Source organism: Flagellimonas sp. CMM7, from assembly GCF_021390195.1.
Lineage (GTDB): Bacteria > Bacteroidota > Bacteroidia > Flavobacteriales > Flavobacteriaceae > Flagellimonas.
Genome location: NZ_CP090003.1, coordinates 1,974,800 through 2,205,485 on the forward strand (window position 1 = coordinate 1,974,800; position 230,686 = coordinate 2,205,485).

Here is a 230,686-nt window from a genome sequence, read left to right on the forward strand (position 1 = left end):
TAACTCAACATGATAGCCCAACAACAAGTGGTCTCAGAGCTGGGGATTTTGCGGTTCGTCCAAGAAACTCCGATGGCACTTTTGCCGATCAGATTACAGCAACTCCTTGGGTTGCTAATCCTGGCAACATAGAAGATGGGTTCTTCAAAACAGGAAGAACGTTTACCACCAACCTTTCCCTAACCGGAGGTAATGAAGATGGAAACTTCAGATTGTCCCTTACCAATTTGGACAATGAAGGAATTCTTCCAAATACCGATTTTAATAGAGAGACCTATGCCTTTAGTGGTTCGTATAACCTTACTGATTGGCTGAAAGTTTCTTCTTCCATGAACTATGTGAACAGCAGCAGTAACAACAGGCCCAACAACTCTTATGGTACGGAAAACATCATGTATTTGTGGGTATGGTTCGGGCGCCAAATCAATATGGATTCCTTAAGGGATTACTGGCAACCTGGATTGGAAGGAAGGCAGCAGTACAATTATAACTATAACTGGCATGACAATCCTTTCTTCACCATGTTCGAAAATACCAATGCGTTTGACAAGCACCGCATTTTCGGTAACGCTAGGGCAGACATCACCTTAACGGACAATCTATCCTTAATGGTAAGAACAGGTATAGATTATTTCAGTGAATTAAGAACTGGAAAAAGAGCATATAGTACCCAGCGTTTTGCCAGAGGACAGTACAGAGAAGATGATATATACTTTAAAGAGCAGAACACGGATTTCTTGTTGAACTTTAACAAGGACTTGAACGAAGATTTCAACTTAGGTGCTTCTTTGGGAGGAAATATTAGAAAAGAGGAGAACCGCTACAAAAGAATTAGTGCCAACTCATTGTCAGTTCCTGGCATCTACAACTTCCAGAACGCTGCTGAACCTCTTTCCAAAACACAGTTCAACGACGAGAGAAAAATTAATTCCTTGTACGCCTTTGCAAACTTGTCGTACAAAAATATGTTGTTCTTGGACGTCACAGGAAGAAATGACTGGTCCAGTACTTTGCCTAAAGACAACAATTCCTATTTCTATCCCTCTGTAGGGGTAAGTGTGATCTTGTCTGACATTTTCGAGTTGCCGGAATCATTCTCCTTTGTAAAACTTCGAGGAGGTTGGGCCAAAGTGGGTAATGATACCGATCCTTACGCGCTTAGAAATACTTTTTCGTTCAACGAGCCTTTTGGAAATTTCCAAAGAGTTAGTGCATCTAGCATACTTCGTGCTGAAGACTTGAAGCCTGAAGAAGCAAATTCATTTGAAGTTGGAGCAGATATAAGATTGTTCAACAACCGACTAGGTTTGGACCTTACCTACTACAATTCAATCACCAAAAATCAGATTTTGACGCTTCCGGTGGCCAACACTTCTGGTTTTAGCTCAAGAATTATCAACGCAGGGGAAATCCAGAACAAAGGTTTGGAGATTGTCGTGAATGCAACACCAATCAAAACGGAAAACTTTACTTGGAATACTACAGCCAACTTTACCACGGCAAGAGGTGAGGTAAAATCACTTACTGATGGTCTTGAGACGTATGAAATATCCAACAACTATCTAAGCGTTCAAGCGAAAGTTGGAGGTAGAATGGGCGATGTTTATGGAACAGGATTTGTTACCGTAGATGACCCTAACAGTCAATTTTTTGGACAGGTAGTGCATAATGAGGACGGCTTCTCTTTAAGAGACCCCAACCTTAAAAAGTTAGGAAACTACAATCCAGACTTCACGCTTGGCCTTCAAAATAACTTTTCTTACAAAAACTTCAACCTAGGGGTATTGTTCGATTGGAGACAAGGCGGTGTGATCATGTCCAGAACGGTCTTAATTGGAGGTACTTCTGGAATGATGGATTTTACAGCAGTAGGCCGCGAAACAGGAATCATCTCCGAGGGTGTAATCCAAAATGCTGATGGTAGTTACAGAGCTAACGATGTAAGGTTGAGTGGTCGCGATTATTACTGGTGGAGGTACAACCGAGGAAACGAAGAAGTAGGAATGTACGATGCTTCCTTCTTAAAGCTTAGAGAAGTAAAAATCGGTTACAACTTCCCAAAATCACTATTGAAAAACACATTCATCCGATCCATGAACCTGTCGTTGGTGGGAAGAAACTTGGCCTTATGGACCGAGAACCCACATTTTGACCCGGAGACCACCTCATTTAACGGAGGAACCATAGTACCGGGAGTAGAAGATATGGCATTGCCAAGCTCAAGAAGCTACGGATTGAACCTAAATGTAACTTTCTAAACCAAAGGAATAATGAAAAAATTCATCACTATATGTACGATTGCTTTTTTAGGTATTGCAAGTTGTACAAACGATTTTGAAGAGATCAACACAAATCCAAACCAACCCGAGCAGGTAAGTTCAGATTTGTTATTGTCCACTGTCATTTCAACATTGGCCAATAGTGCCGCTGACGATGGTGGGTGGGACAAAGGAAACATTGTGGCCCAATTGACAGCAAAAATCAACTTTACAGGTTTTGACCGTTACAACTGGGGGTCAGAGTCTGGTCTTTGGAACACTTATTACGGCATTCTTCCAGAAATCAATATCATTCTTGAAAATGCCATGATGGAAGAAAGCCGAAACACAAGCTACGAAGCTATTGTCCTGGTATTGCGCGCCTATGTTTTTGCAAATTTGACCGATAACTGGGGAGATGTTCCTTACTCCGAGGCCATCGCTGGTAATGAAGGTAATTTCACCCCGACCTATGATACGCAGGAAACCATCTATACCGGTATTCTTGCCGACTTGAGAACGGCCGAGACCCAATTGGCCGCTGGTCAGCCCATACTTGGTGGAGATATTCTGTACAATGGGGATTTGGTAAAATGGAGAAGGTTCGCCAACTCATTACGATTGCGATACTTGATGAGAATTTCTGGTAAGACCAACGTATCAGCTGAGATGCAGTCCATTCTTGATTCCGGAATTTTCATTGCAACCAATGAAGATAATGCCGCGATGAATTACCCTGCATCCACTCAAATTGATTCATGGCCCATCAGTACAAGTCGTATTGGAAGTTTTGATGAGCATCGCATGAGCGAAACCAGCGAAGCTATCCTGAAACGATACAATGATGAGCGCTTAAATGCTTGGTTTCAGCCCACCGACAATCCAGATGACGACCCGACCTTATTTGTTGGTTTGACCAATGGTTTAAGTGAGGACAATGCATCCACATTCAATGGAGGAGCAAGTAATGTATCCAGAGTTAATCAAGCTTTCTTTTATGATTCTTCCAATTCCGTAAAAGCGACTATCATCCAAACGGCCGAAGTACATTTCATTTTTGCTGAAGCAGCCCAACGAGGGTTGATTACCGGAGATGCCGAAACTTTCTATAATGAAGGAGTTCACTTATCTTTCGAGTATTGGAACGTAAATCAAGATATTCCTACCTACTTGGCGCAAGCTGGGGTAGCCTATGATGGCGAATTGGAAACCATCATCACTCAAAAATGGCTGGCTTCCTTCTTGGTGGGCCTTGAAGGATGGTACGATTTCAGAAGAACCGGATTCCCTTCTGTAATTGTTCCTGGGCCCGATAATGTAAATGATGACAGGGTTCCTGTACGTTTCTTGTATCCTGATTCAGAACAAACCTTGAATGAGGATAATTACGACGCTGCCGTATCCAGGATTGGTGGCGATGACATCAACACCAAAGGCTGGTGGGAAAACTAATAATTTAATGAAAAAGACCTTAATATATAGCTTGGCCATGGGAATGTTCTTATTCCTATGGTCATGCTCTTTAAAAAAAACTGACAATTTCGACATTGCATATGTTGTAGTTATCGGTGTGGATGGGATGAGTCCTGATGGGATTAAAAATGCCCACACCCCTATGTTGGACAGTATGATGCAAAAGGGAGCATCCACCATGCATGGAAGGGCTGTCCTTCCCTCCAGTTCAAGTCCCAACTGGGCAAGTATGATCATGGGCGCCGATACAGAACAGCATGGAATTACCTCAAACGGTTGGGAAAAGTTCGACCACCAACTTCCTCCGGCCGTAGCCACTACAAATGGCACCTTCCCTTCAATTTTTACCCTATTCAAGGACCAAAAACCAGAAGCTCATATTGGCGCTATTTACGATTGGGATGGTTTTGGAAGATTATTTGAAAAGAGTGACGTCGATTTCGACATCGACGGAGACCATGAAGGTGGCACAACAAAAGATGCCATAGCTTATATTAAAAGAAATACCCCCGATTTTACCTTCATACATCTAGACCATGTAGATTATGCAGGGCACAGCATGGGGCACGGAAGTCAAGAATACTATGAATCTGTTCATAAGGCTGATTCCCTGATTGCAGAAATTGTCGCTTCCACCAAGGAAGCCGGCATGTGCAACAAAACACTTTTTATTATTGCCTCTGATCATGGGGGACTTGGTTTTGGTCATGGAGGGGAAAGTCTTGCTGAAATGAAAATTCCGTTTATTCTCTTTGGAGCAGGTATCAAAGAAGGATATCAAATTGAAGAAACCTTCTATCAAATAGACAATGCTCCCACGGTTGCCTATGCCATGGGATTGGAAATTCCCCAGGCATGGATTGGAAGAGCGGTTAAAGGCGCTTTTATTGGAAACGAAAAACCTAAACTGGCCTATAAAAGACTCGAACTGATAACTCCTCCAAAGATTCTTCCGGATGCAGGTTACTTTGAACCCGCAGGGGGCATCTTTAAAGCAGATTCGGTTCCTGTGGTCATTCAAAATCCAAATAATAAAGGGGTAATACGTTTCACTTTGGATGGCAGTTTGCCCACACTGGAAAACAGCGCACAATATACCGACACCTTTTATTTGAATAAAACGACGGTGCTAAAAGCGGGGATTTTTCAAGATGGTGCTATTAAAAGCACGGTTACAGAAGGAAGTTTTAGAATTGTTCCAAAAACCAAGGAAGACCCGGTTAGGTATCAAGTATTTCATGGTGAAAAACTGGAAAAGCTCCCTGATTTTTCCGCCTTAAACCCAGTTCAAGAAGGCTTTGTAACCGAATTCTCCCATAAACAACTGATCAATGATTCCACCAAGGAAGATCAAACCTCCCTGGTCCTAGAAAGCTATATAGTCATTGACGAGGAAGGCAAGTACACTTTTTTCACAAACAGCGACGATGGCAGCAAGCTCTACTTAAATGGGGAACTTTTGGTTGACAACGACGGAAACCATGGGGTTCGGGAACGAAGTGGCACTATAAACTTGAAAGAAGGAAGGCACTTGGTGCGTGTAGAATATTACAATGGCGGTGGAGGTTACCATTTGGACGTTAAGTACCAAGGACCCAACATGGTCAAACAAATCATCCCTTCCATCAATCTGTACCCAACAAAATAACACGCTTCATGCAACAGCATACTTCAGGAACCAACATAGAACATTTGATTGAGGGCGATGTCAATGTGACCCCCGCAAGAGGCCAATGGAACAGTTTTGTGGACAACCAAGAGGTAAAAGAACTGCTGGACAAGGATGCCAAATACTTTCTGCATCAATCCATGTCCACACCCTGTTTGGATGCATTAAAACGCTGCGAAGGCCCTTATATTGAAAGTGTTTCTGGCAAGAAGTATTTGGATTTTCATGGAAACAATGTGCACCAAATAGGATTTTCCCACCCAAAACTCATCAGTAGGCTTAAAGAACAATTACAAGATCTTACCTTTTCCACAAGAAGATACACCAACGAAGTGGCCGTCGCTTTTGCCGAAAAACTGGTTTCTGTAACCCCAAACGGGCTTAACAAGGTATTGCTTACTCCCAATGGAAGTTCCGCTGTTGGCATTGCACTCAAATTGGCAAGGGCTGTAACCGGAAAGTACAAGGTGGTTTCTTTTTGGGACTCATTTCATGGGGCTTCTTTGAATGTCGTCGGCGTAAGTGGAGAATCTGTTTTTAGGGAGCATATGGGGCCTTTGATCCTGGGTGTCGTAAGAATTCCGCCTCCCATAACCTATCGGGGTATTTATGAAGGTCGAGAAGAAAAGGCCTTGGAATATTTGGAGTATGTTCTTTCCAAAGACAATCAAATTGGTGCTTTTTTAGCGGAAACGATACGAAACACGGATGTCCAAATTCCATCTCAACAGTTTTGGCAGGAAGCACGAAAACTTTGTGACAAATACAATGTGTTGCTTATTCTGGATGAGATTCCGATCGCCTTGGGAAGAACTGGAAAACTATTTGCTTTTGAGCATTTTGGTATTGAACCTGATATTCTGTGTTTGGGCAAAGGTCTGGGTGGAGGTATAGTTCCCCAAGCCGCTATTGTCACTCGGGAGGAATACAACGCCTTTCAACATATTTCCTTGGGACATTATTATACACACGAAAAAAGTCCGATGGGTGCCATGGCCGGATTGACCGTTCTACAAATCATACAAGATGAAAATCTGTTGGAGAAAACCCTCCATTTTGAAAAATATATGAAATCCGCCCTATTTAAAATGCAGCGGAAATATTCATTAATCGGTGATGTACGAGGAATCGGCCTTTTATGGGGAATAGAACTTGTCACCAACCGAACAAGCAAGGAGCCCGCCATAGTTGAAGCGGAAGAAATTATGTACGGATGCCTCCGGAATGGACTTAACTTTAAGGTTTCTAAGGGCAATGTTATCCAATTGTCCCCTGCCCTGACCATCTCTGAAGAAGAACTTCAAGATGCGCTTAAAATATTAAATGAAGCATTTCTAAAAATAAACACCATCGCATAATGAGAAAAATAACCCTTATTCTTAGTTGTTTTTTAATGGGTATTGGAGTCGTTTTGGCCCAAGAACAACCCAAAATTTTGGTTCAACCCTATTTACAGGATGCTGAACCCAATTCCATCACTATAAAATGGGAGACCAGTTCTGGCGAAGAAAGTGTTGTGGAATGGGGAACAACTCCAAAATTGGGTAAAAAAAGTAAGGGCTTTGCTTACGATATCAATTTTTCGGATGCAAGAATACATGAAGTGAAATTGACCGACCTTAAAAGGTTTACCGAATATTATTATCGAGTTAGGACCGGTAACAAAGTCCATTCTGATATTTTCCAGTTTAAAACCCCTCCTTTTGCCAGCGATCATGAATCCTTCAACATGGTGGCCATGAGTGATATGCAATTCGACCACAACGAACCCGATAAATTTCGTGAGGTCATTAACGATGGCTTGATTTCCTACCTAAAAAAAGAACACGGAGGTGGACTCCCCAGTAATTTGGCTATGGTTTTGATTCCAGGTGATCTAGTCGAAAATGGGGCCAAATACCATCAATGGAAAGACCATTTTTTTAATCCTGCCGAAAAACTGTTTGCTGAGGTTCCCGTGTATCCCGTTTTGGGCAACCACGAAAGAAATTCTGTTTTTTACTTTAAGTATTTCACCCTTCCAGAAAATGGCACTCCGGCTTATGCCGAGCATTGGTGGTATAAAGATTATGGCAATGTTAGGGTTATTGGCCTGAACTCAAACGACGGTTACCGTGACGTAAGCTATCAATACGAATGGCTTCAAAAAGTGCTGGACGATACAGCTAAAAATGACGACATTGACTTTGTTTTTGCCCAGTTGCACCACCCCCATAAATCGGAATTATGGATTCCTGGGGAAGTGAAATCCTCTGGGAAAATGGTCAACATGCTAGAGCAATTTTCCACCAAAACCGGTAAGCCCAGCATTCATTTCTTTGGCCATACCCATGGCTACTCACGCGGGCAATCAAAAGACCATAAACACCTATGGATCAATGTGGCCTCTGCAGGAGGCGCCATTGACAATTGGGGTGAATTTGAGGGGCGTGATTATGACGAATTCAGTGTGACCCAAGACGAATACGGATTTGTAATGGTCGAGGTGGATGGAAATCCAGCAGATCCAAAATTCAAAGTAAAAAGAATAAGTCGTGGCAACCAAGAACATTTTAGGAACAATGAACGTCGTGATAGCATTACCATCTTTAGAAAAACAAGAAAGCCGAATACCCCAAAACCTATTAGTCCTGCAAATAATAAAACAGTCGATTTTAAAGGAGTGCCTTTAAAGGCCAATGCTTTTGAGAGTTCTTTTAACCGAGCTTTTCATGCGGCAAGCCACTGGCAGGTTTCAGAAAAACCGGATTTTGAAAAATTGATCTTTGAACGTTGGAAGCAAAATGAGAACTGGTATTACAAGGTCAATAGACAGGAAAATGACGACCTGACCGACGAAAAAAACGAACGCTTAAATCCCAATACCACCTATTACTGGAGGGTACGCTACCGAGATCAAAATTTGAACTGGAGCGATTGGTCGCAAACCTCATCCTTTAAAACGAATTGAAATAGAGAAAAATATTTAAAGCCTAAGTAGGTTGTTTTATAATTAGTTTGAGTTAGTTTATCAGAGCCCGTGGTTAGCCGTGGGCTTTTTTACTTTACTTGTTGGTTGAGACATAGGAAAGAAGAATATTTCTCTTATTTTAATATATTTGATGTTAAACACGTTCATTTATAATCCGACATGGTTTTGGTGAGTTTTTCGGTGAGTAATCAGATTTATTGATTTATAAACACCTGAAAATAAAGCTAATACAAAAATAGTTCAGTCCCAGGTGGGACCACTTCTTTTTAAAACCCTTGCATTCGCAAGGGTTTTTATGTTTTAAAGCTGATTTCTACAATACAAAAAAAGCTTTGTTACAATATCTCGACTATGCTTGGTAGGGGATTAAAAAGGACTACTCTTAGTGTGTTTATTGGAATATCTCACTAATTTGAACAACAGGTTGAATATTGGTGTAATTTGGGATGTCACCCACAATTTTTTCCGCATTTGGTCCGAAAGAATTTTGATAGGCCGAGAGCTTGTCAAAGTATAAATATCCAATAGCCAAATATGGAATTGCTTCATCTGGAGTCCTCCCCGCTATTCCTTTATCAATTTTTGAAAGCTTTAATGAATCACCCAATAAATTTGCCACCATTGGCATGTGTTTATTGGAATAGTAATCCATGTCAAATGTTTTTCCTTCACCATTCGGATATAATATGGTCACTTTGACCATACCCTTTTTACTTTTGGAGGCATCAATTGCGGTACTCCGTTGGCAACTTAAAAATAGCGCAGTGGCAGCCAGGATTAAGAGGAGGATTTTGGTTTTCATTTTGTTTAGATTTAATACGTTGTTAAAAGGTAATGTTTTTTATGGCCGCTGTCGACAACAATTTTTATTCTTCTTGTACATCCGTTTTTAGTGCTCAAGAACACCTCTAATTTCATTTATGAATTTCAAGGATTCCACTTCGATTTGCTCCGTAAGCTTCTCCTCATTATCAAAATCAAGCTGTTCTGCCAGTGTATGGTCAATAATTGAAAGACTATTGTCAATCGATTTTGCCAATGGGTATTTACTCCAATTGCTATCTTTAAATAGCGCCCAATAGTTCTTCCTAATATTTTTATTTTGGCCAGATAAGCAGATTTCAAATCGCATCAACTCATGATTGAATATGATAACAAATTTCAATTTCAATTTTTTTAATTCTTGAGTAGTTAAAGAAAAGTAGGAGCAGTCCATAGTACCCTGATACAGACTTCCAAATATAAAATCAGAAGCATATTCCTTTCTAAAATGACTCCGTAGGTCTTTGATGTAGTTTATCTGTTTGATATACTCTCGCTTTGTCTCGGATTGCATGTCCATTTTTATTTTTTCCAAATAACGCGCAGCGCCTTGCATATGCTTTTCTCATCTTGATTAAAGGCCAAGTTTATTCATTTTGTCCTTTTCATATTGGCTGTCTTCTGCGGGATATCTTAATGATTTTTCATATTTCCTAGACTGATTGGCCATAGAATAAATTAAGCTTTCTCCAGCAAAATCAGGGTCGGGTATGTTTTTAAATATATTGTCTTTATAAGCTGTATCCGCATTTATCACTTCCCATCCTTCTTTTTTGAACTTTTCAATGAGGTCACCTAAAAATAACGCGGATGTTAGGTTATGATGTAGCAAAAGGGTGTGGTTAATGTGTCTTTCGTTCATCTGGTAAGAAAGTTTCTCATAGTAGTTGGCCCTTTCCATGATGTGTCGTAAATAAAAGTCTTTATACTTTTCAACTTCTGCTTTTTCAACACCTACATCTCTAATTCTGGCAATTAGACGTTGATTTACATACCAATCGGATGCATCAATGGTAACATAGCCGTTTGAGTAATTGTTTTCAGCAAGAATGGTTCTAATACTATCCACTTTTAACTTATTTTCTCCTTCTTTTAAATAAGGGAATCGAAATAGTTTAATGCTATTGTCAAATTTTGAAATGATTGAGTCCGTTCTTTTCAATTCGTTTTCAAAGAGGAGTGCTGTGTTTTTTTCGGAATTGAAAAAGGGATGTGTATATGTATGATTCGCTATTTTATGCCCTCTATTGTTCCAACTATTCAGTAAGAATTGACCTTTTTCATCTGTTTTATTCCTGCCTGTAACAAAAAAAATCGCTTTTAGGTTTTCATTTTCAAGATGGGTCAATATCATTTCGTTCCATTCCTCAAATTTATAATCAACTATATCGCTGGTTATGCCGTCATCGAAGGTTAAACTGACTACCGGTTTGTTTTTTGTGTTGGTATTTATGGCTTTTTCTGATTGGGTTGATGTTGACTTTTTGCATCCAAACAGAATCACTAAAAGAATGAAAGGGATGAACTGGTTTTGATTCATTTGTTTGTCATTTTGGTTTGAAGCCCACAGTGTACATTATTTTTTTATCTCAATGACGACATTTCCTTTTTTATGCCCTTTGTCCACATATTCATGTGCGCTTACGATTTCGTTCAATGGAAAACACCTATCAATAAAAGGGATTAATTTTTCTTTTTCTGCCAGTTCTTTTATTCTTTTAAGATGTTCGCTTTTTTCTGTTGTAAGCATCTTAACCGAAACAAAAACACCCTCATTATTCAAAACTTTTTTTGCTCTTGCCTTAGTTGTTTTACCAACAGCATCAAAAACAATATCGAATTTATCTTCGAGTAATGAATAATCTTCTTTTTTATAGTCAATAGAACTATCTGCCCCTAAAGATTTAACCATGTCAAAATTTGAACTGCTGCATATTGCCATAACAAATGTTCCTTGCTGTTTTGCCAACTGAACAGCATAACTGCCTACACTGCCAGAAGCGCCATAAACCAATATTTTTTGTCCTGCCTTAATATTTGCTTTTTCCAATAGATACATGGCGGTCATTCCCCCTATGGGCAAAGCAGCCGCTTCTTTAAAATTAAGGTTTACAGGCTTTAAACTAATAACCCCGTGTTTCCACTCTTGAGGCACACAAATGTATTCCGCATATGAACCAGTGTTTAGCATTGTAGTAGTGCCAAATACACTATCGCCAATATTAAATTTTGTGATGTTTTTTCCTTTTCCTTCAATGACTCCGGCCAGCTCATGTCCCAAAATTTTCTTTTTTGGTTTAAAGAGTCCAAATATAAGTCTAGCAGGAAGCCAGAACAGCGGAGGAAAATCCGACCCGCGTAGCCTTACATCTCCAGAAGTAACGGTAGCCGCATAAATTTTGATAAGAATTTCATCGTCGTTTGGCTGTGGTTTTTCCAATTCCGTTAACTCAAGGACGGTTGGGGGACCATATTCATTATAGACTGCCGCTTTCATAATTTTTGGTTAAGTACTAAGCCCTCATTAATTATTATTGGCGGGTTGCATGTTTATTTTCTAAAAATCCATTGGATCATCTTCAACAATTGCGTAATGGTAATTATCTTTCCATTCCCCCCGAATAGGAAGTATTTTTCTTCTTAAACCTTCCCTTGTCATTCCCGATTTTTCAAGAACCCTTATTGAAGCCATGTTCTCAGTTGAAACACCAGCCTCTATTTTATGTAGCTTAAAATCATTAAATCCGGCCTTTATTAAAGTTTTTGACACTTCAGTAGCATATCCATTTCCCCAATAAGAAGGTGCTATTTTGTAATAGATTTCACCAAGCTTAAACTTGTTTAAAGATAAGGTCATTCCTGCAATACCAATAAATTCATCAGTGGATTTAACGGTAATTTTCCAAAAATATAATTTTCTTTTTTCTGATTTTTGGTCATCAATCATTGGGCGAATAGATTCTTTCGTTTCTTCAATATCTTTTGGAATACCAAGCGTATTATATTCATCAACTTCAGAATAAGAATGAAGCCTATGAATATCTGATAAATCATCCCAATTGACCTCTTGTAGTTTTAATCGTTCAGATTCTAAGTTCATCTTGTTTTAGTTGATTAAAATTGTTGGTATTTTCTCTAATTTTCTTTTTCATACAACTCAATTGCTTTTAAATATTTTAGGCCTCCTTTTTTGGTTTGGTCGTGTATGAACCCTTTCAATTCAGGATGATGTTCATCAATCCAACTCAAAAGATTACTTCTATTTTTAACAAATACATCATCCTTAAAATCTACGTAGTCAGTTGTTTCAATGCTGATTATTTTATCATCATCAAATCGGATAGTTTGATTGGTGACAATTGGTCCTTCATGAAGAAAAAAGATTCTTTTATCTATTTTTGAAACCCTTGCTTTTACAACCCCGTTTTCATGCTCAATTTGAAGAGTTTCGTACGTGGGGTCAAATACGGAATCCCATTTCAACCATTCAATATATTCTGCTAGAGAAAATGTCTGCTCATAGTCACTTTCTTTGGTGACAAGACTATCTGTCAACAAAACTGCTATTCTGGAATCATCAGAGTTGTCAAGAACCTTGTAGTATTGTTTTGCAATTTCAAGTTTGTCAATTTCGTTTTTAGAATTTTTACAGGATGTAAATCCAATTGTCAATAACAATGCTAGAACTATAATTTTATTCATTGGTGTTTAGTTACGTATTACTCATTTTTAATATGTTCATCAACATTTTTGGACTGACCCTCTTCGTTGCTTTAACCCATTCTGCAATTAGCTTATTTAGGAAATCCGAAACGTATGAATATAGTACTCAAGCAAAAAGGTAATGATAACTTACTAAAATATGGTTATTTTACACGTACTTAAAATCGTATTGTGGAATTCGGGCGTGACCAGAAGCATGACCGTTCAAAAGTAAGTTTCAAAAACAGGGGACATAGTTTGGATAAAGGCAATAATTATAAAGTGACAAAATGAATAAATTCTTATTATTAGCATCATTGTTGACCCTGTCATTGAGTGGTTTTGCTCAGGATAAAGACAATTGGGAATTGGTTTATCATAATGATGTGGAAGGAAATACTATTGAAGGAAATATTGAGGCCCTAATTGAAGCAGTAAGAAGAGGAGATGAAGTAAGGATTTATTGGTCGGCTCAAAGTCCAAATGATAAAACCAAAAAAGTTGAACACTTTGCCGATGCAAAATTCCTTACTGTTTTAAGCGATTCCATTGTATTTGCACAGATTGATCCAATTATAGGCCAAACACCGGATTTTGATTCGCAAACCATAAAGTTTAAAGAAAACCTTCAGTGGTCATTACTCGCAGCAAGCAATGGAAAATCTGATACCATGATGAGAAATGTGGTAACGGGTGAAATTATAGGACATAATTTGGTTCCTTTTGCAATTAAATGGTATACAAGGAATTAAATGTTTTCAAACAAAAAACAGTGCGGATAAATAATTAAATATGTTGCATATACAACTTATATGTGTACCTTTGTTGCATGAAGTATCAACTAGAACAATGTATAGGGTCTAGGATAAGGCGTTTATCCCGAATAGCTGACAGACATATCAGAAGTTTTTTAGGAGACCATAAAATAACCGAGAACCAAATGACCATCCTCTTCACATTACATGAACTGGGGAAGGTGGAGCAGGGTAAAGTAGGAGAAGTACTTTGTCTTGAACGATCTACGGTTAGTAGAAACATCAAACTTTTGGAAAAGCAAAACCTAATACTGCGCACCTCAGAATATAGACCAGAGGTTGAACTGACCGAAGAAGGCCTGGATTTGGTTAACATACTTATCCCTCAATGGGAAAAGGCCATGGATGTACTCGTAGAACAAATACAAGGAGACGGAATGAAAAGCCTTAAAATGCTAGAAAACAGAATGCATTAAAAAATTTGAACATAAAGTTGTATATACAACATAAATTTAACTTTTAAATGAATAACATGAAAACAAATCAAGAGAATTCGAAATTATTGAATACCAAAATGGTACGTGTTCAGAAATTTGGTCTGAATATCCGGTATGCAGAACTTGGTAATAGCAATAAACCAACCATATTGCTGTTACATGGGGTTCCTGAAAACCTCCATGCATGGTATGATATTGCACCGGCATTATCCAAGAATTACCATGTTTTAGCTATTGACTGGCCCGGTTTTGGGGGCAGTGATGCCTTTACTGATTTACAAGATCACAATCCGCGCACTTTTGCTGCCATAGGCATGGATTTTCTGGAGACACTTCAAATTGAGTTTGCACATATTATGGCTACGGACATTGGGTTTACGCCGGCTTTGATCATGGGGGTAGAAAATCCCGAACAGATTGGCCAGATGGTGGTGATGGACGGAATTCCATTCCCTACAACGGCTTACTCTTCATGGGAGTTGAGAAGTTTTGGACGAAAGAACTCCATTACGGCAAAAGCATTGATCAAATGGTTCCCAAAAATTTCTGCCAAGATTGCCTATTACAAGGGGTTTTATAAGGGGAACAATATACCCAAAGAAATTCAGGAGGAATTCTTGGCAGATGGCTATAAGAAAACTACCCAGAATGCATTTTTATCCTATTTCCAAAACAATGCGCCAGGGCAGGCCTATTTGGAAAGCAGGATTCAGGAAATTCAACAACCCGTGTTGGTCGTCTGGGGAAGCCATGACCGTTTTATCAATGTTAAACTAGGATCACTTTTGACAGAAAGATTGCCTAATGCACACTTTGAGATTGTAGAGGACTCAGGACATTTTGTTCATATGGATAAGCCCGAGGCCCTGCTCAAGATTACTACGGAATTCCTAAAACTTCATCCAATTCCAGGTATTTAGAACCCATGGTACTTAGAGTAAACGCTGCTGCAGATGCCGTAAATACAGAATAATCCAGGGGACCTTTTATTCCTGTTGAAAAAATCATGGACAAACCGAAGAGTAGCAATAGAATGCCACTTAGCTTAGCAAAGAACTCAGTTTTAAAACCCAGCAATAGACAAAGTCCAAAGAGGATTTCTAAAAATGTTGCAGTGATAGCAACAAAAGAAATCATCTGACCGGGAATCCTTGGGTTTAAGAGTTGTGTATACTCAACAAAACTGTCCCAGTTGTCCCAAGCAGAAACTGCTACATCTCACATTCCAAACCTGTCTGCACAAACTGAAAGTGATAACCATTTTGCATCTTGAAAGGAAGAAAACACCTCATTTATTTCTAAAAAACGTATTTGAAAGATGACATTTTCTATTTTTGGTTATATACGATAAAACAAAATGAGCCAAACCAAACTAATACTATTGATTTTCTTGGGGGCACAGATGGCAATTTCTCAAGAATTACCACAATCCACAATTGATGAAATAGTGAGTGATTACCAAGCTAAAATGGAACATGCTACTGTGCTAAAAGATTGTGGCCATGCATTTGATGGGCCAGCCTTTATCATTAAACAATTTGAAAATAATTGGTTGGATGCGATGCTTTTGGTTACAAGTGATTCTAAGAGCACCATTGGCAGAGATATCTATAATCAATATAAAGCGTTGGGCAAAATAGATAATGGACATAATATTTACTCCAAAGCAGAAGAGATCCTAAAGAATCTTACCAAACATGTTAACCGGAAAGGCGTTACATACCATTTAAGTATTTTAAAATCTGATGAAATAAATGCATTTGCTACCCTAGGAGGATACCTCTACATTACAACGGGTTTAATAGACTTTGTGGATTCCTATGATGAACTGGCATTTATAATAGGTCATGAAGTGGCTCATGAAGATAAACTACATACCCAAAGAAAAGTAACCAAGCTAACACTGTCCGCAGACTTGTCTAATAGAACACGATTGCAAATCTTTAATGACATTGCCAAAGGCTTGAACAGCACTTTCTCCCCACCTTTTGATCAAATAGATGAGTATGAATCTGACAAGCACGGTTTTGAGCTGGCGTACAAAGCAGGGTATGATGTGAACAGGTTTGCTGATTTCTTCAAAAAGCTTGAAAAATATCAGGAACAAGATTTAATCAAGAAACTTACTTCTACCCATCCATTTGCAGAACACAGAAAAAAATGCATCGAACAATATATTGTTAACCATCAATAACAGGGATTAAGATGCATTTAGAATTCAATGGCACCAGACTGGAATTGTCAGAAACTCCCATCTCAATTGGACGAAAGGGTCATGGAGCAGATGTTGAAATTGACGCCCGAACAGCATCGCGAAAGCATGCATTGGTGAAAAAAGTAAATACTAAAGTATTTATCAAGGATTTAGAAAGTGCCAATGGCATTTTATTAAATGCAAAAAGAATGGTATCCAAAAATTGGGTAGAAATCTCACCTGAAGATAAGGTTACAATTGCTTCCCAAACGTTTAAGTTGGTTGATGAAGTTGTGCCCGTAGTGGAAGAAACTTCTTCACCACACGAGGATGTAGAAAAGCCGCAGGTTAAGGGCATCTCAGACTTTAAGTCGCAAATTGATAAAAAAGGCTTTCTGAATGTGGGCAGGTTGTCATCTAACGATATCGTTTTTGATGACCCTACGGTAACGCGCGTTCATGCAAGAATAAGTGTTGAGGATAAAAAGTATTATGTAGAAGATCTCGGCTCCAAAAACAAGACCTATATAAACGGAAGGGAAGTTACGGGCAAGGTGGTTTTAAAGGATAGTGATGTTGTCACCATATCCTCATATATGATCAACCTTATTGAGGGGTACAAAGATTTAAGAAAGGAAAAATACGCTATAAAGGCTGTTTCTATCCAAAAGAAATACCCAAACAATAAAATTGGACTTCAGAACCTTTCCATGGATATTCCCAATTCTAGTTTTGTCGCCCTTATGGGACCTTCAGGTTGCGGAAAATCTACATTGCTCAAATGCTTAAACGGAGATAATCCGGCAACTTCGGGTGAGGTTTTTATCCATGGCTTATCACTGAGAAAAAACTTCAACTTAATCAAGAAGAAGATTGGGTATGTTCCTCAGGATGATATTATCCATAAAGAACTGACCGTTTATAGAACATTGTTTTATGCAGCAAAATTGCGTCTGCCAGATGACACCACGAATGAAGAAATAAACAAAAGGATAAACAAGGTAATAACGGACCTCAATCTAAATCAAGACAAGGAAAAAGACATTAAGGATGTTAAGGTGGGAAGTCTCTCTGGGGGTCAACGCAAAAGAATTTCCATTGCTGTAGAATTATTGACAGAACCTACCATTTTGTTTTTAGATGAACCTACATCTCCACTTGATCCAGAGACCATAGAGAGTTTTTTAATGAGTTTGCAAACACTGGCACACTCGGGAACTACAATTGTTATGGTTACCCATAAGCCGGAAGACTTAAATTATGTGGATCAGGTTATTTTCTTGGGAGTACAAGGACACCTTGTTTACAAAGGACCCGCGCAGTTGTTGACCAGCCATTTTGGTGCTGAAAATATTATACAGGTGTATAGTAAAATGAGCGATTCAAATATGGTAAAATCCACCTATTACCAAAAGCCCAATGCAATACCCTATAAAAATTCTAACGCAACAGATTTTAAACGAGACAAACCGGATTCGCTATGGTTGCAACTTTACTGGCTGGTATCTAGATATTTTAACATCAAAATAAACGACAAGGAGAATCTATTGTTATTATTGGCGCAACCTGTTATCATTGCTGGTTTGGTATGTTTGGTGTTTGACCGACTTCAAATAGGAGTGCTATTTTTAATGGCGATATCTGCTATATGGTTTGGTGTAAGCAATGCAGCAAAAGAAGTTGTTGGGGAGCTTTCCGTATATAAAAGGGAACGTATGTACAACCTTAACATACACACCTACATACTTTCTAAATGGATGGTGCTCGCCCTTATTGCCCTAGTGCAAACCATAGTTTTTGTCAGTGTCATATACCTCAATTTCAAATTCAATACGTATGGCAATTTTGATGAGGTTTACCTTAGACCGTATGGACAAGGAATTCTGTTCATGTTCTATATTTCCTTTTCCGCATCTCTTATTGGGTTATGGCTTTCATCGTCATTAAACTCCACGGAAAAAGTAATGACCGTGGTTCCCATCGCTTTAATGCCACAGATTATGCTGGCCGGGGTAATGACAAAAATCAATAACGTTCTTGTAGAGATTCTAAGTTTTTTTACCCTTGGCAGATGGGGCACGGAAGGTTTTGCCAGATTACAGGATGAAGCTTCGCCTTCCCACCCAAGAAATTTGGGATCCAAAGAGAGTGTTTTAACTTCTTACCCTTCACCAAGTAATCTTGACCCCAGCATAAAAGAAGCATCAGGTGTTGTGGAAGATTCTGCTTCTGCAATGGATATTTTGGATCTATACAATCAAAAATTAATAGATGAGGGGAGTTTGATAGGAGGAGCGCTCAACAGTTTTGATAAAAACATACTTGTCATAGCGCTGTTGAATGTCCTTTTTTACATCCTGATTTATTCAGCCTTAAAGAAAAAAGACAGTATTTAAATGATTCAAATGAGAAACATATGTATACTCTTACTGGGATTGGTTATCTGTACTTCTTGTAGTAAAAAACCAAAATTTGTTCAGGTGGACAATGTTTCTATACTTGGATTAAAAGACAGTATCCTACTGGTTACCATGGATTATGTGGTATACAATCCCAACGATGTAAAAACGAAGTTGAGGCAATCGGGCATGGAGATATTCTATAAAGATTCCCTAGTGGGAAATGGATATTTGGACAAACAGATAAATTTAGTGGCCAATGATACCCTAAGTGTACCGGTACGTTTTGAGATAGCGGTAGAGAAATTACACAAATACTACCCGGAACTTATCAGTTCTGATTCAACCGTTTTTTCCATAAAAGGAAATAGCCGGGTAAGCTTTCTCTTGAATTCTTTTACAATTGATATGGATGATGAAATCCATTTAAATACGAAGGGCATTATCCATGAGCAAATACAAAAAAATTTAAGCACGGCTGATAATTTTAAAGTTCGATCAATATCTTCGAATAGACTACCATCATTTAACACAACCAAACTACAGCTTCAGATAGAAACCAAAAACAACCTTCCATTAGACTATGTTATAAATGAGTTGCAACTTGATTTTTATCTGGATAAAAGACGCGCCAAAGTTGCCAATTGGCAGCTTTCTGAACCCTTAAGACAAAAGAGTCTGGAAAAAGCCTTGATACCTGTAGATGTTACCTTAAACAATATTGACATTTTAAAACAAGCGAAATTGTCTTGGCTTACAAAAACCGAGGTTAATTTTAGTATTTTGGGAGAGATACAGGTGCAAATAGAAGGATATGAATTTATAGTGCCAATAGAAGACAACTTAAATCTTGCTTTATAGCAAACAACACAGAAAAAGCTCTTGAATGACCGACCAAGAACTGATAGACCAACTTAAAAATGGCAATGAGGGGTGCTTAAAGCATCTTTACCAACATTTGGGGAAGGTAAAAGGATGGATTTCTCAAAATAGTGGGAATGATGACGATGCCCTTGATGTTTTCCAAGAGGCTATCATTGTTTTCTACAAAAATGTAATGTCGGGCAAATATGAACTTAGGAGCAAGATAAGCACCTATCTTTTTGAAGTTTCCAAACGGCAATGGCTCAACCAGCTAAATCGAAGGAAAAAATATGAAAAGCAAAGCGATGGGGTTGTGACCGTGGATTGGGGGCATGAGGATGATGAAATTGAATTCACCTATAAAGGGCCGTCCCTCAAAAAATATTTAATGGAAGCGTTGGAAAAGCTTGGAGAGCCTTGTAAATCCTTATTAGAGACAACCATTTTTTTAGGTATGCGAATGGAAGACATAGCGGAAAAATTTGATTACTCCGGACCACGTTCAGCAAGCCAACAAAAATTGAGATGTCTGAAAAAACTAAGAAGCGGCATATCTTATGAAGTCATTATAGGCCTTAAATAACATGGAAGAAGATTTAAGACATATAGATTTAATAGATAAATATTTGAGCAATAGCTTAACCAGCTCTGAAGTGGAAATGGTTGAAAAACGTATTGCCGAAGACGCAAGTTTCGCCAAAGAGCTAGAAATCTACAAACAAATTTATAAGGGAATAGAGCAACAGGGGGATACTGCCTTAAAAGAAAGACTTGCATCATATTACAATAGTTACAAGGAGGAAAATGAAAGTAAGACCAACAAAGGGCGCTACCACAAACTAGTTGTATTTGGCAGCGGAATAGCGGCTTGCGTTCTTATAGGGTTACTATTGTTTTTTTATTATCGGAACGATGGACAGAACCCTAATTTTAAAGATATTAACCCAACTATAGTTGACATTGATACAGTGCAGCCCAATAGTAAGGATACCATAGAAAGCCTCATTAATGAAGATCGTTTGGTTCAGGAAGAAAAACCAGAACAAATAAATAAAGAGAACCAGGTTGACGAAGAATTGGTCAATCAAGAGGTGCCAAAAGACAAGCCTAAGGACACCGTTCTACCGGACAATGTAAATAACGATACTCAATTAGCTTTTGGGGGTTTTATACCTCTTCCTCCGGAGTCGGTCAGAACAATCGAATACCCACTTCCCCTACGGTATACTTTTGATGGCGATAAACTAACCCTTTTTGGAGATCCTTTGCTATCTAAATTACAACTGGAACTTATAAAGAACAAAGAAAAAGAATACGTTTTGTTTTATAAAAGCAAGTACTTTTCAATTGATAAAACAGCTGGCATAAAACGTTTGGAAGAGTTGCGAACTGATAGTTCTTTTGGTAATTCATTATTGAAGCTAAAACCAAAGTTAAATCCATCCGAAGAGAGATTGAACATCGTGCTGGAAGACATCACTAGGTTTTCAGAGAAGTCCAAAAACCTAAAGGTAAGTTATGATTCAGAAAGTTCTTCGGACGCTTATTTTTTTGATGAAACAGACAATACCCTTGAACTTATTATAAACTCAAATTTGAATCCCGAAACAGCCAAAGTCTATGAAGTCAAGGAAAAGACTAGACGGCGCTACTTTTTAGTGGAAGACACAATGATATACGAGTTGGATGTCCATGCTAAAGAAGCCAAACCATTAAAGCAAGTAGAAATTACTAAAAACAAAATGGCGCGTCTTTTTATGGAGAAGGCTTCTTTTGAAACAACAGTGTATAAGGAGAAGTAAAATAGAAGTGTTTTTTAAAAAGCAATTTAGGTTTACGCAAAGAATGAAATAATTTTAGGTGAATTTATAAATTGAAAGATGACATTTCACTTTTCTAGTTATATAGAATAAAACAACAATGACCAACAAAGAAAGAGCCCTTCTTGTAGCCGAAAAAGCCCATGCAAATCAACAATATGATATATACCCATACATATACCATATAAAACAAGTGGTAAAAATAATTGAAGATTTAGGGTATGATGAAACTGTTGTGGTAGCAGCTGTGTTGCACGATACTTTAGAGGACACAGATCTTTCATACAATGATTTAAACAAGGCATTTGGTGAAGAAGTGGCAGAGATCGTTTATGCCGTAACTGATGAATTGGGAAGAAATAGAAAGGAGCGTAAAACTAAAACCTATCCTAAGATAAAAGCAAACTGGAAGGCCACCGTAGTAAAAATATGCGACCGTATTGCCAACATGGAACAATCCAAAAGATACAATCAAAAATTATTTAAAACCTATAAAGGGGAACATGAAGATTTTTGCAAACAGCTGCACAATGCTGAACACCCAAGTATTGAAGTGGATAAGGCATGGCAAAGGTTGTTTGGTTTAATAGAAGAAGTTTTTAAATTGTAATACGATTAGCCTAACACTCAACCAAATGAAACTAAACCAATACGAATGGGATCCTGAAAAAGATAAGCTAGGAGAAGGTGCCTTTGCGGAGGTGTTTAGGGCCAAGGATACCTATGCCAATAGGAATGTTGCGCTCAAAATCTATAAAATAGCGGTTACCTCTGGCGACATGGGCAGCACAAGACAATCCAAGTATAGTTTAGAAAAAGAATTCAATAACTTGGAAGGACTATCCCATACAAACATCATAACTTATTTTGGTCTTAACTATATAAAGCATACAGATGCTATGGGTAGATCTGGCAGCTATCCTGTCATTATCATGGAGTATGCTAACCAAGGAACCCTTAAGGAATATGTAAAAACTAAACCGTCAAAGGAAGTACTGGACAAGCTAATTAAGGACATTGTCTTAGGTGTGGGATATCTTCATGAGGAAGGGCTTTTGCATAGAGATCTAAAGCCTGGGAATATCTTGATTACCAAAAACAAAAAAGGAGTTCCTACCGCTAAGATTTCGGATTTTGGGATTAGTAAGGATACACTGTCCACAGAAAATATTACCAAGTCTTTTACAGAAATGATAGGAACGCCTCATTATATGGCGCCAGAACAGTTCCACAAGAAGAAATTTGGTTTGGACGGCACCATAAGTTCAAGGACTGATCTATGGGCTATTGGAGTAATCGTCTATAAAAGCTTAACGGGAAAATATCCTTTTGGTGAGGGAATTGATGATATTGAATTGGTTCGTGATGCCATCACCGAAAAAAATCCTGATTTAAACAGTATTCCAGAAGATTATAAGAAGCTACTTTCCATATGTTTTGAAAAGAAGGCCATTGACAGACCATCTTCCGCAGAAGAATTGTTACAATACGTAAATTCCGATTATAAGATACCTACTGAGAAAAAAAAGGATATAGAAAGTACAATTGTTGAAGAAGAAAAACCTCAAAAAGAGGATATTGACAATACGGTATTTATCACAAAGGAAGGAGAAGATAAACCTAAAGGCGATCAGAACCATAAAGTCACCAAACTTCAGAAAACTATGCTCTGGATCTATGGGGGTATAGCTGTTTTTTGGTCTGTATATACCATTTTTAAATCTCAAGATGCCATTGTTTTGCCATTCCTCATTTATCCTACATCAATTCTTCTTTTCTGCTTTCTCTATTTAAAGCCTAAAAAAGAGTATAAATGGGTTAGAAAAATAAACTTTGGTTTTCTGAGTTTTTTCAACATTTTAATGGTACTAGGAGTTCTATTTTGGATGAGAAACATCAAAATAAAGGATATTTTACCTTTATTTTTTCTTGTTGCTCAAATAGTATTGTTCGTTTCATTAGTTCAAGGTAAAATACGAGCTGAAAGTCCTAAAGTAGAAAGCAAACCCCCAGCATTATATTTCCTTGTTTTGCTGTTTGGATTAACATATTGCATTTCGTACATCTTAGAAGTTTTTGAAGGGACATTGGGCGCCTCTTCTATAAATTTAATCTCAGAGGGTACGGAAGCATTTACACTTCTGCCCAATATCTTGTTTTTAACTGCTTTGTTCTTTTTTATCAATAAAAAGCATATTGATTACTTTAAAACAGTAGTTTTCTTTTTTATAGCCAGTACGATTATTGCGTCTTTGTGGTGGCTGCTTTTAGAGACCCAATCTTTAGACCTTAAAAACGGAGAGGGTTTTTATAGTTCATTAATTCATAATGTTAATTCTAAAGAAATTTATATCCAAGATTTAAAGGTTGGATATTACATGTGGTACTTTTCAATGTTTTTTGGGTTTATGGCTATTATTTATTCAGCGGTAAAAGAGACCAATTTCAAAAAATATTTCTGGCCTGTAATAAGTGTTATCGTGCTAGTTTTGGTGATTTCGTATTACAGTCAATGGTCCAAATCCAAAATCGGATATGATTTTAACGAAGGCATAGAAAACGTAAATTATTCCCAGTTTGAAGAAGCTATGGGCAATAATGCCAAGTGGCACTTTGAAAAAGGAGTGGTAAGCAGAATGTTGGAAAAGTACGATGAAGATAATTCAGATGAACTAAAAAGGATGCTCCGTCTTTTTGTAGATCATAGTGGGATAACAACAAGGATAGATGACAAACAACTTAAAGCAGCTGTTGAAACCAATGATGCTGAGGTTTTAGAGATTCTAATGACTCCCAAAGTGGGAGGGTTTACAGAAGACGTAGATTTTATTGAAGATGAAAAAAGTCTACTGCAAATGGCTCGTGATCAACAAAACACTAAAATGGACACGCTGTTACTAAACAAAGGGGCCAAACTTACTGATAAAGAACAAAAAGCGGAAGATTTAAAAAAGCAGGAAGAACTAAAGGCCAAGGAATTTAAATATTATGAGAATTTCACCAACAGCTCAACAAAGTTCCCAAAATTTTCCGATACAAATAAGGAGTGGACCTACGAGTTCAGTGCTTATAAGGTAAATGTAAAAAACATGGATTTAAGTCACAAAAAAACGGCTTATTTTGACATAGATACTACAAAGCCTTATTCCGTAAGCACAAAAACAATCAGGGGAAGCATTAAAGCCTCGATAGGGCTGGTTTTTGATTATAATGGTTCTGATGACTATCACATTGCAGAAGTGAGCAACAATACTGTAAATATCCAGAAATATCAAGGTGGTAAATGGAACAAAATAAAAGGGGTCAGTGCAACGACCAACAAATTGACAAATACGATAATGATTCGTAAAAATGGAAATTATGTCTCCTGTTATCTAAATGGCAAGATTGTTATTTCTAACCAGCCAATACAAAGTACTGGAGGTAAATACATGGGTGTGATAGTGTCTAACCCCAACGGAAACCCTGTTCTTTATTTTGATAATTTTAGAGTTGAGGGCACAAAAAGATGATCTACAAAAAAGAAACCAAGGACAATGAGCTTTATGTTTATATGAACGGCAAGCTTATATATAAAAAATGGTTGTCAACTGGACATTCCATGGTTTTTGATGTTAGGGCGTACGACCGATTTACACTAAGTTCCATTACAGAAGAAAAGGATATTTAGTTTAAGGAAAAACCCTTTACTAACACCATTACAAGAATCTCGTTTAGAACGTTTTAAGTTCTAAACGAGATTTTTTTTGATTAAAAAGATGACATTCTTAAAAAGTGGTTATAAAGAATAAATGTATAACTAAAACCTTTTAAACATGAAATCCAGAACAATCCTTTTGATGTTTTTGTCGATTATGATTTTTGGACCGGCAGCCGCTCAAAATGAAAGACGTAGAACAGATAGAACCAAAGAGAGAACTGTTGCCAAAGAAATTGACAAGACAGATCGTACGGTTGAGCAAACCAATGCACAGATTGATAGTACTACTGTAAGTATTGAAAACACGATTGAAGGAACTAAAGAGACCATTGATAAGGTTGGAAAAATACTTTTTGGCTCTAAGGAAGGGAAGACCAAATCTAAAAACATCATTGTCATTCAAGTTCATTCCGTGGAGTATGGGGATGAGAACCTGAGTCGGCTACAGGAACACATTAAAGGAATAAAAAGTGTAAAAAAGGTATCTAAGACCTTTGCCAATAATAATGCTACCATTAGTGTAGAATGCAAAAAAACGGCAGATGATATATGGCAAGAAATACCTCAGAACTTAAGACAGGGCTTCACTATAAATAGTGTTTCAGAGAATACCATTTCCTTAAAGGTCAATAGCTAGAATTTTTTTAAATCGATATAAAACCAAAACACAAAATGAAGACTGTTTATACCTTATTAACCATGTTATCTGTGATGTCCTTGTTCATTAATTGCAACAATGACAGCAGTAACGAAGAAGAAATAACCGGTACAGCTGCCAAAGGCATAATTACCTTGTCAGGAGAAGATACTGCCGAAATAGGAACCCAATTAGAAGTGGGAGATATAAATTATGGGAGAAAAGATTTAACAGGATTGGATGAAACGATCATAATAGTGCCCAAGGGGGCTAAAATATCAGAGGATGCGCCTGATTTACCTTTAAATGACCCTGATTACGTAGAATCTATTATAAGTTTTGAGGATGTAGAAAATGCTTTTGTAATAGTTCTAGGGCAAGAATTAGTTTCCATGGTCATAGTGGTCAATGGAATAGAGAGACGTTACATATGCGACTCACTTTTTGAAACCTCAATAGCATGTGGATCTATTGTTTTGGATGCCGAAGCCAAGCAAAGTACACTTTCCAATGTCACCGTGAAAAATGTTGAAACCGGTACAATTCTAACGATGAACGGCACTGTAAGTTGGTAATTTTTTCAAGCAAGATTTAATATTGGCAAACCATGGATTCGGCAATGAGATTTAAGGTGGGAGTATTATTGGTTTTAATTAACTTAGGATTCATAAATGCTCAAACAACCGATTATTTTAGCGGAACAATTGGGTTTAGTTGTTCTTTTGTTGGAAAACCAACATATGTGGTGGAGAAAATGCATAAGTATATTAAAGCATCTCAATATGATGAGATTGGACAACTTTTAGATTCACCCAATACAGCAGAACGGTTTATGGCGGTAGTAGTATGTGAAGAATTATTGTTTTCTGGGGAATTGTCTTTGACCAAGGATCAGAAAAGAACAATGCAAGAATTGTATAGATCGGAGAAAAAGGTGGCTATTTGTTCGGGGTGCACTTTTTTTGAATCAACAACGATAAAAGACCTTTTAAATAATTTTGATTCTTATAATATGGGGCGCAAAGCGCGTTCATGGGTTAAAAAAGAATTGATAAAGCACGAGGTTAACAAGTGAGTATGAAAGACAATATAGAAATACCGTTGAGCAGAATAAAACTGGTGCTTATAATTCTTGGTTGCGCCATGTTTCTTGCATTAAGTGTATTTATTCTTTTAAATGCAGAAAACATGCAAACCCGAAAAGCTGAAAATCCATTTATAATGAGGGCAATTGCGGTTATTGCCATCCTTTTTTTTGGTGCCATTCTAATTTCCGTTTTCAAAAAACTTTTTGAAAACCGTATGGGAATGATAATTAGCGATAAAGGCATATGGGATAATTCCAACGGGGTAAGTATTGGGTTGATAGCCTGGGAAGACATTCAGAACATTAGAAAATCCCAAGTCATGTTGACTAAATTCTTGCTTATAGATGTTAAGAATCCGGAGAAGTATATAGGGAATGCAAGCAGTAAGTTCAAAGCCTCTATTATGCGCAAGAACATGCAAACTTATGGAACACCAATTTCCATTTCCTCTGGCGGATTAAAATGGGGTTTCAGTAAAATAGAATCTACCATTATTAGGGAGTTTAAAAGACAAAAACAAATTCCTTTTATGCAGTCAACCAAACCGACAACAAATAAGGATTTATGAAAATAGTTACTCCCGCCCATATTAATGAAATTGGAAATCGGAACAACAATGAGGATTCCATATATCCGGAAGAATCAACGGCAAAGGATTCACTTTTTTTAGTATGTGATGGAGTAGGCGGACATGAAAAAGGGGAGGTAGCATCGTCTTTGGTGTGTAAGTACATGGCGGAGTTTATAAACAAAAAAGATGCTGATGTAAAAGAGGTTGATTTTTTAGCAAAAGCACTGGAGCACACAGAAAAGAACCTAGTCGAGCATATTTCTGCGGACCCTGGCTTAAAAGGAATGGCAAGCACCTTAACGCTGGTAAAATTATTGTACAAGAAAGAACAAGCGTTGGTTGGATGGGTAGGTGATAGTAGGGTGTATCATCTGCGCAATGGGGAGGTATTGTTCCAGACCAAAGATCATTCTGAAGTACAAAATTTGTTGGATATGGGTGAGATTACCCAGGAAGAAGCAGAAAATCATCCTCGGAAAAACGTCATTACAAGAGCGGTAAATGGAGTAAGGCCAACTAGAATAGATCATAAAGTAATTGAAGATTTAAGGGAAGATGATTTCTTTTTGTTGTGCACAGATGGTATTCTAGAAACATTGGACGAAGATAAAATAAGACATTGGTTCACTTCAGAGAGTACTGTTGAAGAAGTAAAAGCCAAAATCTTGAAAAATGCTTCAGGGAAGACCCAGGACAACTATTCCATGTATCTCATCAAAATAAAAGAAACGAACACAGAACAAACGCTTGACACACAAAAGACAAGGTCGGCAACAGCAATTCAAGACACAGGTTCAGAAAACAATAAAACCCCTAAGACCTATTTAAAAATTGTGTTTTTCATACTGTTGCTATTACTAGGGTTTTGTTTGTATAAACTATGGTACTTAGGGCGATAAATCAAATCAACCAATAAAAACTTAAAACACATGAGATTATTTTTAGTACTTTTTTCATTCGCGATTTTAATTCCAAACATAGCATCCGCCAAAAAGATAGGAGGTCTTTTTGGAAAAGACGAAAGGGTAAATGAGATTATGGCTTTAGAGGGCAAAGGGCCTAATGGAGAAGAAGTTTATCTTGCTTATAAGACCACAGGCTTGTTTTTCTTTATGGGAGCATATTTGTCCGATGATGGATACGTTCTTGGCGTACGCGGCACCTCAGGATCCTATTATCCTTTAGATGAGAAACAGATTGAAGCATTTCAAGAGAGTGGGTTTTTTCCAACGCCATTACCAGAGTATGAAATCCCACTAATGGATTGGGTGTGGGGTTTTGCCTTATGGATTTTACTGGTTGTTTTAGCAGTTATATGGTTTTTTCCAACGAAAGGGAACAGTTTTGAAAGAGGATGTAAATATTACTTTGGCAAGGAAACAGCTGTAGATTATAATAAGGCCTATAAGTTGTTTAAAAAATCAGCCAGCAAAGGGTTTGCCCCGGCACAATATAATTTGGGAATCATGTATCTCAATGGTCAAGGAGTTCCCAAGAATGTTCAAAACGCAATTTCCAGTTTTATGCTGGCCTCAGATCAAAACTATGCAAATGCCCAGTTTCAAATGGGGAGTCTTTATTTTAATGGACAAGAAATACAAAAAGATTTAGATAGGGCCTTATCTTTTTACACGTCAGCATGTAACAATGGCAATCAGGATGGTTGTAAGATGGTAAATCATATAAATGAGAACCCTAAATAGTATAAAGCATATGCTTTTCTATTTGAATAAAATGGCGATGGCCCCAATAGCAGTAACGATCAAGATGAATCTTTTATAGTTACGGTCATTAATCTTTTTTACAAGGACAACACCTAGAAAAAGACCAGTAAGAATGGCCGGAAGTAACTTGATATTGATCAACAATGTTTCTTGGGAAATGGTTTTCCAAACAAATAAATGAAAGGGGAGCTTAAAAAGATTGGTAATTAAAAAGAGCCATGCAGCTGTGCCTACGAACTCATTTTTTGGCAAACGCATTGCCAAAAAGAAAATATTTGTAAAGGCCCCTGCCAAGTTTCCTATCATGGTGCAGATACCGGCCATAATTCCTATGGAGCCTGAAAAAAACCAATGAGTGGGGATAGAATTGGACTTTCTTTTATCCCACCAAATTAACATCCCTAAGCTTATAAGGATGACTATAACCATGCTTATTTTAAATTCTTGTTCTGGCAAATCCTTCCCAACAAAGACACCGATAAGAATGCCTCCAAGCATCCAGGGCAAGAATTTTAGGATATGATTCCATTGGGTATGCCGATTATAGTAAACCACCGCAAAAACATCACCGACCAAAAGCAGGGGAATTATCAAACCTGTAGATTCTTTGGCCCCAAAAGCCAAAGCCATAAGTGTTACATTGAAGATAGAAAGTCCTTTTAGCCCTGCCTTGGAAATTCCCATTAGAAAGGAGGCGGTTGCCGCCATTACCCATGCTATTAAAGAAGGTTCAAATGTTGTAGATAGCGTCAAATTTGGTGTTTAGCGAACAAAGGCTAAAGGTATTCTAAAAAATCATACATTCGTGGCTAACCAAACCAATAAATATGGAACTCAGCACGCTGGACTACAGTCTTATAATTGTTTTTTTTGCCATTGTTTTGGGAATTGGAATCTATGTTTCCAAAAAGTCCGGGAAGAGTTCCACAGAATATTTTTTATCAGGCAGAACAATGCCTTGGTGGTTGTTGGGCCTATCAATGGTTGCCACAACTTTCTCCACGGATACGCCAAATCTGGTTACCGATTTAGTAAGAACAAATGGAGTATCTGGCAATTGGGGTTGGTGGTGTTTTCTATTAACAGGAATGCTTACCGTTTTTGTATACGCCAAACTATGGAGAAAATCCAATGTAAAAACAGACCTTGAGTTTTATGAACTTCGTTATGGAGGTAAGGCTGCAAGTTTTTTAAGGAAATTTAGAGCCATTTATCTTGGGGTGTTTTTTAACGTTATTACAATGGCTTCGGTTACTTTGGCCGCAATTAAGATTGGTGGGGTTATGCTGGGTCTTGAACCTTGGGAAACAGTTGTTGCCGGAGGACTCATAACGGTTATTTTTAGTGCACTTGGTGGATTTAAAGGAGTTGTCTATAGCGATTTTTTACTCTTTTTTGTAGCAATGGCAGGCGCAATTGGAGCTGCATATTATTTGGTTAATATTCCAGAAGTAGGTGGAATACAAGCCATCATGGAAAATGAGAATGTCAAAGATAAACTGAGTATTCTGCCAGATTTTAGTGATAAAAAAGCCTTGATTACCATGTTGGTTATTCCATTGGCAGTGCAATGGTGGAGCTCTTGGTATCCTGGTGGAGAACCAGGCGGTGGCGGATATATTGCACAACGAATGTTGGCAGCTAAGAATGAAAACCATGCAATGGGCGCCACATTCTTTTTCAATATTATGCATTATGCATTGCGTCCTTGGCCATGGATTTTGGTAGCATTGGCTTCGTTGGTAATATATCCTGATGTTGCCAGCATTCAAGAAGCATTCCCTAATGTTGCGGAAAGTAAATTAGGACAAGACCTTGCGTATTCGGCAATGCTGACTAAGCTGCCAAGTGGTTTATTGGGCTTGGTGCTAGCGTCCTTGGTTGCTGCATATATGAGTACTATTTCCACACAATTAAACTGGGGCTCCTCCTATATAGTGTACGATTTCTATAAACAACAAATAAACCCAGGCGCAACAGAAAAGCAAATGGTTAATGTAGGGCGGTTGTCTACAGTAATACTGATGGTTTTAAGTGCATTTTTGGCATTGGCATTACAAAATGCCATGGGGGTTTTTAACTTGCTGTTATCTTTTGGAGCGGGGACAGGACTCATTTTCATTTTACGTTGGTTCTGGTGGCGAATTAATGCTTGGAGTGAGATTACAGCAATGTTTTCTTCAGGTATTTTAGCGATACTTTTAGAAACGACCTCATTAAAAGGGATGCTTTTTAACGCGGAAACTGGCATATTTCCAGAGTGGGGAGAATTACCATTTATCATGATGGTTACTTCTATAATATGGCTTACAGCTACTTTTGTAACTCAGCCAGAAACTAAGGATGTATTAAGAAGCTTTTACAAAAAAATTCAACCAGGAGGGCCAGGTTGGGCTAAAATTATTGAAGAGGCAAAACAGGACAATGTTGAGATTGTGGAGAGTGATCAAAAATGGAGCGTCCCATCTGGGATAACAGCAATGTTATTGGGAGTTGTGTTAATCTATACCATTATGTTCGCTACAGGATATTGGATTTATGGCAAAACTAATTTGGCTTTAATACTGACAGGAGTAGCCGCCGTTTCAGGATTTTTATTGATAAGGGCTTGGAATAAAATGAAGGATAACCTGTTATAAAACATCATGAAAAGCAGAATCCTATCTGTTGATATTTTTCGAGGAGCGACGATCATTTTAATGATTTTGGTGAACACCCCGGGAACATGGTCAAATGTATACGGCCCTTTACTGCACGCGAAGTGGCATGGTTATACTCCAACGGATCTTGTATTTCCATTTTTCTTGTTTATCGTGGGAACTTCAATCGTGTTTGCATATCAAAACAAAAAAGCAGATACTGCTGTCTATAAAAAAATCTCAGTTAGGAGCTTAAAACTAATCGGGTTAGGTCTATTTCTTGGAGCTTTTACCATTATTTTTCCTTTTATCAAGGAGTTCGCCTCAATAAGATTTCCTGGAGTATTACAACGTATAGGAGTGGTTTTCTTTTTTGCCGCGATGCTCTTTTTACATCTTAATTGGAAGAAGTTAATTTGGGTTGCAGCAGTTTTATTGATAGGATATTGGCTATTAATGGTTTTTATTCCTGTTGAGGGTATAGCGTCTACATTGGAACGGGCGCCAAACAATTTGGCCAATTATTTGGATGTTCAAGTTTTTGGAACCCACAGCTATAAACCAGATTATGACCCGGAAGGCCTATTAAGCACAATGCCCGCTATTGTAAGTTCACTCTTAGGAATTTTTACAGGTTTGATATTGACCTCGAAGCAGGAGAAAAAAACAACCATTTTGTTTGGACTAGGGGGTTCACTATTGTTAATGGGACATCTCTTGGATTTTGTTTTTCCAATCAATAAAGCACTTTGGACAAGCAGTTTTGTTTTGGTAACTGCAGGTTGGGCGAACATTGTTTTAGCATTGATTTACTATCTAACAGATGTAAGGGGCATCAAGTTCGGGAGCATATTCAGGTATGTTGGAGCAAATGCCATAGTGGTTTACTTTTTGTCCAGTTTTATCACCAAGTTGTTTTATTCTATAAAAGTTGATGAAGATACCTCAATACACGGATGGCTTTTCAATAAAATCTATGTTCATGATTTTATGTCCATGGAGCTGTCATCATTACTCTATGGTTTAAGTGTAGTGTCTTTTTACTGTCTTTTGGCTTATGTACTTTATAAGAGAAAGATTTTTATAAAAGTGTAACGTTGCTCCACTAATGAAAGGAAAAAACAGATTTTAGGAATGAAGTTGTATTAACCTAGCAACGTATTTTCCTATTACATCAAACTCTAGATTTACGGTAGTCCCCGGCGAATATGTCCTGAACTTGGTGTGTTCATAAGTGTACGGTATAATAGCAACATTAAAAGTATTTTTTTTAGAGTCGACAACTGTTAAACTAACACCATCAACGGTAATAGAACCTTTTTCAATGGTAACATTGTTTAAAGTAGAATCATATTCAAAGCCAAAAACCCAGCTCCCATCTTTTTGTTCAACAGAAACACAGTTTGCCGTTTGATCAACATGCCCTTGCACAATATGTCCATCCAATCGCGCGCCCAATACCATGGCTCTTTCAAGATTTACGACATCTCCAACCTTTAAATCACCTAAACTGGTCTTGACCAAGGTCTCTTCGATAGCGGTTACTGTATACTGATCGACATCCAATGCCACAACGGTAAGGCAAACACCATTATGGGAAACGCTTTGATCTATTTTTAGCTCTGAAGTAATTTCGGAAGAAACGGTAATATGCAAATTATCACCATCTTTTTCAAGCTTTTCAATTTTACCTAAAGTCTCAATAATACCTGTAAACATGAATCTTTTTAATTGAGTAGTTTTGTAATGTAAATGTAGTTATATCGGCAATTATTCTATGAAGGAAAAAGGAAAAATAAAACTGGGTATTTCAATTGGAGATTTTAATGGGATTGGATGCGAAGTTGCATTAAAGACCTTTCAAGATCCAAGAATGCTGGATTTCTGTACCCCAATTCTTTTTGCATCAAACAAAATGATATCCCAACAAAAATCAGATTTGGGACTTAATATCAGCTTTAATGGACTAAGGGATGCCTCACAGGCGATTGATGGTAAAATCAATATCGTGAATGTTTGGAAAGAAACACCTAATGTTGATTATGGGAAAGCAACAGAAGAAGGAGGCAAATACGCCATAAAATCTTTGAGAGCTGCCGTTACTGCTTTAAAAAATAATAAGATTGATGTTTTGGTTACCGCCCCTATCAACAAAAATAATATTCAATCTGAAGATTTTAATTTTCCAGGGCACACGGATTTTCTAGCTCAGGAGTTAAACGGCGAAAGTCTGATGTTTATGGTAACGGACACTTTAAGGATTGGACTATTAACGGACCACATAGCAGTTAAAGATGTGGCCCAAGCGATTACGCCTACATTAATTAGGAACAAGGTGGAAACGATGGAAAAATCACTTAAAATGGATTTTGGAATCCGAAGACCTAAAATAGCATTGCTTGGTATTAATCCGCATAGTGGGGATAACGGAACTATAGGAGAAGAGGATGATAAGATCTTAAAACCAGCTATACAAGAGTTGTTTGATCAGGGAACATTGGTATATGGCCCATATTCGGCAGATAGCTTCTTTGGGTCTAATTCCCATAACAATTTTGATGCAATTCTAGCTGCATATCATGATCAAGGACTCATTCCGTTTAAAACACTTTCCTTTGGTAAAGGGGTAAATTATACCGCGGGATTGGAAAAAATACGAACATCTCCGGACCATGGGACCGCCTATGAAATTGCTGGCAAAGGACAGGCGGATGAAAATTCGTTTAAAGAAGCAGTTTTTACAGCGATACAAGTTTTTAAGAACCGCGTGGAAAATATAGCATTGAACAAAAACCCTTTAAAAAAACAGAAGATAAAACGAGCAAGTTAAAACTTGGCTTTTAAGTGTGATATTTATTATAATACAATTGCAGTTTTCTAAATAAGTAGTATCTTTGCACCCGCCTTTATGGGCTGGTACACAAACCTTAAGTGTAGAAATGATGAAGCTGAAGGAGTTTTTTATTCCTTTTTCGGGATTAAAGTTGGGGAAGCACGAGTTTGGGTATAACATTAACAATACGTTCTTTGAATCTTTTGATTACCAAGAGTTTAATGATGCTTCGGTACAAATTACCGCTATATTGGACAAGATGAACAATATGATGGAACTGGACATTGAAGCAAAAGGAACTGTAAATGTTGATGGTGATTTAACTGGCGAACCGTTTGATCAACCTATTTCATCACATTTGCACTTAGTTATTAAATTTGGGGAAGAATACAATGATGAAAATGATGAAATTTTAGTCATTCCCCATGGCGAGTATCAAATCAATGTTTCTCAGTATATCTATGAAATGTTGGTATTGGCAGTTCCACAAAAAAGAATTCACCCAGGAGTACTGGATGGAACATTACAATCAGAGATCTTGGATAAGCTGGAAGAATTGCAGCCAAAAGAAGTCAAAGAAGAATCAGAAAATACAGATCCCAGATGGGACGATTTAAAGAAGTTATTAACGGATAAATAGGTATATAATGGCACATCCTAAAAGAAAAATCTCGAAAACCAGAAGAGATAAAAGAAGAACTCATTACAAGGCAACTGCACCAACAATTGCTAAAGATTCTGCAACAGGAGAAATGCACTTGTATCATAGAGCACATTGGCATGAAGGTAAATTGTACTACCGCGGTCAAGTGTTAATAGACAAAACTGAAGAAGAAACTGCTGCTTAGTAGTTAACTTTTCAAAATATATCGACTCCCGTTTATTTATAACGGGAGTTTTTTTATGGAACAAAGTTAATTTTAAAAACCGCCTCTTTTTGATCTAAAAGTCGTAGAAAATGACTATTTTTCACCGTTTTTGGGTCAATTCTTAACGTTTTTGACAAAAAAAGACATTTATATGAAAAAACAAACAGCAGCGATTACAGCTGTAGGAGGGTATGTTCCTGACTTCGTTTTATCCAATAAAGTGTTGGAAACAATGGTGGATACCAATGACGAATGGATTACTTCTAGAACAGGAATAAAAGAAAGAAGAATCTTAAAAAAGGAAAACGAAGGAACTTCATATTTGGCCATTAAAGCCGCCGAAGATTTAATAAAGAAAAGCGGAGTAGATCCATTAGAGATAGATTTTGTGCTGGTGGCAACGGCAACCCCAGATATTCCAGTAGCTTCTACTGCTGCTTACGTAGCTTCACAGATAGGCGCTGTTAACGCATTTTCTTATGACCTTCAAGCAGCGTGTTCCAGTTTTTTGTTCGGAATGTCTACTGCGGCTAGTTATATAGAATCTGGAAGATATAAGAAGGTGTTGTTGATTGGAGCGGACAAGATGTCTTCCATTATTGATTATACTGACCGTACAACGTGTATAATTTTTGGTGATGGAGCTGGAGCCGCACTTTTTGAACCCAATGAAGAAGGTCTTGGATTGCAAGATGAATACTTAAGATCAGATGGTATAGGGCGCCAATTCTTAAAAATTGATGCGGGAGGTTCCATTTTACCAGCATCAGAAGAAACTATAAAGAACAAAAGGCATTTTGTCTACCAAGATGGTAAGTCGGTATTTAAATTTGCAGTTTCCAATATGGCAGATGTTTCTGCTTTGATTATGGAGCGCAATAACCTTGGACATGAAGATGTACAATGGTTGGTGCCGCACCAGGCAAATAAACGTATTATAGATGCCACAGCAAATAGAATGGGAGTAGATCGTGATAAAGTGATGATCAATATTCACAAATATGGAAATACCACTTCTGCTACCTTACCATTATTATTATTCGATTACGAAAAACAGCTCAAAAAAGGAGACAACCTCATTTTTGCCGCTTTTGGCGGAGGATTTACATGGGGTTCCATCTATTTAAAATGGGCATATAATTCTTAAAAAGCACAACTAACTAAATCATATTCCATGGACATTAAGGAAATTCAAAGTTTAATCAAGTTTGTAGCTAAATCAGGTGCGAGCGAGGTGAAGTTGGAGATGGAGGACATCAAAATCACGATTCGTACAGGGAGCGAGTCAACTACACCTGAAACTACAATCGTACAGCAAATCCCTATGGCTCAAGCGCCTGTGGCTCCGGTTGCGGCACCACCAGTAGCAGTAGAGTCAGCGACTTCGGAAACTGAACAACCAGCAGCAGCTGATGATTCAAAGTATATTACTATTAAATCTCCAATTATTGGAACGTTTTATAGAAAACCATCACCGGACAAACCTGTTTTTGTTGAGGTGGGCAGCACAATTAACCAAGGAGACGTTCTTTGTGTTATTGAAGCAATGAAGTTGTTCAATGATATTGAATCAGAAGTTTCTGGTAAAATTGTTAAGGTATTGGTTGACGATTCTTCACCTGTAGAATTTGACCAGCCTTTATTTTTGGTTGACCCTTCCTAATCAAAATCCAATAGTTCAAATTTCAAAACCCATTTAGTTGGGTTTTAAAATGAAAACTTTAGGGCTAACATGAAAGACTATGTTTAAAAAAATATTGATTGCAAATAGAGGAGAGATTGCATTACGTATTATACGGACATGCAAGGAAATGGGCATCAAAACAGTAGCGGTATATTCCAAAGCAGATGAAGAAAGCCTTCATGTACGTTTTGCAGATGAAGCTGTTTGTATTGGTCCAGCACCAAGCCATGAATCCTATTTGAAAATACCTAATATCATTGCTGCGGCGGAGATTACCAATGCAGATGCCATTCATCCAGGGTATGGATTTCTTTCGGAGAATTCCAAATTCTCAAAAATCTGTGCAGAACATGAAATTAAGTTCATAGGTGCCTCCGGTGATCAGATTGATAAAATGGGAGATAAGGCGACAGCCAAGGAGACCATGAAAAAAGCGGGTGTACCCACAATCCCTGGCTCTGAAGGATTGTTAAAAGATGTGGCCGAAGCCAAAAAAATAGCCAAAAAAATGGGCTATCCCGTAATGATAAAAGCCACTGCGGGTGGAGGAGGAAAGGGAATGAGAGCCATTTGGTCAGAAGATCAGATGGAACCAGGTTTTGAAAGTGCAGTACAAGAAGCCACGGCCGCATTTGGCAATGGGGGAATGTATATGGAAAAGTTGATTGAAGAACCTCGTCATATTGAAATTCAAGTAGTTGGTGACCAGTACGGAAAAGCCTGTCATTTGTCTGAAAGAGATTGTTCGGTTCAACGCAGGCACCAAAAACTGACAGAGGAAACACCTTCTCCCTTTATGACCGATAAACTTCGGGAAGATATGGGTAAAGCCGCGGTAAAAGCTGCTGAGTTCATTAAGTATGAAGGAGCTGGAACAGTAGAATTTTTGGTGGATAAACACCGTAATTTCTACTTCATGGAAATGAATACCCGTATTCAGGTTGAACATCCAATTACTGAACAAGTAGTTGATTATGATTTAATCCGTGAGCAGATTTTGGTAGCAGGGGGAGTGCCTATTTCTGGAAAAAACTACCTTCCAAAGTTGCACTCTATTGAATGTCGAATCAATGCAGAAGACCCATATAATGATTTTAGACCATCACCGGGTAAAATCACAACATTGCATACACCAGGAGGGCATGGTATACGGTTAGATACTCATGTATATAGTGGGTATATGATTCCACCAAACTATGACTCTATGATTGCCAAGTTGATAACAACTGCTCAAACCAGGGAAGAGGCAATCAATAAGATGCGCAGGGCACTTGATGAGTTTGTAATTGAGGGCGTAAAAACAACAATCCCATTTCATAGACAATTGATGGACCATCCAGATTACTTGGCAGGAAATTATACTACCAAGTTCATGGAAGATTTTGAAATAGACACAAAATATCAAGATTAAAACAACCCCGATGAAAGTCGGGGTTTTTATTTGATGGAATTAAGCTACTGGGAATATAAAACATGGTTGACCAATGTAGATTTTACAGTGGTAGGGAGTGGTATAGTTGGCCTCAATTGCGCTTTGCACCTTAAAGAGAAATATCCCAAAAGCAAGGTTTTGGTATTGGAAAAAGGCTCCTTGCCTCAAGGGGCGAGCACAAAAAATGCCGGTTTTGCATGTTTTGGAAGTATTTCGGAGTTGTTATCAGACTTAAAAACGCATTCTGAGGAAAGTGTTGTCAACTTGGTTAGGAAAAGATGGGAAGGGATACGAGTTTTACGAACTCTTTTGGGAGACAAGGCAATTGGGTTTGAACAGTATGGAGGGCATGAACTTTTTCTAAAAAAGGACACCTCATTATTTGAGACGTGCACGGAGGGAATGGATTCTTTGAACACCTTATTAAAGCCAATATTTGGAAAGACGCCTTTTTTGAAAACTAAAAATATTTTTGGATTTGAGAATATTCAGGACACCTATATTACCCACAGTTTTGAAGCACAACTAGACACAGGACAGATGATGTCCGCTTTGCTTGAAATGTGTTTGAAAAAAGGAATACATATTTTTAATGGCGTTGTTGTTGAGAAGCTTCAGGATTCTGGGAACAGGGTTGAAATACAGACAAGCGATTTTTCGTTCAGTACTAAGAAAACACATATTGCCACAAATGGTTTTGCTTCAGAATTTTTAAAAACTGAAACAGTTGACCCTGCCAGGGCACAGGTTTTGATTACTAAACCAATCAATGACCTTAAAATAAAAGGAACCTTCCATTTTGATGAAGGATATTATTACTTCAGAAATATTGATAACCGCATTCTTTTTGGCGGGGGCCGTAACCTGGATTTTGAAACAGAAGAGACTACCTCTTTTGGAAAAACACCCATTGTGCAACATGAGCTTGAAAGACTTCTCAACACGGTTATCTTTCCAAACCAAAGTATTGAAATTGACTACAGTTGGAGCGGAATAATGGGAGTGGGGCCACAAAAAACGCCCATCGTCAAGCAAGTATCCAACAATGTTTATTGTGGAGTTCGCTTAGGGGGAATGGGCATTGCCTTGGGCAGTTTGGTTGGAAAAGAACTAGCCAATCTCTCTAATTAAATCATTCTCCCATCTAAAAGATTGATGATACGAGAACCATATTCAGCATTTTTCTCGGAATGAGTAACTTGGATGATTGTAACTCCTTCATCATTTAACTGTTTAAATAATTCCATGATTTCTTCACCTTGTTTGGAATTTAAATTTCCCGTGGGCTCATCCGCCAAGATCAATTTTGGACTAGAGATCAATGCTCTTGCAATACCTACCAATTGTTGTTGTCCACCGCTCAATTGAGCGGGGAACAGGTCTTTTTTCCCTACTATATTGAAACGATCTAACATATCGGCAACAATGGCCTTTCGTTCAGAACCTTTAAATTTTTTATAGAGCAACGGCATCTCTAAATTCTCCTTTACCGTTAACTCATCCAATAAGTGATAGGATTGAAAAACAAAACCTATGTATTCCTTGTATAGATTGGCCCTGTGCTTCTCTTTAAGGGAATGTACAGATTCATCTAAAAAATGATATTCTCCCTCGTCAAATGCATCTAACATACCGATAACGTTTAACAAGGTAGATTTACCTGATCCAGAAGGACCCATGATGGAAATAAATTCCCCTTCTTCCACATTGAGGTTTATGTCCTTTAATAAAAAAATACGCTGGCCACCAGAATGGACCCACTTAAAAATATTGTTTAATTGTAAAAGCATAGTATAAATTGGTTTTGTGTTTTACCCGAAAATTCGGTTTTTTTTATTCATTATTCATCTCTAAGCGCATTGACAGGGTTTTTGTTTGCAGCGCCAATAAACCAGCACTTATAAAATACCAGGCCTTTATGGGTATTCGATATGCGAATTGACCAAGCCAGTTATTGGCAAGCAGATATGCAATTGGCAGTGCTATCAGTATAGAAATCAGTACCAATTTTACAAATTCGCTCGAAAGCATAACTGTTACCTGCCCAATGCTTTGACCAAGTACCTTACGAATACTGATTTCTTTTTTTCTACGCTCTGCAGTGAATGCCGCCAATCCAAAAAGACCCAAACAAGAAATTAATATAGCAAGCCCAGCAAAATATTTTGATAAAACGGCTACGCGTTGTTCCGACTCATAAAGCTGTTGGTACTGCTCATCTAAAAATTTAAAATTGAAAGCTAGTCCTGGATTGAATTTATTGTGAAGATTCGTCAAGGCTTCTATAGTAGCTTTTTCTTCACCAGATTTGATTTTTACCATAAGGGTACCGACCCTTTCTGTCCTACATAGCAATGCCATGGGCGTAATTTCATCATAAAGGGATTGAATGTTAAAATCTTTCACGACCCCTATGATTTCTCGGTTTGGACCGCGCATATCTATTCTGGTACCGATAGGGTTTTCTAGCCCCATAAGTCTTACGGCAGTTTCGTTCAATATGATTTTTGAGTTGTTATTGGGTTTTTCATTGATGTACGAACGCCCTTCTTTCATTTCTATACCCATGGTCTCGATAAATTCGGGGCCAACATGGGCATGTCTAAAGGTCAACTTTTTGGATTCTTCGGTTTGACCGGGCCATCTATGATTTGAAGAAGAGTTGTTGAAGCTCGTCATACCCCCTTGCATGAAAGATGCATTGACAACTCCGGTTATTTGTTTTGCTTCTTCAAGAAAGACTTCCATATTATCTACGAGTCCGTCCTGGCGTTCAAAAATCATGACATTGTCCTTGTTGTAGCCTAGGTTTTTGGACTGAATAAAATCCAACTGCATATAAATGACACTAACGGCAACAATTAGAAAAATAGAGATACTAAATTGAAATATGACCAATCCTTTTCGTATCAGTAGTTCGCTGAACGAAGTCTTGATTTTTCCTTTTAAGACTTTGGCGGCATCAAATTTAGTAAGGTACAAAGCAGGATAACTGCCTGAAGTCAAACCTGTCAGCAATGTTATGGCAATCAAGGCCATGGTCATATTGTCATCAATAGTAAAAACAAGGTCTTTACCTGTTACACCGTTGAACCATGGCAAAATCAGTATCACAAAGACAGCAGCACAGAATAATGAGAAAAAGGAAAGTACTATGGATTCGGTCAAAAATTGAAAAATCAATACTTTTCTATTTGCTCCGACCGCTTTTTTAACACCAACTTCTTTCAAGCGTCCAGAAGCTCTTGCCGTAGAGAGATTCATAAAATTGATACAGGCTATCGCCAAAACAAAAATTGCCACTAATGAAAATAGAATGACATAATTGATTCGCCCTCCGGTTTGTTTTCCATTTTCAAAATTTCCATTTAAATAATTGTCGGTATAACGGGTAAAAAAGACAGTAGCCAGGTTGAATTCGTTTTTGTTCTTGATAAAATCGGCCATTTTAACATTGAGATGATCGATGTTTACACCGGGATTGAGTAGAGCATAAACCCTGGAACTGTTGCTACCCCAGTGGATATTATCGGCATGTCGCCGCTGTAAAAACTTTTTATAGGACAGGACAAAGTCAAACTGTTTGGATGAACTGCCCGGAATATCAAAAACCCCGGTTACGGTAAAGACGCCGTCTACCCCTTCTTCACCATGTTTAATGGTCAAGGTCTTTCCCATGGGGTCTACTTCTTGCCCAAAGAAATTATGGGCCATTTCTTTAGAAATGACTATGGCATTTATATCTTTTAAAACCGTATGCTTGCTACCGTGAAGCAAAGGGTAGGAAAACAGTTTAAAATAGTCTTCACTTGCCATATTACCTATTGCGGTCATCTTTTTGTCATCAGTTTTGACCATGGCGCCAGTATCGAATTCAAATACCGCGGTCGCCATTTCAACTTCGGGCACCTCTGTCTGTAACGCTGTTAGCATCAAACTGGAGTTGGAACTATAGGTGGCCAAAGAACCTTGGCCATCTGGTACATGTCGCAAGACTTGGTATAGGCTTTCTTCATGCTCGTGGAACTTATCTTTGTTAAGCTCATCGGTAACCCAGAGATATACCAACAATACACAGACCAATGCAGATGATAGACCTGTTAAATTGATAAGAAAACTGCTTTTGTGCTTTTTAATGTTGCGTAAGAAAAGAAGTAAATTGTGTTTTAACATGATTTCTATCCCTTTTTGATTGCTACTCCGTGCGTAAACTTTTTGTAGGATTTTGAAGCGCTGCGTTAAGCGTTTTGGTACTTATGGTGACAAGTGCTATAAAAAGCGCTATAGCTCCAGACACCAAAAATATCCAAATAGATAGGTTGGTTCGGTAAGCATAGTCTTCTAGCCAACTTTTAGATAGCCACCACGCCAAGGGGGAGGCTATTAGGAATCCAACAATGACCAATTTTAGAAAATCCCTAATAAGCAAATAGGTTATAGAAGCTATGTTGGCACCAATTACTTTTCGAATCCCTATTTCTTTTGTTCTTTGGGTAACAACTAACAGCGACATGGCAAAAAGACCAATACAGCTTAAAACAATGGCAATGCAAGACCCACTTGTAATCATGGTCGTCAATTCTCTTTCTCTCCTAAAAGTGCGATCAATATTTTCGTTTAAAAAAGAACCTAAAAACTCTGCATTGGGTTCAACTCTAGCATACGCGTTTTGAACTAGATCAAAAGAAGCAGAGATGTTTTTGGGAGCTACCTTAACGTATGCATAATAGATGTCCCAATCCTTGTTCATGAACAAGGTGATTGGGGCTATGGACCTGTTTAATTTTTCAAAATGATAATCCTTTAGTACTCCAATTACTTTGTAGTTAACAGAATCATCCATCATGATATTTATGGCAAGGGGATCCTCTTCATTTAAACTTTTAGCCATGGTTTCATTAATCACTAATGACAAACTATCTGCAGCGAATTTTCTGTCAAAACCCCGCCCATTTATCAGTTCTAAATCTAGAGTTTCAATATAATCATGATCCACAACCAGCATATTGGTCTTAGCTCCTCGTCCTTTATAATCAAATCCAAGAATACTTGTATATGCACTTCCATCTTTACCTCTACCCAAGGTATTGTCAGAAGCTGAAATATTTAAAATATTTGGATTGCCCTTCAATTCATTTCTTAATAGTTGAACCGCTTCATATGAATTCTTTTTTCCATTTAAGGGGAAAGAAATCACATATTCCTTGTTGTAACCAAGGTCCTTGCTTCGCATATAGTCCAACTGTTTCCAGAGCACCAATGTTCCACTGATTAATAATATGGAAATACCAAACTGAACTGTAATAAGTGCATTTCTGAGAACAGGTTTTCGTTCCATATTAAGTTTGCCCTTCAATGCTTGAATGGTTCCTATCCTTGTCATCAGCAAAGCAGGGTAACCTCCCGAAATGAAAGTAATAATAAGCACCATGGCCATAAAGCCCAGAACAATTTGTAGGGAACTAAAATCCTGGAAAGAAATATTGGTGTTGAAAATGGTTTTAAAAGAATCTAAAAAGAGTACACTCAGTAGTAATCCTGTCCCAACAGAAGCTAAAAAAATCAATAGGCTTTCTATCCATAGCTGAAGGAAAAGTTGCTTTTTTGGAGCACCCAATGTTTTTCTCATACCAAACTCTTTTAAGCGTTGTGTGCTTTTGGCAATGCTCATATTGGTAAAATTGACACAAGCTATAATGAGGATCAACAGTGCAACTCCAAAAATCAGATAGGTTAAGGTTTTGTCCACCTTTGCAACACCTTTTCCAAATGAAGCAAAAGAGACGTCCTTAAATGGAAGTAGTTTGAGTTGTTTATAATTTCCATTTTCATCTTTCACAGCGCCATCTCGGATAGCATTCTCTATTTCTTCATTAAAATACTGCTTGGTGTATGCCACCGTATTGTTTTCAAAGGACTTTGGCACAACATTTTTGTCAAGCCGCACATAAACGTTATGGTTCCTATTATCCCATTTCCCGTTTATTTGATTATAGCTACCATGGTTTTCAAAATCAATGGCAATGTCAAAATCAAGACTACTGTTTTCAGGAATGTTTTTAAGTATTGAGGATACCCTGAAGGATTTTTCCTCTCCGTTCACTAAAATGTTCAATGTTTTACCCAACGCCTCTTGATCACCAAAAACGCGTTTTGATGCTTTCAGAGTAAGAGCAACAGAGGACTTTTCTTGAATGGGGTTTTTATCACCTTCCAACACGGGCAAACTAAATATGGAAAAAAAGGATTTATCCACCCAAACACCATCCAGGTTTAACTCGGTTTCTTCACGAATTACCAAGGCATTGTCCTCCAAATGTCTAGTGATGTTATGTATACCTGGAATTTCTTCCTTTAGAGTCATTGCCAAAGGCTCTGGATGAGATGTTGAAACTACTGCTCCCTTAGGCGTTTGTTCAGTATGGTAGATTTGATAAACAGTATCAATATTCTCATGAAACTTGTCATAAGAGAGCTCAAAGAAGGCAGTCATACTTAAAAGAATGGCAGCACCAAAGGCAACAGAAAGACCTATAATATTTAATAAAGAAAAAGTCTTATTCTTTGTCAGGTTCCTCCAAGCTACTTTTAAATAATTCTTAATCATAAATTTTGTTTTTTTGATTGATTTGATGATTTTTTATTCGTCCCGAAGTACTTCAACTGGATTTGCAATTGCTGCTCTGAAACTTTGCCAGCTTACTGATATCAAGGCAACTATTAAAGCAGAGATTCCTGCCAATACAAATACCCACCAGCTAATGGTGGTTTTGTAGGCAAAACCTTCGAGCCACTTATGCATTGCAAACCATGAAATTGGTATGGCTATTACAAAGGCCAATCCGACCCATTTTATAAAGTCTTGATTCAGCAATTGTAGAATTTGGGTAATTGTTGCCCCATTGACTTTTCGGACGCCGATTTCTTTTTTTCTTTGAATGCAGGTATAGGAAGTAAGTCCAAAAAGCCCCAGAGAGGCAATTAAAATTGCCAGAATAGTAAATATCTGGAAAGCCTTGGCAAATTTTCGATCTTCATTAAAGAACGCCTCAAACTTTTGATCTAAAAAGGTATAATTATAAGTGCTCAGCGGAAAGACTTTATGCCACATACGCTCCAAATCATACAAGGCCTTGTTTATTCCGGCCATGGTGGTCGCTTTTTTATCAAGCTTGACCAAAACATTGCTACTGTTTCTGCCATGCCTTATAATCAGAGGCTCTACTCTTGCTTTTAATCCAAAATGATTGTAGTCCTTGATTACACCGCTCACCGTCCAATCTTCATCCCAAAAATTGATCGTTTTGCCAATGATAGTCTCAAAATCAGAAACCCCCATGAAATGAGCCATCCTTTCATTGATTACTACATTTCGACTCCATTTTTGGGCAGTTTGTGAAAAAGCCTTTCCCGCAGCGAATTCCATTCCCATTAAATTAAAATACTTGGGGTAGGCACCATAGTTATACCAAATGTGCTTATCGTCGATTCTTCCATCTGGGAAGGTAATCCCTACATTGGAATTCATATTGGCATAAGCATCTCCAGGATAGGTGCCTGCTGCGGTCACCTCATCCACATAAGGACTTTTACTAAGCTCGTCTAGAAGAGTCTCAAATTTTGGATAGAACAACGAGTCTGATGCCCTATCTAAAACTTGTCCCTTTAATGCTACTACTTGGTTCAAATCAGCACCAATTGGGCGATTTTTAAGAAAACGAATCTGTTTATTTGCCATGAATGTGCATATTAACAAAGCAATGGTAGCCACAAATTGAGTGATGATGAGAGCTCTTCTAAAATGAAGACCATTTTTTGAAGTCTGTAATTTTCCTTTAAGAACTTTAACTGGGCTGAACCTACTTAATACAAAGGCAGGATATAAAGCGGCCAAGGAAGCGCCCAATAGCATGATACCCAAATAGGGGAGAAGGGTTTTTAATTGTGCGCTATCAAACCCTAAATTTTGTCCTACCAATCGATTGAAGCTGGGCAATAAGAGATAGACAACGAGCAGAGCTGACAGTATTGCCACAAAATTTAATAAAGCGGATTCAAAGAGAAATTGTAGTGTTAGTTGTGATTTTTTGGCTCCTGCCACTTTACGGATTCCTATTTCTTTGGCTCGTTCCAATGATTTACTGCTGGATAGGTTCATATAGTTCATCCATGACAACAAAAGGGTGATGAAAGCAATAATGGACAAAAGTTTAATGTTATCGCCATTGCCATTGGTTTCAGCTTCATATGGCTTATGTGAATACAGGTGTATGTCCTCTATTGGTTCCAGGTGATGTCTTTCGTTTTTTAATCCTTCAGGCCTGAAGGCCATTACCTTTTGATTGAGTAAATCCACATTTGCAGATTCATCAACTTGGAGATAAGTGAAATACTCGTTTTGGTTCCAAGTATATTTCCAATCATTTTGAAAAATCTTCCATGTGTAGAAGGTTTCAAAAGAAACTAGAAAATCATTTTTTAAATGGGTCTTTTGGTTGTCATTTGCCAAAACCCCAGTTATTGTAAATGTGGAATCTGCATCACCCACAATCTTTACAGTTTCTCCTATTGGATTTGCATCCCCGAAGATTTTTTTTGCCAGGGAAGAAGTGAGTACAATGGAATAAGGTTCACTCAATGCTGTCTGCGTATTTCCTTTACTTAAATTACGGTCGAAGATTGAAAAGAATGACGGATCCGTCAATGCGCCTATGTTTTCATCAAAAGCTAAGTTGTTGTGTATTAAAACCATTCCATGTCTCCGCCGAAACCGTACAAAGTCATTTATCTCAGGGAATTTTTCTTTTAGGGTTGGACCACTTACAATATAGGCATTGGCATCACGAGGAACATATTTGCCTCCTTCCAAATAATCCATGAACACCCTATGTACATTTTCTGAACCTTTGAACGTGTCATAACTACGTTCATAATTCACATAGAGCATGATTAAAATGAATGATGCAATTCCAATGGCCAGACCAGCGACATTAATAAAGGAATACATCTTGTTTTTGATGAGAAACCTAGTTGCTATTTTTAGAAACAATTTAAACATAAGCTCTATTTTTTGATTACTCCGTTCTTAGGCTTTTAATCGGATTCGCCAAGGATGCTTTTAAACTTTGGTAACTGACTGTTGATAGTGCCACAAATAACACTGTGAAACCGGCCAGAGCAAACATCCACCATTGAATTTCTATATGAAATGCATATTCTTCCAACCATTTGCTCATTATATACCAGGCAAGTGGAACAGCAAGAACAAAAGCTATAAAAACCAGTTTTAGAAAATCTTTGGAAAGCATATTTACCAATCTTATGGCGTTTGCTCCTAAAACTTTTCTAATCCCAATTTCTTTGAAACGTTGTTCTGTCATAAAAGCAGAAAGACCATAAAGACCCAAGCAAGAAATAAAAATCGCGAGTATGGCGAACACTTTAAAGATTGAACCCATTTGCTGCTCCCCTTTGTATTGGGAATCCAAATTGGCATCAACAAAATTATAAACCAAAGGATAGGCTGGGTTTAAAGTGTGATAGATGTTCTCAAGAGCAGCAATGGCACCCTCCGTACTTTTGGGAGCTGTTCTCACTACGGCAATGTTTCCATGATTTCTATGTTGCATTAACAAAGGCTCTATGGCATACTGTAATTGTTTATAATTAAAGTCCTTAACAACACCGATTATAGTCCCTTTATCTCCGCGAAAAGTTAGGGTTTTGCCTATAATGTCCTCTGTATTCATGCCCATTACCTTGACAGCGGTTTCGTTGATGATGTAGTCATTTTTTTCAAATGAGTTTTTTTCAAATTTTCTGCCTTTTAAGAGATTCATCTGAAAAACATCTAAGAAATTCTCATCTGCCATAATACTTGGGAAAAGAATTTGTTCATTAGGGTCTTTACCCTCCCAATGAATATCAAAATCACCGGAGACGAGATTGGCCGGAATATCAGAGACGATGGAAAAATCACTTGTCAGTGGATTTTGGGCCAAGGCGGTTTTTAATGCTTCTTGTTTTCCCCACATTTCCCCTTCCATTGGAATGTATATTAAATTGGATTTATCATAACCCAGGTTTTTGTTTTTAATAAAAGTCAATTGTTTATAGATAACTGTAGTGCCGATCATCAACAACACAGAAACTACAAATTGGGAAATGACCAATCCATTTCGGAACAGAAGATTGTATTTTGAGAGTTTCAATTTGCCCTTTAAAACTTTAACTGGCTTAAATCCTGATAGAAATAAAGCAGGATAACTTCCGGAAATAAGCCCAGTTATCAAAGCTATAATGAGCAAAGCCGACCAGAGTATTGGGTCTGCCATGCTAAATACAAGTTCTTTTTGAGAAAGATGGTTAAATGCAGGTAGCAACAAATACACCAAACCTATGGCAAGGACTAAGGAGAGGAAAGAAATAATTAGCGATTCACCCAAAAACTGAAATATAAGCTGGCGACGACCAGCTCCTATCACTTTTCTTAAGCCTACCTCTTTGGCTCTTTTGGAAGATCGCGCAGTTGCTAGATTCATGTAATTAATACATGCCACTATTAAAATGATAAGGGCAACTAGAAAGAAGATGTTTACATATTGAATATTTCCATGACCAGGAAGATCTATTTGCAAGTCAGAATGTAAGTGAATATCCTTTAAAGGCTGTAAATTAAAAGTAATCTCAAATTCAGGTGATCGTTCTGCAAAAATCTTATTGATTCTATCCTCCATTTTAGATAATTCCTCTGGGGTAGAAACTGCATTTTTTTCAAACTGGAAGTAACCATAAAAATTAAAGCTGTTCCATACTTTGTTTACCAAATCGCTATTATTTCCTGCATGATAGCTCATTGGTATTATCATGTTGAATTGTAAGTGTGAATTGGACGGAATATCTGCTAACACGCCTGCAACAGTAAAGGTGTCCTTATTGTCAACCTTAATGGTCTTTCCCAAGGCACTTCCCGTCCCAAAATACTTATTTGCAATGGTTTCTGTTATTAAAATAGCGTCAGGATTATCAAGGGCGGTCTCAGGTTCGCCTTCTATTAGGGGAAAGGTAAACACATCCAAAAGATTAGAATCTGCATAGAAAACGGGGCCTTCTTTAAATTTTTGATTATCCATTTCAACTAAGGCCTCAAAAGGGGCACTTAGACGAAGACTGGACTTTATTTCAGGGATATAATCAGGCAATTCCTCAACCATGCCAGGAGCACTTACTGCTGCTTTAAAATTTTCATTTGCCTCTGCTGTCAGTCTATATATGTTATCTGAATTGGAATGAAAAGTATCATAACTAGACTCATTCTGCACCCATAAAAGAATGAAAATACTGCACGCCATACCAATGGTGAGCCCTCCTATATTTAAAAGAGAATACCATTTGTTTTTTGTAAAGCTTCTCCATGCAACCTTGATATGATTTTTTAACATGATATGATTTTTTTTGATTGATGTTTAATTCATTCCGTACGCAGACTCTTAATAGGATTGGATCTAGCGGCTTTAATTGCTTGAAAACTCACAGTCAAAATGGTAACACCCATTGCTCCCAACATGGCCAAGGCAAAAATCCACCACTTAAGAATTACACGATATGGATACTCCTGTAACCAGCCGTTCATTACATAATAGGCTATGGGTACAGCGATGAAACAAGAAATAATAACCAACTTTAAAAAGTCTTTGGAAAGCATGTTCCATACATTAAATACAGATGCCCCCAGCACCTTTCTAACCCCTATTTCTTTAGTGCGCTGTTCGGCAACAAAAGAGGTTAGGCCAAACAGGCCAAGACAACTGATTAAAATGGCCAAGGCAGTGAAAATCCCGGACAGTCTTCCTATACGTTCTTCGGAGGCAAATTTTTTCCCGTATTGCTCGTCCACAAATTCGTATCGAAAGGGAATACTAGGAAAATGCTCCTTGAACACTCGTTCTATGATGGCGATATTCTGTTTAGCGCTTTGTTTTGGATTCAACCGAAGGTTGTAATAACTAGATTCACCCTCTCGATCATAAACATACATACCTTGCTTAACAGGTTCATAAGGGGATTGTGCAATCATATCCTCTACGACCCCAACAATTTTTAATGGGGGTCAGGGTCTTCTTCAGAACTATCTTTAATAAGCATTCCTATAGGGTTTTTTAGCCCAAGATATTTTACTGCTGTTTGGTTCAATAGAACTGCCGTTGAATCCGTTGCAAACTCTCTTGAAAAATCCCTTCCTTCTACAATTTTTAAATTCAAGGACTTAGCATACTCAGGCGACACTTCTGTCCATGCCAAATCTTCTTGGAAACCTTCTGGCTTGCCCTCCCAGGTAAACCCATTTCGGTTAGACCATACCCTTGTTGTTGGACTACTTGAAGATGACATTTCAACTATTGCATTTGAAGCTAAAAATACACTGCGCATTAGGTCATATTTGCCTGTAAAATCTTCACTGAAAGTGGGAACCTGAATCAATCCTTCTTTATCATAACCTACAGGGCGGTTTTTAGCATAGTTTATCTGTTGCATTACAATGACAGTCCCGATAATAAATGCTACTGAAACGGTAAATTGAAGAACCACCAGAATTTTTCTAGGAGTACCAGCATGTTTGCCTGCTTTGAAGGTGCCTTTTAGCACATCTACAGGTCTAAAGGAAGAAAGATATAAAGCAGGGTAACTTCCGGCCAACAGTGCTGTTAGTAAAATAAAAACAAGGGATGTAAGCCAAAAAGAAGTGTTGCCCCACGGGAATACAATCTCTTTTCGAGCTAATTCATTAAAGCCTGTCAATGATAACAAAACAATGAAAACGGCAATGACAAAAGCAAATAAAACGACTAGGAAAGACTCGCTTAAAAATTGGTTGATCAACTGCCCTCTTTGCGAACCAATGGATTTTCTAATCCCTACTTCTTTGGCTCTTTTTTCTGATCGTGCGGTACTAAGGTTCATAAAGTTGATGCAAGCCAACAGCAGTACAAAAGCGCCGATTATCCCAAAGAGCCAAACATATTTTATTCTGCCCCCAACTTGTTTGCCATCTTCAAATTTTGAACGTAAATACCAATCTTTCATTGGTAGAAGGAATAACTGTGGATTAAATTCCACGCCATCTTCAAATAAGTTCTTCTTTACATCTTTAATAGTTGAAGAAACTCTTTCCATTGATGTGTTGTCTGCCAGTTGCACAAACATTTGAAAGGAATTATTGCCCCAATTGTCTACGGCCTCTTGAGCCCATTCTCTTGAGCCCACATATTTATCCCAAGGCATCATAAAATGAGTGTCATAAAAAGAAGAATTAAAAGGAAGATCCTCATAAACAGCGGTCACCATCATATCATATTGGCTATTGACCTTAATAACTTTACCGATAGGATCTTCCTGGCCAAAAAGTGCTTCAGCGGTTAATGCAGAAAGCATGATTGAGTTTAGTTCTCTAAGCCCATTTCGCTCTCCTTTTAATATTTTTAATGCCAGCATTTCCGGTGCTGCTTCCTGCATAAAATTCCCAGTTCTTGAAATGCTATTATCCTTGTATTTTAGATACTGCGAATTGGTCCAAGAGGACATGACCAAATGTTTAAAATTATCCATATAACCTTCTCTAAGAGCCATTTCCAAGGGACGAGGAATTGCTTGACCGGTTCCAGTTAGATTGTTAAAGGTTTGGGATTGCATTACTTGGGCAATATCATCTTTGTTTTCAAAATAGTCGTCGTGAGAAAGCTCATCTTTGATCCAAAGCCCTATGATAAGGGTAACGGCCATTCCCAATGCCAGACCACCAACGTTTATCATAGTGTACGCTTTATTCTTAGTAAGATTCCTCCAAGCTATTTTTAAATAATTTTTTAACATGACGATCTGTTTTTTGATGTATTTATTCGGTTTTAAGGCTTTTTACAGGGTTTACTACGGCAGCTTTTATACTTTGGTAGCTTACGGTTAAAATGGAAATTAAGGCAGCTAAAAAAGCCGCAAGTATAAATACCCACCAGCCTATTTGAATCCTATAGGAAAAGTCCTCCAACCATTTATCCATGGCAAACCACCCTAGAGGCAGCGAAATAAGGATGGCAACTCCTACCAATTTTAGAAAATCTATGGTTAGTTTATAGGTTATTTGCCCAACGCTGGCTCCCAATACTTTTCTAACCCCAATTTCTTTGGTTCTTTTCTCAGCATTAAAAGCTGCTAAACCAAATAGTCCAAGACATGCGATTAAGATAGAAAGGGTAGTGAAAATGAAAAAAATATGACTTAAGCGTTGTTCTGACCTATAGGTTTTATCAAAGGAATCTTCCATAAAATAATAATCGAAAGGCTGTCCAGGGGCCGCTTTGTTCCAAATGTTCTCAATGCTCTTAATGGCATTTGAAAAACTACCTGCTTCCAGTTTTATGGCTAGTGAATACGCCCAATCACCCAAGTGAAGACTTAAGGATTCTATTTCATCTCTGAAAGGGGAAAAATGAAAGTCCTTAACGACTCCAATGATGGTATAGTATTTTGGGTTTTCGGCTCCCATATCGGGAGTATAGCGTTTGCCAATTGCCTCATTAGCAGGAATCCCAATAACACTTAACGCGGACTCATTGATAATGATGCTGGTGGAATCATTTTTAAACTGTCTGTCAAAGTTTCTTCCAGCAATAATTTTAAAGCCCATGGTTTGGACATAATCATAGTCAACACCCCAGCGTTGCATACTTAGGGCATTTTCTTGGTCGCTAGCACCTTCTTCAGGAGTAAAAACGCTGTCGGATCTACTGGAAGGAGTTGGAAAAAAACTGCTTAAGGTCGCGCTTTTGACAAAGCCTAAACTTTTTACCTCATCTTTAAAGGAAGTCACTTGATTACCTATGGCAAATACGTCATTGATAATCAGGACCTGGTCTTTTGAAAAACCTAAATCTTTATTCTGAATATATTTTAATTGTTGATATACAACCAACGTGCTAACTATTAGAAAAACGGAGATTGCAAACTGAAATATAACCAGTCCGTTCCTAATTTTTCCACCGCCAAGATTAGCCCCGCTAGAACCTTTAAGCACTTTTACCGGCCTAAACTTTGACATAAAGAATGCAGGGTAGCTACCCGAGAAAAGCCCTAAAACAATGCCAGATGCCAATATGATTGACCAGAAAATTGGACTTGAATACGGAATGGAAATAGCCTTATCGGCCAAACTATTGAAAAAAGGCAGCGCAATTATAGCTAATACCACAGCAAACAAAAGGGCACCAAAAGAAACCAATCCTGACTCTATCAAAAACTGACGTATAAGCTCTCCCTTCTTGGAACCCAAGGTTTTGCGAACACCAACCTCCTTAGCCCTTTTAAGTGAGTGTGCAGTGGATAGATTCATAAAATTGACGCAAGCCAGAACAATTAGAAATATCGCGATAAACGAAAGAATGTATATGCTTTTAATATCATTATTTGCACTTATTTCTGCTACACGATCAGATTTTAGATGAATATCTGTCAATGGTATTGTGCTATAGATCAGGTGATTTCCTGCCGCCTTGAATTGTTCTTCGGTAATACCTGGCATAAATTGCTGTACTCCTGGAACTACATATTTACCCAAAAAACCACGAAGAGGCTCTTGTATATTATCAACATCGGCAAAAGGAATAAGTTTGGCAAAGGTTTGGTAATTGTTACTGCCCCAATTCACTATGCGGGAATCTTCATACCCGGCCATAGCCATAAAAACGGTATGATCTCTTAAAAATGAGTTCTTGGGGAGGTCATCAATTACTCCTGTTACGGTATACGTTTCGTGATTGTTCAATAAAAGTACTTGACCTAGAGCTTCATTAACTCCAAAATGTTTTTCTGCAGCTGTCTTGGTCAAGACTAAAGTGTTAGGTGATTTAAGGGCCGTTTTAATGTCTCCTGTTAAAAGTGTTATCCCAAACACTTTGAAGAACGTGGAATCTACGTGGGTGGTTTGCAGCTCTTTAACATTCACCTCAGTGTCTGTTTTTCTAATCAAAGCACTACCTCTAGTTCTAAATCGTGTAGTCAATTCAACTTCTGGAAAATCATTGTCAACTGCCTCGGCCAATGGTGCAGGAGTCACTGCAAATTCACGTGCTTCGCCGCCAAATTTTATATCCACATTTATTCTGTGTATGCGGTCAGCATCTGCAAACATTTTGTCAAAACTCAATTCATCGTATATATACAATGAGATTAGAAGTCCGCCAGCCATACCTATAGCAAGGCCAAAGATGTTCAGAAATGTAAAAAACGGCTGTTTTTTAAGATTTCTCCAAGCTATTTTAATGTGATTTTTAAACATAGTCGTTCGTTTTTTGATGTGTTTTATTCTGCCCTTAGGCTTTTTAAGGGTTGAATTAATGCTGCACTAATGGATTGATAACTAATAGTCAGAATAGCTATAACCAAGGCAATTAGCCCCGCCATTATGAAAGTGGTCCAATCTAGGCCCGTCTTATATGCAAAATCTTCTAACCACCTGCTCATCACATACCACCCGACGGGAATGGCCATAATAATTGAAACCGCAACAAGCTTCAAAAAATTAAGACTCAACAAACTGTAAATATTTTTAAAGGAAGCTCCCAAAACCATACGAATGCTGATTTCCTTTTTTCGCTGTTCTACCATAAAAGCCGATAGGGCAAATAACCCGAGACAAGCCACAAGAATTGCTAAAACCGAGAAAGAGAGAAATATGGTTCGTATACGACTTACATTGCCATACATTTTGGCAAAAGAATCGTTCATGAAAGCATAGCGAAATGTCATATTGGGTGAGAACTCGTTCCATTTTCTTTCCACTTCTTTTAATAGGGAAGTCATGTTTCCTGTATCTACTTTTAAAGAAATTATGGAGGGACTTAATCCTCTAAAAAAGCAGAGGGGCTGCACCTCTTGCTTCATAGAATTGAAATTAAAATCTTCAACAACACCCACGACTTCATAAAGTCTACCATACCTTGATATTTTTTTACCAATAGGCTCATCTAGGTTAAGTTTTTTAGCCATTGTTTGGTTTATTATGGTTGCATCGTCATCAGCACTTCTATCTTCGGAAAAATTTCTTCCCTCCACTAGTTTCATACCCAGGGTTTCCAAGTAATCTTCATCCACTACCCAAGCCTGTCCGGGAACGGTTTCGTCCACATTATCTCTACCTTCATTTACAAAGCTATTGCCATTTCTTTTTGTTCCTTCAAGAGGCAAATAGTCACTTATACTTACATTGGCGACCCCGTTTATTTTTTTAAGCTCATCCTTAAAAGTATCTACCCTATCACCCATAATATTGGTTCCGTAGAGCTGAATTACCTCTTCTTTTTCAAAACCTAATTTAGAGTTGAGGATAAAGTCCATCTGCTGATTCACAATAAGGGTTCCAATGATTAGAATAATTGAAATGGTAAATTGAAATACAACAAGACCGCTTCGTAATGCACTGGATTTACTTCCGGTACTAAGCTTGCCCTTAAGGACCGCTACTGGACGAAATCTTGATAAATAAAAAGAGGGATACAAACCTGCAAGTAAACCTACCGCCAATGCAGATACAAGAAGAATAGAGATAAACAAGGGACTTGAAAGCGGCAGACTCAATGCTTTTCCGGAGATGTTTCTAAAAACGGGCATCATTAACCAGGTCAGCACCAAGCCTATAACAAAGGAAATGAAAGAAAGTAAAACAGACTCAGTCAAAAATTGACCCACAAGATAACGTTTGGGCGCCCCAACTACTTTCCTAATCCCAACCTCTTTGGCTCTATTCGCGGATTTGGCAGTGGAGAGATTTACAAAATTGATGCTGGCAATAACCAAAATAAACAAGGCCACTATACCAAAAATCCATATAATCTTGATGTCGTTTCTTGAATTGGCTTCAAACGCAATATCACTTGAATACAGATTTATATCGGTCAAGTGCTGTAATCCAATGGAAAGTCGATCTTCAAGATTTCCTGCCATGGCAAACCCACCGGTTTTATAGGCTGGCATTAAGTAATCCCTAATAATACGAGTTGACATTTTTTTTTGGAACTGAGGGATATTTGTTCCACTCTTTAAAGTCAGGTAGGTGAAATAGTTGTTCTGGGTCCATCTGGTTTGTTCCCCTTCCCCAAACTCTACTCCAGATAAGGTTAACATAAAATCGTAATCTAGGTGTGAGTTGCTTGCAAAATCCTCCATAACACCATTGATTCGAAAAGGTTCCTCATCGTTTCCGTTCAGATATATTGACGTTCCAACCGGATTGCTTTCACCAAAGTACTTTTTAGAGATACTATTAGAAATTACAATAGTACCTGGTTCGCTTAATGCTGTTTGGGCATCTCCGTAAATCATTTTAATATCCATAATGCCCATAATGGACTGATCGGCATAGGCAAAACCTTCCTCATGATATTGCGCGGGGCTTCCTTCCAATCGAATTTCATTACTGCCAGCTCCATAAAACAATCCGTTGTCCATTATTCTTCCAGCATTTTCAACTTCACCAAAGTCATTCAGAACAGTTGTAGCAGTAATGGCAGAAAAATGAATTCCGCCCCTTACATTACCGTCTTGGACGATAGTATTGGTCATTCGATAAATATTGTTGGAATTTGCTATATGTTTGTCATAACTACTTTCATGAGCAATATAAATGGAAATCAATATGCAGGCGGTAACCCCAAAACTAAGACCAACTATATTGATTATGGTGAACCCCTTATTTTTCAAGAGACTTCTCCATGCGACTTTTAAATAGTTCTTTAGCATGACATTTCGGTTTTTGATTTGTTATTCGGTTCTCAAGCTTTTTACAGGACTTGCAACTGCCACTTTTAATGTTTGATAGCTAATGGTAATTAACGTAATGACCATTATGGAAAGAATGGCAAATGCAAAGACCCACCAATGTATTTCAGTTCTGTATGCGTAACCTTGAAGCCATTGCTCCATTAAATACCATGCAATTGGGGTGGCAAGGACACCAGCAATTAGAATAAGTTTAAAAAAGTCTACAGTGAACAAGGTTAGAATATTGGCCACATTACTGCCAAGTACTTTTCGTATGCCTATTTCTTTAGTGCGTTGCCCTACAAAAAACAGGATAAGTCCATATAGCCCTAGGCAACCAATTAATATTGCCAATCCTGAGAATACCTTGGAAAGGGATAGATACCGTTGTTCCGTTTCATATTGCTTTGCAACTCTTTCATCTAAAAAACGGTAGTCAAAAATATATCCTTTAAAAGCATCTGACCATTTTTCCCCAATTTGGGCCAAAGTAGATGCTGTATTTTGATGATTTATTTTAAGGGCAATTTCACCATACCAATTAGGGTTGTCCGCAATAAAAACCGGGTTTATCCCTTCTGTAAAGTTGGAATCATGAAAATTTTTCACCACCCCAACAATTGTCCCTTTTGTACCACCTCCATTAATTTCAATTTTTTTGCCAATTAATTCTTCGGAAGTGGCCAGACCTAATTTTTCACCCAGTTTTTCATTAACAAGTAATTCTGAAATAGCAGAATCACTTTCAAAGAAGTTTCTACCAGTTACAAGGGGAATGTTAAAAGTGTTCAAATAGTTAACATCTCCTGCTTTCACTTCTATACTAAATTCTTCATCTTCTGGTCTGTTATGATATCTTATCCCTGTTCCCCAGTTGTTATCCGCGGCACCAGGACTGCCTAAACAGGCGGAAACGTTCTGTACACCGGGAATTTGACTAAACCGCTCTTTTAGACTATTAAGTTTAATGCGCCCTAGACTTTCAGGAATCTCCACCATGACAATGGATTCTTTATCAAAACCCAAATCGGTATTTACAGCATAATCAATCTGTCTAGAAATAATCAACGTAGCGGCAATTAGAGTAATGGAGATTGCAAACTGGGCAATCACAAGTACTTTTCTTGTGGTTGTTCCTCCTGTATCATTATGGCTTAGTTTTCCTTTAAGTGCAAGTACCGGAACAATGCGAGCCATTAAGATACCAGGGTAACTTCCTGATAGGAATGAAACCAGTGTTAAAATGAGTATTAGAAACCCAAAGAATTCATAGTTTACAAGATCCCTCCAGGATAGTTGAATTTCAAAAAGGGCGTTAAATGAGGATAGAAAAATTAAGGCAAGTGTAATACCTAATATAATTGCCAATAAACTGATGACAAACGTTTCCGATAAGAATTGCCAAAACAGATGCTGTTTAAAACTCCCAAGTACTTTGCGAACACCAATTTCTTTGGAACGGTAAAAAGCTTGAGCAGTTGAAATATTGATAAAGTTGATGCAGGCTATTGTGATCAAAAACACACCTATAATGGCAAACACCCATAAAAGAACAGGATCTAAACCACCGTAGTAAAGCGGATCAATATGAATATCTGACAACAAGTGTAATTTATAAATATGTTTGTTCTTGCTTTTTGGCCTATGTTTTTTAGGAAGTTCCAGCAAGACGGATTCAATAGATGCTATGTCTTGGTTTGGTTTTAAAAGCGCATAAGTCTGTAGATTGCTGGTTATACCTCCCCAAGTTTCTGAAGCGGCAAACTCAAAAAAATCTTTGAGGTTTTCAAAGGAGACAAATACCTCTCTATCTAAAAAAGTGGTTTTAGGGATATTTTTTAGTACTCCGGTAATTTCTATGGCCTTATTATTTTGCAAGACAAAAGTCTCTCCTACAACATCTGTTTTTCCATACATTTTTAGGGCGACTGCTTCTGTCAGTACTGCTGTGTTTGGTGCTGAAAGAGAGATGTTATTGCTGCCATTGACCAAAGGGTAATTAAAGATTTTGAAGAAATCTTCTTCTACAAAGGCAACATCTTCCTTAAATTTATGAGTGACGCCATTCTTTTCTACATCCATTATAAGACCATCTTGACGTGAGATTTTGGCGACTTTTTCTGCATACTCATAATCTTCCCTAAAGGTCTTTGCAAAAGCTGGGGGCACACTGGGTTCATACTCTATTATATCTCTATGCTCCTCAGTATTCATTCTATAAATGCGATCAGCGTTTGCATGGAAATTATCAAAAGAAAGATGATAACTTAAGAACAAATAGATTAAGATACCGCCACCAAAACCAATGGCAAGGCCTAAAATGTTAATAGCAGTAAAAACCTTTCTTTTTAAAAGGTTTCTCCAGGCAATTCTTATATAGTTCTTGAACATGACTTAATCGATTTTCTGAATTTCTGCTTCACCTATTATTATACCTCTATCCACTTCCGGAGAACCTTCATAGGCAACAATTGCTTCCCCATAAGCGGTAACCTTTAGTCTGTCTGAGACTGCTATCCTGTAGCTGCCTTCTCCATATGCCGTTATCTTAACCTCAGAAGAATTCACCTCCAGAGTGTTAATTTTGCTTTCACCATACGCCGTTATTTTTTGTCTGCCTATAGTGCCTTTTTTAAGTTCTAAGTAGCTTTCACCATAACTGGTTGTAATTAAATGATCCAGGTCGACTTCATTTAAATACACTTCAGACTCTCCGTAGACCTTGAGTCTAAATTCTGGACCGCTTATAGGACTCTCGCAAACAAATTTTTCTTCTCCACGTAGTGAAAGTTCTTTTAGCTTTTTATAAGCAACTGTTGCGGTGACCACGGTTCCTCCGTAAATGGATCTTTTGCCTTTCCATTTATCATTTTTGATTTTCTCACCTTTGGTTACCATTTTAGCATTGTCCAGATAAAGGTGAAGGGTTCTGCCAACAACTTCTATATTGAGTTTTTCTATTGACTCAGTACTTGAATGAACATTGACAGACTCAAATTCGCTCTCAACAAAATTTACAGCTATATGTGGGCTTACAATGACCTTGTCAAAGCGTTCAACAGTAACTTTTTTAAGTTGACCAAAAGAATACCCATAGAACAGAACAAAACCGATGATGAGCAGTTTTTGAGTATACTTTTGCGTTTTTGATGATTTCATAACTATTCGTCTTTTGATTGATGATTTTGTTTTTTGATTAATGAATAAACCCCTCGGTTTTTACTTACACCATTGCTCCCATGGGTTTGTTTTGACTTTCCGTAACAATTTGCCCATCAAATAAGTTGATGACTCTGTGTGCATAATGGGAATCTCTATCGGAATGTGTTACCATAACAATGGTTGTACCCTCTTGATTAAGTTCTGTGAGCAGGTTCATAACCTCAATTCCATTTTTGGAATCCAAGTTACCTGTAGGCTCATCCGCAAGAATTAATTTTGGATTGGTTACTACTGCTCTTGATATAGCAACTCTTTGCTGTTGACCACCAGAAAGCTGTTGTGGAAAATGTTTTTCGCGATGCGCGATTTTCATGCGTTCCAACACTCTTTTTACATTCTCTTTGCGCTCGGACTTATTCATTTTTAAATAAATCAAAGGGAGTTCCACGTTTTCATAAACAGTTAACTCATCAATAAGGTTAAAGCTCTGGAAAACAAAGCCTAAATTCCCCTTTCGCAATTGCGTTCGTTGACTCTCTCGTAACCCTCCAACTTCATGTCCTGCAAATTGGTAACTTCCATCCGTAGGATTGTCCAGCATACCAATAATGTTTAGCAAAGTTGATTTTCCACAACCTGAAGGTCCCATGATAGCTACGAATTCCCCGTCGGCCACTTTAAGGTTTACACCATTTAATGCTAGCGTTTCTACTTCCTCTGTTTTGAAACTCTTTTTTAAATCCTGTATTTGTATCATCTTATTCGTTATTGTTTTTTTAAACTTTCTTGGTTAGGTTTCTTTAAAGACCTGTTTTATAGCGGTTTGTTTCAGTAAACCTGTAATTAATTCTTATTCCTGTTCAGTATTGATTTAATCTGCGTTAATTCCGTTTTTATGAAGGGTTAAACAAATGGTCTTAAAACCAAGGTCCATTTCTATTTCCTCCCCTTCATCTTCTATGTACTCAATGGAATTTAAATCGAAATAAACTTCATATGGAGAGAAACCAACTGGCAAATAGTTGGCTGTATTGAAACCTAATTCCACAGTTTCATCCTCTACATAATTAATGGATTCAACTCCGACTATGTCTGTATAGGGATCAAACCCTTTTGGTAAATTATATGTGGTATCAAAATCCAACTGTAATGTGTCTTCCTCTTCAATATATATGATGGAATTCAAATCAAAATAGAATTCATAGGGACTAAAACCCTCTGGAAGATAAGCACTGGTATCAAAGCCTAAATCAATTTCTGATTCTTCCTCAACAAATTCAATTTCATCTAGATTCAGGGTAAAGTAATCTTTGATTACCTCAGTATTGATGGTCAATACAGTAAAATGGTTCTCAAACGCACTAACAGTTTTAGTGGTTGTCTGCACAACCATTCTCGTACTTTGTTGTTCTTCGGCTACGGCGGTACTACTTATGAGTAAACATCCGTAAATCATTAATAGCTTGTTCATTTTTTGATGTATTTCTTTTATTTTAAAACGATTCTTTCTGCAGTTCCAAAACTGTCATAGTTGCTGGTGATTACCTGTTCACCCGGCTCTAAACCTTCCAACACTTCATAGTATCTTGAGTTTTGCTTTCCAATACGGATGTTTCGTTTTACGGCCTCGTTTTCATTTGTGCCCACTACAAAAACCCACTGCCCTCCGGTACTTTGAAAGAAACCTCCTTTTGGAAGTAACAGTGCATCATTAGAAGCACCAAGCTGTAATTTTATATTGTAGCTCTGTCCAGCTCTTATAGTTTCTGGCTTGTTATCTGTAAAAACTAGATCCACTTTAAACCGTCCACTTCTAACTTCTGGATATACCTTACGTAAACGAAGGCCATATTCTTTTCCGTTTCTTTCCAATGTTGCTGAAAGATCTCGTTTTATACGATCTATATAATGCTCGTCTATTTCTGCTTCAATTTTAAAATCTGTCAGTACATTCACTACCCCAATACGTTCACCTTGTGCAATGCTCTGTCCTATTTCAGCATCTAAAAAACCCAATTGTCCATCAGCGGGAGCCCTAACATTTAAATGGTCCAAACGCTCATAAACCATGGATAAGGTCTTTTGCATACGTTGTAAATCTGTATCCAACCCTGTTAGCGAGGTTCTTCTTAATTGATCATCTTGTTCAGTTTGAATCTTTACGATGTCATGCTGCTTTTTAGACAACTCATAGTTTTCCTTGGCGGTTAAATACACTTCTTTAGAAACCAGCTCGTCCTTGTAAAGTGCTTCGTTTTGTTCATAATTCCTTTTAAGGCGTTGTAGGTCATATTCGGCAGTGGCCAAAGACCTCTTCCCTTCTACTTGTCTAGAATCAAAGGTCAGTTTAGTGGAGCGCAAATCGTTTTGTTTTAGGGCCAAGTTGCTTTCACTGGCCAAGATTTGCTCATAAAGCATCATGTTTTCCAACTTTAGGATGATGTCTCCTTTCTTGACCATGGTACCTTCTTCTATTAACTTTTCGGATACGCGACCTCCTTCATAGGCGTCCATATAAATAGTGGCAATTGGGGCCACCGAACCATTTATAGTGATGTAATCATCAAACTTACCTTGAGTTACCTGTGCTATTGAAAGACGTTCTTTCTCTGTTCTAAAAGTGGATACTGAATTTGCGAAGAGCAATTTCCATCCTGTAAATAAGACCAGGGCACCTAACGCAATGTATCCGTAATGTTTTGGTCTTAATCCTTTTCTTTTTTCCAGTTGTATATCCATTCCTGTGGTTAATTAAGATTAAAAATTGGTAAGCCATTATAGAAATCCAAAGTGCTCTTGCTTATCTTTAAGCGCATGCCTACTTGTAGATTTTCATTTTGGGTGACAGCATATAAATTTTTTGCCTGAAAAAGGTCAATGGCGTTTATAAGTCCTTTTTCGTATCTTTTTTGTGCAATGCTAAAAGCTAGTTCTTGAGCTTCTACCCTTTTATTACTTTGGTCGTATTCGTCTATTAACGCCTCATTGGTCTGCACCAATTGCTGAATAATCTGAAATAGCTGCTGTTCCTGTATTTCAAGATTGTTCTTAGCTTGCAGATATGCTATTTTTTGTTGTTTTACTCTAGATTGGTTTGCCCATCCTAAACTAATTGGAACACTGAGTTCAGCACCTACAAATCGAGCCAAGTTATCATCGAACTGGTCCTTGAAAGGAATGGTTTCTTCATTATCGTCAGTATTGGTTTCAGAAAACCTTGTCCGCATTCCCGCAACAAGTGAAAGGGAAGGAAATAAACCACCTCTTGTAGCTTGTAATTGTTTTTTGGCAGCTTTTACCCTAAAATCTTGTGCTTTGACAAGTGGCACAAAGTTTCTTGCCACCATGTAAACAGAATCTACTGATTGCCCTTCGTTTATTTTTTCGGGTTGGCTATCGAGTGTATCTTGTAGTACAATGTCATTTTCTTCTGTTAAGTTCATCTCTTGGAGCAAAGTCAGCTTGGCTAATTTGAGCAGGTTTTTATTTTGGGTGACCAATAGTTTATCCGCCAATAAATTGGATTCAGCTTCGTACAAATCTGCTTTGGCCATAATCCCTAATTCCACTTGTTTGTTGACTAGATCATAATTGGATTGTGAAATCTCCAGTTGTTCCAAAGAATTGGTGACCAAGCCCTCGTTGAATTTTATATCATAAAAAGCGCTCATCACCCTAAAAGCCAGAAGGAATTTTTGTTGCAATACATCTTCTTGAGTTGCTTTATAAATAAACTTAGAAGCTCTGATGTTGTTCAATTTTTGAAATCCTTGAAACAAATCAATATTCATATTTAAGCTGAAATTGGTGCTGTAGAAATCATTATTTACAAGAAGACCAGTTGTTGGGTCTTCTCCTAATCCAGTATTATACGTTACATCTGTAAAGGCGGTCACGTTTGGTAATAGATTTCTAATGGATTGTTTGTAGGTCTCATTGCCAGAGTCTTTATCAAAAGAAGAATTTTTTACTTGGAGGTTATGCTCAACGGCATAAGAAACACATTCATCCAAAGTCCATGTCTTTTGGCAAATCCCGGTCAAGGAAATAAAAAGGATTAAAGTGGTAAGGTATATTCTAAGATTCATGATTTATTACTATGCCAAACTATTTGCTATTCTCGTGCCAAAGAATTAAACATCTAATTATCAATTGATTAAAATCATTCGATGTAACAGCGGAAATTAAAAGTGTAAAATTTTTATACAAAAAATGTCCAATTATTTTACACTGTCTAAAAATTTACAATCTCAATTCGTAGTTTTAAAACCAAATATGAACAACAGGCCAAATGATTGATGCCAAGATTCTAGTCATTGATGATAATAAAAGCGTGCTAAGCGCTTTGGAGATTTTATTGCAATTTGAATATAAAAGTGTTCAGACGCTTTTTAATCCAAATCAGATATCTTCCTTCCCCAATATGGAGCAGATAGATATTGTACTTCTAGATATGAATTTTTCCGCTGGCGTGAACACTGGGAATGAGGGCTTATACTGGTTGAATGAAATTAAAAAGAAATCACCCAACACCTCTGTTATTATGATGACCGCATATGGTGCAGTGGACCTTGCGGTAAAGGCCTTAAAACAAGGTGCGTCTGACTTTGTCTTGAAACCTTGGAACAATGAACGATTATTGACAACCGTAAAGTCGGCGCATGAACTTAGAAAATCTAAAGAAGAGATACACAAACTTAAAAAGAAAGAAAGCAACTTAAAACAAGTGATTAATGATGATAAAAATTTCATCATAGGGAATTCTAAAGCTTTGACTTCTGTTCTCAACTTGGTTAGAAAAGTGGCCAAAACAGATGTAAATGTTCTCATAACAGGAGAGAATGGTACAGGAAAGGAATTGATCGCCCGTGAAGTACACCGATTATCTTCCAGAAAGGATGAGGTTTTTATTGGGGTTGATATGGGCTCTATAGCTGAAAATCTTTTTGAAAGCGAACTTTTTGGGCATACAAAAGGGTCATTTACAGATGCCAAGGAGGATCGGTCCGGAAAATTTGAAGCTGCACATCAAGGCACTCTGTTCTTAGATGAAATGGGAAACCTTTCACTTCAGATGCAAGCTAAATTGTTGTCATCCATTCAAAACAAATCCGTGGTAAGGGTTGGTTCTAACAAATCCGTTAATGTAGATATTCGTTTGGTGTGTGCTACCAATTGCAATTTAGAACAGATGGTTGCAGATGGACTTTTTAGGGAAGATTTGTTGTACAGAATAAATACGATTCAAATTGAGGTACCTCCATTAAGGGAACGAGGAGAGGATATTATGATTTTGGCAGATTTTTTCCTAAAAAGATTTGCGAACAAATATGATAAACAGGGATTGCGGATAAATAATTTGGCCCAAGAAAAACTGATGGAATATTCATGGCCAGGGAATGTTAGGGAACTCCAGCACACTATGGAGCGTGCTGTAATCCTTTCAGAAGGAAATGTTTTAAAACCTACAGATTTCTTGTTGCACTCCAAGCCAACACAATCCATGGATAATGGTCCGGCAACTTTAGATGAAATGGAATTGCAAATGATTTCCAGAGCGTTGGACCAGCATGATGGAAATTATAGTGCAGCGGCGGATCAATTGGGTATTTCCAGACAAACCTTATACAACAAACTGAAGAAAAAGAATAAATAATGGCGAGCAGAAACTTTTATGTACAGCTCATTTTCAGGGTGCTTTTAATTACATTAACGGCCTTGGCCTTGGCCTTTGCTGTTTTTAAACCATGGTACTTTACCTTGGCCTTCTCTATTGTCTTTCTTATTGCTCAAGTATATTCCTTAATTGCTTTTATCAATAGTACCAACCGTAAGATTTCTTATTTTTTTGATGCAATTCGCAATGAAGATTTTACATTACGGTTCCCAGAAAAAGTTTCCATAAAATCCTTTAAAGAACTCAATCAAAGCTTGAATAGGGTGAACGGTCTTATACAAGAAGTTCATTTACAATTGCAGATAAGGGAGCAGTATTATCAAGAAATTCTAAAGCAGGCAAGCATAGGGATCATGACCTTCAATGATAAGGGGCATATCCTTTTTTCCAACCCTACCTTGGAAAAATTGTTGAACTATACACCATTAAACCATATTAAACAGCTCGCACAAGTAGATGAAGGACTGTATCAGGTTTTTAAATCGTTTAAACCGTTTGACAGAAAATTGTTCCAACTTACCAATGAGCGTGAACAAATACAATTAGCGCTAAAATCAACACCCATTACGCTGGATGGAAAATCACTGATATTGGTTGTGGTACAGGATATTCATGAAGAGCTTGACGAAAAGGAAACCGAATCATGGGTGCGACTTATTAGAGTGCTGACCCATGAAATTATGAATACGATTACCCCAATAGCTTCCATTTCAGATTCCATAATTAAATATTATAAGAACGATGGCAAAGTAGTGTCTTCTAAAAGTTTGGACGAAACTCAGATAAAAAATACGCTAAAAGGATTGGAAGTAATAAAAGAACAGGGAGGAAATCTAATGGATTTTGTTCAATCTTACCGTAGTTTATTAAATGTTCCTGAACCCAACAGAACCATAGTAAGTGGAAAAAAACTATTGGGAAAAATTGAGGTTTTAATGTCAACCAGACAAGAAGATGAGCAAACCAACTTTTATGTAGAATGCAATCCTGATAACCTTGAATTTTTTATTGACGAAAAACAAATTGCCCAAGTCTTGATTAATCTGGGTAAAAACGCACTGCAATCCGTTAGGGAAACCAAAAATGGGCAAGTGTACATTATTGCGGGAATTGAAAACGATGGGGTAAAGTATATTGAAGTAAAAGATAACGGACCTGGAATTCCCACAGATTTAATAGATGAAATTTTTGTTCCATTTTTCACTACAAAAAATGAGGGTACGGGTATAGGCTTGAGCCTATCCAAACAAGTAATGCAGTTGCATGGAGGCAATTTAAAGGTTCGGTCGATTCCAAATAAAGAAACTGTTTTTAGAATGACGTTTGCTTAACTATAGTCATTGAAATTAGTATGAAAGAACAACTTTTAGCGTTTTGTTGGGAGCACATTAATGATAGAACAGATAGGCTACAACAAAGAAGAGTCTCATTGCAAGAATCCTTAAACTCGGAAACCAAAAGCAGTGCAGGAGACAAGCATGAAACTGGTAGAGCAATGGTGCAATTGGAACAGGAGAAACTGGGGAAACAACTTTTTGAACTTGAAGAAATAAAAAGAATTCTTCATAAGGTAGATATCCATAAGAAGTCGAAAAAAATTAGCTTGGGAAGCTTGGTAAAGACTACTACAGCAAATTATTTTGTTGCCATTTCTGCAGGTGCGGTTAAAATTGATGATACAGCTGTTTTTTGTATTTCTGCCAGTTCACCGATCGCACAATTGTTATTGGGAAAAGAGAAGGGAGATGGTGTAATTTTCAATGGTACTGAGATTAAGATTCTCGATGTAAATTAATTTTTTGCCGCTCTTTTTTCAAATGTTACCCTGAGCAATGTCCTACTTAGCTCGTTGAAATATTGTCCAAGAAAAAGAACTTTTTCCTTCTGGCCTATTTATATATCAACAGCCCATATCCATGCATTTCCACTGGATTTGTTCAATAAATTTCCCGAACTTCACTTACCGGTCGTTAAAGAATCATTAAAACGATTTTTAGCTTAACGTTGTAATGCATTAAAATAAAACTGTTATTATCTAGACATCCAAATTACTATGGAAACATCTGATACAATTTATTGGTGATACAAAAGATATACATACCAACCCATCCCGCTCTCTTTAAGATAGTGAACTTTTTGAGCTATGTTGAGATTACTGCTAAAGACATATTAGACGGCTCTATGGCAATATTCCCAAATGCCACGAGTAACCTTTTAATTTCATTAGAAAATGAAATAAAGGTGCAAGAAAGTTTAGTGGGCTCTTCTATTTATGCATCATGCAGTAGTACAGTTTCCCTGCGACCTTATGCAGGTATGAAATTCATGACAGTTCAGTTCAATAACTTCGGATTGTTTTATTTAAAGCAGATACCTGCCTATGAATTACAGGACTCTCTATTACACATGGATCTTTTCTTTACTGCAAGTGATATAGATCGAATCTCATCACAACTCAAAGAAATAGAACACATTCAAGATAAATTCATTGCACTTGAATCATTTATAATGAATCGTATAAGAATAGAAAAAGTAGATCCTAGACTGCCTTATGCTATTAACGCATTAAAATCGGATAGGGTTATCTCTATTGACCAACTAAGTGAATCATTGTGTATTTCGAGCCGAAGTTTGCAAAAAATATTTAAGAAGTGTGTAGGCATGAGTCCGGCTCATTTTAGAAAAATAGTGCGCTTCAATCGAGCCGCCAATCTTCTTTTGAACAGCTCTGTTGATTCTCTTACCGACGTCACCTATTTATGTGGATATTATGATCAAGCGCACTTCATTAAAGATTTTAGAGCATTTGGAGGTATTTCACCATCTGAGTTTTTGAAACTTAAGGCACATCGTTCGGATTTTTACAATTACAATCTTAAGGAAATTGATAGCCTGGCCCTCAAATAGAGTTAAGAATATTATGAAAAAAACACTTATTGTACTGCTAATATTTCCAATTTTAAGTTTCTCTCAAGTAGATATTCAACCTATTATTGATATGCACCTTCATGACTACACTGAGCAAACGTATTTCACAGCCCCTGCGCCAGATGGTATAATGTCACCGAAAGACTATCAAACCTACAGAAACGAATTGCTGAAAGTTCTCAAGAAGCATAATATCGAAAAAGCAATTGTCAGTACTATCGGAGGGCCAAATAAATTGGATGATGACGGAATTTTAATTCCTGGATATTATACAAATTCTCCACCAAAAGATACTATTGCCTTTAAAGAATTGATTGAATCTGGAAAACTGAAAGTTTTTGGAGAAATAGGAGCCGTATATGATGGCTTTACATTATCAGACCCAAAATTTGAACCATTCTTAAAAATTTGCGAACGATATGATATTCCAGTAGCTCTTCATACTGGAGGCGGTCCAACGGATATTACCTATAGATGCTGTCCGAATTTTAGAATAAAACTAGGAGACCCGTATACAATAGAAAATGTACTTGCTAAATTTCCGAAACTGAGAATTTATATGATGCATGCGGGCGAAGTTTATTATGAAAATGCATTACGATTAATGCTCCAATACTCTCAGCTATATACTGACTTAGGAGTTGTTCTTTGGATTCATGAGCAACCGATGGATTATGCAGAACAATTTTTGAGAAAAGCGAAAAAATATGGGTTAATTGACAGAGTTATGTTTGGATCTGACCAAATGGTATGGCCTCATGCTATTGAAAAAAGTATAAATCAATTAAATAGTTATGATTTTCTATCCGAAGATGATAAAAGGAAAATACTTTATAACAATGCAGTGGAGTTCTTAAAATTAAAAGAATAAACGCATCACAACAACATGTACGAGTAATAGCGGTTGGGTTCTTCCCTAAACCGTTTTTTTATTAAATTAAAGCTTTTTGCAAACCTAAAAGTAGTTGTACAAAGTCCGCAACGAACCCATAGCCCAACCGATAAGTGCAAATCTCTTGAGACCGACAGGTGAGTTTCTGTCAACCTTTTACTAGACTTAGGACTTTAGTTGAACTCGAGGTGACAAAATCAATCCAAATCAGGTTTTTTGCGATACGCCTTTTTATTAGAATCTATTTTTTTAGATTTTAATCGTTTTTCAACAGAAGATTTTGAGGGCTGTGTAGCTTTTCTTTTTTTAGGAACCTCCAAGGACTTTTTAAGTAGATCAAAAAAACGTTTTATGATAAGAGCTTTGTTTTTATGTTGACTTCGAGCTTCATCGCACTGCAAAATAAGCAACCCTTCTTTCGTTAATCTAGCATCTAGCTTTAACAACAACCTACCTTTTTCTGCATCGGATAAACCGTAAGAAGATTGTGGATTAAAAGTCAATTCTACTTTGGAAGAAACTTTGTTTACGTGCTGACCACCAGCTCCACTGCTTCGTATGGCTTTAAATTGAAGTTCTTTAAGGATCTGTTCTTTGTTCAATTTGAAGACGTGAATTGATTGTTTCCAAAGATACATTAAGGAAAACAGTATCACCTTTCTTTAGTTTTTTTGAAGTATTGAAATACAAAATGGTTTCCTCATTGGCCATGGCCTCATTTAGAAAATGACTTCCTTTAAAAAAAGAGTCTTTTACAGACACTTCCAGACCAGAAGTATCTGAAACTTGAAATTCGTGCGGATAAACTAGAACCGATTTATCAATTTCGGCATAAGACTTTAAAAGCTTAATAGGGAGTTTATTTACTTCCCCAAAAAGCGAAGCTATGTAGTAATTGAGGGGATTTTTGTAAAGCTTTTTTGTTTTCTGATTTGCAACTATCCTTCCTTTTTCTAAAACAATGGTATTTTCCGCATAAGGTAGAACATCATTGGGGTCATGGCTGGCAGTAAGAACGGTTATCTCTTTTTCCTTTAGATATGGAAATAGATTTCTCCGTAAGGAGTTCCTTTTAAAATTATCAATATGTCCAAAAGGCTCATCTAAAAGTAATAGTTCAGGTTCTTGGGCCAAAACGCGAGCTAAAGCTACGCGCTGCTGTTGGCCTCCACTCAAATTTTTAACCTTGGTTTTTGCGTAAGCCTCAAGTTCTATAAGCGCTAAAAGTTCTTGGATACGTTGTTGGTGCGTTTCACGCTCAAACACAGACAGATGTTGTCCAATATTTTCTTCAACAGTTATAAAGGGCATCAAATCAAAATCCTGCGAAAGATATTTCATGTAAGACTCCCCAGGAACTAGATTATAATTAGGGCCAAGAGCTTGTACATCACCCCAAAAGATAGCTCCGTTCTCAACATGCAAAAGCCCATAAATAATTTTGAGCAAGGTACTTTTACCAGACCCACTTTCCCCCATCAACGCCAAGTGCTCGCCCTTTGCTACCTGAAAAGAAATATTTTCCAAAATAGCTTGGTCTTGATAACTGAAAGAAGGTATATGAACGTCTAGCATAATCGTCAGAAAGATTGTTTTGTCAGTTCGAGCGCAGTCGAGAACTATTTGCATCTCGACTGCGCTCGATAGGACATTTTTTTAAATCTATCAATCCTTAAACTCTTTTAAAACAGCTTGATTTGGAAGCTTGTCATAGCCCATGTTGAATAGCGTAAAACCAAATATATCCGCATACTGTTCAATGGTTTTACTTACAGGAGTTCCTGCCCCGTGCCCCGCATTGGTTTCTATTCGTATTAGAGTAGGATTGTCTCCAGTTTGTTTTTCCTGCAGCTCCGCTGCAAATTTGAAACTATGCGCTGGTACCACACGATCGTCATGATCTCCTGTGGTCACCAAGGTAGCTGGGTAGGCCGTTCCCTCCTTAACATTGTGCACAGGGGAATATCCTTTTATATAATTGAACATTTCTTCGCTTTCCTCAGAAGTTCCGTAGTCATACGCCCAGCCTGCACCTGCTGTAAAGGTATGGTACCTAAGCATATCTAGAACACCAACGGCTGGTAAGGCAACTTGCATTAAATCTGGTCTTTGGGTCATGGTGGCGCCTACCAACAGGCCCCCGTTAGAACCACCTCTAATGGCCAAATATTCTTTGGAAGTATACTTATTTTCAATTAGGAATTCCGCAGCAGCTATAAAGTCATCAAAAACATTTTGCTTTTGCAGTTTTGTTCCGGCAATGTGCCATTTCTTTCCATATTCCCCACCACCTCTAAGATTGGGAACGGCATAGATACCTCCTTGCTCCATCCAGACAGCATTTACAATACTGAATGAAGGTGTAAGGCTAATATTGAATCCGCCATAACCATACAAAATGGTAGGATTCTTGCCATTGAGTTGCACTCCCTTTTTATGTGTAATGATCATGGGAACCTTAGTGCCGTCCTTGGAAGTAAAAAACACCTGTTTAGACTGATAATCTTCCGGATTAAAATCAATTTCAGGTTTCCAATATTGTTCGTACTCTCCATTTTCTACATTGTATTTGTATGAAGAACTTGGGGTATTATAATTGGTAAATGAAAAGTAAAACTCTTTCTCTTCTTTCTTGCCACCAAAACCACTTGCGCTTCCCACACCTGGTAACCTGACTTCACGAACCAGTTTGCCGTCATAATCATATTGTAATACTTGAGAAATAGCATCAACCATGTATTCTGTAAAGAAATAATCTCCTCCTGTTCCAACAGTCAAAACATTTTCAGTTTCTGGAATAAAATCCTCCCAATTATCTGGAGTAGGATTGCCCGCATCAGCAATCACAATCTTTTTGTTTGGAGCGCCCATATTGGTGACCAGATATAGCTTGGACCCAACCGTTTCTATGACATAAGTATCTGAATCAGTGTTGTCCAAAATAGTAATCAACTCACTATTGGGTTGTGTTAAATCCTTTAGGAATAATTTATTGCCCGAGGTTGAGGTAGATGCAGAGATGAACAAATATTTTTCATCCTCTGAAACCGAAGCACCTACATAACGATGCTTTTCTTCAGAAGTACCACCAAATATAATTTTGTCCTCGGATTGAGGAGTGCCCAATTCATGATAGTATAATTTGTGCTGGTCTGTTTTTGCTGACAGTTCACTTCCCTTAGGTTTGTCATAGCTGGAGTAGAAGAACCCCTTATTTCCTTTCCAAGAAATTCCACTGAACTTTATATCAACCAAAGTATCTTCAACAATTTCTCTTGTTTCAGAATTGATGACGATGCCTTTGCGCCAATCACTACCTCCTTCAGAAATTAAATACGCTGCCCTGGAACCATCTTTGGTAAATTGAAGTCCCATTAAAGAGGTGGTGCCATCCTCAGAAAAAGTATTGGGGTCCAAGAAAACTTCTTCCTCACCACCTTCTTTTTTTCTATAGACCACATATTGGTTTTGTAAACCATCATTTTTGTAGAAATACGTGTATTCACCCTCCTTAAAAGGAGAGCCTAATTTTTCATAGTTCCATAACTTTTCCAACCTGTTCTTTAAATCTTCCCTAAATGGAATTTTATCAAAGTAACTGAACGTGGAAGCATTCTGTTCTTTTACCCAAGCTTCGGTTTCTTCGCTACGGTCATCTTCCAACCAACGATAGGGGTCTTTGACTTCGGTTCCAAAATAAGTATCAACAGTATCGACTTTTTTAGTTCTTGGGTAGTTCACGACTATGGGTTCTCTTTTGGTAGTTTCTTTGCAAGCAGCCATAAGAATTAGGGCAGCAAAAGGGATTAATTTTCGCATGTCTTTCAGATTGATTCTGCTAAAAATACCATAAAAAGCTACAATCTCTATGGAAGGAGAAAGCTTTAACGTATTTTAAGAAACTACTTCAGAAGTGTTGGAAACCAGCTTATTTTCCACCAAATATTCAGCAATTTGAACGGCGTTGGTAGCGGCACCTTTTCTAAGATTATCTGAAACCACCCACATATTTAGAGTATTGCGTTGCGTTTCATCTCGGCGAATGCGACCGACAAAAACATCATCTTTACCATGAGCGTAAATGGGCATGGGATAAGTGTTGGTATCTGGATTGTCCTGAACTGTTATACCAGGAGTTTCACTGAGCAGTTTTCTTACTTCGGTAAGGTCAAAATCATTATGGAACTCCACATTAACAGATTCTGAATGACCTCCGGCGGTAGGGATGCGAACAGCAGTAGCCGAAACTGAGAAGGTACGGTCATCCAATATTTTTTGAGGTTCGCGAGCAAGCTTCATTTCTTCCTTGGTATACCCATTTTCCATGAACACATCGCAATGGGGCAATGCATTTCTCCCAATGGGATATGGGTAGGCCATTTCTCCCTGTACCCCTGCAATCTCATTTTCCAATTGACGAACGGCTTTCACCCCGGTTCCCGAAACAGATTGATAGGTAGAAACTACCACGCGTTTCATTTGGTATTTTTTATGAAGAGGATTTAGCGCCATCACCATTTGAATGGTTGAGCAATTTGGATTGGCTATGATCTTATCTTCAGCAGTTAACTCGTTTGCGTTAATTTCTGGGACCACTAGTTTTTTAGAAGGATCCATTCGCCATGCGGAAGAATTATCAATAACAGTGGAACCTACTTCGGCAAATTTTGGAGCCCATTCCAAAGAGGTGTCTCCACCGGCTGAAAAAATAGCAATATCCGGTTGAGCGGCAATGGCATCGTTAAGACCAATTATGGTATATTCTTCAGCTTTATAGGTCAGTTTTTTGCCCACAGATCTTTCAGAAGCAACCAGCAATAATTCTGAGATAGGAAAATTACGTTCTGCCAATACTTTCAACATTACCTCGCCAACCATTCCAGTGGCTCCAACAACTGCTACTTTCATTTTAATTTCTTTTGGAGAGACAAATGTACTGCAGATAAAAATTTATACAAGCATTTTAAAACCACATAATCAAAAAATAACAAAATGTTACAAATAAAACAACCGTCAGCATGTTAGCGAAACAGACTGACGGCTTTAAGATTATTATTGTGATGTAGCGGTTGGCCTTTTACAGGCGAACGATTTTTACTTCTTTAATAAGTCCCTGATTTCTGCAAGTAAATCTTCTTGAGATGGACCTGCTGGTGCTTCTGGAGCTGGTTCTTCTTTTTTCTTCATCTTGTTCACTCCTTTTACAATCATGAACATTACAAAAGCGACAATGATAAAATCAATAACGTTGGTTAAAAAATCACCATATAGTACGGCAACTTCACCCACTTTTTCTCCAGCATCATTCATAGCTCCTTCTTTTACAATATATTTTAAATCTTTGAAATCCGCATTAAAGATTAGTCCAATCAAAGGAGAGACAATTCCTCCGGTAAAAGAAGCAACAACTTTGTTAAATGCTGCACCCATAACGAAACCTACGGCAATGTCCACGAGGTTTCCTTTCATTGCAAAATCTTTGAATTCTTTCAACATAATTTTATAGTTTAAGTGGTTAATAGGCTTACAATGTAATTAAAAAAGAGGTTCACGCCAATTTGAAGGCATAAAAATCATGAGTTGATGATTACCCTTTTTACCCTTGGAGAAATAGCGGTTAAGATTTCGTAAGAGATGGTATTTGCGGATGCTGCAAAATCTTCGGCAGATTGGTTTTGCCCAAAAACCACAACTTCATCGCCTTCCTTGCAATCGATATCTGTAATATCTACCATGATCATATCCATACAGACATTGCCAATAATTGGGGCGCTTTTACCTTTAATAAGCACATGGCCTTTTAGGTTTCCGTACTGTCTACCTATTCCATCGGCATGACCCAACGGTAACGTAGCCGTTGTTCTATAGTTTTCAGATGTATAGGCGCGATTGTAACCTACACTTTCATTAGGCTCTATTTTGTGAATTTGCGAAATGATGGTCTTTAATATAGCAACTGGCTTCAGCTGGCCATCAATTTTTTTATCATTGCCATAACCATATAAACCTATTCCACTGCGAACCATTTCAAATTGAGCTTCTGGATAATTTATAATTCCTGAAGTATTCAGCATATGGCGGAAGGGAGCATAGCCCAAATTTTGATTGAGCTCCTCACTTATCTTTTGGAAGGTTTCAATCTGCCTTAAACTAAATGGTTTTTCAGTTGCATCTTCTGATGCTGCCAAATGGGAAAAAACAGAAATGACCTTTAGTTCCTTTTTATCTTTTAAATGCTCAACAATAGCATCCACATCATTTTCCCAAAAACCAAGACGATTTAATCCTGTATTGAATTTTATATGAACGGGATACGTTGTTAGTCCCTTGTCTTTGGCCACTTCTAAAAAAAGGTTTAGAATTTTTGGTGAATATAGACTGGGCTCTAAGGAATACGTGATAAGCTCATGAAAATTAACAGGCTGGGGGTGTAGGACTAAAATGGGAGATGTAATACCAGCATCCCTAAGTAAAATACCTTCCTTTACATAGGCAACAGCAAAGTAATCCGTTCCCAAACTTTCCATTTTTTTTGCAATGTTCACCATATCACTTCCGTAGGCAAAAGCCTTTACTACAGCTAAAAATTTGGTTTCTTGCGCTAATTTGGATTTTAAAAACCTGTAATTGTGTTCTAGTGCGCTCAGGTCTATTTGAAGTGTGGTTTCACCAATTTTATTCATTGGCGGCTTTCTTTTTAGCTTCCACTTCCTCAGAATCCACATTCATCTGACTCACTTTTTCCTTTAACATGGCCTTATAGAAAGCGGCTCTGCTTAAAGGTTCATATTCTCCAGTTTCTCCAAGAAGCACAAGTTTGTCATTATTGGATTTTCTAAAACTGTAATTGGCCAAGTTACCTGTGCGGGTACATACCGCATGAACTTTGGTTACATACTCCGCAGTCGCCATTAAAGCAGGCATGGGGCCAAATGGATTCCCTTTAAAATCCATATCCAATCCAGCTACCAATACACGAACACCGCGATTGGCCAAATCATTACAAACTGTAACTATCTCATCATCAAAGAATTGAGCTTCATCAATCCCAACAACATCACAGTCATCTGCTAACAAACGAATATTAGCTGCTGCCGGAACCGGAGTAGATCTAATTTCGTTGGCATCATGGGAGACCACCATATCTTCATGATAACGAGTGTCTACAATAGGCTTAAAGATCTCAACTTTTTGTTTGGCAAATTGTGCGCGCTTAAGTCTTCTAATAAGCTCTTCGGTCTTTCCAGAAAACATAGAACCGCAGATGACTTCTATCCATCCAAATTGTTCTTTAGGGTTTACCGTGTTTTCGAGAAACATACCGTACTTTTAAACGAAATTGTGTAGTTTTTTCGTTTTATTAAAGGAAAGCACAAAACTACTAAAAAAATATGCCTTGACTTAAGATTAAAATTTAACCTTTTGTTCTTAGTGGTATAATTAAAATGATTTTATTTTTATAGTAAAGATTAATAGCTATGATACGGAAATTAAGGGAGGAGCTGATACAATTGTCCACGGACATTATTACAACAAGAGAAGATAAAGAGTTGACAGAACTTTACGATAAGGCCAAAGACATCTATGAAAAGTTGGCGGTACTTAAATTTATAGATGAGAAGTTGAGTGATGTAGAGGTTGATGTGTCTAAAAACATAATTGCCTCGCGTTTTGAAAAAATGGCAAATGCTGTTCTAAGCGGCAATATTGCAGTGCCAGAAAATAACCCACACGAAGAAGATATCATTATTCCTGGTATGGATACCATTAAAGATATGGTTTCAGAAATGCCTGCGGAAGAGGCGATAGAGCATGTTTTTACAGAATTTGTGGCTAAACCTGATTTTATGAAGAATGAGAAAGAAATTCTTTCTCCAACAGAAACAAATGGTAATGCCGAAAATGACAAATCAAAATCGCTTAACGATACTTTCGTAAAGGATTTTCAAGTAGGACTTAATGACAAACTGGCCTTTGTAAAGCATTTATTCAATGATAACATGAATGATTATAAAAGGGTGTTGTCTCAACTTAATACTATTGATACAGAAGAGCGTTCCATTGCTTTTATCACTAACATGGTAAAACCGGAGTACAACAACTGGGAAGGCAAGGAGGAATATGAAGCTCGCTTTATGACCTTGGTTGAGCGTAGGTTTGCATAAACACTTCTTTTCAGTTTACTTTTTATATTTTTAAGGGTATTGCAACCTTAAATAATCAACTATGAATTTTAAAAAAATTGCCTTTTGGCTATCAACAGCATTGTTGACAGCAATTATGTTCTTTTCTGTTTACAATTACTTCTTCAACAACGAAATGATTCGTGGCTTCTTTGAAAGCATGGGCTACCCTACATATATTATCTATCCTTTGGCCATTGCTAAAATACTTGGGCTAATCGCTGTCTGGGGTAACTTTTCTAAGTGGTTGAAAGAGTGGGCGTATGCAGGTTTTTTCTTTAATTCTATTTTGGCATTTTTTGCACACTATATGGTAAGCGACGGACAACATATGGGAGCTGTCATTGCTTTTGTAGTTGTTTTGGTATCTTATTTTACAGGAAAGCAAGTAAGGCCTTAACTTTGGCCCATGGGAAAATTATTTTTGGTTCCGACCCCAATAGGAAATCTTGAAGATATTACACTTAGAGCCATTAAGGTTCTTAAAGAGGTAGATTTAATTCTGGCTGAAGATACCCGTACTAGTGGAAAGCTGCTCAAACACTTTGAGATAGCCACACCTTTGCAAAGTCACCATATGCACAATGAACATCAACAAGTAAACATGTTGATACAAAAACTAAAGGGAGGCGCTACTTTGGCATTGATTTCTGATGCTGGAACCCCTGCCATTTCCGACCCAGGATTTTTATTGACCCGAGCCTGTGTGGAAAATAATATTGGTGTGGAATGCCTTCCAGGTGCCACGGCATTTGTTCCAGCTTTAGTAAATAGTGGACTACCAAATGATCGTTTTGTTTTTGAAGGATTTCTACCAGTTAAGAAAGGGCGTCAAACAAGATTAAAGTTTTTGGCAGAAGAGACCCGCACCATGGTGTTTTATGAATCTCCTCACAAGATACTTAAGACATTAACCCATTTTGTTGAGTATTTTGGTAAAAACAGACCAGTCTGTATCTCTCGTGAACTTACTAAAATGTATGAAGAAACGGTTCGTGGCACAGCAGAAGAAGTTTTGGAACACTTTACTGAAAATGCACCAAAAGGGGAATTTGTAATAGTAGTTGGTGGAAATAAATAATCCTATATTTAGGTTAGCCAATCAATAAGCATGAACATTAAAATGCATTTTAAAAGAGCATGAATTTAGCTCCTTGGGCCATTGCTCTTTTCACAGTAATTGCTGTTTATTTTCTAGATCATTGGGAGAATAAACATATCAAGTCCATTTTTGACTGGGTGCCGGCAATACTTCTAGCCTATCTAATTCCTGCCGGTATTTCATATGCTTTGGGGTTGGATTTATCCCAGGCTGAAATTCACGACTACAGCAAAGAGTTCTTTATTCCTTTGACCATTATCTCCGTTATGGCAAGTCTCTCATTAGGGCAACTTAAGGCTATTGGCTATAAGCCAATTATACTTTTTGTTGCAGGCTCATTTTTTGTAGCCCTCTTCCCTGTAGCGTTTGTAATGGGTTTTTCTGAGACGACCTTGGTCTCTGAAACACTATTGGCAGAAGGGTTCTGGAAAGGAATACCGCCTGTGGTTGGTAGTTGGATTGGTGGAAGTACAAGTCAATTGGTCTTAAAAGAATTGGTGGAATGTCCCGAGGCAATCTTTCTTTCAGTTTTAGTCATGGACAATATTTTGGTCAACGTTTGGACCATTCTTATGTTCCAAGGAATTAAGAAAAGCAATAAACTAAATACGTGGTTCAAAATAACCGATAAAGGAATACCAGAGGAAATTCGTGAGGAAAAACAAAAGCCAATCCCCATATGGATAACCGTTCTGATTCTATTGGGCATTATTTTTATTACCAACTACTTTCTTGAAAGTTTTGTGGGGAAAGTAGTCTTACTTTCAATGGTTGGGTTGGCTCTTGGAAATTTTATTCCCAGATGGAATTTTAAGTTCTCTCTAAAAGCGGGAGCCATTTTGATTTTGGTAGTGATGGCAATTTTAGGATTAAAATTGCAGTTTGATACACTGGGCTTTGATGTATCTTTCTTTGGATTTTTAGTTATATGGTTATTAGGACACTTTGTTTTTATGATCATTATAGCCAAGTTGATGAACGTAAATATGGCCTGGGTTCCCATTGCCAGTATGGCCAATGTGGGAGGAATTGCCACAGCACCCGCAGTTACCGCTGCCTACGAAAAAAAATGGATGCCCCATGCCATTGTTTTGGCTATACTAAGCATGGCAACAGGGACTTTCTGGGGAATGCTTACCATATACCTTCTAAAAGGTATGGCGAGTTCTTGACCATACCACAACTTTGAGCGAATCATAACATGGAGAACTTGTTAGTTCAAAGGAACTTTTCCGACAACAACAAGACGTTTAGTATTTAACTTCAATGGTTCAAAAGTTTAATCCTGAGATAGATAAGGTGTATTTTATCAACAAATACACACTGTTTCATATTATATCAGGCTCAGGGACCATACAGGTAGATTTTAAAAACTACACGGATTGGGAAGACAAGGCCATATACCTGGAGAAGGGACAATACATTAAATTCTTTTCGGATGACTTCGTGGTCAGAAAAATAGAATTCCCAAACAAAACCATTTTTGAAAAGAAAGAAGTTCGCGTACTTTTTAAACATTTAATTTCATTGGGCTATATCAACTTCAATGAGTGTGAGGAGTGTAAAAGATATCTTTCAAACACAGTTTTCTCTGAGAACACGGCTGAAATTATCGACATCTCTTCAAAACAGTGGTATTGGCAAAATCCTTTTCAGGCCAGCAAACAGGAGTATCAGATTATTTTTGATGTTAAGGAGATTATCGATAAGGAATATTATGGCAATTTCAACAACAACGACCTCTCTGCTTTAATGTTGGAAAATGGATACAATGCTCAAGCACTTGTAAAGGATAAAATTGGTCTATCGGTTAGAGCTTTGCTCTCTAACAAAAGATTGATGGAGAGCAAAAAGAAAATAGCATTTACAGACAAGAGCATTCAGGAGGTTTCGTATGAAATCGGGTATAAAGATCCAGCATATTTTAATCGGGTATTTAAAAATACCACAGGACAGACCCCATCAGATTTCCGAAGCGATTTCGATTATGAAAACCGTGATACGTTCACCAAGAACCTTATCGAATTATTGAAGAATCATCATGCTGAGCGGCGAAACCTTGAGTTTTATGCTGACAAAATGAATCTCTCCGTAAAAGCACTGTCCAAAAAAACGAGAGCGAAAATGAATGCATCTTTAGGTCAATTGATTCGAAATGAATTGATTTCCACTTCAAAAAAGCTTTTGGTCCAAGAAGCATCCATAAAGGATATTGCATATAAACTGGGCTTTGAAGAGGCCAACCACTTCTCGCACTTCTTTAAAAATTATACCGGCAGCACTCCTACCGATTATAAAATCAAAAAGTACAATTCTTAGCGTCTTTTTTGTACGCCCTAAAGGGCATTCCATACTGAAATTTGCAATGTAATTACAAACTAAAATTTGTTTAATCATTAAAAATAAAGTAATGGATATTAAATCACTGGCCACCGAAATGGATGGCATTGTAGGCAAAGGAGCCATTGTAGATGCAGTAAAACAATTCTTCTCAGAAGACGCCACAACATCTGACTATAATGGGCTCGCGACCACGAACAAACAACAAATGGTCGAAAAAATGGAAGATTTCGCAGGAGCGATTGCTCAAGTGAATGGGATTACCCATCACCATACTATAGTGGATGGAAATGTATCAGCTTCAGAATTCACTTTTGATTTCAACATGAAGGATGACAGCAAAATCTACTGGCACGAAATCATTCGTCGTGTATGGAACAACGATGGTAAAGTAGTTCAAGAAGAGTATTTCAACGCTCAATAAATGTTCCCTTATTTCTCTCATATTAAAAAAGGTAATCGATTGCATCGTAATAGCGAGAGTAGTTTTGGCACCCTTTTTATCAGGTCCAGATGGCATTATCAATTAGGACTTGTAGAGAAAAATATTAGTAGAAATAAAGACGTAATAATTAAAAACAAACAAATAAATATTTAAAGAAAAGTAAAATGAAAGTTTTAAAATTATCCATAGTAATAGTAGCATTAACATTTGCTACAAGTGTATTGGCCCAGGACAAAATGGCCAATAATATTGACAACAGTAATATTGCACTTGCTGGTTATAGCCCTGTATCCTATTTGGATTTGGGATTGGCCCAAAGAGGCAACAAAGCGCACAAATCTGAGTACAAGAAAGTAGTGTATTATTTCACCTCTGGAGAGCAAAAGGCAACTTTTGATAAAAACCCTACCAAGTACATGCCTCAATATGGTGGTTTCTGTGCTTTTGGAACCTATGCCGGAGCAAAATTCAGAGTGGACCCAACAAAATTTATAGTGAAAGACGGAAAATACTATTTGTATTTGAACAATGTAGAGCTTGATGCAAAACAACTTTGGCTTGCAGAAAACAATCACGGTAAATTAAAAAGTGTTGCCGACACCAATTGGAAGAAGTTGGGTAAGACGCACAACTAGACCCTTTTAATAATCGCTAAAATTTTAAATTATGAAATTCATAACCAAAAGAATTCACGCATTTTTAGATTACCCGGTAGCTATTGCACTAATAGCACTCCCATTCTTGTTAGGTTTGGGCGGTTCTAACCCGTTGGCTTTGCAGCTTTCGGTAGCTACAGGAATTGCAGCGTTTGTGCTGACCTTGTTAACAGATCACCACTTAGGAGCATTTAGAGTTATTCCGTATAAGTTTCATCTATTGGTGGATTTTATAGTTGCTGTAGTGTTTATCCTGACACCTTTTATGCTTTCTTTTCAAGGAATAGACGCGTATTATTATTGGATAAATGGAATTGCGGTACTAACCGTGGTTAGCCTCCATAAAGCAGAAATAAGTGCTTAGAACTATGAAAGTGGAGAATAACACTAAAACCATATTCTTTTTCATATAAAAACAACTAAAGATTTAGATTGGTTGTGGCTCAAAGCATGTCAATTGTATGATTGATGTGCTTTGGTGTTTAACATAAATCGTAAAATTATTTGAACAAAAGCTAAGTGGTTAAAACTACTCTTAGCTTTTTTATACATTTAACAGACATGAAAAAATTACTCTCAGATATAAGAGCTTGTGAAGTGTGTAAGGAACACCTTCCTTTAGGTCCCAGGCCTATAGTGGCAGGGCACCCAGATGCTAAAATCTTAATTATTGGCCATGCTCCGGGAACCAAAGTGCATAAAACTGGAATACCCTGGGATGACCCAAGTGGCAAACAGCTTCGAAAATGGATGGGTGTAACGGACGAAGAATTTTACGATGAGACCAAAATAGCCCAAATGCCCATGGGGTTTTGTTATCCCGGAAAAGGAAAAACAGGTGATTTACCGCCAAGAACGGAATGTGCACCCTTATGGCATAAACCACTGCTGAGTAAAATGCCTAATCTAAAATTAACGATTCTTATTGGTCAATACTCCCAACGTCATTATTTGGGCAACAGAATGGAAAAGAACTTGACCGAAACGGTTAGGAACTACAAGAACTACGCACCCGATTATTTTGTAATACCACATCCATCACCCAGAAACCGATTTTGGTTAAGTAAAAACCCGTGGTTTGAAAAAGAGGTGGTATCCAAACTTCAAAAGCAAATAGCGCAGCAACTAAATAATTAATAATCAATAGAGGACCGTAACCTACTAAAAGTTTCAGGTTTCATGTTGAGGTAGGAGGCCAGATATTTTTGTGGAATAACTTTAAGTTCTTCAGGACATCGTTGCATAAATGTTGTATACCGTTGCTCCGCAGAAAGTGTCAATAACTCTACTTCCCTGTGCAACCGTCCAAATAATATTTGTTGAAAAAACTCATGCCCCCATACATAAAAATCTGGATGTTTTTCAAATAAACTTTGATAATCCTTGAATGTAATAGCAAGCATTTTTGAAGGTTTCAATGCTTCCAAAAAGGTGTCAGAAGGTTGTTTTTTAATAAAAGAATCAAACACTCCGGAGGGACTTCCTGAATACGAAAAGCCCAACACCACCTTTTCACCCTTTTCATTCAGAATATAGATGGCCTGCACACCTTCAAGAACAAAATAGAAATACCGCTCAACATTTCCAGCTTCTGTGATTAGGTCATATTGGTTAAAAGTCTTTACCAACCAAAGCGATTTAAAATGATTTTCTTCTTGTTCGGTCAAAGTGACCTGAGGAAAAAATGCCTTTAGGCGAAGGAAGACCTCATCATCCATATTAGGGTAAAATTTCTTTAAAAATAACCATTATGATTTAGGCTGTAAAGCCATGTTTTAACACTTTGGTCAGGTCCAGCTTTATCCAGATGTCGTCCTGATCCTGTCGATGGGTGATAAAAACAATACCTAAAGATTTTAACCTATATCTTTTAATCCAAAAAACCCGCCTATCAATTTAGTCTGGATTTTAAAGATAAAAATCCCGAACTTCACCTATCTGGCGATATAGTCCATTGAAACGGAACCATGTTTTAACCTTTGGCAGTAATTTGAACAAAAAGCATAGATGGATAGTATGAAAACATTTTTAACAATATTCTTTTGTTTCCTAGTCTTTACAGGATGTGAAAAAACTAAAGAATCAGGAGAGAAAAAGGAATCCAATACCACTCCCAAGGTCTCAATTTTAGGTGTATTTCATTTTGCAGGAACGTCAGACTTCTCTTCGGTAGAATTTGAAAGCCTTGAGTCGGAAAAGAGACAACAAGAGATTAAAGAAATTGTAGAAAAACTTAAAGAATTTAGGCCGACTAAAGTTATGCTGGAATTCCCATCCTCTGACTCCCAATATTTGGATAGTTTATATACAGAAACCTTAAATGGGAATCATGATTATACCATTAACGAAATAGAGCAATTGGGCTTTAGATTGGCAAAAGAACTGAATCATAATAAGGTTTATTCAATAGATTATAGACTTGATTTACCGTTTGAAAAACTCATAGAGTTTGCAGAAAAAAATGATAAGGAAAGATTTGAGAATATGGTTGCTTCGATAAAAAAACAGGATAAAAAAGAATCGGACTTCTTAGAAAGAAACTCAATACTAGATTACCTTATCTATCGTAACTCAGATGAAGAAGATATTAGAAACAAGGACCAGTACTTAAACAAGTCCGCAAAATTTGTTAACGATTCAAGCTATATCGGAGCTAAGTTTGTATCAAAATGGTGGGAGCGAAATATTTACATGATGACTAATATCGACAAGTGGATTACCCAGAACGACAGAATTTTGGTCATAGTGGGAGCTGCCCACAGGGCGGTACTAAAAGATTTTTATGAAGACAGAACAGACGTTGAGTATGTGGAAATAACGAATTTTCTAAAAAAGAAAAAGTAATTGCAAAACAAAAAGCTCTGGCTCGTAGACCAGATGGAAACAAAAAGTTTCCTTGCCTGCCCTACTCGGCATATATTTAGCGATAAGTGCAATCTAAAATGTAGCCCAATACATTTTATTTGAAAGAATTATGCTTTTAAAACCTATAGGGTTATCCTAAAATCTCATCTATCTGCACCATATGCCTTTCCAAATGGCAGAGCAAAAATTCAAAAGCCTCTGGCAAGTAAAACGTTACTATTGGGCCAATCGCCGAAGTAATTTTAGTTTTGGACACATCCTTACTTCTGCTTTTTAAAATAGACTGTTTTAAATGATCATGGAGTGTAAAAAACTCATCAAAAACAACATCAATTTTTTCGCTGTTCAAATCTTCATGGCTCAACAGTGGTTCAAAACGCTTAAGGGTTTTCATTTTCCATTTTCGAACGCCATTTTTTGGTCGTTGACCTGCAATCACCATTTTTTGCCACCATCGGGCTTTGAATTCCGAAGTGCCAGAATACACATCTGGTAATTTGGTAAAGGCTTCATCCAGTCTGGGCATATAAATGCCATAAGCAATATTCAAATGGGCAATCACCTCTACTACATTCCAAGATTTTGAGTTTGGAGCAGCTATTAATCGAGAAATGTCTAAGGCCTGAATTGTTCTTACATGATTCAGGATTCCATTTAGGCGTTGAATTTGGTTTTCAGAAGTGATCAGTAAGCTTGCCATAACCGTTCGTTTTTTGATTTGGGACAAAGTTCAGTTACAGTACACGAATAAATCTTGATGTAAATCAAGAAATCTTACTTTCAGACATCAGACATCAGTATTTACTCCCATTATGCTTTCCTTCTTCCCAACCGTGTTTTCCTAAATATTGCTCACCACTTTCCACTGCTCCATCTTCGATTGAAGTTCCCATGGAATCGTTCCAACGGTTTAGGTATCCAAACAAAGAAATCACGCCTAACATTTCTACAATTTCCCCTTCGTTCCAATGCTCATGCAAACGAGCTTTTATTTCGGCATCAACCGCATTGGGCACTTGGGAGGCAACCAAAGAAAAATCTAATGCTGCACGCTCGGCTTCGGAAAAAGCAGGATGAGTTCTATATTCCCAAATATTGTCCAACTGCTCTTGTTCTACACCATAACGTTCTGCAGCTCGTATGGCGTGCGCTTGGCAATAACGGCACCCTGTAGCATTACTGCTTACCCAAGCAATCATTCGTTTTAGTGCAGAAGTAACCCTTCCCTCATTGGCCATTACCGCTTTGTTAAGGTTAATGAACGCCTTTGAAATGGCAGGCCTATGCTGCATGGTCAGCACCGAATTTGGACAAAACCCAAGAGTCTCGTTAAAGAATTCAGCTAGTTTTCTTGTCTCTGGATCGTGATTGGGGTCAAGCGGATTAACTAATGCCATAGTGCAGTTTTAAATTGTATTTTTGAAGGCTACAAGAAACAAAAATTTCACATCATGACAAATCATATCACCACCAAATGGTTAGGCGAAATGGCCTTTGAAAGCAATAACCCTTCGGGATTAAATCTAAAGATTGATGCAGGACCTGAAGATGGGGGTAAAGGGGAAGGACTTCGTCCTAAGGCGTTGATGCTTTCTTCTGTTGCAGGTTGCTCTGGATTGGATGTTGCATCACTCATTAAAAAAATGAAATTGGAAGTAGATGATTTTCAAATTGATACCATTGCCAATTTAACGGATGAACATCCCAAATATTACGACACCGTTGCCATAGAATATCATTTTCATGGTTCTAACCTAAATGAAGCAAAACTGCAGAAAGCCGTAGATCTGTCAGTAGAAAAGTATTGTGGTGTAATGGAAATGTTCAGAAGATTTGCAGAATTGGAAATAAAGACGGTTTTTCATCATAAATAAGACTTAAGTTCAAGCTCAAACCCAAGCTTGTTTTGGTTAAATATATGCGACGTAAAAAGCTTTTAGCTTAAAACTTGTATTTGAACTTTAAAACTATGCGCTGGACTATAAAGCCCAAACCTACCCCAAAAGATATTGAAAGACTTTCAAAGGAGTTGCAAGTGGATAGCTTGGTGGCACAATTACTTTTACAAAGAGGAATAACGACTTATGAAGAAGCTAAAGATTTCTTCCGTCCGCAATTATCCCATCTACATGATCCTTTTTTAATGAAGGATATGGACAAGGCCGTAGCGCACATTGAATCTGCCATTGCAAACAATGAAAACATCATGGTCTATGGAGATTATGATGTAGATGGCACAACAGCTGTGGCGCTATTTTCATCTTTTCTTTTAGAGGATTATCCAAATGTGACAACGTATATTCCAGACAGGTATGCGGAAGGATATGGGGTATCCACGCAGGGAATCGACTTTGCCGCAGACAACGACTTTACCTTGATAATTGCCTTGGACTGTGGCGTAAAAGCTGTTGAACAAGTAAAATACGCCAAGGAAAAAGGAATAGATTTCATTATATGTGATCACCATAGACCAGGTATGGAACTACCAGATGCAATTGCAGTCTTGGATCCTAAACGTGATGATTGCGATTATCCGTATAAAGAGCTATGTGGTTGTGGAGTAGGATTCAAACTGATTCAGGCATTGACCCTAAAAAATGGAGGAACGATAGATGACCTTATCCCTTATTTAGATTTGGTGGCAACAGCTATTGGAGCAGACATTGTTCCTATAACGGGAGAGAATAGGGTATTGGCGTATTATGGATTGCAAGTGATTAATATGAATCCTAGAATTGGATTTAAGGCGATTATTGACCAAACCAAAAAGAAAACCCTTACCATTACCGATGTTGTTTTTATTATTGCTCCGCGAATTAATGCAGCTGGCAGAATGAAACATGGTCAACATGCTGTAAACCTTTTGGTTGAAACAGAGTTGGATGTTGCTTCTGAATTTGCGGCGGCAATTGAGCAGTTCAATGCAGATAGAAGAAATCTAGATAAAGAAATTACGCAGGAGGCCTTGTTGCAGATTCAGGAGAATGGAGAAGAAGAAGGGTTTACGTCTGTGGTCTATAATGAAAATTGGCATAAGGGAGTTATAGGTATTGTTGCCTCTAGGCTTACGGAAACTTACTATCGTCCCACATTGGTTTTCACTAAAAGTGGGAATAAGTTGGCAGCCTCTGCCCGTTCTGTAAAGGGTTTTGATGTCTACAATGCTTTAGAAGGATGTTCAGACTGTATAGAGCAGTTTGGAGGGCACAAATATGCCGCTGGGTTAACACTTTTGGAAGAGCAGTATGGAGCATTTAAGATGCAATTTGAAAAAGTGGTTTCAGAAACGATTGACCCTCAATTATTAGAACCGGAACTTTCCATTGATGTAAAGATTAAATTCAACCAAATTGATGATAGACTAATGAGGATCATAAAACAATTTGCCCCTTTTGGACCAGGGAATATGACACCTGTGTTTATGGCTGAAAAGATTCAAGATACCGGTTACGCAAAAGGTGTTGGTAAGAGCGAAAAGCACTTGAAACTATCAGCGTTTCAAAATGGTTCTGCACCTATTGGAGCAATTGGTTTTAATTTAGGAGACAAACTTGATAATGTGAGAAACAAAAATTCATTTGATGCTGTTTTTTCCTTGGATGAAAATGAATGGAACGGAAGGGTAAGCATACAGTTAAAGTTGAGAGATATTCGCTAGTTTTTTATGGATCCCTACGCAGCACTTCGATATAAAGAATTCAATATTTTTTTGATAGTCCGGTTCGCAATGGTCTTTGCTTGGTCCATGCAGTTTATCGTTATTGAATGGCAGGTGTATTCTTTGACCAAAGACCCATTGTCATTAGGTATTATTGGGTTGATGGAAGTAATTCCGGCAGTGGGCATGGCACTTTTTGCAGGGCATGTTGTTGACCAAAAAGAAAAAAGAAACCTATTGATAAAATGTATTTTAGGATTCTCGGTAATCAGTCTTGGCCTCTTTTTCTTGAGCGACCCATCTTTGGAAACGGATATTTCTTCAAAAAATATTTTATACGCCATTTATTTTTTGGTTTTTCTTGGGGGTCTTGTCAGAGCTTTTTTAGGGCCAACTATTTTTTCTTTGATTGCCTTGATTGTTCCCAAAAAGATTTATCCCAACGCCGCTACTTGGAGTAGCTCCACTTGGCAAATGGCATCTGTTCTGGGTCCGGCATTAGCTGGTTTTAGTATTAGTTGGATTGGTGTTCATTGGTCCATGTGCGTTATTTTGGCTTTTTCACTACTAGCTTTGATTTTTCTATTTAAAATCCCAAGAAAACCTATTTTAAACCCTAAAATTGGAGAGCCTGTTTTTCAAAGTCTAAAAGACGGACTGAAGTTTGTTTTTAGTAGTAAGGCCATTTTTGGAGCCCTGACTCTGGATATGGTTGCCGTTCTATTTGGTGGTGCTGTGGCACTTTTACCTATCTATGCCCAAGATATCCTGCATGTAGGTTCAGAAGGGTTCGGTATTTTAAGGGCAGCACCAGCAATTGGAGCATCTATTACTATGCTCGGTTCTACAAGATTTCCACTACATAAATACGCTGGTAAAAAACTGTTGCTAGCGGTGTTTGCCTTTGGTATATGTATCATAGTTTTTGGTATTTCCACATCCTTTTGGCTTTCAGTTGTAGCTTTGTTTTTAAGTGGAGCGGTAGATGGTGTTTCTATGATAATCCGTCAAACTATTTTGCAATTAAAAACACCGGATCATATGCGAGGAAGGGTAGCTTCGGTGAATTCTATTTTTGTAGGATCATCTAATGAGCTTGGCGCATTTGAGAGTGGCTTGGCCGCTAAACTTTTGGGCACCGTTACAGCAGTGGTATTTGGAGGTTGTATGACACTTTTAACGGTAGGCACCACAGCCTTAATATCACCTACTTTTAGAAGATTGGACTTATCAAAAGATGTTGAGGAACATGAGAAAGATTAATCTTCTAATTTTTCAAGAGATAATTTTTCACCATCAAAAACAGCGTAGGTAAAATAAGAAATCCAATCCCCAAGATTGGTATAAGTTGATGTTGAATTTAGTTTTATTTCCATTGGAAGGTGACGATGTCCAAAAATAAAATGATCATAGTGTTGTTTTTCCAGTTTTCGCTTTGCATATAGAATTAACCATTCTTTATCTTCCCCTAGAAAAGAGGCATCTGCTTCACCAGAAATAATGCGGTTATTTACAGAAAGATGTTGCGCCAAACGCACACCCCAATCTGGGTGCAACCATCTAAAGAACCATTTGGCAACAGGGTTGGTAAATACTTTTTTCATGCGCTTAAAACCTTTGTCATAGGGCCCTAAACCATCACCATGTCCAATAAAAAAAGAAGTATCGTTGATTAAGAACTGCTGGGGCTTGTGATAAACAGGAATATTGAGCTCTTCTTCAAAATAACCATTCATCCACAAATCGTGGTTCCCTACAAAATACGTAATTGGAATACCAGCATCTGAGAGTTCTGCCAGTTTGCCCAAAGTTCGTGTGAAGCCTTTAGGAACTACCGTCTTATATTCAAACCAAAAATCGAACAAATCCCCCATTAGGAATATAGCTGCAGCATCATGCTTTATGGAGTCTAACCATGCCACAAATTTTTTTTCTCTGGGTAAACTAGCTTTTAAAGTAGGAGCGCCTAAATGATTATCGCTGGCGAAATAAACTTTTTTGCCTGATGGAACGGTTATGCTTTTCATTTCCTTGTAAATATAAGAATTCCCACTTTTGGGAATAGGAGTAATTTAGTTGTCCTCAGCAAACCATTCAGCAAAGGAGGTGTCGGTTTCTTGAAGTTTTAGTGAATGCAATTGAATATTTTTAGGAAGGCGGGCATTTATTTTGGAGGCAAAATCTATCACCATATTTTCACTGGTAGGTTGGTAATCTGCCAAAATTACATTGTGGCCTCTTTTTGACAATTCTTTTGCGAGTTCTACATGAGGTGTATTTTTATTGAAAACGGTCGCATGATCAAATTTGTCCACGATTTCTTCCTTAACAATGGCTTTAAGGTCACCAAAATCGATTACCATTCCCAGTTTTACATGAGCAGTATCAACTATTGGTGTGCCAATAACCGTGACAGATAGTTTGTAACTGTGTCCATGCACATTTCTGCATTTGCCATCATAACCAAACAAGGCATGGCCTGTTTCAAAAGTAAATTGTTTGGTAATCCTAATATTCCCCATAAGATGTACAAAAACACAAAGGTAATAATCCTTAAAGGGCAATTAAAACAGGAAGGGGTTTTAGTAAAGACTTACCTTAAGGTGTATAACAAGTAGGACGAACCTATTACCAGAAATGGAGAAGCAATCATCAATAGAATAACACTGGCTCTATAAAGCCCCCAGAATGATATTGTTTTTATATTTTCTGGATTGGTCCTATCATAAATGATTTTCACTTTTTCACCCACCTTGTAGGCTGGTGGACTAGAGCTTATAGGACTTTTATAGGTTCTGGTTACGCTGCTTCGGTCCTTAAATTCAAACACTGGGGTATAGGTATCACCATCATTATCATAATTGGTCAATAGATCAATGACCACTGCTGTAGTTTTTATGCCATCTGAAAGCAAATTTTGAGTCTTTTGATATTGCTGAAAAGCAAAGAAAAGTAAGGCAAAACCCAAAGTAAAAAAAGAACCGTACAAGACTAGCCACATGGTATACTTTTTTGCTGCCATATTTGGCTATCGTTTAAATTTTCTTCTATTACGGAATCTGGTAACCAAATAAATTACAACTACCATAAATGCCACTAATGGAAAAACAATATCGCTATTTAAAACTGAAAGCAGTTCCATTTATTTCTTCTTTTAACGTATATGATTATTGACTGAAAAAGCCACTTAACAACATCATTAACGATTTTCCACCGACATTATTTTTTGAAGCTTTATTTTTTCCTTTGCACTATACAATTCTTTCCAAACCACAGATTCGTTTGATTGTGGAGAAACAATGGAAAGGATATGAACTCCCTTTGTTTGTTTATCTGGAATAACTTCTAATTCCATATTGAGCAATATTTTTTGACCATTGGTAAAAGGGTCAAAAAAGTCTATTTGAACGCTATAACTCTTGGCCTGAGAACTTGGCTTTTTCAAATTTTTAAGACGCACTTTTATTTGGGAAGTGTCTATCGCCATTTTTTTTGGAGTTGCAACGGCATTACATAGACCCTTGTAGTATTCAGATAGAAGTGTTTTTAATTCACTTTGGGGGAATTCTTCTTTATTCTGTATGGAAAGAACAAACAGGTACGTAAAATAGGTTGATGATGAGGTGTCGAACATCCCAGGAGCAAAGCGCAATTCTTCAAAACCCTCATAGGGTAAGCTGGGTGCAAAGTCTAATGGAAAATCAATTTTTTCATAGTTCCAACCCTCCGGGCCATTAAGGATAATTGGAGTTGATTCTTGGCTAAATCCCATAAATTGACAAATAAGCAAGAGTGAAATGGTTAATAGAAGAGGTTGTTTTTTCATTTGAAACACAAGTTGAAAGTCAGGTTTTTTTGATGTTTAGAGGTTGACCGTTTAAAAATACTGAACTTTTTATAAGCAATAAAGGTCAAATATATTAAGGTCACCATAAGCTAAAGTTTGGACTAATCTTGTTGCACAAAGATTTTTTCAAACCGTTTTGGGAGTTTATCAATCATATGGATTTCTTCCCCTGTAAATGGATGTATAAATTTTAAGGAATATGCATGCAAATACAACCCTTTCCCTTTTAAAATCAAGTTTTCAATTCCATAGTCTTTATCTCCCAGGATTGGATTTCCAATACTTGATAAGTGTTTTCGCAATTGATGTCTTCTTCCAGTTGATGGAGTCAATTTTACTAAATTGAGCTTACCAAATCTTTTGGAAGGTACCGATTCGGTAATGATATAATTTGATTGAGCAGACTTGCCATCAATTTTTGAACTTATTTCGCCTTTAGAATCCATTTCTCCAATGGTAGTTGCATAATACATTTTCCCAATCTCTTTGTTTTCAAACATTTTGTTCAATGCCTGAATGCTGCTACTCGTTTTTCCTACCAATAAAATACCTGTGGTAGCATAATCCAATCGGTGAACCGGTTGTGGTATTGTAGCATCTGAAAGCTTACTGGATTTAATGTTTTGAGGTAAGGCGCGGGTAATAGTTTTAAAACTGTTTCCGCTCACCAAAACTCCGGCGGGTTTATGAATCATTACCAAGTATTCGTCTTCAAATAGTATTTTCAGAGGAAAGACCAACTCTTTTTTTGGACCAACTTTTTCTGGAATTGAAAACCGCATGGTTTCACCTCCGTTTATAAATGTGGCTGAGGTGGCAATAGTATCATTTACAGTAATATGCTTCTTCTTTAGAGCTTTTTTTAAGGCTGATTTAGTAGGGATGGTATTAAAAATGCCAACACCATATTCTTGAAGTCGAATAGGGTTTGGTAGTTTTGGAACAATATGGATTTCCGTTGAAGGTATATTGGTTATTTTTTGAATTTTTCCAAAGCCGCTTTTGTTGCTGACGATAATGCCAGTTTACCAGATTGTTCTGCCCGGTCCAATAGTAATTTGCTCCAATGTTCTGTGCCCTCCCATAGTGCACGTTTCATCTGGGCTAAAGCCTCTGGGTTATAGGAAGCTAGTTTTTTAGTGTGAAATTCCAATTCTTTGTCCATTTCAGCTATAGAATCAAATACCTTAGAGAACAGCCCTTTTTCCTTGGCCCAATATGCATTTTTCCATTCTGTTGGAGATAGGGATAACTCTGCCAATCCCGCTTTTCCAATTTTTCTTTCTACAGCTGGCGCAATGACCAAAGGTGCAATACCAATAGAAATTTCAGAAAGTTTAATGGAAGCTGCTTCCGTGGCATACACATAGTCACAAGCGGAGGCCAAGCCAACCCCGCCGCCAACTGCTTTGCCCTGTATTCTTCCAATGATAGGTTTTGTGCATATTCTCATGGCATTGATGACGTTGGCAAAACCACTAAAAAAAGCTTTTCCTTCTTCAAGATTAGAAATGGCCACCAACTCATCAAAAGATGCCCCTGCACAGAAAGCACGTTCTCCTTCAGATTTTAAAAGAATTATGGAAACTTCATCACTTTTTGAAAGCTTGTCGAGTTCTTTGGTAAGGCGCTCCAACAATTCTGATACAAAAGAATTGCTAGCCGGATGGCCAAATTCAATTGTTGCTATGCGGTTTTCAATTTTGGTGTAAAGACTTCCGTTGGCTCTATCTGTGGACATTATTGTAGATTCTTAGTTCTTCCGGATACTAAATTAACTGTTTTGGACCAAGGGCTTAAATTTTCTTCGAAACTTCCAGACCAAGGCCAAGCCACGTATCAACATCCAAACCACAAATGCTATCCAAATGGCATTAAACCCCCAGCCTAAATACTTACCTAAATATAACGCGGGAATAAACCCTAGAAAAGTAGCGGTCAACAAGACATTTCTTAGGTATTTCATTTCTCCCAATCCTTTAAAGAGGCCATCAAAAACGAATGCTAAAGTGTTCATTGGTAAGCCAATAATTACGATAAAGAAGATTCCATAAAAAGTTTCCAGAACAATAGCTTCATTTGAAAAAATGTGCCCAATAGGTTTGTAAAAAACAAATCCGAAAATCATTAGGATAAGACTTATGAGCAAACCGTAAGTGATGATTTTTTTGGATAGTTTCCAAAGGCCTTTGTAGTCTTTGGCTCCTAATAATTTTCCTCCCATACTATTTCCAGCAGCACCATATCCGTCAATAAAAAAGGCGGCAAACAACCATAGGTTTATGGCAATGGTATGGGCACCTATGTATCTGTCACCAAGAGCAGTTGCCTCGCGAACGGCAATGATCAAGGCGGCATTAAGTGCCAATGCCCTAACGAATAAATTTAAACTCATTATGACCAGTCTCTTTATTTCTTTGTTTAAAGGAAAAACCAATTTTAAGCTTATCTCTGTTTTTTTGAGCAACATGATGAAGACCAAAATGGCCATAATAGCCTGAGAGATTAGGCTGGCCCAAGCGGCTCCCTCTAAATACATTGCAGGGATGAGACCTTCTATACCGTAAACAAAAATAAAATCCAAAATAATATTGAGTACAGCCCCAATTAGGGCAATAATCATTGGATAATACGTATTCTGCAAACCTCTAAAGATTCCAAAGACGGCAAAAGTGAAAAGGGTAAGTGGAAATCCCCATACTCTAATGGAATAATAGGATATGCAATATTCCAATATCTTCCCGGTAGCTTCAAACAAACTAAAAATTTCTTCTACGATAAAGATGGTTGAGAGCAGTAAGAAGATGCTCAAAAGGATATTAAAAAAGATAGCCTGTGCGGGTAGATTTTTAACCTCTTCTAGTTTTCCAGCACCTAGATATTGTGAAATTATGGCGGAAATGGAACTTCGGGTTTGACCTAATACCCAAATGAGCATGGACAAAAAGGAACCTACGATTCCCGCCGCTGCCAAAGATTCCAAACCATCAATAGGAATATTGCCTACAATAGCTGTATCCGTTATAGATAGTATGGGCTCTGCAATACCAGAAATGGTTGCAGGAACGGCAAGGTGGTTTATTGTCTTAAAATTGACTTCTGTTCTCAAAGTCAGCGCAAGTTACAGTACTAATTCATAACAATGAAAAGGATGTACACTTTGTTTTGGAAAGAAGATATCGTCCAATTTTTGATAGCCTCTTTGCTCGTAGAACCTTTGATTCCTTTTGTTCTGTGAAAAAGTATCTAACCGTACTGACACAAAGCCATTGGATTTGGAATACGCTTCACCAAAATCCATCAATTCTTGGGCATACCCCTTGCCCTGATATATGGGGTCTACACCCAGACGATGTATGTAAATACTGTTTCCGTTTGGTGTAAGCCATTGGATTGGGACATATTCTTCATCCATATATGTTGAGATAACGATAGTGCCAATTACCTTTCCATTACTTTCTTTTACATAAAGTTCATTTCTTTCCAAATCATTTAAAAAAGTACTTTCTGAAGGGTAATTGTCGTTCCATTGAAAAATTCCGTTATCACTCATTTTAATGGCACAAGCCTTGGTAATGTTCAGTATATCCTTTATTTCAGATATCTTTGCATGTCTTATCATGGATTCATTTCAATTAAATTGTAAATTTAAGGTATAATCATAACCACCATACAATGAATAATATACTGGTACCCATAGGAACTTCTCCTAATTCTGCTGACACACTTCAATATGCCATTGACTTTGCTGCAAATTTTGGAGCGCAAGTTTTTGTAATGGATGTATTTTCCGTTACATCAGGAACAGGAAGTCTTGCCAATGTTAAAGAGAAAGTGGCTAAAAGTAGTAAGGAGCACTTGAAGGAAGTTATTGAAACGGTTAACACAAATGGTGTTGAAATAAAAATCGCTACATACAATGGCGACATTGTAGATGGCCTTAAAGAAATTGATAAAGAGCTTGGCATAGATTTGATGATTATTGCTCCTAGGAGTAATGCGATAGAGGAGGAGCTTTATTTGGGAAACACCACTGGTAGAATAGTGAAGCAGACTAACATTGCTACTTTGATAGTTCCTAAAGGAACGGTGTTTAAGCCCTTAAACAATATCATGACAGCCTTTGGCTCGGGAATTCTTAAGAGGAACAGAATCCTAAATCCGCTGGTTGCCATTAAAGATAAATTTAGGTCCAACATTACGCTTCTTTTGGTAAAAAGACCGGGATATTCTGAGGAAGACCTTCAAGTAAATACAGCACTTTTAGACCTTAGCCAACAGTTGACCATTACAGAACATGCAACCACCTATCTTGGAGTCTTGGAGCACTTTCAAAAACAACAACCTGAGATGCTTTGCGTATTCAGAAGAAAGCGTGGATTCTTTAAGAAACTATGGGAAAAAAATACAGTTCCTAAAGCCGAGTTTTTTGTTACAATCCCGGTATTGGTGCTTAGCGTTAAAAAGTAGTAAAGGGATACATCTCAATTTTGAAACTATATTAAAAAGTCTTTCCTTTGCGCACGCTTGGGGGATTAGCTCAGTTGGCTAGAGCGCTTGCCTGGCAGGCAAGAGGTCACCGGTTCGACTCCGGTATTCTCCACCAGTAAACATAAAGGCTTCAAGGGGCTTAGACTTTTGGAGCTTTTTTATTTGCACTCAATTTGCACGCAAAATACTGCTCAAATTAAATTTGATATAACTTGATTAGATTCAATAGCCCTAGGTTCTTACTAATTCATTAAATGAGGTTCAAAATAGGTCTAACTCCTGTTGCTTTTAACTTAGACACTTGTAGGGATAGTGTCAAAATAATTGATGACACCCGTTTCTTCAGTGCTTCCAAGTGAAGCTGTAGTTTTATGAAGCTGTGAGGTAGCTGGGTCAACTGGGTGAGCCTGGTATTTTTGATCATCCAATATTCTCTTTCTCTTTACTACTCCAAAAAGTGATAGTTGAACCTGGAATTACCGGGCTAAAAGTATCTGAAGAATTTCCGAAAATCTGTGCAAGCAACTTTTTTGTTAGTAATCATTTTTCCATAACCAAATTTCTGTTCAACACATGAAAATAGTAGATTACCAATGAGATAGGTAGATTCACAACATTCTTTTTGTTAGAATGAGGGCTATAATTACTTTCATCCAGTAACATACAGAAAGGATTATGTATAATTTGTTTATTGGGCATAAAAGAGACATAGTTATATTATTGTTTTTGATGTTGGTTGGATTGGTTTCCTATTCACAAACTTTTGATGACCATTGGTGGAACGGAAACGGATATCTAATGGATTTTCGGACGTCCCCGCCTACCATTACATGCACACTTCCTTCAGACGGAGCTTTTGAGGCCACTTCCGTATGGTCGGACCCAGATTCAGGACAACTTGTTTTTTATGTTGACAATGGTGCGGTGCGTGATAGTAATGGCGTCTTATATACGAACGGAAACACCATCAATACCAACGCCACGCGTACCCAAATGGCAACGGTTATGCCAGTGCCTGGTTCTAATTTTGACCAAGTATACATATTGCATGGAGATGGAAGGGATGAGGATAGACAAGGAACCGTTTACTTTTCCATTGTAGATATCCCTTCCAAAACGGTTGTTAGTAGTAATAACATTTTGAACACCAGCACAACAGAGGCAGTTTCAGGGGTTGCAACTGGTAATGACTGTGGGGCTTGGATTGCCAGTATTTCCAATACTGTTGGATCGTGTGTAACAAATTGTGCTGCAACTTTGGGCCTATGGCTTGTAGACGATACAAACCCTCTCACCGTAGCAAGAACAAACAATCCAGACATTACAATTCCTTTACCTATAAATCTTCCCAGAAGAGGGGAACGTGCTACCATCAGATTCTCACAACAGAGCAATAGAATAGCCATAGCCATTGAAGGAGGCGGAAATACAATCAATGGAGGTATCTTTTATGCTAATTTCAATTCGGTAACCGGAGCTGTTGGTCCATGGACTAATGTTCCGAGAACAACCTCATTAAATACAGTTACTGGATATAGTGTAGAATTTTCACCTGACGGAAGCCGATTGTTCTACGCACATCAAAATTTTGTGGGGGTTAGAAATGATAATCAATCCATAGGGTGGTTCGATCCTTTATGGGTCCACGTTATAGGAAGCAATTCTTCATCATTGGTAGATGCAACCGTTGCATACTCTGGAGTGCAATTGGGGCCAGATGGTTTTTTATATTACTCGCGCTCTGGGAGTACAACAATTCGCAGAATCACAAATCCCGATACCGTTACGGGAACTACTGATGTCGTTTTTGATAATTTAAGCTTAAGTTGCGGAGCGACCCAAGGATTTAATTTTTCGCAGCAGGTAGTCTTTTTTGACACCTGTGCGCCAGATACGGATGATGATGGATTTGATAACAATGACGATATTGATGATGATAATGATGGTATAATCGACACCGTTGAAGGTACCTCGGACACTGATGGGGATTCTTTACCAGATTATCTGGATTTGGATTCAGATGGAGATGGAATACCGGATAATGTAGAGGCACAGGCCAGTACATCGTATGTAGCTCCTTCTAACATTGATAGCGATGGTAATGGATTGGATGATGCCTATGAGTCATCACCAGGTGCTGGGCAAGGCCTTAGCCCAGTAAACTCCGATGGAAGTGATGCTGTGGATTTTAAAGATACCGATAGTGATAATGCAGACGCTTTAGATACTGCAGAAGCAGGCCTTTCTTTATCTGGAAGCGATTCGGATGGCGATGGCTTGGATGACGCCGTGGATACTTCTTCCGATTATTCCGACCCTGGAGGGACGATAGACAACCCTATTGCAGGGCCTGTAATTTTAACAGATACCGATGGAGATGTTCTTACCGGAGGTGACTTGGATTTTAGGGATGTACTAGTATCCGCAGATCAGGATGGGGATGGTTTTACCAACGATGTGGATTTAGATGATGATAATGATGGTGTCTTGGATACGGATGAGTGCCCAACAAGCGCTGGAACCGTTGCTATAACGACCCCTGTTTTCAATATTCCTCAGACTGGAGGAACTTCTACGCAGACTGTAGATCTTTCTGCAACCGGAGTGCCTATAGGTGCTGCACTTACCATTTCCAATATTGTTGCCACAGGAGATTTGAACGGAACCACTGAGAACTTTTCATTAAACATCAACTCGGGTGAATTTAATACCGGTAACGTACGTACTGGTGTACAATGCAGTGCAACTCTCGACCCCCTACTTGCTCCTATTTCTACAACGATTACGGTAATTGATATTGGCGGCGGTGTCCCAGGGATTACTATTCTGGGGCAAACAACGGCAGGGGTAAATAATTTTGGCAGTTGTAATGGTGTTGATTATCAATTGGACATCAATGGAAGTTATTTTATTCCTTGTACACTAGATACGGATGGTGATGGTATTTTTAACGCTTTTGATGTTGATAGTGACGGTGATGGATGCCCGGATGCTATAGAAGCCTCTGGTAATTTTAGCAGTATACATTTGAATGCAAATAATCAATTGAGTGGAAGTGTGGATGCCAACGGTATTCCAAATGTTGTATCCCCTACAGGACAATCAATAACCGTTGCGGTTACGGACAATACAATCAGGTCTGGCTGCCCAAACACTGTTATAACCAATAGAAGAATTACATATCGGGTAAAACGAAATTAAGAAGAATTTTTCTTTCAAATGAAGAGATTAATTCAGAAAAACGATTCTTTTTTTACAAAACTTTATTCTTATATAATCAAGATGTTTACCCGATGTAAAACTAAATTCAAGATGTGTCTTTGTTACCACAAAAACATCTTGCTTTTGCGCCCAGAGGTTGCAAAAGAAAACTACGCATTAGGCGGTTGCTTAGAATAGTAAAATGAAAAAGCGAGTGAAACGAAGTTTCACGCTGCAAGCCCCCAATCTTGCCAAAACAAACCTGCTGAGCGAGGCAAAGATTCCATTTCAAAGTAAAAATGGGTCAACTTTTCTGATGTTTAAAGGGCTTTCGAGAGGATTTGACCCAATTCCCAAAAAATGACCAATGGAAAATGCTAGTTAGCCTATTCATTTGGGCTGACCAAAAGATGCCATTTCTCAGTTCATGACTTTTAGGTTTTTACTGTAAACTTTTTCAGTGTTTTTAGGATATTCCAGAGTTTTTACAGTAAAAAATGGAAATTTCATTAAGAGAAGTAATCTGTAAAAAGTAGTGATTTTATTGGTCTTATGGCCGGAAATTGGATAACGTAGCACCGGCTTGCCGTGCTACCCTCTCGCTATACCCCCAACTCCCTTTCGGTCATTGTTCGGTACACCTTTGGCAAATCAAAAAGCAGAATGCGCCCTATCGTGTTTTTGTTTTACGCTTATCTATCTGAACACTATAAAAACCCGACAGGATCCATGCGCAAAGTTTAGAGGTAAGAAATGGGACAAGTAAAAACAACCTATAATTCAACAAGCTTTTTATTGTAATCATCTAAAATTTCGCTGGGCAATGATTTCAAATAAACTTGGGTCGTGGATAATCTATTGTGGCCAAGCATTGAGGAAATTGCCTGTAGCGGTACATCTTGCAACATAGCTTGGGTGGCAAAACTGTGACGGGATACATAAGATGTTAACCGTTTCTCTATATTACATTTGACCGCAATCTCTTTCAGTCCTTTGTTATATCTTTTTCTTGCCCATAAAACATCTTTGTACTGAAGTTCAAAAATTCCTCTTTTGATTATGGGAAAGATAAAGTCAGATTTGTCCTTGTTGCTAAGATAAAATGAAAGTATTTCTTTTAGTTGAGGAGTAACACCTATATCATAAGGTTTAGAAGTTTTTCTTCTCTGGAACTTAAGACGATTATCAACAATATTTTGAACTTTCAGAAAAGCCAAATCCATAAATGAGATTCCATATAACATATAAGAAGCCAGAAAATAGTTTCTATAGTGAAACAAGCTATCCGATTCTTTCAGCTTTAAAAGCATTATGGATTTAATACTATCAGCATCAAGAGCTCTTTTTTCTGTTGGAGTGGTTTTAATTCTGTAATGGGTAAAAGGATAAGCATCTCTAGTAACCACATCTGATTTAATGGCCTTATTGAAAATTGCCTTAATCGTCCTCATATAAGTGGAAAGAGCGTTTACGGAGTTTCCCCGTGAATAATGCCAATTCTCAAATCTTTTAAGAAAGTCATAATTGACTTCGTTGAACTTGATATCATTCCCTTCAGTAAATTTTTCTAATACCTTGATTACCGCATAATAAGTATTTGCGTTTCCAAAACGTTCCGCCTTTTTTAAATCATCTATAATGTATTTGCCATATTCAATAAACGATTTAAAAGAGGAGGTTTTTACAATTTTATTTTTGAGTTGTAGAATTGATAAAAAGTCGAGTTCGTCCTTTTCATGTAGGTCATTGATTATATCTACAGCCCTGGTTTTTTCTTTCAAAAGCAGATTATTCAATTTGCTAACTGACGAAGTGCCTTTGAAAGCTCTTTTTATTTTTTCGTTTTTAGCGTCCCAATATTCTTTGCTAACAGATTGCCCTAAACTTATCGAGGTGGTTTTACGAAAATGTGTCAATCGTAAAATGATAGGATAGGAAGCATCTTTTTTCTTCCTGCGGGTATCTAAAGAAAGTTTTATATTAGTATTCATCTCAATCAAAGATAAAAAAATTTGCACGCAATTTGCACGCAAATAGTTGGTTTCATTTGATTTTAAATCACAACTAATTGAATTAAATAACTGAAAATAAATGAATTATGAAATAATATAAAGCTAGGAAATATATAAATCCTCTTTCTGGCAGGCAAGAGGTCACCGGTTCGAATCCGGTATTCTCCACTTAATAAACATAGGCCTTCACAGATGTGAGGGTCTTTTTGTTTTTTCAGAATGCACAGTTTATGCACACTTTTGAAATTTTCTTTAAAATCAAGTAAAATTTAACATAAATAGAATTAAAATCGATCAAGCTGTTGTGTTTTTTATCTAATTTTTAGATGCTGCCAACTTCAACTTTTTAGCAAACAAAGTTATCCTATAATCTGTGTATACTTAATTCCGAACACCATAAAAATAAAGAGAGTGCTCATCAATACTAACCCCAAAAGTCTCTTCAATGGTCTGTTTTATTTCTTGTATCCTAGGATCTGCAAATTCCAATATTTCACCTGTATCCGTCAAAATAATATGGTCATGCTTACCATCAAAAAAGGATTTTTCAAAATGGGCAACTTTATCCCCAAATTGATGTTTTCGAACCAAACGCGATTCCAATAAAATATCCATGGTATTATATAAGGTAGCTCGACTTACCCTATAATTTTTACTTTTCATTAAATCATACAAAGTATCTATGTTGAGATGCTCATCGGTATTATAAATTTCTTCTAGAATGGCATACCGTTCAGGTGTTTTACGGTGTCCGTTTTCTTCAAGAAAGGAAGTAAATATTCCTTTGATTATTTTAAAACTACTAACACAGGCCATACGAGATTTTTTAAGTAAATGTTAAGCCAATTCGTTCTTTAGATTAACCATTGCAATATACTTATATTTATTTAGATTTATTAAAAATAATATCTATGTTTGTTTTTTCAAATAAAGGTAATAGTGGGTATCGTTTTAATTTTTCTCGGTTGTTTTCTGCTTTATGCAAAGTCAAAACACTTTCCAGAACAACTAAATAGCATCAAGAAAAAAGCTAATGAGAAGCCCTTGGCAGCAAGGCTTATTGCATATCTACTTTTCATCTCATCAGCAATTTTATTGTCGTTTCAATTGGGATTAGCAACTGGCCTGCTCACTTTTTTAATCACTTTGCTTTTGAGCCTGTGTCTTACCATTATGTTACTACCACTGCATAAGAAATATGCTTATTTCCTTGCCATACTAAGTTTAATCGTAATAGTAATTGAAAATATTCTGTAAATGCCTGCCAACCAAAAACACCTATCAAGTCCCGGCCAAAGAATTCTAAAAATTACCGCAGGCATTCTCGGGGGGTTCTTTGTAACCATCTTTTTTCATAATGCCCTTGGAAGTTTACTCGAACAAAAAGGTGCCCTGATTATTACCACTGCTTACACCTCCTTTTTTCTTTGGGCCGCATTGTTGGTCATAGCTTTTTTAGCTAAGAATGGCTGGAAAGTATGGGGAATATACCTCCTATTGACCTTAATCTTTGGTGCCATAATCTTTCTGAATAAATAAAACCGACTATGAAACTCAAGGCCCTCAAACCTAGATTATACAATGCAATGTTCCATACCCATACTGTATCGGGTATTGTAATCAGTTTTGCGCTATTTGTATGCTTTTATGCTGGCGCAGTAGCTCTTTTCATGGATGAATTATATCAATGGGAGAATCCCGCAGCCCGAATAGAGCATGTTGATCCTGCTACAGTCGATTATGATAAGGTAATCAGCATAGTCAATGAAAACGCAGAAAATTTTGACAAAAGCCTGACTTTTGGTATTGCTCCTCCAACTGAGGCCAATCCATTGGTGACTTTATATGGAAGGGATAAAACGGAGGAAGGTAAGTTGACGTTCTTCACTGCCATACTTAATCCCAATACCTACGATGTAATATCCATCGGCGATGAGCCTAGCACCCATATGGCACGGACCATTTATGAGCTGCACTATTTCCATCAGATTCCTGTGGTTGGACTTTATCTATCTGGATTTGTTGCTTTTTTCTTCTTGTTTGCGGTCATTACCGGAGTTTTGACACACTGGAAAAACATCGTTAATAAATTTTACGCCTTTACCACGAAAGGGAAATGGAAACAGATTTGGACCAACGGACATATTTCACTAGGATTAATCACGTTGCCTTTTCAAGTAATTTATGCCGTAACCGGTGCATTGCTTGGGCTTTCTATATTGCTGTTGGCACCAAGTGCCATTTTGATGTACAATGGAGATACTACAGAGGTTGTTAAGGCAGCAAGACCAGATGCAGGAATAAAATATGATGAAAATGCAGAAGCGATTGACGATGGCGTTACTTTCAACAGCATCTACGACAAAGTAAGTGCTGCTTACCCAGAAAACAACCTCACCTATATTTACGCAACAAATTATGGTAAAGAAGATGGCACAATAGGAGTACGTGTAAATGATTATAAGAGCATTGGAGGTGAGGGTATATTTGTATATGGCTATAATGATGGGCAATTAAAAGAGGCCATTGAACCTGAGACAAGATCATATGCTAAAGGGGCATATGGTGTGTTGATTAAACTTCATTATGCGACCTACGGAGGGATTTTCCTTAAAATAATCTACTTCCTTTTGGCAATGATTACCTGCTATATCATAATCAGTGGAATAATGATATGGCGCACTGCTCGGGATAAACCTAACTATACGGACAAGCAAAGAAGGTTTCACCATAGAGTTACTAAATTCTATTTGGCGATTACCCTTTCCATGTTCCCTGCCCTAGCGTTGATATTCATTGCCAATAAGCTAGTTCTGTTGGCAATGGAAGGAAGAGTACCCATTGTAAACTCAATTTTCTTTATTAGTTGGTTGATTCTTACAATCCTTGGGTTGTTTTGGAACGATTACCGCAAATTGAATAGAAACTATATCGTTCTTGGCAGTATTTTTGGGCTTCTTATTCCCATTGTCAATGGGGTAATCACAGGAGACTGGATATGGAACTCCCTTGTAAATAAACAGTACTATGTTTTCAGCGTGGACTTCACTTGGTTGATTATCGGAGTATCTGGATTATTGATTAACCGATATTATTTGAACCGTCCTTCAAAAGTTGACAAAGCGGAAATCGTCGAAAGGGAAATTATAGATGTACAAGCCCGTAAGTTAGCAAAAGAAAAGCCTGCACCAGTACTACAAAACGCCATTAAGTCTAAGTAGAGAATCCCCAATTAAGTATAATCATGACTTCATCAAATACTTTATTTATAATAAGTCTAAATAAAAATAAAGCATTAGATTTGCTCACCTAAAAAGTAGAACCAACCATAAAATGAAGAAAATACTATTTTTCTTATTGCTGATTCCAACAGCAATCTTAGCCCAAAACAGATACAATATTTCTGGAATCGTAAAAAGCGAAAATGGGGAGCCTCTAGCTTATGCCACCATAAATCTTGACAGAAACAATAAATACGCCGTTGCTAATGAAAATGGTATCTACCAAATCAAAAACGTCCGTAGCGGAGACTACACAATTACCGTAAGTTCTATTGGTTTTGCCACCAAAACCCAAGCTATTTCTGTAAATGGTGATTTAACATTGGATTTTACCCTAATAGAAGATGTTCAAGCCTTGGACGATGTCATTGTCGAGGGTAAAAAATCTTCCACCAAACAGGAAGAAAGGGCTATCACCATTGGTAGTTTTGAATTGGCCGATGTGGTTTCACAAACTAATATTCTAGCCGATGCCGTGGACAAAATTGCAGGTGTTCGTATCCGTCGTTCTGGTTCTTTGGGAGACGGTGCCGACGTTTCCATCAATGGACTAAATGGAACGGCTGTGAGGACATTTGTTGACGGAGTACCCATAGAGTTTTTGTTTCCAGGAACCGATATTGCCACATTGCCATTAACGGGAATACGACGAGTGGATGTTTTCAAGGGTGTACTTCCTGTGGACATTTCTTCGGATGCCCTCGGAGGTGGAATCAATATCATTACAGAAGAAAATACGGTAAATAGGCTACGAGCATCGTACAGTGCTGGCTCATTCAACACCCACCTTGGAGATTTTAGCGTAACCTTAACTGATGGCAAAGAGAGTTTTGTAAAAGTTACTGCCGGAGCCAATTATTCTGACAATGACTATACCTTCAAAGCTCCCATTCGTGTATTGAATCCAGATAACGGGCAACCTGTGGATTTAGAAGAACCTTTGAACATAAGACGGTTCCACGATCTCTATCGCTTACAGTATAGTACCGCCACATTGGGTACGTATAACAAAAAATGGACGGATCACGCTGAGATTGCCTTCAACTACTTTGATACTTTCCGTGAATTTCAGAATAATGTTAGCCCTATTTCCAATGTCGCCATAGGTGAAGCAATAGGTGAACGTGAAAATGTAGCCATAGTTGCCAAGTATGATAAAACGTTGATTAAGGATAAATTGAAATTGAAGACCATATCCAACTACAGTGACCTATTTACAAAGTTTGTGGATACCACATCAAACACCTACAACTGGTTAGGAGATATCATCGATACCAATGGGCGAAGAGGGGAATTTGAAGACGGAAGCCCCGCACTCACAGAAACTACCACAAAAAGCCTTGTAAATCGATTGACCTTGAACCTTCAAGTGTCTGAAAACAGCAATTTGATCTTTAGCAATCTTTTGGCACATCAAGACCAAGAACTCAAAGACTTCGATATTGATGACCCCACACAATTTGGAGTAGCCCCAGAACAGAAAATCACCAAGAATATTTCGGGCTTGCAATATGATAATACCTTATTCAATGAAAACCTTGAATTTTCCGCAGCCTTAAAATACTATACCTATAAATTGGTTGGTTTTAGTAATCTCAATAGGGTTGCTATTGAAAGTACAGAAGGGTTTTTGGGTTGGAATGGTAGTATTCAATACAAGCTCACCGATGTATTTTCGGTAAGAGGTTCTTATGAACGTGGCTTTTTAATTCCTGAGATTGTACAGTTTGCTGGTGATGGATTGAATGTGGCTCCCAATGGAGAACTACAACCAGAGGAAAGTGACAATTTTAATCTTGGGTTTCGATACAATAAGCGTTATAACGAGAATTATCGATTAGGGTTAACAGCGAACGGATTCCTAAGAAAGCAACGGAACTTCATCTTTATTGATGCCAATGCCGCAAGACAACAGAACGCAAACATAGGCGACATAGATTCACAAGGTTTTGAAACGGAATTACAGTTCAATTTCCTTAAAAACTTCAATTGGAACACCAATGTCAGTTTCGTTGACAAAACCATAGAACGATTTGCAGTCGATACGGCAACAGATGACTCTGTGGGTTCTCAATTGCCAAATACACCCCGGTTCTTCTACAACACAGAACTATCGTGGCAAACGGAGGATATCTTCAATTCAGGTGTAGATGTTCGGCTTTATGGATTGTACACCCATGTGGATGTATTCAATATTCGCCCTGTTTCTGACGGCGAAACCTTAGAAACTACACCAGACGCCTTTGTCCCTGAGCAAGACCGATTTGATGCCGGCGTTTCCCTGAGTTTCCTCGACAAAAAAATTACAGCTGCATTCAATGTGGTCAACATCACAGATGAAGACTTATTCGACAATTTTAGCATTCCGAGACCGGGGCGCAACTTCAACTTTAAACTGATTTATGAGATTTCCAATTTTTAATGATATGAAAACGAATTTTAAACATTTTTTTGGCCTTTTGACGATTGCACTTTTGATTTTGTCCTGTGAACCTGAAGAGGTGGTAACCCAAGTAGTTGTTGAAACGGTTGCAGGAGCAGAACAGACCATTGCAGATTTACCCTATGCCAAAAGTGGTTTTGTGGCCTCCTCAATCTTAAGTACACCCACATCCTTTTCATATTTCACGGATTATTCTTCGGATTTACCCTCAGGAGCTATCGATTTGACTACGAATACTTCCAGCTCCTTTAGTCGTTATTTTCCGAATACCATTTATAAATTTCTCGCTTTTGGACCTTCTTTGGACACCGAAAATCTAGAATTGAACAGGTATGCCGTTGATGAAGAAACCAATAAGATAGTAAGAGCTGGAGCCATTCCCTTAAGCGCAAATCTTAGCCAGGTCTTGATTCTAAGTGATGATCTAGGGGTATATACCATATTTGACACCCAAAGTCTTTTCCTTTTCAATCCTACGACTATGCAGTTTATACAAGAAATACAAATGCCTGAGGCCTTTGCCCCCAAAGACCTAGGAGATAGTCAGGCGAATTCGTATTTCCACATCATTCATAGACCACAGGACAATAGAGTATTCCTTCCTTTGACCTCTAATTCACCTGTGACGCCCCAATTTTACGAGGGCACTGATATATTTGTTGAGGTGGTGAATCTCAACACCCTTTCTTGGGAAAAAACAGCGGTATTCAATGGAGCGACATATCCTTTGACTCGCGGAATGGAAAATCCGCTTGTTGATGAACAAGGCAATATTTTCTTGCTTACACAAGGACAATACAGTCTTGACTTTCAATTTGGCCCAACGGCTCCACCCAGTTCAAGACCTCAATTTTTAAAGATTCCTGCCGGAAGTACCGATTTTGATACAGATTATGCTTTTAATCCAGTAGACGCTTTAGGGTTTCAAAACTCAGTGGCCCAACTCTGTACAGGTTCTATTTATGATGCTAACGGTATCGCATATGCTGCAATGACTGCTGAAGCAGATGTTCCCAGGGTAAATGAACTTTTAGGCTTACTTGCTACAGGAATGATAACTGATGCACAGTTCAATGAGTTGGTTGGTTTGGTTACCAACAGCCCAAATATGAAATGGACCAGAATTGATTTGAATGCGCAAACTGCTGAGACCATTGCGGATATTACTTCCACAGCAGGCTTTACGTATCCTTTTTCATACAAGGCAAATGGAAAGTTCTATTTTCAAGTTTTTAATCCTACACAAGCAGTAAATGGATATTATGAATTTGACCCAGCTACAAATAGTAGTAGTAACATCTATAATGTATCAGCTGGTGGTGTGACCACACACCTATTTATATTACAAGAATAAGAGTTTAGTTTTAGGAGTTAGTCTAGCTTACCAAGCCCCAATCGTTAAATTGGATTGGGGCTTTTTATTTAAACTTCAAAAGCCCCAATTTTTCCTTTACCCCTTCTTTATCAAGATTTGAAATGAGGTCAATAACATTAGGATACCAATTTTCATGATACCTAAGTTCAGGGCGCCGTAACTCAGAAATGGCATCTTCTTTTGACCAATTTTCAAAAACCACACGATATGCGGCCATTATGGCTCCTGTTCTATCTGAGCCATGCCAACAATGTACCAGCACAGGCTTTTCTGCTGAGTTTATAGCCCTCAATGATGTTATCAAATCAGCCTCGGTAAGTTCAGAAGTCTTTAAAGGAATGTGCGTCAATTGTAGCCCGGAGCCCTTTGCTTTCTTGGAGTCATCTTTGTTTCTACGGAAGGTTATGGCTGTTTTTACACCAAGAGATTCCAATTTCCTAAAACCCTTTTTGCTAGGTTGTTCTGAGCGGAACACCGAATCATTAAGGGCATACAATCTTTTGAAATGTTTCGATTGTATTTTATGTAACTTAAAATCTTGGGCTTTGTCTTGACCAAAGCTTACTGGGCGCGCAAGAATCAAGGTGATAATACAGACTATTATTAAGTTACTTTTGATATACATCAGGTATTAGCTTTTTATGGAACTTGGCACAACACCGAATTGCTTTTTAAAAGCGGAGCTAAAATGTTGTGGATTTTTATAACCAACCATTTCAGAAATTTCAGTTACGGATAAATTGTTGTGCAACAACAGGTTTTTAGCTTTTTGCATTTTAGCATCACGGATATAACCAAATACTGTCTTACCATAAATATTTTTGAACTCTTTTTTAAGTGTACACTCATTAGTACTTACCATTCTAGCCAGATCAGGTAGACTAATAGGGTCGTTTAATTTTCCAATGATAATATCACGGGCCAAATGCATTTTATCAATCATTGTTCTGGATGTATCAGAATTTGAGAAACAATATTCACATTGTTGCATTTGATCTAACTGTAAAAGCAAAAGTTCCATCACCTTGGATTCCAAAAAAAGCCTACGATATTCATTTTTCCAATGACAGTTGATAATATCATTGATGATTTGGAACATTTGGGGTGTTATGGGGTGGTTATGAGAACTTATGGTTCCTAGTTCTTTATTTTGTATTAATTTTTTGAAAAAATCAAATTGCCCATTGGTAGGAAGGTATTGCTCAAAGAATACTGGTTTTAGATTGATTTCTAAGAAGAACATTTCCTTTGAATTCCATTCAATTTTACCACGAAAATCGTTCCCGTAAAATATGTTATGACTGTTTGGACCAATCAAAAAACCTCCATCTAAAGTATCCATTGATGTAGAAGAGTTTCCCTTAATGGCAAAGTGCATCTCTACCGTTTCTTCGTCAAACTCAAAAAAAATTGTGGTCTTCTCCGCAAAACGTCCACTTCCATAACTAATTTTAAAATTGTCAAGCGCTATTTCCTTGTACCAACCATTGAACTTTTCATAGTCGAACGTGAACTTAAACTCACTAGTACCGGCATTGTCTATATGGTATTGTTGCTGGCCAGTCTCAAAAATAATTTCCTCTAAGTCCTTTAAGTATAATTTCACCCCCATTATTATTCCGTTTTACGTAGGTTTTATTCCGTTTCGCGTAGTCACTATTTACAAGCGCAAAAGTATTTTTACGCTTTAAATTTAGTTATTTATAATTAATCTAAATAATAACAGCCAACTTAAATACGCATGAATTTCAAGAATCTAGCACTTCTTTTCTTTACTCTTTTATCATTTGCAGGGATTGCCCAAGAAAATAGACTTACAGGAACAATTTCAGATACCGATGGAAATCCCGTTCAAGGAGCCAACATTCGCTTGTTGGAAACAACAAAAGGGGCCTCAACGGACAATCAAGGTAAATATGCAATCGAAGGTGTCGTTTCAAAAACGTATTTTATCGAGATTAGTTACCTGGGATACCAAACTCTTGTCAATCAGATAAATGTATCTCAAAATGCACAATCTTCTTATGATTTTGTTCTGGTGGCATCCTCTAACCAGTTAGACGAGGTGGTGGTTTCTGCTGCAAATAGACGTTTGCAGAATATTCAAAAGACAGAGGCTTCAATATCGGCGATAGGGACTAAGGGCATAGAACAGTTACAAGTAAAGGAATTTGGTGAATTAAGTAGTATAGCCCCAAATTTTAACACTTATGATGATGGTGGTCCTGGTATTTTCACCATTGTAGCCAGTAGGGGGATTTCCACTATTGATGTAAATCCTACAATGGGAGTCTATGTGGATGATGTACCCTATTTTTCCACTTTAGCCTATCCGCTGGCTTTGGCGGATGTAGAGCAGATAGAAGTACTTAGAGGACCACAAGGAACACTTTATGGAAGAAATGCTTTGGCAGGGGTTCTTAAAATTACCACGAAGCGGCCTACTAATGAACTGTCAGGTTATGCTACGGTTGGTTATGGGAATTTAAACGCTAAAGAACTGTCCTTTGCCCTTAATGCCCCATTAGTAGAAAATAAATTATTCTTTAGAACAAGTGCCAAGGTTGCAGAGCGTGATGGGTTCGTTACCAATGAGTTTAACAACAAAGACCTACAAAATAGAAAAGCGTTAAACGCAAATTTCCGGCTAAAATATTTTGCCAATGATAATTTATCCATGGCGCTCCGTTATAATATTCAACGAAGAGAATCCAATGCGTATGCCTTTGCCTTGGCAACCCCAGATAATTCATTACAAGACATTCTGGAAAACAGTCTCTATAAATTGAATTTTGATGTAGATATTTTTCAGGAGGTGCTTACACAAGACGTTGCATTCACCCTAAAATATGATTTTGAAAAGTTTACTCTTAATTCAATTACCTCCTATCAAATTACTCAACAAGAATCTTTGGATGAATTTGATTATATGCCATTTGATATACAATCAGCCCGTAGGCCTAATAGTATTTATGAGAACTTCGCGCAAGAACTGCGGCTAAGTTCTTCTTCGGATGCAAGCCTACAATGGACAGCTGGTGTTTTTCTTTATCAAAATAAAGAAGAACGAGAAGATATTCGCAGATTTGGAAATGATATTGGCTTAGCTGCTCCTGATTTTGCACCCCTTGCACCTTTTAACCAAATTGAATTGCCTATTGCGGACAGAAAGGGAATCGCAGTGTTTGGTCAAGCCACATATGGCATCTCCGATAAGCTTTCAATCACTGGGGGTATGCGTGCCGACTATGAAGAAGTTGAAGCCAGTGTAGTACGTACTTTTTCAAATCCGGTATTACCAGGGAACAGTTTTAGTGATGACGCAACTTTTGATGCGCTTTCTCCAAAAGTGGCTTTAGGATATGATGTAAATGACAATGTCTTCTTATTTGCCAATTATGCAAAGGGTTTTAGGCCAGGAGGTATTAATACTTTCGTTACAGACCCCGATGCTGCACCTTTTGAACCCGAAAAATCATCTAATTACGAAGCGGGTGTAAAAACCAATCTTCTGAACAACAGATTAAAGTTGAACCTAACAGGGTTCTTTATAAATTACAAAGACCAACAGGTATTTACGGTACTAGATTTAACCAGTTTTATAATTGGTACGGACAATATAGGTGAATCCAAAAGCTACGGACTAGAATTGGAAAGTAAGTGGGTCGCTGCCAAAGGACTCGATTTCACACTTAACCTTGGTTATCTAAATACTGAAATAACAAAGTACAATCCAATAGACTTCAACACCGGTGAAGAATTGGACCTTTCAGGGAACAGCCTTCCACTAGCCGCAGAGTTTAATGGTAATATGAACATTAACTATAAATTACCCTTGAACAAAAAGTTCAATTTAGAAACCAGTCTTGATTACAATTATCAATCAGATTTCTTTTTTTCAGTAGATAATGATACCACACAAGATGGGTATGGTCTGTTAAATGGAAGAATAGGGTTCACATCTAAGAATTTAGACCTTTTCGTATGGGGAAAGAACATTACTGACGAAGCTTATTATAGCTATGGTTATGGCGTAGGTGGCTTTAACGCGGCTTCCTTTGGGCTGCCTCAAACATATGGTGTTACACTCACTGGTAAGTTTTAAATAATATGAAAATAGTTGTTTATATCATCCGATTTTTATTGGCTTTGATGTTCATCTATGCAGGAGTGGAAAAATTGTTTATGCCTTATGACCAATCAGTTTTCCGAGCTGATACGGCAGAGGCAGCCGAAGAATTCTTTATGTTTTATGAATTTCTGCAGGCATCGGGATATCTGTATTTCGTAGGCTTTTTTCAATTGCTATGTGGAGCATTATTGGTATTTAAGCGCACTTATTTACTGGGAAGTGTCATGTTGGTTCCGTTGATACTTTGCCTATTAATGACGCATGTTTTCTTTTCAAAATATATGCAGTTCATCATTTTCGACCTGGTATTCTTTCTGTTGAATTTAGTAGTGCTTTTTAGTAGGTATAAAGAATGGCAACCTGTATTGCTTAAAAAACAAAAAGGGATAATTTGAAAGTACGAGAATGAAAAAGAACATTGCCATATTCGAAGGAAACAGAGCCAATAACTACGATGATTTTGCAGTAAAGTGGATTCCCAACTACGATTATTATATCGATATGTTGCCAAAGCTGCTGAACCACACAGACGAAAAGAACGCCCTGATAGTGGGCTGTGGCACGGGCAATGAGATGAAAGCCTTGGCCGAATCTTCAGAGGACTGGTCGCTCACCGGTGTAGATCCTTCCCCGGAAATGATTGCCTTGGCCAAGGAAAAATTAAGAGCTTTCAGTACTATCGAATTGTTTACGGGCAAGCTCGAACACTTTAAGAACACTACTTTTTTCAATGCAGCAACGCTATCTCTCGTCTTACACTTTATAAAATATCCGAAGGATAAATTGGCATTGTTACAGCAAGTCGAAAAACGTTTGAAACCCGGCTCTCCATTCATAATTATGGGGATTTTTGGGAATGGCGAACAGTTGAGAACCAATTTGGAAGTACTCGAACTTTTATTGGAAAACACAGTAGCCCAAAAGGAAATCGATGAACGTTTCACAAGGATAAAAAAAGAATTACATCGCACAAGTGAAGAAGAATTAAAGAAGTTATTGGTTCGTGCTGGCTTTAAGCCACCGACCCGTTTTTTCCAAACCTCTATTTACAGTGCTTGGATAACTCATAAAATTGATTGAAATGAAACTAGAAATCAACAACTTATCAAAAACCTATTCGAATGGTGTACAGGCCCTGAAAAATGTTTCTTTAACCATTGAAAAAGGGATGTTTGGACTTTTAGGACAAAATGGGGCAGGTAAGTCTACCTTAATGCGAACCATAGCCACTTTACAAGATCCGGATACCGGGGAAATTGATTTCAATGGCATCAATGTGCTAAAGAACCCCGAAGCATTGAGAAAAACCTTGGGGTATCTCCCCCAAGAGTTTGGAGTATATCCCAATGTAACCGCAGAAGAATTACTCACACATATTGCGGACATGAAGGGCATTGTGCATAAAGGGGAACGAAAAGATACCGTAGCCGCCCTCTTGCAAAAAGTAAACCTTTACGATGTTCGGACGAAGAAACTGGATGGCTATTCAGGAGGCATGAAACAGCGTTTTGGAATTGCTCAGGCTTTATTAGGCAATCCCCAGCTCATCATAGTGGACGAACCTACTGCAGGGCTAGACCCCATGGAACGAAACCGCTTCTATAATTTACTTTCGGAATTGGGAGAAAATGCAGTGGTTATACTATCTACCCATATTGTGGAAGATGTGAGTACACTCTGTACGGATATGGCCATTATTGGTAATGGTAAAGTAGTGCTTACAGGTAAACCTGATGAAGTTCAAGAAGTGATGCGTGACAAGTTATATGAAGTACCCATTCATAAAGAACAATTAACGGAATATCAGGAGAAGTACAATGTCATATCGCAACGTTTCTTTTCCGGTAAATTGATGATAACCGTTTTAGCCGACGAATTGCCTGCTGGTGAATTTGATGCCAAATCCCCTTCATTGGAAGATGCCTACTTTAAAATTTTAAGCGAGAGTTAGAATGAAGACAATATTTTCCATCATAAAAAATGAACTTAAACAACGTTTGTTCAGTTGGGTTACGCTGATCTTCTTTATAATGCTGGTCTTTCAGGCAATTTGGTATACCAAGGGTTCCTTTGACTATTTCGCGAATGAAGGGGTTTTAATGAATGCTAGTAGCATTCTATATCGCAACTATGCTGGTATGGGAATGTTAATGATCATTATCATCGCCATTGCTACAGGTGGTGTTCTCTACAAGGAAATAAGATACAAGTCAGCTCAGTGGACTTATGCCATGCCCATTAATGACAAACATTTTTTTATTGGGAGATTTTTAGCGGCTTTTCTGTATCTAGTAATTCTAAGTACTGGGTTGATTGTGGGACACCTTTTAGTGCCCTATTCCGGTATTGGTGAAGTCAATCGTTTTGGACCAGTACAATGGGGACCTTTATTGCATGGCTGGATCATGTTTACCGTCCCCAACTTGTTTTTTTATGTTGCGCTTGTATTTTTTTCGATTGTCTTTACAAGACGAATAGCCACGAGTTATTTGGCCGTTTTTCTAGTGGTCATTATATTTTTAATTGCACAAACTTCTTTTGAAACAGGTGGCGGTGATAATCTGATCGCCTATATTTTGGCTGATTCCGGTGGTTACGTAGCTGCACAACATTATACAGATTTGTTGACCCCTGAACAGAAAAATACCGATTACTTTGAACTGTCGGGATACATACTGCAGAACAGGTTGCTTTGGTTTATAATTGCCTTGATACTTGCTGTTGCCGCATATTTTAGGTTCTCTTTTAAATATTTTGTACAAGCAGGGGTAGATAAATCCAAGAAAATAAAGGAAAGTAAAAAAGAAGTCTTTACAATTCAAACAATAAAAATGCCCGAGATTATAAAACAATTTCGCATTTCAGACTTTCTCCGAAAATTATGGTCCTTATCAAAACTTGAATTTTTGAATATAGTTCGGCCTACTTCATTTAAGATTATTCTGGGAATTATTTTATTGATGATTTTTTTACAGAATGTAACTTGGAATGCAACTTATTACATAGGTAATGAGCTGCCCATTAGCAGTAATATGACCTATTTCCGTTTGCAATGGGGTGTATTTGTCAACATGTTGATTATGATTTGGGCAGGAGAACTTTTTTTTAAAGATAAAACGGTCAATATTTGGCAGATTACCGATTCGTTGCCGGTACCCGTCTGGGTAACCCAACTTTCGCGCTTTGCGGCCGTAGTGGGTCTTGCTTTTGTGCTAAGTCTAAGTTTTATTTTTATATCGGTATTTACCCAAGTTTTGCTAGGCGGGGCTTCTTATATTGATTTAGGCAGATTTGCCGAAGATTTACTTTTATATAGGTGGGCTTTTCTAAATTTTGTGCTCTGGGCATCCCTGGTATTTTTTATAGGTGCTTTAAGTGGACAACGGATTCTTACCCATCTCTTATGTGTGGGTCTGTTCCTTTTTTTGATTGTTTCCTTTGATATGGGTATTATAGAGGACTTGCGGATAGGTTATGGCTTCACCCCGGGAATTGAGGATTATTCGGAAATAAGTGGGTATGGTATTTTTCAGCCTGCAGCCAATTGGTTCTTCTTTCTTTGGTTGGCACTGGCAACAACCTTGGTAATGGCTGGAATATGGATATGGAAACGTGGCTCTGATAAAAAATGGCGCAATCGCCTATCAATTAAAAATATGCAGCTTGGCTATATCCCAAAAGTAGTAATGCTTGTATGTTTTGGTCTTTTCTTTGTTCTAATGTCATTCATAACAAAAAATGTTTATGACAATGGAAACTTTACACCAGAAGCTGAGGAAGAGCGACTTGATGCCGAATATGAAAAGAAATACAAGTATTTAGAAACTCTTCCCCAACCAAAATATAAAACAGTTGATATGAATATTGACCTTTTCCCTTCGGAAAGAAAAGCTAGTTATTCGGCTAATATCACACTGTGCAGTGAAACAGGAATAGACACGCTGTTCCTAAACTTGAAAGACTTTACAACGGTTACCCAAATAAAACTGAATGGGCAAGAATTACAACTTGTTAAGGAGGATAAAAATCAAAACTTTACAGCATATCTTGTTCCAAAGATTGTTCAGGTGGATAGCTTGCTCCAACTTTCATTGGAAGGAGTAAAGCAATACGAAGGTTTTACACAGAATAATTTCCAAGCAGATATTACGTACCAAGGAAGCTTTGGAAGCGTGCAAGATTTTTTGCCGGTAATCGGTTATGATAGCGATAAGGAACTTTTGGAAAACCGAAAGCGGGAGGAACAAGGATTGAGTAGATTAAAATCCAGGATGGCGCAAATTAACGACCCATTTGCACTTGAACAAAATGCTTTTTCAATAGATGCCGATTTGGTAAAGGGAAGCATTACCATTAGCACAGAAGCTGTGCAATTACCTTTCGCTGCTGGGGAATTAAAAAAAATAGAAACAAAGGATGGTAGAACCATTGCCTATTATGCAATCAATACTCCCCATGTCTTTAATTGGCACATAGGTTCATCGGACTATGCGGTCAAGAAAGATGTAGCAAATGGTATCAATTATTCTATCCTCCACAAACCGTCACATGCGTTTAATATAGCGTTGTATCAAGATGCCATTAAGCAAGGGATAACCTATATGCAAAAACAATTCGGGACGGAGGCAGTAACTGATAAACTTCAATTAGCAGAAATCCACCGTTGGCAAGATGCTAAATATGCCTTTGCGAATACCATTGCGCTTTCAGAAAAAGAAGGTTGGGTGGCAAACGCAGAGGGGCTTCAAGAGAAAGCCTATATCTATCAGACCATAGGAAGCGGACTGGCCAGTTTATGGGTGCAAAAAGAACTGCCTGTTGCAGATGTGCAAGGTGCTGATATGTTCATCTTGGCGTTGCCAGAAGCCGTAGGATTGAGTTTTGTAAAAGAGACTTTAGGACAAGAAGCCGTAGAAATGCTTATCCAAAAGAAAATGGATAAATATGGCAAAGACAAAAACAATGAGCCCAATACGGAACCTACCTTGTTGTATGCAGATGGCACAGATTATTTGGAAGAAAATAAGGGAGCTGTTGCACTAAACCAATTGCAAAACATAATTGGTAAAGAAAAATTCAATAGCATTTTGTCGGAGTTTGTAAAAGAGAACTCGGGAGGCCCTAAAGTATTTATTGATTTGTACCAAAAGTTATTGAAGGAAGTTCCAACATCTAAAAAGGAAGAGGTTAGGCTGCTTTTTGAAACTGCCGAAAAAGTATAGCCTTTTTTAAATCTCTCCATAAATAACTATTAAATGAACCGTATGAAAAAATCAGTTTATAACATATTGATATGGCCCATTTTTGTAGCTCTAGTTACATTAAGTTAGCAATAAAAATGCACAGTTTGTGTACTCTTTTTATTGAAGCCAAATGATGTTTGATGGTTTCAAATTTTATAAAAAACGACACAACATTCTGAAAATAAAATAATTTTGGATTTTTACATGGAGCTAATTGGGAAACTAGCCGGCAAGAGGTCACCGGTTCGAATCCGGTATTCTCCACCAAGTAAAAAAGCTTCCAAGAGATTGGAGGCTTTTTTATTTTTTCATAACAAGTACTACGCCAACCCTTTTCAAGGAACTGATTTATAGGTATTTGACAAAGTTAATTTAGCATTGTTGATAACGGTGTGGAAAAACTTCAAGATTTTCAGGAGGAACAAGACCAATAAAAATTGACCTTTACGTCTCGCTTCTTTTAGAGCAATTTTAATCACAAAATATCATGGAAATTACCCACGTCATCAAGAGGGATTTTGTCACGAAACCCTTCCAGCTAGATAAGATAACAAATGCTATTCTAAAAGCCATGACTGCTGCAAATCATGGAGATTTTATGGATGCAGAGCGTATTTCAGGTAATGTTTATACAGCACTTTTGGAACGAAAGCAGTTTGATGAAAGCTATGTGCCTACCGTAGAGGAGGTGCAGGACTTTGTTGAGAACAAGCTGATGGAAAACGGTTTTTTTGACGTGGCCAAGGGTTATATTCTATATCGAAATGAGCAAGCTCAAAAACGGAAGACCAATATTTTTGAGAAGCGCATTAATCTAAAACCTTATGAATACCCAGCCCTGTATGAATACGTGCCAGCTATTCGTCATTCCTACTGGATTCATACCGAGTTTAATTTTACAAGTGACATTCAAGATTTTAAGACACGTCTCTCGGAAACTGAGCGTAGTGCCCTAAAAAACACTATGCTGGCCATTTCTCAAATAGAAGTGGCGGTAAAAACATTCTGGGGAGATATATACCATAGAATGCCAAAACCTGAGGTGGGTTCAGTAGGCGCAACTTTTGCTGAAAGTGAAGTTCGCCATCATGATGCATATTCTCACTTACTTGAGATTTTGGGACTTAATGAAGAGTTCAAGAACCTCAAGAAAAAACCGGTCATCATGAAGCGGGTACAGTACTTGGAAACAGCGCTTAAAAACGCAAAAAGTGACGATAATAAAGAGTATGCAGAGTCTGTTTTGTTGTTCTCCCTATTTATTGAGCACGTATCCCTATTCTCACAGTTTTTGATCATCATGGCCTTTAATAAGCACAAGAATATGTTTAAGGGCATCTCCAATGTTGTAGAGGCTACATCTAAGGAAGAGCAGATTCATGGTGATTTTGGTATTGATGTCATCAATATTATCAAAGACGAAAACCCAGAGTGGTTTGATGCCGATTACCATAATATGATACAGGAAATGTGCAAGGATGCATTTATAGCAGAAAGCGAAGTGGTAGATTGGATTTTTGAAAAAGGCGAGCTTGATTTTCTGCCAAAGACCCTGGTGAACGAGTTCATAAAGAATAGGTTCAATAATTCCCTTGAAAGTATTGGGATTGATAAAATATTTGAGATTGATGAGACATTGTTAACCAAGACAGAATGGTTTGATGATGAGATTATTGGAACCAAACATGGCGATTTCTTCGTAAAGCGCTCCATCAACTACAGCAAAAGAACACAAAGTATAACCAGCGACGACCTTTTTTAAATGAACGATCAAAAACATACCTTAAGTACAGAAACATCGACTACTATTTCCGAAAGCGAACAACTTGTCAATGCAAGGAAAGAAGCACTAAAAAACCTAAGCAAACAAGACCAAAAAGGGTTTGAATGGCTTACTGAACACAGCCGAAACTTCTTGGCTTCAGGATATTTAACTGAAGGGGTAAGTGCAGAACAACGCATCCGCGAAATTGCAGATAGAGCTGAACAGTTATTACAGATGCCTGGCTTCTCTGATAAGTTTTACGGTTATATGTCTCAAGGGTTTTTCTCCTTGGCATCACCCGTATGGTCTAATTTTGGGAAAGAAAGAGGGTTGCCTATCAGTTGTTTTGGTTCTCATATCGATGATGATATGGGCAACATCCTATATACCCAGTCAGAAGTTGGGATGATGTCTAAACTGGGAGGAGGTACTTCGGGATATTTTGGAAAGATCAGACATCGTGGTGCTGAGGTAAAGAACAATGGTCAAGCATCTGGAGCAGTGCATATTATGCAGCTTTTTGAGTCTATGGTAGATGTAGTCAGTCAAGGATCTGTTAGACGAGGTCGTTTTTCTCCTTATTTACCGGTTGAACACCCAGACATTTCAGAGTTTTTGGAAATCGGAACGGAAGGTAATCCCATTCAGGAGTTGACCCATGGGGTTACAGTGACTGATAAGTGGATGCAGGAAATGATCGATGGAGATACAGAAAAACGCTCTGTTTGGGCAAAGGTATTACAACGAAGAGGAGAGATGGGCTACCCATATATTTTCTTCAGTGACCATGCAAATAATTCCGCTGCAGATGTTTATAAAGACAAACAGCACACGATCCATGCAAGTAATCTGTGTACCGAGATTATGTTGCCATCAAATGACGAATGGTCATTTGTATGTGTACTGTCGTCGGTAAACGTATTGCATTATGACAAATGGAAGGATACTGATGCTGTGGAGACGATGGTATACTTTTTAGATGCTGTTATAACGGAATTCATTGAGAAATTGGAAGCTTATCGTGATTCTTCAAACCGTGAGGATCGCCAAACCTTTCTTTTTATGGAAAGAGCCTACAACTTTGCAAAAGATAACAGAGCACTAGGACTGGGAGTATTAGGGTGGCACTCATTGCTTCAATCTAAAATGATGCCTTTTAATAGTCAAGAAGCGTATAATTTAAATAATGAAATCTTCAGGAGCATCAAAACAAAATCCTATAGTGCATCTGAAACATTGGCTAAAAAATTTGGAGAACCAGCTGTTCTTAAGGGTTATGGTAGACGTAATGCTACCTTAAACGCAATTGCTCCAACTACTTCTTCAGCTTTTATTCTAGGGCAGGTATCACAAGGAATAGAACCCATATGGTCCAATATTTATGTAAAAGATATTGCCAAGATCAAAACCACAATAAAGAATCCATTTTTAGAGCAACTTTTAGAGGATAAAGGGGAAAATACCACTGAGGTTTGGCGAAGTATACGTGATCAAGACGGTTCGGTGCAACATTTGGACTTTCTTACGCAACTTGAAAAAGATGTGTTTAAAACCTATTCAGAGATTGATCAATTGGATATCATTTATCAAGCTGCCAATAGGCAAAACCATATTGATCAAGGACAGTCGGTAAACATTATTGTACACCCAGATATGCCAGTGAAAGAAATTAATAAAATTCATGTAACTGCATGGAAACTAGGGTTGAAATCACTTTACTATCAGCATAGTATGAACGCAGCACAGAAATTTAAACAGAAAAAAGATTGTGCTAGTTGCGAAGCTTAAATAAAGTGTAGCGTCCTTTTTTGTTGGAAAGCGTAGTTAGGGATAATAATTGTGCGGAAACAAAATTCTTTAAAAACAGATAGACTATGAATTTGAAGGGTAAAGTTGCCTATATAACTGGCGGAACAAAGGGAATTGGCTATGGAGTTGCTCAATCTCTATTGCAACAAGGTATGAAGGTTGCGATTAGCGGAAGAAGTATTGAAGGAGCTACCCAAGCCGCAAAAAGTTTAGGAGATGAAGCAAATGTACTTGGGATATCTTCTGATGTTTCAAAGCTTGTTGATGAGGTTGATGCCGTTAAGAAAATCATCGAGAAATGGGGGCAATTGGATTTTGTTCTTGCCAATGCTGGTGTGGGCCATTTTGCACCTATTGATGAAATGGATGAAAGTGAATGGCATCAAATGATCAATGTGAACCTTAATGGCGTTTTTCATACATTAAAAGCTTCAGTGGAAGCATTAAAAAAATCTGAAGGTTACTATATGACCTTGGCAAGTTTGGCCGGGACCAATTTTTTTGCTCAGGGTGCCGGATATAATGCCACTAAATTTGGTGTGGTCGGCTTTACACAGGCAGCAATGTTGGACTTGAGAAAATACAATATCAAGGTAACTACAATAATGCCGGGTTCTGTGGCAACTCATTTTAATGGAAATGAACCTTCTAAAAAAGATTCATGGAAAATACAAGCAGAGGATATTGGAAAGCTTGTGGTTGATTTGTTACAAATGAATCCTAGAACACTGCCAAGCAAAATAGAGGTCAGGCCTACACGCCCGGATTTAAAGTAATCATACCTTTTTTTCAGTAAAAGGAATACGGGAGTCGCAGATCTCCAAGATTATCCTCTTTAAATAAGTTTCAAAAGTATTAAGGGTATCATGGTCTATATTGATTCCATCTGAATAAAAGGGTAAAAAGCCTTGGCTTAAATTTTTAAAAGAGTAAATCCCAGCCTGTAAAGAATTGGCATCATGCTTTTTCGAATATAAGAATGCATAGCATAGCAATTGAAATGCCTTGCTTTTATCGTAATTTAAAACGAGTTCTTCCCAATCTGTAACTTTGACATTTCTAGGCTCTACTTTTCCAGTTTTATAATCAATTATTCTGGTAATACCATCAATTTGGTCAACCCTATCCAATGTGCCTTTGAGCTTTATAGGAAAATCCAATTCTGGTATATTCAGTTGCACAACCAGTTTTTCTTCTAATCCCAAGATTTTTATTTCATGTTTCTCCACTTGTTTTATTTCTTGGGCGATAAAATTCTGTAGATATTTTACAATTACATTAAACACCAAGAGAAATTTGCCTTTTAAAATATCGACTCCAGGTAAGTTTTTGTAAAAGTGTGTTTTTACCACCTCTGGAGTTTTTGTTGCCAAGTCAGCGGTATTCTCCAATGTTAAAATTTTATTGATAAGAGGCTGATATAGTTCTTCTAAACTATCATGTACTATTGTGCCAAACGTGTTGGCGGCTATCGTTTCTTCAACTTCAGAAACATCATTTATTTTTAGAATATTCTTTTTATAGAACTCAAGTGGGTTTCTAATGTAATTGGTTAAAGATGTTGGTGAAAACCCTTTATCTGCGAAGTTCACTATGTCTTTTACAAGTAACGGACTTTTAGATACCTCAGATATAGGGGTTGGTGAAATTTTAACTTGAGGAGATGCAATATTATGTGTAACATATTTTGAAACGTTGTCATCCGCAAGTAACTGAGAGATTAGCCTGCTTTTCTCACCACCTTCTAAAACGTCTGGTTCAGTATTATAGATGATATGAATATTTTTGGCACGCTGAATCAATCTATAAAAATGATACGTATATATGGCGTCCTTCTCTTTGTATGTGGGCAGTCCATATTCTTGTTTTACATCAAAAGGAATAAAGGAATTGTTAGATTTTCCGGAGGGAAGTATCCCTTCATTTACGGATGTGAGTATTACCGTTTCAAAATCCAGATTTCGACTTTCCAACATACCCATTATCTGTAAGCCGGATAAGGGCTCACCAATAAAATCCAAAGCTTCCATGGTTGCTAGTTGCTTAAACAAGCTTTTGACGGACTTTAATCCTGTTTTAAAGGCAATGGAACTTAAATGAATTCTTAGCTGGTTAAACAAGGTGTAAAATCGATATAAAGACTCAAGCTCTTGGGAATTCTCTGCTTCACTAAAGATTTTTTTTAAGTTTTGAATGAGCAACAAACAATTGTCTATCCATTGTAAGGATGAGACAGTTTTGGGCGGGAACATAACTTCCAACGTCTGTTTTGCTCCAACATATTTTGAAAGGACGGTATGACTGAGATAAAGCCTATTGGTTTCTTTGATATCCCTTGGAATTGCTTTTGCAAAGTCAATTTTTTGAGAAGCCGAAATGGATATGCTGTATGGATTTGATAGAAATTCTAAAACATCTTTGTAAAACCATCCTTTTTCCGTGTTAGCTATATTGAGTTCTAAAAAGGATAGAAAAAATGAATATAGTACTGTTTTATTAAGAGGTAGACCCATGGTAATGTTTACCTCATTGATTTCATTTGGAATAGCCTGAAGAATAGGATTTAGCAAAGATTCATCCGCAAGAACAAGAGCCGTGTTTTTAAGCCCAGTATGAGATTCTGAGTTAATCTTCCTTAAAACTTCACCAACATATTTGGCTTGAGAAATACTTTTGGGAACACCGGTGATAGAAATGTTTTTTGAGGATAAAAAACTAGTATGAACTCCAGTTAGGTTTCTGGTTCTATAATATGGCCATTGCCTTGTATAATTCCTAATGAAAAGCCCTGCATCGTGGATCGCATCATCTAGAAAATAGGAATCAATATCCCAATAGATTTGGCTATTGGTGTGTTCAAGAAAGTATTGTATAATGTTTGATTCTGCAGAATTGAGAGCATTGAAACCTATAAAAACTAAGGAATCATTTTTGTTGGTTTTACAATAATCCTCAAGATTTTCATTTGTCTTTCTATAGATTAGGCCTTGATATCCTTTCTTTTGGGTTAAAAGCGAAGTAGTAAAAGAATCGTATAAAGATTCAAGACTGTTCCATAGCTGTAAATAGTTTTGAATCAGTTCTGTTTTCTCAGTTTTTAATGACCAATGATTGAGTTCTTTTATGGCAGATAGGTAGTTGAGGATATCCTTGGAAGGAATAAGATATCTGTCTATCTCATTAAAATCTTGAAGTAGCGTTTGCCCCCATTTTAAAAAAGTATAAAAGTCATCATGAGCTTCTATTTTGGAGCTTTTATAAACGGAATAGAGTTGTATAAGTAAGTCTATGGAAGATGCAGAGGTAATACCAGAGATGTCTTCAACAAAATCCTCTATAGCTAGAATTTTTGGGCTAAAACTGTTTTTGGTAAGACTATGGGAAATATGTTTTTTTAGAAAAGTACCCGACCGTTTACTGGGTAGTACAAAAGTTAACGACTCAATAGCCACTTCTTTTTCTAAAAGGTCATCCAGAACATATTGAAGAAAACTTTGATGCATATGCTAAAAATAAAAAAGGCCCTGCATTTGCAGGGCCTTTTTTGAAAAGAAAACTAAGTTTTCTAATTCTTATTTTACCAAGTTGATTTCAACTCTTCTGTTTTGAGCTCTTCCAGCTCTGTTGTTGTTAGTTGCGATTGGCTTGTCTTCACCATATCCGATAGCAGTTAATCTATCAGCACCAACACCTTTGTCAATCAAGAAGTCTCTTACAGAGTTAGCTCTTGACTCAGAAAGTTTTTGGTTTGTTTTAGCGCCACCAACACTATCAGTATGTCCTTCTACTGTAAACTTAGCAGTAGGATACTCATTCAAGATAGTGATGATATCAACCATTACAGAAGTAGATTCTGCTTTGATAGAAGATCTACCAGTGTCAAACAAGATAGTTCTCGCATAGTCGTTCAATTGTTTTTGAACTTCTTCAGTTACTTCTGGACAACCGTTGTTAGCAACAGTACCAGCTACTTGTGGACATTGATCGTCTTTGTCAAGAACACTGTCACCATCAGCATCAGGCCAAGGGCATCCGTTGTTCTCAGCAGGACCAGCTTCGTTAGGACACTGATCATCTTTGTCAGCAACACCGTCACCGTCAGCATCTGGACAACCAGCTAAGGCAGCAAGACCAGCTTCGTTAGGACAAGCATCATCTTTATCAGCAACACCGTCACCGTCAGCATCTGGACAACCGTTCATTTCTTTAGAACCAGCTTCGTTAGGACAGCTATCTTTGCTATCTTCAATACCATCGCCGTCAGCATCTGGACAACCGTTGAATGCTTCTAGACCAGCAACTTCTGGACAAGCATCGTCTTTGTCATAGATTCCATCACCGTCAGTATCAGTTCCACCAAATTTGATGCTAATACCTGCCATGTGTTGGAAATGCTTTACTAAGTAATCTTCAAAAGCATGTTTGTACTGAGTTTGTAATGTTAACCCGATATTTTCTGAAAACCAGATGTTAACACCAATACCTGCATTTGCAGTACCAGCACCAATTTCGTCAACCCAAGTATAACCACCACCTATTTCCGCAAATGGATCAATAGTTGTGTTTTTAAGGAAGTTGTACTTAATGGTACCATCAATAGCATAATGTGAAAGATCATCAACTGCTTGGTCACCATTGTTTTCAATTCTATTTAAAGAACCTCTTGCACCTACAGAAAACCCACTTCCAACATATTTGGATACAGCCACGTAAGAAACGGAAGGCAAGATGTTCCAGTGGTCACCAACGTTGAAGTACTCATCAAACAATGTAGTACTTGAGAACGGGTTGTTCTCATCGTTGGTAGGATAAAGGTCAATTGCGTTAACCCCAAAACTAATCTGCCACGGATTATTCTCGTCTTGCGCTTGTAGGTTGTTAGCGCCTAAAACTAATAGGGCAACAACTAATAATTTGCTAAGATGTTTCATGCTCAAAATTTTAAGTTTAAGTGTTTATCAGCAGCAAATGTAAGTTGTTAAGACTTATTAACAAAATCAATTTTTCTTTTTTTTTGACGCATTACATAGAACATTTACTGCATTTCAACGATTTTCAATGATTTCCCAACTTCGATGAAGGCATTAATTGCTTGATCCAAATGATGCTGTTCGTGGGCTGCTGACAGTTGTACGCGAATACGCGCCTTACCTTTTGGGACTACTGGAAAGAAGAAACCTATTACATAAATACCCTTCTCTAAAAGCATATCTGCCATTTGTTGGGAAAGCTTAGCGTCATATAACATTACCGGAACTATGGCGGAATCACCATCAATAATGTCAAAACCCGCTTGTTTCATTCCTTTTTTAAAGTATTCTGTGTTGCGTTGAAGTTTATCTCTCAACGAAGTATCCTTGTCCAACATCTCAAAAACCTTGATAGAAGCACCTACAATGGCTGGGGCAAGGGAATTGGAGAACAAATATGGCCGAGATCTTTGACGCAATATTTCTATAATTTCTTTTTTACCTGTAGTATACCCTCCCATTGCACCTCCAAGTGCTTTGCCTAAAGTGCCAGTAATAATATCAATGCGATCCATAACTCCTTTTTCTTCCAGGGTTCCTCTTCCCGTTTCGCCAATAAATCCAGCTGAGTGGCATTCATCAATCATTACCATAGCATCATACTTATCCGCTAAGTCACAAATTTTATCTAGGGGCGCTAAGAGTCCATCCATGGAAAAAACACCGTCAGTAACGATAATTTTAAATCTAGCGCCGTCTTTTTCACTTTGCTTGAGTTGAATTTCCAAATCGGCCATATCATTATTCGCATACCTATATCTTTTGGCCTTACAAAGACGAACACCATCAATTATGGATGCATGGTTTAATGAATCTGAGATAATGGCATCCTCTGCTGTCAATAAAGGCTCAAACACGCCTCCATTAGCATCAAAAGCGGCAGCATACAATATAGTATCCTCCGTGCCATAAAAATTGGCAATCTTTTCTTCGAGCTCTTTATGGATATCCTGAGTACCGCAAATAAACCTGACCGAAGACATACCGAAACCATGAGAGTCCAGCGCATCCTTTGCTGCTTGTACTACATCTGGGTGTGATGAAAGCCCCAAATAATTGTTCGCGCAAAAGTTAATGACCTCTTGTCCTGTAGATATTTTTATAACTGCATCTTGTGGAGATGTGATGATACGTTCTTTTTTAAATAGGCCTGCCTCTTTTATGGCGTCCAACTCATTTGTAAGATGCTCTTTTATTTTTCCGTACATAGTTTTTAAGTTTAAAGGAAAACGGGATTTATTTTGTGATCAATATAGACAATAATAGTATGTTTAATTTCAAAATCCATCTCTTTTAGCACATCAGCATATTGAGTGATCTGTTCTTTATGAGATGGAGATGTTTTTCCAGTTTTATAGTCAATAATTGTTGCTTCATTATGTTTGATTGCAATCCGGTCTGGGCGCAATGAACCTCCATTTATGGTAAGAATCTCTTGCTCATTCAATATTTGATACTGATCCGTGAAATATTTTTTCAGTTCTGGATGATTGACGACACCAAGTATCTTTTCTTTTAAATAATTCGTGGCATCTTCAGGAATATGGCCGGATAACCGAAGTTTTTCAAGGACATGGGGAACATTGTCACTTGTAATGATATTGCTTAGTGCGAAATGAATAAGATTACCCATTTCAATAGCCTCTCTTTTTTCATCATCCCATAAATGACTGGATTTTGTTGAAATGGTAAAACCAGGATCTTCCTTTTGCCTTGTTAGATAGGAAATATGAAGATTTTTGGTGGAAGAGGCAGAAGTAGTAGCATTATTTTTCTGAGATACGCCAAAAGCATAAACTTGCTGATCGTTTTTAGGAACATCCTGGCTTTGCAAGTAGCAATAAAACAAATCCGAATAAGAGGTTGAATTCATTAAGGAGGGACTGTTCTTGCTTGCTTCAGAAATAATATAGAGTGCTTTTTCAGCCCTGGTCAATGCCACATACAATACATTCATGGCATCCAATTCCGTTTTTTTTACTTCATCAATATATACATCCGCCGTAATCTGATTGTAATGCAACATTTCTTGGTTCGTGTTGATTAAGAATTCATCTAATCCAAAATCATCTTCGTCATTAACTTTGGAAACCCATGATTTCTTTTTCTTTCGTTTATCATCTATTATCGCATTGGCAAACGGAAAGATGACTACTGGAAATTCTAGACCCTTGGCCTTGTGAATGGTCATAATTTTAACAGCATTAACATTATCTGGAGCAGTAATGGAAAGGCTTGCCTTTTTCTTCTCCCAATATTTTAGAAAGGAATGTAATCCTGGCCCATCTCTTTTTTCTACTAGCAATACCTCATCCATTAAAAAAGAAAGATAGGCAGCTGCATTTACGGATAGGTCAAATTGGATGATGGCCTTTTCAAGAATGGTGAAAACCGATTGCCCTTTTAAACTGTTCAAATGAAACCCATAGGTAGTGGAAAACAACTCTTCAATCTTATCTATATTGGATGATATAAAATCATGCTTTTCTTTTTTAGCCAAAAACAATAAAGCTTCATAGCGTGCTTCTTTATCATTTAAATCATCCATCACTTTTAGTATTGAAATAAGAAAACGAACCTTTTCATTGTTGTTCAACAACAAAGAATCTGAAGAAATAATAGGAATGTCGTTTTCGGATAGAAAATTGGCTAAAAGCATACCTTTATTATTGTCACGGACTAGAATACAAATGTCAGAGAAGGGGTGGTTTTTAGATGTAACTTCATCAACAGTTTTTAGAACCTCATTACAATAGGCTTCTTCCTTGTCGTTGATGTTATTGTCCAAAAATGATAATTGTACAAAACCGCCAGATTTGTTATTGGGTTTTTGATTGCAGCCTTCTAAAAAAAGATTTTTGTAATCCTCACCCTTTAAAAATGGGGCAACCAATGTGAAAAAACTATTGTTGAATTCGACAATTTCACTATAACTTCTCCAATTTGTATCCAAAGTGTTAATACTTGGCGCTACTGCAAAAGGATGCGATTTTAAATTAATAAGGTTTAAGAATTGTTCCGCTCTACCTCCACGCCATCTATAAATAGCCTGCTTTACATCTCCAACAAGAAATAAGGAACCATTTTCTTTTCTTTCATTTTCACTTTCTAGGGCATTTCCAATTAAAGGAATCAGGTTGTTCCATTGCATTTTAGAAGTATCTTGAAACTCATCAATAAAATAGTGCCTGTATTTTTCTCCCATTCTTTCATAAATAAAAGGAACAGGTTGGTCTTTTATTTCTTTTGATAACAATGAATTTAATGACGAAATTGGGATGACATCTTTTTCAACTTCTATGTTCTTGATTTCTTTTGCAATTTCATTCAACAATGTAAGCGGAACTATGTTGCCATAAATATTCTTGTAGAAGCTGCGTTTGTAAATATTTTTTTTGATCGATAAAAAACTTTCTAAAACAATGTTTCCCAGATGGGTAACATCTCTTTTGTCCGCAGCTTTAAGGATTTTATGCTCAAGTAAGTTTTGTTCTAATTTATTGTTATAAAGCACTTTAATGCCAAACACTCCATCAATTATTTTTCTGAAATGATTGGGAAGGGTCTGTCTTGGAAAATCAGAGGAATCAAATCCTTGATTTTCAATTTCCTGAAGTACTTTTTGCGCTTCAGTGCTAACATTGCTTTCAATCACTGCTATTTGTGAGGTGATATTCTTTTGAATTTGTTGAAAATCTCTTATTGATTTTGATAACAGTTTTTCTACATGCCCAGAATGATTTTCTTGAAAAAGTAACTTTCCAATTTCCACTAGATCATATGAAATATTCCAACTCTTGTCATCATCAATCTTTTCAAGTGAGAATGCTAATAAAACTTGAGTAAGTTCCTTATCGGTTCCAGCTCTTTCCAATAAATGTCCCACAGCCTCTTCCAAGAGCAATTCAATGTCCAACTCTACCTCAAAATTTTGCGAAAGCTGAAGATCACGTGCAAAGGTCTTTATAATCTTATGATTGAATTTATCAATCGTGGAAACCTCAAAGAATGAGTAGTTGTGCAAAATCCTTTTAAGTACTGTTTTGGATCGTTGCTGAAGTTGTTCGACGCTTAATGAAAGGTCTTGGCAGATTTCATGGAATAGCGCCCCTTTATTTTTATCACTTCCAAAAGCGTGAAGGTTATCCAAAATCCGGGTTTTCATTTCGCCTACAGCTTTATTGGTAAAGGTAATGGCCAAAATCTGCCTAAACTTTACAGAGGAGTCATTGGACAGCAGCAATTTAAGGTATTCCTTGGCCAAGGTATAGGTCTTACCAGAACCGGCAGATGCATTGTATATTTTAAAGTTGGTACCCTCCAAAAAGTTTTTCTTGCAAATTACGGATTACCAACCTGAACTTTACATTGAATTTCATGAATATATATCTTAAAACCGTATTTTTACAAGAATCATTAATAACTTAAAAACAATATAATTATGGCTTTTGAATTACCAAAATTACCCTATGCATATGATGCTTTAGAGCCACATATAGACGCAAGAACAATGGAGATTCACCATACGAAGCACCATAATGGATATACCACTAAATTAAATGGTGCAATTGGAGGAACAGAGTTGGAGGGAAAGGGAATCCTTGATATTTTAACCAATTTGGACATGTCCAATGGAGCAGTGAGAAACAATGGAGGTGGATTTTACAATCACTCTCTTTTCTGGGAAATAATGTCTCCAAATGGAGGAGGAACACCAAGTGGAGATCTGGCTACAGCTATTGACGATGCTTTTGGTTCTTTTGATGCGTTTAAAGAAAAATTTAGCGCAGCTGCTGGTACAAGATTTGGATCTGGTTGGGCTTGGCTTTGTGTTAACAAAGGAGGTAAGGTTGAGGTTTGCTCCACTCCAAACCAAGACAATCCCTTAATGCCGGGATCAGGATGCGAAGGACACCCTATCTTAGGATTGGACGTTTGGGAACATGCATACTATTTAAATTATCAGAATAGAAGACCAGATTATGTGGCGGCCTTTTTTAATGTAATTAATTGGGACAAGGTTTCAGAAAATTACGCAGCCAATAAATAATTAGGGCACTCATTCTATTAAATTTAAGAAGGCCGAGCACAATTTTGTGCTCGGCCTTTTATTTTATAAATACCTTAAATAGAAAAGGGTGAGGAAGCCCTCACCCTTTTCGTCCCAAATCTTACCATAAACTTAACCTACTTATGCTATGGCAAAACTAAATTACTGGTATTGTGAGAAATAACAAAAGTTTTTGAGGAAATTTTTGATTTTTTGAAAAAAAACTGCGGATAATTCAGTGAGGAAATTTGTTAAATCCTTGGGGCTCAAATATAAAGAAGGCGGAGATTTCCCCGCCTTCTTTCCCCAAATCTTACCATGAACTTAACCTACTTATGCTATGGTCCTCCAAATGTAAACCAAGGCCGAGCATCAGGAGAAAGCTTTTAGATGAAACCCACGTTATTTGGTTGAATTACCAACCTTGTGGTTAGAGCGTACTAATACTAAAGAAAAGGATTACGTGATGCGGTACTTGGATTACTTAAAATAAAAAAGGTGGAATAGCTTCCACCTTTTTTGCCCCAAATCTTACCATGAACTTAACCTACTTATGCTATGGCAATACTAAAGTAGGTTTGACTTTTGCCCACTAACCAAAAAGACGGCAACATGCACGTTTCATCGATGAAATGCACACATTAACTTTAATTTAGGTAGGCCAGGTTAATATGCTCTTTCGTTCTTCCCTTCGTAGAAATTAATAAAAGCCCTATTTACGACCCTATTTCCTCCAGGGGTAGGATAATCTCCTGTGAAATACCAATCTCCTAGGTTTTTTGGACATGCCTGGTGTAAGCTTTCAATACTTTGATAGATAATGTCTACTTCAGCATTAATACCCTCTGGACTCAAGATTTGAGCAATCTTTTTCGAAATTTGCTCGGGAGTAAAGGGTTCATAAAATTCTTTAACATGGTTAACAACTTCCTTGTCTTTAGAATTAGTTTGAGTTAAGCACTTTTCATAGATGGCCTTTATTTTGTCCGTGGTTCCATTTTCTATATGAAGCGCTTGAGCCGCTTTAAAAGCAACAAAGTCCTCCAGTTTGGCCATATCTATTCCATAACAATCTGGATACCTTATCTGTGGTGCTGAAGAAACTACTATTATTTTTTTAGGAGACAACCTATCAAGAATTTTTAAAATACTCTTTTTTAAGGTTGTGCCCCTAACAATACTGTCATCAATTATTACCAGATTGTCATTTTCCTCTACAGAGCCATAGGAAATATCATATACGTGAGTTACAAGGTCATCTCTGCTACTATCCTGCGTAATGAACGTTCGTAGCTTTGCATCCTTAATAGCCACCTTCTCAATGCGAGGTCTAACCTCCAAAATCCTATGAAGCTCCTCACCAGTAATTTTTGGACCTAAGGCTAAGATTTGTTCCTCTTTTTTTGCGTTAAGGTAGTTCTGAGCCTCCTTTACCATACCAAAGAAAGAAGTCTCGGCAGTATTGGGAATATATGAAAAGACTGTATTTGCCAAATCATCATTAATGGCTTTTAAAATTTTTGGGAACAAGAGTTTACCCAACATTTTTCGTTCTTGGTAAATCTCTTTATCACTTCCTCTTGAAAAATAGATGCGCTCAAAAGAACATGCTTTTCTTTCAGTGGGTTCAAGTATTTCTTCCAAATGGACAGTTCCTTTTTTCTTTATGATTATTGCATGCCCAGGGTCTAATTCCTTAACATCATCATATTTAACATTAAAAACAGTTTGAATAGCAGGTCTTTCTGAAGCTACAACGACAAACTCATCATCTTTATAGTAATATGCTGGTCTTATTCCTGCAGGATCTCTAACTACAAAAGCATCTCCATGACCCAACAAACCGGCCATAGTATAACCACCATCCCAGTTTTTGGAAGCTTTGGTCAATATTTTTGCCACATTAAGTCGTTCCGCAATTAAGGGTGAAGCTTCCCTTTTATTAAATCCTTCTTTTTTTATTTGTTTGTAAAGCTTGGCAACGGCATCGTCCAAGAAATGCCCTATTTTTTCCATTACGGTAACGGTATCGGCCATTTCTTTTGGGTGCTGACCTAATGTAATAAGGTTGTTGAAAAGCTCATCAACATTGGTCAAATTAAAATTACCAGCAACAATAAGGTTGCGGTGCATCCAATTGTTTTGCCTTAAGAATGGGTGAACGCTTTCAATACTATTTTTCCCAAAAGTGCCATATCTAACATGACCCATTAATAATTCACCGATATATGGAATGTTCTTTTTTTGAAGTGCAACATCATCTACATATTCTGGGTGTTGGGTCAAAGAAGTATTAATGCGATCATTAATTTGAGCAAATATATCCTGTATGGGTTGCTGTTGCGCAGAACGCACCCTGCTCATGTATCGCTCTCCAGGATCCATATCTAGCTTTATACTTGCAAAACCAGCACCATCCTGACCTCTATTGTGCTGTTTTTCCATCATTAGGTACATTTTGTTTACGCCGTAGAAGGCTGTACCATATTTTTCTTTGTAGTACTCCAGAGGTTTAAGCAAACGGATCAGTGATATTCCGCATTCGTGCTTAATCGCATCACTCATATGTATATAAAATAAAAAAGCCCCGAAATATTTCAGGGCAGTTATTTATGTTAATTCAATATTGAATTGTGTCAATTCTTTAAACTGCAACAAACGTTTATCAATCTCATGCTTTTGCAGTGTTATCATTCGTTCTGTTCCAAATTTCTCCACACTAAATGAAGCTAGATTGGAACCGTGAATAATGGCATTCTTTATGCTTTCAAAAGAAATATTTTTGGTCTGGGCTAAATAGCCAGCAAATCCGCCAGCGAATGTATCTCCGGCTCCAGTAGGATCAAAAACTTCCTCTAATGGTAATGCGGGAGCAAAAAATATGTGCTCATCATGAAACAAAAGAGCGCCGTGCTCTCCTTTTTTGATAACTACATACTTAGGTCCCATTTCCTGTATTTTGGCCGCTGCTTTCACCAAGGAATATTCTTTGGTCAATTGGCGAGCTTCCTCATCATTTATGGTAATGACATCAATATGCTTTATTACATCAACCAACTCATCCCATGTATTATCCATCCAAAAATTCATGGTATCCAAAATGATAAGCTTTGGTCGCTCTTCCATTTGATTAATTACACCCATCTGAATACTTGGGTGTAAATTTCCAAGCATGACCACATCGGCATCTTTGAAGTCTTCTGGAACTATAGGATTAAAATCACCTAAGGTATTCAGTTCTGTAACTAAAGTATCTCTGGAATTTAGGTCATTATGGTATTTTCCTTTCCAATAAAACGTTTTACCACCTTTAACGATTTCGACTCCGGAAATATCTATGTTTCGGTCAGTAAAAATATCTAAATAAGTCTGTGGAAAATCATCTCCCACAACGGAAACTATTGCAGATTCTACTTTAAACTGATTAGCAGCTAAGCCTATAAAAGTACCTGCTCCTCCTAATATTTTACCTGTCTTGCCAAATGGGGTTTCAATAGCATCAAATGCCATACTCCCTACAATAAGCAATTTGCCCATTTATGTAAATTTGCTGCAAATATACACTTAGATATTCCATTTATCATAACAGAGGGTATAATTAAGGAGAAGGAGAATCCATTGTACAAAAAGAGGCTTACTTTCTTCCAAAATCCGCAGGAATTTCACCCCAAGCCTTGGTTTCCCATTTGGCAATAGGAGTATTGTAGGAGTTTTTCTTCAACCATTCCTCAGCACGTTCAATAAGTTCAAACACTACTTTGTTTTTAGTGTTTTTCTTCAACTTGGTGCCGCATTTTTTCTTTCTTACCCAACCCATTGCAATTCTGGAATCTGAATAAAGAATGCGGGTGCTTTTGTTGTTTTTTAGAAAGGCCAATCCATGCACAAGAGCTAAAAACTCACCTATATTATTGGTTCCCTGTTCAAAAGGGCCTTGTTTAAAAAGTGTTCTTTTGGTTTTAGTATCTACGCCTTGATATTCCATTTTACCAGGATTGCCACTGGAAGCGGCATCCACCGAAATAGAATTATAATTTGGCTCTCCAATTTTTAATAGTTCTTCTTGAGTTAACTCCTTTTTGTCTTTAGATTTTCCTTTGTATTCCAAATAATTGCTGTTAAAGGCCTTCTTTGCTTCCGCAAAGTCCTGAAAAGATTTATACTGTGCTCCTTTAAATCCTTCTATTTGGGCTTTACAATCTGCCCATGCCTCATAAATACCAGGTCGCTTACCCTTCCAAACAACATAAAATTTTCTCTTATTGGCCATCTTTCAAAAGAAGTTTTTCTATCACTTTTGGAAAATGATCATATTCCAATTGGTGCACTTTTTTGGCTATAGAATCGGCATCATCACTTGAAACGACCACTGTTTTAGCTTGAAATATAACAGCGCCTTCATCATAATTCTCATTGACATAGTGAATAGTTATTCCAGTTTCTGACTCTAAATTATCCTTTACTGCTTGATGGACTTTAGCGCCGTACATGCCTTTTCCACCATATTTAGGCAGCAATGCTGGATGAATGTTAATAATGGTATTTGGGAAAGCTTTTATTAAAGAAGCGGGGACTTTCCACAAAAAACCAGCTAAAACAATTAAATCTGGGCTTAGCGCTTTTAGAAGTTTAACAACACGATCAGAATCAGTAAAAGCAGCTCTGTTAAAATAAAAAGCTGGAGTTTTAAGTCTGTCACAACGTTCTAAAACCGCAGCGGTTTTTTTATTGGTAAGTACGGCAGAAACCTCTATTGAGGGGCTTTCCCTAAAAAAAGAGATGATATTTTCGGCATTTGAACCACTACCTGAGGCTAAGATTACTATTCGCTTCATTTGGGGACTTCTACTATGATTATTGGCCTGTATTTATAAGGCTAAAGTAATATTCTGGAGCATAAGATGTTTAATTTAAGGCACATTTTATAGACAAATGGTGTATTTAATCCAAAGTTTTATATTTTTGCCAACGATTAAATTTTTAAAACCGATATAATTATGTCAGACATTGCATCAAGAGTAAAAGCTATCATCGTTGATAAGCTGGGTGTAGATGAGAATGAAGTAGTGCCAGAAGCTAGCTTTACCAATGATTTAGGAGCGGATTCCTTGGACACTGTTGAACTTATCATGGAGTTTGAAAAAGAATTTGACATTCAAATTCCTGATGATCAAGCAGAGAACATTGCAACTGTTGGTCAAGCCATTAGCTATATAGAAGAAGCGAAGTAATTTTATGATATCTTACTAAAGACTTTAAATTATCCATGTGATGATCATCACATGGATATTTTTTTTAATTTAGGTTCTAAAGGTTAAAAAAATAGTTCAATGCAGTTAAAGCGAGTAGTAGTTACCGGAATGGGTGCGTTAACACCCATTGGCAACAATTTAGGGGCTTATTGGGAAGGACTAAAGAATGGTAAAAGTGGTTGTGCGCCCATAACGTATTTTGATACGGAAAAGTTCAAGACTAAATTTGCCTGCGAACTTAAAGACTATAACCCACAAGATTTTTTTGATAGAAAGGAAGCTAGAAAACTGGATAGGTTTGCGCAGTATGCCTTGGTCTCTGCAGATGAGGCTATTGCAGATGCTAAGTTAAATCTGGATGAGATAAACAAATTGCGGGTAGGTGTTATTTGGGGAGCAGGAATTGGAGGTTTAGAAACCTTTCAGCAAGAAGTTTTAAACTTTGCTGATGGTGATGGAACCCCAAGGTTTAACCCATTCTTTATTCCGAAAATGATAGCAGATATTGCACCGGCCAATATTTCCATCAAGCATGGATTTATGGGACCAAACTATACAACGGTTTCTGCATGTGCGTCATCTGCAAATGCCATGTTCGATGCCTTAAACTCCATACGTTTAGGATATTGTGATGTAATTGTAACAGGAGGAAGTGAAGCAGCAGTTACTATTGCTGGAATGGGTGGCTTCAATGCCATGCATGCATTATCTACTAGAAACGAAAGCCCAGAAACAGCTTCAAGACCATTTGATGGAACCAGAGATGGTTTTGTTTTAGGAGAAGGAGCAGGTGCTTTAATTTTAGAAGAGTATGAGCATGCCAAAGCAAGAGGGGCAAAAATATATGCAGAGGTTTTGGGAGGTGGATTATCCAGTGATGCCCACCACATGACCGCTCCACACCCAGAGGGTATCGGGGTTGTTGAAGTGATGAAGAATTGTTTGGAAAATGCAGGACTGAAACCAGAAGATGTAGACCATATAAATACTCATGGAACTTCTACACCTTTAGGAGATGTGGCCGAACTTAAAGCCATTTCTAAAGTTTTCGGAGATCATGCAAAGAATATAAATATTAATTCTACGAAATCAATGACCGGGCACTTATTGGGTGCTGCAGGTGCCATTGAAGCCATCTCGGTTATATTGGCAATGGAAAATGGTCTTGTACCTCCAACTATAAATCATGGTACAGTTGATGAAAATATTGATGCTTCCCTTAATTTGACTCTTAATAAAGCTCAGAAACGAGAAGTTAATGTAGCGATGAGCAATACTTTTGGTTTTGGCGGACATAATGCCTGCATTTTGTTCAAGAAATTAGGGTAGTTTTGTAAAGATGAGATTTACTTCCAAAATATTCAATTCCCCACCGAAAACGGATGGGGATTTTTTTTTGGGAGTTAAAAAAATTCTAGGTTTCAAACCCAAAGACATAGAGATCTATAAAAAGGCTTTTCTGCATCGTTCCGTAAACAAAAGAGATGCCGAGGGTAACCCCATGAATTATGAACGACTTGAGTTTTTAGGGGATGCCATGTTAGGAACCATTATATCAAAACACCTTTACAATGAAGTCCCAGAAGGGGATGAGGGCTATCTTACCAAGATGCGTTCTAAGGTTGTAAGCAGAAAACACCTTAACCAATTGGGCAAAGATTTGGAACTTTTACACTTTGTGGAAAGTAGAATCCCGAAATCACATTTTGGAGAGAACATACACGGAAATGTATTCGAAGCCTTGGTTGGAGCAATCTATTTAGACAGAGGTTACACATATTGCGAGCGGTTCATCAATGAACGTGTTATACAGCCCTACGTTGATATTGAACAGTTGGAAGGCAGGGTTATCAGTTATAAAAGTTTGGTTATAGAATGGTGTCAAAAACAAAAAAAATCCTTCTATTATGATGTCTATGAAGACACGGGGAATGATGAATTAAAGCATTTTGCAGTTAAACTTACCATAGGAGAAAAGATTCTGGCAAAGGCTAGGGCGACCTCCAAAAAGAAAGCAGAAGAAAAGGCATCAAGGAGAGCATATTTTGCATTACAGAGCAGAATTGAAAATCAGTAACTTTAAATAAAGGTAAACTCTAACGTTTTCGTAGGGTTTTAGAAGTGCATTGTCCTATTTCAACTAGGCTGGCAAATGTATTAAGAGTATATTTACAGTTCGTGTTATGGCCATGTCAACGACGCATAAAATATCAGCAGACTTTTATGATGATAACTTTCAACTCATCGCCATACATAGTGGCTTGGAGGATTATGCCATGACCTATGCCATAAATTCCAACTGTCAACTGCATTTAAAAAGAATAGAAAATGATTTGAAGTTTGACAAAAACCTTTCATTTTCAGTGTTTGAGTGGGATGATGAGATGAATGATATGTGTTGGACACTAGTTTCCAATAAATGTGTAGTTGAAGAGGTTGTTCCATCAGATGGCCTTTTTGAAAGCAATACTTCCTTTAGAACAAACCATTTGATAAAAGAAAGAAAGGAAGTGGATTATTTTTTAAAAATTGATGCTGGAGACGAATTAAAACTTGAAGAACAAGTTAGATTCATTAACAAAATACCAAAAGTTGTAACGGCCTATCCGTTAGAAACACAGACCTTAAAATCGAAAAGAAACCTAATCTTTTAGCAATGCCAACTAGAAAGAAGACAAAAATTGTAGCGACCCTTGGTCCTGCCACGAGTAAGAAGGAAGTCCTTAAAAATATGATGGAAGCGGGAGTGGATGTTTTTAGGATAAATTTTTCGCATGCTTCCCATGATGATGTTGCGGAACGCATTCAGATGATACGGGATTTAAATCAGGAATTGGGAATTAATACTTCAATACTTGCAGACTTACAGGGCCCAAAACTTAGAGTAGGCGTTATGGGAGGAGAAGCTGTTGTTGCTCCTGGAGATGAAATTACATTTGCTACTGGTGAGCCTTTTGAAGGGACGGCAAAGAGAGTCTACATGAACTACCAGACGTTCCCTCAAGATGTAAAACCCGGCGAGCGAATTTTATTGGATGATGGAAAATTAATTTTTGAAGTTAAATCCACAAACGGAAAAGATGAGGTTCAAACAACCGTTATACAAGGGGGTCCATTAAAATCGAAAAAAGGGGTAAACCTGCCCAATACAGATATCTCATTGCCTGCTTTAACAGAAAAAGATATTAAAGATGCCATATTCGCCATTTCGCAAGAAGTGGATTGGATGGCACTTTCCTTTGTGCGCCATAGTCAAGACCTTATTGGTTTACAGGATTTAATCAACAAACACTCTGAGCATAAAATTCCGATCATTGCCAAAATAGAAAAACCAGAAGCGGTTGAGAACATAGATAAAATTGTTGCGTATTGTGATGGTTTAATGGTTGCCAGAGGTGATTTAGGAGTGGAAGTTCCGGCGCATGAAGTTCCGCTTATTCAGAAGAAATTGGTATTGCGGGCAAAGAAGGCCAGAATTCCTGTAATTATTGCCACGCAGATGATGGAGACCATGATTACAAGCCTTACGCCAACGCGTGCAGAGGTGAATGACGTTGCAAACTCTGTAATGGACGGGGCTGACGCAGTAATGCTTTCCGGTGAAACTTCTGTTGGGAATTACCCAGTTCAAGTGATCGAAAAAATGTCGAGCATTTTAAATAGCGTTGAAGGCTCTAGTTTAATCAATGTTCCACAAACGCCACCTCACATCCGAACCAAAAGATACATTACCAAATCGGTTTGTTATCACGCGGCCACAATGGCAAACGAAATACAGGCAAAGGCTATTTCAACACTTACCAATAGTGGATATACAGCTTTTCAAATATCGGCATGGAGACCAAGTGCCCATATCCTTGTTTTTACCTCTAATAAAAGAATTTTAACACAGCTTAACCTCCTATGGGGAGTAAAGGCGTTCTATTACGATAAATATGTTTCTACGGATGAAACGATAGAAGATGTGAACCAAATAGCCTGTAAAAAAGGATTTTTGGATGTAGGGGATATGCTTATAAGTTTGGCGGCAATGCCAATAAAAGAAAAAGGAATGGTGAATACTTTACGTATTACCGAAATAGAAACTTGTTCTTTTTAGAAGGACAGGCTAAGAGAGGATTTAGGCAACTTCTTTTTCAAAAGCGATAAAGTTTACCACTTTACCAGCTTTATCAAAAACAGGAGAACCCTGTATCCAACATTTGTAAGGAGAGCCATTTTTTCGATAGTTGAGCAAAACAACTTCAAAAGGCTTATTGTTTTTAATAGCATGTGAAACTTGTTTTGTGGTTTCCATGCAAGTTTCTCTACCCTGAAACATTTTTGGTTTTTTTCCGATAACCTCATCAGATTCATAACCGTTCATCTGATACATATTTTGAGATGCATAAACGATATTTAGATTTGGATCGGTTACAATCACCACATGTTCCTTTTCTATGATTTCATTGCGAAAAGACACGTCATTTTGCCATTTTGCTTTTTGAGCCAAATCGCTTAAGCTTTTGACATCTTGAAGGTTTTTGCACACTTTGCCAAAATGTTGCGCATAAATATCCAATGAGCTTATGGGATAACTGTTTATTTCTTTATTGCGATAAAAATTATTTACCGCTTCATCATAAAATTTTATCTTTTCCATGCCCCAATACTATAAAAAGTTTTAAAAGCAATAAAATCTAGCCAATATATTAACATTCTTGTTTAAGAAATCCTTTAAAACAGGTTTTAAAACAGGTGTAAGTATCAACAAGATAGCAGGACTAATCATTAAAAAAGTATAGTTTTATAATAATATCTAAGTAGGCAAAGTTTAATGAGACATGAATATAAAGACCCTAAATTGGGTGCTATTTTGGGGTTAACAGATGACATTAGAAGAGATAACGACCGTTTTTCTATAACTTCCAACACCATTAAGTTTTTATGGAACAAAAATGATAAACCTATAGAATTTGTTGTGGATGATATGGTTTTAAAGCTTATGCCCAACCAGATTGTAACGGTCACCTACTTACAAAACGTTTCCTTTTCTAAAACAGCCCTGCCTCTTTCCGCTATACTTTTCAATAGAGAGTTTTATTGTATTTCTGATCATGATAGTGAGGTTTCTTGTAATGGTATTCTCTTTTTTGGAACACAGGATTTACCTATAATTACTATTCCTGAAGACCAACTGCGAAAATTTAAAATATGGTTCGAGGTATTTTTGGAAGAGTTCTCCACACCAGATAATATTCAAGGTGACATGCTTCAAATGCTCTTGAAACGATTGATAATCATGAGTACCCGTTTGGCCAAAGCACAACATATAGTTAAAGCACTTAACAACGACCAAGTAGACACCATTAGAAAGTTCAATTATTTGGTGGACATTCATTACAAAACCAAGCGAAAGGTGAGTGATTATGCAGAAATGCTGTTTAAATCACCAAAAACCCTATCCAATCTTTTTTCAATCTATAATCAAAAGTCTCCACAACAAATTATTTTGGAACGTTTGACTTTGGAAGCAAAAAGGCTTATTCATTTTACAGATAAGCAAAACCAGGAAATTGCCTTTGATCTGGGGTTTAATGATCCGGCACACTTTAGCCGGTTTTTCAAGAAAATGACCCAAACAACACCTTCTGAATACCGAGAAAACTTGCCAATTTCTGCCTAAGGGAAACTTAGGCAAGCGGTCGGGAAATTACTACTAACACTTCCCTTCCTTTTCGCTACATCTTTGCATTGTAATTAAAAGTAAGTAGAGATGAACGTAGTAGAAAAATCAGTTTTTAATCTTATAGAAATATTCAGGACTTCTAAGAAAATAGAAGCGCAAGCCCTTGTGCCAGAAACACATTGTGAGCAAAAACATCACCATGATTTTTATTGTGATGCTGAAAAACCATTTGTAAAGAATTTTTAACCCATATAATAATTAAATAAAAGATAGAATTATGAGCACATTTAACGTACCTAAAAGAGAAGAAGTAAGCAGTAATAATCAGGCAATTTTTGACAATCTGGAAAAAGCAGTTGGCTTTGTTCCAAACCTTTTTGCCACCTATGCACACTCAGAAAATGCATTGGGAAATTATTTAAACCTTTCTAACGCTAAAACATCTTTAAAAGCGAAAGAAAAAGAGGCTGTAAACTTGGCGGTAAGTGAAGTGAACAACTGTATTTATTGTTTATCTGCACACACAGCAATAGGCAAAATGAACGGTTTCACGGATGACCAAATATTAGAACTGAGATCTGGTAGCGCTTCTTTTGATAACAGATTGGATGCATTGGCAAAATTGGCCAAGAACATCACAGAAAACAGAGGAGCTACAGATGCAACTGTTCTGAACAATTTCTTTGCTGCGGGATGGACCAAAGAAAACCTTATTGACACGATTGTATTGGTAGGGGACAAAACGATTTCAAATTATATAAATAATACAACAGAAGTACCTGTTGATTTTCCAGTGGCTCAGCCTTTGGAAACAATTGAAGCATAATTAATAAACCATAATAAATTAAATATCAAATAATGAAAAAAGTAATTGCAATTTTAGTATTCGCCGTTGGAACAGTATTTTCTGGAACCGCACAGGATAAAATGATGAAGGATGCACCAGTTAGAACGTTGTCTTTGGAGCAAACTTCTGGAGAGTTTACGCAAAAACAAATTACCGTTTCTGAAGGAACTTATGTTTTTGACATTACAAACAATGGAGTGGGACACGACGTAGGTTTTGTATTGGTGAAAAAAGGGAAAGATGTAAGCAAGCCTGAAAACCATATCCAGACGGCTTATGTTACCCAAGCAGTAAAAACAGGAGCTTCACAAACTTCAAAACCAACTAAATTGGAAAAAGGAGAATATGTGTATTTCTGTCCTTTGAACCCTACAGCAACGGATAATACCTTGATTGTAAAGTAATCGGCAGTGTTTTATAAGTAAAAAGAGCCCCTTCAATTTTGAAGGGGCTCTTTTTTTATACTACTTCAGAATTTGCAAAAAGTAGGGGAGCTATACTTCTAGCCGTATAAATGGGCCAATCATTTTTGAACAAATGGCTCTCCGTAATGGCACTATCATATAAAAGATAAATTCCGCCAGATATTTTTTCGGTCTCGGCCTTAGAGATATTGTTGATATTGTCACCAACAACCTCCCCTAAATACAATAACAATTCTTTTTTTTGCTTTTGTACTATGCCTAATATTTTTTTCTGCTTAGGCGAAAGTTCTCCTAAAATCTTAAGACCCCAGCAACCATGAAAATCTTCCTCTCTGTACATATCCCTTAAAAGGTCGAAAATGGCCAATAATTGATTCTTCCCTTTTTTCCTTTTGGAAACATAACTTTTCAGAGATTCCAAGAAACTGTCGTGGCGTTGTTTTAAATAAGCAATACAAATGTCTTCTTTAGATTTAAAATGGCTGTACAGCGTAGCTTTTGCAATACCAGATTTGGAAATAATCTCATTGATTCCTGTTGAGTTATATCCGTTGGTGTAGAAAAGATTACTTGCTGATGTGATTATGTTATTGTGTATCGTGCTTTTAACCATGGTATAAATATAAGAAAAGACAAGTCTGTCTACTTGTTTTTATACAAATTTAAAGCTCTACATTAGAGATTATTAAGATTCGTGCTATGTGAATTTTTCACTCTGTATATTAGGCTTGGAGTTTTAATTATAATTTAGCGTTTTATAGTATGGATTAAAGCATTTTCATGACTAGTTTAGCAATCTAAAAAATGCTGTGATATTAGACTTGTTAACTGCTATGCTTTGGAGTTTATCCCCCTTTGGCGAATCTAAATTGGGGATACCTTATGGGATTATGAAAGGCTTAAATAGTTATGCAGTTCTAATTGCCTGTTTTCTGGCCAATCTTTTGGTTTTTCCCATAATGATGTTCTTTCTTGAGAACGTTAACCGTTATTTGATAAAATGGCGTTTTTATAAAAAATCAGCAATTTATGTTGCCAAAAGGGCAAAAACAGGATCAGCAGGGAAAATTCAAAAGTTTGGTTTTTTTGGTCTAGTGCTATTCGTTATGATCCCCCTACCTGGAACGGGAATATATGCTGGCAGTATTGCATCGTATCTTCTTAAAATTGAAAAGAAGAAGGCATTTTTTGCCAATGCCATAGGAATCTTTTTCTCTTCCATTATAATTTGGGCATTGACCATTTTTTCTGTAGAAGCAGTATAGTTTTAGTTTTTGGATAAACGTAACCGGTTTGGATTGTAATCAAAAATCAAATTTGAGCTGCACCAAAACGGATTCATTTTTTTGCTCTTCCTTTTTTTTCTCGGTGTTAAGGTTTGCCAATGAAATTCCCAATAAACGAACAGAATTCTCGAGGGTTGACTGATATAACAATTCTTTGGCCGTCTCTAGAATCAATTCCTTTTTTGCAATATAATAGGGTAGGGTTTTGCTCCTGGTCTGGAGGGTAAAATCACTGTATTTAATTTTCAGGGTAATGGTCTTGCCCGCTATTTTAGATTTTTGAAGCCTTCTTTCCAATTCGTTGGCAATGTTCTCTAATTTTTCCAACATAAAAACCTCACTGCTAAGGTTCTCAAAAAAGGTGCGTTCCGCACCTACAGACTTTGGAATACGATGGGGCTTTACCTCACTATTATGAATTCCACGCACCACGTAATAGTAGTATTTTCCACTTTTCCCAAAAGTATTGTCCAAAAACTCCAATGATTTTTGTTTTAGATCATTTCCGGTAAAAATTCCCAGTTTGTACATTTTTTCAGCAGTCACTTTTCCTACTCCATAGAATTTTCGAATATCCAAGTCTTCCAAGAATTGGATAACTTCTTCAGGATTTACCGTTTTTTGTCCGTTCGGTTTATTGTAGTCACTGGCCACTTTAGCAATGAACTTATTTATGGAAATTCCGGCGGAAGCTGTCAACCCCGTTTTATCAAGAATTTTTTGTCGGATTTCTTTTGCGATAAGCGTTGCAGAGGGGTTGCCTTTTTTGTTTTCAGTTACATCCAGGTAGGCCTCATCTAAGGAGAGTGGCTCTACCATATCAGTATACTCGAAAAAAACACTACGTACTTGTTGCGAAATCTCTTTGTACCGCTCAAAGCGTGGTTTCACAAAAATTAGATCTGGACAGTTTTTTCTAGCAATATACCCGGCCATTGCACTACGGACCCCAAATTTTCGGGCCTCATAACTTGCCGCTGAGACCACTCCACGTTTAGAGCCCCCACCAACTGCCACGGGTTTCCCCTTAAGGTCGGGATTGTCATGTTGTTCCACAGACGCGTAAAAGGCATCCATATCCACATGAATGATTTTTCGTAAGGGAAAATCAAAGTCCATACTCAAATTTAGGGTATATTTAGTTTGATGGAGCACTTAGAAATAGAACGCAAGTTTTTAGTAAAATCGAACGCGTATAAAGAAGAAGCAAAATCCCAGACCAGAATTGTCCAAGGATTTTTGAATACCGACCCAGAACGGACTGTTCGTGTTAGAATAAAAGGAGATAAAGGTTTCTTGACGGTAAAAGGAATAAGTAATGATTCGGGCACTACCCGTTTTGAATGGGAAACTGAAATTAGTGTCGGTGAGGCAACCAATTTGATTGATTTATGTGAGCCTGTAATTTTAGAGAAAATTCGGTTTGAAGTTCCCACAGGAAACCATGTTTTTGAAGTAGATGAATTTTTTGGGGAAAATAAAGGATTGGTCGTTGCTGAGATTGAACTTGAGCATGAAGATGAGGTTTTTGTAAAACCAAACTGGCTCGGGCATGAAGTGACAGGAGAGGTTAAATATTATAACTCTCAGCTGAGCAAAAAGCCATATTCCAACTGGGGTGCTTAAAGAGCGCTCTTAAACTGCTCTAAAAAGCGAATGTCGTTTTCACTTAATAAACGAATATCAGAGATTTGATGAAGCAATAACGCAATACGATCAATGCCCATACCAAATGCAAAACCAGAGTAGACTTCCGGATCAATACCACAGTTCTGCAAAACATTAGGATCTACCATACCACAGCCCATAATTTCTAACCAGCCCGTGCCTTTTGTCATACGGTAGTCCGTTTCGGTCTCAAGACCCCAATACACATCAACTTCTGCGCTTGGCTCTGTAAATGGGAAGTATGAAGGACGCAAGCGAATCTTTGATTTACCAAACATTTCAGCTGTAAAATATTGCAATGTCTGCTTTAAATCAGCAAATGAAACATCCTTGTCCACATATAATCCTTCAACTTGGTGAAAGAAACAATGTGAACGTGCAGAAATAGCCTCGTTACGGTATACTCTTCCTGGGGATATAGTACGAATAGGAGGTTTGTTATTTTCCATATAACGAACCTGAACGGAGGAAGTATGTGTGCGCAACAGAACATCTGGATCGGTCTGTATAAAGAAAGTATCCTGCATGTCTCTAGCGGGATGATATTCTGGTAAGTTTAGTGCTGTAAAGTTGTGCCAATCATCTTCAATCTCCGGGCCTTCGGAAACATTAAAACCAATTCTTGAAAAAATATCAATGATTTGATTTTTTACAATGGAAATAGGATGCCTTGCCCCAATTTCAATTGGTTCTCCAGGTCTGGTTAAATCACCATATTTTCCTTTTGTTTCTGCTGTATTTTCTAAAGCCGTTTTTAAAGAATCAACTTTTTGAGTGGCAGTGTTTTTTAACTGATTAACAACCTGTCCAAATTCCTTCTTCTGTTCATTAGGCACATTTTTGAACTCGGCAAAGAACGTATTCAAAAGTCCTTTTTTTCCCAGATACTTAATCCGGAAAGTTTCTATTTCATCTTTTGAAGTTGAAGAGAACTGTTCTACTTCATTTAAATGTTCCTTAATGGTATCAATCATGGTCGTAAGCACTATTGGCCGACAAATTTAGCAAATTGTCTTTGAATATATAGGTAATAAGGAAATGAACAGCAACACCACCAAAAAAGTGCCATAACCAATGAGTACCCATAGGGAAAATAGTCTGGGTTAGGTCAATACTTCTAAAGTAGATCGCAATTGCAAAAACTAGAAAAGCAAAAACTACCCAACGCATGTTTGTAAACGTAGTTTTAGAGAGATACCAAACAAGGGGGACCATAATGGTAAGAGCAGTTATGATATACCCAATGGAAATACGTACAACCTCCTGCATTGGAAGTATTCGTAGCATATAAGAGGCTCCAAAGAGGATAGCTATGAACAAAACTCTTTGCCACCATTTAGCAACTATTTTAAAGATGAAATAAATGACCATTATCAAGCAAAGCAACATGATAGGAACCCAGTCCAACAATAGCCAAAACTCATGGCTTCTAGTAGCATGGTAAATAGTTCCGCCAACATAACTAATGGCAATGATTGGCAAAACCAATGCAAGAAATTGATGCTGTCTGGGGTTTTTGTAGACTCTTATGCCCCAATACCAGAGTACAATCAAGAAGATGAGGTTACTAAAAGTGTTGTACGGTTCTACAATTAATCTACCGGCAATTGTTTCTTTATATATCGGTCCAGAATCGTTTGGAAAATTTTGGAAGAACACCAGAAACAATAGATGCATTAATTAGTATGAATTTAAGCTATAAACTTGTCCTTTACATTTAACTCTACCCAATTCATACAACTTTTAAAATCTTCAAAAATATGTTCGGTTGGTATTAAATCGGGGATTATATCAATCCGCTCCATCATGTATCTAGGTTGATCCAGAATTTCTATTAGTAGTACATAAACATCCCTATTTTTAAGGTCTTGTAGTACGTCTTCCATGGCATAAAGACCGGTTTGATCCATGTATTGCATTCTTCCCATTCTTATAATTACTGTAGAAGCAGTATCTGGAATTTGATCGGCTAATTGTTGAAATTCACTTGTTGATCCAAAAAATAGAGGACCTTTTACGTGCTTAATAAAAACTTCTTCTGCTAAATTTTTTGGAAAGTCTTTTTCATCAGCCCACGCTTTTTCCTTGGACAATGGTTTTACATCTGATCGTTTTGCTGTTAGATCACCCATTTTTTTCATGAACATTAGGGAAGCAAATACAAGTCCTATTCCTACCGCGTAAACCAAATTCCAAATGGAAGAAAGGACCATTACCGCTAACATTATTATTACTTCTGAACTAAGTTTAAGAGGCCCGAGTTGAATATCTTTTGGGAGATATGGGATAGCTTTTAATCCTTTATAATCCATAACTCCAACACCTACAGTGACCAAGATGCCGGCCAAGACAGCAGCTGGAATTTGAGATGCAACAGGCCCTAAAGCTAAAAGTATAACAAGTAGAAGGATACCTGCTACCATTCCTGATAGCTTTGTTTTTCCTCCAGAATTGATGTTAACCACAGTTCTAATTGTAGCCCCAGCACCTGGAATACCACCAAAAAGCGCTGCAACACTATTTCCTATTCCCTGTCCAACCAATTCCTTATTTGGTTTGTGCTTTGTTTGGGTCATATTATCGGCCACTACAGAGGTCAAAAGAGAATCAATAGCACCTAATAGTGCTAAAGTCAATGCTGTAAAAACATATGGGGCAATAGAGTCAATCTTAAATTGTGTGAAAATTTCTAAGTTTGGAATGGGTAAACCACTTGGAATTTCTTCTATTGGACGATAGGGCAATCCAAACCCAAATGCTATTCCCGAAACTACAATTAATGCGACCAAGGTGCTCGGAACGGCTGTAGTAATGCGCTTAAAGCCATAAATAATAAAAATAGTCGCCAGGGCAAGTGCCAACTCAAGCCAATTGATATTCTTTAATGCCCGCGGCAATACTTTAAAAGTACCTATTACGCCAGAGGCATCTTTTGCTGCCAATGTTTTGGCTTCTTTTTGCATGTCTGCAGGAGTAATTTCTTCTGCTCTCTTGATGGTTTCTTCAAAATCTTCTAAAACCAAAATCCCTTCACCCGCTTCTTCCTTAAGAATGTTTTCTAGGATTTCTTCTTCAGCATCAGCCATAAAACGGCTTACATATTGCGTATCCTCTTTAGGGTAGTAACCAATGGCCGGAAGGATTTGGGTAACTAAAATTATAACTCCAATAGCAGTCATAAATCCGGAAACAACGGGGTACGGAATATATTTTATATATTTTCCCAGACCCATAAGTCCAAGACCAATTTGCATAATACCTGCCAAGAGGAATATGGTCAATATTGCGGGAAGCGCTTTTCCAATATCACCATCATTAATGGCAACAATGCCACCAATTACAACCATACTTACTGCTGTCATTGGTGCTGTAGGACCAGAAATTTGGGTATTTGTACCTCCAAAAAGAGCAGCAAAAAAACTAATGAAAATGGCACCATATAATCCGGCGCTTGGTCCAAGACCAGAACTTACACCAAATGCTAGAGCCAATGGTAAGGCCACAATCCCTGCTGTTATACCACCAAATAAATCTCCTTTAAAATGCTTGAACATGGTCGCTATTTTGGTTATAATAGTATTGCTGTCAAGATACTACTTTTGGCATAGTAAAAAAGGCCAATGAAATGTTAAACACTGACCTTTTTAGTATTAAATTTTAGGAGTAAGATCTATATGTAATGAACCTTTCCGTTGGAAATATCATACATGCCGCCAACAATAAGTATTTCTCCGTTATCTTCCATTTCTTTTAAGACCGGACTTTGTTTCCTTATGTTATCAATAGTCATTTTTACATTTTTTTCTGCTACTGAATTTACAAAATCAAGATTTTTGGAGGTTCTCTCATCTGCATCAGATGGCTCGGAAACAGCCTTAACTGCCGGCCTTATTTTGCTAAGGAGTTCTGTAAGGTTTCCCATTTTGGCATCATCGCATGCACCCTTTACAGCTCCGCAACTTGTATGACCTAAAACCACAATTATTTTTGTGCCCGCTAGCTTACAGGCAAACTCCATACTGCCCAAAATATCGGCGTTGACAATATTACCCGCAACTCTTGCACTAAAAATGTCTCCAACCCCTTGGTCAAAAATTAGTTCTGCTGAAACGCGAGAATCTATACAACTAAGAATAGTTGCAAAAGGATATTGACCTGTTGTGGTTTCTGCTACTTGAGCCAATAAATCTCTATCTGCCTGATTTTGTTCTACAAAACGTTTGTTGCCTTCCTTAAGAAGTTCCAACGCTGTGTTGGGATTTAATGCGGCCTGTGTTTCTTTAGTCTGTGTGATCATGTTGTAGATTTTTATGTCGATTAATGTCAAGTTGAAAAAACTGGATATAGCTTTCAGGATTTTCAACTTCTCCTCTTTCAGAAATTAGTTTTATTCCTATGTTCTTGTTTCTGGCCTTTTCTGAAAAATCTTCCAGAATTTCGATAATGTCATTGTCTAGATAGCGAGTCTTTCTCACATCCAATTCAAGATATGAATTTTCAGGAAGACTATCTAGTTCTTTAAGAATGGCTCCTTTATTAAAGAAAGTCACTTCTTCAGCAAGTGTCATTTTTATCTTATGGGCACCATTACTCTTGTCTTCAATGTGCAAGAAGTGAGAATTTTGGTAACTTTTAATCAAGATGACAATAATACCTACACCTAATCCAAGACCAATTCCTATCAATAAATCAGTAAATACAATACCTACTACGGTAACAACGAAGGGGACGAATTGTTTCCAACCTAAATCATACATTTTTTTGAACAATCCCGGTTTTGCCAATTTATATCCAACTATAAAGAGAATAGCGGCTAGTACGGATAAAGGAATCATATTTAGTAACTTTGGAATAAGCATTACCGAAATCAAAAGGAAGAAACCATGAATAATAGCTGATGCTTTGGTTCTACCGCCAGATTGTATGTTTGCCGAACTACGAACAATTACTTGAGTAATAGGCAAACCTCCTATCATACCAGAAATACTGTTTCCAATTCCTTGGGCCAATAATTCTTTGTTAGTTGGGGTAGTTCTTTTATAGGGATCTAGTTTGTCAGTTGCCTCAACACACAATAAAGTTTCCAAACTTGCCACTAAGGCAATTGTAAAAGCAGTAATCCATATTTCTGGGCTTCCAATAACAGCAAAGTTTGGAAACCTTAAAAGATTTCCAAAAGATTCAATGCTATCTGGAATAGGAACACTTACTAAATGATCACTTGAAATAGCCAGGGACTCATTGTCCTTTGTAAAAATAAAATATAGGATTCCGATAACAACAGCTACCAAAGGACCTTGTACCAATTGAAATACTTTTGATTTTTTACTTAGAACCTTATCCCACAAAATGAGAATAAGCAATGCAACAATGGCAACAATGGTTGCTCCGGGACTAATAAAATTAACGGCATTTATGATTTCGCTAAAGGTATTTTCTCCATCTACCTGAAAAAAAGAAAAATCCCCTTCTGGGTCTGCATCATAACCAAAAAAGTGTGGAATTTGTTTTAGAATAATAATAATTCCAATTCCTGTAAGCATACCTTTGATAACGGATGATGGGAAGTAATACGCGATTACCCCCGCCTTTAAAATACTAAAGATTATTTGGATAAGACCCCCAAGCACAACGGCTACAAGGAAATTTTCAAAACCACCTAGGGCAGTTATTGCAGTCAATACAATTGCTGCCAAACCAGCTGCGGGACCACTTACGCCAATTTGAGAACCACTAAGAGCTCCAACGATAATTCCACCGACGATACCAGCAATTAAGCCAGAAAATAAGGGGGCTCCACTGGCAAGGGCTATACCTAAGCAAAGTGGTAATGCAACAAAGAATACCACAGCACTTGCTGGCAAGTCATTTTTTAAATACTTGAACATGATAGTAAAATAGTTTAGTCTTCAAAATGTGAATTCTGTTGAAGACAGTTAGTAATTGATTAAAAAAATGGACGTATTAAACCAATTTTCTAGGAGGAGGAAGAAGTATTTCTGCTTTAAAATCTGAATTTGAAAAGAGATATCTGTTACTACTTTGAATAGGGTTCTGAAAAAACATGCTATCTGAAGAAGCAAAACTGTTTAGAAACAAATTTTTTTCATCAAACTTTTTTTCAGACTCTTTTTCTTTGTTTTTTTCCTCTTCATTAACATCTATAAGAACAGCAATGTCATAGTCGTCACCCAACAAAGGCGTAAGGGAGGGTGCCAATATTGAAAATATTAGCATAATAGCAATAAGAGGAAGGGCTATCGTTTTTAGCACAGTGCTGTTTTGAAACAAAAATAATAGTAAAGCTATTAGTTTTTGTTAAATATAATCTAAAAATCTTTTAACAATCTTAGATTTTCGTCAAGTAGCCATCCAGTTTGGCCATCTGCGAGTCTAATTTTTTTCCAATCATTAAGTTTTTCAAGGACATTGACCTTGGTTCCTTCATGGAGAGTAAAGACAGCTTCACTGTTGTTATTTGGTTCTGAAGTGATCTTGATTTCTTTGCTAAAGATAATCGCTGGATTGTCTGTTTTAAAGTCTTGGTATTGTAAATAGGCAATTAAAATACTGAGTACCCCAAGAATTATTGACAATACACTGGCAATAAAAGCAATTCGTTTTTGTGTTGCAAAACGTAAGAAGAAATAAGATAGGTAGGCCAAAACAAATAAAATAAATAGTGACACCGCCAAATAGGCCCATTGATCAAAAGATAAAATGTTTACAAAATCACTATATAACTGCGCAATTTCTGTCTTTGGCATTTTTTCGACAGCGTCTAACCTCATATTTTGGGCATACCCTAAATTATTTAGTGTTTCACTATCATTTGGTTTTAAAAGAAGTGCCTTCTCATAATAATAGATACTTGGACCAATTGCATTAAGTTTGTAATGGCAATTTCCTAAATTGAAGTAAAGCTCCGAAGAGTGTTCTCCATTTTTAAGAATCTGTTCATACTTATCAATGGCTTTTGTGTACTCCCCTTTATTATAGTTTTCAGTAGCAGCCGAAAAAAGGGAATCACTTTGGGATAACCCAAAATAGGACGAAAACAAACAGATTAAAAATGCTAGCTTTTTTATACTCATAATTGCTTATCCAATTTAGAGATTACTTCACTTGCTTTGTCATAGTCGTTTTGCATTTGTACATCTGAAAAAGGACTATAACGAGCCATTTCACAATTTTTGAGAAGTGCAATAAATCCATCAATATTCTCAGTGGTTACTTTCTTTTCAATAAGGATGGACGTGATTTTTTCTTTACTGAATTCTGAAGTCTCAATCTTCAATTTAGCTTTTAAATAATTATGCAGGCCTTTCTCCAGAGCTACATAAAATGCTTCTTTGTTTCCAAGTTCTTTTTTGGCAGTAGAAAGATATTTTTTTGCCAACCTATTAGCGCGCTTTATTTTATTTCCCGCCACATCACTAGCAATAGCCTCTCTTTTCTTAAAAGAAAATACGGCAATAGGGATTAACAATAATGGAGCAAAAAGCATGAGGTAAAAACTGTTTGAACCAAAGAAATAGTTTGTTCCTATTTTAGTCAAATTTGGACTCAATTTTATAAAATGAAATTGTTTTCCGGTGGCAACTACAAATTGTTTATTGGTAGATGAAGTAACACTGTTGTCCGAGGACGAACCTACGGGCCCTTCCATAACCTCAATATTTATTTCTTCTGAATTTAAAGTAACATACTTTGATGTTTTTGGATTGAAATAACTAAATGAAATACTGGGGATAGGGTACTTCCCCCTGAACGAAGGAACTATGGTATAGTTGTCAGCAACCTTACCCTCCATTCCGGAGCTATTTGTACGCACATTTTCATCAAACTCAGGCTCATAGACTTCCAGGGCACTGGGTAACTCTGGTTCAGGAAGCTGGAAAAGTTTCAAATTCCCTTTTCCAGATACCTCTACTTTTGCTTGAAGTGATTCGGAAGCATTCAATTGTTTTTTACTGGCTGTTACCGAAAATTTGAAATCACCAACCGCACCACCAAAATTTACTGGCTTCCCCGCTTCGGGCAAGGGTTTTACGTTTAAGGTGCGTCTACCAGCAGAAACTGTTTTACTGGTTTGGGTGTAAATACGTCCTCCAAAAAAATCTCTTCTATTTGTTGGAACATCTACAAAAATTTCAAGAGAAAGAGGTTCAATTTCCAAACTCCCAAATTTTTGAGGATATAATACCACTCTTTTTAAAATAACAAAACGATATGGCTTGCCCTGATAAGTCCCATTTTGTGCGGTATGTTTGGTTACAGGAATGTCTTGGCTCCAAAAATTGTTGTATTTGGGATTATCCAAAGGGCGATAATTTGTAACACTTATGGATGGACTTACATAGAGTTTGTACACTACTGTAACTGCCTCATTTAGATATGGGTTTCCTTTGGAAACTTCTGCAACCAAATGAAGACTCTCATCTGCGACATCGTCCACTGTTTTTTCGTCACTTGGCTTATCCACAGCGGCAGTCACCTCAACTGTTTTGGGTAAGGTCTTATAAGTTTCTCCGCTTATTTCTATTGTAGCCTGTTTTATGGTAAACCTACCCCTTGCCGTAGGAACCAAAATATAAGAATAGGATTTTGAAAAACTTCGCTTTCCATTGATCCATGAAGAACTAATGGATTGTGAGGGTCCCATAACTACTTTAAACCCTTCAAAAGGAGGTGGACTAAAGTTATCCCCATCCTTGTTCATGGTAAACTCCACCCTAAGACGTTCATTGATGCCCAACTTTTCTTTGCTGAGCTTTATCTCAAAAGAGACCTCATTCTCTTGGGCATAAGAGTAAGTACCCATCATTAGGGTTATGCTTAAAATAAATAAAATTTTGTAGCACAACTTGTACATTACCAATCCTTCTCGTTTTTAATTTTTTTGCCCTTAACCTTTTTGGCTTCCATTTTTTCTTGAACTTTCTTTTCTTCGTTTTGCATTGCCTCTAACAAATTTTGAATCTGCTGTTTAGAAAGTTGATTTGGTCTTGGTTGCTGTTTTTGTTCTTCGGGCTGATCCCCTTCATTAGGCTTTTTTTCCTGTTCTTTCTTTTTATCTCCGTCCCCTTCTTTGTTCTCTTCGGGCTTGTCTTCTCCATTATCACCCTCATCGCCTTTATCCTTGTTTTCATCTTCATTCTGCTCTCCTTCATTATCTTTTTTGTTATCTCCTTCGTCGTTCTGGTCCTTATTCTTATCCTTTTCGTCCTCTTGGTCTTGCTTATCCTTGTTATCGTCGTTTTGGTCGTTTTTCTGTTCGTCCTGTTGCTTTTTTAGCATTTCTTTAGCCAATGCCAAATTGTAACGGGTCTCTTCGTCCGAAGGATTATTTCTTAATGCTTCTTTATAGGCCTCAACCGCTTTTTGGTATTCTTTATTTTTCATGAAAACATTGCCCATGTTATGAAAAGACTTGTGTTTATCTGGCTTTTCAGAAGCGGTTTCACCGGCTTGTTTAAATCGACCAAAAGCTTCTCCGTAGCTTTCCCTATTATAATAAGCCGTGCCAAGATTAAATGGGGCCACGGCGTTTTCACCACTTTTGGAAATAGCTCTTCTATAATCAGATTCCGCTGTGGTAAAATCGTTTTCGGTTAATTGTTTATTTGCCTCCCACGTAAGGTTCGTAGATGTTTTAAGAGCCTTTTCGGCCTCTTTTGCCACTTCCGTTTCATCCTGCGCTTGTGTGGTGAATCCAACAAAAAGTAGCAGGGCAAACATCAACCCTATCTTATGCATTTTCATGTTCATTAAAAAGATTAAGTTTTTTCAACCATTTTGTTTTTCTGTCCAGAAGGAAGATATCCAAAAATAAAAATAAAAACCCCAAGCCCAAGAACCATTGAAACTGGTCTTTGTACTCAGCAAATTGCTTGGCTTCAAATTCTTTCTTATCCATCTGGTTCAATTGTTCCTTAATATATTCAACGGCATTTTCTGTATTAGATCCATCAATATACTCCCCATTGCCTTCACTTGCTATTTCTGACAGGACAGATTCATTTAGTTTAGTGATTACCACTTCACCTTTGTTGTCTTTTTTTAAGCTTTCAACGACACCGTTCCTTTTAATTGGAATTGGTGAACCTTTTGGTTTTCCAACACCAATGGTAAAAATGCGAATACCATTGTTTGAAGCGTTTTCAACGGCATCAATTGTGGTTCGTTCAGAATGATCTTCTCCATCCGAAACAATGAAAAGTACTCTATTGGTCTGCTCGGTATCATCATAATAGGTACTAGCCAAATCTATGGCGGCGTTGATAGCAGTTCCTTGGGATGAAAGCATATTGGTATTCATACTTTGCAAGAACATTTTGGCCGCACCGTAATCTGTGGTAATAGGTAATTGAGGGTAGGCCTGCCCGGCATAGGCAATAATACCAATCCGGTCACTGGCCAGTTGATTTATTATTTCCGAAATCAACCTTTTTGACTTCTCCAAGCGGTTTGGCGCAATATCTTCGGCCAACATACTTTTGGAAACATCCAAGGCAAAAACAATGTCCACGCCTTCACGCTGGACCGTTTCAAGTTTGGTCCCAATCTTAGGGTTGACAAGTCCAATTATTAGGAAAGTCAATCCCAATAAAAGAAGTATCAGTTTTAAGGCAGATTTGAAGCTGGATCTATTTGGGGCTAACCTTCTCAATAATTTATAATCTGCAAAATGACGCTGGGTTCTTTTTTTCCAAACCTGAAGAAAGAAAAATGCCAAAACCATTACCGGGATAATGGCAAGCAGATAGAAATACATTTTTTCGTCAAGTTGAATCATTCTTCCTTTTTAAATAAAACTTTTAAAAATGGAGTTGCGAAGTCCCCACTCCAACAACAGCAAAGCCCCTGCCAAAAATATCAATGGCCTAAACTTTTCTTCATATTTATAGTACTTAAACTCTTCAATTTCAGTTTTTTCCAGTTTATTGATTTCGTCATAGATTTCCTCCAACTTTTCATTATCGGTAGCCCTGAAATACTTTCCACCCGTGGCCTTGGCAATTTCTTGTAGTAACTTTTCATCGATTTCTACTTGACGCATTCCAAACCTGAAAGTACCATCTCGGTTATAGGCAACCGGTGACAGTGCATTGCCATTGGTTCCCAAACCTATTGTGTATGTTTTTATACCAAATTCCACGGCTAAATCGGCAGCAGTATTAGGTTCAATAAAACCTGAGTTGTTTACACCATCGGTCAACAGAATAATGACCTTGCTGATAGCTTTGCTTTCTTTTAATCTATTTACAGATGTTGCTAACCCCATACCAATTGCTGTACCATCTTCAAGCTCGCCATAGGTAATCTCTTTAAGGGCTCTCAAGACAATAGACTTGTCACTCGTTATTGGGGTTTTGGTATAACTTTCTCCAGCATAACCTACTAGTCCGATACGATCGTTAGGTCGCTGTTGAATAAAATCTCCAGCAACTTCTTTAAGTGCAGAAAGCCTATCTGGTTTTAGGTCACGGGCCAACATACTTGAAGATACATCTATTGCCATAACAATATCTATACCCTTTGTGGTTTTGGTTCTGGTGGAAATGTCTTCCGTTTGAGGTCTTGCCAAAGCGGTAATAATAGCGGCAAGAGCCAATAGTCTTATGATAAAAAGAACAGGTTTTAATTTGGAAGCCAAACTGCTAACCGAAAATCCTTTTATACTAGAAATCTTAAGAGATGCAAGCTCATCTTTTCGTTTGAAAAAATACCATAGCAAAGCCAGAGGAAGCAGAAGGAGCAACCAAAAAAACTGAGGATTTGCAAATTCTATATTTTCAAACATTTAGGTCTGTGTTTTTACGTCTAGGTTGCTCAATATTCTACTCACTATCTGTTCTGCGTAATCATCGCCATTTTCCCAGGTAATAATCACTTGTTGCATGAACCCTTTTCCTCCAAAGGAAAGAATGGTATACTTTGCTTTTTTTGATTTATTGTTGAGAGGGTTTTCAAAATTTCCAGTACCAAATGTCTTTAGGCCTTGTACACCAGATTTTGTGGTAAACTCTTCCTGTTTGGTAATAATATTTTTTACGCCCAAAGTTTCAAATGTGCCTAAAGTGGACCCTATTGCTGCCTCAAAGTCAGGTTCTGTTTGTTCCTTATAGGTAACGGAACTGGTTGCTACAGAGAAGATTCCCACATAGCTTCCATAAGCGAAAGTTTGTAATTCTTGAATCAACTCCTGAGCTTCTGGAGGCAATTCTACCTCTTGTCTAATGAGCACATCAGGTGTTTCAATTTCAATAGGAGGATACCCATAAGAACTTGACACCCATTCGCCCTCTAATAATTCTTTTGTTGGATAACCAAAAACAGTGTCCTTGACTTCCTTGAAGCCATAGTAAGCAATGGAAAACGCACTTCCCAACAATAGGACTCCTGCAAAAATAGCTGCTGCCCAATAGATTTTCTTACGCTGTTTTTTCTTGGCCAGCTCTTCTAGATATTCCTCGGTTTGACGTAATTCTTCTTCAGTGGGCTCTGGCAAGGCATCATGGGTCTTGACCACTATTTGCTCTACCAATTTTCTGTCTCGTTCCGCTATCGAGGTGGAAGGTTTAGATTTGGCAAATTTTACTAAATCCGCAGTTTGCAATATATTCTGAAACTGAGTTAAGGTTTCGTCTTCCAATTTTAACTCTCCAGCGTCTTTAAGCATTTCAAGCTTGGCAATTAATTGACCTGTTGTGCTTTCCAAAGCAGAAACGTTAACGTCTTCTTCCAAATATGAGCGTACGATGTCCGTTAACTCAGAATAGTATTTTTTGTATTCATCTTGAATTAGATATTTGGAGTTTTCTAATTTCTTAAGTTCCAATAGTGCTCGGTCATATGGAGGAAGCAATGCCACCTTTTCTTCTTCCGTGAGCGGTTTTTTTCTAAGAAAGAACCAATAGACCAAACCTCCTGCCACCAATAATCCTAGAACAATCCAAAGCAACATTCTCCAAATTTTGGCATTGCTTTTTTCCACCTCTATTAAAGGCTTTATATCAAACATTTTTTGTTTGGTGGTGTCTACGACAACATCAGCTACTTTTATTTGAAAAGAATCGGTGAAAAAAGGTTGTTCATTTATTGCCACTCTTTGCGGCGGAATAGTGTATGCGCCACTATCAAATTGGGTGAGTGCATAGATGCGTTGAAGGGTAACTTTATTCTTATTTTTAACCGTGTCCATCATTATTGCTTCAACACTTTCCAAAGGAGAAAATGTCTGTCCCTCAGGAAAATGAACAATATCTGTAGAATCGGTTTCAACAGTAATTTTGTATTTAATCTGTTCTCCTATTTTGATGGAGGTAGTATCTATTTCAGAGGATACTCTTGATTGGGCAAACGAGAGTTGCGAACATATTAAGACTATTAGAAAGAAAAGATTTCTAATTCCCAAATGGCCCCAAACCTGTATGTTTAACCTGCTATTTTCTCGTTTCATTATCCTCTACGTTTAAAATAGCCCAACAACTTTTTTACGTAGCTCTGATCTACTCGGCAATGTATTACACCACAACCAGATTTGGTAAAAGAATCAGAAAAGTAATTCACCTTGTCTTTATGGAATTGACCATATGCTGCACGCACTTTTTTAGATCTTGTGTTTACCAATTGCAGTGTTCCTGTTTCCGCATCTTGCATTTGTACCATTCCTAAATTTGGAATGGATTCTTCACGCTCATCAAAAATCCTAATACCTGTTACATCATGCTTATTGCCAACAATACGCAAGGTATTATCATATTCGTCGGAGATAAAATCTGACAATACAAAAACAATTGCTTTTTTCTTCATCACATTGGTGAGAAACTTTAGCGCTTCCGCAATATTGGTCTGACTGCTTTTAGGCTTAAATTCCAACAACTCTCGTATAATGCGCAAAACATGACCTTTTCCCTTTTTTGGAGGGATGTATAATTCCACTTCGTCAGAAAATAAAATCAACCCTACTTTATCATTGTTCTGTAGGGCAGAAAAAGCTAGGGTGGCGGAGATTTCCGTAATCACCTCTTTTTTAAATTGATTGGTAGTTCCAAAAAGCTCGGAACCACTAACATCAACCATCAACATCATGGTCAACTCTCTCTCTTCCTCAAAAACTTTTACGTAAGGCTCATTGTAGCGTGCGGTAACATTCCAGTCAATACTTCTAACATCATCCCCAAATTGATATTGACGAACTTCGCTAAAAGTCATACCTCTTCCTTTAAAGGTGGAATGGTATTCCCCACCAAAAATATGGTCGGAAAGACGTCTTGTCTTTATCTCAATTTTACGTACTTTCTTAAGTAATTCTTTTGTATCCATCTGTAAGCAAACAGTGTTTAGCTGTCAGTATTTAGTGATGGTAGGTTATTTTTGAGGATACCACCGATCGCAACTGCCAACTGCTGACTTTTCTAGGGTACTTCTACCTCGTTGACAATCTTGTTTATGATTTCCTCGGAAGTAATATTCTCAGCTTCAGCTTCATAGGTTATTCCAATACGATGCCTAAGCACATCATGAACGACGGCTCTTACATCTTCTGGAACAACGTATCCTCTTCTTTTAATAAATGCATAGCACTTGGAAGCGTTCGCCAAATTGATACTTCCCCTTGGGGAGGCACCAAAACTGATTAGGGGTTTTAGATTTTCAAGGTTGTACTTTTCGGGATATCTGGTAGCGAATACCAAATCCAATATATATTTTTCTATTTTTTCATCCATATAAACCTCACGAACAGCTTTTTGGGCACTTAAAATCTGCTTTAAGGTGACAACTGGTTTTATAGGCTCATTGGCGTCACTTAGATTTTGACGCATGATGAGTTGTTCTTCATTAAGTTTTGGATAGTCTATAACTGTTTTCAACATAAAACGATCCACCTGTGCTTCCGGCAAAGGATAGGTTCCTTCTTGTTCAACAGGGTTTTGGGTAGCCATTACCAAAAACGGAGCCTCCAATTTAAAAGTCTCATCTCCTATGGTTACTTGTCTCTCCTGCATGGCCTCAAGCAATGCAGATTGTACTTTTGCTGGAGCTCTGTTAATCTCATCTGCCAAAACAAAATTTGCAAAAATAGGTCCCTTTTTAATTGAAAAATCATTTTCCTTCATATTGTAGATTAAGGTTCCTACAACATCTGCGGGCAAAAGATCTGGTGTAAACTGGATTCTGCTAAAATCCCCTTTTACGGCTTTTGCCAAAGTATTAATAGCTAATGTTTTTGCTAGTCCCGGAACACCTTCCAAAAGAATATGGCCTTGACCCAAAAGACCGATTAACAGTCTTTCCACCATATGCCTTTGACCAACAATCGCTTTGTTCATCTCAAGCGTAAGCAAGTCAATAAAAGCACTTTCCTTGGCAATTTTTTCATTCACAGCACTAATATCAATAGTAGTGTTTTCTTCCATATAAACTTTTATCGTAATGTGTTAATGTTAGTGTTTTTTCTACGAAGTGCAAAATGAAAATTAATTTAAAATCCGTCTGTTAATTAATGGTTAAAAAAAACGCGGAACCCCCAGTTTTGTGAAGTATTTAAGGGTTTAATTTTATACTTTCACTCTATATGCAATATACAGATTATTATTCCAGAATTATAGCAGGGGCTATGACCTGGGGAAGTTGGGGTAAAAAACTCCCCAAAAACGAGATGATTGATTTAATGCTCCATTGCATAGAAAATGGTCTTACAACTTTTGATCATGCTGATATTTATGGAGATTATGGCACTGAATCTGATTTTGGCAAAGCGTATGCTGAAAGCGGAATAGAGAGATCAAGCATTCAATTGATTTCCAAATGTGGAATTCAAATGACTTCCGGGAGAGACAATCGGTTGGGCCATTATGAATACAACAAAGAATATATTATTTGGTCTGCAGAAGAATCCCTTAAAAAGTTGAATACTGAGTATTTGGATTTGTTATTGTTGCACAGACCGAGTCCTCTAATGGAACCTTTTGAAATTGCGGAAGCGATTAATCACCTGTTGGAAAGCGGTAAAATAAAACAGTTTGGGGTATCTAATTTTACACCATCACAAATATCCATGCTTGAAAAGGCAATCCCTGTTTTGGGCAACCAAGTTGAATTTTCCTTGTCGCATGATGCCCCAATATATGATGGCACATTTGATGATTGCATAGCAAACAGAAGAATGGCTATGGCTTGGAGTCCGTTGGGAAGTGTTTATAGAGAGGACAATGAGCAAACAAAAAGAATAAAGAAAACAATTGCGATTCTTGCAGAGAAATATAAGGTAGAGGAGAGTCAGTTACTTTTGGCTTGGATTTTAAAACATCCGGCAAAGGTTCATCCTGTTATAGGAACAAGTAATAAAGATAGGATTATCTTATCGGCAAAAGCAATGGAAATAAATTTGGAGTTACAAGATTGGTTCACGCTTTTGGCTTCAAGTCAGGGGCATCCCGTACCTTAAAAAAGGAATAGTAAGAATATGGAAAAGACACAAACAGTTTTAGTTACTGGAGCAACTAGCGGTATAGGCAAAGCAACTGCAGAGTTATTAGCTAAGCATGGGTTTAATTTAATTCTTTGCGGACGTAGACAAGAAAGGTTGGATACCCTTCAAGAATATTTAGGAAGAAATACAGATGTTCATACCCTTAACTTTGACATAAGGGATAAAGAGGCTGTGTTTAAAGCTATTGAGACTTTGCCAGCTTCATTTTCCCAAATAGATGTCTTAATCAATAATGCAGGGAATGCACATGGTCTAGATACCATTGATGAAGGAAGTTTGGACGATTGGGATGCCATGTTGGACATTAATGTAAAAGGCTTGTTATATGTTTCAAAAGCAATAGTGCCGCAAATGGTAAAGCGTAAATCTGGTCATATTGTAAATATAGGATCTACTGCGGGCAAAGAAGTATACCCCAAAGGGAACGTGTATTGCGCAAGCAAGCATGCCGTAGATGCTATCAATCAAGGAATGCGATTGGATTTAAATGCCTATGGTATTAGAGTAGGAGCCATAAATCCAGGGTTGGTTGAGACAGAATTTAGTAATGTGCGTTTTAAGGGAGACTCGGATAGAGCTGAAAAAGTATATCAAGGATTTCAACCTCTAAAGCCAGGAGATATTGCGGATATTATACATTTTACCATTACCCGCCCTTACCATGTCAACATTGCAGATTTAGTGGTTATGCCTACTGCGCAGGCCAGTAGTACCATTGTGAAGAAGGAGTTATGATCAATAAACGCCTGCTGGTTAAGAATCTTTTAGCGCATAATGATGAGAATAGTTTTTATGACAAAAAGAGATTTATATCCATAGGTGAAAAAGAAGGAAAAGCAAAGTTTTTAAAACACGTTTGCGCGCTGGCAAACAGCAATCCAATAAACAACTCTTTTATTGTAATAGGCGTTGAAGATGAGGATAATAAAATAGTTGGTGTTGATTTTTTTGATGATAGCAAGATTCAAAATTTGGTAAACGCGTATTTGGATAACCCACCCATTATTTCCTATGAAAACATACCTTTTCCGCATTTGCCCGAGGGCAAAGTAGTAGGCTTGGTCACTATAAAATCGAATGGAAAAATCTGTGCACTTCGAAAGAACATATGGAAATATTATGGAGGAGCGGTGTTCTTCAGGGAAGGAAGCATTAGTTTGCCCAAGGCCTTTGACATTGAGCTCAAGGATATTAATTCAGAGGCAGTTGCTACCATAGAACAACATGCTAGGAACAATATTGAATTGACTCTGGATGGGGTCATTAATTTCATCAATAGTAGACATGCAGACCTCACCAGCGATTATAAAGTGTTTAAAGAACAATTTGTGGTTTGCTGGGCGGGAAACAAGAAAAAAGTCAATAATAAGACCTACTATTCCAGAGTGGATATTGAATTAATTAATGAACAGGTGAAATTGTTTTATTCTGCACTGGATGAAATTACCATTACTTATGATGATGATTCATTTAGTACTTTGGAATATGTGCAATTGGGATTGGGGTCACAACAAAAATATTATCCTTTGGAGCAGATGCTCATTACTTTTTCTGACAATGGCAAATACACCATCAATAGTGAATTGATTTTTGAACCCCCTCAATATGATAAAAAGACTTTGCACCATGTTTTTAATACCAACAACACCCTATTGCAAAAGCTTGAAAAGAAAATCAAATTAAATAAAGCTGAGGAAATTGACCTAACACATTTGCCTGCCACCACTCTTATCTGTTATCTAAATGGATTTGAGGAAGCAAAAGAACAAATGGAACAAGCACGTGCATTATTGAAAATTGCTAATGAAAGGGTCTATACATCACTTAAAGAATCATTACGAATCTTAAGAAAAGTAAGGTACAACTAGGTTTTTTTCAACCATAGAATTTGATAAGGGAATACCTCTAATAGTCCGCTTTTGATAGCTATTTTTTTGTCTGACACCAAGTCTTTTGGCTCCCCTTTGGTAAAATAACCAAGCTTAAGAATCCAACTTGCTTCTACAACTTGCGGTTTTTCATCAAAATTGCAAATAACCAATAGTCCTTCGTTGGAATTCCCCGTTCTTTCAAAAACTAAAATATGGTCATTGCCTGTATTATGTAAGGTTAAATTATTACTATCCGCAAAAACAGGGGTTTCCTTCCTAATGGCAATCAATTTTTGCAGTGTTTTGAATATTTTGGACTGAGGAAGTTTTTTGGTATTTACTTTTGAAATAGTTTCCCAATCTTGTTTTGGTCTATTTACCCAGCGGCTATCTTCTTTTTTTGAGGTTTCCTTTAAAAAGGAATAATCGTTTAGAGCACCGATTTCATCCCCTGCATAAATCATAGGAATGCCACCATAAGCGAGAATTACGCCATGGAACATTATAATTTTTGCAATAGCGTCCTTGATTAAAGCATTATCCTTTTCATTCAACCCTTTTTCTAAACCTAACAATGAGGCTGCACTACCAGTAATTCTACCATCTCCGGTCTTAGGATTGTACATGAACATTAAACCAACGGCATCTGACCAATCCAAACGTTGGCAATAGTAATCCAGCAAAAATTTTCGATGTTGTTGTGGGTTCCAACCAATTTCCTCAATAAACTGGTTTTCGTACCCCAATCCAATATCATCATGGCACCTAATGTAGTTGATCCAAGTACAGTCCTTGGGTTTTGCAGGCACATTGGTAAGACTTTTATAAAGTAAGATTGTTTTTTTTGTGGCCGCGGAATTCCATAACAACGCCATTAAAGAAGCATTGTATGCAACTTCGCATTCGTTCCCTTTCTTTTGATTTTCACCAAAATATTTAATAATCTGGGTTGGAGCAACAATAGCCTCGGCCAAGAATATGGTTCCTGGAGCCACTACTTGTAAACACATTCTAAACAAAGCAATGATGTTATGGGCTTCTGGGAGGTTTTGAGATATGGTGCCCATCTTTTTCCAAAGAAAGGCCAAAGCATCAAAACGTACCAAATCCACACCCATATTGGACAATTTCACCAAGTTGGTCAACATTTCCATGAAAACCTCTGGATTGGTATAGTTCAAATCCCATTGATAGCTGTTGAAAACCGTCATTACCCAATGATCCATTTCAGAAATGTAAGTGAAGTTCCCGGGCGAAGTTTCTGGAAAAACTTCTGGCATGGATTTTTCAAACTCCTTTGGAATTGTGTCATTTTCGAAAGTATAGTAGTACCCCTGGTATTTTTTGTCACCTTTTGTAGCTTTCTTTGCCCAAGAAAACTCATTGGAGGTGTGATTGACCACAAAATCCAACATCAAGAACATATCTTGCTTTCGGAGCTCTTTCGTTAATTCCAGAAGGTCTTCTTTAGTACCATATTTTTTGTCCACTTGAAGATAATTGTTCACGGCATAACCGCCATCGTTTTCTCCTTTGGGACGAGTAGTAATGGGCATAAGGTGCAAGAAATTGACCCCTAATTCTTTTAGATAAGGGAGTTTTGCTTTAAGCCCGTTTAAATCTTTGTTGAAATGCTCCACATATAATTGCATACCTACCATTTTCTCTGATTGGTACCAATTGCCCATCTCTAGCCTTTGCAAATCTTGATTCATTAATTCTGATGGACGCAAAGCAAATAGCTTGGGTAGAAGATCTAATAATCTTGAAAAATCACCACTGTATTTCTCCTCTGGATATACAGAAAAAAATAGTTGTTGAATAAGATTTAAGTTCGTGGCAAGTCTAAGCTCAAAAAGAGCTTTTGGGTTCTTTTCCTCAAATTTTGATGAAATCAGTTTATGTAAGGTAGCTTGGTTCATTTAATTTTCAAGCTGCGATTTTGTTGGAAGAGCAACTATGGCTCCATAGTTGGTGGTGGTAATGGCGCCAGCTTTATTGGCTTTTTGCACCATTTTTAACAACAGTTCATAATCTTCAAAAACACGATTAAAGTTCCCTAGATCTGCAATTTGATACAATAGGCAACCTATAAAGGCGTCTCCCGCTCCCGTTGTATCCACTGGTTTTACTTTAATACTGGGAACTATTTTTTTGGTATTATTTGAACTTAGCAAAGTACCTTCTTTACCAAGGGTAATGGTTATGATCTTAGTGCCTGCTTCATGAAAAAAATCGCAAGCTTCATGAATATCTTTCTTTCCGGATAAAAGTTGTGCTTCCTCTAAACTGAACTTACACAAGTGTGATTTTTCAATAAAAGGCATACATTTTTTAATAAATTGCTGTTCATTTTCCTTCCACAGATCACCTCTAAAATTTGGATCGAAGCTTATGAACATTTCTTTGGTAAACGCATCAAACAAATATTTGCCATATGTTTTTTCCAAAGAACCACCTAAGAGGGCGGTGGCAGCTCCTAAGTGTAAAAGATTTCCTTGAAAATCCTTTCTTAAGGAGGGGTCATAAGTTAATTCTTTATCGGCTCCTCTACTAAATACAAAATCACGCTCCCCGTCTTCCGCCAAAGAAACAAAAGCAAGTGTAGTAAAAGTTTTGGATTGTTGTGCCAATGAAATATCGACACCTTCTTTTTTTACCACATTAAGTAAGAAGCTTCCAAATGGATCATCTCCTACACAGCCAATAAAGACTCCTTTTCCGCCAAGTTTGGCTATTGCACAGGCAACATTTGCCGGTGCGCCACCAGCTTTTTTGGTAAATTCAGTGGCTTTGGAAAGGTCATTTCCCTGCTTTTCAGCAACAAAATCTATCAAGAGTTCTCCAATGCAGAATACTTTTTTCATTCCAAGTATTGAAAATTTGGTATTCCAATGTAAGGAGAAAAAAAATGCTATTCCAAAATTTTATGTCCTATAACGGTAAAATAAGTGATTGTGGCATCTGAGCATAGGCTTTCTTTAGCCTTTGCTTCTAAGGTGATACCGTTTCCTAATTGTCCGGGATCAAAAAGAAAAACAACATCAAGTTTTTGTTCTTTAGAAGGTTTATTGGTGATACTACTTCCAGATTCTAGAATGTCAACCACCTCTACAGCAAAAATATGTTCCTTTTGTGAACCACAGATTTCTTTATTCGTTTCTGTAGTTCCAAGAATTTTGATTTGGAGCATTATTTCGTTAGGCCCCAATAACTGTTGTTCTAAAATAGTTTCTTCATTTTGATTGTTTTCTAAAAGGGTTATATCCTCTTTCTGATCACATGAATTACTCAATAAGAAAAGTGCCAACAAAATAAAAGGTTTCATAAGGGTTTAACTTTTAAGTATATACGCAATAAATCATTTAGTAGATGTTAAAAAAAAGGCGTGATTAGTTCACGCCTTTTTAACGAAGTTACTTAAGGCTTATTTTTTAATTATTTTGAAATTTTCGTTAGTGTTTAATCCTGTGATTTTTACAAAATAAATGCCAGCCGGGCTGTTGGACGCATTCCATATAATAGGCTTGGAACTGCTTGTTCCTTCCATTTCAAAAACTTTTTGACCTACCATGTTGAAGATTTGGGCACTTACCTTTTCATCTTCAGTGTTTTTTAGAGCAAAATAGAATTCGTCTGTAGAGGGATTAGGCCAAACCGCGGTAATCACTTCTGTCTCTAAAGTAGCTAGACTTTGAGAATTATCTTGACCTGCAACTCCAGAAGGAGCAATTTCGACGGCGGTATCTCCTGTAGACCCACTATCCACAGTTCCAAAAATTTGAAAAATTTGATCTTCAGGATCACCTCCAAAAACAAGATTTGTGGGAACCCAATCTATGGCACCGGTTCCAAACAAGTCGGCGGTATCCCTAAATAGATTACTGTTTCCAATTAATCCAGCTTGTGTTAACCAGAACCACTGGGTCTCATCTGGAAGAAAGTCAAGATTGGCATATACAGAAAGCCAGTACGTTCCAGATTCCAAAACTACTTGTTCTGGAAGATCCAAACTTAGATTAACATTTGTGGGAGCGGAAGTAGGCGCTATAGCTCCACTATCATAGATTATTGCTCCTGGGAAACCTCCGTTATTCTCATAGATTACAACATTAGCACTTGTCAACAAGGGGCTGTTATTTGCACCTCCAAAGGCTACCACGCTATTAATGGTCCACTGACTTCCTTCAGGGATTATGAAATCATCTGCAGACTGTAATAGTGCTCCACCAAAATCTGGTATCAGTTGTGAAGGGGTACTGCTGGTTGATACATCGTTTTGCTCATAAATAGGGAACTCTGTAAGTGTAACCGTAAATCCTTCCGCAACCTGTTCCCTACCTGAAGTTGCTATAAGTCCAATAGCTGCTGAGCCGTCAGAATCTGGAGCAAATGAAAGAGAAATCATATCTCCATCTAACACAGCTGTTACCAAATCTGGATTTGAGTTGGTGAGTTCAACGGAAATTGGCCTTCCCCTAGAATTGACAAATAAGTCTTTTACATTGACTTCTCTATCTGCACTGTTTAAGGGTAAAACCAAATCAGGTAACAGATACGCATTACTAAGCTTTGCTTCGGGGGAACGAGATGCGTAGAATTGCGCATTGTAAACCCCATTCCCATGTGCGGCTACAGCAACAAAACCATCTTCTCTTGTTCTAACTTGAGGTACAACAACATTGCCTACAATGGCAGGCTCCCTAAACCAGCGTGTGCGGTCTCCATTTAAATAGAAAGAAGCATACAGTCCAGTACTTGTGCCAGCAAAATAAATGTTATTGTTTCCACTTATGGCAAACCACCTAACCGAAGGGCCGTTTCCAGTTCCATCCTTATTTTCCTCTAAATTACCGCTAATACTTTCCCAAGTCTCCCCTGCATTTTTACTCATGAAAATACTTTGGATATTATAATTGGAGAAAACAGCTATAACACGATCTGAGTTAGTGGGGTCAACATAAATTTGATTAATGTTTCCCTCAGGGAGTCCTTTTCCAGAAGAAATGTCCACTGGCGATTGGTCATCAATATTTGCATTTTCCATTTTAAAAATCAAGCCACTAGAAGTACCATAATACAGTCTATTGGCGACAGGGAATTTTGAAATATCCAATCCCGAAATAATAGAACCATCTGGGGTTGCGGTTTGTGTCTGCTCAGCCCAATTTACAGAGGTTGGAGCATTTGAAAACAAAGGGATTTCATCTAAATTGTTGTTTCTCCACATGCGATCGCCCGCAGGCATATACATAATATTGTCATTGATTGGATCTAATACAAAGGGAGCTACAAAGTCAAATCCACTTGCACCAGATGGTTGTACACGGGTGAAGGAGACAAACTCTCCAGTTTCATCAAAGTTAAAACGGAATACTACACCAAATTGCGCAGAAACATAGCGGGTAAGACCGCCATCTGCTATGGCATTAAATGAACCATCACCACCAAAATCTTCTTCCCATGGCTCATTTTTATTTAATGAATTGGTAAACCAACTTCCATTGTCCTGGAAACCTGCAACAATATCTTGGCTATTGCCTTCTGGGTCTATGGCAATGGCATATGGTTGGGTTGTAATGTAACTGTTGTTTAAAGATGTCCAACTAACGGGTTCGGTGTTTATCGTAATATCCTCAGTGACCTGCACTCCACCATCATTGGCCGATATGGCTTTGTTTGGATTGGAAGGCAAGAAAACCAAATTATGCTGATCGGGATGGTGATTAGGATAAAGTCCAAAACTATCGCTGAAAATGGTATAACCTCCTATCCATCCTTCAAAACCTGTAGGAGTTGTAAAGCCCGTTTCGGATCGGTAGAGGTTGGTGCCTCCTAAGAATACTAAATCTGGGTTTGTAGGGTGTACCTTAATAATCATGTTATAAGCACCTTGAAGATCTAAATCACCTGCCAATCCTCCAATGTTAGTAGGAAGGTTTGCGGTTAAATCGACCCATTGCTCTTCCGGGGTTACTGCATCTGCCTGGTACCTCCAAAGAAATGCCTCGCCAGCATTGCTTAAATCATAAGAAAAGAAAAAGACGCGATTTTCATCTGATGGATCATAGGCCATAACTGTTCTTCCAAAAGATGGAAATAAACCTTCCGGTGTTATGTTGGTCCAAGTGTCCCCATCTTGTGAGGTATAGAATCCAGCATTTTCAGCTCCAAATATATCGACAGTGCCATAAATAGTTCCGTTAGGGGTGATAATGACTTCAGTTTGACTATCAAATCCACTTGGTAGAACTTCTTCAAAAGATCGCGCACCATTTTTAGAACGGAACAGGCCATCAAAAGTAGCAGCATAAACATTGCCATTTGCAGGATGCACGGCAATGCTGTTGATTAAATCAAAAGAGGTAATTGAGGTTACATCGTTGTCAGAAGTGTTTCGCATTCTAAACCAACTTCTCCCATTATTGTAAGATTTATAAATTCCGGATCCTTGATAAAACGCTCCTGGTGCCCCAGCTGAGTTCCCGTAACGCTCGCCCGATGCATAATACCAAATATTTTGACGGTTCTTTCTTGGGTCTTGTACAATGCCCGTAATACTTGGGTTCTGCCATTTTCTGGTAACCCTTCTCCAAGTTTCTCCAGCGTTTGTAGAACGCCAAAGCCCTCCTGAAACTCCACCGGCTAAAATGGTATTCTCGTTCCTTCTATCAATGGCCAAGGCTCTCGTTCTTCCACCTACATTAGCGGGGCCTCTCCCTCTAAAATAGAAAAATCGCTTTTTTGAAGCTTCGCCACCATAGGTTTTTGACATTTGTTGTTGAATGTCGGTAGAGTCAATTTTACCAGAGAATTCGGCAGTTCGCTCAAGAATATTTTCTGGAATTTTTTTGGTAAATGGATCTTGTACTTGTCTATATTCATAAGCCAACCTATCCATAGCGCGATCGCCAACTGCTTTTGGTTTGGCACCAACAGGTCCTTTTTTACTATCATAGAGCTTGGACTTTTTGTAAAGGTCATGTCCTTTTTGAGGGGCATGATCATGTGTTTTTTTCAAATTTTGGGCCTGTACTCCAGAAAGAAGGAGAAAAAAAGCCGCGAAAAATGAAAGTAGTGGTGTAGTGAGTAGTAGTTTTTTCATATAGTTGAGATTAAATGAGTTAGCCTTTCAATATAATAAAAAATAAAAGTAATGCTGAAATATTCTTACAAGTTTCGATGAAATACGCTGTTAACTATATGCTAATACCATGTTAAAAATCATAGTATCATAATTGATCATCTAAACTTTGCATAGCTTTTTAATAGCAGTATTTATTTGTTGTGTATCATTGCTCAAAATTTACCATATGAGGACCTTGGTTATAGGTGATGTCCATTCAGGATTAAGAGCTTTGGAACAACTTATTGTTAGGGCTAAAGTGACCCGGGAAGATCACCTAATTTTCCTAGGAGATTATGTGGATGCCTGGAGCAGCGCTGTGGAAACCATTGATTTTTTAATTAAGCTTAAAGATGATTTCAAATGCACCTTTATTAGGGGAAACCATGATGAACTTTGTAGGGAATGGCTTTTGACCAAAGAAGAAAACCCACAATGGCTTGCCCATGGGGGAACGGCAACCAGAGACTCATACCTAAGGGCAGCTAGAGAAAACTGGGACACTCACCTTGAGTTTTACGCTCAATTGGAAAACTATTATCTGGATGATGACAATAGACTTTACCTTCATGCAGGTTATACAAATTTAAAAGGAGTGGCTTTTGAATATTTTGACCAATTGTTCTATTGGGACAGAACTTTGTGGGAGTTGGCCAAAGCAATAGATCCAGCATTAAAACCAGAAGACAGATACTTTCCAAAAAGGCTGACTCACTACAAAGAGATTTTCATTGGCCATACACCACTTTCCAAAAAAGATGTTGTTTCTCCTCAGAGTGGAGCCAATGTTTGGAACGTAGACACTGGTGCTGCTTTCATGGGAGCCTTAACAATGATGGACGTGGATACAAAAGAGTTTTGGCAAAGCGACCCCGTGCATACTTTTTATCCTGGAGAAAAGGGCAGAAACTAGCACAATAACACAGTTTATTGGATTTTAATAAAGACCTTTACCAAAAACAATTATATGTCATTAAAAAATATTCGGTTAGAAGTTATGGAAGCCATAGAACCAAAAGTACAGGGCTTTATGGACTCATTTCTTATACCCATAGAAGATATATGGCAACCGAGTGATTTTTTACCAGATTCCCAGAACGAAAATTTCTTTGCGGAGACCGAGCAAATTCGAGAAGAAGCGAAAGAACTTGGATATGATTTTTGGGTTACTTTGGTTGCGGACACCATTACTGAAGAGGCCTTGCCTACATATGAATCCTGGTTGATGGATGTTGAGGGGATAGACCAACATAGCGGAAAGGAAAATGGTTGGAGCAAATGGGTGAGAGCTTGGACGGCAGAGGAAAATAGGCATGGGGATGTACTAAACAAATACTTGTATTTATCTGGGCGAGTAAATATGAGAGAAATAGAAATTACAACGCAACATTTAATATCTGATGGTTTCGACATTGGAACCGATAGAGACCCCTATAAAAACTTTGTCTATACCACTTTTCAGGAGCTGGCCACTAATATTTCCCATAAACGAGTTGGGAAAATGGCCAAGGAAAAAGGAAATGCGCTATTAGGAAAAATGTGTAATATTATCGCAGGTGATGAGATGAGACACCATTTAGCCTATCGAGAATTTGTGAAAACAATTCTAGGACAGGACCCTAATGGAATGATAGAGGCTTTTGCTGATATGATGAAGAAAAAGATTGTAATGCCTGCTCACTTCTTAAGAGAATCTGGAGATAGTATTGGTTCAGCATTTGAACAATTTTCAGATTGTGCTCAGCGACTTGGGGTGTACACGGCACAAGATTATATCGAAATTTTAAAGAAGTTAAATGATTACTGGGAGGTAGGAAATTTAAGAGGACTTTCTGAACAAGCGGAAAAAGCTCGTGATTATTTGATGAAACTTCCTGATAGACTTCAACGCATTTCTGAACGAATGCAATTTGGCCAAGACCAACATAAATTTAAATGGGTCGAAGCAAATGGGATGTTATAAAACAAAAACCGGCCAATTGGCCGGTTTTTTTATGCTCAAAACTGAAATCAGAACTTGCCGGCCTTATGCTTAATTTGCCATTTGGACAAATCTTTCCATTGCCCTTCATAGGCCATTTTTGCTTGCATAGGCCATGATGCAGGGTCATGGATTCTATATCTATCCCCTCCAGAATCCAGTACTTCTTGACATTTAATTGTAGACGCTTCAGAAAGTGCTTTCCATGTTTTTATATTAAAGTTGTGAAATAGCCCTTCAATTTTAGGGCCAATACCTTCAACTATTTTTAGATCATCTTCTTTTATTCTTTTCCCCATTGCTGCTTTTGCCTCAGTAGCATCAAAGACCTGAGTTGTGGGTTCATTTGCGGTTAAAGAAGAAGCAATATTTGCAGGTTTTTCTTTGGTATCTTTAGTTGAGACCTTTTTGTTACAGGCAGCCAGATCGGTCTTTAGCTTTGTGTTTTCTGCTTCCAATTTTTTAACGTCGATAGAAGTATCAACAACCGAGGCATTCTTGCTTTTTCCAATAAGATACCCAAGAACTCCTGAGATGATTCCAACTAACGCAGGAATAATCCAGCACCAGATATTTAGACTTTCAAAATTCATTTTCTATTGTTTTATAGTTGAGTAATTAGTTTATTGTTGAGGGTTCCTCTTCTTGTTTGGAAATGCTATATGTGATCGGCCCTAAAAGAACGTCATCATGGGAAATCATATTTTCTTTTAGTTCTCCCGCAGTATTGATTTGTGCTGATGGAATACCACTTAGCATTAGGTGATTTTTAACTGAATTGGCCCTTGCCAATCCTAAATTGGAAAATGAAGTGTAATTCTCTTCATTACTTGAGTAAAAGCCTGTAAGGTCAATTGTTCTCTGTTCGTTAGAACTTAGATAATCTTTTAGACTGACAATACCATCTTTTAGGTCACTTGAAATAGGCATTAAGAAGGAAGGATTGGAAACATTGAAGTTGAAGTTTTCTTTTGCTTCATAAGAATAATCGCCATCGCTAACTAAAAAAGGATAAGTTGGGGATGTTATTATCGATTTTATAGGGCTAATTCCTTCTTGATTCCTTGCAATCCTACATTCACTACAAAGATTCCAGTAGAGAAATGTTCCAATAATGACTACAGCAAGTATCCCCAGTAAATAGGTGGTCTTTCTTGTCATTAGTAAATGATTTTTAGTGATTAGAACAGCAAAGTATTAAAAAAATGCTAAAAACAAAGGTTTAACTAAAAGAATTTGAGAGGATTAGACTCTAAAAAAAGATGAGGTCATCAATTTTCTGAAAACAGAAGATGTACTAAAAATTGCCAATCATACACTTTTTAAGACCAATGATAACATGGCAGATAAAATGTAAAATAAATATGCTGAACTTAGATTTATATTAGGTAAGAAACCCTATTTCTCCCGACAAAGTTCCGGCACTGAAATGGGGTTTAATTTAAGTTTGAGTTAGTTAAGTTGGTTTTAAAGACCGCCAATTCTAAGTTCATCGGGAATGGCGGCCTTTTCTTTTTTACAAGTCAAATTTTATACCTTGAGCTAGAGGCAATTCAGTTGTATAATTAATAGTATTTGTCTGTCTTCTCATATACACCTTCCAAGCATCCGAACCACTTTCACGTCCACCGCCTGTCTCTTTTTCTCCTCCAAAGGCACCACCTATTTCTGCACCAGATGTTCCAATATTTACATTGGCAATACCACAGTCGCTACCCCAAGCAGACAGAAAACGCTCTGCCTCGCGAAGGTTGTTGGTCATAATAGCTGAGGAGAGACCTTGTACCACACCATTTTGAATGGCAATGGCATTTTCTACATCCCCTGAATATTTTAACAGGTACAGTACTGGAGCAAAAGTCTCATGCTGTACAATTTCGAAATTATTCTGGGCTTCAGCAATGGCGGGTTTTACATAACAACCGCTTTCATAACCTTCACCATCTAGAACGCCTCCCTCTACAATGATTTTTCCTCCTTCTTCAACTACTTTCTCCAATGCTTTTTTATACATGGAAACAGCATCAGTATCAATTAAAGGACCAACGTGATTGTTCTCGTCTAACGGATTTCCAATGCGTAACTGTTGGTAGGCAGCTACTACGGCATCTTTAACCTTATCATAGATGGAATCATGAATAATTAATCTTCTTGTTGAGGTACAACGTTGTCCTGCTGTTCCCACCGCACCAAAAACAGCGCCAATGACTGTCATTTTAATATCAGCATCTGGAGTTACAATAATGGCATTGTTACCACCAAGTTCCAACAAAGATTTACCTAATCTCGCCGCCACTGCTTGTGCAACTATTTTTCCCATACGAATAGAACCTGTGGCAGAAACCAAAGGAATTCTATTGTCTTGGGTCATCATTTCACCAACTTTATAATCCCCATTTATTAGACAGGAAATGCCTTCTGGCAAACCATTTGCCTTAAATACTTCAGCAGCTATGTTTTGGCAAGCAATGCCACACATAGGAGTTTTTTCAGATGGTTTCCAAACACATACATCACCACAAATCCATGCTAGAGCCGTGTTCCAAGCCCAAACAGCAACCGGAAAATTAAAGGCGGAAATAATTCCTACTACCCCTAAGGAATGATATTGTTCGTACATTCTGTGTCCAGGACGTTCTGAATGCATGGTCAATCCGTGCAATTGTCTTGAAAGGCCGACTGCAAAATCACAGATATCTATCATTTCTTGGACCTCCCCCAATCCTTCTTGGTAAGACTTCCCCATTTCATAGGAAACCAGTTTGCCCAACGGTTCCTTGAGCTCTCGTAATTTTTCACCAAACTGCCTTACAATTTCTCCTCTTTGTGGTGCGGGCATCAAGCGCCATTCTTTAAAGGAGGAAGTAGCAGATTCCATCACTTTTTCATAATCTGACGGAGATGTGGTTTTTACCTTCCCGATAAGAGCTCCATCAACAGGAGAATAGGAAGAAATAATCTCGCCTGAGCCAAAGTTTTTTGACCCGGTAGATGTACCTTCATTTATTTCAGTTAACCCAAGTTGTTTTAGGGCCTCATTTATTCCAAAAGCAGTTGCAATTTTTGACATTTATAACTTTTTAAGCGTGTATTGTTATATTTTTCAAAACTACGAATAATCCTGACGTGTTCAAGCGAAGATTTTTTAAAGGAAATGATGAAGTAATAGCAATATAATTCCCACTAATGCTGGAAGCGCTTGTATTGTAAATATTTTTTTTGATGCCGTTGCTGCACCATAGATTCCAGCAACTGCAACACAACCAAGAAAAAACAGAGCAACATAAACTTGCCACAATGAATCGTGTATAAGAAGAGACCACACAAGCCCAGCTGCTAAAAACCCATTATAGAGTCCTTGGTTTGCCGCTAAGGTTTTGGTGGGTTCAAACAAATCTTCTGGAAAACTCCGGAATACTTTCTTGGCTTTGGTGGTCCAAGCAAACATCTCTAACCATAAAAAGTAAAAATGTAGAATGGCCACCACTACGATAATAAATTTTGCCGCTAGTAACATATATTAGTCTTTTGCTATAAATCGTTCATCAACGGGCATAATAGTTCCACAATTATTGCAGGTACGCAAGTCTTCAGAACTATAAAAATGCTTAAAATGACTTAAAAAATCTTTTTCAATATCATGTAACGTAAAGTAAGCTTCATACAATTTGTTGTTGCAGTTGTCACAAAACCACAGCAAGCCATCATCCACATTCATATCAGCTCTTTTCCGCTCTATAACTAAACCAATAGAGTCTTCATATCGTACAGGAGAGTGAGGTACTTTAGCTGGGTGCAGATACATATCACCAGGACCTAGCGTTAAGGTTCTTTTCTGTCCTTCTTCTTGAATATGAACTTCAATATTTCCTTCAAGCTGATAAAAAAGCTCTTCAGTCTCGTTATAATGATAATCTTTACGGGCATTGGGCCCCGCAACAATCATTACAATATAGTCGCCTGCATCTTTATACAAATTTCTGTTACCTACAGGGGGTTTAAGAAAGTGGCGGTTTTCTTCTATCCACTTGTTCAGATTAAAAGGTGCCTGAATAGCCATTGCCAAAGATTTTACGAAAGGTATAAAAAACCTTTATTGGAACATAGGGTTTAACAAAAAAGACCTGCGCAGCGCGCAGGTCTTTACCAAATATAATCTCTAAAACTTAATAAAATAGCTTCTTATTCCACTTGCATGAAAATCTGGGTAAAATAAGGTCTACCATCCTTGTCAAGCGTTATGCTCAATGTGGTATGCGTATATTCTCCTTCAATCGCCTCTTTATGCGAAGTACTTTCTAGCCAACCATCAAGGACCAACTCGGCAGTTGTGTAATATCTTGCTACATTCTCTCCTACATCCACAGCACCTATTTCCAATGCAATTTTTGAAGCTCTAGACTGAAAATTGTCATGACTGAGTGTTTTTTGCGCGATCATATAATTATTATGGTCTTCCGCGTACTCGTATGACGCGCTACTAGTTTGCAATGTACTTGCTCCTATTGATGCTCTATGTTCATTGATTAAAGCAAGAACTTCAGTTTCCATTGCTGATGGATTAATAATGACCTTTTCGTTTTCCAAAAAAGCTTCCTCAAATTTTTCTTCTTCAACAGAAGATGTTTTGCTGCACATGCTAAGTATCACTACAGATATTGCAACTAAAAAAGTGTAATATATTTTTTTCATTTCCGGGGGCAATTGCTGAGATGTGTTCTATGCATCTCATGTGTTCTAGAAGCTAAACTAGAAGGGAGGCGCTCTGGAGCCATAAAATCTCTATGTGATTGCTAATTAATCCGATGACTTGTAGAATTTGTCATAATATGATGGTTTATGGCACATTTGACTTTCCCATTTATCGGAAAAAGATGCCGTTTATATGATTGTGATATTCAAGGAAGTGAGCATTATTTTTGTCAAAAGAGTATAGGAATCAGTTTTCAGTTTCCTCTGACTCTTGTTCTTTATCCTGCAACACAAAAGAAAAAACGAAAGCGCCAATTTCTTTTACAGGTTCATAAAAGATAGATTCCTTTTTGGTGTCTTCATTTACAAAGTTTAAAGAAGAAGTAAGTCGTTCAAAGAAGACCAACAACGCCCCAATAATTATAGCAACTTTTAAGGCTCCAAAAACACCTCCAGCAATTTTGTTCAAAAGGCCAAGCATGGCAAAGTCGGCTATCTTGGTCAAGAACTTCCCTGCAAAATGTACTAGTAGGACAATAGCAAAAAAGGTAATTAAAAATGAAGTAATTTTTAGATATCGCTCATTCCAATTCATGTTTTCTGCAAGGTAGTCCCCAGCGATGTAAGAAAAATGAATGGCTCCATAAATACCCGCTATTAAGGCTACTAGAGATGCTATTTCAACAAAAAGCCCGTTTTTTAGGCCTTTGTAAAGACCCCAGACCAAAAGTATCCCTATAACAATATCCAAAAAGCTCATAAACGGGTTTTTAACAAATATAGGATATTGATTTGTACCTTTGAAGTTCCTAAAAAAGCACATGTCAAGAGACGAAAAACTAAAGGAACGTTGGGAACTGCTTGTAGAAAAACTGTCCAGTCAATTTGCTGATGGAGACCCTTTGGAAATGGATGGTATTATCTATCTGGTGGGGGTTCAGGAGCTGGGGAATTTTCATAGAAGTTTTAAGAAAGACGAAAAAGTCAATTTAATGCACATTGCCATTTGTAGGTTATTAGAACCTTATGGCTATTATGATTTTGATTTTTTTGATGATGAAGGTTGGCCACATTATAAGATTAAAGAACAATTGCCTCCATTGAAAGCCGGTGAACAATCAGTTTTAATGAAAGAAGCCTTGGTAAACTACTTTATTGAAAAGCAATACATAAATTAGAATGGAACTTCAAAAACCATATTACGCAGTAATTTTTACGAGCACTAGAACAGAGGGTGATAATGGATATGGAGAGATGTCCATTGAAATGGAAAAACTGGCACGGCAACAACCCGGTTTTTTGGATGTTGAAAGCGCAAGGGATGGAATTGGAATTACTGTTAGCTATTGGGAAAGCCTAGAAGCCATTACCGACTGGAAAGCAAATGTGGACCATAGGGTTGCCCAGAGAAATGGAATTAAGGAGTGGTACTCTTGGTATAAGGTTAGAATTTGTTTGGTAGAACGGGAGTATGATTTTAATCAGAATAAAAAGTAGCACAGTGTAGCATACTTTTTTGCATCTTTGTACAGCATTAAAAACAATATATTACTAAGATTTTTGGCAAGGTCTCAAGCTTCATTTTTGGGACTGGAAAATGAGTATGCCGAGTAGATTTAATATAAACTTAATCATGCCATTGATGTAAACGTTTACATTTTTATGTAATTTTGATGTTTGCCCCTTAATTAAACGTTGAACATATGAAAGAGAATATTCAATTTTCAAACTTAGATAGGAAAGACACCATTCAAAAAGTTTCAGAAGAAACGTTTGATTTGGTTGTTATTGGAGGAGGAATCACCGGTGGGGGAATTGCATTGGATGCCGCCTCTAGAGGAATGAAGGTTGCATTGTTGGAAAAAGGAGATTTTGCTTCAGGCACAAGTAGCAAATCAACTAAATTGATTCATGGAGGTTTAAGATATCTAAAACAGTTTGATTTTTGGTTGGTCAAAGAAGTAGGTTCAGAAAGAGCCATAGTGCATAAGTTAGCACCCCATCTAGTGCTTCCAGAAAAAATGTTGTTACCATTAATTGAAGGCGGTTCTTATGGTAAATGGTTAACTTCCATAGGGCTAAAAGTATATGATATTCTTGCCCAAGTTACTGGAGATGATAAAAGACAGATGTTGGAGAAAAAAGAGGCTTTGAAACTGGAACCTCTCTTACCTAAAAAAATATTAAATGGAGCTGGATATTATGCAGAGTATAGGACTGACGATTCTAGGCTGACGATCGAAAATATAAAAACCAGTTTACAGTATGGCGCTAAGGCCTTGAACTATGCTAAGGTCACGGATTTTATATATGAAAATGAACAAGTAGCAGGCGTTAAAGTAGAAGATGGAGTTACTGGAGAGGAGTTTGTCATAAAGTCAAAGTACGTCATTAGTGCTGCTGGTCCTTGGGTTGATGAGTTACGTAGCGTAAATAATTCTAAAAAAGGAAAACGACTTCACTTGACCAAAGGAGTACATTTAGTATTTCCAAGAGAAAAACTTCCTGTAAAACAATCAGTGTATTTTGATGTTCCTGATGGTAGAATGATGTTTGCCATTCCAAGGGGGAAAATCACTTATGTTGGAACTACAGATACCAATTTCAACTTGGACAAGGATAATATTAAAACCGATTTAGCCGATGCGATTTATTTAATTTCGGCGGTCAATAATATGTTCCCGAACATTAATTTGGAGATGGAAGACATTATTTCTTCATGGGCCGGGTTGCGCCCGTTGATACATGAAGAAGGAAAGTCTGCTTCAGAACTTTCTAGAAAAGATGAAATCTTCACTTCAGATACTGGACTCTTCAGCATAGCTGGGGGTAAATTGACGGGATATCGCAAAATGGCGGAACGTGTTGTCAACAGAATCGCCAAGAAAACGGAGGAAGATTACGAAACTAATATTCCGGAATGTACCACGGATAAGATTCCGCTGTGCGGAAGCGACTTCAAGAAATACAAGCATGTAAAAAAATACATTGAAGAAGTTTTTAATCGTATTAAAGAAGATGGTTTTACCGAGTATGATGCGTGGTATTTGGTGACCAATTATGGAAAACAGACCGAATCTATTTTAGAGAACTATGCTGCACTGAGGAACAAGGACGTTTACCTTAGAATGATTCGCGCCGAGGTACAATTTGCCATTGCCCATGAAATGGTTTTGAACCCAATGGACTTCTTTATTAGAAGAACGGGAAGGTTATATTTTGATATTGACAGTATCCGAAACTATATGGAGCCCATACAAGAAGAGTTTAAAAAAGCATTTGGGTATGATGCCGGACAACTTCAATCTTTTAAGGAGAAAATGGAGGAAGAACTGGAATCGCACTCCAATTTTTCATTGGAGCGCGTTTAATATTATAACCCCACCATTTCTTGTGCCCAACCAATAATTTTGTTGATGGTACCCTCATCCCATTTACCCTCTTTTCCTTCAAAAGAGTTTTTGGGACTTTCATGTATGGTGTTCCAATGGTCCAAACCGGGATACTCATATAGCAAATGATCTTGGTGTCCATTTCTTTCCAAGACTTCAATGATCATTTTATTGTCAAAAGATGACATGATCCAATCGTGGGCTCCCCTTAAAATTCTTACAGGGACCTTTATTTTCTCCCATTGTCCTGCTAAATCAATGTCCTGTAATTGTTGGTAATATTTAACGGGTCTACCATACATGTGTGCTGCAGAATGGTAGTTGTATTCGGCAAGTGCAGGGTATTCGTTTACCACTTCTTGATAGGTTTTCTTTTGGATCAACATTCCGTAGTAAAGAGGAATATAGTATTTGTTCATTTTTTCAACGATTTGAGACTCTGTATTTCCCTGAAACTGAAGAATGCGTCGTTCAATTTCCAACATATGCTCATACCATGTTTTAAAAAATGTTCCATCTGAGATGACCCCGGCCAATTCAAATTCGTTGGCCAAGAGTGGTGCTAAAGCGCTTCCCATACTGGATCCATACACCACAATGCGTGAGGAATCTACATATGGCTTAGCTTTCAAACTTTTAATGGCGGCTCTATACCCTTCCAAGTCGGTAACAAAATCAGATTGACCACAATCACCTTCGCTATCTCCCACACCAGGTTTTTCTATCCGCATAACCACCATCCCAGATTTTTCCACTAAATCTTTTATAGTTTGCACCCAATTTCCTTTTCTGCCGGGATACGTTTCAATACTAGAACAGCTCAACCCACCAATTAAAACTATTGCGGGTTGTTTGCCATTCTTTTTGGGCTTTGTAATAATTGTTCTTTGTGTAATTCCGTAGGTACTTGTTATCTCTTCATAAAAAGTGTCGAGTCCACTGTGTTTTTCTTTTTCAACAGGACTAAATTGAACCATTTTGGTTACAGAACCTGTATTTCTTATTGCTTTTATCTTTGTAGGTTTATTGGCTCTAAGACCATAAGAAACAGCGCTCCAAACCTCATCATCTTTTATTAAAACACCTCCCACTTCAATAATGATATCGTTAGGTAAAAACCCTGCCTTTGCAAGTGGGCTGTTATTGTTCACTTCAATAATTTGAACACCCGGCACACCAGCTTTTGGGCCACTAATTTTTGCTTCCCAAGAGCTTCTTCTATTGAGTGTTTGAGATTTTAGACTTGGTATTGAAAAAAGAACAATAAGACTAAAGAGCAACAATCTGTTTTTAAATTTCATCGACTTGGATTTAAGTTTTCTTTAAAATTAGATTGCCTATTTTTAGCTTAAGGACAATTTATACATACGCACTTGTTTTTTATGTCAACAGAGGCCGTACAATGATTTAATATTTATGCAATCAACAAATAGCTTTTACCTCTTTAATTCTAGAATAGCAACTCATGTTGTTTTTTGGGTTTTGTATTATCTTTTGTTTGGATTAATATGGGTTGGGGAAGAAGGTTACCTGGCTTCTTTTTACCTAGAGTTTGTCCTATTGCCAATTCGGATTCTAGCGGTCTACATCACTATTTATTTTTTACTACCACACTTTTTACTCAAGAGAAAGTTCAAAGAATTTTTGATTGGATACGGAGCGACAATGTTATTGGGAGGAATAATGCAACGGGTTTTCATTCACATGTTTTATGAAGAACTGTTGTTGAATGATTCAAGCACTGGCCTTTTCAGTATTATGATGTTGGTAAGGGCAATCATTTTGATAAATACAACAGCCTTGTTGGTGCTTGGAATCAAATTGTTTCAACTTTGGTCCATTGAGCATGACAAAAACAGAAGTTTAGAAAGTGAAATCTTAGAAATAAGATCTAACCGCAAAACGCATCGAGTTCCCTTAAGAAATGTACTTTTTGTAGAAGGTTTAGGGAACTATGTTACCTATCATCTAGAAGATAAATCAAAAATCACAAGTTATGGTAGTATAAAGGGTACGCTCCAGCAGTTACCGGATAACTTTAGGCGTGTGCACAAATCCTATATCGTGAACAAGGAGTATATAAAATCCTATGACGCTATGAGCATTGATATTCAAGACAACTCTATTCCAAGAGGAAAAAGCATTTCAGATGAGGTGTTGCTAAATTGAAGCTAATCCAATTTTTCTGTCAATTTTCTGAAAACCTTTTTCGGATTCTTCTCTTGATATAGAATCTGATATACCGCATTGATGATTGGTGCTTTAGACTTCTTCTGAAGCTTTTCATTCAATAAAAAAGCACTTTTGGTGGCGTAATAACCTTCGGCCACCATATTCATTTCCATCATGGCACTTTTTACAGTGTAGCCTTTACCCACCATATTTCCAAACATACGGTTACGGCTAAAAGTGGAGTAGCCGGTTACCAGTAAATCCCCCAAATAAGCAGAATTATTAATGTTACGCTTCATCTTATACACACCATCTATAAAACGTTTCATTTCGCGAATGGCATTGCTCATCAATACACTTTGAAAATTATCACCATATCCTAACCCATGTGCAATACCAGCGGCAATGGCATAGATATTTTTCAGCATGGCGGCGTATTCCGTGCCAATAATATCATCCGAAATTTTTGTTCTTATGTAATGACTTTTCAATTCTTCCGCTACCAATTCTGCTTTTGATTCATCTGCACATGCTATAGTTAGATAAGACAAGCGCTCCAAAGCAACTTCTTCGGCATGGCAAGGACCAGTGACCACTCCAATGTTTTTAAATGGAATTTGGTACTGTTCATGAAAATGTTCGCCAACAATCAATCCGCTCTCGGGAACAATTCCCTTAATGGCAGAGAAAATAATTTTGTTGGTTAGCGGGGTAGTCAATTTTTCAAGCTCACTTTCCAAAAATGCAGATGGAATTGCAAAAATGAGAACATCGGAAGACTCGACAATGGTATTAATGGCATCGCTTAATTGAAGTTTTGAAACATCAAACTCAACGGAACTGAGATAGTTTGGATTGTTGCCCTCGTTTTTTAAGTGCCTAATGGCAGATTCACTGCGCATGAACCAAGCAACGTTGTCCAAGTTTTCAGAAAGCATCTTTACAATTGCTGTTCCCCAACTACCACCACCCAATACACCAAATCTAAGCTTGTTACTCATTAATAAAATTTAGAAGGCAAAGCTAAACAATCTAATATTTAGAACATTATATATTGATTATCAGTGTTTTGCGGTTTTTGGCATGGTGCTTGGTTTATAAGTATTGAACCATAAAACCAAAGATTATGAAGATTGGAAAACTACTATTCGGAATTTTATTTATAGGAATATTGGCCAGTTCTTGTTACACAGAAGTTGTATTTGAAGATGACTTTATCGAAGAATCTCCTTTTAATACCGCCTTGGTATTAGAATCGTTCGATTTGTGGTATGTAGATGTTAATGCAACAAGAGGTAATGGAGAAGTACCCTTTTTACAACGAGCGTTTACAATTTCTTTTGAAAGAGGAATTATCTACGCCAACAACAACATTGTAGGAATCGGTAAAACAGGGAATGGATTGGGCATTGATGTTGGATCCTATGGAACATTGAATGCAGTAGTAGAAATTGATCATGATGTCGATGGACTTTGGTTATTGGATGTTTTTGCGGTGAACGGTAGTACATTGGAACTATATGATTCCAATTCGGACACCTCCTATGTGTTAAGAGGATATCAGCGTTCTAATTTTGATTATGACCAGGTATTCTATGATAACATCAATTACTTTTTACAAGAGTACGAGGCTTGGGAAAAGACTTTCACCAGTGAGGTAGGAGCTATAAATGAGTTTGATGATGAAAACTATCTTCAATTTTTATCAGGAAACAATGGTGCGTTTTTTAGGTCCTCAATAGATGGTACGGGAACACCGGTTGTTAATTTAGCGTGGGATTATGAAGGGGATTATGAAGTGTTTGATGTGGCCAATGATGCTACACTAAAAACTTTAACACTGGATTATGACTTCTTGGGCAATGATTACTTTGAACTGTACGTTATTGATGATAGTACTATTGAATTGTATCACGTATCCAGTGGAACAGTGTATGAATTTACGGGAAGAGGGTACAAACAATATTTAAAGTCGAGCAGCAATGCTGGCAAAAAACGTTCAAAAGTTAAAAATTCCATAATGAACGTTACTCGACAAAGAAAAATGTAAGGAACAATAGTAGTGTTCGACTACGTATATAAGTTTTTTGGTTGGTTATTTAGTTAAAAATCGCCTCAAGCATCTTAAGCTTGGGGCGGTTTTTTTTAATAAAGGGCAGAATAACCAAAATCACTTCCCATTCATTTTTAAACTGTCCAAATACTGCCTTTTAAATTCTGAAGGATTTTCTCCACTAATTTTTTTAAACGTACGATTGAAATAAGAAAGACTCTCGAAACCGCATTCGTAACATGTTTCGCCAACATTTTTACCCATTAACAATAGTCGTTTGGCCTGACTAATTCTATACTGATTAAGAAAACTGGTAAAGGTGTTTCCGGTCGTCTTTTTAAAGTATCGGCAGAAAGCTTCTTTACCAAGATTACATAGTTGGGCAACTTCAAAAATCTCAATTTTCCGCTGATAATTGCGATCAACAAACTCATGAATCCCTCTCAACCGATTTTGTTCCTTTTTTCGATACCTATTTACAAAAGGATAATCATGAAGCAAAAAAAACTCTTTACTGTTGGCAAGTTCCTTCAATATTTGAATAGATTCCATGAATAAATCAAAAGCGGAAAGTTGATGTAATTCTTTTAGCCTTTTCCCAATATGTTTTTTTGTTTCGCCGGTAAACACAATGCCATGTTTCGACTTTTCAAATAAGGTGTCTATTAATGAAAGTTCAGGAATGTCTGCTAGCATATTTTCTTTAAATGAGGGTTTAATATGCAGCACATCTTTTATGTAATCGGTTTTAACACCATAATCAAAATTCAAGTGTGGGATGTTGGAGCCAATAAAGACAAGGTCACTATCTTCAAAGTTAGATATGCTGTCTCCAACATGTCTCGTTGCACTTGCACCTTCTATATAAACCAATTCATATTCCGGATGAAAATGCCAGTAAAAAAGATGGTTTAATCTGGGGAGGTGCAGAAGTCTGAACGGGCTTTTGGTATTTGGCGCTATGGTCTCTAATTGTATTTTCAATTTTCACTATTATGGCATGTAATATATCTTAAATTCTAATAAATATCAATATAATGCAAATTTATATCAATATTAAGGTGGAGAACCATTTGAAATGCACCTAGTTTTATTCCATAGAATTTCAGTAATTAAAAAAGTACCAAAATGGAGAAAGATGTAAAATTGGAAATGGCCAATAAGGCACATGAGGAGATTCCTGGCAATCCATCCACAGCAACCAGCAGTAGTCAAAAATTAAATGATAGGTCGAATGGAAAGGAACTTAGGGTACTTTCAGAAGAAGATTGGGAGTTTTGGATTCACAATGGGTACATCGTTATAAAAAATGCCGTTCCAATAGAACAGGCCAAAGCAACTGCAAACTTTTTGTGGGAGTTTGATGAAAAGGACCCAAATGATACCACTACTTGGTACGCTCCGCCAAGAGCAGAAATGAAAATGAAAGAACTTACAGGAACGGGAATGGTAGAAGTCTACAACCATCAAAATTTATGGAACAATAGACAGATGCCAAAAGTGTATGATGCTTTTGTAGATGTTTGGGGAACTGAAAAACTGTGGGTGACCATAGATAGGGCAAATCTGAATTTTCCTTTGCAGCCGGGTATAGATAAAAAAGGATTTATTCACTGGGATTATGACCCAGAAACTCGACCACAGAATGTTCAAGGTGTGCTGGCATTGGCAGACCAAACAGATGAAAATATGGGAGGATTTCAATGTATACCATGGCTCTATAGGAATTATGATACTTGGAAGTTGACACAACCTGAAGATAGAGATTATTTTCAACCCAATTTGGATGGACTGGAAGATAAAATTGTAAAAGTTAAAATGGAAGCTGGCGACTTATTGATTTTTAATAGTACCGAACCACACGGCATTAGGCCCAATAAATCTGGCAACAAAGTTCGTATTGCGCAATATATTTCTATGATGCCAGCAGAAGAGGATAATGAAGAACTGAGACAATGGCGAATTAACTCGTGGAAGAATAGAATTGCTCCTGAAGGATATGCGTTTCCAGGAGATCCAAGAAACTGGGAAAGAGATAAATACGAAACTGCAAAATTAAGCACACTCGGAGAGAAATTATTAGGCTTAAAGGACTGGTAAGATCACCAAATCCTTAAAAATAAAGCTTCTTGTGGCCTGTTAAGGTATTAATGGTATTTTTGCGGCCTTAAATCAGAAGATGAAAAAATACCTAAATCTTTTTGACTTTTCGCAGAAGGTTAATTATCGCACTGAAATATTATCGGGTCTGACCGTTGCATTGGCATTGGTTCCAGAGGCTATTGCCTTTGCACTGATTCCGGGGTTCTCACCATTAACCGGTTTATATGCAGCTTTCATACTTGCATTGGTGACCTCAATTTTAGGAGGGCGTCCAGGTATGATTTCAGGAGCTACTGGTGCAGTTGCGGTTATTTTTGTTGGGTTGATTTTGGAGCTCAAACGAACTTTTCCTGGAATAGATCCCACAACCATATTAAATTACGTTTTTGCCACGGTTATTATTGCCGGTGTAATTCAAATTTTGGCTGGACTGCTTCGCTTAGGAAAGTTTATTCGTCTTGTTCCCCATCCAGTAATGTTTGGGTTTGTAAATGGTTTGGCCATCATCATTTTTATGGCACAGTTCCCAAACTTTTATCAAAAAGGAACAGAAGAACTGTTATCAGGCGCTTCTTTATACACTATGTTGGGCTTAACGCTTTTGACCATGCTTATCATTTGGGGTTTTCCTAAACTGACGAAAGCAATCCCTTCATCCTTATTGGCCATTGTAGTGGTCTCCGCAATTGTTATCGGTTTTGGTATTGATACTCTGACTGTTGCAGATACCATGAAAGAAGGCACAAGTATTAAAGGAGGGTTCCCTCCCATATCCATCCCAAATATTCCTCTTACCTGGGATACTTTTCTGATTATTGTTCCCTATGCAGGTATTGTAGCTGGAGTAGGGCTGATTGAAAGTCTATTGACGCTTAATATTATTGATGAAATCACACAGACGCGTGGTAGTGGAAACAAAGAATGCGTAGCTCAAGGTACCGCCAATATTCTATCTGGATTCTTATCTGGTATGGGCGGTTGCGCAATGATAGGGCAGAGTTTAATAAACACATCATCAGGAGCAAGAGCAAGACTCTCTGGTATTACAGCAGCGGTTATGCTGTTGGTATTTATCATGTTTGGTAGTAGTTTAATTGAGCAATTACCAATGGCCGCTTTGGTAGGTTTAATGTTTATGGTTGCAATTGGAACTTTTGAATGGGCCAGTTTTAAAACCTTTAGAAAAATGCCAAATTCTGATGTCATTGTGATGGTTTTGGTAACCTTGATTACAGCCATTACCCATAACCTTGCCATTGCAGTTTTATTAGGTGTAATTATTTCGGCTTTGGCGTATTCTTGGGAAAATGCGAAACGCATACGGGCAAGAAAACATGTTGATGAAGACGGGGTAAAACACTATGAAATTTATGGCCCTCTTTTCTTTGGATCCACTACGTTATTTGCTGAGAAATTTGATGTACAGGATGACCCAGATGAAGTTATTATTGATTTTCAGGAAAGCCGTGTCGCCGATATGTCTGGCATTGAAGCATTGAACAAGATTACCGAGCGGTATGCAAAAGCAGGTAAAAAAGTACATTTAAGACATTTAAGCAAGGATTGTATCCGCTTATTGAAAAACGCTCAAGACATTATTGAGGTTAATGTCCTTGAAGATCCAACATATAAAGTTGTTGCCGACAAGATTTAATTTTGTTGATTTTGATGGGAGGATTTTCTAAAAAGCTCAATCTCTAACCTTACCGGTAAAAACGCTGATATTGGGATTGATAGGATTGCCAGAAGTCCTTCTCATCATCGTTATTTGGCCTGCATGGTAAATGCAATCCGACAACATTCCATTGATTAAGTTCCAATATGGGAATGGGGTTTGTTTTTCTCCACGCTGAAAGATGACTTTAAAATTTTCAAAATCAGCGGCATTTTTACCAGCCACGGCTTGGCTTGCTGAATGAAGATTTTTTAAAGTTCCAGCACGTAAATCTTCGTACGTAAGCGCGGAAAGATCCATAGGACGAACATTAGGTTTCGACTCTGGGGCATTCATGATCATTTCAGACATACCATAAATATGTTGAAGGGTTTGAAAAACAGTTCTACCTTCCTCAGTAGTTTTATAGTCCAAGTCTTTTTGTTCCAACCCTTCGGTTGCCCAATAATAACGAAAACCAAGGCCATCAATCATTCTGGCGACTACATTTCCGGAGCTGTAATCTTCTGGATACTCAGGAATTTCGTGATAAGGAAGTTCTTCTTGTTGTGCGTGCATATGTAACGTCAAGATAAGAATAGGAAGTAATATATATTTTTTCATAAACTAAAATTATTCAATACACCCGTTATAAAAAGTATTGAAAGGGTAAATTACTACATTAAAAAGTTTTTTTTGAAGAGCGATATCTTCATGAAGTATGGTTTTAGCAGCTTCTAAATCATCTGCTTTCAAAATTAGCATTCCGGTATCACTATAACGAGCTCCTAAGATAATTTGTTTTTCCTTTCGCAGTTTTGATAAAAACCCCGAATGTTCTTTAAAATAACTTTGTTCGTTCGGTTGCTTCTCCATGTCCCAACTTTCACCAACAGTATAAAGGGCAATAAAATGGGCCTCATCATGTTCGTCTTCTTGTGAAAATATAAGAAAAGGAATGCATGTAGCAATTAGGAATATCAATAAAGATTTTATTTTCATCATTGTCTTAGAAGAAAAGTAAAGATAACTATTATTGATTTCGTAGACTCCAAACTTCGTACAGAGGGTCACCCTTACTACTAAACCCAGAATGATGCCAATCCCCATCTTTCACTTTAAAATCAAATTGAAGACTTGCCCCCACACGAGAGTTATCCCTTGAGAAAAATTCAATGTTCTCCGTATACTTACCATCAATAGTAGTATAGGTGCCTCCACCCGTTGCCATAAATTGTTGGGTTTCGGTATTGTATGCTATCCACTGAAACCTTGTTCCTGAAAGGATTTTCATGGTTTTACGCGGTTGGTCCGTATTTCTGTTTTGAAATTCTCCATTACGTTTACGACCAGACATCAACCAAGCGCCTGCCAAATTACCGGGGCCACCTTCATCTATTCTATTCCAAACCGTATCCATCCCTTTTATTTGTAGTGCGTTTTCAGAAAGTTCAATCTCAAAAGAGACTTGAGAACCAACTCGACTAGGAGTTTTTGAATCAAATTCCACCGTTTCAGTAATGAGATTACCATTTAAAGACCAACCTCCACCATTGGTGCTTACAAAAGCACCGGTGTTGGCATTAAACCAAGTGGAAACTTGATGCCCCTCTGAAAAGACAACTACGTTTTTTAGCTGTTGACCATCCACGGTAGATTTTGTATTCTCCCAAGCACCCAATAACGTTTGTGCCTGTATGGATAAACAAAGAATACATGCCAATATGGTAAGAATGCATTTTTTCATATGTTGTGTTTTAATCGAAGTCTTCTGAGTAAACTTTTGCACCATCTAAGTTTTTTAAATATACATAATCAACAGCGCCTTTTCCCGTAAATGTTAATATAAGGCCCATAATCTGGCCTCTATCTCCTTCAAAAGGTTGATCTAAGGCGAGGGTGTTGTTTAAATAATATTTAAGCCGCTTATTGGAACTTACCAATCGTATCGTTTGCCATTCGGACAAATTAGTTCCCAAGGCGGTAAAATCATTCTCACTTCCAGACAAAATAGTATCTCCCACCTTTATATTTAGATTACTAACGCAACCTTTATCAGTTATGCCCAACCAAGAAGATGCCTTTTCGTCAATAATGCTCACTTCCATATATGGGCATACCAAACTTTGTACATCATCAAATCTAACCCTTGTTTCCAATACATATGCGTCAGATGGTAGACCAAAGAATTCCCTAATATTAAAATAAGATACGATAAGACCTTTTTTTGGATCTACGCTGGATTGCTCAAAAGTTTCGTCTTTTACTCGCATAATGCCGTTAGAAACCAACGTTGATTGATTTGGATAAAATGGAATGATATCCAAACGATTGGATTTGGCAGTGGCAAACCATCCATCCGTTTGAACATGTATTCGTGTTTTTTTAATCACTTCATCATTTGCCATTAAGCGCGCCCAATGAAAACCGGGATAGTAATATATCTCAGAGAAATTTTTCTTTGAAGGGTCTATAGGTTTTTTATGATTTGGATTCCATGAACGCTGGATAAAAAAACTGTCAGCTTCTATTCCTTGCAAATCATATGAAAAAATAACCGAATTGGGAACATTGTTGACCACAGTTTTACTGGCAGAGAACATGATGTTATCCGGTATTTTAAGAGGTTTGTCATCATTAGAGATAAATACAAACAGTACAATCGCCAATAGTGCAGATGAAGCCAAAAAAAACAAAAGTTTTTTTGAGAAGGATGAAGTTTCTTTTGAGGTGCTATTTCCTAGTTCAAAAACTTTGTTTTGCTCCTGTTGAAAAGAATTCCAATTGTCATAATCAATTAATGAAGCCAATGCGTTCAGAGTACTGAGATGTGGCATTTGGTTAAATTCATTTTTCCACAAACGCTTCATTGTGGAGAGGCTGATTCTTGTATTAGAACGTTCCTCCATTAACTCCATTAAATACTCCAAATCGCGTTGTCGGAGCTTTTTTCCCGAGGAGAATTGCTCCGGGAAATACCGCTGCTCAATTTTTTTGATGCAATGTTCAATTGAATTTCTTTCTATCGTCTGCATAGATAAATTTTTGAAGTGGACGAAAAATAAGCCATAAATAAACGGTTTTTGATTATTCAGTTAAGGCTAAGAAGGCTCAATATTGTATAAAAATAAACCTTTCAATTTTTAAGTTATGATATATGTAAATTCCGCTCAAGTTAAAACCTGCATTACTATTGCCTTATTGATTTTTGGTGAATTTCTGTATGCACAAAACATTCCACTAACACCAGAACAATGGAAAGTTGTGGACAATGAAAACAATCAGGAATTGGATTTACAAGTAACAGAATACAAGGGTATGTCGGCTATACATTTGGGAAGACATGAAATAGCAAAGCTAACAGGTATGACATACGAAAACTTTGTCTTGGAAATGGATGTTTCCGGAAAAGCAATGCCGGGCATCGGATTCAGGGCCAATAACTTATGGGATTATGAGTTTTTATATTTCCGGGTTTTTTCAGGAGGCAAGAATGATGCAGTTCAGTATATTCCTGTGTTCAATGGATCACATCCATGGCAATTGTACAATGAGCCTTTTCATGAAACAACAGCTGTATTTAAACCACAAGAATGGTTCCATATAAAAGTTGAAGTGTTTGGGGAAAATATGCGTGTCTTTGTTGGAGAAAAAGAACGGCCCAATATGCAAGTAGAACTTTTACAGAAAGAATGTGATAAGGGCAGTATTTTTTTGAAGACCAGTTTTGCCGAAGCTTATTTCAGTAACATAAAAATACAGGCGCTTGAAAAACTCTTTTCCATAAAAGAACCTAAGACACAGTATAAATACATTACAAAATGGGAAATTTCAGAACAACTGCAAGGTAGCATCCATTCTCAAAGACAATATTTTAATTGGATTAAAAGTGCCGAAAAAAACCATAAATGGCAAAACATTGAGGCTGATAAAACAGGGATGATCAATATGGCTCAATATTATGATCATCCAAAAGAATCTGCCTTTGCAAAAACAACAATTAATTCTGATGTTGCCAAAACAGTAACCCTGGCATATGATTATACCCAAGTATTGCTGATTTCTTTGAATGACAAGATTGTTTTTTATGGTCGCGAATTGGATATTGAAAATTTTATGCGTGTTACAGATAGGGAACAGACTTTGGAATTGTCATTGAATGAAGGAGAAAATAAATTGGTTTTTTGGATTCGTTCGGATGATGAATGGCAAAATCAGGTAGGAAACCCTCCATATTTGGGAAGGAAGCAGGCTATGAATTGGGGATTTACAGCAAGACTGCTAGAGGAGGAGTAGAAACTTAGATAAGATTATGTGACACATTGTTTTTTCTAACCGCAATGATTTCTGCTTAAAACTAAAAAGTGCCGTTACCCCATGATTATTGGAAGGGAACAGCACTTTTATGCAGTATTTTGGTTTTTTACAGTGTACGCAGATACTCTACCAAATCCCTAGCTTCTGCTTCATTTAGGTTTTGGTTGAGCATAATGGCATTGTTATACTCTTTCAATAAGGCTTTGGCAATAGGGTCTTCTCGTAACATTTCATCAGGATTCATGATCATGTTCATTACCCATTCTGGACTTCTTCGTTCAAAAACACCTTCCATTGCAGGGCCGATCATGCGTTGGTCTACCATGTGACAGGCTACGCAAATGGCATTGAACTTTGCTTCCCCGCGAGCAGCCATTTCTTTGTCAATATCATCAGAGAACTCAAGATTTTTAATGGGTCCAATTCCCTTATTATTCAAATCTACGGGCACACCTTCATCGGCTTGTATTTTTTTGTCTTCAGATTTAGTACGGCTTACTTCAAAACCATCCTTTTTTTCTTCTTTTTTTCCACCGCAGCTGGCTATAAAGGCACCCAATGCCAATAACAGGAGTATTTTTTTCATCTTATTAATTTCAGTTGTAGTTGCGGCTACTAAGATAGTTAATTAGGGTATAACATTTTTCTCATTTTTGTTAATCCCTGCCTTTGATTGCATATGAACATGAACATAACAGAAAAGGCTCTTAGCGCTAAACCAATTTCAATTTGATGTAAAAAACTCCAATGCCCTTTTTTCAGTATATGTGATATTGTTTTTACCCCAAAACCCCACATGGCCCCCGTATTTTGGAACCTCTAGAGAGAGGTTTGGGTTTTTTTCCGCTTCTGAGTAAGGATAGCATTCAGTACCTAAAAAAGAATCGTCCGCAGCATTGATAATCAAACTTGGAACCGTAATTTTTGATAAAACTTGCAGCGAACTGCATTTTCTGTAATAATCCAGAGCATCCTTAAAACCATGAGCTTTGCTGGTATAGATGTCATCAAAATCCATAAGTGTCTTAACGTCCTTTATATCGGCATCTGGAATAAGTTCAGGGAATAAACTTTGCTTCTGTTTAAGTTTGGCCAAAAGGTGTTTTTTAAACCGTTTGGCGTACAATATATTCTTCTTAGTCAGCAATTGTTTGCAAGAATTGTGCAAATTACAGGGAACAGAAACTGCTACAGTCGCTTTAATTTCCTTTGGAACCTGCTTTCTTTCACCTAAATATTTGAGCAATAGATTTCCGCCCAAACTGAAACCCTTAAGGTAGATTTCTGAATAATTTTTGGTGCTAAGAATATGGTTTAAAATTTCATTAAGATCTTCTGTTGCACCAGAATGATAGGATTTATATAAAATATTGGGTTCACCACTGCACCCTCGATAGTTGATTGCACAAGCATCAAACCCATTTTTGTTAAAGAGTTTAGCACTACCTGTAATATAAGGGCGTTGCGCATCACCTTCAAGTCCATGGAGTAGAACAACCAATTTTTGGGTAGGAATAGAAGATGCACTCCAATCCAAATCCAGAAAATCTCCATCCTCTAAAAAAAGTCTTTCCCTTTTTTGAACGACATTGGAAACTTTTCTAACAAGCCCTGCATAGATAGTTGCCAGATGCCCATTTCTAAAAAAGAATGGTGGACGATAGGCAGAATAAACGAGAGGCATTAATACAAAATATTATGCTGTGGTTTTATCTTTTCCGGTAGATTTTGCTCATCAAGCATATCTCTTAAATCAATTTCTATAGTTCTGCACAAAGCGGTCATTGGAACATCGTTAATACGACCTTCAAATGGGTCTTCACTATTGCTCCCTATTTTCTCCATGGTTGTAAACATCCATGAAATCAAAACCGAAAAGAAAATCATCAATACAATGTACCACCAGTTATGACCAACTTCCAGTTCCTGTAATTGGGTTTCAAACACATTTAACAAGCCAAAGGGGAGTAATAAAACAAAAATCCAAGTGAACAAGGTGCTGAAATATGCATATTGCCGGGGGAAGGGGGTGTTTTTTATTCTTTCACACTTTCCTTGTAGGTTATACATTTCTTCTAGATTATTATGAAAAACTTGCTTATCAAATTCTGTGATTTTCCCTTCTTTCAATAATCTTTTAAGGTGTAAACCTTGTTTTTTTATGAGGTGGGTGGCAACATTCTTTCTGTTTTCTATACCGTCCACCTCTTCGGGTGACAAAAACATGTCCATTCCACTGCAAACAGGATTTCGTTCACCATGTCTATCAAACAAACGTTCTACGGCTCTATTTTCTCTTATTGAAAAACTAGTAGGTTGGCGTAACTGAATCCGTAGGGCATTAATCCATGCGATATGCCTGTAAATCAATGCAATTTGTGCCTCTCTGTCATTTTCCACAAAGCTTAATACATTATTTGCCCAGGTACGAGAATAGTTGACAATACCACCCCAAATTTTTCGCCCCTCCCAAAAACGGTCATAACTCTGGCTATTTTTAAAACCTATATAAAAGGCCACTGCTATACCGATAACGGACAAAGGCTGAAAAGGAATGTCAATATGTTTCCAATTGAGCGAATCATAAAGAAAAAATATAATACCTGCATAGAGGGTAAAAAAAATGAGGTTTTTCCAAGCATACCTTAGAATGATACCCCAACTAATATTTCTTTTAATGTACATGGTAGTTGATTAAGTACTAAAAATACTTAAATCTTTCATATTTGTCCTTAGCTTAAAATTTGAAAGTAAAGTTTGTCGTATTTTTAAGATATGGGGCTACGTGTAAAAAAATGCGAACATCTTCAAGCTATTTCTGAAGTGAAAAAAGCAAATGGATACGAATGTGAAGAATGTATAAAAACGGGTGATGTATGGGTACATTTACGCACCTGTCAGGAATGTGGAACAACCTTGTGCTGTGATAGCTCACCTAATAAGCATGCAAGCAAACATGCCAGTTCACATAGCCATCCTGTGATTAGCTCTGCAGAACCCAACGAAAATTGGATGTGGTGTTACGTCCATGAATCAATCGCTAAATACTAAAAGATGAAAGATCCCCGTTTTCCAGAACTTACTCAAAGACAGATAACCATTTTAAAAACATATGGAGAGGTAGAAAATCACTCATCAGAGGAGAAAATATTTGCGCTTGGAGATTTACAATATGATTTTTTTGTTGTTTTAGATGGTGAGGTTTCTATTGAGGATCCCTATAATGATAATGCAGTTATTGTAGCACATAAAAAGAATGAATTTACTGGGGATAGTGGTATGCTTTCTAACCGTGGGGCTCAGTTTCATGCCATTACCAAAGGAGACACCACCAGTGTGCTCAGGATTGCTCCAAAAAAGCTGAAAGAAGCTATAGCAAGACATAGTGATATTAGTGATGTATTGTTAAATGCATTTTTGCTTCGCCAAGAAACCGTGCTGTCAGAATTCACAGGTGGAATAAAACTGGTGGGTTCCGGCAACTCAAAAGAAACATATGCTATCCGGGATTTTATGGATAAAAACCATATTTGGTATAATTTTTTAGATATTGATGTATCAGAATCCGCCCTCGAGCTTTTAGGGAATTTTAATCTTTCTAAAGAAGATTTGCCTTTTCTGATCAACAGTGATGCTAAAGTGTGTCCAAATCCCTCACTGGAGCAATTAGCACGTTACTCAGGGGTCTTGATGGATTTTGAGGATAAGGTCTTTGACCTTTTGGTCATAGGTGCTGGACCTGCCGGACTGGCAGGAAGTGTTTATGCTGCTTCAGAAGGATTAAGTGTGGTCACTATTGATAGTAAAGCACCAGGCGGACAGGCAGGCAAGAGTTCAAAAATTGAAAATTATTTAGGTTTTCCTACGGGAATTTCTGGGAGTGACTTGGCGAACAAAGCTTATGTACAAGCTCAAAAGTTTGGGTGCAATATTTCTATTCCACATAAGGCGGAAAAGATAGAGCATACCGGGAGTCATTTTATTCTTTATGCAACGAATGATAAAACCATAAAGACCAAAGCCATTATGGCGGCAACGGGTGCAAATTACCGTAGTTTACCAATTGATAATATTGAAAAATATGAAGGTAGTGGAGTATATTATTCTGCCACCGGAATGAACGCTTCAGCCTGTAAAAATGAATTGGTCGGGGTAGTTGGGGGGGGAAATTCAGCAGGTCAAGCGGCACTTTTTTTAGCAAATCATGCAAAGGAAGTACATGTTATATTACGGGGAGGTGATCTAGGTGCGAAAATGAGCGATTATTTGGTGCAACGAATAGAAGCTGCAGAAAACATATTTGTACATCTGCATACCCAGGTAACCGAGTTATATGGTCAATATCATCTAGAATCTCTGGTATTAGAAAATAAAACAGGAGAAAAAACACCAAAGAACATTACCAACCTTTTCACTTTTATTGGTGCCAGACCTTGTACAGAATGGTTACAAGGATTGGTTGCCACAGACGAAAAAGGATTTATATGCACTGGTCCTGGAATAAAACAAGAGGAACTGCACAAATGTTCTATTTATACCGGGAGAGAACCTCAATCTTTGGAAACCAGTATTCCCGGTTTTTTCGCCGTGGGCGATGTAAGAAAAGGCTCTGTAAAACGCGTTGCATCTGCAGTAGGAGAAGGGTCCATGTGCGTTAGCCAAGTGCATCAGTTTTTGGCTGATTTAAAGAATGTGGAAGCTATAGAAGCTTAATCATATTATTTTGGATAAGTTTCCAAAAGTTTCGCTTGTTCCTCGATAGCCGTTTTAAATTCAGATTTTAAAGTATTCACCAGCTCAGAAACAGGCATTACATTTTCAATTGTAGTTACCCCTTGTCCTGCAGACCAAATGGTTTTCCAAGCCTTGGCTTCGGTATCCAATTCTTTTCCAAAGTCAATTTTATGGTCCTTTTTAAGATCTTCTTGAGTAATTCCTGCAGCTTGAAGACTTGGTGCTAAAAAATTGGCGTGTACTCCAGAAATAGCTGCCGTATAAACCACATCACTTGCTCCGGCATCAATAATCATTTTTCGGTATTCTTCCGGCGCTTTGCTTTCTTCTGAGTTTATAAAACGCGTTCCCATATAAGCCAAGTCGGCTCCCATTTGCATGGCAGAGGCAATATCTTGCCCAGTACTAATGCAACCAGAAAGTAGTATGGTCTTCTTAAAGATTTTTTTCACTTCAGCAATCAAACTCATAGGGTTGATACTTCCAGCATGTCCTCCTGCTCCTGCAGCAACAAGGATAAGTCCATCAACACCAGCTTCTGAAGCTTTTTCAGCATGTCTTTTTTTAATGATATCATGAAAAACCAAACCTCCATAGCTATGAATGGCGTCTACTACTTGACTTACAGCTCCCAATGAGGTAATGACCAACGGGACTTTGTGTTTTACACAAAGCATGACATCAGCTTGTAATCTTGGATTTGTTGGATGAACTATGAGATTGACTCCAAAAGGGGCTGGTTTTTTACCAGTTTCTTCTTTAAACTCCTTTAGTTCTGATTTTATTTGGATGAGCCATTCTTCAAAACCTTCACTTGTACGTTGGTTAAGTGCGGGAAAAGTACCTACAATTCCATTTTTACAGCACTCTATAACTAGCTTGGGCCCAGAAATAAGAAACATGGGAGCTGCAACGGCAGGGAGAGAAAGGTCTTTGATGAATTCGGCTTTTTGGCTCATGGGTTTTGTGTTAAAGTATCTTTAAAAATAAGATTATTTATAGTGTCAGATTAGAATCAGTTTTCAAAACTATAGTAATTTTACAATTATTATGCATGCATAACAAATAACGGACTATGTTTTTTAAAGAATTTGAAATACGCTGGAGCGATTTGGATGCCAATCGCCACTTAGCTAATTCGGCTTATATCAATTTTATGAGCCATACACGGATGGCATATCTTGGAAAACTTGGGTTTAATCAAAAGTCCATGGCGCAACATAATATTGGTCCAGTGGTCTTTTATGAACACATGTACTACTTTAAGGAAGTCTTTCCTGGGAAACCGGTAAAAGTTTCACTTGGTTTTAAAGGGATGAGTGAGGATGGAATGTTCTTTGAATTTCAACATGATTTTTACGATGCCGATGGGAAAAATTTTGCCAGTTGCGAAATGATGGGTGCATGGATGGATTTAAAAGAACGCAGTTTAACCGCTTTACCTCAAGTATTTTTGGATGCTTTTGATAAAATGGAGAAAGTGGAAGATTTTAAAACCTTAACCAAAGCGGATACCCGAAAGTTTTTTAAGATTCCTAAGGATTTGGTTTAGGTTTTTTACTAGCCAGATAAACGCCTAATAGCACTAGAACTGTTGCCATTATTTTAACCAGGGTAAGTTGGTCTTTGCCCGAAAACAGCGCAAATAAAATTCCAAATAAGGGCTGGACATAGACAAAAGCCCCTACTGTTGATGCCTTTAATTCTGTAAGTGCAAATACATTAAAAAGGTAGGTCATAAATGTGGTGCCAATAACAACGAAGGCAATAGATCCATAGGCCCACAATGGAATAGTAGACCATTCTATCTCCATAAATTCGGGCAGAGTTATTGGGAAATTAATGATTACTGCAATGGTAAACAACCACTTCATCAATGTAAATGGATGGTATTTTTCAATTAACTTTTTTACCACGATAAGGTAAGCGCCATAAGATGTTGCATTTACTATAAAAAGAAAATTCCCCAGAGGAATATTGGGGGCATCTTGTCGTATTTCTGCTCCAAAAAGAATCAAAGCTATGGCTCCAATAAAACCTAAAAGTATACCGAGCCCCTTGTTCAAGGTTATTTTTTCACGCAGAAAAAAAGCGGATAAGATTACAACAATAATTGGGGTGATGGTTACCAAAACGGCGCTGTTTATAGGCGTTGACAGTTGTAGACCTTTAAAAAACGCCAGCATATTTATGACCATTCCCAAAATGGCGCAAACCAATATTCTGCCCCAGTCTTTTTTTTGAATTTTTTCTTTTGGTCCTAAAAAGGAAATGCCCCAAAATAGGATGGCAGCACCTACCACGCGCAGCATTATAAATCCAAAAGGCCCCACATAGTGGGGCATAACACCCTTAGCAATAGTATGGTTGATCCCATAAATGGTGGTGGCACCTATGGCCGCCAAAATTGCTAGTGTTCTTTTGCTCATGAATGAAGTGCCTCTTTTGCCTTTTGAACTATTTTTTTAGAATTCCCCACGAATATTTGCTGACCAACAATGGTTACCGGTCGTTTTAGGAATGTATAGTGTTCAAGAATCAGATTTTTATAATCATCCTCAGATAATTGTTGCTCATGCAATCCTCTTTGGCGGAACAACATGGCCCGTTTACTGAACAGGGATTCATAGCTTCCGGATATTGCTGCCATTTCTTCAACTTGTTCTGTTGTAATGGCTTCAGTTTTTATTTCTTGCAATACTACCCCATCGAGAGGTTGCAACTCTTTTAAAATGCGGATACATGTGGAGCAGCTTCCTAGGTGGTATATTTTTTTCATTTTAATTTTTTTTAGGTCATAGAGAGTTCAAAATTCGTTTATTTCACATTAAGAAAGCGCAAAATCCACGGCTTTTTGAGCATGTATTTTTGTAGTATCAAATGTTGGGGTGGCTACCTCACTGTCAGATATTAACATTGGTAGTTCTGTACATCCTAAAATTACACCTTCAGCACCTTGGGCTTCTAATTTTTTAATGATGCCCAAACAAACTTCTTTGGATTCTGGTTTAAAAACACCCTTAACAAGTTCATTGTAAATAATGGAGTGAAGCGTATCCATGTCCTCATTATTGGGAACCAAAATTTCCAGATCAAATTCTTCTCTAAGTATTTTGGTGTAAAAATCTTTCTCCATAGTAAACTTTGTACCCAATAAAGCTACTTTCTTTATTCCGGTTTTCACAATTGCCTCACCGGTTGCATTGGCAATATGTAAAAAAGGAACGCTGGTTGCACCAGTAATGGCATCACTTACTAAGTGAATAGTGTTTGTACATAGGATTACAAAATCTGATCCAGCTTTTTCCAATGTTTCCGCATGTTGAGCCATAAGGTTTCCGATGAGGTCCCAGTTATCGGAGAAGGAGTAACGTTCTATTTCATCAAAGTCGACTGATGAGAGCAAACTTTTAGCAGAGTGAGATCCACCTAATTTTTCCCGAACCATTTCATTTATATGTTGGTAATATATTTTAGAGGACTCCCAACTCATTCCTCCTATTAAGCCAATAGTTTTCATTACTTGTTTTTTAATGATTTTACTTTGTTTTAGACATCCCTTCGGCCCCCTCTATCACAAAGGAACTCAATAAAGCCAATACTTTATGTAAGAAAGTTGTGTTGGACTTTTTTGTTACGGTTACTTCGGTTAAACAGGTGCAATCCAAATAATTTTCCATAATTTTCACATTTAGATTTCGCTAAATATCGATTTGTTAGATAAAAAACTATAAATCTGTTTTAATAGCTTCAATATAAGCCTTGATTACTTGTTCATTTCTTCTGTAATATGTCCATTTTCCATGTCTGGTAGGAATGACCAAATCTACATTTTGCATAGAGTTCAAATAAGTTGAAATTGTTGACTGCGATAGACCAGTTTTATCTTGTATATATCCTACGCAGACCCCATCGTCAAAATGGTCAATGTCTTGATGTGGGGGGAAATTTAATTCAGGTTTTTTTAGCCACTTCAGAATATTAACCCTAGTTTTATTTGATAAAATTTTACTTATTTCAACAATATCCATACCGCAAAGATAATATAAATATTTACATATCTAAATAAATAGATATGTTTATTTTTCATCTTACCTTCCCAAAAGTATATCGGATAGAAAATTGAAGTTTTATATAATCGATTATATTTGTGCTAGCAGCAGGCCCCCAAAGTCTTTATCAATATGAAAAAAAACTGCCTACGCTGCTTGATATTTTTGACCTTGTTCATGATTTCCCTGGAACAAGCCTACTCACAAAGAAGTGATTTTTTCTTCGACATAGTTCCAAGCTATAAGACAAATGGATACGGTATAAACGGCAATATCAATTATTTCCACAGTACCACGGATTTTTTTAGGGCATCGTTCGTGTTCGCCTCTTCAATAGAACAGCCCGTTGCAGGCCTTGAGTTTCCATATGATGATTACATGTTGAGCCTTGGATACTTTACAACCTTAGTTACCTCGCCAAAAAAAGGATTTTTTATGTTTTTTGGCGGAGGTCCCTCCTTGGGCTATAAATACATTAATCGCGGTGAAACTGATTTCCCATTTGATGCCGTGGATGCCGAGAGTTCTTTCATGTATGGAGGTTTTGCTACTTTTGAACTGGATTTTTTCCTATCGGATACCTTTTCGATAATTCTTCCAATTACCGGATTCTATCATTTTAACAGTGACCTTAACAATACCACGCTTTTATTGGGAGCAGGGCTGCGTTATTATTTGGATTAACTTTTTTACTTCACTTGTTTTAGCTACAGAATCTGGGAAAAATAAAACAGACTAGGATTTTACCTTATTTTTTAAATATTTATTTACCTCCTTAAAAGGCAAGGTTAAAAGAATGGGGCCGTCCGCATAAGAAGCAACCTCATATTGGTTATAGGTCAACTGAATACCATCTTTGGTATATCCAATGTTTTCTGCCAAATGAAAGATATCGCGTTCAAACATAAATCCGGTTATGTTAATGTTCTCATTTTGCGGGATATCTTCCTGAATCCTAAATTTGGTCTCGGCAAATTTTTGAAAACCTTCCATATCTTCAAAAAGCTCCCAATTTTCAAGCTCTACTCCTTTTCTTTTATTAAAATTCAAGAAAGTTGTAGAACCATACCCATGTGCACCACCTGTAAATGTATATGCATTAAAGATCAATGTGAGAATATTGGCATCTTCATAAACAACCTCACTATTTACTTCAGCTTCCCAACCTACGGTCTCATCAGGGAATTTGGTTTTTAGTTCTTTAAAACTATTGTTGAAAGAGGCGATGGCATCATCCACTTTATCAATTTCCAGCTCTTCATCAAAAGAGAGCAAAGCAATAAGTTCTTCTTCTAGAGCATTATTTATGGCACGAGCTACGGCTGTTTCATCCAATGCTCTTGGTATATTGATTTCAATTTTTGGGCATTCATTGCAAGTACCCCCAGTTAGTTGAAGAGGTTCAAAAGTAAGTTTGCCTTCATTTTCACAACCAATGGTGAGCAGTAAGACAAGGAGTAGGCAAAGTGGGTTTTTCATAAAGCGAGGTTTTAGGGTCATCAAAAATAACACATCATTGATTACTCCAAAAGATAACGATACATTTGTATGCAGATTAAGACAAAATGAGCAAAAAAGACTTAAAATTCAACAGTAAAACAATTCACGGGGGGCAGCAACCAGATAAAGCGTATGGTGCCGTAATGCCTCCAATTTATCAAACTTCTACCTATGCCCAGACCACACCTGGAGGGCATCAAGGGTTTGAATATTCACGAAGTGCCAATCCTACAAGGACCGCTTTGGAAAATGCTTTGGCAAGTATTGAGAACGGTACTTATGGGCTTGCATTTGCAAGTGGACTTTCCGCTATTGATGCGGTAATAAAGTTATTGAATCCCGGCGATGAAGTGGTTTCTACCAATGATTTGTATGGGGGGAGTTACAGGTTGTTCAAACAAATTTTTGAAAAGTATGGTATCAAATTCCATTTTATTGGAATGCAAAGCATTGAAACCATTGAGCAGCATGTAAATGACAATACAAAACTGATTTGGGTAGAGACACCAACCAATCCAATGATGAATGTGATAGATGTTCAAGCGATATCTAGCTTGGCGAAGAAACACAATTTATTGTTGGCCGTGGACAATACATTTGCTACACCTTACTTACAACGCCCATTGGATTTAGGAGCAGATATTGTAATGCACTCTGCAACCAAGTATTTGGGTGGACATAGTGATGTTGTAGTTGGAGCTTTGATTGTAAAAGATAAGGAGCTTGCGGACAAACTTTATTTTATTCAGAATGCTAGTGGTGCTGTTTGTGGACCAATGGATAGTTTTTTAACGCTTAGAGGAATAAAGACACTTCACGTTCGTATGCAAAGACATTGTGAAAATGGAAAGGCGATTGCTGAATATTTGGCAAAACATCCAAAAATTGAAAAAGTATACTGGCCAGGGTTTGAAACACACCCCAATCATGATGTAGCCAAAAGCCAGATGGATGACTTTGGAGGAATGATTTCTTTTGTTCCAACGGGAAGCAATTATGATGAAGCTATCAAAATTGTTGAAAAATTAGAAATTTTCACCCTTGCCGAATCTTTAGGGGGTGTGGAAAGTTTGGCAGGACATCCTGCTAGTATGACTCATGCGAGTATTCCAAAGGAAGAACGCGAAAAGAGTGGCGTTGTGGATTCTTTAATTAGGTTAAGTGTTGGGATTGAGGATGCCGATGATTTAATAGCCGACCTAGAACAAGCCATAGGATAGCTATTTTTGCAAAATTTTTAAAAAAAGCCTATTTGAATTATGTAAATAGTATAATTTTGCCGTCAAATTCCTAATTCATTAAAAACAACGTTAGTAATCCGTTTTATGGAAGCAAAAATTAAAGCATTTATGGATGAGGTGAAGACCAGAAATGGTCACGAACCAGAATTCATCCAAGCGGTACAGGAGGTAGCAGAGACTGTTATCCCGTATATTGTAAAGCATGATATCTATCATGGAAAAAATATCCTTTTAAGAATGGTAGAGCCAGAGCGATTGATTTCTTTTCGTGTGGCTTGGGTAGATGATGATGGGGAGATTCATGTAAACCGTGGATATCGAGTTCAGATGAATTCGGCCATAGGACCTTACAAAGGAGGACTTAGGTTTCACAAAACAGTAAATGCCAGTGTTCTAAAGTTCTTGGCGTTTGAACAAGTTTTTAAAAATAGTTTAACAACCTTGCCTATGGGTGGAGGTAAAGGAGGTTCAGATTTTGACCCTAAAGGCAAGTCTGATGATGAGGTAATGCGTTTTTGCCATGCCTTTATGCTAGAGTTGAACAGACATATTGGTCCAAATACGGATGTTCCAGCTGGGGACATTGGTGTTGGTGCCCGTGAGATAGGATTCCTTTTTGGAATGTACAAGAAAATACGAAACGAGTTTACCGGAGTATTGACCGGAAAGGGTCGTTCTTGGGGAGGATCATTGATTCGTCCCGAAGCTACAGGATACGGAACCGTGTATTTTGCTGATAGCATGTTAAAAATAAAGGGAGATTCCTTTAAAGGCAAAAATGTTGTGATTTCCGGTTCTGGAAATGTGGCGCAATATGCTGCAGAAAAAGTCTTGCAATTAGGTGGAAAGGTATTGACGTTATCAGATTCTGGAGGCTATATATACGACAAAGATGGTATAGATGCCGACAAACTTGCTTTTGTAATGGATTTGAAAAACAACCGAAGAGGAAGAATTTCGGAATATGCTGATAAATATTCGTCTGCTGAATTCCATAAAGGAAAAACACCTTGGGAAGTTTCATGTGATGTGGCATTACCTTGTGCAACACAAAACGAGTTAACTGGGGATGATGCTGCCGTTTTAATAAAAAATGGCTGTATTGCGGTTGCAGAAGGAGCCAACATGCCTTCTACACCAGAAGCTATTCATGCTTTCCATGAAGCAAAAATATTATTTGCGCCAGGTAAAGCTTCCAATGCTGGTGGTGTTGCCACTTCTGGTTTAGAGATGTCTCAAAACTCACTTCGTATTAGTTGGACACGTGAAGAAGTAGATGACAGACTAAAAGGGATTATGGAAGATATTCATGATTCTTGTATTGAATACGGAAAAGAAGCTGATGGATATTGCAACTATGTGAAAGGAGCCAATATTGCTGGTTTTGTAAAAGTAGCCGATGCTATGTTAGCTCAGGGAGTTATTTAAATAACTAACTCAGAATTAGAATATAAGTGGGCGGTTGAATTACAATCGCCCACTTTTTTATTTTCAGCCGAAAACAAACAATTAGAATTTATTATTAACCAACAAAAATGCAAGTAAACACCAAGGCAATAATTCTTTCGTCCTTAAAATATGGAGATACTAGCCTTATTGTTAAAGCATTTACAGAATCTGATGGGTTAAAATCGTACTTGTTAAAAGGTGTTTTAACTTCCAAGAGAGGGAAATTAAAAGCGGCATATTTTCTTCCTTTAATGCAATTGGAGCTTGTGGCCACTCACAGAAACAAGGGGAGTTTAGAGAGTATTAGAGAGGTAAAGGTGAGCGTTGCCTACAAGAGTTTGCATACAGATATTGTAAAAAATAGTATGGTACTTTTTTTGGCTGAAATGTTGAGCAATAGTATTCAGGAACAAGAGCAGGACAAAGGGCTCTTCAACTATTTGGAATATGCTTTATATTGGTTGGACGCGCATGACTCCATTTCCAATTTTCACCTCTTGTTTTTGCTTAATCTCACAAAGTATTTGGGGTTTTACCCAGACACCTCATTTCAAAATGGATCTTATTTCGATTTAGTGGAAGGAAGTTTTTGCACAACTCCTAGTCTTAACCCACACATACAAGGTGAAAATTTAACGAGCTTCAAACGTGTCTTGGGCATAAATTTTGATGCACTTCAGGCAATACAAATAAACAAACCCCAAAGGCAAGAACTTTTAAAAATGGTTATTCTGTATTTTGAATTACATTTGCAGGGATTCAGAAAGCCCAAGTCCTTAGCGGTTTTAAATGCAGTTTTCGAGTAATATGCGTAGCACAGGTTTCGCCCTCCTTTTTTTGTTTATCTCCTTCACTGTTTTCAGCCAAGAGATTACGGTTTTGGATGCAGATACTGGAAATGCTGTTGCCAATATTGCAATTTACAACAGGGATAAATCCAAAACTGCGGTCTCAGACTTTAATGGGAAAAGCGATTTAAGCGTTTTCTCAAGGAACGAGCGAATTACCTTCAGACACATCAGTTATGAAGTTTTCAATACCACCAAAGCTCAAATAGGCAAAAAAGGAAATCGAGTTTACCTTACTTTAAAACTAGAAGAATTACAAGAAGTGGTGATGTCCGTTTCCAAATGGGAACAACAAAAAAAAGATATTCCACAAAAGATCGAATCCATTGATGCCCGTACCATTTCATTTACCAACCCGCAGACTTCGGCAGATTTATTACAGAATAGTGGAAAGGTCTTTGTGCAGAAAAGTCAATTAGGGGGAGGTAGTCCTATGATTAGGGGTTTTGCAACCAATAGGCTATTGTTGTCCGTAGATGGTGTACGTATGAACAATGCCATTTTTAGAGGAGGGAACATTCAAAATGTAATTTCTATAGACCCTTTCACCATTAAAAATACCGAGGTCATTTTTGGACCAGGTTCTGTTATTTATGGTAGTGATGCCATTGGAGGCGTAATGAATTTTTTCACACAGAAACCGAGATTTTCTTTTACAGATAGCCTCACTTTTTCTGGAAACGTAAATTATAGGTTTGCTTCTACAAATAATGAAAATACTACACATATAGATTTTAATCTGGGACAACAGAAATGGGCATCCTATACCAGTTTTACGTATAATAAGTTTGACGATTTGGTGATGGGTGAGCACGGTCCTGATGAATATTTGAGGAACAATTTTGTTATACGTGAAAATGGGACTGATGTTTTAGTGGAGAATAACGATCCAAGAAAACAAGTCACATCAGGTTACGATCAAGTCAATTTTCTTCAGAAGTTTACCTACAAACCCAACAATACTTGGAACTATGATTTAGGGCTTTACTATTCGGAAACTTCAGATTTTTCAAGATATGATAGATTGATCAGGCCCAATAGCACGGGGGATGGACTTCGTTCTGCGGAATGGTTATATGGCCCGCAAAAATGGTTCATGGGAAATTTTCAATTGACCAAAAAAGGAAAGAACAAGTTTTATGATGGCGTTAAACTAACCACCGCCTATCAATTTTTCGAAGAAAGCAGAATCAATAGGGATTTTCAAGAAGTTGATCGCTTCACCACAAAAGAGAAAGTAGATGCCCTATCAATTAATCTTGATTTTGAGAATAAAAAAATAGGAGATTTACGATTGTACTATGGTGCGGAGTATATTTTTAATAAAGTAAATTCAGAAGGGAGCCAAGAAAATATTGAAACCAATGTGGTTTCTAGAGGAGCATCTAGATACCCTGATGGTGCCACCTGGCAAACATTTGCAGGGTACATTAATGGCGAATACAAATTAAAACCAAATTTCACACTACTATCCGGAGCACGTTATAGCCAGGTCTGGGTAGATGCACAATTTGACACAACGTTTTTTCCTTTCCCTTTTGATGAAGCTGACTTAATAACAGGTGCCTTTACTGGGAGTGTTGGATTTAGTTGGTTCCCAAAAGCAGATTTACAGATTACTTTAAATGGCTCTACCGGGTTTAGAGCTCCCAATATTGATGATATTGGAAAAGTGTTTGATTCTGAACCAGGATCGGTGGTTGTGCCAAATCCAGATTTAGAGCCAGAGTACGCATATAATGCGGAAATGGGAGTTCGTAAGAACTTTAAGGATAAATTGGTTTTAAAAGGTGCCGCATTTTACAGCTACTTGGTGGATGCTTTGGTAAGAAGGGATTTTGATTTTAATGGAGAAACGGAAATTTTATACAACGGAGAATTAAGCAGCGTACAGGCTATTCAAAATGCAGCAAAAGCGTATGTATATGGTTTTGAATTTGGGCTTGAAGCCTTTTTAAACGAGAATTGGTCACTTACATCAAATTTAACCCTTACTGAGGGTATAGAAGAAGATGATGGCGGAACGGATTCACCTGCTAGGCACGTTGCCCCTACTTTTGGTGATTTTCATTTGGTTTGGCAAAATCAAAAAATAAAAGCAGATATGTTCCTTAATTATAATGGGGAAATCAGCTATGACGATTTGGCTTTATCGGAAAGAAGTAAAGAATTTATATACGCTATTGATGAAAACGGAAACCCTTTTTCACCTTCTTGGTATACCTTGAACTTTAGGTCACAATATCAAATTTCCAATGCTTTGAAAACAACGGTGAGTCTGGAAAATATAACCAACCAACGCTACAGGACCTATTCTTCTGGTATTGTTGCTCCTGGAGCTAACCTTATTCTAGGTTTGGGGTATACTTTTTAAAACAAAAAAAGGGCTTGGAATTTTCCAAGCCCTTTTCTAATAAATTACAAGGATATTAATGATCTAATTTTTCCTTTGCATCATCTGCTACTTTTTTAAGGTCGTCCGCAGTTTCTTTGGCAGCATCTTTTACGTCTTCTCCCATTTCCTTGGCTTTGTCCATGGTTTCTTCACCTGCTTTTTTAATGCTGTCCAAGGCTTGTTCGCCAGACTCTTTCATTTCTTCGCCAGCATCTTTTACGGCATCCACGGCGTCATTAGCAGCATCTTTTAAGTCGTCACCTGCTTCTTCAAGAGAATCGGCGGCCTTTTCTGTGGCTTCTTTAGCCTTGTCTGCAGCTTCTTTACATGACATCATTGTTGACATCGATAAAGACAGTGCAACGATTGCAATCAATACTTTTTTCATTATAATTAAGGTTTAGTGTTAATCCGGTTAAGATATGGATTTTAGTATAAATGAAGAATTGTAGGATATCATATTTAGGGTAAGCACATTAAGTATATTTAAATACCTCATTTGGAAGGTTATAATTCCATCTAAATTTTTAATTTTGCAAACTTGGAATTATAGAAGAAGGAGCAATAAATATGAAGTTTGCGGAGTATAAAGGATTGGATTTACCTAAAGTGTCAGAAGAAGTTTTGGCTTTTTGGAAAGACAACCAAATTTTTGAAAAAAGTATTTCCACTAGAGAAGGGAAAGAAAGCTATGTGTTTTATGAGGGGCCTCCTTCAGCAAACGGAATGCCTGGAATTCACCATGTAATGGCGCGCACCATTAAAGATATCTTTCCAAGGTATAAAACCATGAAGGGATATCAGGTAAAGCGAAAAGCAGGATGGGATACCCACGGGTTGCCTATTGAGATTGGTGTGGAGAAAGAACTTGGTATTACCAAAGAGGATATTGGCAAAAAGATTTCAGTTGAAGAATATAATGCAGCCTGTAAAAAAGCGGTCATGCGGTACACGGACGTGTGGAACGAAATGACCGAAAAAATTGGGTATTGGGTAGATATGGATGATCCATATATCACCTACAAATCAAAATACATGGAATCTGTTTGGTGGTTGCTAAAACAGATTTATGATAAGGGCCTTATCTATAAAGGATATACCATTCAGCCCTATTCGCCAAAAGCAGGAACGGGATTAAGTTCCCATGAGTTGAATCAACCTGGAACTTATCAGGATGTTACGGACACTACGGTTACAGCTCAATTTAAAGCGGTTGAGAACACGGTGCCCGAGTTCTTAAAAAAGTTTGATCATTTACATTTACTGGCTTGGACCACAACGCCTTGGACACTTCCAAGTAATACAGCACTAACGGTTGGTGCTAAAATTGATTATGTTGTAGTGGCTACTTACAATCAATATACGTTTCAACCCACCCATGTTATCCTTGCTAAAAATTTAGTTGGGAAACAATTTGGAGGTAAGTTTGAAGAAACGGATGATGTTTCGGTGCTTTCCAGTTTTTCTAAAGAAGATAAAAAGATCCCCTTCTTAATTGCCACAGAATGCAAAGGAGAAGATTTACTTGGAATACAATATGAACAATTGCTGCCGTATGCCTTGCCCTATCAAAATCCTGAGAATGCATTTCGAGTTATTTCGGGGGATTTCGTAACGACCGAAGATGGTACGGGAATAGTACACACAGCGCCCACCTTTGGTGCGGATGATGCCTTGGTTGCAAAACAAGCAAAACCAGAAGTGCCGCCTATGTTGGTCTTGGACGAAAATAACAACCCAGTACCATTGGTGGATTTACAGGGAAGGTTTAGACCGGAACTTAAGGAGTTTGCGGGCAAGTATGTGAAGAATGAATATTATGCAGATGATGAAGTTCCAGAGAAGTCTATTGATGTTGAAATTGCCATCAAACTAAAAGAAGAGAACAAGGCATTTAAGGTTGAGAAATACGTTCACAGTTATCCAAATTGTTGGCGTACGGACAAGCCGATTTTATATTACCCACTGGATTCTTGGTTCATTAAGGTTACAGATGTTAAGGATCGTATGTTTGAGCTTAACCAGACCATTAACTGGAAACCCAAAGCCACAGGAGAGGGCCGTTTTGGAAATTGGTTGGCAAACGCTAACGATTGGAACCTTTCCCGTTCCCGTTATTGGGGTATACCTTTACCTATTTGGCGCACTGAAAATGGCAAGGAACAAATAATGATTGGGTCCGTAGCGGAGCTAAAAGCCGAAATGACAAAAGCTGTTGAAGCAGGAGTGCTCAAAAAAGACGTTTTTCAGGATTTTGTAGTAGGCGATATGAGTGAGTCCAACTACGACAAAATCGATTTACATAAAAATATTGTAGATCAGATTACTTTGGTATCCCCATCGGGAAAACCCATGAAAAGGGAATCTGATTTAATTGATGTTTGGTTTGATAGTGGCTCTATGCCCTATGCACAATGGCACTACCCATTTGAAAATATGAACTTAATTGATGATGGTGTAGCTTTTCCTGCAAATTTCATTGCGGAAGGGGTAGACCAGACCAGAGGCTGGTTCTATACCCTGCATGCCATTGCCACCATGGTTTTTGATACGGTATCGTATAAAAATGTAGTTTCAAACGGTTTGGTGTTGGATAAGGATGGAAAGAAAATGTCCAAACGTTTGGGGAATGCTGTTGATCCATTTCAAGTGCTTCCAGAGCATGGAGCAGATGCCACACGATGGTACATGATTTCTAACGCTAACCCGTGGGATAATTTAAAGTTTGATTTGGATGGTATTGTTGAAGTGAAACGAAAGTTCTTTGGAACACTCTACAACACCTATTCTTTCTTTGGTTTATATGCCAATATTGACGAATTTGATTATTCAGAAGCAGACACTGCTTTAAATGAGCGGCCAGAAATAGACCAATGGATTTTATCTGAACTGCATTCGCTAATTCAAAAAGTGGATGAAGCTTATGATGATTATGAGGCTACGAAAGCAGCACGAATGATTTCGGACTACGTTCAAGAAAACTTGAGCAATTGGTATGTAAGATTGAGCAGAAGACGGTTTTGGAAGGGAGATTATCAACAAGATAAAATCTCGGCATACCAGACACTGTATACATGTTTGTCCACAGTCGCTAAACTATCGGCTCCTATAGCACCCTTCTTTATGGATCGGTTGTATATAGATTTAAATGCCACGACCAAAAAAGATAACTTTGAGAGTGTTCATTTAGCAGAGTTTCCTATTTCTGATGAGCATATGATCAACAAGAAATTGGAACGCAAAATGCAGTTGGCGCAAAAAGTTTCTTCCATGGTATTATCAATCCGTCAAAAGGAAAAAATTAAAGTACGTCAACCACTTCAAAAAATAATGATTCCTATTTTGGATGATGAACAGAAAGCAGATATTGAGGCGGTTTCAGATTTAATAAAATCCGAAGTAAACGTAAAAGAAATAGAATTGCTCGATGATGCCTCTGGAATTTTAGTAAAACAAATCAAGCCTAATTTTAAGGTTTTAGGCCCAAGATTTGGGAAGGATATGAAGGCTATTGCTGCTGCTGTAAATCAGTTGGGTCAAGAGGATATCCAAAAAATTGAGCGAGAAGGCGAATTAATGCTTGCTTTGGAAAATAAAAGTATTATTTTACAGTTAACTGATGTGGACATCAGCTCACAAGATATTGAGGGCTGGTTGGTGGCAAGCTCCGGTTCTTTAACGGTTGCTCTGGATGTGACCATAGATGAGCACTTAAGAAAAGAGGGCATTGCGCGGGAGTTGGTCAATCGGATTCAAAATCTTAGAAAAGAATCTGGATTTGAGGTGACCGATAGAATTGACATTAAAATTTTGAAAGACGGTTTTGTAGAAAATGCGGTTTCCAGTAATGAAGATTACATTAAAACAGAAACCTTGACCGCAGAACTGAATTTTGAAGAAAAATTAGATGAAGGTATAGCTATTGCCTTTGATGAAGTAAATACAAAATTGTTTATCCAAAAACATTAGAACATGGCACAAGATTTAAAAGTAAGATACTCGGATAAGGATCTAAATGAATTTAGAACGTTAATTGAAGAAAAAATAGATAAAGCAAATAAGCACTTGGAGTTGCTTAAGAGCTCATATATGAACGATGGCAATAATGGCACGGATGATACCTCTCCAACATTCAAAGCTTTTGAGGAGGGTTCCGCTACCATGAGCAAAGAGGCCAATACACAATTGGCTATTCGCCAAGAAAAGTTCATCAGAGATTTGAAGAATGCTTTATTAAGAATAGAGAACAAAACTTATGGGATTTGCCGTGTAACAGGAAAACTCATCAATAAGGAACGACTAAAGTTGGTTCCGCATGCTACACTAAGCATAGAAGCTAAAAACATGCAGAAATAGTAAAAACGCCGTAAGGCGTTTTTTGTTTATGAGGACCATGTTCTTTGTTTTGGGCTTTCTTTTCTTATTGAATCTACATGGCCAAAAATTGGTAAAGAAGGCTTTTGTAAATTCCAGAACAACGTCTATACAAATAAATTCCCAATACTGTTATCAAGTTGGCCTTGGTACGGCAAAGACAAATGACGTTAGTGTAGAGGCTGAAATTGAAGGAGAATATTCAAAAGATTTATTAATTACGATCGAGGAAAAGGGAACAACTGTTTTGATAAGTACCGGATTTCAACCAAATTTTATAAACCCCAACGACAAACTTAGTGCTCACAAGGTTATTTCCATTAGACTCAACATAACCCTTCCAGAATATAAAAAGGTTTTTGTTTACGGAACAAATAGTAATGTACTGGTAGAAGGCAAGTATAAAAATTTACAAGTGAAATTGTCCGATGGAAGATGTATTCTTGATAATGCAATAGAAAGGATTGAAGTAACCACTCAAAAAGGTGATATTTTACTTATGACGGAGAAGGGAAATGTAATTGCGGAAAGTGTTTATGGAAAAATTGAAAAAGAGACTATTCCAAAGGGCCAGAATCAATACATTTTGAAGACCGTTGAAGGGAACATTGATCTAAGGAAAACGAAATAATATCCATACTTTTGCGCAATCTGTTTTAAAGAAATGAATTTAAAGAAGTCCCTCATAATCATCATATTAATACTGGTTGTTGACCAGATAAGCAAAATCTACGTTAAAACTAATTTTGTCCTAGGAGAATCCTCCGCAGTGTTCGACTGGTTCAAGATACTATTTATAGAAAATGAGGGGGCAGCTTGGGGTACCAAGCTCAGTGACCTTCTTCCAATCTCGGAATCAGCAGGAAAGTTGGTCTTGACCATTTTTAGACTTTTCGCCATATTTGGTATTGGTTATTGGCTGTGGGACATTATAAAAAAGGAATCCCCGAAAACCTTGATTTTGGCGGTTTCCCTAATTTTTGCTGGAGCTTTGGGTAATATTATAGATTCGGTTTTTTATGGGATAATTTTTGACAATAGTAGCAATCAAGTGGCTACTTTGTTTTCTAGTGAGCCCTATGGAAATCTTTTTTACGGTAAGGTTGTGGACATGTTATACTTTCCATTAATAGATACCACTTGGCCCGAATGGGTGCCCTCCGTTGGGGGTAAAAGTTTTCGGTTTTTTGAACCTGTTTTTAATATAGCAGATACGGCTATAAGCACTGGTGTTGGTATATTGATTGTATTCAATAAAAAAGCTTTTCCAAAACAGGAGAAACAGGTAGAAAATTAAAATTTATAAACCTTTTTTGGAGTAACACAGTAATTCAGTTTAACATCATTTTCATGGATATCACTAATGCCGTCTTCAGCTTCAAAAAGTGATAATCCAATTTTTATGGTTTCTGGTCTACACCTATGTAAAAAGGTATCATAATAACCTTTGCCATAACCAACGCGGTTTCCTGTCGCATCAAAAGCTAGCAGTGGCACAAAAACTACATCTATTTGGTTTTCTGGGATTTTAACTCCATCTATAGGTTCAGGAATATGCCATTTATTTTTCTTGAGAACAGTGCTATCTGTTAATAGGTAGTTTTCCATTGAATTTCCAGAACTAACTTTAGGGATAACTACATTCTTATCCTTTCCTTGAAGAAGAGTAATCATGGGGAGGGTATCAATCTCTTTGTTTTTCTCGATACTTAGAAAAATATGGAAATAAAAAAAATCCCAAATAGGGATTTGAAGTACATGATTTGCCAAGAGTATGCTATAATCTGAGATAATAGAGGAATTCATTTCCTCTCTCAAATTCTTATATTTTATCCTTAGTTCATGTTTCAACATTTAATGTTGAAATTTTCGGGGTGGAGTTTTGGGGAAACCTATTTTTTTATTCTCTGGTAGAAACAGAAAAAAAGATTTTGAAAAAAAGCATCAAAATCAAATACATTCCCAAAACAATAACATAGTTCTCCATAGAATTGTATTTATATATGGTTAAATGTAAGTAAAAGAATTGAAAAATCACCATGAAATACATCTTTTACCGATGAAATGCATCATTTTTAGTAACGTTTTAACATATGGAGACTTTCCTTAAGATTCCATTTTTATTTTAACCATTTGAAAATAAGAACGATAGAAGCTTTTTTTACTTAAAAGTCATTGGCTGCTATGTCAATAAAAAAATCAAACAATAACATTTTGTAACTCTTTATAGGGTTAATTTGAAATGAAAGAGGTGATTTTCTTACAAATTATGAAAAGAAGGAGCTAAATCATCAACTTTACAAATAGATAATAACCTCCCAAAAAAAGATTAAGTGAAATAAAGGATAAATCAATTTTAACAAAAAAGCACTATTATTAAAACTTACTTTTGTTTAGGAGTCAATTTTTGGAAATTTTATGCCCAACCCATCATCTATAAGTGTTCAAATAAGCGTTCTGCCAAGCGATCCAGGCGTTTATCAGTTCTATGATGTAGATGACAAGATTCTTTATGTTGGAAAAGCCAAAAACCTCAAGAAACGGGTCGCCTCATATTTCAATAAAAAACAAGAATACGGCAAGACCAGGGTTTTGGTCAAAAAGATTCATTCTGTAAAGCATATCGTTGTTGCTACAGAATCGGATGCACTCCTTTTGGAGAACAACCTGATTAAAAAACTTCTGCCCAGATATAATGTTTTGCTGAAGGACGATAAGTCCTACCCTTGGATATGTATAAAAAGAGAACGTTTTCCAAGAGTTTTCCCCACTCGTAAGTTAATAAAAGATGGCTCTGAGTATTATGGCCCATACACCAGTATGAAGACAGTTAGGACGTTATTGGATTTGGTCAAAAGTTTATATCCTTTAAGAACTTGTAATTATGACCTTTCCGAAGAAAAGATTCTATCTGGGAAGTATAAAGTATGTCTCGAATATCATTTAGGTAATTGCCTTGGTCCATGCGAGGGATTGCAAGAAGAGGAAGAATATCAAAGACAGATAGAAGATATTAGGGAGATCATAAAAGGCAATTTTAAGAGTTCATTGCAATTCTTCAAAACACAGATGAAGGAATTGGCCAGTAACATGGAGTTTGAGAAAGCGCAAAGAATAAAGGATAAGATAGAAATATTGGAAAACTATCAGGTGAAATCCACGGTGGTCAATCCAAAAATCAATAATGTAGATGTGTTTACCATTATTTCTGATGAAACACATGCCTATGTTAACTTTTTACAGCTGTCTCATGGTTCTATTATACGGTCACATACTTTAGAAATAAAAAAGAAACTGGAAGAGACCGATGAAGAACTGTTGCAATTGGCTATTACTGAAATTAGGCAACGGTTTAAATCTCAATCAAAGGAAGTTTATTTGCAGTTTCCGGTAGTAGTTGAAGAAAACATAAAAGTTACATTGCCAAAACTGGGAGATAAAAGACGGATTCTGGAACTTTCTGAACGGAATGCACGTTTCTTTAGACAGGATAGGTTCAAGCAAATTAAAATAACGGACCCAGATAGGCATACCAAGAGAATCATGGCTCAGATGAAAGGGGATTTACGACTTTCTGAAGAACCTACACATATAGAATGTTTTGATAACTCCAATATTCAAGGGAGTAATCCTGTAGCTGCTTGTGTGGTTTTTAAAAATGGGAAGCCTTCTAAAAAAGACTATCGGCATTTTAATATTAAAACTGTTGAAGGGCCTGACGATTTTGCAAGTATGGAAGAGGTTGTTTTTAGAAGATATAAGAGACTTCTTGCCGAAGCCGAACCATTGCCACAACTTATAGTAATTGACGGCGGGAAAGGCCAACTTTCATCCTCTCTTAAAAGTTTGGACATATTAGGGCTCCGCGGAAAAATTGCTATAATTGGAATTGCCAAAAGATTGGAAGAGATTTATTTTCCTGAAGATCCCATTCCGCTTTATTTGGATAAAAAGTCGGAAACTTTAAAAATAATTCAGCAACTTAGGAATGAGGCTCATAGATTTGGTATTAGGCACCATCGAAATAAAAGAAGCAAAGGGGCAATTAATTCCGAATTGGAGAATATTGAAGGTATCGGAGAAAAGACAGCAGAGGAATTATTGAAAAATTTTAAATCCGTGAAACGCATTAGAGAAGCAACCATTGAGAGTCTAGCGGAAACTATTGGAATGGCAAAAGCAAAAAAAATCTATAAATCCTTCCATTAGCAAAAGAGAATATGAAAAACATTATAGTTACAATAGGGTTTGTTTTTTTTGGCTTTTGTGGTATGGCGCAAACGACGACTGCTGAAGAATCACCCAAGGTTGGACTTGTTCTCAGTGGCGGTGGTGCAAAAGGATTAGCGCACATTGGAGCGCTTAAAGTAATTGATGAGGCCGGAATTAAAATAGATTATATAGGTGGTACAAGCATGGGGGCTATTGTTGGAGCACTTTATGCCTCTGGATATTCGGCCAAAGAATTGGATTCTATTTTTAAGGTAACAGATTTTTCTAAGTTAATTCAAGATAACGTGCCAAGAGGAGCCAAGACTTTTTATGAAAAAGACGATTCCGAGCGCTATGCCTTGGGACTTCCTTTCACTAATTTTAATGTATCCTTTCCAGAAGCAATTTCAGGGGGCAGAACATCTATAATGAATTGGTTCGACTTCTTTTTCATGTAAAGGACATTCAAGATTTTAAAAGATTGCCCATTCCATTTTTGTGCATTGCCACTAATGTAGAAACTGGAGAAGAGGTATTGTTGGATGACGGTTACCTTCCTGAAGCAATAATGGCCAGTGGAACGTTTCCCTCTTTGTTTGAACCATCAGAGATTGAAGGGGAAATTTTAATAGACGGCGGAGTGGTCAACAATTACCCTATAGATCAGGTGAGAGAAATGGGAGCCAATTTAATTATTGGTGTTGACGTTCAGCATGGTTTGGCAACCAGAGAGTCCTTATCATCAGCAACAGAAATCCTTCTTCAAATCAATAATTATAGGACTGTTAATGATATGAAGGATAAAATTGACAAAACGGACATTTACATAAGACCAGACATAGATGATTTTTCTGTTATTGATTTTGACCGGTCACAGGAAATTGTGGAAGTTGGAGAACGAGCGGCATACACAAAATTTGAAGAGTTGAAGCAAGTATCTCAAAACCAAAATCTTGTTCTCGACAATAAAGATAGAATCAGAGTAAAAGATAGTCTAACCATAAACAGGTTGATCATTAAGGGGAACGATCGTTATACTAGAGGCTATATTAAAGGGAAACTTCGGTTTAATCTTGCAGAAAAGATTTCATTTGATAAATTAAAGCAAGGAATTAATAATTTATCCGCTTCCGGTAATTTTAAGACGATCAGGTATGAATTGATATCAAATGGATTGGGAACGGATTTGGTTCTAAAACTAAAAGAAGACCCCACAAAAATGTTCATTAAAATGTCTGCCCATTATGATGATTTATATAAAAGTGCTGCGTTGATCAATCTTACCAAAAAGAATTTTTTGCTTAAGGATGATGTGGCTTCTTTTGATTTCATTCTTGGAGATCATATTAGGTATAACATGGAGTACTATCTGGACAAAGGATTTTATTGGAGTTTTGGAGTCAATTCCAAGTTCACGGATTTTGATAATGAAATAGATTTTGGGTTGATTCGTTCAAATTTTGATGTGATTGATGACCCAAATATTAGACAGATAAGCCTAGATGTCACGGATTTAACAAATCAGGTCTATCTTCAAACAGTTTTGCAAGAAGAATTCGCGGTTACCTTAGGTGTTGAGCATAAACTGCTGCGTTACAGTACGCGAACGCTTAATCAATTTACAGATGAGGAAGCCTTTGCGCCTACAACAGATGAAAGAACATATTTTGAAAACTCAAATTATTTTAGCGCATATGGTAAGATTACTTTAGACACATATGACGACAAATATTTTCCTACAAAAGGGGTGTTTTTTGATAGTGATTTTCATTTATACCTATTCTCTTCGGATTTTAATGAAAATTTTAAAGAATTTTCAATAGCAAAGGCAAAACTGGGGACAGCATTTCCATTGTTCCACAACCTAACACTTAATTTAGAGACAGAAGGAGGTTTTAAGTTGGGAACCTCTGGGGTTACTTCTTTTGATTTTGTTCTTGGTGGCTTCGGGAATGACTTTGTAAACAACTTTGTTCCTTTTTTTGGGTATGACTTTTTAAGTCTACCGGGCAACAGTTTTGTAAAAGCGTATGGGAAGTTAGATTACCAGTTGGCTCCCAAAAACCATTTACTGTTTTCCGCCAATTTTGCAAATGTCGACGATGATTTGTTTCGTACGGGAGAGTGGTTTACAGAACCAACCTTTTCTGGCTACGGAATAGGTTATGGCTATGAATCCTTTTTAGGCCCCATTCAAATTTATTATTCATGGACTCCCGAAATAAACAATGGCAACTTCTTTTTTAGTGTTGGGTATTGGTTCTAAAAAACTAAAATTTTTTTTGTAAGACAAGTCTGAGCCTTTCAAGTGCACAAATGCATGGTAAATCCTTAGAAACCCCTTTTATTTGTTAACAATAAGCTAAATATGCTTCCTTGTTTCAAAAATTTGAAAAAAGGATAGTTAAAGTCCGTTAAAAACTTATTTTCCTACAAAAGCTTGATGTATATTTACAAAACATAAGGGGTGGTTCCCTTATAACTTTAAGTATTGGTTTTTCATAATTTAAAGTTTGGTTGGTTATTTAGGAAAAGCCCAGTTTAAAGACTGGGCTTTTTTTATATATAATATTTTGGAACAAGTTTTGTTTATGTAATTGTAAACTAATCTACTTGAAAAGGGATTTTAGTAATTTTATACTAATTACAAGGACTATGAAAAAGGTTTTTATTATTTTTTCTTTCTTACTTATAATGCCGTTGACAGCGCAAACTCGGCGTCCTGCTTTTAAGTCCGGAGAGTGGTTAAAATTTCGTATCCATTATGGGTTCCTTAATGCTAGTTACGCAACTTTGAATCTTAGCACAGATACTATCGATAGCATTCCGGTATATCATGTGGTGGGCAGAGGAAAGACCACGGGGTTTGCCAGCATCTTTTTCAAAGTAGATGATACCTATGAGAGTTATTTTGGCAGAAATGATGGTAAGCCGTACAGGTTTATTAGAAAAATAAATGAAGGAGGTTACACCAAGGATATTGAAATCGATTTTTACCATGATGAGGATAGAGCAATCTTAAAGGATAATAAAAATGGGAAAGAATTTGATATTCCAGTACATGATGAAGTACAGGATTTATTGTCCGCATCCTATTATTTGAGAAATCGCTATGGACTTGAAGAATTTGAGATTGGCCAATCTCTTGATATGGATATGTTGTTTGATGATGACGGGGTCTATAAGTTTAAACTAAAATTTTTAGGAAAAGAAGTGATACGGACAAAGTTTGGGAAAGTAGAATGTCTTAAATTTAGGCCCGTGGTTCAATCAGGTCGCGTTTTCAAAGAAAAAGAAAGTCTTACGCTTTGGGTTTCCAATGATTTGAACAAAATTCCGGTAAGGATCAAGGCAGATTTAGCTGTTGGATCGTTAAAGGCGGATTTAGATGGCTATAACGGCCTAAGAAACCAGTTTAAAATTATAATGAGATAGTTTGAATGAAGAATGATGAGCGAATTGAGTCCCAAATCAATAAGCTTGAAGAAAAGTTTAAAAACTCTGGCCAAGACTTAAGTTCTTACCTTGATGGACTCCTATACCAACGTTATCTTACGTATTGGGACTACATCCATTTAGATACGCTACTTAGTATTCAAGTTCCAAGAACGCATTTCCCAGATGAAGAAATCTTCATCATGTACCATCAAATAACAGAGCTTTATTTTAAGCTGATTTTACATGAGCAAAAACAAATCGTTGAAGATAAATCTCAAGACTTAAAGTTTTTTATTGAAAAAGCCAATAGGATAAACAGTTACTTCAAAGCACTTATCTCATCCTTTAGCATTATGATAAAGGGGATGGAGCGAGAGCAGTTTTTGCGTTATCGCATGGCACTTCTTCCTGCAAGTGGATTCCAATCTGCTCAATATCGCATGATAGAGATTTATGCTACGCCCTTAGAAAATTTGGTTCATCATACGGAGCGTGAATCTTTTTCGGCAAAAAACAGTATAGAAGAACTTTTTGATCATATTTATTGGAAAAAAGGTGCGACCGATGCAGTTACTGGAGAGAAAACACTTACCCTTAAACAGTTTGAGTTCCGCTATACACCAAGATTGCTAAGAATCTCCAATGAAGTTAAGACTAGTAGTATCTATCATAAATACCTTCAACTTCCTGAAGAATCTAAAAGGAATGAGGAACTGATCAACTCATTAAAAGATTTGGATATAAACGCTAACGTAAACTGGCCGTTGGTTCACATGGGTTCCGCTTACAGATATTTAGCAAAAGAAAACAAAGAAGTTGATGCTACTGGAGGCACAAATTGGAAGAACTATTTACCTCCAAGTTTTCAGAAAATAATATTTTTCCCAACTTTGCACTCAGAAGATGAGAAAGATACCTGGGGAAAACAATGGGTGGACCATATATTTAATCCGTCAAATAAGGAAGTTTAGTAATGCAGAAATTTTTTGGGGCAATATTGACACTGCTAATCCTAGTGTCTTGTAAAGAAGAAAAGGTCTTGGTTCAAGAATTGGAACAAGAAGATCCTATTGAGAAACCAATAGTAAAACAATTTGGGTTCAATTTTGAAGAGTTTAAGGTAGTTCAAGATACCATCAGATATGGGGATAGTTTTGGAGAACTCATGCTTAAAAACAAGGTGGACTATCCTAAAATTGCAACAGTTTCCCAAAATTTCAAAGATACTTTTGACGTAAGAAAAATTATGGTTGGAAAACCATATCTAATCTTAAAATCCAGAGACACATCAGAAATAGCTGAAGTATTTATTTATCAAAATGATAGAATAAATTATACCGTAGTTGATTTACGGGATAGTGTATCGGCCTACAAAAGCAGGAAGGAAGTAAAATATGTTGAACGTGAAGCTTCTGGAATAATAGAGACATCCTTATCCGAGGCGATTTTGGATCAGGGAATAGATTACAATGTTACATTAAACCTTTCCGAAATTTATGCGTGGACCATAGATTTCTTTAGATTGGAAAAAGGAGATAAGTTTAAGGTCATATACAAAGAAAGATATATCAATGATTCTATCTATGCAGGTGCGGAACCTATTGAAGCTGCCCTTTTTGAACATAAGGGCAAACCTATCTATGCTTTCCCATATGTTGTGGATTCGCTAAAACAAATCACTGATTATTTTGATGATGAGGCCAACAACCTAAGAAGCACTTTCTTAAGGGCCCCCATAAAATTTGGCTATAGATTGTCATCCAGATATAATCTAAAACGTAGAATTGCCTATTATGGTAATAAGGTAAGACCACATAGAGGTACAGATTATGCATCTCCTGTGGGAACTCCCATTATTGCAACAGCAGATGGAACGGTTACAGAGTCTACCAGAAGGGGAGGTAATGGAAAATATGTAAAGATTAGGCACAACGGAACCTATAGCACCCAATATTTGCACATGAAAAAACAAAAGGTGAAGAGAGGTGAGTTCGTTAGACAAGGAGATGTAATTGGTTGGGTTGGAATGACCGGGAATACCGGCGGCCCCCATGTTTGCTATAGATTTTGGAAAAATGGAAGACAGGTTGACCCATTAAGGGAGAAACTACCAGCAGCAGAGCCCATTGCAGATTCTTTGAAAACGGCCTATACAGACCATATAACACCAATAAAATGGCAATTGGACTGCATAGAATATGCACTACCTGCTCCAGAACCAGAACCAGAAGAAGAAAAGCTAGTAACACTTAACCCATAAGATGGCATTACCCAAAACCAACCCTACTACCACAAAAGCTTGGAAAAAACTTACAGACCATTTTGAAAAAACAAAGACGGAACATTTAAGGGGAATGTTCGCTGCCGATGAAGCACGCGGAAAAAAATTCACTTTGCTTTGGAATGATTTTCTAGTTGATTATTCAAAAAATAGAATTACTGAGGAAACAGTATCCCTACTGTTAGAGTTGGCAGATGAAGTAGGACTGAAAGATGCCATATCAGGCTATTTTGAAGGTGAATTGATTAACAAAACAGAAGGACGTGCTGTACTGCACACTGCTTTAAGAGCAAAAAAGGAAGATGAGATTTATGTTGATGGGAAGAATATTGTCGCAGAAGTTTATCAAGTAAAAGAAAAAATAAAGGCCTTTTCGGATTCTGTAATTTCCGGCGATAGAAAAGGGTATTCCAATAAGACCTTTACAGATGTTGTGAACATTGGGATTGGAGGGTCAGATTTAGGGCCTGCAATGATTACAGAATCTCTAAAATTCTATAAGAACCATTTAAAAACGCACTTTGTAAGCAATGTAGATGGTGACCATGTCCATGAAATTTTAAAAGAGCTAAACCCAGAAACAACTTTATTTGTTGTTGTTTCCAAAACCTTTACCACACAAGAAACGTTAAGCAATGCCCTTACCATTAAAAAGTGGTTTTTAAAGCATGGTTCAGAAAAGGATATAGCTAAACACTTTGCAGCGGTATCTACCAATACCCAAAAAATTAAGGAATTTGGAATTGCGGATGAAAATGTATTCCCTATGTGGGATTGGGTAGGAGGACGTTTCTCCTTATGGAGTGCTGTTGGACTTTCAATCTCATTATCTGTGGGGTATAGGAATTTTGATGAGTTGCTGTCTGGAGCAAATGAAATGGACGTTCATTTCAAGGAAACTCCATTTTCAGAAAACATCCCTGTTATTTTGGCACTACTTAGTGTCTGGTACAATAACTTTTTTGGTGCGGAAACCGAAGCTATAATTCCTTATACTCAATATCTAAATCGTTTTTCTGCGTATTTGCAGCAGGGCATTATGGAGAGCAATGGTAAAAGCATGGATAGGGCAGGGAATAGAACCAATTATGAAACCGGAACTATCATTTGGGGAGAGCCGGGGACTAATTCACAACATGCCTTTTTTCAATTGATTCATCAAGGAACTAAACTTATCCCAACAGATTTTATAGGGTTCAAAGAATCGCTTCATGGAGAAGTAGACCACCATAACAAGTTAATGGCCAATTTCTTTGCTCAGACGGAAGCCTTAATGAATGGAAAGACAGATAGTGAGGTAAAACGGGAGCTGGAAGGACAGAACTTGTCCAAAGAGGAAATGGAATCATTATTACCGTTTAAAGTATTTGAAGGAAATAAACCCACCAATACGATCTTAATTCAAAAGTTAACACCTAAAAGTCTAGGAGCCCTAGTTGCATTGTACGAACATAAAATCTTTGTTCAAGGTATTATTTGGAACATTTTCAGCTATGATCAATGGGGTGTTGAACTAGGGAAACAACTTGCCAAAAATATACTTAATGACATTGAAAATTCTGAAATTGGCAAACATGATAGCTCAACTTTGAGTCTTTTGCATTTTTTTAAGAAATGATTTAAGTTGACATGAGACTGTATTTAATATCAACTTACTGTTAACCAATTGTTTGTGTTGGATTAAGAATGATTTTGCATATTTTTTTTAACATTAAATTAACATAACAAACGTTAAAAAAAAAGACTTTTGCAGTGCTATTCAAATAATAAACACTGTTAAAATGAAAAAAGTCTATCTATTGATTGTGGCCCTTTTCGCATCCACAATTATGTTTTCTCAAGGAACAATTACTGGTTTGGTAGTTGACGGCGAATTAGGAGGTCCTCTTCCCGGGGCTACTGTGATGCTTCAGGGCACAGAACTAGGAACATCTACAGATTTTAATGGAAATTTTTCCCTAGAAGTTTCTGAAAACTCTGGCACGTTGATTGTTTCCTATATTGGATTTATTTCTAAAAATGTATCGTTTACCTCTATTGGGAGTGTAGGTACAATTTCTTTGGAACCGGACGCTGAAGAACTTGAAGGAGTAATTGTTGTAGGAGTTCAGGATATTGCAAAAGATCGTGAAACACCAGTTGCTGTCTCTACCATTAAAGCTGCGGAGATAGAAATGAAATTGGGGTCTCAAGAGTTTCCGGAGATATTAAATACTACTCCTTCTATTTATGCCACCAAATCTGGAGGTGGTTTTGGAGATGCAAGGGTGAACATTCGTGGATTTGACACCAACAATTCTGCTATAATGATTAATGGTGTACCCGTGAATGATATGGAAAACGGAAGGGTTTTCTGGAGTAACTGGGCAGGTCTTTCAGATGTTACATCGGCAATCCAAGTGCAGCGTGGTTTAGGTTCTTCCAAACTAGCGGTATCCTCTGTTGGTGGTACCATTAATGTTATCACCAAAACTTCTCAGAATAAAGAAGGAGGCTCTTTTGGAGCTACCGTTGGGAACGATGACTATTTAAAAACTATTGGTTCTTATTCCTCTGGACTATTGGAGAATGGGTTTTCCGCTTCTTTACTAATGAGCAGAACGGCAGGAAACATGTATGCAGATGGTACAAATTTCGAAGCTGCCAATTTCTACTTAGGTTTGGGATATACTACAGATAAACATAGCTTGGAATTTATGGTGACAGGTGCTCCGCAATGGCACCACCAAAGAAGTCGAGCTTCTTCCATAGCCAATCATATTAGATATGGTAGTGGAGACGGTGAGCCGGATAGAAGGTACAATGAGGACTGGGGTATTTTGGATGGAAAGGAATTCAGTTTCAGAAGAAATTTCTATCACAAACCTGTAATTAGTTTAAACTGGACTTGGGAACTTAGTGGTAAAACAACCTTGGAAACGTCTACCTATGCCTCTTTCGGTCGTGGTGGTGGATCAGGTGAAATAGGTGAGATTAACGGTAGAAGACAATTTGCATTACCCCGCACGGACAAAGGTCTAATAAGAGTTGAAGATATTGTTGCTTATAACAGTGGACAATTGGTTCCTGACTTTAGTGATACACCAAGAGAACGAATCAACGGTCTTTTTGTGAACAATAGTGATAGAAATGACAATGAGAACAATACAAATGGTATTACTAGGAGAGCATCTGTAAACTCCCATAACTGGTATGGAATTCTTGCAAATTTCAACAATAGAATTGATGAAAAACTTACGATTGATTTTGGAGTTGATATAAGAAGCTACAAAGGCTTTCATTACAGAAGAGTAGATAATAGATTGGGTGGTGATGTATATCAGCAAACAGATGATAGAAACAATCCTCTTGGTGAAGGAGCATCCAATTTGTTTTTTGAAACATATGGCTCCAATCAACCTTGGTGGGTCTTTGGAAACATAGATGAAGAACAAAAAATTGATTACTACAATATTGGCTATGTAACCTGGTTAGGTGCTTTTGGTCAAGTAGAGTATAAAATTAATGAGAACATAACCGCTTTTGCTCAAGGAGCTTTGTCTAATCAAGGTTTTGCTAGAGAAGAGTTATTTGGTGAAGTTCCACCAGAGAAAACGGATACTCAGAATATTATTGGAGGGAACATAAAGACAGGTGTTAACTGGAATATAGACGCTAAGCACAATATTTTTGTCAATGCAGGCTATTACTCCAAACAACCTTTGTTTGATGCTGTTTTCTTAAACTTTAGTAATACTATCAATCCAGATCTTGTTAACGAACAAATCATAGGAACGGAAATAGGATATGGTTTTAGAAGTTCAAATTTTAGGGCCAATATCAACTTATACAGAACCAGTTGGGCAGATAGATTTGAAAATGAAACGGTTACTTTTCTAGAGGACACTCCCCAAGAGATAAGGGGAACCGCAAATCTTCTAGGAATTAAACAAGTTCATACAGGAGCAGAAGTTGATGCAAGGTTTCAAGCAAACGATAAATTGGCCTTTACAGGAATGGTATCTGTAGGAAACTGGGAGTATAAAGGAGATGTAAGAGCAACCTTTTTTGATAATGACCAAACACCTATTGTAATAGATGGAATAGAACAAGAAGCTATTTTACCATTAGATGGCGTTAAAGTAGGAGATGCTGCGCAGTTTACAGCTTTCCTGGGAGC

The 230,686-nt window shown here is 37.5% G+C and carries 207 protein-coding genes and 1 tRNA gene (2 of these 208 cut by a window edge); 109 read left to right on the forward strand and 99 right to left on the reverse strand.

Annotated elements, in window-relative coordinates; genetic code table 11:
• The 5 genes in view from LV704_RS09020 to LV704_RS09040 are tightly spaced (at most 12 nt apart) and all read left to right on the forward strand, a layout consistent with a single transcriptional unit that may run on beyond the window.
• Window positions 1-2,258 carry the 3' portion of a SusC/RagA family TonB-linked outer membrane protein gene (locus tag LV704_RS09020; RefSeq protein WP_163420700.1) on the forward strand. The gene continues 931 nt to the left of window position 1, outside the view, so only the last 2,258 of its 3,189 coding nucleotides appear in the window; its start codon lies beyond the left edge, outside the window; its stop codon occupies window positions 2,256-2,258.
• Window positions 2,259-2,270: 12 nt separating this feature from the next.
• Window positions 2,271-3,710 carry a SusD/RagB family nutrient-binding outer membrane lipoprotein gene (locus tag LV704_RS09025; protein ID WP_163420699.1) on the forward strand — a complete coding sequence of 480 codons (1,440 nt, stop codon included), beginning with the start codon at window positions 2,271-2,273 and terminating at the stop codon, window positions 3,708-3,710.
• A complete protein-coding gene (locus LV704_RS09030) occupies window positions 3,634-5,379 on the forward strand; it encodes an alkaline phosphatase family protein (RefSeq protein ID WP_233782184.1) in 1,746 nt (581 codons plus the stop codon). The genes LV704_RS09025 and LV704_RS09030 overlap by 77 nt, the downstream gene beginning before the upstream one ends.
• Before the next feature lie 8 nt (window positions 5,380-5,387).
• Window positions 5,388-6,758 (forward strand): aspartate aminotransferase family protein, encoded by a 1,371-nt coding sequence (locus LV704_RS09035; RefSeq protein ID WP_163420698.1) that lies wholly within the window; start codon window positions 5,388-5,390, stop codon window positions 6,756-6,758.
• On the forward strand, window positions 6,758-8,350 hold the full coding sequence (locus tag LV704_RS09040; protein ID WP_163420697.1) for a fibronectin type III domain-containing protein: 1,593 nt from the start codon (window positions 6,758-6,760) through the stop codon (window positions 8,348-8,350). Before LV704_RS09035 ends, LV704_RS09040 begins: the two co-directional genes overlap by 1 nt.
• Before the next feature lie 412 nt (window positions 8,351-8,762).
• Here the strand turns inward: LV704_RS09040 and LV704_RS09045 are convergent, their stop codons facing one another.
• The 6 genes from LV704_RS09045 to LV704_RS09070 all read right to left on the reverse strand — a co-directional run bounded on the left by LV704_RS09045 (window position 8,763) and on the right by LV704_RS09070 (window position 12,895).
• Entirely contained in the window at window positions 8,763-9,173 is a 411-nt protein-coding gene (locus LV704_RS09045) for an EthD family reductase (protein ID WP_233782185.1), read from the reverse strand.
• 87 nt (window positions 9,174-9,260) lie between these two features.
• Entirely contained in the window at window positions 9,261-9,707 is a 447-nt protein-coding gene (locus tag LV704_RS09050; protein ID WP_163420696.1) for a hypothetical protein, read from the reverse strand.
• A 60-nt stretch (window positions 9,708-9,767) separates the two neighbouring features.
• Complete coding sequence (locus tag LV704_RS09055; RefSeq protein WP_163420695.1) at window positions 9,768-10,733, reverse strand: polysaccharide deacetylase family protein; 966 nt, start codon at window positions 10,731-10,733, stop codon at window positions 9,768-9,770.
• Between the two features lie 36 nt (window positions 10,734-10,769).
• Window positions 10,770-11,690, reverse strand: coding sequence for an NAD(P)-dependent alcohol dehydrogenase (locus LV704_RS09060; protein WP_163420694.1), 921 nt, complete (start codon window positions 11,688-11,690; stop codon window positions 10,770-10,772).
• 60 nt (window positions 11,691-11,750) lie between these two features.
• Window positions 11,751-12,293, reverse strand: a complete 543-nt coding sequence (locus LV704_RS09065; RefSeq protein WP_163420693.1) for a GNAT family N-acetyltransferase — start codon at window positions 12,291-12,293, stop codon at window positions 11,751-11,753.
• Window positions 12,294-12,328: 35 nt separating this feature from the next.
• Entirely contained in the window at window positions 12,329-12,895 is a 567-nt protein-coding gene (locus LV704_RS09070; RefSeq protein ID WP_163420692.1) for a hypothetical protein, read from the reverse strand.
• Between the two features lie 290 nt (window positions 12,896-13,185).
• On the opposite strand from LV704_RS09070, the gene LV704_RS09075 reads away from it, so the two are divergent.
• The 17 genes from LV704_RS09075 to LV704_RS09155 all read left to right on the forward strand — a co-directional run bounded on the left by LV704_RS09075 (window position 13,186) and on the right by LV704_RS09155 (window position 29,123).
• Entirely contained in the window at window positions 13,186-13,647 is a 462-nt protein-coding gene (locus LV704_RS09075) for a hypothetical protein (RefSeq protein ID WP_163420691.1), read from the forward strand.
• Window positions 13,648-13,724: 77 nt separating this feature from the next.
• Window positions 13,725-14,126, forward strand: coding sequence for a MarR family winged helix-turn-helix transcriptional regulator (locus LV704_RS09080; RefSeq protein ID WP_163420690.1), 402 nt, complete (start codon window positions 13,725-13,727; stop codon window positions 14,124-14,126).
• Between the two features lie 56 nt (window positions 14,127-14,182).
• On the forward strand, window positions 14,183-15,067 hold the full coding sequence (locus LV704_RS09085; RefSeq protein WP_163420689.1) for an alpha/beta fold hydrolase: 885 nt from the start codon (window positions 14,183-14,185) through the stop codon (window positions 15,065-15,067).
• A gap of 437 nt (window positions 15,068-15,504) precedes the next feature.
• Window positions 15,505-16,341, forward strand: a complete 837-nt coding sequence (locus tag LV704_RS09090) for a M48 family metallopeptidase (RefSeq protein ID WP_163420688.1) — start codon at window positions 15,505-15,507, stop codon at window positions 16,339-16,341.
• Window positions 16,342-16,352: 11 nt separating this feature from the next.
• Window positions 16,353-18,737 carry an ATP-binding cassette domain-containing protein gene (locus tag LV704_RS09095; protein WP_163420687.1) on the forward strand — a complete coding sequence of 795 codons (2,385 nt, stop codon included), beginning with the start codon at window positions 16,353-16,355 and terminating at the stop codon, window positions 18,735-18,737.
• Window positions 18,738-18,746: 9 nt separating this feature from the next.
• Window positions 18,747-19,601, forward strand: a complete 855-nt coding sequence (locus LV704_RS09100) for an LEA type 2 family protein (protein WP_163420686.1) — start codon at window positions 18,747-18,749, stop codon at window positions 19,599-19,601.
• 25 nt (window positions 19,602-19,626) lie between these two features.
• The gene (locus LV704_RS09105) at window positions 19,627-20,187 is read left to right on the forward strand and encodes an RNA polymerase sigma factor (protein ID WP_163420685.1); all 561 of its coding nucleotides are present in this window, start codon (window positions 19,627-19,629) and stop codon (window positions 20,185-20,187) included.
• A gap of 1 nt (window position 20,188) precedes the next feature.
• A complete protein-coding gene (locus LV704_RS09110; protein WP_163420684.1) occupies window positions 20,189-21,406 on the forward strand; it encodes a hypothetical protein in 1,218 nt (405 codons plus the stop codon).
• 118 nt (window positions 21,407-21,524) lie between these two features.
• Entirely contained in the window at window positions 21,525-22,034 is a 510-nt protein-coding gene (locus LV704_RS09115) for an HD domain-containing protein (RefSeq protein ID WP_163420683.1), read from the forward strand.
• Between the two features lie 25 nt (window positions 22,035-22,059).
• Window positions 22,060-24,936: a serine/threonine-protein kinase gene (locus LV704_RS09120; protein ID WP_163420682.1), complete on the forward strand. Its 2,877-nt coding sequence runs from the start codon at window positions 22,060-22,062 to the stop codon at window positions 24,934-24,936.
• Window positions 24,933-25,094 carry a hypothetical protein gene (locus LV704_RS09125; RefSeq protein ID WP_163420681.1) on the forward strand — a complete coding sequence of 54 codons (162 nt, stop codon included), beginning with the start codon at window positions 24,933-24,935 and terminating at the stop codon, window positions 25,092-25,094. Before LV704_RS09120 ends, LV704_RS09125 begins: the two co-directional genes overlap by 4 nt.
• 145 nt (window positions 25,095-25,239) lie before the next feature.
• Window positions 25,240-25,761: a hypothetical protein gene (locus tag LV704_RS09130; protein WP_163420680.1), complete on the forward strand. Its 522-nt coding sequence runs from the start codon at window positions 25,240-25,242 to the stop codon at window positions 25,759-25,761.
• Between the two features lie 35 nt (window positions 25,762-25,796).
• Window positions 25,797-26,336, forward strand: a complete 540-nt coding sequence (locus tag LV704_RS09135) for a hypothetical protein (RefSeq protein ID WP_163420679.1) — start codon at window positions 25,797-25,799, stop codon at window positions 26,334-26,336.
• Between the two features lie 44 nt (window positions 26,337-26,380).
• Entirely contained in the window at window positions 26,381-26,836 is a 456-nt protein-coding gene (locus tag LV704_RS09140) for a hypothetical protein (protein WP_163420678.1), read from the forward strand.
• 2 nt (window positions 26,837-26,838) lie between these two features.
• The gene (locus LV704_RS09145) at window positions 26,839-27,417 is read left to right on the forward strand and encodes an STM3941 family protein (protein ID WP_163420677.1); all 579 of its coding nucleotides are present in this window, start codon (window positions 26,839-26,841) and stop codon (window positions 27,415-27,417) included.
• Window positions 27,414-28,319: a PP2C family serine/threonine-protein phosphatase gene (locus LV704_RS09150; protein WP_163420676.1), complete on the forward strand. Its 906-nt coding sequence runs from the start codon at window positions 27,414-27,416 to the stop codon at window positions 28,317-28,319. Before LV704_RS09145 ends, LV704_RS09150 begins: the two co-directional genes overlap by 4 nt.
• Before the next feature lie 30 nt (window positions 28,320-28,349).
• Complete coding sequence (locus tag LV704_RS09155; RefSeq protein WP_163420675.1) at window positions 28,350-29,123, forward strand: tetratricopeptide repeat protein; 774 nt, start codon at window positions 28,350-28,352, stop codon at window positions 29,121-29,123.
• A gap of 18 nt (window positions 29,124-29,141) precedes the next feature.
• On the opposite strand, the gene LV704_RS09160 is transcribed toward LV704_RS09155, so the two are convergent.
• A complete protein-coding gene (locus LV704_RS09160) occupies window positions 29,142-29,852 on the reverse strand; it encodes a sulfite exporter TauE/SafE family protein (protein WP_163421833.1) in 711 nt (236 codons plus the stop codon).
• A gap of 119 nt (window positions 29,853-29,971) precedes the next feature.
• Here LV704_RS09160 and LV704_RS09165 point away from each other — a divergent pair, with 119 nt between their 5' ends.
• The gene (locus LV704_RS09165) at window positions 29,972-31,783 is read left to right on the forward strand and encodes a sodium:solute symporter family protein (protein ID WP_163420674.1); all 1,812 of its coding nucleotides are present in this window, start codon (window positions 29,972-29,974) and stop codon (window positions 31,781-31,783) included.
• A 6-nt stretch (window positions 31,784-31,789) separates the two neighbouring features.
• Window positions 31,790-32,878: an acyltransferase family protein gene (locus LV704_RS09170; RefSeq protein WP_163420673.1), complete on the forward strand. Its 1,089-nt coding sequence runs from the start codon at window positions 31,790-31,792 to the stop codon at window positions 32,876-32,878.
• 33 nt (window positions 32,879-32,911) lie between these two features.
• Here the strand turns inward: LV704_RS09170 and LV704_RS09175 are convergent, their stop codons facing one another.
• Window positions 32,912-33,502, reverse strand: a complete 591-nt coding sequence (locus LV704_RS09175; RefSeq protein WP_163420672.1) for a riboflavin synthase — start codon at window positions 33,500-33,502, stop codon at window positions 32,912-32,914.
• A gap of 58 nt (window positions 33,503-33,560) precedes the next feature.
• Between LV704_RS09175 and pdxA the strand changes: the two genes are divergently transcribed.
• The 7 genes from pdxA to LV704_RS09210 all read left to right on the forward strand — a co-directional run bounded on the left by pdxA (window position 33,561) and on the right by LV704_RS09210 (window position 39,732).
• Entirely contained in the window at window positions 33,561-34,613 is a 1,053-nt protein-coding gene (pdxA, locus tag LV704_RS09180; protein WP_163420671.1) for a 4-hydroxythreonine-4-phosphate dehydrogenase PdxA, read from the forward strand.
• 109 nt (window positions 34,614-34,722) lie between these two features.
• Entirely contained in the window at window positions 34,723-35,256 is a 534-nt protein-coding gene (locus LV704_RS09185) for a DUF177 domain-containing protein (RefSeq protein WP_163420670.1), read from the forward strand.
• Between the two features lie 7 nt (window positions 35,257-35,263).
• Window positions 35,264-35,464, forward strand: a complete 201-nt coding sequence (gene rpmF / locus LV704_RS09190) for a 50S ribosomal protein L32 (protein WP_109660308.1) — start codon at window positions 35,264-35,266, stop codon at window positions 35,462-35,464.
• Window positions 35,465-35,636: 172 nt separating this feature from the next.
• Complete coding sequence (locus LV704_RS09195; RefSeq protein ID WP_163420669.1) at window positions 35,637-36,632, forward strand: beta-ketoacyl-ACP synthase III; 996 nt, start codon at window positions 35,637-35,639, stop codon at window positions 36,630-36,632.
• A 27-nt stretch (window positions 36,633-36,659) separates the two neighbouring features.
• Window positions 36,660-37,148: an acetyl-CoA carboxylase biotin carboxyl carrier protein gene (accB, locus tag LV704_RS09200; protein ID WP_163420668.1), complete on the forward strand. Its 489-nt coding sequence runs from the start codon at window positions 36,660-36,662 to the stop codon at window positions 37,146-37,148.
• A gap of 79 nt (window positions 37,149-37,227) precedes the next feature.
• Window positions 37,228-38,580, forward strand: coding sequence for an acetyl-CoA carboxylase biotin carboxylase subunit (gene accC / locus LV704_RS09205; protein ID WP_163420667.1), 1,353 nt, complete (start codon window positions 37,228-37,230; stop codon window positions 38,578-38,580).
• A gap of 33 nt (window positions 38,581-38,613) precedes the next feature.
• The gene (locus LV704_RS09210; RefSeq protein ID WP_163420666.1) at window positions 38,614-39,732 is read left to right on the forward strand and encodes an FAD-binding oxidoreductase; all 1,119 of its coding nucleotides are present in this window, start codon (window positions 38,614-38,616) and stop codon (window positions 39,730-39,732) included.
• On the opposite strand, the gene LV704_RS09215 is transcribed toward LV704_RS09210, so the two are convergent.
• The 15 genes from LV704_RS09215 to LV704_RS09280 form a co-directional block, all read right to left on the reverse strand.
• The gene (locus LV704_RS09215; protein WP_163420665.1) at window positions 39,729-40,391 is read right to left on the reverse strand and encodes an ABC transporter ATP-binding protein; all 663 of its coding nucleotides are present in this window, start codon (window positions 40,389-40,391) and stop codon (window positions 39,729-39,731) included. The two genes, LV704_RS09210 and LV704_RS09215, sit on opposite strands and share 4 nt — an antisense overlap.
• A 43-nt stretch (window positions 40,392-40,434) precedes the next feature.
• Entirely contained in the window at window positions 40,435-42,774 is a 2,340-nt protein-coding gene (locus LV704_RS09220; protein ID WP_163420664.1) for an ABC transporter permease, read from the reverse strand.
• A 22-nt stretch (window positions 42,775-42,796) separates the two neighbouring features.
• The gene (locus LV704_RS09225; protein WP_163420663.1) at window positions 42,797-45,208 is read right to left on the reverse strand and encodes an FtsX-like permease family protein; all 2,412 of its coding nucleotides are present in this window, start codon (window positions 45,206-45,208) and stop codon (window positions 42,797-42,799) included.
• Window positions 45,209-45,241: 33 nt separating this feature from the next.
• A complete protein-coding gene (locus LV704_RS09230) occupies window positions 45,242-47,659 on the reverse strand; it encodes an ABC transporter permease (RefSeq protein WP_163420662.1) in 2,418 nt (805 codons plus the stop codon).
• Between the two features lie 16 nt (window positions 47,660-47,675).
• Window positions 47,676-50,042, reverse strand: coding sequence for an ABC transporter permease (locus tag LV704_RS09235; protein WP_163420661.1), 2,367 nt, complete (start codon window positions 50,040-50,042; stop codon window positions 47,676-47,678).
• A 29-nt stretch (window positions 50,043-50,071) separates the two neighbouring features.
• Complete coding sequence (locus LV704_RS20045) at window positions 50,072-50,677, reverse strand: ABC transporter permease (RefSeq protein WP_370636060.1); 606 nt, start codon at window positions 50,675-50,677, stop codon at window positions 50,072-50,074.
• 23 nt (window positions 50,678-50,700) lie between these two features.
• Window positions 50,701-52,470 carry an ABC transporter permease gene (locus tag LV704_RS09240; protein WP_370636061.1) on the reverse strand — a complete coding sequence of 590 codons (1,770 nt, stop codon included), beginning with the start codon at window positions 52,468-52,470 and terminating at the stop codon, window positions 50,701-50,703.
• Between the two features lie 22 nt (window positions 52,471-52,492).
• A complete protein-coding gene (locus tag LV704_RS09245; protein ID WP_163420659.1) occupies window positions 52,493-54,928 on the reverse strand; it encodes an ABC transporter permease in 2,436 nt (811 codons plus the stop codon).
• 23 nt (window positions 54,929-54,951) lie between these two features.
• Window positions 54,952-57,387 carry an ABC transporter permease gene (locus LV704_RS09250; protein ID WP_163420658.1) on the reverse strand — a complete coding sequence of 812 codons (2,436 nt, stop codon included), beginning with the start codon at window positions 57,385-57,387 and terminating at the stop codon, window positions 54,952-54,954.
• Window positions 57,388-57,408: 21 nt separating this feature from the next.
• Window positions 57,409-59,799, reverse strand: coding sequence for an ABC transporter permease (locus LV704_RS09255; protein ID WP_163420657.1), 2,391 nt, complete (start codon window positions 59,797-59,799; stop codon window positions 57,409-57,411).
• Between the two features lie 3 nt (window positions 59,800-59,802).
• Window positions 59,803-60,567, reverse strand: a complete 765-nt coding sequence (locus LV704_RS09260) for a head GIN domain-containing protein (protein WP_163420656.1) — start codon at window positions 60,565-60,567, stop codon at window positions 59,803-59,805.
• A 64-nt stretch (window positions 60,568-60,631) separates the two neighbouring features.
• Window positions 60,632-61,327, reverse strand: a complete 696-nt coding sequence (locus tag LV704_RS09265; RefSeq protein WP_163420655.1) for an ABC transporter ATP-binding protein — start codon at window positions 61,325-61,327, stop codon at window positions 60,632-60,634.
• 114 nt (window positions 61,328-61,441) lie between these two features.
• The gene (locus LV704_RS09270) at window positions 61,442-62,041 is read right to left on the reverse strand and encodes a hypothetical protein (RefSeq protein WP_163420654.1); all 600 of its coding nucleotides are present in this window, start codon (window positions 62,039-62,041) and stop codon (window positions 61,442-61,444) included.
• A 17-nt stretch (window positions 62,042-62,058) separates the two neighbouring features.
• Complete coding sequence (locus LV704_RS09275; RefSeq protein WP_163420653.1) at window positions 62,059-63,309, reverse strand: efflux RND transporter periplasmic adaptor subunit; 1,251 nt, start codon at window positions 63,307-63,309, stop codon at window positions 62,059-62,061.
• Between the two features lie 8 nt (window positions 63,310-63,317).
• On the reverse strand, window positions 63,318-64,658 hold the full coding sequence (locus tag LV704_RS09280; protein WP_163420652.1) for a TolC family protein: 1,341 nt from the start codon (window positions 64,656-64,658) through the stop codon (window positions 63,318-63,320).
• A 203-nt stretch (window positions 64,659-64,861) separates the two neighbouring features.
• Here LV704_RS09280 and LV704_RS09285 point away from each other — a divergent pair, with 203 nt between their 5' ends.
• The 5 genes from LV704_RS09285 (at window position 64,862) to LV704_RS09305 (ending at window position 70,046) form a co-directional block, all read left to right on the forward strand.
• On the forward strand, window positions 64,862-66,226 hold the full coding sequence (locus tag LV704_RS09285; protein ID WP_163420651.1) for a sigma-54 dependent transcriptional regulator: 1,365 nt from the start codon (window positions 64,862-64,864) through the stop codon (window positions 66,224-66,226).
• Window positions 66,226-67,578 carry a PAS domain-containing sensor histidine kinase gene (locus LV704_RS09290; RefSeq protein WP_163420650.1) on the forward strand — a complete coding sequence of 451 codons (1,353 nt, stop codon included), beginning with the start codon at window positions 66,226-66,228 and terminating at the stop codon, window positions 67,576-67,578. The genes LV704_RS09285 and LV704_RS09290 overlap by 1 nt, the downstream gene beginning before the upstream one ends.
• A gap of 20 nt (window positions 67,579-67,598) precedes the next feature.
• Window positions 67,599-68,042 carry a 3-oxoacyl-ACP synthase gene (locus LV704_RS09295; RefSeq protein ID WP_163420649.1) on the forward strand — a complete coding sequence of 148 codons (444 nt, stop codon included), beginning with the start codon at window positions 67,599-67,601 and terminating at the stop codon, window positions 68,040-68,042.
• Window positions 68,043-68,326: 284 nt separating this feature from the next.
• Entirely contained in the window at window positions 68,327-69,154 is an 828-nt protein-coding gene (locus LV704_RS09300) for a helix-turn-helix domain-containing protein (RefSeq protein WP_163420648.1), read from the forward strand.
• Window positions 69,155-69,167: 13 nt separating this feature from the next.
• Window positions 69,168-70,046, forward strand: coding sequence for an amidohydrolase family protein (locus LV704_RS09305; RefSeq protein ID WP_163420647.1), 879 nt, complete (start codon window positions 69,168-69,170; stop codon window positions 70,044-70,046).
• Window positions 70,047-70,264: 218 nt separating this feature from the next.
• Here the strand turns inward: LV704_RS09305 and arfB are convergent, their stop codons facing one another.
• From arfB to LV704_RS09340, 7 genes are all read right to left on the reverse strand, one after another.
• The gene (gene arfB / locus LV704_RS09310; protein WP_163420646.1) at window positions 70,265-70,669 is read right to left on the reverse strand and encodes an alternative ribosome rescue aminoacyl-tRNA hydrolase ArfB; all 405 of its coding nucleotides are present in this window, start codon (window positions 70,667-70,669) and stop codon (window positions 70,265-70,267) included.
• Window positions 70,647-71,642: a sulfate/molybdate ABC transporter ATP-binding protein gene (locus LV704_RS09315; protein WP_163420645.1), complete on the reverse strand. Its 996-nt coding sequence runs from the start codon at window positions 71,640-71,642 to the stop codon at window positions 70,647-70,649. Before LV704_RS09315 ends, arfB begins: the two co-directional genes overlap by 23 nt.
• Before the next feature lie 90 nt (window positions 71,643-71,732).
• Window positions 71,733-73,886, reverse strand: a complete 2,154-nt coding sequence (locus LV704_RS09320) for a prolyl oligopeptidase family protein (RefSeq protein ID WP_205597856.1) — start codon at window positions 73,884-73,886, stop codon at window positions 71,733-71,735.
• 75 nt (window positions 73,887-73,961) lie between these two features.
• Complete coding sequence (locus LV704_RS09325; protein WP_163420644.1) at window positions 73,962-74,975, reverse strand: aspartate-semialdehyde dehydrogenase; 1,014 nt, start codon at window positions 74,973-74,975, stop codon at window positions 73,962-73,964.
• A 186-nt stretch (window positions 74,976-75,161) separates the two neighbouring features.
• Window positions 75,162-75,563 (reverse strand): large-conductance mechanosensitive channel protein MscL, encoded by a 402-nt coding sequence (gene mscL / locus LV704_RS09330; protein ID WP_163420643.1) that lies wholly within the window; start codon window positions 75,561-75,563, stop codon window positions 75,162-75,164.
• Window positions 75,564-75,640: 77 nt separating this feature from the next.
• Window positions 75,641-76,750: an alanine racemase gene (alr, locus tag LV704_RS09335; RefSeq protein ID WP_163420642.1), complete on the reverse strand. Its 1,110-nt coding sequence runs from the start codon at window positions 76,748-76,750 to the stop codon at window positions 75,641-75,643.
• Window positions 76,743-77,387: a thymidine kinase gene (locus tag LV704_RS09340; protein WP_163420641.1), complete on the reverse strand. Its 645-nt coding sequence runs from the start codon at window positions 77,385-77,387 to the stop codon at window positions 76,743-76,745. The genes alr and LV704_RS09340 overlap by 8 nt, the downstream gene beginning before the upstream one ends.
• Before the next feature lie 158 nt (window positions 77,388-77,545).
• Here LV704_RS09340 and LV704_RS09345 point away from each other — a divergent pair, with 158 nt between their 5' ends.
• From LV704_RS09345 to LV704_RS09385, 9 genes are all read left to right on the forward strand, one after another.
• The gene (locus tag LV704_RS09345) at window positions 77,546-78,232 is read left to right on the forward strand and encodes a hypothetical protein (RefSeq protein ID WP_163420640.1); all 687 of its coding nucleotides are present in this window, start codon (window positions 77,546-77,548) and stop codon (window positions 78,230-78,232) included.
• Between the two features lie 61 nt (window positions 78,233-78,293).
• Window positions 78,294-78,650: a DoxX family protein gene (locus LV704_RS09350; protein WP_163420639.1), complete on the forward strand. Its 357-nt coding sequence runs from the start codon at window positions 78,294-78,296 to the stop codon at window positions 78,648-78,650.
• 9 nt (window positions 78,651-78,659) lie between these two features.
• Complete coding sequence (rsmI, locus tag LV704_RS09355) at window positions 78,660-79,331, forward strand: 16S rRNA (cytidine(1402)-2'-O)-methyltransferase (protein WP_163420638.1); 672 nt, start codon at window positions 78,660-78,662, stop codon at window positions 79,329-79,331.
• Between the two features lie 59 nt (window positions 79,332-79,390).
• A complete protein-coding gene (locus LV704_RS09360; protein ID WP_163420637.1) occupies window positions 79,391-80,524 on the forward strand; it encodes a DUF819 family protein in 1,134 nt (377 codons plus the stop codon).
• A gap of 94 nt (window positions 80,525-80,618) precedes the next feature.
• A complete protein-coding gene (locus LV704_RS09365) occupies window positions 80,619-81,671 on the forward strand; it encodes an AraC family transcriptional regulator (RefSeq protein ID WP_163420636.1) in 1,053 nt (350 codons plus the stop codon).
• A 91-nt stretch (window positions 81,672-81,762) separates the two neighbouring features.
• Window positions 81,763-82,116: a hypothetical protein gene (locus LV704_RS09370; RefSeq protein WP_163420635.1), complete on the forward strand. Its 354-nt coding sequence runs from the start codon at window positions 81,763-81,765 to the stop codon at window positions 82,114-82,116.
• Window positions 82,117-82,301: 185 nt separating this feature from the next.
• Window positions 82,302-82,772: a YHS domain-containing (seleno)protein gene (locus tag LV704_RS09375; protein WP_163420634.1), complete on the forward strand. Its 471-nt coding sequence runs from the start codon at window positions 82,302-82,304 to the stop codon at window positions 82,770-82,772.
• Between the two features lie 31 nt (window positions 82,773-82,803).
• Window positions 82,804-83,157, forward strand: a complete 354-nt coding sequence (locus LV704_RS09380) for a hypothetical protein (protein WP_163420633.1) — start codon at window positions 82,804-82,806, stop codon at window positions 83,155-83,157.
• A 197-nt stretch (window positions 83,158-83,354) separates the two neighbouring features.
• A complete protein-coding gene (locus LV704_RS09385) occupies window positions 83,355-83,930 on the forward strand; it encodes a uracil-DNA glycosylase family protein (protein WP_163420632.1) in 576 nt (191 codons plus the stop codon).
• Here LV704_RS09385 and LV704_RS09390 read toward each other — a convergent pair.
• Complete coding sequence (locus tag LV704_RS09390) at window positions 83,927-84,511, reverse strand: Crp/Fnr family transcriptional regulator (protein ID WP_163420631.1); 585 nt, start codon at window positions 84,509-84,511, stop codon at window positions 83,927-83,929. The genes LV704_RS09385 and LV704_RS09390 overlap by 4 nt on opposite strands.
• Before the next feature lie 298 nt (window positions 84,512-84,809).
• Between LV704_RS09390 and LV704_RS09395 the strand changes: the two genes are divergently transcribed.
• On the forward strand, window positions 84,810-85,637 hold the full coding sequence (locus LV704_RS09395) for a DUF5694 domain-containing protein (protein WP_163420630.1): 828 nt from the start codon (window positions 84,810-84,812) through the stop codon (window positions 85,635-85,637).
• 151 nt (window positions 85,638-85,788) lie between these two features.
• On the opposite strand, the gene LV704_RS09400 is transcribed toward LV704_RS09395, so the two are convergent.
• Window positions 85,789-86,358 carry a hypothetical protein gene (locus tag LV704_RS09400; RefSeq protein ID WP_163420629.1) on the reverse strand — a complete coding sequence of 190 codons (570 nt, stop codon included), beginning with the start codon at window positions 86,356-86,358 and terminating at the stop codon, window positions 85,789-85,791.
• A gap of 94 nt (window positions 86,359-86,452) precedes the next feature.
• On the reverse strand, window positions 86,453-87,055 hold the full coding sequence (locus LV704_RS09405) for a carboxymuconolactone decarboxylase family protein (RefSeq protein WP_163420628.1): 603 nt from the start codon (window positions 87,053-87,055) through the stop codon (window positions 86,453-86,455).
• A gap of 54 nt (window positions 87,056-87,109) precedes the next feature.
• Here LV704_RS09405 and LV704_RS09410 point away from each other — a divergent pair, with 54 nt between their 5' ends.
• From LV704_RS09410 to LV704_RS09420, 3 genes are all read left to right on the forward strand, one after another.
• Complete coding sequence (locus LV704_RS09410) at window positions 87,110-87,532, forward strand: OsmC family protein (RefSeq protein ID WP_163420627.1); 423 nt, start codon at window positions 87,110-87,112, stop codon at window positions 87,530-87,532.
• A 95-nt stretch (window positions 87,533-87,627) separates the two neighbouring features.
• Window positions 87,628-89,316, forward strand: coding sequence for a single-stranded-DNA-specific exonuclease RecJ (gene recJ, locus LV704_RS09415; RefSeq protein ID WP_163420626.1), 1,689 nt, complete (start codon window positions 87,628-87,630; stop codon window positions 89,314-89,316).
• Window positions 89,317-89,322: 6 nt separating this feature from the next.
• Window positions 89,323-90,579 (forward strand): MFS transporter, encoded by a 1,257-nt coding sequence (locus LV704_RS09420; protein ID WP_163420625.1) that lies wholly within the window; start codon window positions 89,323-89,325, stop codon window positions 90,577-90,579.
• On the opposite strand, the gene LV704_RS09425 is transcribed toward LV704_RS09420, so the two are convergent.
• The 8 genes from LV704_RS09425 to LV704_RS09460 form a co-directional block, all read right to left on the reverse strand.
• Window positions 90,576-91,343, reverse strand: a complete 768-nt coding sequence (locus LV704_RS09425; protein ID WP_163420624.1) for a UDP-2,3-diacylglucosamine diphosphatase — start codon at window positions 91,341-91,343, stop codon at window positions 90,576-90,578. The two genes, LV704_RS09420 and LV704_RS09425, sit on opposite strands and share 4 nt — an antisense overlap.
• A 45-nt stretch (window positions 91,344-91,388) precedes the next feature.
• Window positions 91,389-91,838 (reverse strand): 6-carboxytetrahydropterin synthase, encoded by a 450-nt coding sequence (locus LV704_RS09430; RefSeq protein WP_163420623.1) that lies wholly within the window; start codon window positions 91,836-91,838, stop codon window positions 91,389-91,391.
• Window positions 91,839-91,909: 71 nt separating this feature from the next.
• Window positions 91,910-92,338 (reverse strand): DUF3592 domain-containing protein, encoded by a 429-nt coding sequence (locus tag LV704_RS09435; RefSeq protein WP_163420622.1) that lies wholly within the window; start codon window positions 92,336-92,338, stop codon window positions 91,910-91,912.
• 177 nt (window positions 92,339-92,515) lie between these two features.
• Complete coding sequence (locus tag LV704_RS09440) at window positions 92,516-93,142, reverse strand: hypothetical protein (RefSeq protein WP_163420621.1); 627 nt, start codon at window positions 93,140-93,142, stop codon at window positions 92,516-92,518.
• Between the two features lie 122 nt (window positions 93,143-93,264).
• Window positions 93,265-94,131, reverse strand: a complete 867-nt coding sequence (locus LV704_RS09445; RefSeq protein WP_163421831.1) for an RluA family pseudouridine synthase — start codon at window positions 94,129-94,131, stop codon at window positions 93,265-93,267.
• Window positions 94,132-94,136: 5 nt separating this feature from the next.
• On the reverse strand, window positions 94,137-94,904 hold the full coding sequence (locus LV704_RS09450) for an enoyl-CoA hydratase/isomerase family protein (RefSeq protein ID WP_163420620.1): 768 nt from the start codon (window positions 94,902-94,904) through the stop codon (window positions 94,137-94,139).
• A 33-nt stretch (window positions 94,905-94,937) separates the two neighbouring features.
• Window positions 94,938-96,272 carry an MATE family efflux transporter gene (locus LV704_RS09455; protein ID WP_163420619.1) on the reverse strand — a complete coding sequence of 445 codons (1,335 nt, stop codon included), beginning with the start codon at window positions 96,270-96,272 and terminating at the stop codon, window positions 94,938-94,940.
• A 12-nt stretch (window positions 96,273-96,284) separates the two neighbouring features.
• The gene (locus LV704_RS09460) at window positions 96,285-96,785 is read right to left on the reverse strand and encodes a GNAT family N-acetyltransferase (protein WP_163420618.1); all 501 of its coding nucleotides are present in this window, start codon (window positions 96,783-96,785) and stop codon (window positions 96,285-96,287) included.
• Between the two features lie 53 nt (window positions 96,786-96,838).
• On the opposite strand from LV704_RS09460, the gene LV704_RS09465 reads away from it, so the two are divergent.
• From LV704_RS09465 to LV704_RS09475, 3 genes are all read left to right on the forward strand, one after another.
• The gene (locus tag LV704_RS09465) at window positions 96,839-97,633 is read left to right on the forward strand and encodes a universal stress protein (protein WP_163420617.1); all 795 of its coding nucleotides are present in this window, start codon (window positions 96,839-96,841) and stop codon (window positions 97,631-97,633) included.
• Between the two features lie 59 nt (window positions 97,634-97,692).
• Window positions 97,693-97,769 (forward strand) — tRNA-Ala (locus LV704_RS09470).
• Between the two features lie 560 nt (window positions 97,770-98,329).
• On the forward strand, window positions 98,330-100,855 hold the full coding sequence (locus LV704_RS09475; RefSeq protein WP_163420616.1) for a hypothetical protein: 2,526 nt from the start codon (window positions 98,330-98,332) through the stop codon (window positions 100,853-100,855).
• Between the two features lie 773 nt (window positions 100,856-101,628).
• Here the strand turns inward: LV704_RS09475 and LV704_RS09480 are convergent.
• Window positions 101,629-102,846, reverse strand: a complete 1,218-nt coding sequence (locus tag LV704_RS09480) for a site-specific integrase (protein WP_163420615.1) — start codon at window positions 102,844-102,846, stop codon at window positions 101,629-101,631.
• A 402-nt stretch (window positions 102,847-103,248) separates the two neighbouring features.
• Entirely contained in the window at window positions 103,249-103,683 is a 435-nt protein-coding gene (locus tag LV704_RS09485) for a Fur family transcriptional regulator (RefSeq protein ID WP_163420614.1), read from the reverse strand.
• A gap of 441 nt (window positions 103,684-104,124) precedes the next feature.
• Here LV704_RS09485 and LV704_RS09490 point away from each other — a divergent pair, with 441 nt between their 5' ends.
• The 4 genes from LV704_RS09490 (at window position 104,125) to LV704_RS09505 (ending at window position 109,945) form a co-directional block, all read left to right on the forward strand.
• The gene (locus LV704_RS09490) at window positions 104,125-104,406 is read left to right on the forward strand and encodes a hypothetical protein (RefSeq protein ID WP_163420613.1); all 282 of its coding nucleotides are present in this window, start codon (window positions 104,125-104,127) and stop codon (window positions 104,404-104,406) included.
• 8 nt (window positions 104,407-104,414) lie between these two features.
• Window positions 104,415-106,088, forward strand: coding sequence for a PepSY domain-containing protein (locus tag LV704_RS09495; protein WP_163420612.1), 1,674 nt, complete (start codon window positions 104,415-104,417; stop codon window positions 106,086-106,088).
• A gap of 112 nt (window positions 106,089-106,200) precedes the next feature.
• Window positions 106,201-108,570, forward strand: coding sequence for a TonB-dependent receptor (locus LV704_RS09500; protein ID WP_163420611.1), 2,370 nt, complete (start codon window positions 106,201-106,203; stop codon window positions 108,568-108,570).
• Window positions 108,571-108,574: 4 nt separating this feature from the next.
• Window positions 108,575-109,945 carry a hypothetical protein gene (locus LV704_RS09505; protein ID WP_163420610.1) on the forward strand — a complete coding sequence of 457 codons (1,371 nt, stop codon included), beginning with the start codon at window positions 108,575-108,577 and terminating at the stop codon, window positions 109,943-109,945.
• A 64-nt stretch (window positions 109,946-110,009) separates the two neighbouring features.
• Here LV704_RS09505 and LV704_RS09510 read toward each other — a convergent pair whose 3' ends face one another.
• Both LV704_RS09510 and LV704_RS09515 read right to left on the reverse strand, forming a co-directional pair.
• Window positions 110,010-110,591 carry a dual specificity protein phosphatase family protein gene (locus tag LV704_RS09510; RefSeq protein ID WP_163420609.1) on the reverse strand — a complete coding sequence of 194 codons (582 nt, stop codon included), beginning with the start codon at window positions 110,589-110,591 and terminating at the stop codon, window positions 110,010-110,012.
• Between the two features lie 6 nt (window positions 110,592-110,597).
• Window positions 110,598-111,578, reverse strand: a complete 981-nt coding sequence (locus LV704_RS09515; RefSeq protein WP_163420608.1) for a helix-turn-helix transcriptional regulator — start codon at window positions 111,576-111,578, stop codon at window positions 110,598-110,600.
• Between the two features lie 129 nt (window positions 111,579-111,707).
• Here LV704_RS09515 and LV704_RS09520 point away from each other — a divergent pair, with 129 nt between their 5' ends.
• The 8 genes from LV704_RS09520 (at window position 111,708) to LV704_RS09555 (ending at window position 123,691) form a co-directional block, all read left to right on the forward strand.
• Complete coding sequence (locus LV704_RS09520; RefSeq protein WP_163420607.1) at window positions 111,708-114,071, forward strand: TonB-dependent receptor; 2,364 nt, start codon at window positions 111,708-111,710, stop codon at window positions 114,069-114,071.
• 5 nt (window positions 114,072-114,076) lie between these two features.
• Entirely contained in the window at window positions 114,077-114,493 is a 417-nt protein-coding gene (locus LV704_RS09525; RefSeq protein ID WP_163420606.1) for a DoxX family membrane protein, read from the forward strand.
• A gap of 10 nt (window positions 114,494-114,503) precedes the next feature.
• Window positions 114,504-115,178, forward strand: coding sequence for a class I SAM-dependent methyltransferase (locus LV704_RS09530; protein ID WP_163420605.1), 675 nt, complete (start codon window positions 114,504-114,506; stop codon window positions 115,176-115,178).
• Window position 115,179: 1 nt separating this feature from the next.
• Window positions 115,180-116,049, forward strand: coding sequence for an ABC transporter ATP-binding protein (locus LV704_RS09535; protein ID WP_055395266.1), 870 nt, complete (start codon window positions 115,180-115,182; stop codon window positions 116,047-116,049).
• Between the two features lies 1 nt (window position 116,050).
• Window positions 116,051-119,320: a hypothetical protein gene (locus LV704_RS09540; protein WP_163420604.1), complete on the forward strand. Its 3,270-nt coding sequence runs from the start codon at window positions 116,051-116,053 to the stop codon at window positions 119,318-119,320.
• Window positions 119,321-119,828: 508 nt separating this feature from the next.
• Window positions 119,829-121,103 carry a ribonucleotide-diphosphate reductase subunit beta gene (locus tag LV704_RS09545; protein ID WP_163420603.1) on the forward strand — a complete coding sequence of 425 codons (1,275 nt, stop codon included), beginning with the start codon at window positions 119,829-119,831 and terminating at the stop codon, window positions 121,101-121,103.
• The gene (locus tag LV704_RS09550; RefSeq protein WP_163420602.1) at window positions 121,104-122,894 is read left to right on the forward strand and encodes a ribonucleoside-diphosphate reductase subunit alpha; all 1,791 of its coding nucleotides are present in this window, start codon (window positions 121,104-121,106) and stop codon (window positions 122,892-122,894) included.
• A gap of 86 nt (window positions 122,895-122,980) precedes the next feature.
• Window positions 122,981-123,691, forward strand: a complete 711-nt coding sequence (locus tag LV704_RS09555; protein WP_163420601.1) for an SDR family oxidoreductase — start codon at window positions 122,981-122,983, stop codon at window positions 123,689-123,691.
• On the opposite strand, the gene LV704_RS09560 is transcribed toward LV704_RS09555, so the two are convergent.
• From LV704_RS09560 to LV704_RS09575, 4 genes are all read right to left on the reverse strand, one after another.
• Window positions 123,692-126,418, reverse strand: a complete 2,727-nt coding sequence (locus LV704_RS09560) for a PD-(D/E)XK nuclease family protein (RefSeq protein WP_163420600.1) — start codon at window positions 126,416-126,418, stop codon at window positions 123,692-123,694.
• A gap of 69 nt (window positions 126,419-126,487) precedes the next feature.
• Window positions 126,488-127,846, reverse strand: coding sequence for an OmpA family protein (locus LV704_RS09565; protein ID WP_163420599.1), 1,359 nt, complete (start codon window positions 127,844-127,846; stop codon window positions 126,488-126,490).
• 104 nt (window positions 127,847-127,950) lie between these two features.
• Window positions 127,951-129,153 carry a glycine C-acetyltransferase gene (gene kbl, locus LV704_RS09570; RefSeq protein ID WP_163420598.1) on the reverse strand — a complete coding sequence of 401 codons (1,203 nt, stop codon included), beginning with the start codon at window positions 129,151-129,153 and terminating at the stop codon, window positions 127,951-127,953.
• Between the two features lie 11 nt (window positions 129,154-129,164).
• Window positions 129,165-132,269, reverse strand: coding sequence for an exodeoxyribonuclease V subunit beta (locus LV704_RS09575; RefSeq protein ID WP_163420597.1), 3,105 nt, complete (start codon window positions 132,267-132,269; stop codon window positions 129,165-129,167).
• Window positions 132,270-132,386: 117 nt separating this feature from the next.
• Between LV704_RS09575 and LV704_RS09580 the strand changes: the two genes are divergently transcribed.
• Window positions 132,387-132,995, forward strand: a complete 609-nt coding sequence (locus LV704_RS09580) for a superoxide dismutase (protein ID WP_163420596.1) — start codon at window positions 132,387-132,389, stop codon at window positions 132,993-132,995.
• 666 nt (window positions 132,996-133,661) lie between these two features.
• Here LV704_RS09580 and LV704_RS09585 read toward each other — a convergent pair.
• From LV704_RS09585 to LV704_RS09600, 4 genes are all read right to left on the reverse strand, one after another.
• Complete coding sequence (locus tag LV704_RS09585; RefSeq protein ID WP_163420595.1) at window positions 133,662-135,560, reverse strand: amidophosphoribosyltransferase; 1,899 nt, start codon at window positions 135,558-135,560, stop codon at window positions 133,662-133,664.
• 45 nt (window positions 135,561-135,605) lie between these two features.
• Window positions 135,606-136,532 carry a PfkB family carbohydrate kinase gene (locus LV704_RS09590; protein WP_163420594.1) on the reverse strand — a complete coding sequence of 309 codons (927 nt, stop codon included), beginning with the start codon at window positions 136,530-136,532 and terminating at the stop codon, window positions 135,606-135,608.
• A gap of 97 nt (window positions 136,533-136,629) precedes the next feature.
• Complete coding sequence (locus LV704_RS09595) at window positions 136,630-137,265, reverse strand: viroplasmin family protein (RefSeq protein ID WP_163420593.1); 636 nt, start codon at window positions 137,263-137,265, stop codon at window positions 136,630-136,632.
• Entirely contained in the window at window positions 137,255-137,830 is a 576-nt protein-coding gene (locus tag LV704_RS09600; RefSeq protein ID WP_163420592.1) for a phosphoribosylglycinamide formyltransferase, read from the reverse strand. The genes LV704_RS09595 and LV704_RS09600 overlap by 11 nt, the downstream gene beginning before the upstream one ends.
• 162 nt (window positions 137,831-137,992) lie before the next feature.
• Here LV704_RS09600 and LV704_RS09605 point away from each other — a divergent pair, with 162 nt between their 5' ends.
• The 5 genes from LV704_RS09605 to pyk all read left to right on the forward strand — a co-directional run bounded on the left by LV704_RS09605 (window position 137,993) and on the right by pyk (window position 142,346).
• Window positions 137,993-138,226, forward strand: a complete 234-nt coding sequence (locus LV704_RS09605) for an acyl carrier protein (RefSeq protein WP_010519573.1) — start codon at window positions 137,993-137,995, stop codon at window positions 138,224-138,226.
• A 99-nt stretch (window positions 138,227-138,325) separates the two neighbouring features.
• Window positions 138,326-139,576, forward strand: coding sequence for a beta-ketoacyl-ACP synthase II (fabF, locus tag LV704_RS09610; protein WP_163420591.1), 1,251 nt, complete (start codon window positions 138,326-138,328; stop codon window positions 139,574-139,576).
• Window positions 139,577-139,586: 10 nt separating this feature from the next.
• On the forward strand, window positions 139,587-140,324 hold the full coding sequence (gene rnc / locus LV704_RS09615; RefSeq protein ID WP_163420590.1) for a ribonuclease III: 738 nt from the start codon (window positions 139,587-139,589) through the stop codon (window positions 140,322-140,324).
• 106 nt (window positions 140,325-140,430) lie between these two features.
• On the forward strand, window positions 140,431-140,901 hold the full coding sequence (locus LV704_RS09620; protein ID WP_163420589.1) for an IPExxxVDY family protein: 471 nt from the start codon (window positions 140,431-140,433) through the stop codon (window positions 140,899-140,901).
• Window positions 140,902-140,903: 2 nt separating this feature from the next.
• On the forward strand, window positions 140,904-142,346 hold the full coding sequence (gene pyk, locus LV704_RS09625) for a pyruvate kinase (RefSeq protein WP_163420588.1): 1,443 nt from the start codon (window positions 140,904-140,906) through the stop codon (window positions 142,344-142,346).
• A gap of 21 nt (window positions 142,347-142,367) precedes the next feature.
• Here the strand turns inward: pyk and LV704_RS09630 are convergent, their stop codons facing one another.
• Window positions 142,368-142,889 carry a PAS domain-containing protein gene (locus LV704_RS09630; protein WP_163420587.1) on the reverse strand — a complete coding sequence of 174 codons (522 nt, stop codon included), beginning with the start codon at window positions 142,887-142,889 and terminating at the stop codon, window positions 142,368-142,370.
• A 174-nt stretch (window positions 142,890-143,063) separates the two neighbouring features.
• Between LV704_RS09630 and LV704_RS09635 the strand changes: the two genes are divergently transcribed.
• The 4 genes from LV704_RS09635 to LV704_RS09650 all read left to right on the forward strand — a co-directional run bounded on the left by LV704_RS09635 (window position 143,064) and on the right by LV704_RS09650 (window position 145,166).
• On the forward strand, window positions 143,064-143,912 hold the full coding sequence (locus tag LV704_RS09635) for a helix-turn-helix domain-containing protein (protein WP_163420586.1): 849 nt from the start codon (window positions 143,064-143,066) through the stop codon (window positions 143,910-143,912).
• Between the two features lie 90 nt (window positions 143,913-144,002).
• Window positions 144,003-144,161, forward strand: coding sequence for a hypothetical protein (locus LV704_RS09640; RefSeq protein ID WP_163420585.1), 159 nt, complete (start codon window positions 144,003-144,005; stop codon window positions 144,159-144,161).
• A 31-nt stretch (window positions 144,162-144,192) separates the two neighbouring features.
• Window positions 144,193-144,741 carry a carboxymuconolactone decarboxylase family protein gene (locus LV704_RS09645; protein ID WP_163420584.1) on the forward strand — a complete coding sequence of 183 codons (549 nt, stop codon included), beginning with the start codon at window positions 144,193-144,195 and terminating at the stop codon, window positions 144,739-144,741.
• 32 nt (window positions 144,742-144,773) lie between these two features.
• Entirely contained in the window at window positions 144,774-145,166 is a 393-nt protein-coding gene (locus LV704_RS09650) for a plastocyanin/azurin family copper-binding protein (RefSeq protein ID WP_163420583.1), read from the forward strand.
• A gap of 55 nt (window positions 145,167-145,221) precedes the next feature.
• Here the strand turns inward: LV704_RS09650 and LV704_RS09655 are convergent, their stop codons facing one another.
• Window positions 145,222-145,800: a TetR/AcrR family transcriptional regulator gene (locus LV704_RS09655; RefSeq protein ID WP_163420582.1), complete on the reverse strand. Its 579-nt coding sequence runs from the start codon at window positions 145,798-145,800 to the stop codon at window positions 145,222-145,224.
• Between the two features lie 196 nt (window positions 145,801-145,996).
• Here LV704_RS09655 and LV704_RS09660 point away from each other — a divergent pair, with 196 nt between their 5' ends.
• Window positions 145,997-146,452 (forward strand): small multi-drug export protein, encoded by a 456-nt coding sequence (locus tag LV704_RS09660; protein WP_163420581.1) that lies wholly within the window; start codon window positions 145,997-145,999, stop codon window positions 146,450-146,452.
• A gap of 39 nt (window positions 146,453-146,491) precedes the next feature.
• On the opposite strand, the gene dinB is transcribed toward LV704_RS09660, so the two are convergent.
• Window positions 146,492-147,592 (reverse strand): DNA polymerase IV, encoded by a 1,101-nt coding sequence (gene dinB, locus LV704_RS09665; protein WP_163420580.1) that lies wholly within the window; start codon window positions 147,590-147,592, stop codon window positions 146,492-146,494.
• Between the two features lie 27 nt (window positions 147,593-147,619).
• Here dinB and LV704_RS09670 point away from each other — a divergent pair, with 27 nt between their 5' ends.
• Entirely contained in the window at window positions 147,620-148,099 is a 480-nt protein-coding gene (locus tag LV704_RS09670) for a CYTH domain-containing protein (RefSeq protein ID WP_163420579.1), read from the forward strand.
• Here LV704_RS09670 and pheS read toward each other — a convergent pair.
• From pheS to LV704_RS09740, 14 genes are all read right to left on the reverse strand, one after another.
• Entirely contained in the window at window positions 148,096-149,115 is a 1,020-nt protein-coding gene (gene pheS / locus LV704_RS09675) for a phenylalanine--tRNA ligase subunit alpha (RefSeq protein WP_163420578.1), read from the reverse strand. The genes LV704_RS09670 and pheS overlap by 4 nt on opposite strands.
• A complete protein-coding gene (locus LV704_RS09680; RefSeq protein WP_233782187.1) occupies window positions 149,108-149,818 on the reverse strand; it encodes a ceramidase in 711 nt (236 codons plus the stop codon). The genes pheS and LV704_RS09680 overlap by 8 nt, the downstream gene beginning before the upstream one ends.
• Window positions 149,819-149,832: 14 nt before the next feature.
• Window positions 149,833-151,695, reverse strand: coding sequence for a SulP family inorganic anion transporter (locus LV704_RS09685; RefSeq protein WP_370636063.1), 1,863 nt, complete (start codon window positions 151,693-151,695; stop codon window positions 149,833-149,835).
• Window positions 151,696-151,811: 116 nt separating this feature from the next.
• The gene (locus LV704_RS09690) at window positions 151,812-152,438 is read right to left on the reverse strand and encodes a carbonic anhydrase family protein (RefSeq protein WP_163420577.1); all 627 of its coding nucleotides are present in this window, start codon (window positions 152,436-152,438) and stop codon (window positions 151,812-151,814) included.
• The gene (locus tag LV704_RS09695; protein ID WP_163420576.1) at window positions 152,422-154,029 is read right to left on the reverse strand and encodes a SulP family inorganic anion transporter; all 1,608 of its coding nucleotides are present in this window, start codon (window positions 154,027-154,029) and stop codon (window positions 152,422-152,424) included. Before LV704_RS09695 ends, LV704_RS09690 begins: the two co-directional genes overlap by 17 nt.
• Before the next feature lie 76 nt (window positions 154,030-154,105).
• Window positions 154,106-154,414 (reverse strand): hypothetical protein, encoded by a 309-nt coding sequence (locus LV704_RS09700; RefSeq protein WP_163420575.1) that lies wholly within the window; start codon window positions 154,412-154,414, stop codon window positions 154,106-154,108.
• Between the two features lie 56 nt (window positions 154,415-154,470).
• Window positions 154,471-155,235 (reverse strand): SH3 domain-containing protein, encoded by a 765-nt coding sequence (locus LV704_RS09705; RefSeq protein WP_163420574.1) that lies wholly within the window; start codon window positions 155,233-155,235, stop codon window positions 154,471-154,473.
• Complete coding sequence (locus LV704_RS09710; RefSeq protein ID WP_233782188.1) at window positions 155,232-156,968, reverse strand: BatD family protein; 1,737 nt, start codon at window positions 156,966-156,968, stop codon at window positions 155,232-155,234. The genes LV704_RS09705 and LV704_RS09710 overlap by 4 nt, the downstream gene beginning before the upstream one ends.
• Window positions 156,969-157,015: 47 nt before the next feature.
• Entirely contained in the window at window positions 157,016-157,900 is an 885-nt protein-coding gene (locus tag LV704_RS09715; protein ID WP_163420572.1) for a tetratricopeptide repeat protein, read from the reverse strand.
• Window positions 157,893-158,939 (reverse strand): VWA domain-containing protein, encoded by a 1,047-nt coding sequence (locus tag LV704_RS09720; protein ID WP_163420571.1) that lies wholly within the window; start codon window positions 158,937-158,939, stop codon window positions 157,893-157,895. The genes LV704_RS09715 and LV704_RS09720 overlap by 8 nt, the downstream gene beginning before the upstream one ends.
• A 9-nt stretch (window positions 158,940-158,948) precedes the next feature.
• Window positions 158,949-159,947 carry a VWA domain-containing protein gene (locus LV704_RS09725; protein ID WP_163420570.1) on the reverse strand — a complete coding sequence of 333 codons (999 nt, stop codon included), beginning with the start codon at window positions 159,945-159,947 and terminating at the stop codon, window positions 158,949-158,951.
• A complete protein-coding gene (locus LV704_RS09730) occupies window positions 159,948-161,606 on the reverse strand; it encodes a BatD family protein (RefSeq protein WP_233782189.1) in 1,659 nt (552 codons plus the stop codon).
• A complete protein-coding gene (locus LV704_RS09735; protein WP_163420569.1) occupies window positions 161,606-162,472 on the reverse strand; it encodes a DUF58 domain-containing protein in 867 nt (288 codons plus the stop codon). The genes LV704_RS09730 and LV704_RS09735 overlap by 1 nt, the downstream gene beginning before the upstream one ends.
• Before the next feature lie 92 nt (window positions 162,473-162,564).
• On the reverse strand, window positions 162,565-163,566 hold the full coding sequence (locus LV704_RS09740; RefSeq protein ID WP_163420568.1) for a MoxR family ATPase: 1,002 nt from the start codon (window positions 163,564-163,566) through the stop codon (window positions 162,565-162,567).
• A 158-nt stretch (window positions 163,567-163,724) separates the two neighbouring features.
• Between LV704_RS09740 and LV704_RS09745 the strand changes: the two genes are divergently transcribed.
• From LV704_RS09745 to LV704_RS09755, 3 genes are read left to right on the forward strand one after another with little or no spacing between them, the layout of a single operon-like run.
• Entirely contained in the window at window positions 163,725-164,597 is an 873-nt protein-coding gene (locus LV704_RS09745) for an aldo/keto reductase family oxidoreductase (RefSeq protein WP_163420567.1), read from the forward strand.
• Window positions 164,598-164,615: 18 nt separating this feature from the next.
• On the forward strand, window positions 164,616-165,377 hold the full coding sequence (locus LV704_RS09750; protein WP_163420566.1) for an SDR family NAD(P)-dependent oxidoreductase: 762 nt from the start codon (window positions 164,616-164,618) through the stop codon (window positions 165,375-165,377).
• Window positions 165,374-166,510 (forward strand): ATP-binding protein, encoded by a 1,137-nt coding sequence (locus LV704_RS09755; RefSeq protein ID WP_163420565.1) that lies wholly within the window; start codon window positions 165,374-165,376, stop codon window positions 166,508-166,510. The genes LV704_RS09750 and LV704_RS09755 overlap by 4 nt, the downstream gene beginning before the upstream one ends.
• Here LV704_RS09755 and LV704_RS09760 read toward each other — a convergent pair.
• The 4 genes from LV704_RS09760 to LV704_RS09775 form a co-directional block, all read right to left on the reverse strand.
• Window positions 166,507-168,435: an amylosucrase gene (locus LV704_RS09760; RefSeq protein WP_163420564.1), complete on the reverse strand. Its 1,929-nt coding sequence runs from the start codon at window positions 168,433-168,435 to the stop codon at window positions 166,507-166,509. The two genes, LV704_RS09755 and LV704_RS09760, sit on opposite strands and share 4 nt — an antisense overlap.
• Entirely contained in the window at window positions 168,436-169,380 is a 945-nt protein-coding gene (locus LV704_RS09765; RefSeq protein ID WP_163420563.1) for a carbohydrate kinase, read from the reverse strand.
• Between the two features lie 47 nt (window positions 169,381-169,427).
• Window positions 169,428-169,841 carry a hypothetical protein gene (locus LV704_RS09770; RefSeq protein ID WP_163420562.1) on the reverse strand — a complete coding sequence of 138 codons (414 nt, stop codon included), beginning with the start codon at window positions 169,839-169,841 and terminating at the stop codon, window positions 169,428-169,430.
• A 99-nt stretch (window positions 169,842-169,940) separates the two neighbouring features.
• Window positions 169,941-173,618 carry a T9SS type A sorting domain-containing protein gene (locus tag LV704_RS09775; RefSeq protein ID WP_163420561.1) on the reverse strand — a complete coding sequence of 1,226 codons (3,678 nt, stop codon included), beginning with the start codon at window positions 173,616-173,618 and terminating at the stop codon, window positions 169,941-169,943.
• Between the two features lie 208 nt (window positions 173,619-173,826).
• Between LV704_RS09775 and LV704_RS09780 the strand changes: the two genes are divergently transcribed.
• Together LV704_RS09780 and LV704_RS09785 are read left to right on the forward strand one after the other, a co-directional pair.
• Complete coding sequence (locus tag LV704_RS09780; protein ID WP_163420560.1) at window positions 173,827-174,552, forward strand: metallophosphoesterase; 726 nt, start codon at window positions 173,827-173,829, stop codon at window positions 174,550-174,552.
• Window positions 174,553-174,606: 54 nt separating this feature from the next.
• Complete coding sequence (locus LV704_RS09785) at window positions 174,607-175,602, forward strand: acyl-ACP desaturase (protein ID WP_163420559.1); 996 nt, start codon at window positions 174,607-174,609, stop codon at window positions 175,600-175,602.
• A 47-nt stretch (window positions 175,603-175,649) separates the two neighbouring features.
• Here LV704_RS09785 and LV704_RS09790 read toward each other — a convergent pair whose 3' ends face one another.
• From LV704_RS09790 to LV704_RS09820, 7 genes are all read right to left on the reverse strand, one after another.
• Window positions 175,650-176,213: a hypothetical protein gene (locus tag LV704_RS09790; protein ID WP_163420558.1), complete on the reverse strand. Its 564-nt coding sequence runs from the start codon at window positions 176,211-176,213 to the stop codon at window positions 175,650-175,652.
• A 25-nt stretch (window positions 176,214-176,238) separates the two neighbouring features.
• Complete coding sequence (locus LV704_RS09795) at window positions 176,239-176,781, reverse strand: OmpA family protein (RefSeq protein WP_163420557.1); 543 nt, start codon at window positions 176,779-176,781, stop codon at window positions 176,239-176,241.
• 355 nt (window positions 176,782-177,136) lie between these two features.
• Window positions 177,137-178,690, reverse strand: a complete 1,554-nt coding sequence (locus LV704_RS09800; RefSeq protein WP_163420556.1) for an aldehyde dehydrogenase family protein — start codon at window positions 178,688-178,690, stop codon at window positions 177,137-177,139.
• Between the two features lie 75 nt (window positions 178,691-178,765).
• On the reverse strand, window positions 178,766-179,137 hold the full coding sequence (locus LV704_RS09805; protein ID WP_163420555.1) for a DUF1304 domain-containing protein: 372 nt from the start codon (window positions 179,135-179,137) through the stop codon (window positions 178,766-178,768).
• 3 nt (window positions 179,138-179,140) lie between these two features.
• Window positions 179,141-179,680, reverse strand: a complete 540-nt coding sequence (locus LV704_RS09810; protein ID WP_163420554.1) for a 3-hydroxyanthranilate 3,4-dioxygenase — start codon at window positions 179,678-179,680, stop codon at window positions 179,141-179,143.
• 122 nt (window positions 179,681-179,802) lie between these two features.
• Window positions 179,803-180,312 (reverse strand): CAP domain-containing protein, encoded by a 510-nt coding sequence (locus tag LV704_RS09815; protein ID WP_163420553.1) that lies wholly within the window; start codon window positions 180,310-180,312, stop codon window positions 179,803-179,805.
• A 247-nt stretch (window positions 180,313-180,559) separates the two neighbouring features.
• Window positions 180,560-181,072: a CvpA family protein gene (locus LV704_RS09820; protein ID WP_163420552.1), complete on the reverse strand. Its 513-nt coding sequence runs from the start codon at window positions 181,070-181,072 to the stop codon at window positions 180,560-180,562.
• A gap of 61 nt (window positions 181,073-181,133) precedes the next feature.
• Here LV704_RS09820 and LV704_RS09825 point away from each other — a divergent pair, with 61 nt between their 5' ends.
• The 3 genes from LV704_RS09825 (at window position 181,134) to LV704_RS09835 (ending at window position 183,683) form a co-directional block, all read left to right on the forward strand.
• Window positions 181,134-181,490, forward strand: coding sequence for a hypothetical protein (locus LV704_RS09825; protein WP_163420551.1), 357 nt, complete (start codon window positions 181,134-181,136; stop codon window positions 181,488-181,490).
• A 1-nt stretch (window position 181,491) separates the two neighbouring features.
• On the forward strand, window positions 181,492-181,809 hold the full coding sequence (locus tag LV704_RS09830; RefSeq protein WP_163420550.1) for an antibiotic biosynthesis monooxygenase: 318 nt from the start codon (window positions 181,492-181,494) through the stop codon (window positions 181,807-181,809).
• A gap of 206 nt (window positions 181,810-182,015) precedes the next feature.
• Window positions 182,016-183,683, forward strand: a complete 1,668-nt coding sequence (locus LV704_RS09835; protein WP_163420549.1) for a glycerol-3-phosphate dehydrogenase/oxidase — start codon at window positions 182,016-182,018, stop codon at window positions 183,681-183,683.
• A gap of 2 nt (window positions 183,684-183,685) precedes the next feature.
• On the opposite strand, the gene LV704_RS09840 is transcribed toward LV704_RS09835, so the two are convergent.
• On the reverse strand, window positions 183,686-185,005 hold the full coding sequence (locus LV704_RS09840; RefSeq protein WP_163420548.1) for a serine aminopeptidase domain-containing protein: 1,320 nt from the start codon (window positions 185,003-185,005) through the stop codon (window positions 183,686-183,688).
• A 115-nt stretch (window positions 185,006-185,120) separates the two neighbouring features.
• Here LV704_RS09840 and LV704_RS09845 point away from each other — a divergent pair, with 115 nt between their 5' ends.
• Complete coding sequence (locus LV704_RS09845; protein ID WP_163420547.1) at window positions 185,121-185,873, forward strand: LytTR family DNA-binding domain-containing protein; 753 nt, start codon at window positions 185,121-185,123, stop codon at window positions 185,871-185,873.
• Window positions 185,874-185,875: 2 nt separating this feature from the next.
• On the opposite strand, the gene LV704_RS09850 is transcribed toward LV704_RS09845, so the two are convergent.
• On the reverse strand, window positions 185,876-186,877 hold the full coding sequence (locus LV704_RS09850) for an NAD(P)H-dependent glycerol-3-phosphate dehydrogenase (RefSeq protein WP_163420546.1): 1,002 nt from the start codon (window positions 186,875-186,877) through the stop codon (window positions 185,876-185,878).
• A gap of 125 nt (window positions 186,878-187,002) precedes the next feature.
• Here LV704_RS09850 and LV704_RS09855 point away from each other — a divergent pair, with 125 nt between their 5' ends.
• Complete coding sequence (locus tag LV704_RS09855) at window positions 187,003-187,926, forward strand: nicotinic acid mononucleotide adenyltransferase (RefSeq protein WP_163420545.1); 924 nt, start codon at window positions 187,003-187,005, stop codon at window positions 187,924-187,926.
• A gap of 120 nt (window positions 187,927-188,046) precedes the next feature.
• Here the strand turns inward: LV704_RS09855 and LV704_RS09860 are convergent, their stop codons facing one another.
• Entirely contained in the window at window positions 188,047-188,913 is an 867-nt protein-coding gene (locus LV704_RS09860) for a helix-turn-helix domain-containing protein (protein ID WP_163420544.1), read from the reverse strand.
• 144 nt (window positions 188,914-189,057) lie between these two features.
• On the opposite strand from LV704_RS09860, the gene LV704_RS09865 reads away from it, so the two are divergent.
• Both LV704_RS09865 and LV704_RS09870 read left to right on the forward strand, forming a co-directional pair.
• Window positions 189,058-190,029 carry a phytanoyl-CoA dioxygenase family protein gene (locus tag LV704_RS09865; RefSeq protein WP_163420543.1) on the forward strand — a complete coding sequence of 324 codons (972 nt, stop codon included), beginning with the start codon at window positions 189,058-189,060 and terminating at the stop codon, window positions 190,027-190,029.
• 79 nt (window positions 190,030-190,108) lie between these two features.
• Window positions 190,109-191,686 (forward strand): SulP family inorganic anion transporter, encoded by a 1,578-nt coding sequence (locus LV704_RS09870; RefSeq protein WP_163420542.1) that lies wholly within the window; start codon window positions 190,109-190,111, stop codon window positions 191,684-191,686.
• Between the two features lie 36 nt (window positions 191,687-191,722).
• Here the strand turns inward: LV704_RS09870 and LV704_RS09875 are convergent, their stop codons facing one another.
• Genes LV704_RS09875 through LV704_RS09890 form a run of 4 tightly spaced genes read right to left on the reverse strand, consistent with a single transcriptional unit; the run spans window position 191,723 to window position 194,721 of the window.
• Complete coding sequence (locus LV704_RS09875) at window positions 191,723-192,265, reverse strand: DinB family protein (protein WP_163420541.1); 543 nt, start codon at window positions 192,263-192,265, stop codon at window positions 191,723-191,725.
• Between the two features lie 54 nt (window positions 192,266-192,319).
• Window positions 192,320-192,691 carry a hypothetical protein gene (locus LV704_RS09880; RefSeq protein ID WP_163420540.1) on the reverse strand — a complete coding sequence of 124 codons (372 nt, stop codon included), beginning with the start codon at window positions 192,689-192,691 and terminating at the stop codon, window positions 192,320-192,322.
• Window positions 192,692-192,719: 28 nt separating this feature from the next.
• Window positions 192,720-193,433, reverse strand: a complete 714-nt coding sequence (locus tag LV704_RS09885; RefSeq protein ID WP_163420539.1) for a membrane or secreted protein — start codon at window positions 193,431-193,433, stop codon at window positions 192,720-192,722.
• Between the two features lie 10 nt (window positions 193,434-193,443).
• Window positions 193,444-194,721, reverse strand: coding sequence for a hypothetical protein (locus tag LV704_RS09890; protein WP_163420538.1), 1,278 nt, complete (start codon window positions 194,719-194,721; stop codon window positions 193,444-193,446).
• 115 nt (window positions 194,722-194,836) lie between these two features.
• Between LV704_RS09890 and LV704_RS09895 the strand changes: the two genes are divergently transcribed.
• Window positions 194,837-195,982 carry a family 16 glycoside hydrolase gene (locus LV704_RS09895; protein WP_163420537.1) on the forward strand — a complete coding sequence of 382 codons (1,146 nt, stop codon included), beginning with the start codon at window positions 194,837-194,839 and terminating at the stop codon, window positions 195,980-195,982.
• Between the two features lie 127 nt (window positions 195,983-196,109).
• On the opposite strand, the gene LV704_RS09900 is transcribed toward LV704_RS09895, so the two are convergent.
• The 3 genes from LV704_RS09900 to LV704_RS09910 form a co-directional block, all read right to left on the reverse strand.
• Entirely contained in the window at window positions 196,110-196,589 is a 480-nt protein-coding gene (locus tag LV704_RS09900) for a cytochrome c family protein (RefSeq protein ID WP_163420536.1), read from the reverse strand.
• 138 nt (window positions 196,590-196,727) lie between these two features.
• Window positions 196,728-197,687 carry a YheT family hydrolase gene (locus tag LV704_RS09905; protein WP_163420534.1) on the reverse strand — a complete coding sequence of 320 codons (960 nt, stop codon included), beginning with the start codon at window positions 197,685-197,687 and terminating at the stop codon, window positions 196,728-196,730.
• Entirely contained in the window at window positions 197,687-198,688 is a 1,002-nt protein-coding gene (locus tag LV704_RS09910) for a bestrophin family protein (protein WP_163420533.1), read from the reverse strand. The genes LV704_RS09905 and LV704_RS09910 overlap by 1 nt, the downstream gene beginning before the upstream one ends.
• A gap of 90 nt (window positions 198,689-198,778) precedes the next feature.
• Here LV704_RS09910 and LV704_RS09915 point away from each other — a divergent pair, with 90 nt between their 5' ends.
• Together LV704_RS09915 and LV704_RS09920 are read left to right on the forward strand one after the other, a co-directional pair.
• On the forward strand, window positions 198,779-199,054 hold the full coding sequence (locus tag LV704_RS09915; protein WP_163420531.1) for a UBP-type zinc finger domain-containing protein: 276 nt from the start codon (window positions 198,779-198,781) through the stop codon (window positions 199,052-199,054).
• Window positions 199,055-199,057: 3 nt separating this feature from the next.
• Window positions 199,058-200,716: an FAD-dependent oxidoreductase gene (locus LV704_RS09920; RefSeq protein ID WP_163420529.1), complete on the forward strand. Its 1,659-nt coding sequence runs from the start codon at window positions 199,058-199,060 to the stop codon at window positions 200,714-200,716.
• Window positions 200,717-200,721: 5 nt separating this feature from the next.
• Here LV704_RS09920 and LV704_RS09925 read toward each other — a convergent pair whose 3' ends face one another.
• Window positions 200,722-201,696, reverse strand: coding sequence for a nitronate monooxygenase family protein (locus LV704_RS09925; protein ID WP_163420527.1), 975 nt, complete (start codon window positions 201,694-201,696; stop codon window positions 200,722-200,724).
• 116 nt (window positions 201,697-201,812) lie between these two features.
• Here LV704_RS09925 and LV704_RS09930 point away from each other — a divergent pair, with 116 nt between their 5' ends.
• The gene (locus LV704_RS09930; protein ID WP_163420525.1) at window positions 201,813-202,289 is read left to right on the forward strand and encodes a thioesterase family protein; all 477 of its coding nucleotides are present in this window, start codon (window positions 201,813-201,815) and stop codon (window positions 202,287-202,289) included.
• Here LV704_RS09930 and LV704_RS09935 read toward each other — a convergent pair.
• The 4 genes from LV704_RS09935 to LV704_RS09950 form a co-directional block, all read right to left on the reverse strand.
• On the reverse strand, window positions 202,273-203,166 hold the full coding sequence (locus tag LV704_RS09935) for a DMT family transporter (protein WP_163420523.1): 894 nt from the start codon (window positions 203,164-203,166) through the stop codon (window positions 202,273-202,275). The genes LV704_RS09930 and LV704_RS09935 overlap by 17 nt on opposite strands.
• Window positions 203,163-203,516: an arsenate reductase family protein gene (locus LV704_RS09940; RefSeq protein WP_163420521.1), complete on the reverse strand. Its 354-nt coding sequence runs from the start codon at window positions 203,514-203,516 to the stop codon at window positions 203,163-203,165. Before LV704_RS09940 ends, LV704_RS09935 begins: the two co-directional genes overlap by 4 nt.
• Before the next feature lie 48 nt (window positions 203,517-203,564).
• Window positions 203,565-204,257 carry an aspartate/glutamate racemase family protein gene (locus LV704_RS09945; protein ID WP_163420519.1) on the reverse strand — a complete coding sequence of 231 codons (693 nt, stop codon included), beginning with the start codon at window positions 204,255-204,257 and terminating at the stop codon, window positions 203,565-203,567.
• A gap of 208 nt (window positions 204,258-204,465) precedes the next feature.
• Window positions 204,466-204,768, reverse strand: coding sequence for a helix-turn-helix transcriptional regulator (locus LV704_RS09950; RefSeq protein WP_163420517.1), 303 nt, complete (start codon window positions 204,766-204,768; stop codon window positions 204,466-204,468).
• A 153-nt stretch (window positions 204,769-204,921) separates the two neighbouring features.
• Between LV704_RS09950 and LV704_RS09955 the strand changes: the two genes are divergently transcribed.
• The gene (locus LV704_RS09955) at window positions 204,922-205,473 is read left to right on the forward strand and encodes a conjugal transfer protein TraO (protein WP_163420515.1); all 552 of its coding nucleotides are present in this window, start codon (window positions 204,922-204,924) and stop codon (window positions 205,471-205,473) included.
• 51 nt (window positions 205,474-205,524) lie between these two features.
• On the opposite strand, the gene LV704_RS09960 is transcribed toward LV704_RS09955, so the two are convergent.
• Window positions 205,525-206,268, reverse strand: coding sequence for a DUF3298 and DUF4163 domain-containing protein (locus tag LV704_RS09960; RefSeq protein WP_163420513.1), 744 nt, complete (start codon window positions 206,266-206,268; stop codon window positions 205,525-205,527).
• 86 nt (window positions 206,269-206,354) lie between these two features.
• Between LV704_RS09960 and LV704_RS09965 the strand changes: the two genes are divergently transcribed.
• From LV704_RS09965 to LV704_RS09980, 4 genes are all read left to right on the forward strand, one after another.
• Window positions 206,355-207,509 (forward strand): cystathionine gamma-synthase, encoded by a 1,155-nt coding sequence (locus tag LV704_RS09965; protein ID WP_163420511.1) that lies wholly within the window; start codon window positions 206,355-206,357, stop codon window positions 207,507-207,509.
• A 105-nt stretch (window positions 207,510-207,614) separates the two neighbouring features.
• Window positions 207,615-208,958: an NADP-specific glutamate dehydrogenase gene (gene gdhA / locus LV704_RS09970; RefSeq protein WP_163420509.1), complete on the forward strand. Its 1,344-nt coding sequence runs from the start codon at window positions 207,615-207,617 to the stop codon at window positions 208,956-208,958.
• A gap of 107 nt (window positions 208,959-209,065) precedes the next feature.
• Window positions 209,066-209,785, forward strand: coding sequence for a DNA repair protein RecO (gene recO, locus LV704_RS09975; RefSeq protein WP_163420507.1), 720 nt, complete (start codon window positions 209,066-209,068; stop codon window positions 209,783-209,785).
• Window positions 209,769-212,201 carry a TonB-dependent receptor domain-containing protein gene (locus LV704_RS09980; RefSeq protein ID WP_163420506.1) on the forward strand — a complete coding sequence of 811 codons (2,433 nt, stop codon included), beginning with the start codon at window positions 209,769-209,771 and terminating at the stop codon, window positions 212,199-212,201. The genes recO and LV704_RS09980 overlap by 17 nt, the downstream gene beginning before the upstream one ends.
• Before the next feature lie 55 nt (window positions 212,202-212,256).
• Here LV704_RS09980 and LV704_RS09985 read toward each other — a convergent pair whose 3' ends face one another.
• Window positions 212,257-212,610: a hypothetical protein gene (locus LV704_RS09985; RefSeq protein ID WP_163420504.1), complete on the reverse strand. Its 354-nt coding sequence runs from the start codon at window positions 212,608-212,610 to the stop codon at window positions 212,257-212,259.
• Window positions 212,611-212,792: 182 nt separating this feature from the next.
• Between LV704_RS09985 and ileS the strand changes: the two genes are divergently transcribed.
• From ileS to LV704_RS10005, 4 genes are read left to right on the forward strand one after another with little or no spacing between them, the layout of a single operon-like run.
• Window positions 212,793-216,191 (forward strand): isoleucine--tRNA ligase, encoded by a 3,399-nt coding sequence (gene ileS, locus LV704_RS09990; protein ID WP_163420502.1) that lies wholly within the window; start codon window positions 212,793-212,795, stop codon window positions 216,189-216,191.
• Between the two features lie 3 nt (window positions 216,192-216,194).
• On the forward strand, window positions 216,195-216,578 hold the full coding sequence (locus LV704_RS09995) for a TraR/DksA C4-type zinc finger protein (RefSeq protein ID WP_163420501.1): 384 nt from the start codon (window positions 216,195-216,197) through the stop codon (window positions 216,576-216,578).
• Window positions 216,579-216,606: 28 nt separating this feature from the next.
• Entirely contained in the window at window positions 216,607-217,227 is a 621-nt protein-coding gene (locus LV704_RS10000) for a hypothetical protein (RefSeq protein WP_163420499.1), read from the forward strand.
• Between the two features lie 33 nt (window positions 217,228-217,260).
• A complete protein-coding gene (locus tag LV704_RS10005) occupies window positions 217,261-217,893 on the forward strand; it encodes a lipoprotein signal peptidase (RefSeq protein ID WP_163420497.1) in 633 nt (210 codons plus the stop codon).
• On the opposite strand, the gene LV704_RS10010 is transcribed toward LV704_RS10005, so the two are convergent.
• Window positions 217,890-218,450, reverse strand: a complete 561-nt coding sequence (locus LV704_RS10010; RefSeq protein ID WP_163420495.1) for a 5-formyltetrahydrofolate cyclo-ligase — start codon at window positions 218,448-218,450, stop codon at window positions 217,890-217,892. The two genes, LV704_RS10005 and LV704_RS10010, sit on opposite strands and share 4 nt — an antisense overlap.
• A 564-nt stretch (window positions 218,451-219,014) precedes the next feature.
• Here LV704_RS10010 and uvrC point away from each other — a divergent pair.
• From uvrC to LV704_RS10045, 8 genes are all read left to right on the forward strand, one after another.
• On the forward strand, window positions 219,015-220,805 hold the full coding sequence (uvrC, locus tag LV704_RS10015) for an excinuclease ABC subunit UvrC (protein ID WP_163420493.1): 1,791 nt from the start codon (window positions 219,015-219,017) through the stop codon (window positions 220,803-220,805).
• 11 nt (window positions 220,806-220,816) lie between these two features.
• Window positions 220,817-221,266, forward strand: coding sequence for a patatin-like phospholipase family protein (locus LV704_RS20050; protein WP_370636066.1), 450 nt, complete (start codon window positions 220,817-220,819; stop codon window positions 221,264-221,266).
• Window positions 221,242-223,074: a patatin-like phospholipase family protein gene (locus LV704_RS10020; RefSeq protein ID WP_370636067.1), complete on the forward strand. Its 1,833-nt coding sequence runs from the start codon at window positions 221,242-221,244 to the stop codon at window positions 223,072-223,074. The genes LV704_RS20050 and LV704_RS10020 overlap by 25 nt, the downstream gene beginning before the upstream one ends.
• 389 nt (window positions 223,075-223,463) lie before the next feature.
• Window positions 223,464-224,243 carry a DUF3108 domain-containing protein gene (locus LV704_RS10025; RefSeq protein WP_163420489.1) on the forward strand — a complete coding sequence of 260 codons (780 nt, stop codon included), beginning with the start codon at window positions 223,464-223,466 and terminating at the stop codon, window positions 224,241-224,243.
• A gap of 5 nt (window positions 224,244-224,248) precedes the next feature.
• On the forward strand, window positions 224,249-225,217 hold the full coding sequence (locus tag LV704_RS10030) for a tryptophan 2,3-dioxygenase family protein (protein WP_163420487.1): 969 nt from the start codon (window positions 224,249-224,251) through the stop codon (window positions 225,215-225,217).
• A 2-nt stretch (window positions 225,218-225,219) separates the two neighbouring features.
• Window positions 225,220-226,506 (forward strand): peptidoglycan DD-metalloendopeptidase family protein, encoded by a 1,287-nt coding sequence (locus LV704_RS10035; RefSeq protein WP_163420485.1) that lies wholly within the window; start codon window positions 225,220-225,222, stop codon window positions 226,504-226,506.
• A gap of 1 nt (window position 226,507) precedes the next feature.
• The gene (gene pgi, locus LV704_RS10040; protein WP_163420484.1) at window positions 226,508-228,145 is read left to right on the forward strand and encodes a glucose-6-phosphate isomerase; all 1,638 of its coding nucleotides are present in this window, start codon (window positions 226,508-226,510) and stop codon (window positions 228,143-228,145) included.
• 163 nt (window positions 228,146-228,308) lie between these two features.
• Window positions 228,309-230,686 carry the 5' portion of a TonB-dependent receptor plug domain-containing protein gene (locus LV704_RS10045; RefSeq protein WP_163420482.1) on the forward strand. It continues 346 nt past the right edge of the window, so 2,378 of the gene's 2,724 nt are visible here — the first part of the coding sequence; it begins with the start codon at window positions 228,309-228,311; its stop codon lies off the right edge, out of view.

Excerpts from the sequence above, each read along its gene's own strand:
- LV704_RS09025 (WP_163420699.1), top strand. The coding sequence starts at position 2,271 with ATGAAAAAATTCATCACTATATGTACGATTGCTTTTTTAGGTATTGCA.
- LV704_RS09030 (WP_233782184.1), top strand. The coding sequence starts at position 3,634 with ATGAGGATAATTACGACGCTGCCGTATCCAGGATTGGTGGCGATGACA.
- LV704_RS09035 (WP_163420698.1), top strand. The coding sequence starts at position 5,388 with ATGCAACAGCATACTTCAGGAACCAACATAGAACATTTGATTGAGGGC.
- LV704_RS09040 (WP_163420697.1), top strand. The coding sequence starts at position 6,758 with ATGAGAAAAATAACCCTTATTCTTAGTTGTTTTTTAATGGGTATTGGA.
- LV704_RS09045 (WP_233782185.1), bottom strand. The coding sequence starts at position 9,173 with ATGAAAACCAAAATCCTCCTCTTAATCCTGGCTGCCACTGCGCTATTT.
- LV704_RS09050 (WP_163420696.1), bottom strand. The coding sequence starts at position 9,707 with ATGCAATCCGAGACAAAGCGAGAGTATATCAAACAGATAAACTACATC.
- LV704_RS09055 (WP_163420695.1), bottom strand. The coding sequence starts at position 10,733 with ATGAATCAAAACCAGTTCATCCCTTTCATTCTTTTAGTGATTCTGTTT.
- LV704_RS09060 (WP_163420694.1), bottom strand. The coding sequence starts at position 11,690 with ATGAAAGCGGCAGTCTATAATGAATATGGTCCCCCAACCGTCCTTGAG.
- LV704_RS09065 (WP_163420693.1), bottom strand. The coding sequence starts at position 12,293 with ATGAACTTAGAATCTGAACGATTAAAACTACAAGAGGTCAATTGGGAT.
- LV704_RS09070 (WP_163420692.1), bottom strand. The coding sequence starts at position 12,895 with ATGAATAAAATTATAGTTCTAGCATTGTTATTGACAATTGGATTTACA.
- LV704_RS09075 (WP_163420691.1), top strand. The coding sequence starts at position 13,186 with ATGAATAAATTCTTATTATTAGCATCATTGTTGACCCTGTCATTGAGT.
- LV704_RS09080 (WP_163420690.1), top strand. The coding sequence starts at position 13,725 with ATGAAGTATCAACTAGAACAATGTATAGGGTCTAGGATAAGGCGTTTA.
- LV704_RS09085 (WP_163420689.1), top strand. The coding sequence starts at position 14,183 with ATGAAAACAAATCAAGAGAATTCGAAATTATTGAATACCAAAATGGTA.
- LV704_RS09090 (WP_163420688.1), top strand. The coding sequence starts at position 15,505 with ATGAGCCAAACCAAACTAATACTATTGATTTTCTTGGGGGCACAGATG.
- LV704_RS09095 (WP_163420687.1), top strand. The coding sequence starts at position 16,353 with ATGCATTTAGAATTCAATGGCACCAGACTGGAATTGTCAGAAACTCCC.
- LV704_RS09100 (WP_163420686.1), top strand. The coding sequence starts at position 18,747 with ATGAGAAACATATGTATACTCTTACTGGGATTGGTTATCTGTACTTCT.
- LV704_RS09105 (WP_163420685.1), top strand. The coding sequence starts at position 19,627 with ATGACCGACCAAGAACTGATAGACCAACTTAAAAATGGCAATGAGGGG.
- LV704_RS09110 (WP_163420684.1), top strand. The coding sequence starts at position 20,189 with ATGGAAGAAGATTTAAGACATATAGATTTAATAGATAAATATTTGAGC.
- LV704_RS09115 (WP_163420683.1), top strand. The coding sequence starts at position 21,525 with ATGACCAACAAAGAAAGAGCCCTTCTTGTAGCCGAAAAAGCCCATGCA.
- LV704_RS09120 (WP_163420682.1), top strand. The coding sequence starts at position 22,060 with ATGAAACTAAACCAATACGAATGGGATCCTGAAAAAGATAAGCTAGGA.
- LV704_RS09125 (WP_163420681.1), top strand. The coding sequence starts at position 24,933 with ATGATCTACAAAAAAGAAACCAAGGACAATGAGCTTTATGTTTATATG.
- LV704_RS09130 (WP_163420680.1), top strand. The coding sequence starts at position 25,240 with ATGAAATCCAGAACAATCCTTTTGATGTTTTTGTCGATTATGATTTTT.
- LV704_RS09135 (WP_163420679.1), top strand. The coding sequence starts at position 25,797 with ATGAAGACTGTTTATACCTTATTAACCATGTTATCTGTGATGTCCTTG.
- LV704_RS09140 (WP_163420678.1), top strand. The coding sequence starts at position 26,381 with ATGAGATTTAAGGTGGGAGTATTATTGGTTTTAATTAACTTAGGATTC.
- LV704_RS09145 (WP_163420677.1), top strand. The coding sequence starts at position 26,839 with ATGAAAGACAATATAGAAATACCGTTGAGCAGAATAAAACTGGTGCTT.
- LV704_RS09150 (WP_163420676.1), top strand. The coding sequence starts at position 27,414 with ATGAAAATAGTTACTCCCGCCCATATTAATGAAATTGGAAATCGGAAC.
- LV704_RS09155 (WP_163420675.1), top strand. The coding sequence starts at position 28,350 with ATGAGATTATTTTTAGTACTTTTTTCATTCGCGATTTTAATTCCAAAC.
- LV704_RS09160 (WP_163421833.1), bottom strand. The coding sequence starts at position 29,852 with ATGGCGGCAACCGCCTCCTTTCTAATGGGAATTTCCAAGGCAGGGCTA.
- LV704_RS09165 (WP_163420674.1), top strand. The coding sequence starts at position 29,972 with ATGGAACTCAGCACGCTGGACTACAGTCTTATAATTGTTTTTTTTGCC.
- LV704_RS09170 (WP_163420673.1), top strand. The coding sequence starts at position 31,790 with ATGAAAAGCAGAATCCTATCTGTTGATATTTTTCGAGGAGCGACGATC.
- LV704_RS09175 (WP_163420672.1), bottom strand. The coding sequence starts at position 33,502 with ATGTTTACAGGTATTATTGAGACTTTAGGTAAAATTGAAAAGCTTGAA.
- pdxA (WP_163420671.1), top strand. The coding sequence starts at position 33,561 with ATGAAGGAAAAAGGAAAAATAAAACTGGGTATTTCAATTGGAGATTTT.
- LV704_RS09185 (WP_163420670.1), top strand. The coding sequence starts at position 34,723 with ATGATGAAGCTGAAGGAGTTTTTTATTCCTTTTTCGGGATTAAAGTTG.
- rpmF (WP_109660308.1), top strand. The coding sequence starts at position 35,264 with ATGGCACATCCTAAAAGAAAAATCTCGAAAACCAGAAGAGATAAAAGA.
- LV704_RS09195 (WP_163420669.1), top strand. The coding sequence starts at position 35,637 with ATGAAAAAACAAACAGCAGCGATTACAGCTGTAGGAGGGTATGTTCCT.
- accB (WP_163420668.1), top strand. The coding sequence starts at position 36,660 with ATGGACATTAAGGAAATTCAAAGTTTAATCAAGTTTGTAGCTAAATCA.
- accC (WP_163420667.1), top strand. The coding sequence starts at position 37,228 with ATGTTTAAAAAAATATTGATTGCAAATAGAGGAGAGATTGCATTACGT.
- LV704_RS09210 (WP_163420666.1), top strand. The coding sequence starts at position 38,614 with ATGGAATTAAGCTACTGGGAATATAAAACATGGTTGACCAATGTAGAT.
- LV704_RS09215 (WP_163420665.1), bottom strand. The coding sequence starts at position 40,391 with ATGCTTTTACAATTAAACAATATTTTTAAGTGGGTCCATTCTGGTGGC.
- LV704_RS09220 (WP_163420664.1), bottom strand. The coding sequence starts at position 42,774 with ATGTTAAAACACAATTTACTTCTTTTCTTACGCAACATTAAAAAGCAC.
- LV704_RS09225 (WP_163420663.1), bottom strand. The coding sequence starts at position 45,208 with ATGATTAAGAATTATTTAAAAGTAGCTTGGAGGAACCTGACAAAGAAT.
- LV704_RS09230 (WP_163420662.1), bottom strand. The coding sequence starts at position 47,659 with ATGTTTAAATTGTTTCTAAAAATAGCAACTAGGTTTCTCATCAAAAAC.
- LV704_RS09235 (WP_163420661.1), bottom strand. The coding sequence starts at position 50,042 with ATGTTAAAAAATCATATCAAGGTTGCATGGAGAAGCTTTACAAAAAAC.
- LV704_RS20045 (WP_370636060.1), bottom strand. The coding sequence starts at position 50,677 with ATGATTGCACAATCCCCTTATGAACCTGTTAAGCAAGGTATGTATGTT.
- LV704_RS09240 (WP_370636061.1), bottom strand. The coding sequence starts at position 52,470 with ATGTTAAAAAATTATTTAAAAATAGCTTGGAGGAATCTTACTAAGAAT.
- LV704_RS09245 (WP_163420659.1), bottom strand. The coding sequence starts at position 54,928 with ATGTTTAAAAATCACATTAAAATAGCTTGGAGAAATCTTAAAAAACAG.
- LV704_RS09250 (WP_163420658.1), bottom strand. The coding sequence starts at position 57,387 with ATGCTAAAGAACTATTTAAAAGTCGCATGGAGAAGTCTCTTGAAAAAT.
- LV704_RS09255 (WP_163420657.1), bottom strand. The coding sequence starts at position 59,799 with ATGTTCAAGAACTATATAAGAATTGCCTGGAGAAACCTTTTAAAAAGA.
- LV704_RS09260 (WP_163420656.1), bottom strand. The coding sequence starts at position 60,567 with ATGAAATCATCAAAAACGCAAAAGTATACTCAAAAACTGCTCATCATC.
- LV704_RS09265 (WP_163420655.1), bottom strand. The coding sequence starts at position 61,327 with ATGATACAAATACAGGATTTAAAAAAGAGTTTCAAAACAGAGGAAGTA.
- LV704_RS09270 (WP_163420654.1), bottom strand. The coding sequence starts at position 62,041 with ATGAACAAGCTATTAATGATTTACGGATGTTTACTCATAAGTAGTACC.
- LV704_RS09275 (WP_163420653.1), bottom strand. The coding sequence starts at position 63,309 with ATGGATATACAACTGGAAAAAAGAAAAGGATTAAGACCAAAACATTAC.
- LV704_RS09280 (WP_163420652.1), bottom strand. The coding sequence starts at position 64,658 with ATGAATCTTAGAATATACCTTACCACTTTAATCCTTTTTATTTCCTTG.
- LV704_RS09285 (WP_163420651.1), top strand. The coding sequence starts at position 64,862 with ATGATTGATGCCAAGATTCTAGTCATTGATGATAATAAAAGCGTGCTA.
- LV704_RS09290 (WP_163420650.1), top strand. The coding sequence starts at position 66,226 with ATGGCGAGCAGAAACTTTTATGTACAGCTCATTTTCAGGGTGCTTTTA.
- LV704_RS09295 (WP_163420649.1), top strand. The coding sequence starts at position 67,599 with ATGAAAGAACAACTTTTAGCGTTTTGTTGGGAGCACATTAATGATAGA.
- LV704_RS09305 (WP_163420647.1), top strand. The coding sequence starts at position 69,168 with ATGAAAAAAACACTTATTGTACTGCTAATATTTCCAATTTTAAGTTTC.
- LV704_RS09315 (WP_163420645.1), bottom strand. The coding sequence starts at position 71,642 with ATGCTAGACGTTCATATACCTTCTTTCAGTTATCAAGACCAAGCTATT.
- LV704_RS09320 (WP_205597856.1), bottom strand. The coding sequence starts at position 73,886 with ATGCGAAAATTAATCCCTTTTGCTGCCCTAATTCTTATGGCTGCTTGC.
- LV704_RS09325 (WP_163420644.1), bottom strand. The coding sequence starts at position 74,975 with ATGAAAGTAGCAGTTGTTGGAGCCACTGGAATGGTTGGCGAGGTAATG.
- mscL (WP_163420643.1), bottom strand. The coding sequence starts at position 75,563 with ATGTTGAAAGAATTCAAAGATTTTGCAATGAAAGGAAACCTCGTGGAC.
- alr (WP_163420642.1), bottom strand. The coding sequence starts at position 76,750 with ATGAATAAAATTGGTGAAACCACACTTCAAATAGACCTGAGCGCACTA.
- LV704_RS09340 (WP_163420641.1), bottom strand. The coding sequence starts at position 77,387 with ATGTTTCTCGAAAACACGGTAAACCCTAAAGAACAATTTGGATGGATA.
- LV704_RS09345 (WP_163420640.1), top strand. The coding sequence starts at position 77,546 with ATGATACGGAAATTAAGGGAGGAGCTGATACAATTGTCCACGGACATT.
- LV704_RS09350 (WP_163420639.1), top strand. The coding sequence starts at position 78,294 with ATGAATTTTAAAAAAATTGCCTTTTGGCTATCAACAGCATTGTTGACA.
- rsmI (WP_163420638.1), top strand. The coding sequence starts at position 78,660 with ATGGGAAAATTATTTTTGGTTCCGACCCCAATAGGAAATCTTGAAGAT.
- LV704_RS09360 (WP_163420637.1), top strand. The coding sequence starts at position 79,391 with ATGAATTTAGCTCCTTGGGCCATTGCTCTTTTCACAGTAATTGCTGTT.
- LV704_RS09365 (WP_163420636.1), top strand. The coding sequence starts at position 80,619 with ATGGTTCAAAAGTTTAATCCTGAGATAGATAAGGTGTATTTTATCAAC.
- LV704_RS09370 (WP_163420635.1), top strand. The coding sequence starts at position 81,763 with ATGGATATTAAATCACTGGCCACCGAAATGGATGGCATTGTAGGCAAA.
- LV704_RS09375 (WP_163420634.1), top strand. The coding sequence starts at position 82,302 with ATGAAAGTTTTAAAATTATCCATAGTAATAGTAGCATTAACATTTGCT.
- LV704_RS09380 (WP_163420633.1), top strand. The coding sequence starts at position 82,804 with ATGAAATTCATAACCAAAAGAATTCACGCATTTTTAGATTACCCGGTA.
- LV704_RS09385 (WP_163420632.1), top strand. The coding sequence starts at position 83,355 with ATGAAAAAATTACTCTCAGATATAAGAGCTTGTGAAGTGTGTAAGGAA.
- LV704_RS09390 (WP_163420631.1), bottom strand. The coding sequence starts at position 84,511 with ATGGATGATGAGGTCTTCCTTCGCCTAAAGGCATTTTTTCCTCAGGTC.
- LV704_RS09395 (WP_163420630.1), top strand. The coding sequence starts at position 84,810 with ATGAAAACATTTTTAACAATATTCTTTTGTTTCCTAGTCTTTACAGGA.
- LV704_RS09400 (WP_163420629.1), bottom strand. The coding sequence starts at position 86,358 with ATGGCAAGCTTACTGATCACTTCTGAAAACCAAATTCAACGCCTAAAT.
- LV704_RS09405 (WP_163420628.1), bottom strand. The coding sequence starts at position 87,055 with ATGGCATTAGTTAATCCGCTTGACCCCAATCACGATCCAGAGACAAGA.
- LV704_RS09410 (WP_163420627.1), top strand. The coding sequence starts at position 87,110 with ATGACAAATCATATCACCACCAAATGGTTAGGCGAAATGGCCTTTGAA.
- recJ (WP_163420626.1), top strand. The coding sequence starts at position 87,628 with ATGCGCTGGACTATAAAGCCCAAACCTACCCCAAAAGATATTGAAAGA.
- LV704_RS09420 (WP_163420625.1), top strand. The coding sequence starts at position 89,323 with ATGGATCCCTACGCAGCACTTCGATATAAAGAATTCAATATTTTTTTG.
- LV704_RS09425 (WP_163420624.1), bottom strand. The coding sequence starts at position 91,343 with ATGAAAAGCATAACCGTTCCATCAGGCAAAAAAGTTTATTTCGCCAGC.
- LV704_RS09430 (WP_163420623.1), bottom strand. The coding sequence starts at position 91,838 with ATGGGGAATATTAGGATTACCAAACAATTTACTTTTGAAACAGGCCAT.
- LV704_RS09435 (WP_163420622.1), bottom strand. The coding sequence starts at position 92,338 with ATGGCAGCAAAAAAGTATACCATGTGGCTAGTCTTGTACGGTTCTTTT.
- LV704_RS09440 (WP_163420621.1), bottom strand. The coding sequence starts at position 93,142 with ATGAAAAAACAACCTCTTCTATTAACCATTTCACTCTTGCTTATTTGT.
- LV704_RS09450 (WP_163420620.1), bottom strand. The coding sequence starts at position 94,904 with ATGTCCACAGATAGAGCCAACGGAAGTCTTTACACCAAAATTGAAAAC.
- LV704_RS09460 (WP_163420618.1), bottom strand. The coding sequence starts at position 96,785 with ATGATAAGACATGCAAAGATATCTGAAATAAAGGATATACTGAACATT.
- LV704_RS09465 (WP_163420617.1), top strand. The coding sequence starts at position 96,839 with ATGAATAATATACTGGTACCCATAGGAACTTCTCCTAATTCTGCTGAC.
- LV704_RS09475 (WP_163420616.1), top strand. The coding sequence starts at position 98,330 with ATGTATAATTTGTTTATTGGGCATAAAAGAGACATAGTTATATTATTG.
- LV704_RS09480 (WP_163420615.1), bottom strand. The coding sequence starts at position 102,846 with ATGAATACTAATATAAAACTTTCTTTAGATACCCGCAGGAAGAAAAAA.
- LV704_RS09485 (WP_163420614.1), bottom strand. The coding sequence starts at position 103,683 with ATGGCCTGTGTTAGTAGTTTTAAAATAATCAAAGGAATATTTACTTCC.
- LV704_RS09490 (WP_163420613.1), top strand. The coding sequence starts at position 104,125 with ATGCCTGCCAACCAAAAACACCTATCAAGTCCCGGCCAAAGAATTCTA.
- LV704_RS09495 (WP_163420612.1), top strand. The coding sequence starts at position 104,415 with ATGAAACTCAAGGCCCTCAAACCTAGATTATACAATGCAATGTTCCAT.
- LV704_RS09500 (WP_163420611.1), top strand. The coding sequence starts at position 106,201 with ATGAAGAAAATACTATTTTTCTTATTGCTGATTCCAACAGCAATCTTA.
- LV704_RS09505 (WP_163420610.1), top strand. The coding sequence starts at position 108,575 with ATGAAAACGAATTTTAAACATTTTTTTGGCCTTTTGACGATTGCACTT.
- LV704_RS09510 (WP_163420609.1), bottom strand. The coding sequence starts at position 110,591 with ATGTATATCAAAAGTAACTTAATAATAGTCTGTATTATCACCTTGATT.
- LV704_RS09515 (WP_163420608.1), bottom strand. The coding sequence starts at position 111,578 with ATGGGGGTGAAATTATACTTAAAGGACTTAGAGGAAATTATTTTTGAG.
- LV704_RS09520 (WP_163420607.1), top strand. The coding sequence starts at position 111,708 with ATGAATTTCAAGAATCTAGCACTTCTTTTCTTTACTCTTTTATCATTT.
- LV704_RS09525 (WP_163420606.1), top strand. The coding sequence starts at position 114,077 with ATGAAAATAGTTGTTTATATCATCCGATTTTTATTGGCTTTGATGTTC.
- LV704_RS09530 (WP_163420605.1), top strand. The coding sequence starts at position 114,504 with ATGAAAAAGAACATTGCCATATTCGAAGGAAACAGAGCCAATAACTAC.
- LV704_RS09535 (WP_055395266.1), top strand. The coding sequence starts at position 115,180 with ATGAAACTAGAAATCAACAACTTATCAAAAACCTATTCGAATGGTGTA.
- LV704_RS09540 (WP_163420604.1), top strand. The coding sequence starts at position 116,051 with ATGAAGACAATATTTTCCATCATAAAAAATGAACTTAAACAACGTTTG.
- LV704_RS09545 (WP_163420603.1), top strand. The coding sequence starts at position 119,829 with ATGGAAATTACCCACGTCATCAAGAGGGATTTTGTCACGAAACCCTTC.
- LV704_RS09550 (WP_163420602.1), top strand. The coding sequence starts at position 121,104 with ATGAACGATCAAAAACATACCTTAAGTACAGAAACATCGACTACTATT.
- LV704_RS09555 (WP_163420601.1), top strand. The coding sequence starts at position 122,981 with ATGAATTTGAAGGGTAAAGTTGCCTATATAACTGGCGGAACAAAGGGA.
- LV704_RS09560 (WP_163420600.1), bottom strand. The coding sequence starts at position 126,418 with ATGCATCAAAGTTTTCTTCAATATGTTCTGGATGACCTTTTAGAAAAA.
- LV704_RS09565 (WP_163420599.1), bottom strand. The coding sequence starts at position 127,846 with ATGAAACATCTTAGCAAATTATTAGTTGTTGCCCTATTAGTTTTAGGC.
- kbl (WP_163420598.1), bottom strand. The coding sequence starts at position 129,153 with ATGTACGGAAAAATAAAAGAGCATCTTACAAATGAGTTGGACGCCATA.
- LV704_RS09580 (WP_163420596.1), top strand. The coding sequence starts at position 132,387 with ATGGCTTTTGAATTACCAAAATTACCCTATGCATATGATGCTTTAGAG.
- LV704_RS09585 (WP_163420595.1), bottom strand. The coding sequence starts at position 135,560 with ATGAGTGATGCGATTAAGCACGAATGCGGAATATCACTGATCCGTTTG.
- LV704_RS09590 (WP_163420594.1), bottom strand. The coding sequence starts at position 136,532 with ATGGGCAAATTGCTTATTGTAGGGAGTATGGCATTTGATGCTATTGAA.
- LV704_RS09595 (WP_163420593.1), bottom strand. The coding sequence starts at position 137,265 with ATGGCCAATAAGAGAAAATTTTATGTTGTTTGGAAGGGTAAGCGACCT.
- LV704_RS09600 (WP_163420592.1), bottom strand. The coding sequence starts at position 137,830 with ATGAAGCGAATAGTAATCTTAGCCTCAGGTAGTGGTTCAAATGCCGAA.
- LV704_RS09605 (WP_010519573.1), top strand. The coding sequence starts at position 137,993 with ATGTCAGACATTGCATCAAGAGTAAAAGCTATCATCGTTGATAAGCTG.
- fabF (WP_163420591.1), top strand. The coding sequence starts at position 138,326 with ATGCAGTTAAAGCGAGTAGTAGTTACCGGAATGGGTGCGTTAACACCC.
- rnc (WP_163420590.1), top strand. The coding sequence starts at position 139,587 with ATGAGATTTACTTCCAAAATATTCAATTCCCCACCGAAAACGGATGGG.
- LV704_RS09620 (WP_163420589.1), top strand. The coding sequence starts at position 140,431 with ATGGCCATGTCAACGACGCATAAAATATCAGCAGACTTTTATGATGAT.
- pyk (WP_163420588.1), top strand. The coding sequence starts at position 140,904 with ATGCCAACTAGAAAGAAGACAAAAATTGTAGCGACCCTTGGTCCTGCC.
- LV704_RS09630 (WP_163420587.1), bottom strand. The coding sequence starts at position 142,889 with ATGGAAAAGATAAAATTTTATGATGAAGCGGTAAATAATTTTTATCGC.
- LV704_RS09635 (WP_163420586.1), top strand. The coding sequence starts at position 143,064 with ATGAGACATGAATATAAAGACCCTAAATTGGGTGCTATTTTGGGGTTA.
- LV704_RS09640 (WP_163420585.1), top strand. The coding sequence starts at position 144,003 with ATGAACGTAGTAGAAAAATCAGTTTTTAATCTTATAGAAATATTCAGG.
- LV704_RS09645 (WP_163420584.1), top strand. The coding sequence starts at position 144,193 with ATGAGCACATTTAACGTACCTAAAAGAGAAGAAGTAAGCAGTAATAAT.
- LV704_RS09650 (WP_163420583.1), top strand. The coding sequence starts at position 144,774 with ATGAAAAAAGTAATTGCAATTTTAGTATTCGCCGTTGGAACAGTATTT.
- LV704_RS09655 (WP_163420582.1), bottom strand. The coding sequence starts at position 145,800 with ATGGTTAAAAGCACGATACACAATAACATAATCACATCAGCAAGTAAT.
- dinB (WP_163420580.1), bottom strand. The coding sequence starts at position 147,592 with ATGGACTTTGATTTTCCCTTACGAAAAATCATTCATGTGGATATGGAT.
- LV704_RS09670 (WP_163420579.1), top strand. The coding sequence starts at position 147,620 with ATGGAGCACTTAGAAATAGAACGCAAGTTTTTAGTAAAATCGAACGCG.
- pheS (WP_163420578.1), bottom strand. The coding sequence starts at position 149,115 with ATGATTGATACCATTAAGGAACATTTAAATGAAGTAGAACAGTTCTCT.
- LV704_RS09680 (WP_233782187.1), bottom strand. The coding sequence starts at position 149,818 with ATGCATCTATTGTTTCTGGTGTTCTTCCAAAATTTTCCAAACGATTCT.
- LV704_RS09685 (WP_370636063.1), bottom strand. The coding sequence starts at position 151,695 with ATGTTCAAGCATTTTAAAGGAGATTTATTTGGTGGTATAACAGCAGGG.
- LV704_RS09690 (WP_163420577.1), bottom strand. The coding sequence starts at position 152,438 with ATGATCACACAGACTAAAGAAACACAGGCCGCATTAAATCCCAACACA.
- LV704_RS09695 (WP_163420576.1), bottom strand. The coding sequence starts at position 154,029 with ATGTTCAAGTATTTAAAAAATGACTTGCCAGCAAGTGCTGTGGTATTC.
- LV704_RS09705 (WP_163420574.1), bottom strand. The coding sequence starts at position 155,235 with ATGAGTATAAAAAAGCTAGCATTTTTAATCTGTTTGTTTTCGTCCTAT.
- LV704_RS09710 (WP_233782188.1), bottom strand. The coding sequence starts at position 156,968 with ATGATGGGTACTTACTCTTATGCCCAAGAGAATGAGGTCTCTTTTGAG.
- LV704_RS09715 (WP_163420572.1), bottom strand. The coding sequence starts at position 157,900 with ATGCATAAGATAGGGTTGATGTTTGCCCTGCTACTTTTTGTTGGATTC.
- LV704_RS09720 (WP_163420571.1), bottom strand. The coding sequence starts at position 158,939 with ATGATTCAACTTGACGAAAAAATGTATTTCTATCTGCTTGCCATTATC.
- LV704_RS09725 (WP_163420570.1), bottom strand. The coding sequence starts at position 159,947 with ATGTTTGAAAATATAGAATTTGCAAATCCTCAGTTTTTTTGGTTGCTC.
- LV704_RS09730 (WP_233782189.1), bottom strand. The coding sequence starts at position 161,606 with ATGAAACGAGAAAATAGCAGGTTAAACATACAGGTTTGGGGCCATTTG.
- LV704_RS09735 (WP_163420569.1), bottom strand. The coding sequence starts at position 162,472 with ATGGATACAAAAGAATTACTTAAGAAAGTACGTAAAATTGAGATAAAG.
- LV704_RS09740 (WP_163420568.1), bottom strand. The coding sequence starts at position 163,566 with ATGGAAGAAAACACTACTATTGATATTAGTGCTGTGAATGAAAAAATT.
- LV704_RS09745 (WP_163420567.1), top strand. The coding sequence starts at position 163,725 with ATGCAATATACAGATTATTATTCCAGAATTATAGCAGGGGCTATGACC.
- LV704_RS09750 (WP_163420566.1), top strand. The coding sequence starts at position 164,616 with ATGGAAAAGACACAAACAGTTTTAGTTACTGGAGCAACTAGCGGTATA.
- LV704_RS09755 (WP_163420565.1), top strand. The coding sequence starts at position 165,374 with ATGATCAATAAACGCCTGCTGGTTAAGAATCTTTTAGCGCATAATGAT.
- LV704_RS09760 (WP_163420564.1), bottom strand. The coding sequence starts at position 168,435 with ATGAACCAAGCTACCTTACATAAACTGATTTCATCAAAATTTGAGGAA.
- LV704_RS09765 (WP_163420563.1), bottom strand. The coding sequence starts at position 169,380 with ATGAAAAAAGTATTCTGCATTGGAGAACTCTTGATAGATTTTGTTGCT.
- LV704_RS09770 (WP_163420562.1), bottom strand. The coding sequence starts at position 169,841 with ATGAAACCTTTTATTTTGTTGGCACTTTTCTTATTGAGTAATTCATGT.
- LV704_RS09775 (WP_163420561.1), bottom strand. The coding sequence starts at position 173,618 with ATGAAAAAACTACTACTCACTACACCACTACTTTCATTTTTCGCGGCT.
- LV704_RS09780 (WP_163420560.1), top strand. The coding sequence starts at position 173,827 with ATGAGGACCTTGGTTATAGGTGATGTCCATTCAGGATTAAGAGCTTTG.
- LV704_RS09785 (WP_163420559.1), top strand. The coding sequence starts at position 174,607 with ATGTCATTAAAAAATATTCGGTTAGAAGTTATGGAAGCCATAGAACCA.
- LV704_RS09790 (WP_163420558.1), bottom strand. The coding sequence starts at position 176,213 with ATGAATTTTGAAAGTCTAAATATCTGGTGCTGGATTATTCCTGCGTTA.
- LV704_RS09795 (WP_163420557.1), bottom strand. The coding sequence starts at position 176,781 with ATGACAAGAAAGACCACCTATTTACTGGGGATACTTGCTGTAGTCATT.
- LV704_RS09800 (WP_163420556.1), bottom strand. The coding sequence starts at position 178,690 with ATGTCAAAAATTGCAACTGCTTTTGGAATAAATGAGGCCCTAAAACAA.
- LV704_RS09805 (WP_163420555.1), bottom strand. The coding sequence starts at position 179,137 with ATGTTACTAGCGGCAAAATTTATTATCGTAGTGGTGGCCATTCTACAT.
- LV704_RS09810 (WP_163420554.1), bottom strand. The coding sequence starts at position 179,680 with ATGGCTATTCAGGCACCTTTTAATCTGAACAAGTGGATAGAAGAAAAC.
- LV704_RS09815 (WP_163420553.1), bottom strand. The coding sequence starts at position 180,312 with ATGAAAAAAATATATTACACTTTTTTAGTTGCAATATCTGTAGTGATA.
- LV704_RS09820 (WP_163420552.1), bottom strand. The coding sequence starts at position 181,072 with ATGAGCTTTTTGGATATTGTTATAGGGATACTTTTGGTCTGGGGTCTT.
- LV704_RS09825 (WP_163420551.1), top strand. The coding sequence starts at position 181,134 with ATGTCAAGAGACGAAAAACTAAAGGAACGTTGGGAACTGCTTGTAGAA.
- LV704_RS09830 (WP_163420550.1), top strand. The coding sequence starts at position 181,492 with ATGGAACTTCAAAAACCATATTACGCAGTAATTTTTACGAGCACTAGA.
- LV704_RS09835 (WP_163420549.1), top strand. The coding sequence starts at position 182,016 with ATGAAAGAGAATATTCAATTTTCAAACTTAGATAGGAAAGACACCATT.
- LV704_RS09840 (WP_163420548.1), bottom strand. The coding sequence starts at position 185,005 with ATGAAATTTAAAAACAGATTGTTGCTCTTTAGTCTTATTGTTCTTTTT.
- LV704_RS09845 (WP_163420547.1), top strand. The coding sequence starts at position 185,121 with ATGCAATCAACAAATAGCTTTTACCTCTTTAATTCTAGAATAGCAACT.
- LV704_RS09850 (WP_163420546.1), bottom strand. The coding sequence starts at position 186,877 with ATGAGTAACAAGCTTAGATTTGGTGTATTGGGTGGTGGTAGTTGGGGA.
- LV704_RS09855 (WP_163420545.1), top strand. The coding sequence starts at position 187,003 with ATGAAGATTGGAAAACTACTATTCGGAATTTTATTTATAGGAATATTG.
- LV704_RS09865 (WP_163420543.1), top strand. The coding sequence starts at position 189,058 with ATGGAGAAAGATGTAAAATTGGAAATGGCCAATAAGGCACATGAGGAG.
- LV704_RS09870 (WP_163420542.1), top strand. The coding sequence starts at position 190,109 with ATGAAAAAATACCTAAATCTTTTTGACTTTTCGCAGAAGGTTAATTAT.
- LV704_RS09875 (WP_163420541.1), bottom strand. The coding sequence starts at position 192,265 with ATGCACGCACAACAAGAAGAACTTCCTTATCACGAAATTCCTGAGTAT.
- LV704_RS09880 (WP_163420540.1), bottom strand. The coding sequence starts at position 192,691 with ATGATGAAAATAAAATCTTTATTGATATTCCTAATTGCTACATGCATT.
- LV704_RS09885 (WP_163420539.1), bottom strand. The coding sequence starts at position 193,433 with ATGAAAAAATGCATTCTTACCATATTGGCATGTATTCTTTGTTTATCC.
- LV704_RS09890 (WP_163420538.1), bottom strand. The coding sequence starts at position 194,721 with ATGCAGACGATAGAAAGAAATTCAATTGAACATTGCATCAAAAAAATT.
- LV704_RS09895 (WP_163420537.1), top strand. The coding sequence starts at position 194,837 with ATGATATATGTAAATTCCGCTCAAGTTAAAACCTGCATTACTATTGCC.
- LV704_RS09900 (WP_163420536.1), bottom strand. The coding sequence starts at position 196,589 with ATGAAAAAAATACTCCTGTTATTGGCATTGGGTGCCTTTATAGCCAGC.
- LV704_RS09905 (WP_163420534.1), bottom strand. The coding sequence starts at position 197,687 with ATGCCTCTCGTTTATTCTGCCTATCGTCCACCATTCTTTTTTAGAAAT.
- LV704_RS09910 (WP_163420533.1), bottom strand. The coding sequence starts at position 198,688 with ATGTACATTAAAAGAAATATTAGTTGGGGTATCATTCTAAGGTATGCT.
- LV704_RS09915 (WP_163420531.1), top strand. The coding sequence starts at position 198,779 with ATGGGGCTACGTGTAAAAAAATGCGAACATCTTCAAGCTATTTCTGAA.
- LV704_RS09920 (WP_163420529.1), top strand. The coding sequence starts at position 199,058 with ATGAAAGATCCCCGTTTTCCAGAACTTACTCAAAGACAGATAACCATT.
- LV704_RS09925 (WP_163420527.1), bottom strand. The coding sequence starts at position 201,696 with ATGAGCCAAAAAGCCGAATTCATCAAAGACCTTTCTCTCCCTGCCGTT.
- LV704_RS09930 (WP_163420525.1), top strand. The coding sequence starts at position 201,813 with ATGTTTTTTAAAGAATTTGAAATACGCTGGAGCGATTTGGATGCCAAT.
- LV704_RS09935 (WP_163420523.1), bottom strand. The coding sequence starts at position 203,166 with ATGAGCAAAAGAACACTAGCAATTTTGGCGGCCATAGGTGCCACCACC.
- LV704_RS09940 (WP_163420521.1), bottom strand. The coding sequence starts at position 203,516 with ATGAAAAAAATATACCACCTAGGAAGCTGCTCCACATGTATCCGCATT.
- LV704_RS09945 (WP_163420519.1), bottom strand. The coding sequence starts at position 204,257 with ATGAAAACTATTGGCTTAATAGGAGGAATGAGTTGGGAGTCCTCTAAA.
- LV704_RS09950 (WP_163420517.1), bottom strand. The coding sequence starts at position 204,768 with ATGGATATTGTTGAAATAAGTAAAATTTTATCAAATAAAACTAGGGTT.
- LV704_RS09955 (WP_163420515.1), top strand. The coding sequence starts at position 204,922 with ATGAAAAAAAACTGCCTACGCTGCTTGATATTTTTGACCTTGTTCATG.
- LV704_RS09960 (WP_163420513.1), bottom strand. The coding sequence starts at position 206,268 with ATGAAAAACCCACTTTGCCTACTCCTTGTCTTACTGCTCACCATTGGT.
- LV704_RS09965 (WP_163420511.1), top strand. The coding sequence starts at position 206,355 with ATGAGCAAAAAAGACTTAAAATTCAACAGTAAAACAATTCACGGGGGG.
- gdhA (WP_163420509.1), top strand. The coding sequence starts at position 207,615 with ATGGAAGCAAAAATTAAAGCATTTATGGATGAGGTGAAGACCAGAAAT.
- recO (WP_163420507.1), top strand. The coding sequence starts at position 209,066 with ATGCAAGTAAACACCAAGGCAATAATTCTTTCGTCCTTAAAATATGGA.
- LV704_RS09980 (WP_163420506.1), top strand. The coding sequence starts at position 209,769 with ATGCAGTTTTCGAGTAATATGCGTAGCACAGGTTTCGCCCTCCTTTTT.
- LV704_RS09985 (WP_163420504.1), bottom strand. The coding sequence starts at position 212,610 with ATGAAAAAAGTATTGATTGCAATCGTTGCACTGTCTTTATCGATGTCA.
- ileS (WP_163420502.1), top strand. The coding sequence starts at position 212,793 with ATGAAGTTTGCGGAGTATAAAGGATTGGATTTACCTAAAGTGTCAGAA.
- LV704_RS09995 (WP_163420501.1), top strand. The coding sequence starts at position 216,195 with ATGGCACAAGATTTAAAAGTAAGATACTCGGATAAGGATCTAAATGAA.
- LV704_RS10000 (WP_163420499.1), top strand. The coding sequence starts at position 216,607 with ATGAGGACCATGTTCTTTGTTTTGGGCTTTCTTTTCTTATTGAATCTA.
- LV704_RS10005 (WP_163420497.1), top strand. The coding sequence starts at position 217,261 with ATGAATTTAAAGAAGTCCCTCATAATCATCATATTAATACTGGTTGTT.
- LV704_RS10010 (WP_163420495.1), bottom strand. The coding sequence starts at position 218,450 with ATGTTGAAACATGAACTAAGGATAAAATATAAGAATTTGAGAGAGGAA.
- uvrC (WP_163420493.1), top strand. The coding sequence starts at position 219,015 with ATGCCCAACCCATCATCTATAAGTGTTCAAATAAGCGTTCTGCCAAGC.
- LV704_RS20050 (WP_370636066.1), top strand. The coding sequence starts at position 220,817 with ATGAAAAACATTATAGTTACAATAGGGTTTGTTTTTTTTGGCTTTTGT.
- LV704_RS10025 (WP_163420489.1), top strand. The coding sequence starts at position 223,464 with ATGAAAAAGGTTTTTATTATTTTTTCTTTCTTACTTATAATGCCGTTG.
- LV704_RS10030 (WP_163420487.1), top strand. The coding sequence starts at position 224,249 with ATGAAGAATGATGAGCGAATTGAGTCCCAAATCAATAAGCTTGAAGAA.
- LV704_RS10035 (WP_163420485.1), top strand. The coding sequence starts at position 225,220 with ATGCAGAAATTTTTTGGGGCAATATTGACACTGCTAATCCTAGTGTCT.
- pgi (WP_163420484.1), top strand. The coding sequence starts at position 226,508 with ATGGCATTACCCAAAACCAACCCTACTACCACAAAAGCTTGGAAAAAA.